At 71.2% G+C, this 227,149-nt stretch carries 200 protein-coding genes, 3 tRNA genes and 1 riboswitch (1 of these 204 cut by a window edge); of the genes, 90 read left to right on the top strand and 113 right to left on the bottom strand.

Features of this window, described 5'->3' with window-relative positions:
* From glyA to ACIRD7_RS18410, 15 genes are all read right to left on the bottom strand, one after another.
* Positions 1-466, bottom strand: the 5' end (the start) of a protein-coding gene (gene glyA / locus ACIRD7_RS18480; RefSeq protein ID WP_403454256.1) for a serine hydroxymethyltransferase. Its footprint begins 773 nt before the window's first position; only the first 466 of its 1,239 coding nucleotides appear in the window; its start codon is at positions 464-466; its stop codon lies off the left edge, out of view.
* Between the two features lie 75 nt (positions 467-541).
* The gene (locus tag ACIRD7_RS18475; protein WP_403454253.1) at positions 542-1,204 is read right to left on the bottom strand and encodes a protein-tyrosine-phosphatase; all 663 of its coding nucleotides are present in this window, start codon (positions 1,202-1,204) and stop codon (positions 542-544) included.
* A 52-nt stretch (positions 1,205-1,256) separates the two neighbouring features.
* Entirely contained in the window at positions 1,257-1,904 is a 648-nt protein-coding gene (locus ACIRD7_RS18470) for an L-threonylcarbamoyladenylate synthase (protein WP_403454252.1), read from the bottom strand.
* Between the two features lie 61 nt (positions 1,905-1,965).
* Positions 1,966-2,805 (bottom strand): peptide chain release factor N(5)-glutamine methyltransferase, encoded by an 840-nt coding sequence (gene prmC / locus ACIRD7_RS18465; protein ID WP_031485835.1) that lies wholly within the window; start codon positions 2,803-2,805, stop codon positions 1,966-1,968.
* 88 nt (positions 2,806-2,893) lie between these two features.
* Complete coding sequence (gene prfA, locus ACIRD7_RS18460; protein ID WP_403454250.1) at positions 2,894-3,970, bottom strand: peptide chain release factor 1; 1,077 nt, start codon at positions 3,968-3,970, stop codon at positions 2,894-2,896.
* 106 nt (positions 3,971-4,076) lie between these two features.
* On the bottom strand, positions 4,077-4,298 hold the full coding sequence (gene rpmE / locus ACIRD7_RS18455) for a 50S ribosomal protein L31 (RefSeq protein WP_225099494.1): 222 nt from the start codon (positions 4,296-4,298) through the stop codon (positions 4,077-4,079).
* Positions 4,299-4,434: 136 nt separating this feature from the next.
* Entirely contained in the window at positions 4,435-5,571 is a 1,137-nt protein-coding gene (locus ACIRD7_RS18450) for an LCP family protein (RefSeq protein WP_403454246.1), read from the bottom strand.
* Positions 5,572-5,777: 206 nt separating this feature from the next.
* Positions 5,778-7,526 (bottom strand): trypsin-like serine protease, encoded by a 1,749-nt coding sequence (locus tag ACIRD7_RS18445; RefSeq protein WP_403455087.1) that lies wholly within the window; start codon positions 7,524-7,526, stop codon positions 5,778-5,780.
* 157 nt (positions 7,527-7,683) lie between these two features.
* On the bottom strand, positions 7,684-9,660 hold the full coding sequence (gene rho / locus ACIRD7_RS18440) for a transcription termination factor Rho (RefSeq protein WP_403454244.1): 1,977 nt from the start codon (positions 9,658-9,660) through the stop codon (positions 7,684-7,686).
* Between the two features lie 408 nt (positions 9,661-10,068).
* Positions 10,069-10,986, bottom strand: coding sequence for a homoserine kinase (thrB, locus tag ACIRD7_RS18435; RefSeq protein WP_403454242.1), 918 nt, complete (start codon positions 10,984-10,986; stop codon positions 10,069-10,071).
* Positions 10,987-11,322: 336 nt separating this feature from the next.
* Positions 11,323-12,381 carry a threonine synthase gene (thrC, locus tag ACIRD7_RS18430; protein ID WP_403454240.1) on the bottom strand — a complete coding sequence of 353 codons (1,059 nt, stop codon included), beginning with the start codon at positions 12,379-12,381 and terminating at the stop codon, positions 11,323-11,325.
* Positions 12,382-12,387: 6 nt separating this feature from the next.
* Positions 12,388-13,686, bottom strand: a complete 1,299-nt coding sequence (locus tag ACIRD7_RS18425; protein ID WP_403455084.1) for a homoserine dehydrogenase — start codon at positions 13,684-13,686, stop codon at positions 12,388-12,390.
* 193 nt (positions 13,687-13,879) lie between these two features.
* A complete protein-coding gene (lysA, locus tag ACIRD7_RS18420) occupies positions 13,880-15,271 on the bottom strand; it encodes a diaminopimelate decarboxylase (RefSeq protein ID WP_403454237.1) in 1,392 nt (463 codons plus the stop codon).
* A 17-nt stretch (positions 15,272-15,288) separates the two neighbouring features.
* Positions 15,289-16,374 (bottom strand): ArgS-related anticodon-binding protein NrtL, encoded by a 1,086-nt coding sequence (gene nrtL / locus ACIRD7_RS18415; protein ID WP_403454236.1) that lies wholly within the window; start codon positions 16,372-16,374, stop codon positions 15,289-15,291.
* Between the two features lie 263 nt (positions 16,375-16,637).
* On the bottom strand, positions 16,638-17,210 hold the full coding sequence (locus ACIRD7_RS18410; protein WP_403455081.1) for a response regulator: 573 nt from the start codon (positions 17,208-17,210) through the stop codon (positions 16,638-16,640).
* 102 nt (positions 17,211-17,312) lie between these two features.
* On the opposite strand from ACIRD7_RS18410, the gene ACIRD7_RS18405 reads away from it, so the two are divergent.
* Positions 17,313-17,384, top strand: a tRNA-Arg gene (locus ACIRD7_RS18405).
* Positions 17,385-17,755: 371 nt separating this feature from the next.
* Here the strand turns inward: ACIRD7_RS18405 and ACIRD7_RS18400 are convergent.
* The 7 genes from ACIRD7_RS18400 to ACIRD7_RS18370 all read right to left on the bottom strand — a co-directional run bounded on the left by ACIRD7_RS18400 (position 17,756) and on the right by ACIRD7_RS18370 (position 21,978).
* Positions 17,756-17,986 (bottom strand): hypothetical protein, encoded by a 231-nt coding sequence (locus ACIRD7_RS18400; RefSeq protein ID WP_403454233.1) that lies wholly within the window; start codon positions 17,984-17,986, stop codon positions 17,756-17,758.
* Positions 17,987-18,231: 245 nt separating this feature from the next.
* A complete protein-coding gene (locus ACIRD7_RS18395; RefSeq protein WP_403454231.1) occupies positions 18,232-18,636 on the bottom strand; it encodes a hypothetical protein in 405 nt (134 codons plus the stop codon).
* A 244-nt stretch (positions 18,637-18,880) separates the two neighbouring features.
* Positions 18,881-19,330, bottom strand: a complete 450-nt coding sequence (locus tag ACIRD7_RS18390) for a hypothetical protein (protein WP_403454230.1) — start codon at positions 19,328-19,330, stop codon at positions 18,881-18,883.
* A gap of 71 nt (positions 19,331-19,401) precedes the next feature.
* Positions 19,402-20,412: an MBL fold metallo-hydrolase gene (locus tag ACIRD7_RS18385; protein ID WP_403454227.1), complete on the bottom strand. Its 1,011-nt coding sequence runs from the start codon at positions 20,410-20,412 to the stop codon at positions 19,402-19,404.
* 136 nt (positions 20,413-20,548) lie between these two features.
* Positions 20,549-20,728: a hypothetical protein gene (locus ACIRD7_RS18380; protein WP_403454226.1), complete on the bottom strand. Its 180-nt coding sequence runs from the start codon at positions 20,726-20,728 to the stop codon at positions 20,549-20,551.
* A gap of 79 nt (positions 20,729-20,807) precedes the next feature.
* Positions 20,808-21,158 (bottom strand): hypothetical protein, encoded by a 351-nt coding sequence (locus tag ACIRD7_RS18375; RefSeq protein WP_403454223.1) that lies wholly within the window; start codon positions 21,156-21,158, stop codon positions 20,808-20,810.
* A 304-nt stretch (positions 21,159-21,462) separates the two neighbouring features.
* Positions 21,463-21,978, bottom strand: a complete 516-nt coding sequence (locus tag ACIRD7_RS18370) for an ATP-binding protein (protein WP_403454220.1) — start codon at positions 21,976-21,978, stop codon at positions 21,463-21,465.
* Between the two features lie 276 nt (positions 21,979-22,254).
* On the opposite strand from ACIRD7_RS18370, the gene ACIRD7_RS18365 reads away from it, so the two are divergent.
* Both ACIRD7_RS18365 and ACIRD7_RS18360 read left to right on the top strand, forming a co-directional pair.
* On the top strand, positions 22,255-22,464 hold the full coding sequence (locus ACIRD7_RS18365) for a DUF397 domain-containing protein (protein WP_403455080.1): 210 nt from the start codon (positions 22,255-22,257) through the stop codon (positions 22,462-22,464).
* Between the two features lie 258 nt (positions 22,465-22,722).
* Positions 22,723-23,643: a helix-turn-helix domain-containing protein gene (locus ACIRD7_RS18360; RefSeq protein WP_403454218.1), complete on the top strand. Its 921-nt coding sequence runs from the start codon at positions 22,723-22,725 to the stop codon at positions 23,641-23,643.
* 46 nt (positions 23,644-23,689) lie between these two features.
* Here ACIRD7_RS18360 and ACIRD7_RS18355 read toward each other — a convergent pair whose 3' ends face one another.
* Positions 23,690-24,508 (bottom strand): SAM-dependent methyltransferase, encoded by an 819-nt coding sequence (locus ACIRD7_RS18355; RefSeq protein WP_403454215.1) that lies wholly within the window; start codon positions 24,506-24,508, stop codon positions 23,690-23,692.
* Positions 24,509-24,807: 299 nt separating this feature from the next.
* Between ACIRD7_RS18355 and ACIRD7_RS18350 the strand changes: the two genes are divergently transcribed.
* The 9 genes from ACIRD7_RS18350 to ACIRD7_RS18310 are packed head-to-tail and all read left to right on the top strand — an operon-like array spanning position 24,808 to position 45,698.
* Positions 24,808-26,331, top strand: a complete 1,524-nt coding sequence (locus tag ACIRD7_RS18350; RefSeq protein WP_403454212.1) for an MFS transporter — start codon at positions 24,808-24,810, stop codon at positions 26,329-26,331.
* A gap of 2 nt (positions 26,332-26,333) precedes the next feature.
* A complete protein-coding gene (locus tag ACIRD7_RS18345; RefSeq protein WP_403454209.1) occupies positions 26,334-26,540 on the top strand; it encodes an MbtH family protein in 207 nt (68 codons plus the stop codon).
* A complete protein-coding gene (locus tag ACIRD7_RS18340; RefSeq protein WP_403454206.1) occupies positions 26,533-30,096 on the top strand; it encodes an amino acid adenylation domain-containing protein in 3,564 nt (1,187 codons plus the stop codon). Before ACIRD7_RS18345 ends, ACIRD7_RS18340 begins: the two co-directional genes overlap by 8 nt.
* Positions 30,087-31,154 carry a MupA/Atu3671 family FMN-dependent luciferase-like monooxygenase gene (locus ACIRD7_RS18335; RefSeq protein ID WP_403454203.1) on the top strand — a complete coding sequence of 356 codons (1,068 nt, stop codon included), beginning with the start codon at positions 30,087-30,089 and terminating at the stop codon, positions 31,152-31,154. The genes ACIRD7_RS18340 and ACIRD7_RS18335 overlap by 10 nt, the downstream gene beginning before the upstream one ends.
* Positions 31,151-35,863 carry an amino acid adenylation domain-containing protein gene (locus ACIRD7_RS18330; RefSeq protein ID WP_403454200.1) on the top strand — a complete coding sequence of 1,571 codons (4,713 nt, stop codon included), beginning with the start codon at positions 31,151-31,153 and terminating at the stop codon, positions 35,861-35,863. Before ACIRD7_RS18335 ends, ACIRD7_RS18330 begins: the two co-directional genes overlap by 4 nt.
* Positions 35,863-39,717 (top strand): amino acid adenylation domain-containing protein, encoded by a 3,855-nt coding sequence (locus tag ACIRD7_RS18325; protein WP_403454197.1) that lies wholly within the window; start codon positions 35,863-35,865, stop codon positions 39,715-39,717. The genes ACIRD7_RS18330 and ACIRD7_RS18325 overlap by 1 nt, the downstream gene beginning before the upstream one ends.
* Positions 39,707-42,925: an amino acid adenylation domain-containing protein gene (locus ACIRD7_RS18320; protein WP_403454194.1), complete on the top strand. Its 3,219-nt coding sequence runs from the start codon at positions 39,707-39,709 to the stop codon at positions 42,923-42,925. Before ACIRD7_RS18325 ends, ACIRD7_RS18320 begins: the two co-directional genes overlap by 11 nt.
* Positions 42,922-44,949: a beta-ketoacyl synthase N-terminal-like domain-containing protein gene (locus tag ACIRD7_RS18315; protein WP_403454192.1), complete on the top strand. Its 2,028-nt coding sequence runs from the start codon at positions 42,922-42,924 to the stop codon at positions 44,947-44,949. The genes ACIRD7_RS18320 and ACIRD7_RS18315 overlap by 4 nt, the downstream gene beginning before the upstream one ends.
* Positions 44,946-45,698, top strand: coding sequence for a thioesterase II family protein (locus tag ACIRD7_RS18310; RefSeq protein WP_403454189.1), 753 nt, complete (start codon positions 44,946-44,948; stop codon positions 45,696-45,698). The genes ACIRD7_RS18315 and ACIRD7_RS18310 overlap by 4 nt, the downstream gene beginning before the upstream one ends.
* A 74-nt stretch (positions 45,699-45,772) precedes the next feature.
* Here the strand turns inward: ACIRD7_RS18310 and ACIRD7_RS18305 are convergent, their stop codons facing one another.
* On the bottom strand, positions 45,773-46,828 hold the full coding sequence (locus ACIRD7_RS18305; protein WP_403454187.1) for a Ku protein: 1,056 nt from the start codon (positions 46,826-46,828) through the stop codon (positions 45,773-45,775).
* Between the two features lie 63 nt (positions 46,829-46,891).
* On the opposite strand from ACIRD7_RS18305, the gene ligD reads away from it, so the two are divergent.
* Positions 46,892-47,773: a non-homologous end-joining DNA ligase gene (gene ligD / locus ACIRD7_RS18300; protein ID WP_403454184.1), complete on the top strand. Its 882-nt coding sequence runs from the start codon at positions 46,892-46,894 to the stop codon at positions 47,771-47,773.
* Positions 47,774-47,803: 30 nt separating this feature from the next.
* Here the strand turns inward: ligD and ACIRD7_RS18295 are convergent, their stop codons facing one another.
* A complete protein-coding gene (locus tag ACIRD7_RS18295; RefSeq protein WP_403454182.1) occupies positions 47,804-48,610 on the bottom strand; it encodes a nuclease-related domain-containing protein in 807 nt (268 codons plus the stop codon).
* Positions 48,611-48,721: 111 nt separating this feature from the next.
* Here ACIRD7_RS18295 and ACIRD7_RS18290 point away from each other — a divergent pair, with 111 nt between their 5' ends.
* The 6 genes from ACIRD7_RS18290 (at position 48,722) to ACIRD7_RS18265 (ending at position 54,824) form a co-directional block, all read left to right on the top strand.
* Complete coding sequence (locus tag ACIRD7_RS18290; RefSeq protein WP_403454179.1) at positions 48,722-49,228, top strand: dual specificity protein phosphatase family protein; 507 nt, start codon at positions 48,722-48,724, stop codon at positions 49,226-49,228.
* Positions 49,229-49,319: 91 nt separating this feature from the next.
* The gene (locus ACIRD7_RS18285; protein ID WP_403454177.1) at positions 49,320-50,075 is read left to right on the top strand and encodes a hypothetical protein; all 756 of its coding nucleotides are present in this window, start codon (positions 49,320-49,322) and stop codon (positions 50,073-50,075) included.
* A complete protein-coding gene (locus ACIRD7_RS18280; RefSeq protein WP_403454175.1) occupies positions 50,072-51,310 on the top strand; it encodes an ATP-binding protein in 1,239 nt (412 codons plus the stop codon). Before ACIRD7_RS18285 ends, ACIRD7_RS18280 begins: the two co-directional genes overlap by 4 nt.
* 81 nt (positions 51,311-51,391) lie before the next feature.
* Complete coding sequence (locus tag ACIRD7_RS18275) at positions 51,392-52,774, top strand: FtsW/RodA/SpoVE family cell cycle protein (RefSeq protein WP_403454173.1); 1,383 nt, start codon at positions 51,392-51,394, stop codon at positions 52,772-52,774.
* Positions 52,771-54,246 (top strand): penicillin-binding transpeptidase domain-containing protein, encoded by a 1,476-nt coding sequence (locus tag ACIRD7_RS18270; protein ID WP_403454170.1) that lies wholly within the window; start codon positions 52,771-52,773, stop codon positions 54,244-54,246. Before ACIRD7_RS18275 ends, ACIRD7_RS18270 begins: the two co-directional genes overlap by 4 nt.
* Positions 54,247-54,305: 59 nt before the next feature.
* The gene (locus ACIRD7_RS18265; RefSeq protein ID WP_403454168.1) at positions 54,306-54,824 is read left to right on the top strand and encodes a DUF3291 domain-containing protein; all 519 of its coding nucleotides are present in this window, start codon (positions 54,306-54,308) and stop codon (positions 54,822-54,824) included.
* Between the two features lie 22 nt (positions 54,825-54,846).
* Here the strand turns inward: ACIRD7_RS18265 and ACIRD7_RS18260 are convergent, their stop codons facing one another.
* Positions 54,847-55,953 (bottom strand): ferritin-like domain-containing protein, encoded by a 1,107-nt coding sequence (locus ACIRD7_RS18260; protein WP_403454165.1) that lies wholly within the window; start codon positions 55,951-55,953, stop codon positions 54,847-54,849.
* Between the two features lie 126 nt (positions 55,954-56,079).
* Here ACIRD7_RS18260 and ACIRD7_RS18255 point away from each other — a divergent pair, with 126 nt between their 5' ends.
* The 4 genes from ACIRD7_RS18255 (at position 56,080) to ACIRD7_RS18240 (ending at position 59,468) form a co-directional block, all read left to right on the top strand.
* Positions 56,080-57,018: a diiron oxygenase gene (locus tag ACIRD7_RS18255; RefSeq protein ID WP_403454162.1), complete on the top strand. Its 939-nt coding sequence runs from the start codon at positions 56,080-56,082 to the stop codon at positions 57,016-57,018.
* A 233-nt stretch (positions 57,019-57,251) separates the two neighbouring features.
* Positions 57,252-57,905: a TetR/AcrR family transcriptional regulator gene (locus ACIRD7_RS18250; protein ID WP_403454160.1), complete on the top strand. Its 654-nt coding sequence runs from the start codon at positions 57,252-57,254 to the stop codon at positions 57,903-57,905.
* A gap of 18 nt (positions 57,906-57,923) precedes the next feature.
* Positions 57,924-58,244, top strand: a complete 321-nt coding sequence (locus ACIRD7_RS18245; RefSeq protein WP_403454157.1) for a hypothetical protein — start codon at positions 57,924-57,926, stop codon at positions 58,242-58,244.
* Positions 58,245-58,346: 102 nt separating this feature from the next.
* Positions 58,347-59,468, top strand: coding sequence for a C40 family peptidase (locus ACIRD7_RS18240; RefSeq protein ID WP_403454155.1), 1,122 nt, complete (start codon positions 58,347-58,349; stop codon positions 59,466-59,468).
* On the opposite strand, the gene ACIRD7_RS18235 is transcribed toward ACIRD7_RS18240, so the two are convergent.
* The 5 genes from ACIRD7_RS18235 to ACIRD7_RS18215 are packed head-to-tail and all read right to left on the bottom strand — an operon-like array spanning position 59,386 to position 64,927.
* On the bottom strand, positions 59,386-60,639 hold the full coding sequence (locus ACIRD7_RS18235) for a styrene monooxygenase/indole monooxygenase family protein (RefSeq protein WP_403454153.1): 1,254 nt from the start codon (positions 60,637-60,639) through the stop codon (positions 59,386-59,388). The genes ACIRD7_RS18240 and ACIRD7_RS18235 overlap by 83 nt on opposite strands.
* A gap of 14 nt (positions 60,640-60,653) precedes the next feature.
* Positions 60,654-61,280 carry a GTP-binding protein gene (locus tag ACIRD7_RS18230; RefSeq protein WP_403454151.1) on the bottom strand — a complete coding sequence of 209 codons (627 nt, stop codon included), beginning with the start codon at positions 61,278-61,280 and terminating at the stop codon, positions 60,654-60,656.
* The gene (locus ACIRD7_RS18225) at positions 61,261-61,680 is read right to left on the bottom strand and encodes a DUF742 domain-containing protein (protein ID WP_403454148.1); all 420 of its coding nucleotides are present in this window, start codon (positions 61,678-61,680) and stop codon (positions 61,261-61,263) included. Before ACIRD7_RS18225 ends, ACIRD7_RS18230 begins: the two co-directional genes overlap by 20 nt.
* Entirely contained in the window at positions 61,677-62,180 is a 504-nt protein-coding gene (locus tag ACIRD7_RS18220; protein WP_403454145.1) for a roadblock/LC7 domain-containing protein, read from the bottom strand. The genes ACIRD7_RS18225 and ACIRD7_RS18220 overlap by 4 nt, the downstream gene beginning before the upstream one ends.
* Positions 62,177-64,927 (bottom strand): nitrate- and nitrite sensing domain-containing protein, encoded by a 2,751-nt coding sequence (locus ACIRD7_RS18215; RefSeq protein WP_403454142.1) that lies wholly within the window; start codon positions 64,925-64,927, stop codon positions 62,177-62,179. The genes ACIRD7_RS18220 and ACIRD7_RS18215 overlap by 4 nt, the downstream gene beginning before the upstream one ends.
* A 406-nt stretch (positions 64,928-65,333) precedes the next feature.
* Between ACIRD7_RS18215 and ACIRD7_RS18210 the strand changes: the two genes are divergently transcribed.
* Complete coding sequence (locus ACIRD7_RS18210; RefSeq protein WP_403454139.1) at positions 65,334-66,122, top strand: protein phosphatase 2C domain-containing protein; 789 nt, start codon at positions 65,334-65,336, stop codon at positions 66,120-66,122.
* 39 nt (positions 66,123-66,161) lie between these two features.
* On the opposite strand, the gene ACIRD7_RS18205 is transcribed toward ACIRD7_RS18210, so the two are convergent.
* Entirely contained in the window at positions 66,162-66,656 is a 495-nt protein-coding gene (locus ACIRD7_RS18205; protein WP_403454136.1) for a MarR family winged helix-turn-helix transcriptional regulator, read from the bottom strand.
* Positions 66,657-66,907: 251 nt separating this feature from the next.
* Between ACIRD7_RS18205 and ACIRD7_RS18200 the strand changes: the two genes are divergently transcribed.
* Positions 66,908-67,747, top strand: a complete 840-nt coding sequence (locus ACIRD7_RS18200; RefSeq protein WP_403454134.1) for a lysozyme — start codon at positions 66,908-66,910, stop codon at positions 67,745-67,747.
* A gap of 68 nt (positions 67,748-67,815) precedes the next feature.
* On the opposite strand, the gene lon is transcribed toward ACIRD7_RS18200, so the two are convergent.
* Together lon and ACIRD7_RS18190 are read right to left on the bottom strand one after the other, a co-directional pair.
* Complete coding sequence (gene lon / locus ACIRD7_RS18195; protein ID WP_403454131.1) at positions 67,816-70,230, bottom strand: endopeptidase La; 2,415 nt, start codon at positions 70,228-70,230, stop codon at positions 67,816-67,818.
* Between the two features lie 125 nt (positions 70,231-70,355).
* Positions 70,356-71,165 carry a rhomboid-like protein gene (locus ACIRD7_RS18190; protein WP_403454128.1) on the bottom strand — a complete coding sequence of 270 codons (810 nt, stop codon included), beginning with the start codon at positions 71,163-71,165 and terminating at the stop codon, positions 70,356-70,358.
* A gap of 192 nt (positions 71,166-71,357) precedes the next feature.
* On the opposite strand from ACIRD7_RS18190, the gene ACIRD7_RS18185 reads away from it, so the two are divergent.
* From ACIRD7_RS18185 to ACIRD7_RS18165, 5 genes are all read left to right on the top strand, one after another.
* Positions 71,358-72,035 (top strand): spermidine synthase, encoded by a 678-nt coding sequence (locus ACIRD7_RS18185; RefSeq protein ID WP_403454125.1) that lies wholly within the window; start codon positions 71,358-71,360, stop codon positions 72,033-72,035.
* 132 nt (positions 72,036-72,167) lie between these two features.
* Positions 72,168-72,905 carry a response regulator transcription factor gene (locus tag ACIRD7_RS18180; RefSeq protein WP_030956984.1) on the top strand — a complete coding sequence of 246 codons (738 nt, stop codon included), beginning with the start codon at positions 72,168-72,170 and terminating at the stop codon, positions 72,903-72,905.
* Positions 72,902-74,008, top strand: coding sequence for an ATP-binding protein (locus ACIRD7_RS18175; protein WP_403454123.1), 1,107 nt, complete (start codon positions 72,902-72,904; stop codon positions 74,006-74,008). Before ACIRD7_RS18180 ends, ACIRD7_RS18175 begins: the two co-directional genes overlap by 4 nt.
* Positions 74,009-74,289: 281 nt before the next feature.
* The gene (locus ACIRD7_RS18170; RefSeq protein WP_403454120.1) at positions 74,290-78,102 is read left to right on the top strand and encodes a multifunctional oxoglutarate decarboxylase/oxoglutarate dehydrogenase thiamine pyrophosphate-binding subunit/dihydrolipoyllysine-residue succinyltransferase subunit; all 3,813 of its coding nucleotides are present in this window, start codon (positions 74,290-74,292) and stop codon (positions 78,100-78,102) included.
* A 136-nt stretch (positions 78,103-78,238) separates the two neighbouring features.
* Positions 78,239-78,421 carry a DUF6104 family protein gene (locus ACIRD7_RS18165; protein ID WP_356575099.1) on the top strand — a complete coding sequence of 61 codons (183 nt, stop codon included), beginning with the start codon at positions 78,239-78,241 and terminating at the stop codon, positions 78,419-78,421.
* A gap of 231 nt (positions 78,422-78,652) precedes the next feature.
* Here the strand turns inward: ACIRD7_RS18165 and ACIRD7_RS18160 are convergent, their stop codons facing one another.
* Complete coding sequence (locus tag ACIRD7_RS18160; protein WP_403454117.1) at positions 78,653-79,498, bottom strand: hypothetical protein; 846 nt, start codon at positions 79,496-79,498, stop codon at positions 78,653-78,655.
* 170 nt (positions 79,499-79,668) lie between these two features.
* On the opposite strand from ACIRD7_RS18160, the gene ACIRD7_RS18155 reads away from it, so the two are divergent.
* Together ACIRD7_RS18155 and ACIRD7_RS18150 are read left to right on the top strand one after the other, a co-directional pair.
* Positions 79,669-80,646, top strand: coding sequence for a DUF4097 family beta strand repeat-containing protein (locus tag ACIRD7_RS18155; protein ID WP_403454115.1), 978 nt, complete (start codon positions 79,669-79,671; stop codon positions 80,644-80,646).
* 1 nt (position 80,647) lies between these two features.
* On the top strand, positions 80,648-81,685 hold the full coding sequence (locus tag ACIRD7_RS18150) for a helix-turn-helix transcriptional regulator (protein ID WP_403454112.1): 1,038 nt from the start codon (positions 80,648-80,650) through the stop codon (positions 81,683-81,685).
* A gap of 143 nt (positions 81,686-81,828) precedes the next feature.
* On the opposite strand, the gene ACIRD7_RS18145 is transcribed toward ACIRD7_RS18150, so the two are convergent.
* From ACIRD7_RS18145 to ACIRD7_RS18130, 4 genes are all read right to left on the bottom strand, one after another.
* Complete coding sequence (locus ACIRD7_RS18145; protein ID WP_403454109.1) at positions 81,829-82,398, bottom strand: Clp protease N-terminal domain-containing protein; 570 nt, start codon at positions 82,396-82,398, stop codon at positions 81,829-81,831.
* On the bottom strand, positions 82,398-82,607 hold the full coding sequence (locus ACIRD7_RS18140; protein ID WP_003997975.1) for a helix-turn-helix domain-containing protein: 210 nt from the start codon (positions 82,605-82,607) through the stop codon (positions 82,398-82,400). The genes ACIRD7_RS18145 and ACIRD7_RS18140 overlap by 1 nt, the downstream gene beginning before the upstream one ends.
* A 110-nt stretch (positions 82,608-82,717) precedes the next feature.
* Positions 82,718-83,680 carry a zinc-binding dehydrogenase gene (locus ACIRD7_RS18135; protein WP_403454106.1) on the bottom strand — a complete coding sequence of 321 codons (963 nt, stop codon included), beginning with the start codon at positions 83,678-83,680 and terminating at the stop codon, positions 82,718-82,720.
* Positions 83,681-83,852: 172 nt separating this feature from the next.
* Positions 83,853-85,076 (bottom strand): NADP-dependent malic enzyme, encoded by a 1,224-nt coding sequence (locus ACIRD7_RS18130; RefSeq protein ID WP_403454103.1) that lies wholly within the window; start codon positions 85,074-85,076, stop codon positions 83,853-83,855.
* Positions 85,077-85,741: 665 nt separating this feature from the next.
* Here ACIRD7_RS18130 and ACIRD7_RS18125 point away from each other — a divergent pair.
* From ACIRD7_RS18125 to ACIRD7_RS18115, 3 genes are read left to right on the top strand one after another with little or no spacing between them, the layout of a single operon-like run.
* On the top strand, positions 85,742-86,710 hold the full coding sequence (locus tag ACIRD7_RS18125; protein WP_403454101.1) for an ABC transporter substrate-binding protein: 969 nt from the start codon (positions 85,742-85,744) through the stop codon (positions 86,708-86,710).
* A 31-nt stretch (positions 86,711-86,741) separates the two neighbouring features.
* Positions 86,742-87,707 (top strand): amino acid ABC transporter permease, encoded by a 966-nt coding sequence (locus ACIRD7_RS18120; RefSeq protein WP_403454099.1) that lies wholly within the window; start codon positions 86,742-86,744, stop codon positions 87,705-87,707.
* Entirely contained in the window at positions 87,704-88,465 is a 762-nt protein-coding gene (locus ACIRD7_RS18115) for an amino acid ABC transporter ATP-binding protein (RefSeq protein ID WP_403454097.1), read from the top strand. The genes ACIRD7_RS18120 and ACIRD7_RS18115 overlap by 4 nt, the downstream gene beginning before the upstream one ends.
* A gap of 105 nt (positions 88,466-88,570) precedes the next feature.
* On the opposite strand, the gene ACIRD7_RS18110 is transcribed toward ACIRD7_RS18115, so the two are convergent.
* The gene (locus tag ACIRD7_RS18110; RefSeq protein WP_403454094.1) at positions 88,571-89,356 is read right to left on the bottom strand and encodes a class I SAM-dependent methyltransferase; all 786 of its coding nucleotides are present in this window, start codon (positions 89,354-89,356) and stop codon (positions 88,571-88,573) included.
* 99 nt (positions 89,357-89,455) lie between these two features.
* Here ACIRD7_RS18110 and ACIRD7_RS18105 point away from each other — a divergent pair, with 99 nt between their 5' ends.
* Complete coding sequence (locus ACIRD7_RS18105) at positions 89,456-90,085, top strand: CGNR zinc finger domain-containing protein (RefSeq protein ID WP_403454092.1); 630 nt, start codon at positions 89,456-89,458, stop codon at positions 90,083-90,085.
* Here the strand turns inward: ACIRD7_RS18105 and sodX are convergent.
* Positions 89,989-90,423 (bottom strand): nickel-type superoxide dismutase maturation protease, encoded by a 435-nt coding sequence (sodX, locus tag ACIRD7_RS18100; protein WP_403454091.1) that lies wholly within the window; start codon positions 90,421-90,423, stop codon positions 89,989-89,991. The genes ACIRD7_RS18105 and sodX overlap by 97 nt on opposite strands.
* A 145-nt stretch (positions 90,424-90,568) precedes the next feature.
* Between sodX and sodN the strand changes: the two genes are divergently transcribed.
* Complete coding sequence (sodN, locus tag ACIRD7_RS18095; RefSeq protein ID WP_007491258.1) at positions 90,569-90,964, top strand: superoxide dismutase, Ni; 396 nt, start codon at positions 90,569-90,571, stop codon at positions 90,962-90,964.
* Between the two features lie 69 nt (positions 90,965-91,033).
* Here sodN and ACIRD7_RS18090 read toward each other — a convergent pair whose 3' ends face one another.
* A complete protein-coding gene (locus tag ACIRD7_RS18090; protein WP_403454089.1) occupies positions 91,034-91,717 on the bottom strand; it encodes an SCO4225 family membrane protein in 684 nt (227 codons plus the stop codon).
* A gap of 395 nt (positions 91,718-92,112) precedes the next feature.
* On the opposite strand from ACIRD7_RS18090, the gene ACIRD7_RS18085 reads away from it, so the two are divergent.
* Both ACIRD7_RS18085 and ACIRD7_RS18080 read left to right on the top strand, forming a co-directional pair.
* A complete protein-coding gene (locus ACIRD7_RS18085; RefSeq protein ID WP_403454087.1) occupies positions 92,113-93,585 on the top strand; it encodes a glycosyltransferase family 39 protein in 1,473 nt (490 codons plus the stop codon).
* A gap of 293 nt (positions 93,586-93,878) precedes the next feature.
* On the top strand, positions 93,879-94,628 hold the full coding sequence (locus tag ACIRD7_RS18080; RefSeq protein ID WP_403454085.1) for a VOC family protein: 750 nt from the start codon (positions 93,879-93,881) through the stop codon (positions 94,626-94,628).
* Here the strand turns inward: ACIRD7_RS18080 and ACIRD7_RS18075 are convergent.
* The 6 genes from ACIRD7_RS18075 to ACIRD7_RS18050 form a co-directional block, all read right to left on the bottom strand.
* Positions 94,625-94,858, bottom strand: a complete 234-nt coding sequence (locus tag ACIRD7_RS18075; protein WP_403454083.1) for a hypothetical protein — start codon at positions 94,856-94,858, stop codon at positions 94,625-94,627. The genes ACIRD7_RS18080 and ACIRD7_RS18075 overlap by 4 nt on opposite strands.
* The gene (locus tag ACIRD7_RS18070) at positions 94,855-95,187 is read right to left on the bottom strand and encodes a DUF952 domain-containing protein (RefSeq protein ID WP_403454081.1); all 333 of its coding nucleotides are present in this window, start codon (positions 95,185-95,187) and stop codon (positions 94,855-94,857) included. Before ACIRD7_RS18070 ends, ACIRD7_RS18075 begins: the two co-directional genes overlap by 4 nt.
* 9 nt (positions 95,188-95,196) lie before the next feature.
* Complete coding sequence (locus tag ACIRD7_RS18065) at positions 95,197-96,423, bottom strand: RNA polymerase sigma factor (RefSeq protein ID WP_403454078.1); 1,227 nt, start codon at positions 96,421-96,423, stop codon at positions 95,197-95,199.
* 31 nt (positions 96,424-96,454) lie between these two features.
* Complete coding sequence (locus tag ACIRD7_RS18060; RefSeq protein WP_403454075.1) at positions 96,455-96,871, bottom strand: YciI family protein; 417 nt, start codon at positions 96,869-96,871, stop codon at positions 96,455-96,457.
* Positions 96,872-96,967: 96 nt separating this feature from the next.
* Positions 96,968-97,180, bottom strand: a complete 213-nt coding sequence (locus tag ACIRD7_RS18055; protein WP_403454072.1) for a hypothetical protein — start codon at positions 97,178-97,180, stop codon at positions 96,968-96,970.
* A gap of 26 nt (positions 97,181-97,206) precedes the next feature.
* On the bottom strand, positions 97,207-97,791 hold the full coding sequence (locus tag ACIRD7_RS18050) for a dihydrofolate reductase family protein (protein WP_403454070.1): 585 nt from the start codon (positions 97,789-97,791) through the stop codon (positions 97,207-97,209).
* A gap of 136 nt (positions 97,792-97,927) precedes the next feature.
* On the opposite strand from ACIRD7_RS18050, the gene ACIRD7_RS18045 reads away from it, so the two are divergent.
* A complete protein-coding gene (locus tag ACIRD7_RS18045; protein WP_403454067.1) occupies positions 97,928-98,515 on the top strand; it encodes a TetR/AcrR family transcriptional regulator in 588 nt (195 codons plus the stop codon).
* Between the two features lie 19 nt (positions 98,516-98,534).
* Here the strand turns inward: ACIRD7_RS18045 and ACIRD7_RS18040 are convergent, their stop codons facing one another.
* The 4 genes from ACIRD7_RS18040 to ACIRD7_RS18025 form a co-directional block, all read right to left on the bottom strand.
* A complete protein-coding gene (locus ACIRD7_RS18040; RefSeq protein ID WP_403454065.1) occupies positions 98,535-98,672 on the bottom strand; it encodes a hypothetical protein in 138 nt (45 codons plus the stop codon).
* Between the two features lie 58 nt (positions 98,673-98,730).
* Entirely contained in the window at positions 98,731-99,324 is a 594-nt protein-coding gene (locus tag ACIRD7_RS18035) for a GNAT family N-acetyltransferase (protein WP_403454063.1), read from the bottom strand.
* A gap of 256 nt (positions 99,325-99,580) precedes the next feature.
* Positions 99,581-100,723, bottom strand: coding sequence for a family 2 encapsulin nanocompartment cargo protein polyprenyl transferase (locus ACIRD7_RS18030; RefSeq protein ID WP_403454061.1), 1,143 nt, complete (start codon positions 100,721-100,723; stop codon positions 99,581-99,583).
* A gap of 123 nt (positions 100,724-100,846) precedes the next feature.
* Positions 100,847-102,253: a family 2B encapsulin nanocompartment shell protein gene (locus ACIRD7_RS18025; RefSeq protein ID WP_403454060.1), complete on the bottom strand. Its 1,407-nt coding sequence runs from the start codon at positions 102,251-102,253 to the stop codon at positions 100,847-100,849.
* Positions 102,254-102,563: 310 nt separating this feature from the next.
* On the opposite strand from ACIRD7_RS18025, the gene ACIRD7_RS18020 reads away from it, so the two are divergent.
* Entirely contained in the window at positions 102,564-103,154 is a 591-nt protein-coding gene (locus tag ACIRD7_RS18020; protein WP_403454057.1) for an N-acetylmuramoyl-L-alanine amidase, read from the top strand.
* A 78-nt stretch (positions 103,155-103,232) separates the two neighbouring features.
* Positions 103,233-104,156, top strand: coding sequence for a 1-aminocyclopropane-1-carboxylate deaminase/D-cysteine desulfhydrase (locus tag ACIRD7_RS18015; protein WP_403455078.1), 924 nt, complete (start codon positions 103,233-103,235; stop codon positions 104,154-104,156).
* A gap of 7 nt (positions 104,157-104,163) precedes the next feature.
* Here ACIRD7_RS18015 and ACIRD7_RS18010 read toward each other — a convergent pair whose 3' ends face one another.
* Complete coding sequence (locus ACIRD7_RS18010) at positions 104,164-105,759, bottom strand: Na+/H+ antiporter (RefSeq protein ID WP_403454055.1); 1,596 nt, start codon at positions 105,757-105,759, stop codon at positions 104,164-104,166.
* Positions 105,760-106,012: 253 nt separating this feature from the next.
* On the opposite strand from ACIRD7_RS18010, the gene ACIRD7_RS18005 reads away from it, so the two are divergent.
* From ACIRD7_RS18005 to ACIRD7_RS17995, 3 genes are all read left to right on the top strand, one after another.
* A complete protein-coding gene (locus ACIRD7_RS18005) occupies positions 106,013-106,273 on the top strand; it encodes a UBP-type zinc finger domain-containing protein (protein ID WP_403454052.1) in 261 nt (86 codons plus the stop codon).
* A gap of 286 nt (positions 106,274-106,559) precedes the next feature.
* Positions 106,560-106,973, top strand: coding sequence for an anti-sigma regulatory factor (locus tag ACIRD7_RS18000; RefSeq protein WP_004925829.1), 414 nt, complete (start codon positions 106,560-106,562; stop codon positions 106,971-106,973).
* A gap of 17 nt (positions 106,974-106,990) precedes the next feature.
* A complete protein-coding gene (locus ACIRD7_RS17995; RefSeq protein ID WP_403454051.1) occupies positions 106,991-108,145 on the top strand; it encodes an RNA polymerase sigma factor SigF in 1,155 nt (384 codons plus the stop codon).
* 27 nt (positions 108,146-108,172) lie between these two features.
* Here the strand turns inward: ACIRD7_RS17995 and ACIRD7_RS17990 are convergent, their stop codons facing one another.
* A complete protein-coding gene (locus tag ACIRD7_RS17990; protein ID WP_403454050.1) occupies positions 108,173-108,619 on the bottom strand; it encodes a hypothetical protein in 447 nt (148 codons plus the stop codon).
* Positions 108,620-108,776: 157 nt separating this feature from the next.
* On the opposite strand from ACIRD7_RS17990, the gene ACIRD7_RS17985 reads away from it, so the two are divergent.
* Positions 108,777-109,745 (top strand): diacylglycerol/lipid kinase family protein, encoded by a 969-nt coding sequence (locus tag ACIRD7_RS17985; RefSeq protein ID WP_403454048.1) that lies wholly within the window; start codon positions 108,777-108,779, stop codon positions 109,743-109,745.
* A gap of 320 nt (positions 109,746-110,065) precedes the next feature.
* Positions 110,066-110,323, top strand: a complete 258-nt coding sequence (locus tag ACIRD7_RS17980; protein WP_003992873.1) for a WhiB family transcriptional regulator — start codon at positions 110,066-110,068, stop codon at positions 110,321-110,323.
* Between the two features lie 211 nt (positions 110,324-110,534).
* On the opposite strand, the gene ACIRD7_RS17975 is transcribed toward ACIRD7_RS17980, so the two are convergent.
* Positions 110,535-112,001 (bottom strand): sensor histidine kinase, encoded by a 1,467-nt coding sequence (locus tag ACIRD7_RS17975; RefSeq protein ID WP_403455075.1) that lies wholly within the window; start codon positions 111,999-112,001, stop codon positions 110,535-110,537.
* 423 nt (positions 112,002-112,424) lie between these two features.
* Positions 112,425-113,096 (bottom strand): TetR/AcrR family transcriptional regulator, encoded by a 672-nt coding sequence (locus ACIRD7_RS17970; protein WP_403454046.1) that lies wholly within the window; start codon positions 113,094-113,096, stop codon positions 112,425-112,427.
* Between the two features lie 97 nt (positions 113,097-113,193).
* Between ACIRD7_RS17970 and ACIRD7_RS17965 the strand changes: the two genes are divergently transcribed.
* Entirely contained in the window at positions 113,194-113,946 is a 753-nt protein-coding gene (locus tag ACIRD7_RS17965) for an SDR family oxidoreductase (RefSeq protein ID WP_403454044.1), read from the top strand.
* A 44-nt stretch (positions 113,947-113,990) separates the two neighbouring features.
* Here ACIRD7_RS17965 and ACIRD7_RS17960 read toward each other — a convergent pair whose 3' ends face one another.
* Positions 113,991-115,079, bottom strand: coding sequence for an SIS domain-containing protein (locus tag ACIRD7_RS17960; RefSeq protein WP_403454042.1), 1,089 nt, complete (start codon positions 115,077-115,079; stop codon positions 113,991-113,993).
* Positions 115,080-115,353: 274 nt separating this feature from the next.
* Between ACIRD7_RS17960 and nagB the strand changes: the two genes are divergently transcribed.
* A complete protein-coding gene (gene nagB, locus ACIRD7_RS17955) occupies positions 115,354-116,139 on the top strand; it encodes a glucosamine-6-phosphate deaminase (protein ID WP_403454040.1) in 786 nt (261 codons plus the stop codon).
* Positions 116,140-116,410: 271 nt separating this feature from the next.
* On the opposite strand, the gene ACIRD7_RS17950 is transcribed toward nagB, so the two are convergent.
* The 4 genes from ACIRD7_RS17950 to ACIRD7_RS17935 form a co-directional block, all read right to left on the bottom strand.
* Entirely contained in the window at positions 116,411-117,901 is a 1,491-nt protein-coding gene (locus ACIRD7_RS17950) for a glycoside hydrolase family 3 protein (RefSeq protein WP_403454037.1), read from the bottom strand.
* A 9-nt stretch (positions 117,902-117,910) separates the two neighbouring features.
* On the bottom strand, positions 117,911-118,762 hold the full coding sequence (locus ACIRD7_RS17945) for a carbohydrate ABC transporter permease (RefSeq protein WP_403454036.1): 852 nt from the start codon (positions 118,760-118,762) through the stop codon (positions 117,911-117,913).
* Positions 118,759-119,748: a carbohydrate ABC transporter permease gene (locus ACIRD7_RS17940; RefSeq protein WP_403454034.1), complete on the bottom strand. Its 990-nt coding sequence runs from the start codon at positions 119,746-119,748 to the stop codon at positions 118,759-118,761. Before ACIRD7_RS17940 ends, ACIRD7_RS17945 begins: the two co-directional genes overlap by 4 nt.
* A gap of 72 nt (positions 119,749-119,820) precedes the next feature.
* Positions 119,821-121,107 (bottom strand): extracellular solute-binding protein, encoded by a 1,287-nt coding sequence (locus ACIRD7_RS17935; protein WP_403454030.1) that lies wholly within the window; start codon positions 121,105-121,107, stop codon positions 119,821-119,823.
* 321 nt (positions 121,108-121,428) lie between these two features.
* On the opposite strand from ACIRD7_RS17935, the gene ACIRD7_RS17930 reads away from it, so the two are divergent.
* The 5 genes from ACIRD7_RS17930 (at position 121,429) to mctP (ending at position 126,609) form a co-directional block, all read left to right on the top strand.
* Positions 121,429-122,193, top strand: a complete 765-nt coding sequence (locus ACIRD7_RS17930) for a GntR family transcriptional regulator (RefSeq protein WP_031479454.1) — start codon at positions 121,429-121,431, stop codon at positions 122,191-122,193.
* A gap of 88 nt (positions 122,194-122,281) precedes the next feature.
* Entirely contained in the window at positions 122,282-124,420 is a 2,139-nt protein-coding gene (locus ACIRD7_RS17925) for a carbon starvation CstA family protein (RefSeq protein ID WP_403454028.1), read from the top strand.
* Complete coding sequence (locus ACIRD7_RS17920) at positions 124,392-124,589, top strand: YbdD/YjiX family protein (RefSeq protein WP_403454025.1); 198 nt, start codon at positions 124,392-124,394, stop codon at positions 124,587-124,589. Before ACIRD7_RS17925 ends, ACIRD7_RS17920 begins: the two co-directional genes overlap by 29 nt.
* A gap of 128 nt (positions 124,590-124,717) precedes the next feature.
* Positions 124,718-124,984 (top strand): DUF3311 domain-containing protein, encoded by a 267-nt coding sequence (locus tag ACIRD7_RS17915; protein ID WP_403454023.1) that lies wholly within the window; start codon positions 124,718-124,720, stop codon positions 124,982-124,984.
* Positions 124,981-126,609 carry a monocarboxylate uptake permease MctP gene (gene mctP / locus ACIRD7_RS17910; protein WP_403454020.1) on the top strand — a complete coding sequence of 543 codons (1,629 nt, stop codon included), beginning with the start codon at positions 124,981-124,983 and terminating at the stop codon, positions 126,607-126,609. The genes ACIRD7_RS17915 and mctP overlap by 4 nt, the downstream gene beginning before the upstream one ends.
* Positions 126,610-126,640: 31 nt before the next feature.
* Here the strand turns inward: mctP and ACIRD7_RS17905 are convergent, their stop codons facing one another.
* On the bottom strand, positions 126,641-130,243 hold the full coding sequence (locus ACIRD7_RS17905) for an ATP-binding protein (protein WP_403454018.1): 3,603 nt from the start codon (positions 130,241-130,243) through the stop codon (positions 126,641-126,643).
* Between the two features lie 172 nt (positions 130,244-130,415).
* Between ACIRD7_RS17905 and ACIRD7_RS17900 the strand changes: the two genes are divergently transcribed.
* From ACIRD7_RS17900 to ACIRD7_RS17890, 3 genes are all read left to right on the top strand, one after another.
* Positions 130,416-130,922: a GNAT family N-acetyltransferase gene (locus ACIRD7_RS17900; RefSeq protein ID WP_403454017.1), complete on the top strand. Its 507-nt coding sequence runs from the start codon at positions 130,416-130,418 to the stop codon at positions 130,920-130,922.
* 35 nt (positions 130,923-130,957) lie between these two features.
* Positions 130,958-131,115: riboswitch (cobalamin riboswitch) on the top strand.
* A 123-nt stretch (positions 131,116-131,238) separates the two neighbouring features.
* A complete protein-coding gene (locus ACIRD7_RS17895) occupies positions 131,239-133,596 on the top strand; it encodes a ribonucleoside-diphosphate reductase subunit alpha (protein WP_403454015.1) in 2,358 nt (785 codons plus the stop codon).
* Complete coding sequence (locus ACIRD7_RS17890; RefSeq protein WP_403454012.1) at positions 133,596-134,609, top strand: ribonucleotide-diphosphate reductase subunit beta; 1,014 nt, start codon at positions 133,596-133,598, stop codon at positions 134,607-134,609. Before ACIRD7_RS17895 ends, ACIRD7_RS17890 begins: the two co-directional genes overlap by 1 nt.
* On the opposite strand, the gene ACIRD7_RS17885 is transcribed toward ACIRD7_RS17890, so the two are convergent.
* Positions 134,522-134,761, bottom strand: coding sequence for a hypothetical protein (locus tag ACIRD7_RS17885; RefSeq protein WP_403454011.1), 240 nt, complete (start codon positions 134,759-134,761; stop codon positions 134,522-134,524). The genes ACIRD7_RS17890 and ACIRD7_RS17885 overlap by 88 nt on opposite strands.
* 92 nt (positions 134,762-134,853) lie before the next feature.
* Between ACIRD7_RS17885 and ACIRD7_RS17880 the strand changes: the two genes are divergently transcribed.
* Positions 134,854-135,819 carry a helix-turn-helix domain-containing protein gene (locus ACIRD7_RS17880; RefSeq protein WP_403454009.1) on the top strand — a complete coding sequence of 322 codons (966 nt, stop codon included), beginning with the start codon at positions 134,854-134,856 and terminating at the stop codon, positions 135,817-135,819.
* Positions 135,820-135,824: 5 nt separating this feature from the next.
* Here ACIRD7_RS17880 and def read toward each other — a convergent pair whose 3' ends face one another.
* The 8 genes from def to ACIRD7_RS17840 form a co-directional block, all read right to left on the bottom strand.
* Complete coding sequence (gene def / locus ACIRD7_RS17875) at positions 135,825-136,475, bottom strand: peptide deformylase (RefSeq protein WP_403454007.1); 651 nt, start codon at positions 136,473-136,475, stop codon at positions 135,825-135,827.
* A gap of 74 nt (positions 136,476-136,549) precedes the next feature.
* Positions 136,550-137,530, bottom strand: a complete 981-nt coding sequence (locus ACIRD7_RS17870; protein WP_403454005.1) for a tetratricopeptide repeat protein — start codon at positions 137,528-137,530, stop codon at positions 136,550-136,552.
* 109 nt (positions 137,531-137,639) lie between these two features.
* Positions 137,640-138,881 carry an HD-GYP domain-containing protein gene (locus ACIRD7_RS17865; RefSeq protein ID WP_403454003.1) on the bottom strand — a complete coding sequence of 414 codons (1,242 nt, stop codon included), beginning with the start codon at positions 138,879-138,881 and terminating at the stop codon, positions 137,640-137,642.
* Entirely contained in the window at positions 138,878-140,167 is a 1,290-nt protein-coding gene (locus ACIRD7_RS17860; RefSeq protein WP_403454001.1) for an HD-GYP domain-containing protein, read from the bottom strand. The genes ACIRD7_RS17865 and ACIRD7_RS17860 overlap by 4 nt, the downstream gene beginning before the upstream one ends.
* 109 nt (positions 140,168-140,276) lie before the next feature.
* On the bottom strand, positions 140,277-140,579 hold the full coding sequence (gene rsrA / locus ACIRD7_RS17855; protein WP_403453999.1) for a mycothiol system anti-sigma-R factor: 303 nt from the start codon (positions 140,577-140,579) through the stop codon (positions 140,277-140,279).
* On the bottom strand, positions 140,576-141,271 hold the full coding sequence (gene sigR / locus ACIRD7_RS17850; protein ID WP_403453997.1) for an RNA polymerase sigma factor SigR: 696 nt from the start codon (positions 141,269-141,271) through the stop codon (positions 140,576-140,578). Before sigR ends, rsrA begins: the two co-directional genes overlap by 4 nt.
* 257 nt (positions 141,272-141,528) lie before the next feature.
* A complete protein-coding gene (locus tag ACIRD7_RS17845) occupies positions 141,529-142,158 on the bottom strand; it encodes an alpha/beta family hydrolase (protein WP_403453995.1) in 630 nt (209 codons plus the stop codon).
* 1 nt (position 142,159) lies between these two features.
* Positions 142,160-142,975: an SOS response-associated peptidase gene (locus tag ACIRD7_RS17840; RefSeq protein ID WP_403453994.1), complete on the bottom strand. Its 816-nt coding sequence runs from the start codon at positions 142,973-142,975 to the stop codon at positions 142,160-142,162.
* 50 nt (positions 142,976-143,025) lie between these two features.
* On the opposite strand from ACIRD7_RS17840, the gene ACIRD7_RS17835 reads away from it, so the two are divergent.
* From ACIRD7_RS17835 to ACIRD7_RS17820, 4 genes are all read left to right on the top strand, one after another.
* Positions 143,026-143,748, top strand: coding sequence for a M50 family metallopeptidase (locus ACIRD7_RS17835; protein ID WP_403453992.1), 723 nt, complete (start codon positions 143,026-143,028; stop codon positions 143,746-143,748).
* Positions 143,749-143,833: 85 nt separating this feature from the next.
* Positions 143,834-145,153 carry a 3-phosphoshikimate 1-carboxyvinyltransferase gene (gene aroA, locus ACIRD7_RS17830; protein ID WP_403453990.1) on the top strand — a complete coding sequence of 440 codons (1,320 nt, stop codon included), beginning with the start codon at positions 143,834-143,836 and terminating at the stop codon, positions 145,151-145,153.
* Positions 145,154-145,164: 11 nt separating this feature from the next.
* Entirely contained in the window at positions 145,165-146,175 is a 1,011-nt protein-coding gene (gene rsgA / locus ACIRD7_RS17825; RefSeq protein WP_403453988.1) for a ribosome small subunit-dependent GTPase A, read from the top strand.
* Between the two features lie 122 nt (positions 146,176-146,297).
* The gene (locus ACIRD7_RS17820) at positions 146,298-146,621 is read left to right on the top strand and encodes a DMT family transporter (RefSeq protein WP_403453985.1); all 324 of its coding nucleotides are present in this window, start codon (positions 146,298-146,300) and stop codon (positions 146,619-146,621) included.
* Between the two features lie 34 nt (positions 146,622-146,655).
* Here the strand turns inward: ACIRD7_RS17820 and ACIRD7_RS17815 are convergent, their stop codons facing one another.
* A complete protein-coding gene (locus tag ACIRD7_RS17815; protein WP_403453984.1) occupies positions 146,656-147,267 on the bottom strand; it encodes a TetR/AcrR family transcriptional regulator in 612 nt (203 codons plus the stop codon).
* A gap of 221 nt (positions 147,268-147,488) precedes the next feature.
* Here ACIRD7_RS17815 and hisN point away from each other — a divergent pair, with 221 nt between their 5' ends.
* The 6 genes from hisN to ACIRD7_RS17785 all read left to right on the top strand — a co-directional run bounded on the left by hisN (position 147,489) and on the right by ACIRD7_RS17785 (position 152,409).
* Complete coding sequence (gene hisN, locus ACIRD7_RS17810) at positions 147,489-148,289, top strand: histidinol-phosphatase (RefSeq protein WP_403453982.1); 801 nt, start codon at positions 147,489-147,491, stop codon at positions 148,287-148,289.
* 200 nt (positions 148,290-148,489) lie between these two features.
* Positions 148,490-148,882, top strand: a complete 393-nt coding sequence (locus tag ACIRD7_RS17805; RefSeq protein WP_403453980.1) for a cyclic nucleotide-binding/CBS domain-containing protein — start codon at positions 148,490-148,492, stop codon at positions 148,880-148,882.
* Positions 148,883-149,065: 183 nt separating this feature from the next.
* Entirely contained in the window at positions 149,066-149,482 is a 417-nt protein-coding gene (locus ACIRD7_RS17800; RefSeq protein WP_062700520.1) for a Fur family transcriptional regulator, read from the top strand.
* Positions 149,483-149,642: 160 nt separating this feature from the next.
* Positions 149,643-150,410, top strand: a complete 768-nt coding sequence (locus ACIRD7_RS17795; protein WP_403453978.1) for an ABC transporter ATP-binding protein — start codon at positions 149,643-149,645, stop codon at positions 150,408-150,410.
* On the top strand, positions 150,407-151,270 hold the full coding sequence (locus tag ACIRD7_RS17790) for an ABC transporter permease (RefSeq protein WP_403453976.1): 864 nt from the start codon (positions 150,407-150,409) through the stop codon (positions 151,268-151,270). Before ACIRD7_RS17795 ends, ACIRD7_RS17790 begins: the two co-directional genes overlap by 4 nt.
* Complete coding sequence (locus tag ACIRD7_RS17785) at positions 151,267-152,409, top strand: ABC transporter substrate-binding protein (RefSeq protein ID WP_403453974.1); 1,143 nt, start codon at positions 151,267-151,269, stop codon at positions 152,407-152,409. Before ACIRD7_RS17790 ends, ACIRD7_RS17785 begins: the two co-directional genes overlap by 4 nt.
* A 73-nt stretch (positions 152,410-152,482) precedes the next feature.
* On the opposite strand, the gene ACIRD7_RS17780 is transcribed toward ACIRD7_RS17785, so the two are convergent.
* The 4 genes from ACIRD7_RS17780 to ACIRD7_RS17765 form a co-directional block, all read right to left on the bottom strand.
* Positions 152,483-152,556, bottom strand: a tRNA-Met gene (locus ACIRD7_RS17780).
* A gap of 159 nt (positions 152,557-152,715) precedes the next feature.
* Positions 152,716-154,656, bottom strand: coding sequence for a sel1 repeat family protein (locus ACIRD7_RS17775; RefSeq protein ID WP_403453973.1), 1,941 nt, complete (start codon positions 154,654-154,656; stop codon positions 152,716-152,718).
* Positions 154,657-154,884: 228 nt separating this feature from the next.
* Positions 154,885-154,958: transfer RNA gene (locus tag ACIRD7_RS17770), tRNA-Met, on the bottom strand.
* 57 nt (positions 154,959-155,015) lie between these two features.
* Complete coding sequence (locus ACIRD7_RS17765) at positions 155,016-157,988, bottom strand: UPF0182 family protein (RefSeq protein WP_403455073.1); 2,973 nt, start codon at positions 157,986-157,988, stop codon at positions 155,016-155,018.
* Between the two features lie 166 nt (positions 157,989-158,154).
* Between ACIRD7_RS17765 and ACIRD7_RS17760 the strand changes: the two genes are divergently transcribed.
* On the top strand, positions 158,155-158,697 hold the full coding sequence (locus tag ACIRD7_RS17760) for a PPA1309 family protein (protein WP_403453972.1): 543 nt from the start codon (positions 158,155-158,157) through the stop codon (positions 158,695-158,697).
* A gap of 73 nt (positions 158,698-158,770) precedes the next feature.
* On the opposite strand, the gene ACIRD7_RS17755 is transcribed toward ACIRD7_RS17760, so the two are convergent.
* The 4 genes from ACIRD7_RS17755 to ACIRD7_RS17740 form a co-directional block, all read right to left on the bottom strand.
* Positions 158,771-159,868, bottom strand: a complete 1,098-nt coding sequence (locus ACIRD7_RS17755) for a PDZ domain-containing protein (RefSeq protein WP_403453971.1) — start codon at positions 159,866-159,868, stop codon at positions 158,771-158,773.
* Between the two features lie 82 nt (positions 159,869-159,950).
* Positions 159,951-160,112: a hypothetical protein gene (locus ACIRD7_RS17750; RefSeq protein WP_403453970.1), complete on the bottom strand. Its 162-nt coding sequence runs from the start codon at positions 160,110-160,112 to the stop codon at positions 159,951-159,953.
* A gap of 148 nt (positions 160,113-160,260) precedes the next feature.
* The gene (locus ACIRD7_RS17745; protein ID WP_403453968.1) at positions 160,261-160,722 is read right to left on the bottom strand and encodes a molybdenum cofactor biosynthesis protein MoaE; all 462 of its coding nucleotides are present in this window, start codon (positions 160,720-160,722) and stop codon (positions 160,261-160,263) included.
* Positions 160,723-160,841: 119 nt separating this feature from the next.
* Entirely contained in the window at positions 160,842-161,963 is a 1,122-nt protein-coding gene (locus ACIRD7_RS17740) for an SDR family oxidoreductase (protein WP_403453966.1), read from the bottom strand.
* Between the two features lie 192 nt (positions 161,964-162,155).
* Here ACIRD7_RS17740 and ACIRD7_RS17735 point away from each other — a divergent pair, with 192 nt between their 5' ends.
* Entirely contained in the window at positions 162,156-163,598 is a 1,443-nt protein-coding gene (locus ACIRD7_RS17735) for a zinc-dependent metalloprotease (RefSeq protein ID WP_403453964.1), read from the top strand.
* On the top strand, positions 163,595-164,110 hold the full coding sequence (locus ACIRD7_RS17730; protein ID WP_403453963.1) for an NUDIX hydrolase: 516 nt from the start codon (positions 163,595-163,597) through the stop codon (positions 164,108-164,110). Before ACIRD7_RS17735 ends, ACIRD7_RS17730 begins: the two co-directional genes overlap by 4 nt.
* A gap of 184 nt (positions 164,111-164,294) precedes the next feature.
* Here ACIRD7_RS17730 and ACIRD7_RS17725 read toward each other — a convergent pair whose 3' ends face one another.
* The 4 genes from ACIRD7_RS17725 to ACIRD7_RS17710 form a co-directional block, all read right to left on the bottom strand.
* Positions 164,295-165,050 (bottom strand): AIM24 family protein, encoded by a 756-nt coding sequence (locus ACIRD7_RS17725; RefSeq protein ID WP_403453962.1) that lies wholly within the window; start codon positions 165,048-165,050, stop codon positions 164,295-164,297.
* Positions 165,051-165,069: 19 nt separating this feature from the next.
* Positions 165,070-165,750 carry an AIM24 family protein gene (locus ACIRD7_RS17720; RefSeq protein WP_403453961.1) on the bottom strand — a complete coding sequence of 227 codons (681 nt, stop codon included), beginning with the start codon at positions 165,748-165,750 and terminating at the stop codon, positions 165,070-165,072.
* Between the two features lie 13 nt (positions 165,751-165,763).
* Positions 165,764-167,488, bottom strand: a complete 1,725-nt coding sequence (locus tag ACIRD7_RS17715) for a TerD family protein (RefSeq protein WP_403453960.1) — start codon at positions 167,486-167,488, stop codon at positions 165,764-165,766.
* A gap of 186 nt (positions 167,489-167,674) precedes the next feature.
* Positions 167,675-168,271 (bottom strand): M48 family metallopeptidase, encoded by a 597-nt coding sequence (locus ACIRD7_RS17710; RefSeq protein ID WP_403453958.1) that lies wholly within the window; start codon positions 168,269-168,271, stop codon positions 167,675-167,677.
* Between the two features lie 341 nt (positions 168,272-168,612).
* Between ACIRD7_RS17710 and ACIRD7_RS17705 the strand changes: the two genes are divergently transcribed.
* Both ACIRD7_RS17705 and ACIRD7_RS17700 read left to right on the top strand, forming a co-directional pair.
* On the top strand, positions 168,613-169,767 hold the full coding sequence (locus tag ACIRD7_RS17705) for a TOMM precursor leader peptide-binding protein (protein WP_403453956.1): 1,155 nt from the start codon (positions 168,613-168,615) through the stop codon (positions 169,765-169,767).
* Positions 169,760-171,127 (top strand): ABC1 kinase family protein, encoded by a 1,368-nt coding sequence (locus tag ACIRD7_RS17700; RefSeq protein WP_403453955.1) that lies wholly within the window; start codon positions 169,760-169,762, stop codon positions 171,125-171,127. Before ACIRD7_RS17705 ends, ACIRD7_RS17700 begins: the two co-directional genes overlap by 8 nt.
* Positions 171,128-171,151: 24 nt before the next feature.
* Here the strand turns inward: ACIRD7_RS17700 and ACIRD7_RS17695 are convergent, their stop codons facing one another.
* The 5 genes from ACIRD7_RS17695 to ACIRD7_RS17675 all read right to left on the bottom strand — a co-directional run bounded on the left by ACIRD7_RS17695 (position 171,152) and on the right by ACIRD7_RS17675 (position 175,112).
* On the bottom strand, positions 171,152-171,361 hold the full coding sequence (locus ACIRD7_RS17695; protein WP_403453953.1) for a hypothetical protein: 210 nt from the start codon (positions 171,359-171,361) through the stop codon (positions 171,152-171,154).
* Positions 171,362-171,497: 136 nt separating this feature from the next.
* A complete protein-coding gene (locus tag ACIRD7_RS17690; protein WP_403453951.1) occupies positions 171,498-171,821 on the bottom strand; it encodes a hypothetical protein in 324 nt (107 codons plus the stop codon).
* Positions 171,818-172,186, bottom strand: a complete 369-nt coding sequence (locus tag ACIRD7_RS17685; protein WP_403453950.1) for a WhiB family transcriptional regulator — start codon at positions 172,184-172,186, stop codon at positions 171,818-171,820. Before ACIRD7_RS17685 ends, ACIRD7_RS17690 begins: the two co-directional genes overlap by 4 nt.
* 175 nt (positions 172,187-172,361) lie before the next feature.
* Positions 172,362-172,691 (bottom strand): hypothetical protein, encoded by a 330-nt coding sequence (locus tag ACIRD7_RS17680; RefSeq protein ID WP_403453949.1) that lies wholly within the window; start codon positions 172,689-172,691, stop codon positions 172,362-172,364.
* A gap of 165 nt (positions 172,692-172,856) precedes the next feature.
* The gene (locus tag ACIRD7_RS17675) at positions 172,857-175,112 is read right to left on the bottom strand and encodes an ATP-dependent DNA helicase UvrD2 (RefSeq protein ID WP_403453948.1); all 2,256 of its coding nucleotides are present in this window, start codon (positions 175,110-175,112) and stop codon (positions 172,857-172,859) included.
* 128 nt (positions 175,113-175,240) lie between these two features.
* Here ACIRD7_RS17675 and ACIRD7_RS17670 point away from each other — a divergent pair, with 128 nt between their 5' ends.
* Positions 175,241-175,483 (top strand): mycoredoxin, encoded by a 243-nt coding sequence (locus ACIRD7_RS17670; RefSeq protein WP_095750180.1) that lies wholly within the window; start codon positions 175,241-175,243, stop codon positions 175,481-175,483.
* A 93-nt stretch (positions 175,484-175,576) separates the two neighbouring features.
* Here ACIRD7_RS17670 and nudC read toward each other — a convergent pair whose 3' ends face one another.
* From nudC to ACIRD7_RS17645, 5 genes are all read right to left on the bottom strand, one after another.
* A complete protein-coding gene (nudC, locus tag ACIRD7_RS17665; RefSeq protein WP_403453946.1) occupies positions 175,577-176,521 on the bottom strand; it encodes an NAD(+) diphosphatase in 945 nt (314 codons plus the stop codon).
* A gap of 159 nt (positions 176,522-176,680) precedes the next feature.
* Positions 176,681-178,084, bottom strand: a complete 1,404-nt coding sequence (locus ACIRD7_RS17660; RefSeq protein WP_403453945.1) for a dipeptidase — start codon at positions 178,082-178,084, stop codon at positions 176,681-176,683.
* Between the two features lie 10 nt (positions 178,085-178,094).
* Entirely contained in the window at positions 178,095-181,649 is a 3,555-nt protein-coding gene (locus ACIRD7_RS17655; protein WP_403453943.1) for a UvrD-helicase domain-containing protein, read from the bottom strand.
* Between the two features lie 115 nt (positions 181,650-181,764).
* Positions 181,765-185,256 carry an ATP-dependent helicase gene (locus ACIRD7_RS17650; RefSeq protein WP_403453941.1) on the bottom strand — a complete coding sequence of 1,164 codons (3,492 nt, stop codon included), beginning with the start codon at positions 185,254-185,256 and terminating at the stop codon, positions 181,765-181,767.
* A gap of 255 nt (positions 185,257-185,511) precedes the next feature.
* A complete protein-coding gene (locus tag ACIRD7_RS17645) occupies positions 185,512-185,919 on the bottom strand; it encodes an MGMT family protein (protein WP_403453939.1) in 408 nt (135 codons plus the stop codon).
* 186 nt (positions 185,920-186,105) lie between these two features.
* On the opposite strand from ACIRD7_RS17645, the gene ACIRD7_RS17640 reads away from it, so the two are divergent.
* From ACIRD7_RS17640 to ACIRD7_RS17630, 3 genes are all read left to right on the top strand, one after another.
* Positions 186,106-188,901, top strand: coding sequence for a YbhN family protein (locus ACIRD7_RS17640; RefSeq protein WP_403453938.1), 2,796 nt, complete (start codon positions 186,106-186,108; stop codon positions 188,899-188,901).
* Positions 188,902-189,192: 291 nt separating this feature from the next.
* Positions 189,193-190,740: an alpha/beta hydrolase gene (locus tag ACIRD7_RS17635; RefSeq protein ID WP_403453936.1), complete on the top strand. Its 1,548-nt coding sequence runs from the start codon at positions 189,193-189,195 to the stop codon at positions 190,738-190,740.
* Positions 190,741-190,900: 160 nt separating this feature from the next.
* On the top strand, positions 190,901-192,451 hold the full coding sequence (locus tag ACIRD7_RS17630) for an alpha/beta hydrolase (protein ID WP_403453934.1): 1,551 nt from the start codon (positions 190,901-190,903) through the stop codon (positions 192,449-192,451).
* Positions 192,452-192,594: 143 nt separating this feature from the next.
* Here ACIRD7_RS17630 and moeZ read toward each other — a convergent pair whose 3' ends face one another.
* The 12 genes from moeZ to ACIRD7_RS17570 form a co-directional block, all read right to left on the bottom strand.
* On the bottom strand, positions 192,595-193,773 hold the full coding sequence (moeZ, locus tag ACIRD7_RS17625; RefSeq protein ID WP_403453932.1) for an adenylyltransferase/sulfurtransferase MoeZ: 1,179 nt from the start codon (positions 193,771-193,773) through the stop codon (positions 192,595-192,597).
* Between the two features lie 63 nt (positions 193,774-193,836).
* Positions 193,837-194,616: a spherulation-specific family 4 protein gene (locus ACIRD7_RS17620; protein WP_403453930.1), complete on the bottom strand. Its 780-nt coding sequence runs from the start codon at positions 194,614-194,616 to the stop codon at positions 193,837-193,839.
* Entirely contained in the window at positions 194,604-195,623 is a 1,020-nt protein-coding gene (locus ACIRD7_RS17615; RefSeq protein WP_403453928.1) for an NAD-dependent epimerase/dehydratase, read from the bottom strand. Before ACIRD7_RS17615 ends, ACIRD7_RS17620 begins: the two co-directional genes overlap by 13 nt.
* 331 nt (positions 195,624-195,954) lie before the next feature.
* A complete protein-coding gene (locus ACIRD7_RS17610) occupies positions 195,955-197,232 on the bottom strand; it encodes a hypothetical protein (RefSeq protein WP_403453926.1) in 1,278 nt (425 codons plus the stop codon).
* A complete protein-coding gene (locus ACIRD7_RS17605) occupies positions 197,229-198,989 on the bottom strand; it encodes a DUF3492 domain-containing protein (protein WP_403453924.1) in 1,761 nt (586 codons plus the stop codon). The genes ACIRD7_RS17610 and ACIRD7_RS17605 overlap by 4 nt, the downstream gene beginning before the upstream one ends.
* A gap of 222 nt (positions 198,990-199,211) precedes the next feature.
* Complete coding sequence (locus ACIRD7_RS17600; protein WP_403453921.1) at positions 199,212-200,804, bottom strand: dipeptide ABC transporter ATP-binding protein; 1,593 nt, start codon at positions 200,802-200,804, stop codon at positions 199,212-199,214.
* The gene (locus tag ACIRD7_RS17595) at positions 200,801-201,790 is read right to left on the bottom strand and encodes an ABC transporter permease (protein WP_403453918.1); all 990 of its coding nucleotides are present in this window, start codon (positions 201,788-201,790) and stop codon (positions 200,801-200,803) included. The genes ACIRD7_RS17600 and ACIRD7_RS17595 overlap by 4 nt, the downstream gene beginning before the upstream one ends.
* Entirely contained in the window at positions 201,787-202,776 is a 990-nt protein-coding gene (locus tag ACIRD7_RS17590) for an ABC transporter permease (RefSeq protein WP_403453916.1), read from the bottom strand. Before ACIRD7_RS17590 ends, ACIRD7_RS17595 begins: the two co-directional genes overlap by 4 nt.
* A 4-nt stretch (positions 202,777-202,780) precedes the next feature.
* Complete coding sequence (locus ACIRD7_RS17585; protein WP_403453914.1) at positions 202,781-204,499, bottom strand: ABC transporter substrate-binding protein; 1,719 nt, start codon at positions 204,497-204,499, stop codon at positions 202,781-202,783.
* A 197-nt stretch (positions 204,500-204,696) separates the two neighbouring features.
* Positions 204,697-204,789 (bottom strand): Ms4533A family Cys-rich leader peptide, encoded by a 93-nt coding sequence (locus ACIRD7_RS17580; protein WP_393516614.1) that lies wholly within the window; start codon positions 204,787-204,789, stop codon positions 204,697-204,699.
* A gap of 56 nt (positions 204,790-204,845) precedes the next feature.
* Complete coding sequence (locus ACIRD7_RS17575; protein WP_403453912.1) at positions 204,846-206,063, bottom strand: DUF3152 domain-containing protein; 1,218 nt, start codon at positions 206,061-206,063, stop codon at positions 204,846-204,848.
* A 638-nt stretch (positions 206,064-206,701) separates the two neighbouring features.
* Positions 206,702-207,718 (bottom strand): alpha/beta fold hydrolase, encoded by a 1,017-nt coding sequence (locus ACIRD7_RS17570; RefSeq protein ID WP_403453910.1) that lies wholly within the window; start codon positions 207,716-207,718, stop codon positions 206,702-206,704.
* A gap of 276 nt (positions 207,719-207,994) precedes the next feature.
* On the opposite strand from ACIRD7_RS17570, the gene ACIRD7_RS17565 reads away from it, so the two are divergent.
* The 4 genes from ACIRD7_RS17565 to ACIRD7_RS17550 all read left to right on the top strand — a co-directional run bounded on the left by ACIRD7_RS17565 (position 207,995) and on the right by ACIRD7_RS17550 (position 209,922).
* Positions 207,995-208,219 carry a hypothetical protein gene (locus tag ACIRD7_RS17565; RefSeq protein ID WP_403453909.1) on the top strand — a complete coding sequence of 75 codons (225 nt, stop codon included), beginning with the start codon at positions 207,995-207,997 and terminating at the stop codon, positions 208,217-208,219.
* Positions 208,220-208,438: 219 nt separating this feature from the next.
* Entirely contained in the window at positions 208,439-209,080 is a 642-nt protein-coding gene (locus ACIRD7_RS17560) for a TetR/AcrR family transcriptional regulator (RefSeq protein ID WP_031479313.1), read from the top strand.
* 152 nt (positions 209,081-209,232) lie between these two features.
* Positions 209,233-209,460: a DUF3107 domain-containing protein gene (locus tag ACIRD7_RS17555; protein ID WP_031058845.1), complete on the top strand. Its 228-nt coding sequence runs from the start codon at positions 209,233-209,235 to the stop codon at positions 209,458-209,460.
* Between the two features lie 192 nt (positions 209,461-209,652).
* Positions 209,653-209,922 (top strand): hypothetical protein, encoded by a 270-nt coding sequence (locus tag ACIRD7_RS17550; protein ID WP_383418027.1) that lies wholly within the window; start codon positions 209,653-209,655, stop codon positions 209,920-209,922.
* A gap of 93 nt (positions 209,923-210,015) precedes the next feature.
* On the opposite strand, the gene ACIRD7_RS17545 is transcribed toward ACIRD7_RS17550, so the two are convergent.
* Positions 210,016-210,780: a ferritin-like fold-containing protein gene (locus tag ACIRD7_RS17545; RefSeq protein WP_403453906.1), complete on the bottom strand. Its 765-nt coding sequence runs from the start codon at positions 210,778-210,780 to the stop codon at positions 210,016-210,018.
* A 471-nt stretch (positions 210,781-211,251) separates the two neighbouring features.
* On the opposite strand from ACIRD7_RS17545, the gene ACIRD7_RS17540 reads away from it, so the two are divergent.
* Complete coding sequence (locus ACIRD7_RS17540) at positions 211,252-213,756, top strand: DEAD/DEAH box helicase (RefSeq protein ID WP_403455070.1); 2,505 nt, start codon at positions 211,252-211,254, stop codon at positions 213,754-213,756.
* A 125-nt stretch (positions 213,757-213,881) separates the two neighbouring features.
* Positions 213,882-214,763, top strand: a complete 882-nt coding sequence (locus tag ACIRD7_RS17535; RefSeq protein WP_403453904.1) for an alpha/beta fold hydrolase — start codon at positions 213,882-213,884, stop codon at positions 214,761-214,763.
* On the opposite strand, the gene ACIRD7_RS17530 is transcribed toward ACIRD7_RS17535, so the two are convergent.
* On the bottom strand, positions 214,760-215,653 hold the full coding sequence (locus tag ACIRD7_RS17530; RefSeq protein WP_403453903.1) for an NYN domain-containing protein: 894 nt from the start codon (positions 215,651-215,653) through the stop codon (positions 214,760-214,762). The genes ACIRD7_RS17535 and ACIRD7_RS17530 overlap by 4 nt on opposite strands.
* A gap of 215 nt (positions 215,654-215,868) precedes the next feature.
* On the opposite strand from ACIRD7_RS17530, the gene ACIRD7_RS17525 reads away from it, so the two are divergent.
* A complete protein-coding gene (locus ACIRD7_RS17525; RefSeq protein WP_093906763.1) occupies positions 215,869-216,021 on the top strand; it encodes a hypothetical protein in 153 nt (50 codons plus the stop codon).
* Between the two features lie 78 nt (positions 216,022-216,099).
* Here ACIRD7_RS17525 and ACIRD7_RS17520 read toward each other — a convergent pair whose 3' ends face one another.
* The 3 genes from ACIRD7_RS17520 to ACIRD7_RS17510 form a co-directional block, all read right to left on the bottom strand.
* The gene (locus ACIRD7_RS17520) at positions 216,100-216,705 is read right to left on the bottom strand and encodes a MarC family protein (RefSeq protein WP_403453901.1); all 606 of its coding nucleotides are present in this window, start codon (positions 216,703-216,705) and stop codon (positions 216,100-216,102) included.
* A gap of 114 nt (positions 216,706-216,819) precedes the next feature.
* Positions 216,820-217,677, bottom strand: coding sequence for a PHP domain-containing protein (locus tag ACIRD7_RS17515; RefSeq protein WP_403453900.1), 858 nt, complete (start codon positions 217,675-217,677; stop codon positions 216,820-216,822).
* 190 nt (positions 217,678-217,867) lie between these two features.
* Entirely contained in the window at positions 217,868-218,509 is a 642-nt protein-coding gene (locus tag ACIRD7_RS17510) for a DUF6758 family protein (protein WP_403453898.1), read from the bottom strand.
* Between the two features lie 124 nt (positions 218,510-218,633).
* Between ACIRD7_RS17510 and ACIRD7_RS17505 the strand changes: the two genes are divergently transcribed.
* On the top strand, positions 218,634-219,842 hold the full coding sequence (locus tag ACIRD7_RS17505) for an MFS transporter (protein WP_403453896.1): 1,209 nt from the start codon (positions 218,634-218,636) through the stop codon (positions 219,840-219,842).
* Between the two features lie 30 nt (positions 219,843-219,872).
* Here ACIRD7_RS17505 and ACIRD7_RS17500 read toward each other — a convergent pair whose 3' ends face one another.
* Complete coding sequence (locus ACIRD7_RS17500; RefSeq protein WP_403453895.1) at positions 219,873-220,457, bottom strand: suppressor of fused domain protein; 585 nt, start codon at positions 220,455-220,457, stop codon at positions 219,873-219,875.
* Positions 220,458-220,967: 510 nt separating this feature from the next.
* Here ACIRD7_RS17500 and ACIRD7_RS17495 point away from each other — a divergent pair.
* Together ACIRD7_RS17495 and ACIRD7_RS17490 are read left to right on the top strand one after the other, a co-directional pair.
* Complete coding sequence (locus ACIRD7_RS17495; protein WP_403453893.1) at positions 220,968-222,083, top strand: magnesium and cobalt transport protein CorA; 1,116 nt, start codon at positions 220,968-220,970, stop codon at positions 222,081-222,083.
* Positions 222,084-222,115: 32 nt separating this feature from the next.
* A complete protein-coding gene (locus tag ACIRD7_RS17490; RefSeq protein WP_403453892.1) occupies positions 222,116-222,628 on the top strand; it encodes a hypothetical protein in 513 nt (170 codons plus the stop codon).
* Positions 222,629-222,681: 53 nt separating this feature from the next.
* Here the strand turns inward: ACIRD7_RS17490 and ACIRD7_RS17485 are convergent, their stop codons facing one another.
* Entirely contained in the window at positions 222,682-223,428 is a 747-nt protein-coding gene (locus tag ACIRD7_RS17485) for a hypothetical protein (protein WP_403453890.1), read from the bottom strand.
* Positions 223,429-223,650: 222 nt separating this feature from the next.
* On the opposite strand from ACIRD7_RS17485, the gene ACIRD7_RS17480 reads away from it, so the two are divergent.
* Genes ACIRD7_RS17480 through ACIRD7_RS17470 form a run of 3 tightly spaced genes read left to right on the top strand, consistent with a single transcriptional unit; the run spans position 223,651 to position 226,708 of the window.
* Positions 223,651-224,952: a magnesium transporter MgtE N-terminal domain-containing protein gene (locus tag ACIRD7_RS17480; RefSeq protein WP_403453889.1), complete on the top strand. Its 1,302-nt coding sequence runs from the start codon at positions 223,651-223,653 to the stop codon at positions 224,950-224,952.
* Positions 224,936-225,532, top strand: a complete 597-nt coding sequence (locus ACIRD7_RS17475; protein WP_403453887.1) for a DUF1003 domain-containing protein — start codon at positions 224,936-224,938, stop codon at positions 225,530-225,532. The genes ACIRD7_RS17480 and ACIRD7_RS17475 overlap by 17 nt, the downstream gene beginning before the upstream one ends.
* A gap of 42 nt (positions 225,533-225,574) precedes the next feature.
* Positions 225,575-226,708, top strand: a complete 1,134-nt coding sequence (locus ACIRD7_RS17470; protein WP_403453885.1) for an Mrp/NBP35 family ATP-binding protein — start codon at positions 225,575-225,577, stop codon at positions 226,706-226,708.
* Positions 226,709-227,149 lie beyond the last annotated feature (441 nt).

The raw sequence follows: 227,149 nt of genomic DNA, 5'->3' as shown, positions 1-227,149 counted from the left end.
CGGTCTCGGCGTCCACCCCGTAGCCGACGAAGTCGAACCAGCGGCCCGAGAAGTTCGCGGGCGAGCCGTGGGTGAGGTGTCCGCCGTACGGCAGCCCGAGCGCGAGGACGGTGTCGCCGGGGCGCAGCAGGGCCGCGTAGGCGGCGAGGACCGCCGAAGAGCCCGAGTGGGACTGGACGTTGGCGTGCTCGGCCCCGAACAGGGCCTTGGCCCGCTCCACGGCGAGCCGCTCGGCGACGTCGACCATCTCGCATCCGCCGTGGTAGCGGGCGCCGGGGTAGCCCTCGGCGTACTTGTTGGCGAGCGGCGAGCCGAGGGCCGCGAGCACGGCGGGCGAGGTGAAGTTCTCCGCGGCGACGAGCTGGAGCGTCGTCGACTGCCGGTCGAGCTCCCCGAGCAGGATGTCGGCGAGCTGGGGGTCCTGACGGCGCAGGACATCGGCCTCGAGGGTATGGGTGACCGACATGGTGGGCTCCGGGCGTGCGTCGATGGTGACGTACGTCCCAATGTAGGCCCGGGGCGCCCGGGGCGCCCTGTGTTGTTACGTCCTCGCGGGGACACCCGTGAGAGCGGTCACCACCGGGTCGAGCGCCTCGTGTATCTCGTCGCCCACCGACCGGAAGAACGTCAGCGGTGCCCCGTACGGGTCGTACACCTCGTCCGCCTCCAGCGTCGGCGCGAGGAGCCACCCGCGTAGAGCCGCCGCCGCGCGGACCAGGGCGCGTGCGCGGATGACCACGCCCTCCTCCAGGGGAGGCAGGGTGGCCGGGTCGATGGCGCGGACCAGGCGGGTGAACTCCTTGAGGGTGAAGGTGCGCAGGCCCGCCGAGTGGCCCATGGAGATGACCTGGGCGCGGTGGTCGCGGGTGGCCGTGAGGACCAGGTCGGCCATGATGACGTGCTCGTCGAGGAGCTCGCGGCCGACGAAGCCGGAGGCGTCCGCGCCGAAGTCGGCGAGGACGGTCTCCGCGTTGGTCTCCATGGGGGCGCCCTCATGGCCCCAGGTGCCCGCGCTCTCCACGATCAGCGAGCCGCCCAGCACACCGAGCCGCTGCGTCACGAAATGACGCGTCAGCCGCTCGGTGATCGGCGAGCGGCACACGTTGCCGGTGCTGACGTGGAGGATGCGGAAGCTGTCGCGCGGGAGTCCCACGAAGGTCGTCGTGATCTCCGCCGCGCTTTCCCCGTTGCCTATGCCACGCATGGGGGTCCCCCCTGCTCGAGCGCAGCCGAGAGCTTGGGGGAGTCAGGGGCTGTCAATTGGCCACCTCGAGGTCGGGTACGACCTTCCGCAGGTCCTCCGCCGACAGGGCGCCCGCGCGCAGGAGGAGGGGCACTTCGCCCGTGACGTCGACGATGGACGACGGGACGTTGCCGGGGGTCGGGCCGCCGTCCAGGTAGACCGACACCGAGTCGCCGAGCATCTCCTGCGCGGCGTCGCAGTCCTCGGGCGCCGGGTGCCCCGTGAGGTTCGCCGAGGACACGGCCATCGGGCCGACCTCGGTGAGCAGCTCGATCGCGACCGGGTGCAGTGGCATGCGCACGGCAACCGTGCCCCGGGTGTCCCCCAGGTCCCACTGCAGCGACGGCTGGTGCTTGGCGACGAGCGTGAGCGCGCCCGGCCAGAATGCGTCGACCAGCTCCCAGGCCAGCTCGGAGAAGTCGGTGACGAGACCGTGGAGCGTGTTCGGGGAGCCGATCAGCACAGGGGTGGGCATGTTGCGGCCCCGGCCCTTGGCCTCCAGCAGATCGCCGACGGCCTCCTTGGAGAAAGCGTCGGCGCCGATGCCGTACACCGTGTCGGTCGGGAGGACCACGAGCTCGCCACGGCGGACGGCGGACGCGGCCTCACGCAGACCGGTCGTGCGGTCGGTCGCGTCGTTGGTGTCGTATCGCCGTGCCATATCTAGCGGGCCTCCTCGTACACGAAGTACACGTGCTTCCGGGAAAGAGTCAGGGGGGCGTTCACGGCAGCGCCTTGCGGGCGGTCGCGAACCTGGGGCGGTTGTTGAGGTCGGGGTGGTCGGCCGCGTCGGCCCAGCCCCGCTCCTCGGTGAAGATCCACGGCACCTGCCCGCCCTGGGTGTCGGCGTGCTCGATGACGACGACGCCGCCCGGGCGCAGCAGACGGTGTGCCGTCCGCTCCAGGCCGCGGATGAGGTCGAGGCCGTCCTCCCCCGAGAACAGGGCGAGTTCGGGATCGTAGTCCCGCGCCTCGGGAGCCACGTACTCCCATTCGGTGAGCGGGATGTAGGGCGGGTTGGAGATGACCAGGTCGACCTGGCCGTCGAGGTCGGGGAAGGCGTCCAGGGCGTTGCCCTGCCGCAGGTCGACCCTGGACCCCTCCACGTTCTTGCGCGTCCACTGCAGGGCGTCCTCGGACAGCTCCACGGCGTGCACGCGCGAGCGCGGGACCTCCTGGGCGAGCGCGAGCGCGATCGCGCCGGAGCCGGTGCACAGGTCGACGATGCACGGCTCGACGACGTCCATCGCGCGTACGGCGTCTATGGCCCAGCCGACTACCGACTCGGTCTCGGGGCGGGGCACGAACACCCCGGGCCCGACTTGGAGTTCGAGGTAGCGGAAGTACGCCCGCCCGGTGATGTGCTGGAGCGGCTCGCGCTGCTCACGGCGGGCGATGACCTCCCAGTAGCGGGCGTCGAAGTCCGCGTCCTTCACGGAGTGCAGCTCGCCCCGCTTCACGCCGTGCACGAACGCGGCGAGCTCCTCCGCGTCGGTGCGCGGCGAGGGCACGCCGGCGTCCGCCAGCCGCTGGGTGGCCTGGGCCACCTCCGCGAGCAGCACGCTGCGGGGGCTCGGGGTTCGCCCCCCGGTGAATTGCTGCACGCAAGTCCTCCGTGTCGTACTCGTACGTGCGTACGTCCCTACGTCGTTACGCGGCCGCCAGCTTCGCCGCCGAGTCCGCGTCCACACAGGCCTGGATCACCGCGTCGAGGTCGCCGTCCAGGACCTGGTCCAGGTTGTACGCCTTGAAGCCGACGCGGTGGTCCGAGATGCGATTCTCCGGGAAGTTGTAGGTGCGGATCTTCTCGGAGCGGTCGACGGTGCGGACCTGGCTGCGGCGGGCGTCGGCGGCCTCCTTCTCGGCCTCCTCCTGCGCCGCGGCGAGCAGCCTGGAGCGCAGGATACGCATCGCCTGCTCCTTGTTCTGCAGCTGGCTCTTCTCGTTCTGGCAGGAAGCGACGACTCCGGTCGGAATGTGCGTGATGCGCACGGCGGAGTCGGTGGTGTTGACGGACTGACCGCCCGGGCCGGACGACCGGTAGACGTCGATGCGCAGGTCGTTCGGGTTGATCTCGACGTCGATCTCCTCGGCCTCGGGCGTGACCAGCACACCGGCCGCGGAGGTGTGGATACGGCCCTGGGACTCGGTCGCCGGCACCCGCTGCACGCGGTGCACACCGCCCTCGTACTTCAGCCGCGCCCACACGCCCTGACCGGGCTCGGTGGCGCCCTGGCCGCCCTTGGTCTTCACGGCGACCTGGACGTCCTTGTAGCCGCCCAGCTCGGACTCGGTGGCGTCGATGATCTCGGTCTTCCAGCCGACGCGCTCGGCGTAGCGCAGGTACATGCGCAGCAGGTCGCCGGCGAACAGCGCCGACTCGTCGCCGCCCGCGCCCGCCTTGATCTCAAGGATCACGTCCTTGTCGTCGCTGGGGTCACGCGGGACGAGCAGCAGGCGCAGCTTCTCCGTCAGCTCCTCGCGCTGGCGGTCCAGCTCCTTGACCTCGGCGGCGAAGTCGGGGTCGTCGGCGGCCAGTTCACGGGCCGTCTCGATGTCGTCGCCGGTCTGCTTCCAGGAGCGGTACGTGGCGACGATCGGGGTGAGCTCGGCGTAGCGCTTGTTCAGCTTGCGCGCGTTCGCCTGGTCGGCGAAGACCGACGGGTCGGCGAGCTTCTTCTCCAGGTCGGCGTGCTCAGTGACCAGTTCGTCGACGGCCTCGAACATCTTGGGCTCCTGAAATGCGTACGGGTGGGAAGGGCGGGCGACCAAAAACGCCGGTCCCGGCGCGCCTGATACAGGGCGCGGCCGTGGACCGGCGAATTGGAGCTCGCTACTTCTTGGAGCCGGCAGCCTTGCCGAAGCGGGCCTCGAAGCGGGCCACACGGCCACCGGTGTCGAGGATCTTCTGCTTGCCCGTGTAGAACGGGTGGCACTCGGAGCAGACCTCGGCACGGATGGTGCCGCTGGTGATCGTGCTACGGGTGGTGAACGAGGCGCCACAGGTGCAGCTGACCTGCGTCTCGACGTACTCGGGGTGGATCTCGCGCTTCAAGGTGTCTCCTAGTTTCGGGAGGGCGCCGGGTCGCCGCCGCGGGATACGGGAGCGTGAACCGGAGCCGACGTACCAGTCTGCCAGGACTGGGGCCATCCCCCAAAACCGGGGGTTGCCGTCATTTGTTCCCGGCGGGCTAGCCGGCGTTGACGACGCCGTTGGCATCGCCCTTCGCCGTGCCTTCGGTGGCGCTCTTCGGGATCGGTTCGTCGGCCTTCAGAGCGGCCCAGACCTGCTTGGCCTTCGCCTCGGCCACGATCACCCGGTTCGGGTCCGCCGGGTCGTACTGGACCGGCATCGTGACCATGGACATGTTCTTGGAGCTGATGCCCTTGAGGCCGTTGGTGAAGGACATGAGCTTGTTGACCGAGCCGAGGTCGGAGTCGGTGGTGACCGTCTTGGTGGCGGTGTTGGCCAGGTCGTACAGCCGCTTGGGGTTGCCGAACAGGTTGATTTCCTTGACCTGCTCCAGCAGCGCCTTGATGAACGCCTGCTGGAGCTGGATGCGGCCGAGGTCGGAGCCGTCGCCGACGCCGTGCCGGGTGCGGACCAGACCGAGGGCCTGCTTGCCGTCGAGCTGGTGCGTGCCGGCCTTGAGATCGAGGTGGCTGTCGGGGTCCTTGATGTCCTTGGTCGTGGTGACCTCGACACCGCCGAGCTCGTCGATCAGCTTCTGGAAGCCGGAGAAGTCGACCTCCAGATAGTGGTCCATGCGGATGCCGGTGAGGGACTCGACGGTCTTCACCGTGCAGGCGGCCCCGCCCGTGGAGTACGCCTCGTTGAACATCACGTCGGACGCGGCGTCGTGGGTCTCGCCGTCGGTGTCGGTGCACTGGGGGCGGTCGATCAGCGTGTCCCGCGGGACGGAGACCACACTGGCCTTCTTGTGGCCCTCGTAGACGTGCAGGATCATCGCCGTGTCCGAGCGGGCGCTGCCGTCGTCGGTCCCGCCGCCGAGCTTCTTGTTGCCGCCGGAGCGGGTGTCGGAGCCGAGGACGAGGATGTTCTCCGAGCCGTTGTCGACCTTCTGCGGCCGGTCGGTGCCGAGGGCCTGGTCGATGTCGACGCTCTTGAGGTTGCCGTTGAGCTTGAAGTACAGGTAGCCGGCGCCGGTCCCGCCGAGGACCACGATCCCGGCGGCCGTCCAGGCCATGATCCGCAGGCTCTTTCGCTTCTCGCGGGGCTTGCGGCGACGGCCCTTGCCGCGGTGGCGTGGGCCGTTGGTCCCGTTGTCGCCCGGTATGCCGGGCTCTGGCGTGCTCTCGGCGGACACTCTGCTCCTCGGTTCTCGTCCGGTCGGTTACCCCCTGTTGTCAGGGTCAGGCATGGCGCAAAAGGCCCTTACCGCACCATCGTCACCCGTCCGGTCAGACGGGGAAACCCGGGAAAGGGTTGCACAACGGACGGTGCCCACCGCCTGCGAGGCGATGGGCACCGTGCGTGTTCGGCGTTCCCGGCGAGCCGGTCCCACCTGCGATTTCAGCCGAAGATGTCGTACTGCTTGAAGTCGGTACCGACGGACTTCGGTGTGGCAAAGATCTCGCTCGTGGCCTTTCCGGTGCCCGGGTACAGGTAGAGCGTGCCGGAGGAGTTGCGGGCCAGGAAGTCGGCCTTGCCGTCGCCGGTGACGTCACCGACCGCGTCGAAGCCGGTGTAGGTCGCCCAGGTGCGCACCTTGATACGGGTGCTGAAGGCGCCCGTGCCGGTCTTGCCGGTGCCCTTGAACAGGTAGATGTAGCCGCCGGAGGAGCTGCGCGCGATCAGGTCGGTCTTGCCGTCGCCGGTGAAGTCGCCGTGGCCGCGCAGGGAGTTGTACGCGTTGAAGCCCGTGCCGGACTTCACCGGGGTGGCGAAGGTGCCGTTGCCCTTGCCCGGGTAGATCCACAGCGCGCCCGCGGAGTCCACGGACAGCAGGTCGGGCACGTAGTCGCCGCTGACGTCACCGGGGGCGACGATCCGGGTGCGGCTCTTCCAGTTGCTGAACATGGTCTTGGTCGCCCACGACTCGGTGGCCGGCACGAAGTGCGCCCAGAACATCGCCCCGTCGGAGCTGCGCCGGTACACCAGGTCCTGGTAGCCGTCGCGGTCGAGGTCGGTCTGCAGGACGAGGTTGACCCCGCTCCAGTCGCCCCAGGACTCGCGGGCCGCGAACGACGTGCCGTTGGAGTTCTTCGAGTAGCCGGTCTTCGTGGAGGCGTTGCGCAGCCACAGGTCGCCCCGGTGGTCACCGTTGATGTTGGTGTCGTCGAGGCGCGGGTAGGCGGCGCCGACGTACGAGGCGACCTTCGCGAAGACGCTGTAGGCGCCCTGGGCGACACAGTTCTGGACACCCCAGGAGACGACGCCGACGATGCGGCCGTTCACGACGAGCGGCCCGCCGGAGTCGCCGTTGCAGGCGGAGACGGTGCCGGTGTCGCTGCCGGTGGCCGGCTTGCCCGCGCAGACCATGTGGCCCTTGACGAACTCGGCGCCGTAGTAGCCCGTGCAGGTGCTGTCGGACTGGATGGGCAGCGTGGCCGACTTCAGCGTCGGGGAGATGTCCTCGCTGGTGGAGCTGGTCCGGCCCCAGCCGTAGACCTTGGCGTTCGTGCCGGCGGCGTACGAGGCGGTGTCACCGGAGGTCGTCATGCGGATCGGCGTCGCCTTGACCGGGCCCGCCAGGGTGATGACGGCGATGTCGTTGTCGATCGTCGTCGCGTTGTACGACGGGTGGTACCACTGGCGGTACGGCGCCGAGACGGTGGCGTCGCTCGGGACGCTGTCGGACGCCAGCTGGGCGGTACCGGTGACGACGGCGCCGTAGTTGGCCCAGTCGTAGCCCTTGACGCAGTGCGCGGCGGTGAGGATCTTCGTCGGCGCGACGACGGCGCCGCCGCAGAAGAAGCCGAGGTCGTCGCCCTCGTCGGCGGTGCCCTGGTCGTCGTAGTACCAGAGCTGCGCCATCCAGGGCGCGGAGGTGATGCTGGTCGTGGTGCCGCCGATGACCATGGCGCCCGTGGTGGAGTCACCGGCGCTGTACGACGACTTCTTCGCCGTCTCCCCCGCGGTGTCGTCACCGGCGGCGGCACCCGCGACGCGCCGCTCCAGCTCGGCGACCGGGACCGAGCTGGTGGTGGGCTTCACGGTGGGCTCGGGCAGCGCGGTCGCGGCCCCCGCGGACGAGGTCAGCAGCGCGGCGGCGACGGCCGCGGCGACACCGGCGGCGGCCACGGGCAGCCCGAAACGAATCCGGCGTCTGTGACGGCCGGACGTGGTGGTGGTCAAGAAGTCCCCCCAGAGACACTTGAGTCGGAAGGGACGCACAGATGCGTCCGTTCCTCTCAGCGCCAAAAGGCCGCCCCCCGTCACTCTCTGACGGGGGGCGGCCTTTTCGGATCGTGTCCGATCAGTCTCCGTTGCCGGGCGTCGGCGTCGTCTTCTGAATCTGCATCAGGAACTCGACGTTCGACTTCGTCTGCTTCATCTTGTCGAGCAGCAGCTCGATCGCCTGCTGCTGGTCGAGCGCGTGCAGCACCCGGCGCAGCTTCCAGACCACCGCGAGCTCCTCGTTGCCGAGCAGGATCTCTTCCTTACGGGTACCGGACGCGTCCACGTCCACCGCCGGGAAGATGCGCTTGTCGGCGAGCTTGCGGTCGAGCTTGAGCTCCATGTTGCCGGTGCCCTTGAACTCCTCGAAGATCACCTCGTCCATGCGGGACCCGGTGTCCACCAGGGCGGTGGCGAGGATGGTCAGCGAGCCGCCGTCCTCGATGTTGCGGGCCGCACCGAAGAAGCGCTTCGGCGGGTACAGGGCGGTCGAGTCGACACCACCGGACAGGATGCGGCCGGAGGCCGGGGCGGCGAGGTTGTACGCACGGCCCAGACGCGTGATCGAGTCGAGCAGCACGACGACGTCGTGACCCAGCTCCACCAGACGCTTGGCGCGCTCGATGGCGAGCTCGGCGACCGTGGTGTGGTCCTCGGCCGGGCGGTCGAAGGTCGAGGAGATGACCTCGCCCTTGACCGACCGCTGCATGTCGGTGACCTCTTCCGGACGCTCGTCGACCAGGACGACCATCAGGTGGCACTCGGGGTTGTTGTGCGTGATCGCGTTGGCGATCGCCTGCATGATCATGGTCTTACCGGTCTTCGGCGGGGCCACGATCAGACCGCGCTGGCCCTTACCGATCGGCGACACGAGGTCGATGATGCGGGTGGTCAGCACGCCCGGGTCGGTCTCCAGACGGAGCCGGTCCTGCGGGTACAGCGGGGTGAGCTTGTTGAACTCCGGGCGGCCGCGGCCGTGTTCGGGCGCCATGCCGTTGACGGAGTCGAGGCGGACCAGCGCGTTGAACTTCTCGCGGCGCTCGCCCTCCTTCGGCTGACGGACCGCACCGGTGATGTGGTCACCCTTGCGCAGGCCGTTCTTGCGGACCTGGGCGAGGGAGACGTACACGTCGTTCGGACCCGGCAGGTAGCCGGAGGTCCGGATGAAGGCGTAGTTGTCGAGGATGTCCAGGATGCCCGCGACCGGGATCAGGACGTCGTCCTCGTTGATCTGCGGCTCCGAGGCCATGTCGTCACGGCCGCGACGGCCACGACGGTCGCGGTAACGCCCGCGACGGCCACGACGGCCGCCCTCGAAGTCGTCGTCGTCCTGCTGCTGGCCACGGTCCTGACGGCCGCCGCCCTGCTGCTGGTTCTGCTGCTGACCGCGCTGACCACCCTGCTGGTCGTCGCCCTTGCGACGGTCACCGCGGTCACGGTCGCGGCCGCGGTCACGGCGGTCACGACGACGGCCCTCGCCGCCGTCGGCGTCGCTCTTGGCGTCGCCCTGCTGGCCCTGCGACTGCGCTGGCGTCTCGGCCTTCGGCTCGCTCTTGGCCTCGGCGGCGACCGTCTCGGGGGCGGCCGCGGGGGCACCCGCGTCGGCGGTGGCGCGGCGACGGCGGCGCTCGGCCGGCGCGTCCTCGCTGGCGGGCTGGCCGGGAATCTCGATCTGCTGCTGGGCCACGGCCTTCTCGGCGGGGGCCTCAGCCACCTTCTCCGCCTTCTTGTCGGCGTCGTCGCCGGTGCGGGCCTTGGAGGTGGCGCGGCGCTTGGGCTTGGTCTCGGTGGCCGCCTCCGCCTTGGGAGCCGCGGCACCTCCCCCGGCCTGCGCCTCCTTGATGACCTCGATCAGCTGGCTCTTGCGCATGCGCGCCGTGCCCCTGATGCCGAGGCCGGATGCGACCTGCTGAAGCTCGGCCAGCACCATGCCCTCGAGGCCGGTACCGCGGCGCCGCCGGGAGCCGGCACCGCTGGCAGGCGCGGAGGCGTCCGTGGCGGGCGCGGCAGCGGTCTCCTCGACACGTGCGCCCATCAGATCGGTGGTGTCGCTCACGAAGGGTCCTTCCCTGGAGCGGACGTCGGCCTGTCTGGCTCGGCGACCGGTTGTGCTGTCCGGCTTAGGTCCTTGGTGTGTGGACCGCGCCGGGGCGGTGGTCCGCCCAAAACGGCGGAGAGATATCTGGTGATGGCGGTTCCCAGAGCTGTGGCACTGAGTGTCGGTGTCACACGGCTCGGTCGCGCCGGTTCCGGAGCGTGCCCGGCAAGTCGCTCAGCGCCCGCGTACGAGGTACTGCCCGCGTACGTCGTACGGAACACAGTGCGGCTTGGGAGGCTCCCGGAAGAATGTCTGTCCCGGACTGGGACACGAAGCACCTCGCCATGGTGGGGTCGGGTGCAGACTTGAGGTTAACACTACCGGATCCAACAAACATTCCCCCTCTCGAAATCCGGCAACCGTGTGTCAGGGCGCAAGCGGCAGCACGCTCGCTCCCCGGGCGTCGAGGTCGAGCCGGTTCGCGGCCCACCCCTCGCCTGCCAGATGGGCGACCTTGTCGGCACTGTCGGCATCCGCCAGTGCGAGCACGGTGGGTCCGGCGCCCGAGATGACCGCCGGGACGCCGTCGGCGCGAAGCCGCTCCACCAGCGCCGCGCTCTCCGGCATGGCGGGAGCGCGGTACTCCTGGTGGAGACGGTCCTCGGTGGCGGGCAGCAGCAGCTCGGGGCGCCTGGTCAGGGCCTCGACGAGCAGGGCGGCACGGCCCGCGTTGGTGGCGGCGTCGACATGCGGGACGGTGCGCGGGAGCAGTCCGCGCGCGGTCTCCGTCAGGACCGGCTTACCGGGCACGAAAACCACCGGAACGATGGAATCGTCGGGCTCCATCCTGATGGCCCGCGCGGCGCCGGCCTCCATCCAGGACAGGGTGAACCCGCCGAGCAGACAGGCCGCGACGTTGTCGGGGTGGCCCTCGATCTCGGTGGCGAGCTCCAGCAGCGCGGTGTCGTCGAGCCTGGCCTCGCCGCCTATGGTCACGGCACGTGCGGCGACGATGCCGGCACAGATGGCGGCCGAGGAGGAGCCGAGGCCACGGCCGTGCGGGATGCGGTTGGCGCAGACGATCTCCAGGCCGCGCGGCTGCCCGCCGAGCAGATCGAAGGCGGTGCGCAAGGAGCGTACGAGAAGGTGCTTTTCGTCACGCGGCAGCGTCTCGCTGCCCTCGCCCGCGATGTCGATGTGCAGCCCTGAGTCGGCCACCCGGACGACGACGTCGTCGTAGAGCCCCAGCGACAGACCCAGGGCGTCGAAGCCCGGGCCGAGGTTGGCGCTGGTGGCGGGGACGCGCACCCGGACGGCGGCGGCGCGGAAGGCTGGACCGGCCATCGCTCGATGACTCTCCTTGAGCTGCGTGATTGTCGAAGACATTCGATGAGGTACGGAAATCCCTGGGGCCGCTTCCGGGCCGCGGAGACTGCGCGGCACCGCACCCCATGCGGAGGCATATGCGGCGGGCGGGTTCACTACAGCCTATCGAAGGTAGGTTCTGTGGCGACATAGGGCGCACAGGAGGCGCACGATGCGTGTCGTATGCCCCCTGTGCACCCCCTGTAGGGAAATTCCCCAGGTAAGCGCCTCGTACTCGCGGACGCGAGTCCCGTACGACGGGGTGCGGCGCCGGTACGACGGGCGTGCCGCCGCTACGACGGGGTGTGCCGCCGTCTACGCCAGTCCGAGCCGCTCGGCCGCCGTCGCCGCGTCGACCGGGACGGTCACGGGCTGCGGGGCGCCGGCGACGGCCCAGTCGGGGTCCTTGAGGCCGTTGCCGGTGACCGTGCAGACGATCCGCTGGCCCGGGTCGACCAGGCCCTGCTCGGCGGCCTTCAGCAGACCGGCGACGGACGCGGCGGACGCGGGCTCCACGAAGACGCCCTCCTGCGCGGCCAACAGCCGGTAGGCGCGCAGGATTTCACGGTCCGTCACCTCGTCGATGAACCCGCCGGACTCGTCCCGGGCCGCCAGCGCGTAGTTCCAGGAGGCCGGGTTGCCGATGCGGATCGCGGTGGCGATGGTCGAGGGGTCCTTGACCACCTCGCCGCGCACGATCGGCGCCGAGCCGGAGGCCTGGAAGCCCCACATGCGCGGGGTCCGCTTCGAGACACCGTCGGCGGCGTACTCCTTGTACCCCTTCCAGTACGCGGTGATGTTGCCCGCGTTGCCCACCGGAAGGACGTGGATGTCGGGGGCGTCGCCCAGCATGTCCACGATCTCGAAGGCGGCCGTCTTCTGCCCCTCGATCCGCACCGGGTTGACCGAATTGACCAGCGCCACCGGGTAGTTGTCGCTCAGGTCGCGGGCGAGCGTGAGGCAGTCGTCGAAGTTTCCGTCGACCTGGAGGATCTTCGCGCCGTGCACGAGGGCCTGGCCCATCTTGCCGAGCGCGATCTTGCCCTGCGGGACGAGAACGGCCGAAACCATTCCCGCGCGCACGCCGTAGGCGGCGGCCGAGGCGGAGGTGTTGCCGGTGGAGGCGCAGATGACCGCCTTCGCCCCCTCCTCCTTGGCCTTGCTGATGGCCATGGTCATGCCGCGGTCCTTGAAGGACCCGGTGGGGTTGGCACCTTCCACCTTGAGGTGGACCTCGCAGCCCGTGCGCTCGGAGAGCACCTGCGCGGGCACGAGGGGCGTGCCGCCCTCGCGGAGCGTCACGACCGGCGTGGTGTCGGAGACGGGCAGCCGGTCCCGGTACTCCTCGATGATTCCGCGCCACTGGTGGGTCATTGCTGGTTACTCTCCTTCAACCCGCATGATGCTGGCGACACCCCGCACGGTGTCGAGCTTGCGCAAGGCCTCCACGGTCCCGCCGAGGGCCGCGTCGGACGCGCGGTGGGTGACGACGACGAGGGAGGCCTCGCCGACGCCGTCTTGTCGCCCTTGCTGCCGCACCGTATCGATCGAGACACCGTGCTCGGCGAACACGGTGGCCACCTGGGCGAGAACGCCCGGTTTGTCGGCGACGTCGAGGCTGATGTGATAGCGCGTGACGACGTCGCCCATCGGCGAGACGGGCAGGGCGGCGTACGCCGACTCGCCGGGCCCCGTTGCCCCGCTGAGCCGGTTGCGGCAGACGGCGACGAGGTCGCCGAGCACGGCCGAGGCGGTCGGCGAACCGCCCGCTCCCGGGCCGTAGAACATGAGCTGCCCGGAGGCGTCGGACTCCACGAACACGGCGTTGTAGGCGCCGCGCACGGAGGCGAGCGGATGGGTCAGCGGGATCATGGCGGGATGCACGCGCGCGGTGACCGACCGGCCGTCCGAGGCCCGCTCGCAGATGGCGAGCAGCTTGATGGTGCAGCCCATCTCCTTGGCGGAGGCGAAGTCGGCCGCGGTCACCTCGGCCATGCCCTCGCGGTAGACGTCGTCGAGGCGCACGCGCGTGTGGAAGGCGATCCCGGCGAGGATGGCGGCCTTGGCGGCGGCGTCGAACCCCTCGACGTCGGCGGTGGGGTCGGCCTCGGCGTACCCCAGGGCGGTGGCCTCGTCGAGGGCCTCCTGATACCCGGCGCCGGTCGAGTCCATCTTGTCGAGGATGAAGTTCGTGGTGCCGTTGACGATGCCGAGCACACGGTTCACCTTGTCGCCGGCGAGGGACTCGCGCAGCGGCCGGATCAGCGGGATGGCGCCGGCGACGGCGGCCTCGTAGTAGAGGTCCTTGCTGTTGGCTTCCGCCGCCGCGTGCAGGGCGGCGCCGTCCTGGGCGAGGAGCGCCTTGTTGGCGGAGACGACGGAGGCGCCGTGCTCGAAGGCGGTGGTGATGAGGGTGCGGGCGGGCTCGATGCCCCCGATGACCTCCACCACGACGTCGATGTCGCCGCGTTTGACCAGGGCGGTGGCGTCGGTGGTGATGAGCGCGGGGTCGATGCCCTCACGGACCTTGGAAGGCCGCCGTACGGCCACGCCCGCGAGCTCCACGGGGGCGCCGATCCTGGCGGCGAGGTCGTCGGCGTGCGTCGTCATGATGCGCGCCACCTCTGAGCCGACCACTCCACAGCCCAGCAGCGCCACCTTCAGCGGACGCGTACGCATCATCCGACCTCGTTTCCTCTCACCGTCTACGGTTGCACCAGTCTCACTCACCGGACGGGAGTTTCTGCCCTTCGTCCGGATCGTGAGACATCTATTTCATTTGTACCGGGGTGGAAGACAGGAGATCTTCCAGGGAATCTTCCAGGAGATCTTCCACCCCCTTCTTTCCCGGGGATATCCGGGTTTCTCGGGGTTATCCGACGTCGAGACGCAGGAGGTCCTCCTCCGTCTCCCGGCGGACGATCACCCGGGACTCACCGTCGTGCACGGCGACGACCGGCGGCCGGAGCACATGGTTGTAGTTGCTGGCCATGGACCGGCAGTACGCACCCGTCGCCGGTACGGCGATCAGGTCACCCGGTGCCAGGTCGGCCGGCAGGAACGCGTCCTTCACGACGATGTCGCCGCTCTCGCAGTGCTTGCCGACGACGCGGGCGAGCATGGGCTCGGCGTCGCTGGTCCGGGACACCAGGGCGACGCTGTACTCCGCGTCGTACAACGCCGTCCGGATGTTGTCGGACATGCCGCCGTCGACGGAGACGTAGGTGCGCAGGTTGTCCAGCGGCTTGATGGTGCCGACCTCGTAGAGCGTGAAGGCGGTCGGCCCGACGATGGCGCGCCCCGGCTCGACGGAGATGCGCGGCGTGCGTAGCTTGGCGGACTCGCACTCCCGGGTGACGATCTCGGTGAGCGCCTTGGCGATCTCGTGCGGCTCACGGGGGTCGTCGTCACTGGTGTAGGCGATGCCGAGGCCGCCGCCGAGGTCGATCTCGGGCAGCTCGACACCGTGCTCGTCACGAATGTCCTTGAGCAGCCCGACCACACGGTGCGCGGCGACCTCGAAGCCGGACATGTCGAAGATCTGCGACCCGATGTGACTGTGGATCCCGATCAGTTCGAGCCCGTCGAGCTTCAGCGCCCGCCGCACGGCCTCCGCGGCCTGCCCCCCGGCAAGCGGAATGCCGAACTTCTGGTCTTCATGGGCGGTGGCGATGAACTCGTGCGTATGAGCTTCCACGCCGACGGTGATACGGATCTGGACCCGCTGCCGCTTGCCGAGCTCCTGGGCGATGTGCGCGACGCGGACGATCTCCTGGAAGGAGTCCAGAACGATCCGCCCGACGCCGGCCTCGATGGCGCGGCGGATCTCCTGTGGCGACTTGTTGTTGCCGTGGAAGGCGATGCGGTCCGCGGGCATACCGGCGGACAGGGCGGTGGCGAGCTCGCCGCCCGAGCAGACGTCGAGGTTGAGCCCCTCCTCGTGCAGCCACCGCACGACGGCGCGGGAGAGGAACGCCTTGCCGGCGTAGAAGACGTCGGCGTCGTGCCCGAAGGCGGTGCGCCAGGCCCGCGCCCGGGCCCTGAAGTCGGCCTCGTCGACGATGTAGGCGGGAGTGCCGTGCTGCTCGGCGAGGGTCTTCACGTCGACCCCGCCGACGGTGACCACACCGTCGGCGTCCCGGCCGACGGTCTGCGCCCACACCTTCGCGTCGAGGGCGTTGAGGTCGGTCGGCGGGCCGGAGTAGTGGCCCTCGGGCAGGACGTCGGCGTGGCGGGGCCCGGCGGGATGTGCGGAACGGCTCATGACTGTCGTGGGCTCTCTCAGAGATGTTCGGGTGCGTCGATGCCGAGCAGGGTCAGGCCACCGGCCAGCACCGCCCCGGCGGCTTCGGCGAGCGCGAGCCGGGCACGGTGGGCGGCCGAGGGTTTCTCCGCACCACGCGGCAGGACGGCGGGCAGAAGCGGGAGAACGGCATCGGCGACGGTGACGAGGTGCCGTGCGAGACGGTCGGGCGCACGGTGGGCACCCGCCTGGGCGAGGACGCGGGGGTGATCGGCGAGCAGGCCGACGACGTCATGCCGCACGTCCCCCGGCTCGGCGCCGAACCCCAGGTCGACGGCGTTACGGCTGAGAGCCCGGGTGCGGGCGTGGGCGTAACGGACACGGAAGAGAGGGTTGCTCTCACGCTGGACGAGATGCTCGCCGGTGATCCGGGGCCGGTCGTGCCCGGCGGGGTACAGGAGGGCCCAGCGGGCTGCGTCGGGGCCTAGGGGGAGGGGAGTGGTCGGGGCGGGGACGGGGCGCAGGGTGGTGGTGGGGATGGGAGGTGTGTCGGGAGGCAGGGGTGGCGTGTCGAGACGTACGGCTGGTGTTCCGAGACGTACGCGCAGGACGTCGACCCACTCCGGCCACTCCGGTGGAAGGGGCCCGGCCTCACAGCGGGTGTGGACGATGGTGCCCTGCGAGCGCAGGATCCGCGCGACGGCGTCCATGGTGACGACGGCGCGCACCTCACGGGGGCAGGACAGCGAGACGAAGTCCTCCCCGGAGGGAGCGCCAGGTGCGGCATGCCCGTACCGGGCCCCGCTCCGAAGGATCTCCTCGACGAGCGAGGCGGAGGCGGCGGCACCGAGGCTGATGTTCAGAAACCCGGGCCCGGTGACGACGACGTCGGCGACGCCGTCGGCGCCGAGCAGCCGCGCCCGCAGAACTTCGGCGACGTCCCGGGACGGCCGTCCGGCCGGCCGCGCGAGCTGCAGGGCGATGCTGGTGGCGTAGTCACCACAGCCCCCGGGCCCCGGCGCCCCGACCACGGCCTTCTCCGGCACCTCGACCCGCAGCTCCCCCTCATCGACAGCACGACGCACCGCGCACAGCACGGTACGGGAGAGCTCGACGGGGGTCACGGGGACAAGCGTATGGGAGGAAGGGGGTGGGTATGCGAATGGGTTTGGGTGGGGGCCCGGGATGTGGACGGGTGGGGTGGTCCCCGCAGAAGGCTGACCGGATCGCCGACCGTGCCGGTCGACGGACGGTCGCTGCTGTCCCGCCCGAGCTGTGCTGCTGTCCTGCCCGAGCTGTCGCTGCCGTGCCGCCCGAGGTGCCGCAGCCGTCCCACCCGGGCTCAGGTGCCGTGGCGCTCGAGTTGCCGCAGCCGTCCCGCCCGGGCTCAGGTGCCGTGGCGCCCGGCGGCGTCGCCGGCGCCGAGGGAGCTCCCGAGGACTGCGGCGGCGTCCGCGCCCCGGCCCTCGCTCCCCCCGCCGCCCCCTCGATAGTCCCCACGCTCCCGGCTACGCCGCCGCTCGACCAACTGACGTACAAGGCTGACGAGTTCGGCGGGCTCGAAGGGCTTGGCGAGGAAGGCGTCGACACCGACGTCGAGACCACTGTCGACCTCGTACTGGGTGCAGGCGCTGATGATGGCGAGGGGAAGGTCACGGGTACGGGGATCGGAGCGGAGGCGCGCTGCCGTGCGCAGCCCGTCCAGCCTCGGCATGACCACATCGAGGGTGATCACATCCGGCCGTACCTGATGGACGACATCCAGACACTCGGCACCATCGGCCGCGGTCACCACCTCGAGCCCCTCCAGCTCGAGATTGACCCTGATCAGCTGCCGGATGACCTTGTTGTCGTCCACAACAAGCACCCGGCCGGAAGCGGCTGGCACAACTCGAGAGTAGGTCCGGACCGGCCACCGCGTCCGGGTTTTCCCGACTTCCACCCCCTGCGAGCGAGCCATCCCAGGTCGCACCGGGTGCCACCACCCCGTAAACCCGTTCATGAACACCCCACCGAAGCTGGTAGGGTTCTACCCGTCGCCGCCAAGCAAGGCGCCCGACACGCCCCCGTAGCTCAGGGGATAGAGCAACGGCCTCCGGAGCCGTGTGCGCAGGTTCGAATCCTGCCGGGGGCACCCTTTCTGAGGTGCCTAAAGACCCCGCCACCAGCGCGTTCGCTGAGTGCGGGGTCTTCGCGTATGTGCAGGCGAAGGCCGCCGAAAGCAGCCGTTTGCCAATGATCACGTAGTGTCGACGTAATGATCTCGAGGAACTTCACCGCAGGTCGGCGCAGGCTTCTCCGGCGTCGATGAGCCCTCGTGGGAAGGTCGAACCCACCCCGCCACCGGCTTGCGAGACCAAGTGGGCGCCGCGGGTCCCTATCACCGGAGCGACCAACCTTGCAGATCGCAGTCCTCACATAGCTTCCGGTGACTGTTCTGCCAGCGCACTCCGCCACTGTCCAGGCGGGCAACGAGGAAGTCCGGCACGTAGCGGCCGCCAAGACTCACCTGGGGGAGAACCCAACGACAGTTCGCTGCGAGCTCGCGAGCCAAGATGCCAGGGTGATCTTCAAAGAAGCGCTGAAGCGCCGCTCATCGCTCGCAGCGTTCAAATCTGCTTCAAAAGCCGTGACAAGTTGCTCGTCCACGTCGCCGCGGGCCAGGCACTGCCTCGCGTAGCCGTTGCGATTCATCTCGGCAGCCACGTAATTGGCGTACTCCACGTAGTCATACACGGAGGGCAGTGTGACCGAGGGAACGCAGCAGCACGACGGAAGCCCCGGATCAAGTCCGGGGCTTCCGGTGTCTGTTCTGCCAGCTGTCCACCCGAACCCGTCGACGACGAAGACCTGTAAGGGGGTGGCGGCCGACAGCAGCCTCGTCGAATGTCAGCGGACCCAGAGGGCGCCCAGGGACGACCTGTCTCGTCCGTTGTAATGGGCCGCCGGAGAGCCCGGCGGCCCGTCACAGGTGCTTGAAGCTAATCCGCCTGCCAGGTAAAGACGAGACGGCGCCCTCGGTTGGCCCAGGAGTTGAAGTCCCACCCGAGTACGTATGCACCGAATCCGAGGAAGCCGCCTTTCCATAGGTCGATCCTGGCGTACTCCAGCATCTGGAATGGTTGCAGGAAACCCTCGGCGTTGTGGACTGCGTCTTTGGTCTCCATTCGTAGAACTTCGGAGTTCACCCAGCCCACGCGCATAATCACGCTGAGGGACTTCCACCAGGTGATTCCATCGACGGTGTTCAGGGCGAATTCTACGTTCTCAGGGTCGCCCGATTTCTCGACGGCGAACTCTATTCGCGCGCCAGGTTCATCCCTGGCCATTCCGCGGAGTCCTATATCCAGGCCCTCGCCGCTCAATGGATCTTGACTCACACCCACGCCCCCTAACTCCCTTGATGGAGCAGAGCATGCTCCCACCTATCGGCGACGGCAAGCATTTCGGGTAAATAGGGACCTTCGATCCGTTTTTGAGCGCCTGCAGCTCAGACATTTATTCGAAGCGGCGGTGTTATAGGGGCTTGTAATTATCTGTGTGGATGCAAATGGGTAGGGAATCCAAGCGGCTGGGATTTGTTGACGGACTGCCAAGGTTCCTGAGCGCCAGGCGGTGATTTCTGGGTGTTCAGACTCCGACGTTCTCGAGGGTCTCCTTGGTGAAGCGGTTGCCCTTTGGGGCGGACCAGGAGGTGTACGTCGACAGCTTGGCTACCGTCGTGCTCAGCCATTCGGGGTCGCCCAGGCGGTGTAGGGCTTTTGCTTCGGTTAGTTCGTCGAACAGGGCCTTCAGCACGATGACGTGGCCGGCCTTGTAGGGGTTCTGGTGGTGGGTGTAGCGCGCGGACCAGAGGTCGTACGGGTGGCGGCGGATGCCTTGGAGGGAGCAGCCGTCGCGGCCCATGTCGGCGCCGGGGGCGAAGGCGCCGGCGAAGCCTGCGAACGGGGTGGTGTGCCATTGGCGGTAGGCCGCTCGCATCCTCAGTTCCAGGAACTGGGACCACTCCATGGTGAGCAGGGGGGCCGCCTCGCCGCGTCGGTGGTGTTCCAGGCCGTCGGGGGTCAGGAGGATCGACAAGCCTTCCTTGGCGGATGGGTCGCCAATCAACCACCCGTTGGCGGTCAGCTGCAGTGGGCCCAGGTTTTGCGTCACTTCCGTCTCCTTTCGCTCCTCTCCTCCGACTCCGCCAGTCTGCCTCGGAGCATCAGGGTCATCACCCTCATATAGCGCTGGGTGCGGTGGGTGCCGAGGATGAAGGGGTTCGGGTCGTGTGGGTTGTCGCGTAGCTGCTCGGCTCGTTGGAGGCCGTAGTCGTTGGGGTGGTTGGAGAGTTCCACGTCTACCGCTGTCTTGTGCATGCGGGTGCGGAACGTCTTGATGGAGGTGAGGTAGGTGCGGAGGGCGGTGGGGGTGGTTGGGGGGTTCGTGCCGCCCCAGAGCATGGCCTTGTGGTGGGTGTGGCCCGTGTGGACGGGGAAGATCGGGGAGACCGTTCCCGGGGTGTGACCCGGGGTGTGGTGCAGGCTGATCGTCGTGTCGCCGAGCCTCAGGCGTTGGCCGTCGGTGATGTCCAGGTCCCTCGTGGGGGCGTGGGGTGAGGTGGCGGCGGTCGCCAGGTTCCAGTCGGTCGGGGTCATGAGGACCCTCGCTCCGTAGCGGTCGGCCAGGTACTGGGCGCCGCCGAAGTGGTCGTCGTGGCCGTGGGTGACGATCACGTACTTGATCTTCCGCGGGTCGGCTCCCAGGGTGCGCAGGCCGCCGACGATGGTGCTCTCCGCCTCCTCGGGGGACGTGAGCGCGTCGATCAGTGCGATGCCCTCGTCGGTCAGTACGGCCATCGCGGAGACCCAACCCACGCTCAGCATGGCTACGTTGTCGAAGATCCGCAGCGGCTCCGGTGCCGGGGGGCGGGGTACGACCGCGCCGGGAGTCAGGGCCTTCACGAGCGTGAGCAGTACCGGGTCGTCCCCAGCCAGAGTGCGGGCACGGGTGTAGTACTCCTGGGCCTCCGCCCTTGTAGCGGCCGACGCCAGTGCCGGGGGCGTGAGCCCGGCGCCGGCTCCCGCCGTGAGGGCGAGGGCCGCTGCGCGGGCGAAGCCGCGGCGGGAGAGGGGGACGGGCCGGCGCTGGTTCGGGGGCTGCTGTAAGGGCGGCGTCACGGTGCTCCTGGTGAATCGGCGGTCGTCTGCATGCACGATCACGATCTTCGCGCCGACCGGCTCATTCGCCCAGGTTCAACTGAGCCATAGCCCTAGCCCTAGCCCTAGCCGTAGTCACAGCCACGGTTGTTGTCGGTTATCCGAATCCGAGGCTGCCCGGATGGCCCTGGCCCCGCCCCTCCCGCTGGCCCTGCCCCGGGCCCTGCTGCCGGTTCCAGTGCGGTACTTCTCCCTCGCTCAGGAGCTCCGCCGCCTGGTGCTGCGTGTGTGCGGCTGCTATCTGCGCCTCCGCCACGACGTCTCCGCGTTCGCGCACCAGGTCTTCATAAATCGGCAGGTGATCGTTTTCGGTGGGTGTTCGTGTCATTGTGCCGTCCCTTCGCTGGACAATGCCCTCAAGACCTGTTCAGACGGGCGGCAATTCCGTGCCCGAGGAGCAAATAGAGGGCCGCCGGGAGGCCGTAGTTGAGGATGACCCGTAGGCCTTCCGTGTCCATCGTGAAAATGTCCTGTGCCCATCCGGACAGCCAGTCCGCCGAACCGCGTACGAACTCCACGAAGGCGTTCGCCTGGTTCGCTTCGAGCAGGTACAGCACGATCCACAGGCCGAGCAGACCGGCCGCCACGTCGGCGATCGTGCAGATGGTCAGGGCCGCTCTCCGGGCGGTGTCCTGGTTGCGCGGGGCTCTGTCCTGGCCTGCGTGCTGGTCGTAGGGCTGGTATCCGGAAACCGGGTCGGTGTTCACGGGAAATCCGATCTGACGCGTTGCTGGGCTGACGGGGCAACACGCGATGCCGGGATTCGGATTCGGCTCTTGCGTGGTGACCCACTTCTGTCCAGTTCTGCGTCCGGGGGACGCGACCGCGTTACACCGTCGCCCAGACATCCCGAATTCGGCGCCCCCAGGGCGGCCATATCGCCCTCATATCACCGTCATAGCGCGGTCATATCGCGGTCTATTCGGGCACTTGCCCAAATCTTCGCGCGCTACGGCACATTTGCGGATGCAGCCTCAACGCCCGCGGCGGCGCCCTCCGCGGCCGGACGGGTCAGGCCTGCCCGCTCGTCGGCAGCATCGCCCAGACGGTCTTGCCCATGGGATGCAGGCGGTTCCAGCCCCAGTGTTCGGACAGGGCGTCGATGATGCGCAGTCCGCGGCCGTGCTCGTCGAACGGGTCGCTGGTGTGCGGATACACGGGCGGGTGGTCGCTCGGGTCGGTGACCGCGCAGACCAGGTGGGCGGGGCGGCGGATGCTGAGCCTGAGCCAGATCTCGGGCTCGGCGAGGGAGCGCGGCCGCGCCGGGAGGGACGTCGGGTCCGGTACGGCGTGCAGTACGGCGTTGGCGAGCAGCTCCGTGACCACCATGAGGGCGTCGGGGCCGCAGTGGTCCAGCTCCCAGCCGTCCAGGGTGCGACGGACGAAGTCGCGGGCCGGGGCGCAGCTCTGCTCGGCGCCGGCGAGGCGCAGGGCGACGGAGCGGGGCGAGGTGCGCGGGGGCTCCGGCCTGGTGAGGTGGCGCGTGCCCGGGGTGCCGCAGTGCGCTTCCGGCGTCGCCGTCGACACCGCGGGTGACGCAGCGCCAGTGGGCAGTCGGAGCCCTTCGTACGCAGGTAAGGACACAACGTCTCCCTGATACACGGTCAGGACGGGGCGTCCGCGCTGCACTTGACGCCAAGGGCTATTATCCACGCCGAAGGCGTCTCCGTGCAATTTCACGGGAAATTGCGCGCACGATGTCGACGCAGAGCACGTGGTGCGGTCCGAGCCCGCTGGGGCTGCGGGGCGTACGCGTGGCGGAACGTGAGCAAGGAGAGTGCAGTGCCAACAGCATCGAACGGCATGCGGGCCAGCTCGTTGGGCGTCCGCTGGATCAAGAGCCGGCACAGCAATGCCGAGGGCAACTGCGTCGAGGTGGCCGCCCTGAGCGACGGCAGCGTCGCGATGCGCAACTCCCGCCACCCCGACGGACCCGCCCTCGTCTACACCCCGGCGGAGATCGCCGCCTTCCTGGCGGGCGCGAAGGACGGGGAGTTCGACCACCTCGTGTGATCTTGCGCCTGCGCTCCAGCGGGGGCCTCAATGGCGGCCGGGGCTCCACGGGCCCTCCTGGCGGCCGGGGCTCCACGGGCCTCAATGGCCGCCACGGCTTCAGCGGGGCCTTCGAGGGCGGCCAGGACTGACGGGCCAGGAGGGCTAAACGCTTTCGGCAAGCGGAAGTTGAGCCCTCCACTTCCCGCGGTTGCGGCGGCAGGAGGCGGCGGGATGCGATAATGCGGTCTGTCGTATGCCGGTCTACTGGGAGTCAGGATGTCCGCCGAGTCACCTCGCATCTCCCGCCTCGAACCCTATCTGGACCGGACCGAGCCCGCGCCGACCCTGCTGAAGATGCTGGTCGGCGTCCAGTTGGCCGGTATCCGCGAGGACCTCGGTCTGTCCCAGGACCAGGCCGCGCGGTCCGTGGGATTCAGTCCGGCGAAGCTGTCGCGCATCGAGGCGGGCAAGGGCCGTCGGCCGCCCACGGAGGCGGACGTACGGGCTCTGCTGGACCAGTACCGTGCCGACGAGTACGAGGCGTCGGTGCTGTTGCAGTTGCTGCGGCGGGCCGGAGAGCCGGGATGGTGGCAGCGCTATGACAAGCGCCTGATGCCGGAGTGGTTCGACCGGCTGGTCGGGCTGCAGGAGGCCGCCACGGCCATCCGTACCTTTGAACTCCAGTACGTCCCGGGCCTGTTGCAGACCGAGGACTACACCCGTGCCGTGGTGCGGCGCGGACTGCCGAACGCGCCGGCCCGTGAGGTGCAGCGGCGTGTGGAGCTGCGCATGCGTCGGCGCGAGCTGCTGCACCGCCCTGACGCCCCGCAGCTGTGGGCGATCGTCGACGAGTCGGTGCTGCTGCGTGTCCTGGGCAGCCGTGAGGTGATGCGGGCGCAGCTGGAGCACCTCGTCGAGATGGCCCAGCGGCCCCACGTGACCGTGCAGATCGTGCCCCTGGACGCGACGAACGCCTCGGCGCCCGCGATGCCGATCACCTATCTCCGGTTCGGCGGAGTCGATCTGTCCGACATCGTCTATCTGGAGCACATCAAGAGCGCGGCCTTCCTCGAGGACCGCGACGAGACCGAGGAGTACCGGCTCGCCCTGGACCGCCTGGGCGACGAGGCGCTCAACCCGCGCGAGTCCGTGCAGCGGCTGCGCGAGACGATGGAGCGGTACTCCCCGGAGTCGTAGAGAAACGTCATGAGGTACCGCTATGGCAGCCGGCCCACGCCGCCTGCTACGGCAGCCGGCCCACGCCGCCGAACTCGATCCACTCCTGCGTGAGCTGCCGCGGCGCCACCTCGGTGTCGGGGCGCCAGGTGGACACGTCCACCAGGCCGGGTTCGAGGATCTCCAGACCCTCGAAGTACTCGGCGACGTCCTTCTCCTGACGCACCCGGCCCCAGTGTCCCTGCGTCACCTGGTCCATGAAGTCGGTGACGAACTTGCGGACCTCTGGGTCCTCGCTGACCAGCTGGCACATCACCATGAAGCTGCCCGGCGCGAGGCGCTCGCGCACCCGGCGGGCCACGGCGAGCGGGCCGTCGGTCTCGCTGTCCGGGATGCAGTGGAAGACCGAGTTGAACAGCACGGCCACCGGCTGCGAGAAGTCGATCAGGCGCTTGGTGTCGGGGTGGGAGAAGATGTCGTCGGTCTCGCGCATGTCGGCGTGGATGACGGCGGTGTTGTTGTTCTGGTCCAGCAGGGCGCGGCCGTGGACCAGGACCATCGGGTCGTTGTCGACGTACACCACGCGCGAGGACGGGTCGACGCGCTGCGCGACCTGGTGGACGTTGTTCTGGGTCGGCAGACCGGAGCCGTGGTCGAGGAACTGGCGGATTCCGTATTCGCCGGCCAGGGTGCCGACGACCCGCTGGAGGAAGCGCCGGTTGTTCAGCGCGAGGGCCCGGGTGCTCGGGACGACCTTGTCCAGCTCCTCGCAGGCGGCCCGGTCCGAGGCGTAGTTGTCCTTGCCTCCGAGGTAGTGGTCGTACATGCGCGCGGCCGTGGGGACCGAGGCGTCGATCGACGTGGACAGCTGCTTTCCAGGCTCCATGGCTTCCCCCAGGGGCAGGACGGCCGAGGAGATCACCTCGCCGACAACACATCCTAGGGAGGGGGCAGTTGATCGGGCCAGCCCGACGGTCAACCACACGGAAAGGAACACCCGGGCGGGGATTGCGAGGCGCCTGCGACACGTCTCCCCGGGGCAGCGATTCACGCCACTCGCCGTGTGACGGCATTTGTTCGTAGGTGTCTACGAGGTGACAGTCACGTGTCCCGGTTCCGTGTATACGACATGCCGCTTCGAACTAGGGTTCTCGATCGGAAGCCACATTCGACGGGGGTACGCACGTGGCCGATGCGGCGCGCTCGCAGGACGACACCGCGCACGACGGGGGCAGGGAAGGCCGGTTCACCGGCATGGGTCCCTTCATGCTCGTCTGGAGCGGGCAGGCGGTCTCCCTGGTCGGCAACTCCGTCCTACGGTTCGCCTTCGTGTTCGAGACCTGGTCGGCCACCGGCCGGGCCACCGCGCTGACCACGCTGTCGCTGTGCGCGCTGCTCCCCCAGGTGCTGCTGAGCCCGCTCGCCGGCGCCCTGGTCGACCGCCTCAGGCGGCGTACGGCGCTGCAACTCGCGGACGGCGGCGGGCTGCTGATCGTGGCCCTGCTCGGCGTGCTGCACTTCACCGGCGGGCTGAGCACCTGGGAGGTCTACGGCGCGGTCATGCTGCTCGGCTGTGCCGCGGCCTTCCAGTTCCCGGCGCTGGGCGCCGCCGTGCCGCTGCTGGTGGACAAAAGCCAACTTCAGCGGGCCAACAGCCTGTTGGCGAGCGCCAAGAGCACGGCGGACGTCGGCGGTCCGGCGCTCGGCGGCCTGCTGGTGGCGTTCTCCGGGCTCGGCTTCATCATCGTCGCCGACCTGGTGAGCTTCGCCCTCGCGCTGGCCGCGATCCGGGTCGTACGGATGCCGGGGGACACCGGTCCGGGGAAGCCCGCGGCCGGCGGTCCGCGCACGAGGCTGCTCACCGAGGCCGCCGAAGGGATGCGGTTCCTCTTCCGCTATCCGAGCCTGCGCGATCTCATGCTCGCCTTCTGTCTCGTCAACCTGGTCATGGTCTTCGGCTTCGCCGCCGTACAGCCCATGGTGCTGGCCCGGTCCGGCGGCGAGACCGCGGCGCTGGCGAGCGTCAACACCGCGATCGGGATCGGCGGGGTCGCGGGCGGCCTGCTGATGGCGGCCTGGAGCGGGCCGCGGAACCGGGCCCGGGGGATGCTGCTCGGGATCATCGGGATGTGTCTGTCCGCCCAGGTGGCGATGGCGCTCGCGGGCGGGGTGGTCGGCTGGTGCGCGGCCATCCTCGTGGGCGCGGCGCTGATGCCGATGATCAACGGCGTGATGCAGGCGATCGTGCAGACCAAGGTGCCCCAGGAGTGGCACGGGCGGGTCTTCGGCGCGGTGATGTTCCTGTCGCAGATCTCCGTGCCGCTGGCCACCGCGGTGTCCGGGCCGCTCGCCGACCATGTCTTCGAGCCGCGGGCCGCGGCCGGCACCGGGATCTTCGTCGTGCTCGGGCCGCTCGTGGGCGACGGGCCGGGCAGCGGCATGGCCGCCATGCTGCTCATCGCGGGCCTGTGCGGCATCACCGTCGCGGTGCTGTGCATGTCCCGGCGCACGGTCCGGGACATCGACTCGCTCCTGCCCGACGCGACCCCCGACACCGTTGACGAAAACGTTGACGAGAGCGGATCCGGCACCGAATCCGAAGCCGATTCCGACCTCGTCCCCGACTCCGGGCGCCCCGGCGATCCCGAGACCCCGGAGAACCACGGCAAACCCGACAACCCCGAGAACAAAGAACTCGTGGAGGGCTGACCATGACCACCAATCCGTTCGAGGACGAGCACGGGACCTATCTCGTCCTCGCCAACGCCGAGGGCCAGTTCTCGCTGTGGCCCGACGGGATCACCGTGCCGGACGGGTGGGACGTGGCGCTGACCGCGAGCAGTCGTGCCGAGTGCCTTGCCTACGTCGAGGACCACTGGACGGAGATATGTCCCGCCCGCACGGCCGCAGATGCCTGAGAACACGGCAACGGGGGCGTTGCACGGTGTACATGAACTCTTCGAGGAACAGGCTCGGCGGACACCGGCAGCGACCGCGCTGGTGTCCGGCGACGAACGGCTGAGCTACGGCGAACTCGACGCCCGCGCGGCCCGGGTGGCCGCGTCGCTCCGGCGCCGCGGGGTGCGGCCGGGAGCGCTGGTGGGCGTGTATCTGGAGCGTTCCGCCGAGATGGCGGTGGCCCTGCTGGGCACGCTCAAGGCCGGCGCCGGCTATGTGATGCTCGACCCCGACTTTCCGGCGGAGCGGCTGCGCGGGATGGCGGCCGACGCGAAGGTCGCGATGGTCGTGTCCCGGCGGGGCAGCCGCGTACCGGCGGACGACGTCGAGGTGCTGGCTCTGGAGGACGCCGGGCAGGAGCGTCCCCTGGCGCGCGGTGAGGTCGAGGTCGGGCCGCACCATCCCGCCTGCGTGATGTTCACCTCCGGCTCCACCGGCCGTCCGAAGGGCATCGTCGCCTCGCATGCCGCGATCACCGGGACGCTGACCGGGCAGGACTTCGCCTCCTTCGGGACCGGCGCGGTGTGGCTGCAGTGCTCCCCGGTGTCCTGGGACGCGTTCGCGATGGAGCTGTGGGGGCCGCTGCTGAACGGCGGGCTGTGCGTGCTGCACCCGGGGCAGCGGCCCGATCCGGTGGTGATCGCCGGTCTGGTCGACCGGCACGCCGTCACCTCCCTCTATCTCTCCGCCTCCCTCTTCCACGTGATCGTCGACGAGTACCCGCGAGCCCTCGCAGGGGTACGCGAACTGATCGTCGGCGGCGAGCCGTTGTCGCCCGCGCACGCGGCCCGCGCACTGGAGCGCCACCCCGGTCTGCGGCTGAGCAACGGCTACGGCCCGGTCGAGGGCATGGTCTTCCTCACCGTCCACCCGGTCACCGCCGAGGAGGTACGCGACGGCCGGCCGGTGCCGATCGGCCGCCCGCTGGCCGGCAAGCGGCTGCGGGTGCTGGACGCGCGGCTGCGGCCCGTCGCGGACGGCGGGACGGGTGAGCTGTACGCCGCCGGGGCAGGGGTCGCGCTCTGCTACTGCGGCCGGCCGGAGCTGACCGCCGAGCGTTTCGTGGCCGACCCGTACGGCCCCGTCGGTGGGCGGATGTACCGCACCGGGGATCTGGTGCGGCGGCGGGCGGACGGGGTGCTGGAGTATCTGGGGCGGGCCGACTCCCAGGTGAAGATCCGCGGGTTCCGGGTGGAGCCCGGCGAGGTGGAGACCGTCCTGGCCCGGCATCCGGACGTCGTCCGGGCCGCGGTGGTCGCGCGTCCCGACGCGACGGGTGACCTGCGGCTCGTCGCGTACGTCGTCCCGCGCGAGGGTCTTCAAAGGCAGTTGGCCGAACGGGAGTTACGGGAGTACGCCGCTCGCGTGCTCGCCGACTACCTGGTCCCGGCGGCCTTCGTGCCGCTGGACGCCCTGCCCCTGACCGCCAACGGCAAGCTGGACCGCGCCGCTCTGCCGGAGCCCGGCCCGGTCACCGGCTCGCTCGCCTCGGAGTCGGCGCGGCGGCCGTCCGGCGCGGTCGAGGAGGCGCTGTGCGGGCTGTTCTCCGAGGTGCTGGGCGTGGCGTCGGTCGGGCCCGAGGACGACTTCTTCGCCCTCGGCGGGAACTCGCTGATGGTGGCCCGGCTGCTGGGCCGGATCCAGTTGACGCTGGGCGCGCGGGTCGGCGTACGGGCGCTGTTCGAGTGCCGGACTCCGGCCGCGCTGGTGCCGCATGTGGAGAAGGCCGAGCAGGACGAGCCGGCCGGTGTGCCCGCGGCGCTCCGGACCGGGGACGCGCTGCCGCTCTCCCACGCCCAGCGGCGGCTGTGGTACCTGGACCGGGTCGAGGCCGGCGCCGCCTACAACCTGCCGGTGCTGGTGCGGCTGCGCGGCGGGATCGACGCCGAGGCGCTCCGGGCGGCCCTCGGGGACGTGGCCGCCCGGCAGGCGGTGCTGCGTACCGTCATCGAGGAGCGGGACGGCGAGCCCCGGCAGCGGGTGCTGGCGGGGGCCGAGGCGCTGCCGCGGCTGAGCCGGGTCGACGTCGAGTCGAGTGACCTGGGCAAGGCCGTCTCCGAGGCGGCCCGGCACCCCTTCGACCTGGCCGTCGAACTTCCCTTGCACGCCGTGCTGTTCACGGTTCGGGACCGGCCCGGCGAGCACGCTCTCCTGCTCGTGCTGCACCACATCGCGGGGGACGGCTGGTCGCTGCCCCCGCTGTTCCGGGACCTCTCGCGCGCCTACGCCGCCCGGGCCGCCGGTGCCGCCCCGGCCCTCGATCCGCTGCCCGTCCCGTACGCCGACTTCGCGCGCCGGCAGCGGGAGCGGCTCGGCTCGGCGGACGCCCCGGAATCCCTCGCGGCACGTCAACTCTTGCACTGGCGCGAGGTGTTGGCCGGTCTGCCGACCGGCGGCCCGCTGCTCCCCCGTCGTCCGGGGCGGCCCGCCGTACCGGGCCGGGATGCCGCCACCGTCGTACGACGGCTGGACGCGGCGGCGCACGCGCGGATCGTCGAGGGGGCGCGGGCCGAGGGCGCGACGCTCTTCATGGCCCTGCACGCCGCCTTGGCCACGGCCCTCGTCCACGCGGGCGCCGGCCAGGATCTCGCGGTCGGCTCGCCGATCGCCGGACGGGGGCACGACGGCACGGTCGACGACGTCGTCGGGTTCTTCGTCAACATGCTGGTGCTGCGCACCGACGCCTCCGGCGACCCCACCGCACGGCAGTTGCTCGCCCGGGTCAGGGAGGCGGCGCTGAACGCCTTCGCGCACCAGGACGTGCCGTTCGAGGAGGTCGTGGACGCGCTGAACCCGGTACGGCCGCCGGGGCGGCAGCCGTTCACCGAGGTGGTGCTGGCGTTGCAGAACAACGCCCGCGCGCAGGTGGACCTGCCCGGCGCCGAGGCCGGTGTGGAGCCGCTGCGTACGGGCGCCGCGCGGTTCGAGCTGCTGGTGGACGTGACGGACGACCACGGGCCGGCGGGCGCGCCGGAGGGCATGACGCTGGTCTTCGAGTACCGGACGTCGTGTCTGGAGCCGGAGTTCGTGCGGTGGCTGGCGGACGCGGTCGTCGAGGCGCTGTGCGCGGCGGCCGCCGAACCGGACGTACGGCTGTCCCGGCTGCCGCTGACCGGGCCGCCCCGGCGTGCGGACGCCGCCCGGGACGCGGTCCTCACCCCGGGCCGCAGCGGGGCCGGGCCGGCGGACTCCGCCCTGCACCGGGAGATCACCGCCGTCTGGTCCGACGTCCTCGGCGTGACGGGCATCGGCCCGCATGACGACTTCTTCCGGCTCGGCGGCAACTCCCTGCGCGCGGTGCGGGTCGCGGCCCGCCTCACCGGCGCCGGGCGCACGGTGACCGCCGCCCAGCTGTTCACCTCCCCCACCGTCGCCGCCCTCGCCGCCGAGCTGGAGCGGGCGCCGGCCGAGGCGCTGGCCGCTCCCCCTCCCATTCCGCGCCGGCCGCGCGTACCCCGGCAGCCCGGCCGTGACAGCCGTACCGACACCAGCCAGAAGGAGGTGCCATGGACCTGAGCGTGATGTTCTTCGGCGCCGACACACCCGCCGGCGGCCCGGCCGGGGGCCCGCCGAAGCACAGCGAGGCCTACGACGACATCCTCACCGTCGCCCGCACCGCCGACCGGCTCGGCTTCCACGCGATCTGGACTCCCGAGCGGCACTTCCAGCAGGTGGGGCAGGTGTTCCCGAGTCCGCCGGTGCTCAGCGCGGCGCTCGCGGTGGCGACCGAGCGGATCAACATCCGGGCCGGCAGCGTGATCCTGCCCCTGCACCATCCGCTGCGGATCGCGGAGGACTGGGCGGTCGTCGACAACCTGTCGCACGGACGGATCGGGCTGTCGGCCGCGACCGGCTGGCACTCCACCGACTTCGTGCTCGCCCCCGGCCACTACGAGGACCGCCGTGCGCGGACCCTGCGGGACATCCCGCTGCTGCGCCGGCTGTGGGCGGGCGAGCCGGCCGAGTTCACCGACGGCACCGGCGACTTGGTCGCCGTCCTGCCGCAGCCCCGGCCCGTGCAGGACACCCTGCCGCTGTGGCTGACCAGCTCGGGCAACCCGGCGACCTGGGAGACGGCCGGAAGTCTGCGCACCGGGGTGCTCGGGGCGACCGTCGGGCAGAGCCGGGAGGAACTGGCCGAGAAGATCGGCCGGTACCGGGCCGCCTGCGCCGCAGCCCCCGACCAGGGCGGCACCGACGCGCACGGCCGGGTCACGCTGATGGCGCACACCTTCGTCGGCGCGGACGACGAGGAGGCGCGGCGGCTGACCGCCCCGCCGCTGAAGCGGTACCTGCGGTCGTACGTCCGGCAGACCACGGCCAACCGGACGGCCGACAAGGCCACGGCGGACCTCACCGAGGAACAGACCGCGCTGCTCGCCGAGTTCGCCTTCCACCGCTATCTGACCTGGGGCAGTCTGCTCGGCTCCGCCGAGACCTGCCGGAAGATGCTCGCCGATCTGCGCGAGCTGGGCTGTGACGAGGTCGCCTGCTTCGTGGACTTCGGCCTCGGCCGGGACGAGGTGCTGGCCGGGCTGCACCGGCTGGCGGAACTGTGGGAGGACGTGGCATGACCGCCGCTTCGGGCGCATCGATGGCGGACCGGTTCAGCGCGCTCAGCGGTGAGCAGCGGATCCGGCTCATGCGGCGGCTCGTGGAGTCCGGGCAGGCGGGGCTGGTCCCGGCGGTCGTCCCGCCGCGCGACGGGGACCGGCCGGTACCGCTCAGCCCCGCGCAGCAGGACCTGTGGGTGTACGAGTCGCTGTATCCCGGCACTCCGGCCCTGAACCTGTGCTGTGCGTACCACTTCGACGACCCGGTCGAGCCCGAACTGCTGGAGCGGGCGCTGACCCTGGTCCGGGCCCACCACGACATCCTGCGGGCCCGCATCGGGGGCGAGGCGGGTGCGCTGAGCGTCACCTTCCCGCCCGAGGAGCGCTTCGCCTTGGAGCGGGAGGACCTGCGCGGCACCGGCACCACCATCGCGGAGGCGTTCGAGACCTTCCGGCGCCGCCCCTTCGACCTGGCCGGGGAACCGCTGATGCGGGCCCGGTTCGTGACGGTCGACGAGCGGCGGACCACGCTGATGCTGAGCCTGCACCACGTCATCGCCGACTGGTGGTCCTTCGACGTGCTGCAGACCGAGTTCGCCGAGGCCCACCGCGCGCTGCGCGCCGGTACGGCTCCGGAGCTCACCCGGCCGCGCATCCAGTACGCCGACTTCGCGTCCTGGCAGAGCGAGCTGGAGGAGGCCGGCGTCTTCGAGGCGCGGCTCGCCTTCTGGAGCCGCTACCTCGCCGAGCCGCCGGGGGCGCTCAGCGTGCCGGGCAGCGGTACCGGCCTCGCGGAGGGCATCGCGCAGCTCCCGTTCAAGGTCGACGCCCCGACCGCCACCGCCGTACGGGCCCTGGCCCGCGAGCGCGGCGCCTCGGTGTACGTCGTCCTGATGGCCGCCTTCGCGGTGCTGGCGCACCGCCTCACCGGCGCCGACGACCTGGTGCTGGGCACCCCGACGGCCAACCGGACCGCCAAGGGCCTGGAGCGGGTCATCGGGTACGTCATGAACGCCGTCCCGACCCGCTGGCGGATCCGGCCGGAGGACTCCTTCGCCGACGTACTGGCCCGGTTCGCGGCCGACTTCCCCCAGCTGATGGCCAACGCCGACGTGCCGGTCGGCCGGATCGTGTCGGCGGTCGCGCCCGACCGCAGCGCCGGGCGCTCCCCGCTGTTCCAGTGGGTGTTCATGCACCTCACGCAGCAGCGCAGCGTGGCCGCGCTGCGGGAGTTCAGCGAGCCGGAGCGGATCCACACCGGCGGTGAGCACGACCTCGTGGGCATCGTCCGGGACGCCGACGACGGCACGATGGACGGCAGTTTCGAGATCCGTACGGCCCTGTTCGGCGCCGACACCGTGCGCCACTGGACGGACGCCTATCTGGAGCTGCTGCGCCGCTTCACCGCCGACCCGCGGACGCCGCTCGCCGAGGTGGGCCTGGTGCCCGAGGCCGACGCGCGCCGGCTCGCGGAGCTCAGCTCCGGCGGACCCGCCCCCGAGCCGCTGGCCCTGCCCGACCTGGTGGCCCGGCAGGCCTCCCGCACCCCCGACGCGTCGGCGCTCGAGGCGACGGCGCTGACGCTGACCTACGCCGAACTCGCCGACCGGGTCGATCGGTTGGCCGCGGTGTTCGCCGAGCACGGCGCGGGGCCCGGTGAGGTCGTGGCGCTCGCGCTGGGGCGGGGTGCGGCGATGACGGTTGGGCTGTTGGCGGTGCAGCGGAGCGGTGCCGCGCATGTGCCGGTGGATCCGGATTATCCGGCCGAGCGGATCCGGCTGGCGCTGGAGGACGCGAGGCCGGTGCTGGTGGTCGTGGGTGAGCGGGGGGTGCTGGTCGATACGGGTGTGCCGACGTTGGTGCTTGGCGCTTCGCTGGATGCGGCGCGGGATGTCGATGGTCGTGTGCCGCGCCGTCGTGGCTGGTCGCGCAGTTCCCCGCGCCCCTTGGGGGCGTCGTCCGCGCCCCCGGCCGAAGTGGACCCGGCAACCCCGGCCTACGTCATCCACACCTCCGGCTCCACAGGCCGCCCCAAAGGCGTCGTCGTCCCGCACACCGGTCTTGCCGCCCTCGCGCAAGGCCTCGTCGACGCGCTCGCGCTGACCCCGGACAGCCGGGTGCTGCAGCTCGGCTCGCCCGCCTTTGACATCTCCGTGGGTGAGATGTGCATGGCGTTCGGCTCGGGCGGGACGCTGGTCGTGCCGCCGGCCGGTCCGCTCACCGGGCGGGAGCTCGCCGACGTGCTGACCGAGCGACGGATCAGCTGCGCCCTCGTGCCGCCTTCGGTGCTGGCGACCGTCCCCGCCGGGGAGTACCCCGAGCTGCGGTCGCTGGCGGTGGGCGCCGAGGCGTGCCCGCCCGACCTGGTGGCCCGCTGGGCCGTCGGTGGACGCCGGTTCCACAACGCCTACGGGCCCACCGAGTACACCGTCGGGGCGACCGTCTCCACCCCGCTGACCGGCGACGGCTCGGCCCCGCCGATCGGCGCCCCGCTCCCGGGCACGCGCGCGTACGTCCTCGACGAGCGGCTGCGGCCGGTGCCCCCGGGGGTGTGCGGCGAGCTGTATCTGGCCGGGCCGGGACTGGCGTACGGCTATCTGGGCCGGCCGGGGGCGACCGCAGAGCGGTTCGTCGCCGATCCGTACGGGGGACCCGGTGAGCGCATGTACCGCACGGGGGACCTGGCCCGCCGCCGTGCCGACGGGCAGTTGGAGTACCTGGGGCGCAGCGACGACCAGGTGAAGATCCGGGGTCTTCGGATCGAGCCCGGCGAGATCGCGGCTGTCCTGACCGGGCATCCCTCGGTGCGACAGGCGGTGGTCGTCGTACGGGAGGACCGGCCGGGCAGGCCGAGGCTCGTCGCGTACGTCGTCGGCTCCCCCGCCGGATCCCTTTCTCCGGACGCGCTGTTGGCGTACGCCGCCGGGCGGTTGCCCGCCGCCATGGTGCCGGCCGACGTGGTGGTGCTGGACGAGCTGCCGCTGGCGCCGAACGGCAAGCTGGACCGGGCGGCGCTGCCCGCGCCCGGCAGCGGGCCCGTTGTGGGAGGGCGGGCGCCCGAAGGGGGCCGCGAGGTCACCCTGTGCGCTCTGTTCGAGGAGGTGCTCGGTGTCGAACGGGTCGGCGCCGACGACGACTTCTTCCGGCTGGGCGGCGACAGCATCATGGCCATCCAGCTGGCCGGACGGGCGTCCGGGGCGGGTCTCGGCATCACGCCGCGTGACGTCTTCACGGCCCGGACGCCGGCCGCGCTCGCGCTGACCGCGCGGGAAGCCACCGACCTCGGCGAGGACGCGGGCCCGGACGCCGGCACGGGGCGTTTTCCGCTCACGCCGGTCATGCACTGGTGGCGCGAACAGGCGGGGGACGCGGCGGCGTTCACGCAGTCGATGCTGTTCCCGGTGCCGTTGGGCGTCGGCCCGGAGCGGGTCGGTGCGGCCGTGCGCGGGCTGGTCGAGCGGCACGGGGTGCTGCGGATGCGGCTGGTGGACGGGGAGTTGGAGGTGCCCGAGGCCGTCGCCGGGGTGGTGGTCGACCGGGTGGAGGTGCCGGTGGGCGCGGACCCTCGGGAGCGGGCAGAGGAGCTGGCGGCCTCGGTGCGGCTCGACCCCGGCAAGGGGGAGATGCTGCGGGCCACCTGGCTGGACCCGGGCTCCGGGCGGCCGGGGCTGCTGTTGCTGACCGTGCACCATCTCGCGGTGGACGGTGTGTCCTGGCGGCTGCTGGGTCCCGAGCTGGCGGCCGGGCTGGCCGGGGAGCGGCTGCCGCAGGCGCCGGGCACGTCCTTCGCGCGCTGGGCGCGGCTGCTGGCGCGGGAGGCGGTGCGGCCGGAGGCGGCCGACGCCGAGTACCCCTGGTGGGAGCGGACGCTGAGCGGCCCCGACGCGCGGATCGCGGGCGGGCGGGGAGCCGGGGCACGGCGGGCCGTGCTCACCGTCGAGCTGACACCCGAGGTCACCGAGGCGGCGCTGTCCGAGGTGACGGAGGTCTTCCACTGCGGCCCGGACGCCGTGCTGCTGACGGCTCTGGCCGCCGCGGCGGTACGGCGGCGAGGCGACGGCACCGGTCTGCTGGCCCATCTGGAGGGGCACGGCCGCGAGACGCTCTCCCGGCCCGCCGACGTCTCCCGGACGGTGGGCTGGTTCACCACCCAGTACCCGGTCCGGCTGGACGCGGGCGCCGCGCTCGGCCCCGACTACTGGGAGCCCGCGCGGGACGCGGCCGGTGAGGCGCTCAAGCGGGTCAAGGAGCAGCTGCGGGCGGTCCCGTCGGGCGGCCTCGGCTGGGGGCTGCTGCGGTACCTCAACCCGGACACGGCCCCGAAGCTGGCCGCGCTGCCCGTGCCGGACCTCCGCTTCAACTACCTGGGCCGGTTCACCGGGGGCGACACCGCCGACGGCGAGCTGCTCGGCATGGCGGCCGACGCGCTGCCGCTCGGGCACGCGGTGGAGGTGGACGCGCTGGTCCAGGAGCGGGACGGCGGGCGGCCGTCGCTGAGCGCCGGGTTCTCGTACGCACGCGGGGTGATCGGTGAGGACGAGGTGCTGGAGCTGGCCCGGCTGTGGTGCGAGGCGGTCGAGGTGCTGGTCGAGCACGCCCGCCGGGAGGGCGCGGGCGGCCACACCGGCTCCGACTTCCCGCTGGTCGACCTGTCCTCGGACCAACTCGCGCTCCTGGAAGGCGACTTGGACTTCGGGTCGGACGACGAGGACGAGGACGGGGAGGACTGATGGGCGGCCGCATCGCGGACGTACTGCCGCTCTCCCCCGCGCAGGAGGGTCTGCTCTTCCACGCCCTGCGCGATCCGGACCGGCCGGATCCGTATCTGGTGCAGGCCCGCTTCCGGATCGGCCCTGAGACGGCGGCCGAGGCGCTGCGGGCCGGGGTGGGCGCGCTGCTGGAACGGCATCCGAATCTGCGGGCGTGCTTCCGGCACGAGCACGTCGACCGGCCGGTGCAGGTGATCCCGCGTGCGGTGCGGCTGCCGTGGACGGAGCGAGACCTCACCGGACGCACCCCGGACGAGGCGGAGGCGGAGCTCGCGCGGCTGATGGCGGAGGACCTGGGCCGCCGGTTCGACCTGGCCCGTCCACCGCTGGTCCGGGCGACGCTGGTCCGGCACGACCGGGGCGCGGAGCTGGTGCTGACGCTGCACCACATTCTGCTGGACGGCTGGTCGCTGCCGCTGCTCGCGCGGGACCTGGAGGCGCTGACGGCGGGCAGTGCCGAGTCGCTGCCGCCGGTCGTGCCCTTCAAGCAGTACCTGGTCTGGCTGAAGAGCCAGGACCAGGGACGGGCGGAGGCCGCCTGGCGGGAGGCGCTGGACGGGCTGACCCGCCCCGCGCCGATCCCCCTGGACGGGCCCGACGGTCCGCCGGACACGGTCGACGTCGAGCTGCCCGCCGGGCTGACGGCGGCGATCACGCGCCGGGCGGCCGACGCCGGTGTCACCGTCAACACCGTGGCGCAGACCGCGTGGGCGCTCGTCCTGGCCCGGACGACCGGCGCCGAGGACCTGGTCTTCGGTGCGGTCGTCTCCGGGCGGCCGCACGATCTGCCCGGCGTCGAGCGGATGGTGGGGCTGTTCATCAACACGCTGCCGGTACGGATCCGGCTGCGCCGCGGCGAGGCCGTCGACGCGTTGCTGGCCCGCGTCCAGCGGGAGCAGTCACGGCTGGCGCCGTACCACCATGTGCGGCTGTCCGAGGTGCAGCGGGCCGCCGGAGTGGGCGAACTCTTCGACACGGTCCTGGCCTTCGAGAACTTCCCGCGCGCCGAGGGCCCCGCCCCGGCCGTCGAGCTGGTCGGGACGCGGGACGCGACGCACTACCCGGTGACGGTCGCCGTCGTCGCCGGGGAGCGGATGCTGCTGCGGGTGAGCTGCCGCCGGGGCCTGTCGGCGGCCACGGTCGGCGCCCGCCTCGCGCACGCCTTCGAGGCGCTGACGTCCGCCGACGGCACACCGGCCGACCGGCTCGACGTCCTTCCGCCCCAGGAGCGGCGCCGGTTGCTCGCCCTGGCCGAGGGCCCGGCGCGTCCCATGCCCGGGGAGCTGAGCATCCCCGGGCGCTTCGCCGAGCAGGTGGCCCGTACGCCGGACGCGCCGGCCGTCGAGTCGGACGGCGAGGTGCTGACGTACGGCGGTCTCGACGCCGCGTCCGACGGGCTGGCGGCGCGGCTGCGGGAGGCGGGGGTGCGGCCCGGCGACACGGTGGCGCTGCCGCTGGCCCGGTCCGCGGGCACGGTCGTGGCCCAGCTGGCGGTGCTGAAGGCGGGCGCGTGCTGTCTGCCGCTGGACCCGGCGGCTCCGGCGGGACGCCTGGCGGCGCTGGCGGACGCCGCCGGGGTACGGGTCGCCGTGACGGCCGGGGACGTACAACTGCCGTCACACATCAGTCTGTTGGAACTGTCCGACGTCCACTCCGCACCGCCGCCGGCCACGCCTGTGCACCCCGAGTCCGCCGCCTACGTGATGTACACCTCCGGCTCCACGGGCGAGCCCAAGGGCATCGTCACCCCGCACCGGGCCGTGGTGGAACTCGCCGCCGACTCCCGTTTCGCGGGCGGCGCGCACGAGCGCGTCCTCCTGCACAGCCCGCACACCTTCGACGCCGCCACCTACGAGACCTGGGTGCCCCTGCTGAGCGGCGGCACGGTGGTGGTCGCGCCGCCCGGACCCGTCACCCCCGACCTGCTCAAGAGGCTGCTGCCGCAGGCGCGCGTCGGGGCCGTGTGGCTCACCGCCGAACTCCTGCGCGCCGTCGCGGAGATCGCGCCCGAGGTGCTCGCCGGGGTGCGCGAGGTGTGGGCGGGCGGGGACGTGCTGGCGCCGGAGGCGGTCCGGCGGGTGCGGGAGCGGTGCCCCGGCACGCGGGTGGTCAACGGCTACGGGCCCACCGAGACGACGGTGTTCGCCACGGCCCACGAGGTGACCGGCGAGATCAGCGCCTCGGTGCCGGTCGGACGCCCCCTCGACCACACCGGCGCCCATGTCCTCGACCACCTCCTGCGCCCGGTGCCGGCCGGGGTGGTGGGCGAGCTGTACGTCGCCGGCACCGGGCTCGCGCACGGCTATCTGAAGCGGCCCGGCCAGACCGCCGAGCGTTTCGTCGCCGACCCCTTCGGGCCGCCCGGCACCCGCATGTACCGCACGGGCGACCTGGTGCGCCGCCAGCCCGGCGGCGAGCTGGAGTTCGTGGGCCGCGCCGACGACCAGGTCAAGGTGCGCGGCTTCCGGATCGAGCCCGGCGAGGTGGAGGCCGTCCTGGCGGGCTGCCCGGGCGTGGAGCGGGCCGTGGTCGCCGCGCGCCCGGGGCCCGACGGCGGCAGGAGGCTCGTCGCGTACGTCGTGGGCGGCGACCTGGATCTCGTACGGGAGCACGCGGCACGCGCCCTGCCCGCGCATCTGATGCCGTCGGCGTGGGCCCGTCTGGACGCGGTGCCGCTGACCGCGCACGGCAAGGTCGACCGGGCCGCCCTGCCGGAACCCAGGCCGGAGCACCGGCACCCGGGCGAGGGCCGGATCGCCCGGCCGGGGCGTGAGCAGCGGCTGTGCGCGCTGTTCGCCGAGGTGCTCGGGGTGACGGCGCTGGGCCCCGACGCCGACTTCTTCGCGCACGGCGGCCACTCGCTGCTCGCGCTGCGGCTGACCGCGCGGATCCAGGCGGAGCTCGGCACCGGGGTCTCGCCCGCCGCGCTGTTCGAGGCACCGACCCCGGCCGCGCTCGCCGCCCGCCTCGCCGCAGGACGGGCGGACGGGGACGGGGACGGCGAGGACGCCTACGCCCCGCTGCTCGCGCTGCGCCGGGAGGGCGACCTGCCGCCGCTGATCTGTCTGCACCCGGGACTGGGGCTCGGCTGGGCGTACGCGGCGCTGCTGCCGCACCTCGCCCCAGGGCGGCCGGTGTACGCGCTGCAGACACCGGTGCTGCACGGCGGGCAACTACCCGCAACGCTGGGCGAGCTGGCCGAAAGCTGTCTGCCGCTCGTCCGGGCGGTGCGCCCGCACGGGCCGTATCTGCTGCTCGGCCGCTCCTTCGGCGGACCCTTCGCGCACGAGCTGGCGGTGCGGCTGCGGGCGGCCGGTGAGGAGGTCGCGCTGGTCGCCGTGCTGGACGCGATGCCGAAGCCGGCCGAGGTGGCGCGGGTGCCGCTGGATCCGGCCGTGGTGGAGCGGGAGGCGCTGGCCAACCTGGTGCGCAACGCGCTCCCGGGGGTCCCGGCCGGGTCCGGCCCGCTGGACCGGGCCGAGGTCGTCGCCCGCGTGCACGCCCACAGTGCCCTCCTCGCCGACCTCGACGAACGGCGGATCGACGCCCTCGCCGACGCCATGGGGCGGTACATCGAGATGGCCCGCGCGTGGCGGCCGTCGCCGTACGACGGCCGGGTCACCCTCTTCTCGGCCACCCGCGCCTCGGAGGCGACGACAGCGCGGAAAAGCGCGGCGTGGCGGGCCTGCTCGGCCGGGGTGGACGTGCACGAACTGGACTGCGGGCACAGCGATGTGCTCACACCGGGGCCCGTCGGCGACATCGCCGCGGCCGTCGAGAAAGCCATACAGGGGGAGCGAACCGGTGGACGCTGAGACAGACTCCGAGGTCGGGGAGTACGAGTTCCCGGCCTCCGACGCGCAGAGCCGGCTGCTGGTCCTGGACCGGATGAATCCGGGGACCGCCCAGTACAACGTGCCCGCCGCCTACGCCGTGCACGGGCCGTTCGACGTGGCCGCGTTCGGCCGGGCACTGGACGGCATGGTGGAGCGGCACGAGTCGCTGCGCACGGTCTTCCGGACCGGCGCCGACGCCGTACCGCTGCAGCTCGTGGCGGCCGAGGCGCGCGCGGCCCTCACGGTCGAGCGGGCCGCGCCGGAGGCGGTCGCCGATCTGATGCGCACCGAGGCGGCCCGCTCCTTCGACCCGGCGCGGGGCCCGCTGCTGCGCTGCACGGTGTACGCCCTCGAGGACGGCAGTCACCGCATTCTCCTGGTCGCCCACCACCTGGTCTGCGACGGCTGGTCCCTGGGCGTGCTGCTGCGCGAGCTGTCCGCGGCGTACGAGAACGAGACGAAGGGGCTGGCGCACGGCCTCCCCGAACTTCCCCTGCAGTTCGCCGACTTCGCCGCCTGGCAGCGCGAGCGGCAGGCGGCCGGCGAGTACGCGGGATCGGTCGCCCACTGGGCGCGGCAACTGCGGGGCGCCCCGGAGACGGTCGCACTGCCGCTGGACCGGCCGCGCGGGGCGGTGCGTACGGCGGTGGGCGGCACCGAGCGGTTCCTCCTGCCGGCCGGGGTGCGCGAGCGGATCGCCGCCACGGCTCGGGCACGTGGCGGTACGCCGTTCATGGCGCTGTTCGCCGCGTACGCCGCCTTCGTGAGCCGGCTGTCCGGTGCCGAGGACCTGGTGATCGGCTTCCCCGTCTCCGGCCGGGACCGCCCCGAGCTCCAGGACATGGTCGGCATGCTGACCAACACCCTGGCGCTGCGCGTCGATCTGTCCGGCGACCCGGCCTACCACGACCTGATCGACCGGCTGCGTGCCGCGCTGCTGGCCTCCCAGCCGTACCAGGACGCCCCGTTCGAGGCGGTGGTCGACGCCGTCGCGCCGGTCCGCGAGATCAGCCACGACCCGGTCGTCCAGGTGGTCTTCGGCTACGACGACGACACCGAGCTGACGCTGAGTCTGGCCGGCGCGGAGGTCGAGCGGGTCCCTGTGGTCCTGGACACCGCGAAGTTCGACTTGCACCTCCAGGTGGAGCGCTGGGGCGAGGACCTGGCCGGGTACCTCATCTACCGCGGCGCGCTGTTCGAGGGAGAGACGGTACGGCGGTGGACGCGGTGCTTCGAAACCCTGCTTGAGGGGCTGCTGGACCGTCCGCAGGCCCCGCTGTCGGCGATCGACATGGTGCCGGTGGAGGAAAGGCAACGCCTGCTGGGCGCGCCCGGCCACCACGAACTCGCAGCCGCACGCCAACGCGTCGAGGCGCGCCTGGTCCCGCGCCTCGTCGCGGACCAAGCCGTCACCCGGCCGGAGGCCACCGCCCTCGTCTGCGGCGACCTGCGCCTGACCTACGCCGAACTCCTGCGACAGGCTGACCACTTGGCGGCCCGGCTGCAAGCTCACGGCGTACGCCGAGGACACCGCGTCGGCCTCCTGCTCCCCCGCGGCGCCGACATGGCCATCGCGGCCGTCGCGGTCCTGCGCGCCGGCGGCGCGTACGTCCCGCTGGACCCGGCGCACCCGCCCGTTCGCCTGGCCTACATGGTCGACAACTCGGGCACGTCGCTGCTGCTGACGGCGGCGGGGACGACGGGCCGGTCCGGAACGGACGTACCCGAACTGCGGGTGGACGAGGACACGGAGCCGGCACCGCCCGCGCTCACCCCGGTGGAGTGCGCCCTCGACGACCTCGCCTACGTCCTGTACACCTCGGGCTCCACCGGCGTCCCCAAGGGCGTGGCGGTGGAGCACCGCGCACTGCTCAACCTCGCGACGAACGTCCGCCCCGTGTTCCCGGTGACCGAGACGGACCGCGTCCTTCAGTTCGTGTCGTTCGGCTTCGACGTGGCCGTGTCGGACCTGTTCTTCCCCTGGGTCGCGGGCGCCGAGCTGCACATCGCGCAGGAGGACGAGCGGCTGGGCGAGGCGCTCCAGGCCCGGCTGCGGGACTCCCGCATCACCTACGTCTTCCTGCCGCCGTCCGCCGCGATGACGCTCCCCCGCGCCCCGGGCGCGCTGCCCGAGCTGCGCACGCTCGCGGTCGGCGGCGAGGCCTGCCCGGCCGAGCTGGTCGAGCGGCTGGGCGAGGAAGGCCGCCGGATCGTCAACGCGTACGGCCCCAGCGAGGCCACCGTCTACTCGACCACCGCCGAACTGCGGCCGGGCGAGCCGGTGGTGATCGGCCACGCGGTCCCCGGCTCGCGTGCCTACGTCCTGGACGGCCGGCTGCGCCCGGCCCCGGTCGGCGTGACCGGTGAGCTCTACGTCGCCGGCGCCACCCTGGCCCGTGGCTATTTCGGCCGGCCCGGCATGACGGCCGAGCGTTTCGTCGCCGATCCGTACGGCCCGCCGGGGAGCCGGATGTACCGCACCGGCGACCTGTGCCGGATCGACGCGCACGGCGTCCTGCACTACCTGGGCCGCGGCGACTCACAGGTGAAGCTGCGCGGCTACCGGATCGAACTCGGCGAGATCGAGGCCCTGCTGGCGGGGCGTCCCGAGGTCACGGTGGCCGCGGCGGCCGTGCGCGGGGAGGGCGCCGAGCAGCGGCTGGTGGCGTACGTGGTCACCACCGCCGACGTGCCGGACGCGGCCCTGCGCGCTCACCTGGCCGAGCGGCTCCCCGGCTACATGGTCCCGGACGCCTTCGTACGCCTGCCGGAACTGCCCCTGAACCGCTCCGGCAAGATCGATCGGTCCCGGCTGCCCGAACCGCCCTCCTCGCGGCCCGAGCTGGGCGAGTCGTACGCCGCTCCCGGCACCGGGGCCGAGCGGCGGGTGGCCGAGGTCTGGCAGCGGGTGCTGACCCTGGACCGGGTCGGTGTGCACGACAACTTCTTCGACCTGGGCGGCAATTCGGTACGGCTGCTGGCCGTGCTCGCGGCGCTCCAGGAGCACCCGGAGCACGAAGGCCTCACCCTGGTCGACCTGTTCCGGCATCCGACGGTCGCGGCGGTGGCGGCCCATCTCGACCGCACCGCCGAGCACTCCGCATCCCACGAGGAGGCGGCCCGGCGGGGCAGTGACCGCCGGGCGGCCCTGCACAAACTCCGTTCGAGGAAGGGCACGACACGATGACGACCGAGGCAGCCGTACCGCACGACCTGGAGTCCGCGGTGGCCGTTGTGGGGATGAGCGGACGCTTCCCCGGCGCCCCCGACCTCGACGCGTACTGGGCCAATCTGCGCGACGGTGTCTGCTCCGTGTCCGCCTTCACCGAGAAGGAACTGCTGGCCGACGGCGCGGACCCGGCGGAGCTGCGCAACCCGGCGTACGTCCCCGCCCAGGGGCATCTGGCCGACGCGGACCGCTTCGAGGCCGAGCTCTTCGGCTTCGGCCGCGCCGAGGCGGCGGCCCTCGACCCGCAGCACCGGGTGCTGCTGGAGACCGCCTGGTCCGCCCTGGAGGACGCGGGGTACGCCCCGCTCGACGCCCCGGGCCGCACCGGCGTGTACGTGGGCGGCAGTCCGACGGAACACGCGCTGGCCGCCGGCACCGACCCGGCGCTCGCCGCGTCGATCGGCGCGCTTCAGGTCCGGATCCTGACCGACCGCGAGTTCCTGGCGCCCTGGGTCTCCTACCGGCTGGGCCTGGACGGGCCGAGCATGACGGTCCAGACGGCCTGCTCGACCTCGCTGACGGCCGTCCATGTCGCCGTGCAGGCCCTGCTGCTCGGCGAGTGCGACACGGCGCTGGCGGGCGGGGTGGCCATCGGCAGCGTGCGCAAGCAGGGGTACGTCCACTACCAGGGCGGGATCTTCTCCCCGGACGGCCGCTGCCGCCCCTTCGACGAGAAGGCCGCGGGCACGGTGCCGGGTGCCGGGGTGGGCGTGCTGGTGCTGCGCCGGCTGGAGGACGCGCTGGCCGACGGCGACCCGGTGCGCGCGGTGATCCGGGGCACGGCGGTCACCAACGACGGTGCCGGCAAGGTCGGCTTCACCGCTCCGGGGGTCGACCAGCAGACGGCCGCCATCACTGAGGCGTGGGCGGCGGCGGGGCTGGAGCCCTCGGCGGCGCAGTACGTGGAGGCGCACGGGACCGGGACGGAACTCGGCGACCGGATCGAACTGGAGGCGGCCGGCGCCGCCTTCGCGGGCGGTGCCGGCATCGGCATCGGCTCGGTGAAGTCGAACATCGGGCACGCCGACGCGGCGGCCGGGGCGGCGGCGCTGATCAAGACGATCCTGATGCTGGAGCACGCGACGCTCGCGCCGACGGTGGACGTCACGCGCCCGGTCGCCGCCCTGGAGGACTCGCCGCTGCGGCTGGTGACCGAGGCGCGCGCGTGGCCGAGCAGGCCGGACCTGCCCCGCCTCGCGGGGGTGACGTCGGTGGGCATCGGCGGCACGAACGTGCACGTGGTGGTGCAGGAGGCGCCGGAGCGGAGCGCGCGCACGGCCGTGGACTCCCGGCCGACGGTCCTGCCGCTGTCCGCGCGCACCGAGGCGCAGCTCTTCCTCCTGGCCGACCGGTTGGCGGCCCGGCTGCGCGCGGCGGACGCCCCGGCGCTGCCCGACGTCGCGCACACCCTGCGGACCGGCCGGGTCCAGATGCCCGTACGCGCCTGTGTCGTGGCCGCCGACGCCCAGGAGGCCGCGCGGAAGCTCGCGGCGCTGGCCGGGGGCCGCCGGGAGGAGACGACCGACCCCCTGGGCGAGGCATGGCTGAGGGGCGAGACGGTGACCTGGCCGGCCCTCGACGGTGAGGTACGGCGGGTGCGGCTGCCGGGGTATCCGTTCGCGGGGGAGAGCCACGGCTCGCTGCGGCTGCGCGGGCCGGTCCCGGAGACGCCCGAAGCCCCCTCGCCCGCGCCGGAGAGCGAACTTCAGGCGCGGGTGGCCGAGCTGGTGATCGAGGCGCTGGACCTCGACGGGGCCGCCGGACTCGCGCAGACGTACTTCGAGGCGGGCGGCGACTCCCTGACCGCCGTGCACCTGGCCGGAAGGCTCCGTGACGAGTTGGGCATCGACGTGCCGATCCAGCTGTTCCTGGAGCCGGTCACACTGAAGGACACGACGACACGCATCGTGGAGATGAAGCAGAACGGCGAGGCGGACGGCGCGCTGGACGCCCTCCTGGCCGAGTTCGAGGCGGAGGCATGACCGTCTCCGACATACGCAGCCGCTGGTTCCGGGGGGTCAGCGCGCCCGGCGCGCGGGTGCGCCTGCTGTGCTTTCCGCACGCGGGCGGAGCGGCGGGTTCCTTCCACGAGTGGACGACGCTGACGCCGCCCGGGATCGAGGTCCTGTCGGTGCAGTACCCGGGCCGCCAGGACCGGTTGGCCGAACCGTGCGCGACCGTGATGGACGAGCTGGCGGACGCGATCACGCGGGCCCTGCGGGACGAGCTGACCGACGGCGTGCCGCTGGCCCTGTTCGGACACAGCATGGGCTCGTCGGTGGCGTACGAGGTGGCCCGCCGGCTGGAGGAGGCCCCCGGCCCCGCCCTCACCCGGCTGATCGTGTCGGGCCGGCCCCGGCCCCGGCTCCCGCAGGAGCTGGCGCCGACGTCGGCCCCGACCGACGCCGAGATCCTCGACCGGGTCCGCACCCTGGATCCCGAGGGCGCCGCGCTCTACGACCATCCCGCGCTCCGGCCGCTGATCATGCCGGCCCTGCGGGCGGACTTCGGCCTGCTGTCGACGTACCGCCCGGCTCACCTGCGCCGGCTGGGGGTTCCGGTCACGGCCTGCGGGGGCGACCGTGATCCCGTGTGCACGGCGGAGGACCTCGCGACATGGGCGGACGTCACGGAGAAGGGGCTGGAGGTCCGGGTCTTCGAGGGGAACCACTTCTATCTCAACCCCAGGCGAGAGGAGTTGGTCGGGTACCTCACGGCAGAGCTGCTGTGACGCGCCGGCACGGCTGACGAGCCTTTCCTACGACGCCGGGGCGATCCGAAAGACAGGGCCCGGGCCGGGCCCGCCTAGGCCGAGCGCTTGCGTGAGGTCGTCTTCTTGGCCTGGGTCTTCTTCGCCGTGCTCTTCGCCGTGCTCTTCGCCGTGTTCTTCGCGGCCGTCTTCTTCGCCCCCTGGGCCGACTTGGCCGTCGACTTCTTCGCCGAGGCCGTGGTCTTCTTCGCCGCCGTCTTCTTCGCCGCCGACGTCGACTTCTTGCCCGCTGTCTGCTTCGGGGCCGCCCGGGCCGACTTGCGCTGGGGCAGGCTGCGGACCTCGGCCGCCTTCTTCGGCTCCTCGCCGCGCGACTCCTTGGCCGCGCGCACGCTGTTCTCCAGGGCCGCCATCAGGTCGAGCACCTTGCCCGCCTTGGCCGGTTCCGGCGCCTGTGGCGGTGCCTCGCCGGCCGCCTTCGCGGCGACGACCTCCTCCAGGGCCTCGCGGTACTCGTCGTGCAGCTCGTCGAGCTCGATCTCGCCGAGGGTGTCCATCAGGGCGTCCGCGAGGTCCAGCTCCTTGTCGTTCACCGTGACGTTCGTGTCCGGCGCGACCCCCTCGGGCGCGCGGACCTCGTCCGGCCAGAGCAGCCCGTGCATGGCGATGGCGTCGCCGACGACGCGCAGCATGCCGAGGCGCTCACGCCCGCGCAGCGCGAACTTCGCGATCGCCACCTTCTGGCTGCGCTTGAGCGCCTCCCGCAGCAGGGTGTACGGCTTGGCCGCGGGCGCCCCGCCCGCCGCGAGGTAGTAGGCGCTGTCCATCTGGAGCGGATCGATCCGCTCGTTCGGCACGAACGCCACGATCTCGATCGTCTTCGCGGTCGGCAGCGGCAGATGGTCCAGGTCCTCGTCCGTGATCGGGATGATCGTGCCGTCCGCGTCCTCGTAGCCCTTGCCGATCTCCGCCTGGGTGACCTCACGGTCCTCCAGCTCGCAGACCTTGCGGTAGCGGATCCGGCCGCCGTCCTCGGCGTGGATCTGCCGGAAGGAGATGGAGCGGTTCTCGGTGGCGTTCACCAACTTGATCGGGATGCTGACCAGGCCGAACGAGATGGCGCCGTTCCATATGGATCGCACGTGCAGCACCCTTTCGGTCCGTTTGGTCAGGATTGCTCACATATCAAGCACAATCTCTGGAATTCTCATCGTATGACGCCGATCACAGAGGTGGAGGGGCGACGGCTCGCGCTCAGCAACCTGGAGAAGGTGCTGTATCCGGGGACCGGCTTCACCAAGGGCGAGGTGCTGCACTACTACGCCACCACCGCCGACGCCCTGCTGCCCCATCTGCGGGATCGGCCCGTGTCCTTCCTGCGCTATCCCGACGGGCCGGACGGCCAGGTGTTCTTCACCAAGAACGTGCCGCCGGGCACCCCCGACTGGGTCACCACGGCCGAGGTGCCCCGGGTCGAGGGGCCGGCGCGGATGGTGTTCGTGCAGGACCTCGCGAGCCTGATGTGGGCGGCCAACCTCGTCACCGAGTTCCATACGCCCCAGTGGGTGATCGGCGCGCCCGGCGAGGCCGACCGGCTGGTCTTCGACCTCGACCCCGGCTCCCCCGCGACGGTGGTCGAGTGCTGCGAGGTCGCCCTCTGGCTCCGGGAGCGGCTGGCCGCCGACGGGATCGAGGCGTACGCCAAGACGTCGGGCTCGAAGGGCCTCCATCTCACCGCGGCGATCCGGCCGGCCCCCTCCGAGCGGGCGACCGAGTACGCGAAGGAACTCGCCGTGGCGGCCGAGAAGGCCCTGCCCCGGCTCGTGGTCCACCGCATGACCAAGAGCCTGCGGCCGGGGAAGGTCTTCGTCGACTGGAGCCAGAACGCCGCCCGCAAGACGACGGCCACGCCCTACACCCTGCGCGCCCGCCGCGACCCCACGGTCTCCGCACCGGTCACCTGGGAGGAGATCGAGAGCTGCCGCTCCCCCGGCGCCCTGACCTTCCTGGCACCCGACCTGGCACCCCGACTTCAGGACTACGGCGATCTGCTCGCGCCCCTGCTGGACGGGGAACGCGCGGGCGACCTGCCCTGACCGGAGGCTGTCACCCGGCCGCCGCACGGCTCAGCCGGGGTCGCCCCAGACCCTCCGGTCCCGGGCCATCGCGTGCAGCGCCTCCACATCCGCCGGCTTCAGCACCCCGCCCGTCCGGGCCAGCCCCGCCAGCTCGGTGTCCCGCAGCACCCGCACCTCCCGCGGCGGCGCGGTGAGGCGCACGTCGGCCGGGGCGACCAGGACGAGGACCGGGCGGACCTCGGCGGTCAGGGCGTAGGAGGCGCGGTCGGCGTCGGCGCGGACGCGGCGCAGCAGGGGGGTGGAGTCCCGGCGCCCCAGCGAGACCACCGGGTCGGCGATCGTCACCTTCTGCTTGCGGGCGTACAGGGAGTGCAGCGCGAACAGCCCGCCCGGCCCGATCACCAGATGGTGGATGCGGTCGCCGCCGGGCAGCGGCACGGAGTGCAGCGCGTGCCAGCCGGCGCTGTCCAGCCGGTCCAGCGTCTCCCCGACCGTCTGCTCCGCCGTCAGCGCGCGACGGCGGGGGTCGGCGCGCAGCCGGTGCGCGGGGCCCGGGTCGCGGTCCAGGGCGACCAGGAGCGCCTCGCCGGGCCGGTTGGGCGCCAGGTCGTCGTCCGGGTGCAGGGTCAGCCGGGCCAGCTCGGCAGGGGTGGGCACCGGGGGCGGGCCGACCGTCACCGGGCCGGTGATGAAGGGGCCGAGCGCCTCCAGCACCTCGTCCCTGCGGTCGTCGCTGAGCAGGTTGACCCGGCCCGCCTCACGGTCGTACCAGGCGAGATTCCGCCCGTCCGTGCGGCAGACGTAGAGCCGTTCCTGACCGTGTCGCCAGGTCGGTATGACGCGCAGTCCGCTCATGCACCATCACCCCATGACCATGGGAACAGGCGGGGTGCTGCCGGGGCAAGAACCCGGTTACCTTTGAGAGGAGTTGGGCAGACCCCCCTCGGGGTGGCTGGGGAGGCGCCGTTGCGTACCCGCAGGAAGCAACCCGACGTACCCGCACCGGACAGCCCGTGGAACGAGATCGTGCCCGGCCTGTGGATGGGCGGACACGAGTTCCGGGGACGCTCGGGGCAACTGGAGTTCGCGGTCGTCCGGGACGAGTTCGATCTCGTGCAGACGCTGCTGCGGCTGCCCGGGTACGGCCCCGATCCCGGCGTCGAGCACCAGGTGTGGCCGATCCCCGACGGGCCGCTGGACGGCACCCAGCTCGCGGGGGTGATACGGCTCGCGGAAGCCGCGCGCGAGGCGCTGGACGAGGGCCGCAGGGTCCTCGTCCGCTGTTATCACGGGTACAACCGCTCGGGCCTGGTCATCGCCCACGCGCTGACCCGCTCCAGCCGCTCCGCCGAACAGGCGATCCGGCTGATACGCTCCCGCCGCTCGCCGTGGGCCCTGCACAACGAGCTGTTCGTCGACTACCTCCGGGCCGGCCTGCCCACCGCCCGGCTGCTCGAGGAGCTCGCCGAGTAGCCGTCGCCCGTCCGCCCACCGAGTGCGCAAAAAGGACTTCCGTACGAATAGGGTGTACGGGCCGACCTTCACCCCGAGCCCCAGGAGAACCGTGCCCCGCAGCCGCCTCACGCGCACCGGCGCGCTCAGTGCCCTCGTCGCACTGCTGCTGTCGGCCGCGACGGCCTGCGGCGACGCCGGGGGGCTCCAGGGCGCGGGCCCGACCGAGACCGCGGTCAGCCCGGACAAGCTCTGGCCGATGCTGACGCCCGCGTCCCGGCCGGCCTATGAGATCGGCGAGGTGAACCGGGAGGTCGTGAAGGGCGTCACGGTCGCCGGCGGCGACATCCGTGACGTGAACCCGGTGACGGTCGTCCGCAAGGAGCTCGACAAGAGCCCGGGGGACTATCAGGGCAAGGACGCGCCCTACCGCGACACCGGCCGTCTGATGGCCCGGTGCGCCGCCGGCGCGGGGCACGGCGGCTGCCCGGTGCTGCGGCCGTACTACCGGGACCTGACCGGCGACGGGCACCCGGAGCTCACGCTCGGCTTCCGGCTGATGCCCGGCAAGACGACCGCGGTGCGCGTCTACACCGTCGAGAAGCAGCGGCTCGTGCAGGTGATGAGCTGGGACGACGCCATCAGCGGCGTGGAGCTGGCCGGGCGGTCGGTGATCATTCGGTCGCCGTCCGAGGTCGCCGGGTACGAGTACCGGCTGCAGTGGACGTGGGACGCGGACCAGAAGGCGATGCTGCTCACGCACGACGAGATGCTGCGCACGGGGCAGCGCGAGAAGACACCGCACCCGTCCGCGCCCCCGTCGTCTTCCGCGTCTCCCTCGCCTTCCGCCTCGGCGAGCACGCCATGAGGCTCGCGCTCCCCCAGTGGGCCGGCACGCTGGCCGTGAAGGCGGCCGCCTTCATCACGGTGATGTGCTGTGCGCTGGCCGCGCTGCTCGGCATCCTCGTGCATGTCTCGGTGACCAACCAGACCGTCGGCCAGGCCCGCGACCTCGCGCTGTCCCGGCTGGATGACGCGACGCGGGCGTTCGAGGCCGGGGACCCCATGGGACCCGGTGTCGGGATCGACCCGCCGGAGCTTCCCGAGCGGCTGCACGAGCTCGCGGTGGCCGGGGAACGCGGCACGATGGTCGCCGACCACAGCGGCCGCCCCACCATGTGGGCGGCGGGCCCGGCCGACGGCGAGCGTGCTCTCGCGGTCGAGGTGGACTACTCGCAGCAGGCCCGCACCATCGACGGACTGGACCGGGCGATCGTGTGGTCGTCGGCGCTGGCGATCGGCGTGACCGTCCTGGTGGGCGCGTTCGCGGTGACCCGGGTGACGCGCCGGCTGCACGCCACGGCCCGGGTGGCCCGGCGGATCAGCGGGGGCGACCTGGACGCCCGGGTGGACGACCCCCGTACGCAGGAACACTCGACCCGCCCGCAGGACGAGGTGGCCGTGGTCGCCGCGGCGCTGGACTCGATGGCGGCCTCGCTGCAGGGCAAGCTGCTGGCCGAGCAGCGCTTCACGGCGGACGTGGCGCACGAGCTGCGTACGCCGCTCACCGGGCTGCACGCGGCGGCCGAGCTGCTGCCGCCGGGGCGGCCGACGGAGCTGGTGCGGGACCGGGTGGCCGCGTTGCGCACGCTGACCGAGGACCTGCTGGAGATCTCACGGCTGGACAGCGGGCGCGAGCGCTCGGAGCCGGACAGCGAGCCGCTCGGGGCGCTGGCCGAGCGGGTGGTGCGGGCGTCCGGGACCGCGACGGAGGTCGTGGTCCTGCGGGACGTCGTGATCGAGACGGACCGGCGGCGGCTGGAGCGGGTGCTGGGGAATCTGGTGGCCAACGCGCACAAGCACGGGCGCGGGCCGGTCTCCCTGACGGTGGACGGGCCGGAGGTCACCGTGCGGGACCACGGTGACGGCTATCCGCGGTACCTCGTCGCGCACGGGCCGCAGCGGTTCCGTACGGAAGGGGGCTCCCGGGGGCACGGGCTGGGGCTGACCATCGCGTTGGGGCAGGCGGAGGTGCTGGGGGCGCGGTTGGCGTTCTCGAACGCCGTGGATGGCGGGGCGGTCGCGAAACTGACACTGCGGTAGGCCATCCGGGGGGGCCGGGTGATCCGAGTGGACCACTGGGCAAAGAGCGCACAAGACAGACTATTTGGGTAAGTTCCGGACATGACCAAGGCCGGAACCACCCTGGTGGCAGCGGACGCCCCCGCTCCCGCCGCTCCGCTCCCCCGGCGCCGTGGCATCGAACTGGCCCTCATCGTCGTGGCCGTCCTGCTCTCCGTGTACGGCTACTGCGCGGTCGGCCTCGCCAGAACCGGCACCGTCCCGCCCGGTGCCGCCGGCTACGGCGCCGGGCTCGGTGTCCTCGCGTTGGTCGCCCATCTGGCGGTGCGCCTGCGCGCTCCCTCGGCCGACCCCCTGCTGCTGCCGATCGGCGTGCTGCTCAACGGCCTCGGCCTGGTCCTGATCTACCGGCTCGACCTGGAGACGCCGGGCGACCGGGCGGCGCCCACCCAACTCGTGTGGTCCACGCTGGGGGTGGCCCTGTTCATCGTGGTCGTCCTGCTGCTGCGCGACCACCGTGTGCTCCAGCGCTACTCCTACGTGTGCGTCGTCGCTGCCCTCGTCCTGCTCACCCTGCCGATCTTCTTCCCGTCCGTGAACGGCGCCCGTATCTGGATCCGGGTCGCCGGATTCTCCATCCAGCCCGGCGAGTTCGCGAAGGTGCTGCTCGCGGTGTTCTTCGCGGCGTATCTGGCCGCCAACCGCAGTGCGCTGGCCTACACCGGCCGGCGGGTGTTCGGCAGCGAGCGGCTGCAACTGCCCACCGGCCGGGTCCTCGGTCCGATCGTCGCCATCTGGCTGCTGAGCGTCGGGGTGCTGATCCTCGAACGCGACCTCGGCACCTCGCTGCTCTTCTTCGGCCTGTTCGTGGTCCTGCTCTACGTCGCCACCGGCCGCACCGGCTGGATCGCCGTGGGCCTGCTGCTGGCGGCGCTCGGCGCGGTGGCCGTCGGGGAGCTGGAGCCGCATGTGCACGGCAGGGTCGAGGACTGGCAGCATCCGTTCGCCTCGATCGAGGCGGGCGAGGGCCCCAACCAGCTGTCCCAGTCGCTGTTCGCCTTCGCGGCGGGCGGCACGCTCGGCACCGGACTGGGCCTCGGCCACTCGATCCTGATCGGCTTCGCGGCCAAGTCGGACTTCGTCCTGGCGACGGCCGGCGAGGAACTGGGCCTGGCGGGCCTGTCCGCGGTCTTCCTGCTCTACGGCCTGCTGGTGGAGCGCGGCTACCGGGCGGGCCTCGCCCTGCGCGACCCCTTCGGCCGGCTGCTCGCGGTCGGGCTCGCCTCGATCGTGGCGCTCCAGGTGTTCGTGATCGCGGGCGGGGTCACCGGCCTGATCCCGCTGACCGGCATGGCGATGCCGTTCCTGGCCCAGGGCGGCTCGTCGGTGGTCACCAACTGGGCGATCGTGGCGCTGCTGATCCGGCTGAGCGACAAGGCGCGCAGCCGGCTCGGCGTGCCCAGGGCCGAGGAGGCGGCCCGATGACCCGGCACATCCGGCACGCCGCCCTCTTCTGCGCCCTGCTGCTGGTCGCCCTGCTCGTCAACGCCACTCGCATCCAGGTCTTCGAGGCCCCGGCGTACAACGACAACATCGCCAACCGCCGCACCACGATCGCCCGTTACGCTCAGCCGCGGGGCGACATCCTGGTCGACGGCGAACCGGTCACCGGATCCCATGACACCGGCGAGCACCTGCGGTACGAGCGGACCTACACCAACGGCCCGATGTTCGCCCCCGTCACCGGCTTCGCCTCGCAGGAGTACGGCACGACGCTCCTGGAACACTCCGAGGACGGCGTCCTGGCGGGCACCGACCCGCTGCTGTCGCCCTTCGCCCTGTGGAACGGCGGGGCCCACGACCGCTACCCCGGCGGCGACGTCGTCACCACACTGCGCAAGGCAGCGCAGGAGGCGGCGTACGAGGGGCTGGCCGGCCGCAAAGGGGCGGTCGCGGCGATCGAGCCGGCGACGGGACGGATCCTGGCCCTCGTCTCCGCCCCCTCCTACGACCCGTCCGCGCTGTCCGGGAACGGCGCCTCGGTGACCAGGTCCTGGTCCTCGCTGAACCGGGACGCGGACCGGCCGATGCTCAACCGGGCGGTGCGCAAGACGTACCCGCCGGGGTCGACGTTCAAGGTGGTGACGGCGGCCGCGGCGCTGGACGCCGGGGTGGTGGAGGACCTGGACCGGCCGACCGACTCCCCGGATCCGTACCGCCTGCCGGGCACCAGGACCTCGCTGACCAACGAGTCCGAGGGCTGCGAGGACGTTCCCCTGCGCAAGGCGTTCGAGTGGTCGTGCAACACGGTGTTCGCCCGGCTTGGGGTCAGGGTCGGGGTGGACCGGATGGTGCGCACGGCCAAGGCCTTCGGCTTCAACGACGCGAACCTGAGAGTCCCCTTCTCCGTCGCGGAGAGCACCTTCGACACGAAGGTGGACCAGGCGCAGCTCGCCCTGTCGTCGATCGGGCAGTACAACACGCGCGCCACCCCGCTGCAGATGGCGATGGTCGCGGCGGCCGTGGCCAACGGTGGTCAGGTGCGGTCGCCGTACCTGGTGGAGCGCACGACCCGGGCGAGCGGCTCCACGGTGTCGACGGGCGGGTCGCGCCCGGTGCGGCAGGCCATGCGGCCCTCGACCGCCCGGCTGCTGAAGGAGCTGATGGTGGACGTGGTGCGGGAGGGCACCGGCACGGGCGCCTGGATCCCGGGCGCGACGGTCGGCGGCAAGACCGGTACCGCCCAGCACGGCCTCGGCAACTCCGGAACCCCGTACGCCTGGTTCGTCTCCTGGGCGAAGGGCGACCGTGACCTGGAGCCCAAGGTGGCGGTGGCGGTGGTGGTGGAGGACGCGGACGCCGACCGGGGCGAGATCAGCGGGGGCGGGGACGCGGCGCCGATCGCGCGGGCGGTGATGGAGGCGGTGCTGAAGTCACCGCAGGGCGAGGGCCGTTGATGCTCACCCACTGAGATACCCCCTGGGCCCCGCCGCCCGCCCGACCTATCGTTCGGTCCATGACGACATCACCCGCTCAGGAAGCCGCCTTCGAACTCGCCCAGGTCAACATCGCCCGCCTCAAGGCCCCGCTGGACTCGCCCCAGCTGAAGGACTTCGTCGACAGTCTCGACCCGGTGAACGCCGACGCCGACGCCGCCGACGGCTTCGTCTGGCGGCTGGAGGGCGACAGCGGTGACGCGACGGACGTGAGCGTCTTCGGCGACGACTGGCTGATCATCAACATGTCGGTGTGGCGCGACACGAACGCGCTGACGGCGTACATGTACCAGGGGCGCCACCGCGAGATGCTGGCCCGCCGCCGTGAGTGGTTCGAACGCGTGCAGGAGGCGATGGTGACCCTGTGGTGGGTCCCCACAGGCCACCGCCCCACCGTCGCGGAGGCCGAGTCCCGCCTGCTGCACCTGCGCACCAACGGCCCGACCCCGTACGCCTTCACCCTGCGCACGTCGTTCCCGCCGCAGGGCGCGCAGCCGGTGTTCGGCGAGGTGCCGGACGGGCTCGGCTGCTCGGTCTAGGTCCTGATCCCCGCGACGGTCCCTAGCCCTCGGTCCCGGCCTCGATGGTCTCCTCGACCTCGGCCACCCGCTCCCGCTCCTCCGCCCCGAAGCGCTCGGCGTCGAGCTTCTCCGCGATCTCCTCGTCCTGCGCCATCAGCAGATCCAGATTGGAGTCGCCCATTTCCAGGACCCCCATGTCGACGTAGGCCTGCTGAAGGCGTTTGCCCCACAGCCCGATGTCCTTCACGCAGGGGACGATGCGCGAGAACAGCAACCGCCGGAAAAGCCGGAGGAATTCGGACCGCTCGCTGAGCTGCTCCGCCTCGGCCTTCGGGATGCCGAAGTTCTCCAGGACCTCCACGCCCCGCAGCCGGTCCCGCATCAGATAGCAGCCCTCGATGACGAACTCCTCCCGCTCACGGAGTTCGTCATCGGTCAGCTGCTTGTAGTAGTCCCGAAGCGCCATCCGCCCGAACGCCACGTGCCGTGCCTCGTCCTGCATCACATAGGCCAGGATCTGCTTGGGCAGCGGCTTGGTGGTGGTGTCCCGGATCATGCCGAAGGCGGCCAGCGCGAGCCCTTCGATCAGCACCTGCATCCCGAGGTAGGGCATGTCCCAGCGGCTGTCCCGCAGGGTGTCGCCCAGCAGGGCCTGCAGGTTGTCGTTGATCGGATAGACCATGCCGATCTTCTCGTGCAGAAAACGCCCGTAGATCTCGGCGTGCCGCGCCTCGTCCATCGTCTGCGTCGCCGAATAGAACTTGGCGTCCATGTCCGGCACCGACTCCACGATCCGGGCCGCGCAGATCATCGCGCCCTGCTCACCGTGCAGGAACTGACTGAACTGCCAGGAGGCGTAGTGCTGCCGCAGATCGCCCTTCTCCCGTTCGCTCATCTTCGCCCAGTACGGCGTCCCGTAGAGCGCCATCGCCTCCTCCGGCGTACCGAGCGAGTCGAACGGATCGACCTCCAGATCCCAGTCGATTCTGAGCTGCCCGTCCCACTGCTTGTCCTTGCCCTTCTGGTAGAGGGCCAGAAGCCGGTCGCGCCCGTCGTCGTACTCCCAGCTGAAACGGGCGGCGCCGGCCGCCGGCACCTGCCAGAGAGGTTCTCCCGGATCGTTGGTGTACAGGTCGAATGTCGGCATGCCCCGCAGGCTCACACGGGGTAGACGCGGGGTCAACAAGTACCGCGCGAGGGATTGACGCCCTTGCTGACAGGCAGTCTCATAAGACGCGGACGACGTACCCCCGGTAACTGAGGTGAGCGACCGATGACGACCCTGACGGAAGCCGACGCGCTCGAAGGACTGCGCGACGCGCTCGGCCACCTCAAGGACCGCGAACAGGTGGCCGAACGCCTCCTCGCCTCCTCCGCCAAGCACTCCTTCGACCCCGACAAGGAGCTCGACTGGGAGGCCCCCTTCGAGGAGGGCAAGTGGTTCTGGCCCCCGGAGCTCGTCTCGCTCTACGACACCCCGTTGTGGAAGCGGATGAGCGAGGAGCAGCGCATCCTCCTCTCCCAGCACGAGTCGGCGGCACTGGCCTCGCTGGGCATCTGGTTCGAGATCATCCTCATGCAGCTCCTGGTCCGCCACATCTACGACAAGGCGGCGACGAGCGCCCACGTCCGCTACGCCCTCACCGAGATCGAGGACGAGTGCCGGCACTCCAAGATGTTCGCCCGCCTGATATCCCACGGCGGCACCCCCTGGTACCCCGTCAGCCGCGTCCACCAGAACCTCGGCCGCCTCTTCAAGACGATCTCCACCACCCCCGGCTCCTTCACGGCCACCCTGCTCGGTGAGGAGGTCCTCGACTGGATGCAGCGCCTGACCTTCCCGGACGAGCGCGTCCAGCCCCTCATCCGCGGCGTCACCCGCATCCACGTGGTCGAGGAGGCCCGGCACGTCCGCTACGCCCGCGAGGAGCTGCGCCGCCAGATGGTGACGGCCCCCAAGTGGTCCCAGGAGTTCACCCGCGTCACCTCGGGCGAGTTCGCCCGCGTCTTCTCCGTCGCCTTCGTCAACCCCGAGGTCTACGCGAACGTAGGCCTCGACAAGCGGGAGGCCATGGCCCAGGTCAAGGCCAGCGGCCACCGCCGGGAGGTCATGCAGACAGGGGCGAAGCGTCTGACGGACTTCCTGGACGACATCGGAGTCCTACGCGGAGTGGGCCGCCGCCTCTGGAGGTCATCGGGCCTATTGGCGTAGCCCCACGCACCGGCACCCGCGTACGGCGGCAAGGGGACGTGCCCGGGGGGGGTCCGCCCGCAGCGGCGGGCGTCAACGAGCGCGAGCCTCTCTGCCCGAGGGCAACCGCCCGACCGAGGACGGACACCCCCCCGGCGCGGCCCCGACGCACACCCCCACCGCAGGCGCTACCCGCGCCCGCACCGAACCCGCACGGGCGCCGCAGGCACACACACCCGACTACGCTGCTGGTCATGACGCCCTCGGCCCCCACTCCCGCCTACCGCCGCCTGAGCGTCGAGGAGCGCCGCACCCAGCTCCTCAACGCCGCCCTCACCCTCTTCGCGCACCGCACCCCCGAGGACGTGTCCCTGGACGACGTGGCGGAGGCGGCCGGCGTCTCCCGCCCCCTCGTCTACCGCTACTTCCCCGGCGGCAAGCAGCAGCTCTACGAGGCCGCCCTGCGCTCGGCCGCCGAAGAACTCCAGCAGTGCTTCGACGAACCGCACGACGGCCCCCTCCTCCCCCGCCTGGCCCACGCCCTCGACCGCTACCTCGCCTTCGTCGACCAGCACGACACCGGCTTCAGCGCCCTGCTCCAGGGCGGCAGCGTGGTGGAGACCTCCCGCACGACCGCCATAGTGGACGGCGTACGCCGATCCGCGGCCGAGCACATCCTCAGCCACCTCGAGGTCACCGACCCCGGCCTGCACCTGCGCATGACCGTGCGGATGTGGATCACCGCGGTCGAGGCGGCCTCCCTGATCTGGCTGGACGAGGGCAAGCAGCCCCCGCTGCCGGAACTGCGGGACTGGCTCGTCGAACAGTTCGAGGCCGCACTCGCCGTCACGGCAGCCCGGGACCCCCAGACGGCCGCGCTGGCCGAACGGCTGGCGGCGGACCTCTAGGACACGGCCTAGGGTCCGATGGCCGAGACTGTTGCCGTGAAGAGCGAAGACACCCCCTTCGAGGGCGGCCCCATGGACGGCCGCGTGCTCCCCGTCCTGCTGGGCATCACCGGCCACCCGCCCAAGACGTACCGCATCCCGGTCCCCGACCCGCAGGGCGGCCCGCCCACCGTCCTCGTCTACCGCCGCGTAGCACGGACCCAGGGCGCCCGCCCGGCCCTCACCCGGCGCTGGAAGTACGAGTACGCCCCCGAGGGCGAGCAGGGCCGCCGTCTGAACTGGCCGTGGTCCAAGCCAGGCACCACGCCGCCCGGCAAGCCGCGCGACCCGGACGAGTGACCGCGCTGCGCCGAACCGCGCACAGCCACCACGCGTACCCGGCGCCGTCACCCCATGTTCGCGGTGCGGAGGAGAGAGACTCTTCGTACCGGAGGTGATGACGTGTCAGGACGGTTTCCGCGTCTGGCGTGTACGGCGGCCGTGGCGGCCGCCACGCTCCTCGTGCCCGCCCACGCGACGGCGGCCCCCACGCCCCGCGAACCACAGGAGCGTTCCACCGCTGCCCTGCTGACGGACCTTCAGCGTCTGTACCGGGAGACGGAACAGGCCACGGAGACGTACAACGCCACCGAGGAGAAGCTGAAGAAGCAGCGCGCCGAGGTGACCCGTCTGGACATCGCCCTGTCCCGCGCCCGCCTCTCCCTGCACGACAGCCGCGGCGCCGCCGGCCGGCTGGCCCGTCAGCAGTACCAGAACACCAGCGACATCTCCCCCTACGTCCGGCTGCTCCTGGCCCGCCACCCGCAGCACGCCCTCGACCAGGGCCATGTCATCGCCCGCCTGGCCCGCGAGCGCGCCGAGACGGTCGGCCGGCTGACCGGCACCGAACACCGGGCCGCCGACCTGGCCCGCCGGGCGCGCAAGGCCCTGGACGACCAACTCGCCCTCGCCGAACGGCAGAAGAAGAACAGGGACGACGTACAGAAGCGGCTGAAGAAGGTGGAGGCGCTCCTGGCCTCCCTCACCGCCGAGCAGATCGACGCGCTGGCCGAACTGGAGAAGAAGGACACCGCGAAGGCGCAGCGGGCGTTCCTCGCGTCGGGCGCCCTCGCCAAGGACGACCACAAGCCGACCCGGGAGAGCGCCCGAGCGATCCGCTTCGCCAAGAAGCAGCTCGGCAAGCCCTACAAGTGGGGCGCGGAAGGCCCCAAGTCCTACGACTGCTCAGGCCTGACGTCCGAGGCCTGGGCCCACGCGGGCACCCGCATCCCGCGCACCAGCCAGGAGCAGTGGGCGCGGCTCGAACGCGTCCCGCTGACCGAGCTGCGCCCCGGCGACCTGGTCGTCTACTTCCCGGACGCCACGCACGTGGCGATGTACCTGGGCAAGGGCAAGGTGGTCCAGGCCCCGCGCACCGGGGAGAAGATCAAGATCTCCCCGATCGCGTCGAACCCGGTCCTGGGCGCCGTGCGCCCGCGGGTCAAGCCCCCGAAACCTCAGCCAGATACGCCCCGGTCTTCTCCGGCTCGTAAAAGAAGTTCTCGAAGTCAGCCGGGTCGTTGAAGCCGTTGGCGAAGCGGTCGGCGACCGGCTGCAGCTGACCGGCCGCGCCGATCAGGTTGAGGATGTGCTCCGGCGGCGGCGCCAGCATGGCGTTGGTCCACTTGGTGACGTGCTGCGCGGTGGCCCAGTAGCGGTCGAAAGTGGCGCGCATCCAGGTCTCGTCGAACTCCTTGTCCCCGTGTTCGAGGATCGAGGAGAGGTAAGCCGCGGCGCACTTGGACGCCGAGTTGGAGCCCTGGCCGGTGATCGGGTCGTTCGCCACGACGACGTCCGCCACGCCCAGCACGAGCCCGCCGCCGGGCAGCCGCCCGACGGGGTTGCGCACCGTCGGCGCGTATCGCCCGCTCAGGGTGCCGCCCGCGTCCGTCAGTTCGACCTTGGTCGCCCTGGCGTACTCCCACGGCACGTACTTCTCCATGAGTTCCAGGGTCAGGGAGAGGTGCTCGGCCGGGTCCTTCACGCCGTCGAAGACGTCGAGCGGGCCGCCGGGTATGCCCTCCCAGAACAGGATGTCGGCCCGCCCCGAGGTGGTCAGGCACGGCATGACGAACAACTCGCCGACGCCGGGGACGAGGTTGCAGCGGACGGCCTCGGTGTCCGGGTGCTCCGGACGCTCGCCCAGACCGTGGACGTAGGACACGGCCAGCGCGCGCTGCGGCTCGCTGTACGGGGAGCGCTCCGCGTCCCGGCCGAACATCTGGACCAGCTCGCCCTTGCCCGCCGACACCATCACCAGGTCGTACGTACGGGAGAAGTAGTCGAGGTCGCCGACCGCCGCGCCGTGGATGACCAGCTGTCCGCCGCGCTGTGCGAACGTCTCCATCCAGCCGGCCATCTTCACCCGCTGGTCGACGGACTGCGCGAACCCGTCGAGGTGTCCGAGCCAGTCGATCGCGCGCGCCGCGGGGCCCTCGCCCCAGGAGCCGGGGGCCGCCACCGAGACGCCGAGCCCCTCGATCTTCGGGGCCTGGGACTCCCAGAAGTTCAGCTGGAGATCGCGCTCGTGCTGGAGCGAGGTGTGGAACATGCACTGCGTGGACATGACCCGGCCGGAGCGGATCTCGTCCGCCGTCCGGTTGGACATCAGGGTGACCTCGTACCCGTTCGACTGGAGTCCGAGGGCGAGCTGGAGTCCGGACTGGCCGGCTCCGACGACGAGTATCTTCCGCATCCGGGGCTGTTCTCCTACTCGGGGGTGACGTCCAGCGCATGGCCGACGAGGGACAGGAGGGTCTCGATGACCGAGATCCGCCGCCGCGCGTCCATGATCATTACAGGTATGTGGGCGGGGATCGTCAACGCCTCACGCACGTCCTCCGGTTCGAACAGCTCACTGCCGTCGAAGTGGTTGACCGCGACGACGTACGGCAGCCCGCAGCTCTCGAAGTAGTCCAGCGCCGGGAAGCAGTCCTTCAGCCGCCGGGTGTCAGCCAGCACGACCGCGCCGATCGCGCCGCGCACCAGGTCGTCCCACATGAACCAGAACCGCTGCTGGCCCGGCGTGCCGAACAGGTAGAGCACCAGGTCGTCGTCGAGCGTGAGGCGGCCGAAGTCCATGGCCACGGTCGTGGTGAGCTTGCCGGGCGTCGAGGTGAGGTCGTCGGTGTCCTCGCTGGCCTCCGTCATCAGCGCCTCGGTCTGCAGCGGCGTGATCTCCGAGACGGCGGTGACCAGCGTGGTCTTGCCGACGCCGAATCCGCCCGCCACGACTATCTTCGTGGCGACGGGGGCCCGGGTGCGGTCCGTCTGCCAGGACTTCAGGTCCTCATCGGTGCCTTCAAAACCAGTGCCTTCAAAGACGACGGAGTCCACTCAGCACCCTTTCGAGCAGAGCGCGGTCCGGGCGGCCGGTGCCGTGACCGGTTCCGGTGCCGTACACACGGATCTTCCCCTGGTCCGCGAGATCACTGAGGAGCACGCGGACCACGCCGAGCGGCATCTTCAGCAGCGCGGCGATCTCGGCCACCGTGCGCATACGGCGGCAGAGTTCGACGATGGCCCGCATCTCCGGCATCACACGGGTGGCGAGCGAACCGTTCGTCAGTTCCTTGCGCTCCTGCGGTGCCTCCAGTGCCGCGACGAACGTCTCGACGAGAAGGACGTGGCCGAAGCGGGTACGGCCGCCGGTGAGCGAGTAGGGGCGCACGCGGGCGGCCTTGCGGTCGCCGCCGCGCACGGGTAGGTGGGGCCTGTTCTTCGGGGCGTTGCTCATCGGGTACTCCCTGCTGACGCGGCCTCGAGGGACTTCCGCAGCTCGCTGCGGAGTTCGGGGGTGAGGACGTGCCCGGCACGGCCGACGAAGAGCGCCATGTGGTACGCCACCACGCTCATGTCGCAGTCCGCGGAGCCGTGCACACCGAGCAGCGAGCCGTCGCTGATGGACATCACGAACAGGCTGCCCTCGTCCATCGCGACCATCGTGTGCTTCACCGCGCCGAACTGCATCAGCTTGGCCGCACCGATGGTGAGGCTGCCGATGCCGGAGACGACGGTGGCGAGGTCGGCGGAGGAGCCGCGCGGTCCGGTGGGCCGGTCGGACCTCGCCTCCCGGGCCGCGTCGTTGCGGGCTTGGTCCGAGGAGAGGAGGAGCAGGCCGTCGGAGGAGACGACGGCTACCGACTGGATGCCCGGCACCTCCTCGACCAGATTCGTCAACAACCAGTGCAGGTTGCGGGCTTCACTGCTCAGTCCGAAGGTACTGGGCGCGGTCAACTGCTTGCCTCCTCGACTGTGCCCCCCGTGGCTGCTTCGGATTCGGTGCTTGGTGCGGTCGGTGCCTTGCTCTGACCGGTCTGTTCGGCGATCTCCGCCTCGACGTCGCGATAGCCGGCCTGCGCGCCGCGGCGGAAGCCCCCGAGCCGCTTGCGCAGGGCCTCGGCGTCGACCGAGCCGCTGCGCTGACGCGGAACGGCCGAGGGGGTGGTGATCTTGGGGGTGCGCTTGGGCAGGCCCTTGTCGGTGACGCGCTCCTGCGTCTCGTCCCGCTCGTCCCGGGCCCGCTCATGGGCGTCGGGGCCGATGGCGTAGGGGTCGGCGGCCGGTTCCTCGGGCTCCTCGGCGGGCGCCGGGATCAGGAGCTCCATCGTGGTCTCGGCGGGCGTCGCCTCGGGCTCCGTACGGCCCGCCTCGACGGGTTCCGCGGCCACACGGTCCTCCTGTCCCTCCTGTCCGCCCCCGGTCGCCGTCTCCCGTACGGCCTGCTCCGCCAGCTCCACCAGCGGGTCGGCGTTCTTCGCGCGGCCGCGCAGGACGTTGGAGTTGGCCTCCGCGTCGGCGCCGGGCAGGGAGAAGGCGTGGGCGGCGCCGGGCTGCGGGGTGGCCGAGGGGACCGCGGCGGCGGGGGCCGGCGCCAGCAGGCTCTTGGGCAGGACCGCGACCGCGGCGATGCCGCCCTGCTTCTGCTCGCGCAACTGGACGCGGACCCCGTGGCGGTGGGCGAGGCGGGCGACGACGTAGAGGCCGAGGCCCAGGCCGCCTTCGCCCTCCTGGTCGTAGGTCGCCTCGGGGTCGAAGTCGGCGAGGCGGGCGTTGAGGCGGGTCATCCGATCGCCCGTCATCCCGATGCCCTCGTCCTGCACGGAGAGCATGACCTCGCCGTTCTCCAGCAGCCAGCCGGAGACCTCGACGGGCAGGTCGGGCGGGGAGAACGAGGTCGCGTTCTCCATCAGTTCGGCCAGCAGGTGGGAGAGGTCGTCGGCGGCGAACCCGGCGAGGTGCGCGTGCGGCGGGAGCGCGGCGATGCGGACCCGCTCGTAGCGCTCGATCTCGCTGACGGCCGCGCGGACCACGTCGACGAGCGGGACCGGTCCCGCGTGCTGCTGGACATGCTCGGTGCCCGCGAGGACGAGGAGGTTCTCGCTGTGCCGGCGCATGACGGTGGCGAAGTGGTCGAGCTTGAAGAGGGTGGCGAGCCGCTCGGGGTCCTGCTCGCGCTCCTCCAGCCCCTCGATGACGGCGAGTTGCCGCTCGACCAGGCCGAGGGTGCGCAGCGCCAGGTTGACGAAGGTGCTGCCGATGCTGTCCCGCAGCCGCTCCAACTGGGCGGCGGAGTCGGCCAGTTCGCTGCGCAGTCCTTCGCGGGCGTCGGCCATCTTCTGCCGCTGCCCGACCAGGTGCTTGCGGTCGGACTCCAGGGTGGCGATGCGCTCGTGGAGGGCGACGGCGTGCGCGTGCAGGGCGTTGACGGAGTTGACGACCTGCGCGAACTCGTCGTTGCGGCCGGTGAACTTGACGGGCTCTTCCGCCGCCGGGTCCTCGGCGTGCGCGAGCCGGGCGGAGCCGAGCCGCAGGACGGCGAGGGGCCGGGTGAGGCTGCGGGCCATGCCGGTGGCGACGCCTACGGCGAGCAGCATCAGGGCACCGAGGATCGCGATGCGGATCTCCAGCGCGGTGACGTCGTCGTCGCGCAGCTGCTCCAGGGCCTTGGTGCGGCGGTCGTAGAGGGCGGACTCCGCGCCGCGCATCGAGTCGACCCGGGCGGACAGGGCGGCCTCGGCGCGCTCGGTGTTCGTGGCCAGGTCCCGGTCGGAGAGCGTGGCCTGGTCGGTGAGCGCGGCCAGGTACCGCTCGGCCGTGTCGACCTCGGGGCCGGTGACCGTGGAGCCGTAGGAGGTGCGCGCGCTCTTGGGCGCGGTGTCGCGGAAGTCGTCGAGGGCGGCGTCGGAGCGCAGCCGGGCCTGCTGGGCGGCGGCGCTGAGCTCGGCGCGCTGCTTGGTGTCGGCGGCCGAGGAGGTCTTCTGGGTGCTCGCGAGGCCCGTGATCGGGTCGATGACGGTCTCGGTGGTGGTCGGCACGCTGAGCGCGGCGAGCAGCAGTCCGCGGACGGCGGCGGCCTGCTGTACGGCGGTGTCGAGTTCGGCCAGCGCGTAGGCGCCGGATCCGGCGCGCGGCGGCATCTGCTCGGCCAGCCGCTCGGCGAGCCGGTGCAGTTCGGTGATGGCTGCGGAGTACGCCTCGTGGGCCTGGAGCGCGGTGCTCTGGCCGGTGAGCGCGGACCTGCGCAGGGCCGCGACGCCGTCGAGGTCGTCGCGCAGCGAGGCGGGCGCGTCGGGGTCGGCGCGCAGCTCCTCGACCTGCCGGTCCACCCGGGCGCTGCGCTGCTCGCTGGGCGCCTTGGACCTGGGCCGTCCGGCGGCGATGTAGGACGTGACCTCGTCACGCTCGTCGGCGAGCGAGTGCGCGAGCGTGAGCGCGTCCTCGGTCTGCGCGGCGAGGGTCACCAGCTCCTGGGAGTCGTGCAGTTGCCCGGAGGCGGCGACGACCGAGGGGACGCCGGCTCCGGCGATGGCGGCGGCCACCACGGCCACGGCGACGATCAGCCGGTTCCGTACGTGTGTCCTGCGCCCCTTGCCGGCCGGCGGGACGTCGGTGGCGGTGCCGGGAGTGGGCTGCGTGCCCCCTGCGGAGGCCGTCTGCTTGCCTGAGCGACGAGGCCGCATCTTCTGCACAGGTGCTCGCATTCCTGACTCGTGATACCCATGGGTCCGGATGACGTTGCGTCAACTACCGCCGACCGTACGTTCACCCCTCCCCCAAGCTCGCGTCTTCGCTCGAGCAGGGGGTGCCCTCACCGGTCCCCGACCCTCCCAGTGCCGGTGGGCAACGGTCGCGCATCACCTGACCCGCCACCCGAAGGAGTGAACCCCGGAGGGGAGTTGGCGGGCAAGTTCCTCCGGTGCGTGCACGCGCCCCGCACGGTGGGCCGGTTGGACGTCTGCGGCAGGCGATGGCAGTATTCGCCGCCACGCCTCGCCGGAGTGAACCATTCCCGTCCAAATCAGGCGCCTGACCTGCGCGGCTGCACCCGTTCGACGACCAATGCGACCCCTTGGCGGAGCTTGTGAAGGGCTCGTGCAGACTGGCCGGATGCGAACAGAGCTTGTTTCGGAGCCCGGTGATCCGGCCCGCCCCAACGAGGACTTCGCAAGTGTCGGCGTTCCCGCCTCGGGACAGGGCGGGGTGCTGGTCGTCCTGGACGGGGTCACCCCGCCCAGAGGTGAGACGGGCTGTCTGCATTCCGTTCCCTGGTTCACCGCGCGGCTGGGCGGAGCGCTGACCGAACTGACCGTTTCACTCCCGGATGCCCCCCTCACCGACGCGCTGGCCCGTGCCATCGCGCGTACCGCCGAGGCCCACGCACCAACCTGTGACCTTTCTCACCCGCGCACCCCACAGGCAACGGTGGTTGTGGTGCGGTGGTCCGCGGCGACGGTGGAGTACCTGATCCTCTCGGACTCGACCCTGCTCATCGAGTCACCGGACGGCACCATCACACCCCACATGGACGACCGCCTCGCCCGTCTCCCCAGGGCCTCCCTGGCGACGGACGCGCTGATCGACGCCCACATCCGCAACAAGGAGGGCGGGTTCTTCACGGCCGCCGCGGACCCGTCGGTGGCGAAGCGGGCGGTGACGGGCACGCTGCCGCGGAGCGAGGCACGGTCACTCGCCGCCCTGACGGACGGGGCGACCCGCTGGGTGGAGAAGTTCCGGGAGGGCGACTGGGCGGACTGCTTCACCTTCGTACGGAAGGAGGGGGCGGGGGCGCTGGTGGAGCGGGTGCGGGCGCTGGAGGAGGCCGACGCGCAGGAGCGGACGTATCTGGGCCGCAGCAAGACGCACGACGACGCGACGGTCGTGTACGTGGACCTCTGATACGTGGACCGCTGATACCCGGACCGCTGAGCGGACCGGCTACTTCTCCATCCCCCGGTTCAGCTGGTTCAGCAGCCGGGCCAGCTCCGCCACTTCCCCCCGGTCCCAGTGCGACATCTGCGCGACGTACCGGGCCCGCCGGGCCTCGCGCACCTTGGCCACCCGCCCGCGCCCCTCCTCGGTCAGATGCACCAGCCAGGCCCGTCCGTCGGCCGGGTCCGGCTCGCGGGCGACCAGTCCCAGGTCCTCCAGGGCGCGCAGCTGACGGGACATCGTGGCCTTGCCGACGCCGATGTAGGCGGCGAGTTCGGTGGCCCGCTGGCGGCCGGCTTCGCCCAGACGGACCAGCAGGCCGTACGCCGCGGACTCCAGGTCCGGGTGGACCTCGCGGGCCATCTCGCCCTGCTTGGCGCGGGCACGTCGGAAGAGGACCGTCAACTCGCGTTCCAGATCGAGGAACTCGGGCTGGTCCAAACCACCACCGGGCATGCCGGATTTGCCTCGGCGCCCGTCGCCGTTTCCGTCTTCGTGCACGTCAGCCCCTGCCTCGTTCTTCCCGGTCGTGAAAGTTTCCGCCGGCCGCCGTCATCGCCGCAGCTCCGCCAGTATTTCGCAGGCTTAGACCAACGGCAGCCTCCGGACCCCCTTCCACCTGCCCTTCTGCATGCCTAGCTTCGACAGCAGAACCACGGGTGGCATGCTCACGCCACGAGCGAGCGGCATGCCCGACCACCCCGCCACCCGCGCTTCCCGACCGAGCAGCACCGAGCCTTCGGAGGCACGCTATGCCCGTGCAAAGACCCGAACCGCTCCGGCCCCGCCGCCCCGGCCGCGCCGGGCTCCCGCTCGCCACTGTCCTCTCCCTGACCCTCCTCGTCCTCGCCGCCCAGCCCTCCGCCGCGGCCTGCGACGACCCACCGCCGCGCGGCTCCGCGTACATGGGCGTGGGCGTCGAGACCCACGACGGCGTGGACGGCGCCCCCGTCTCCGACCTGGCCGCACAGACCGAAGGCGTCGACGTCTCCAGCCACCAGGGCAACGTCGCCTGGTCGACCCTGTGGAACAGCGGGGTCAAGTGGGCCTATGTGAAGGCGACCGAGGGGACCTACTACACCAACCCCTACTTCGCCTCGCAGTACAACGGCTCCTACGACGTCGGCATGATCCGCGGCGCCTACCACTTCGCGACCCCCGACACCACCAATGGCGCAACCCAGGCCAACTATTTCGTCGACCACGGCGGCGGCTGGTCCCGTGACGGCAAGACCCTGCCCGGCGTCCTCGACATCGAGTGGAACCCGTACGGCGCCGCCTGCTACGGCAAGACCCCCACCGCGATGGTCACCTGGATCCGGGACTTCCTCAATCAGTACAAGGCCCGTACCGGCCGCGACCCCGTCATCTACACGGCCACCAACTGGTGGAAGCAGTGCACCGGCAACTACGCCGGCTTCGCCACCGCCAACCCCCTGTGGATCGCCCGCTACGCGACGGCGGTCGGGGAGCTGCCGGCGGGGTGGAGTTACTACACGGCCTGGCAGTACACGTCGTCGGGCCCGACGGTCGGAGACCACAACAAGTTCAACGGAGCCCTCGACAGGGTCGTGGCGCTCGCCAACGGCTAGCCGGACAGGACGGCGAAGGCCCGGGCCTCCCTCACGGGACCCGGGCCCTGCCTTTCCGGTCGCGTCCGTCACGCCGCGGCCGGAACCTCGGGGGCCGCGCCGTTCGTGGCCGGCGTCAGGGCCAGTTCCAGGACCTGGCGGACGTCGGTGACGGCGTGGACGTCGAGCTTGTCCAGCACCTCCGCCGGGACGTCGTCCAGGTCGGGCTCGTTGCGCTTGGGGATGACGACGGTCGTCACACCCGCGCGGTGGGCCGCCAGCAGCTTCTGCTTCACGCCGCCGATCGGCAGGACCCGGCCGGTCAGCGACACCTCACCGGTCATCGCCACGTCCGTACGGACCAGCCGGCCGGACAGGAGCGAGGCCAGCGCGGTCGTCATCGTGATGCCCGCGCTCGGGCCGTCCTTCGGCACCGCGCCCGCCGGGAAGTGGATGTGCACTCCACGGTCCTTCAGGTCGGCGACCGGCAACTCCAGTTCGGCGCCGTGCGAGCGGAGGAAGGACAGGGCGATCTGCGCGCTCTCCTTCATCACGTCACCCAGTTGGCCGGTCAGGGTCAGCCCCGCCGCGCCCGTCTCGGGGTCGGCCAGCGACGCCTCCACGAACAGGACGTCACCGCCCGCGCCCGTGACCGCGAGGCCGGTGGCGACACCGGGGACCGCGGTGCGGCGCTCCGCCGGGTCCTGCGCCGACTCGGGCACGTGGTGCGGCCGGCCGATCAGGCCGCGCAGATCGCCGTCCCCGATGGTGAACGGCAGCTCGCGGGAACCCAGTTCGTGCTCGGCCGCCACCTTGCGCAGCAGCCGCGCGATGGAGCGCTCCAGGTTCCGCACGCCCGCCTCGCGCGTGTACTCACCGGCGAGCTTGCGCAGCGCGCCCTCGTCGATGGCGACCTCGTCCTGGTTCAGACCGGCCCGCTCCAGCTGGCGCGGAAGCAGGTGGTCACGGGCGATGACGATCTTCTCGTCCTCGGTGTAGCCGTCGAGGCGGACGAGCTCCATACGGTCGAGCAGGGCCTCCGGGATGGCCTCCAGGACGTTGGCGGTGGCGAGGAACACCACGTCGCTCAGGTCCAGTTCGACCTCCAGGTAGTGGTCCCGGAAGGTGTGGTTCTGGGCCGGGTCCAGGACCTCCAGCAGGGCCGCCGCCGGGTCGCCCCGGAAGTCGGAGCCCACCTTGTCGATCTCGTCGAGCAGGACCACCGGGTTCATCGACCCGGCCTCCTTGATGGCGCGGACGATACGGCCGGGCAGCGCGCCGACGTACGTCCGCCGGTGACCGCGGATCTCCGCCTCGTCCCGCACACCGCCGAGCGCGACCCGGACGAACTTGCGTCCCATCGCGTGCGCGACGGACTCGCCGAGCGAGGTCTTGCCGACGCCGGGCGGGCCGACGAGGGCGAGGACGGCGCCGCCGCGCCGGCCGCCGACGATCCCAAGGCCCCGGTCCGTACGGCGCTTGCGCACCGCCAGGTACTCGGTGATCCGCTCCTTCACGTCCTCGAGACCGGCGTGCTCGGCGTCCAGCACACCCTTGGCGCCCTGGATGTCGTAGGCGTCCTCGGTCCGCTCGTTCCACGGCAGTTCGAGGACGGTGTCCAGCCAGGTCCGGATCCACGACCCCTCGGGGGACTGGTCGCTGGACCGCTCCAGCTTGTCGACCTCCTTGAGGGCGGCCTCGCGGACCTTCTCAGGCAGGTCGGCGGCCTCGACCCGGGCCCGGTAGTCGTCGGACTCCTCGCCGTCCTGCTCGCCGTTCAGTTCGCGCAGTTCCTTGCGCACGGCTTCGAGCTGGCGGCGCAGCAGGAACTCGCGCTGCTGCTTGTCGACGCCTTCCTGGACGTCCTTGGCGATGGTCTCGGCGACGTCCTGCTCGGCGAGGTGGTCGCGCAGTTGCTGGGTGGCGAGCTTGAGGCGGGCGACCGGGTCGGCGGTCTCCAGCAGCTCGACCTTCTGTTCGGTGGTCAGGAACGGCGAGTAGCCGGAGTTGTCGGCGAGCTGGGAGACGTCGTCGATGGCCTGGACCCGGTCCACGACCTGCCAGGCGCCGCGCTTGCGCAGCCAGGCGGTCGCGAGGGCCTTGTACTCCTTCACCAGTTCGCCGACCTGGCCGGGCAGCGGCTCGGGCACGGTCTCGTCGATCCGCGTTCCCTCGACCCACAGGGCGGCGCCCGGTCCGGTCGTGCCGGCGCCGATCCGCACCCGGCCGCGTCCACGGATCAGGGCACCCGGGTCACCGTCGGCCAGCCGGCCGACCTGCTCGACGGTGCCGAGCACACCGGTGCCCGGGTACGTCCCGTCGATCCGCGGCACCAGGAGCACCCGGGGCTTCCCGGGCGTGGAACGGGCGGCGGCCTGGGCGGCCTCCACCGCGGCGCGTACATCGGCGTCGTTCAAGTCCAGCGGGACCACCATCCCGGGCAGCACGACGTCGTCGTCGAGCGGCAGCACGGGCAGGGTGAGCGAAGTGGACGTCGAAGCCATGATCTCCCCTTAGGCAGTCAAGTTGAGTTATGCCGACTCAATGCTTGAGGGAGCCCGAATGTTCCCCTGCCCGCGTTCGCTGTGAGCGATCACCCGCTGTACGTGCCGTGACCTCGCTCTTCGCCCTACAACACGCGCCGGGGCTCTGACCTTCCGCGGCGCAGCGCCGGCCACATCCCGACCCCTGTGCCCAGGGCGATCAGATGTCCCCAGTTGGTCAGCGGGTCCGTGAGGGCGAGCAGGTCCAGGGCGAGCATGCCGCCGAACAGCGCGAGCACCGGCCACCGCAGCCACGGCCGGAGCAGCCCGGCCAGGGCGCCGACGCAGCCGGCGACGCCGAAGCTGACGCCGTAGTCGAGGCGGTGCAGCGAGCTGTCGGGAAGGTGGCCGGCCAGGACCGCGAGTCCCACCGGGACCTCGGTCGCGAGGGTGGCGAGGACATGCCCGGCCAGGAAGACGAGGGCCGTGCGCGCGCCGCCGATGCGCCGCTCCAGCGTGGTGAGGACGAACAGCAGGCAGAGGGTGTACGGCGCCAGGATGCCGCCGGCTATCCACAGCGCGCTGGCGAGCAGCACCAGCCCGGGGGTCCGCAGGAGGTGCGCCACGTCGGTGCTGGAGCCCTGGTGCAGGGCGTGGACGACGCCGGGGTCGGCGTACGCGGCGATCAGGGAGGTGACGGTCAGGACGACGGCGTAGGCGAGGGTGAACGGGGTGCCGGTGGGGGTCGGGAGCAGGCGCCAAGGGCGCAAGAGGGGACTGCGTGCGCCGGGCGCGGCCACCTCGGTCCCGGCCGGTGCCGCGGTGGCGCGCACGGCGGTGGCGCCCACCGGCCCGCGCTGCCGGGGCAGCCCGTCCAGCAGCCCGGCCGCACCGGGCAGGCCCGCCTCGGGCACCGGAGCCGGGTCCGTCGCACCTCCGGCCGCAGTCCGTTCCAAGGTGAGGTGCTCCTTCCGTTTCCCCCACCCTTCGTCCACGATCAGCCGATGTCTGTGATCAGCGCCACACGACAGCCGATTCACAGCAACCTCTCAACAAGTTTCTGCGTCTCTCACACTTCGGCCGCGCACGGGCTCGCCCGCTGCGGCAATTCACTGGGGCGGACCCGCCCTGGCTGCGAGGATGGCCCGATGCCCACTTCGTACGACATGCCTGAAGTCCTGGACCGTCACGAAGGCCCCCACGGCGAGATCGTGCTGCGGCGGCACGGCGATCTGCTCCAGATCATCGCCAACGGCTGTTTCCTGATGGACACCTCCGACGGGCGCTCCGAGCGGCTGCTGGTCGACGCGGCGCTCGGCGCGCTGGACGGCAGGCCGGGGCCGAGTCTGCTGATCGGCGGGCTCGGAGTCGGCTTCTCGCTCGCACACGCCGCCGCCGATCCCCGGCCGGGCCGGATCAGCGTCGTCGAGCGCGAGAGCGCGATTATCGGCTGGCATCTTGACGGACCCTTGTCGCACTTCTCCGCCGATGCCCTCGCCGACCCGCGCACCGAGATTCTGGAAACGGATCTGGTGGCGTACGTACATGAGACTTCCGCCACGTATGACGCGCTCTGTCTCGACATCGACAACGGCCCCGCATGGACCGTCACCGAGGGCAACGACAGCCTCTACTCACCGGCCGGACTGGCAGGCTGTGCACGGGTGTTGCGCCCGGGAGGGGTGCTGGCCGTATGGTCGGCCCAGCCGTCTCCGGAATTCGAAGAAACCTTGTGTAATGCCGGATTCCAACAGGTGCGTACCGAAGAGATCCCGGTTGCCCGGGGCGTTCCGGACGTCGTACACCTCGCCGTACGACCTGGATAGCCGTGGCACGGTGACTCCCCGTACTCTGCTCACCTGACGCGGATCATTCAAGCGTCAATCGCAAGCATGCGCAGGCATAGCCAGTCAGCGGGATCACCCCACGGATTCCGGAAAGCAACTTTGGGGCGGGCGATGGAGCAGACACACACCTCCCACAACGGCACGGCGGCGACCCCCGGCGCTCAGCGCCGGGTCCTCGTGGTCGAGGACGATCCGACCATCGTGGACGCCATCGCGGCCCGCCTGCGTGCCGAGGGATTCCTCGTGCAGACGGCCGGTGACGGTCCGGCGGCGGTCGACACGGCCGAGGCGTGGCAGCCCGACCTGCTGATCCTCGACATCATGCTGCCGGGCTTCGACGGCCTGGAGGTCTGCCGTCGCGTGCAGGCCCAGCGGCCCGTCCCGGTGATGATGCTCACCGCGCGCGACGACGAGACCGACATGCTGGTCGGGCTCGGCGTGGGCGCCGACGACTACATGACCAAGCCCTTCTCGATGCGGGAGCTGGCGGCGCGCGTGCATGTGCTGCTGCGCCGCGTCGAGCGCGCCGCGCTGGCCGCCACGACCCCGCGCTCGGGCATCCTGCGGCTCGGCGAGCTGGAGATCGACCACGCGCAGCGGCGGGTCCGGGTCCGCAGTGAGGATGTGCACCTCACGCCGACCGAGTTCGACCTGCTGGTCTGCCTGGCGAACACCCCGCGCGCGGTCCTCTCGCGCGAGCAGCTGCTCGCCGAGGTGTGGGACTGGGCCGACGCCTCCGGCACCCGGACCGTCGACAGCCACATCAAGGCGCTGCGCCGGAAGATCGGCGCCGAGCGGATCCGCACGGTGCACGGCGTGGGCTACGCGCTGGAGACCCCGACGCCATGAGCGACGGGCCGGCCCCGCGCAGAGGCCCCGGGGAGCCCTGGGGCGGCGTACGTCCGTTCTCGATCAAGACCAAGCTGGGCGCGCTCGTCGTCATCTCGGTGCTGATCACCACCGGACTGTCGGTGAACGCGGTCCGCTACCAGACCGAGCTGCGCTTCATCACCGTCTTCTCGATGATCGCCACCCTGCTGGTCACCCAGTTCGTGGCCCACTCGCTGACGGCACCGCTGGACGAGATGAACGCGGTGGCCCGCTCCATCACCCAGGGCGACTACACGCGCAGGGTGCGCGAGAACCGCCGGGACGAGCTGGGCGACCTCGCCGAGACGATCAACCTGATGGCCGACGAGCTGGAGGCCCAGGACCAGCAGCGCAAGGAGCTGGTCGCGAACGTCTCGCACGAGCTGCGCACCCCCATCGCGGGCCTGCGGGCCGTCCTGGAGAACGTCGTCGACGGCATCGCCGAGGCCGACCCCGAGACGATGCGCACGGCCCTGCAGCAGACCGAGCGGCTCGGCCGGCTCGTGGAGACGCTCCTCGACCTGTCCCGCCTCGACAACGGCGTCGTACCGCTGCGCATGCGGCGCTTCGAGGTCTGGCCGTATCTGTCCGGCGTGCTCAAGGAGGCCAACATGGTCTCCTCGGCACGTCAGCGCATGGCGTCGGGCTCCGGCAGTCACACCCGTACCGACGTCCATCTGCACCTCGACGTCTCCCCGCCCGAGCTGACCGCGCACGCCGACCCCGAGCGCATCCACCAAGTGGTCGCCAACCTCATCGACAACGCGATCAAGCACAGCCCGCCGCACGGCCGTGTGACGGTGAAGGCGCGGCGCGGGGCGTACCCGGAGTCGCTGGAGCTGGAGGTCCTGGACGAGGGTCCGGGCATCCCGAAGTCGGAGTGGCACAAGGTCTTCGAGCGGTTCAACCGGGGCGCGGTGCGCCGGCCGCACGGGCCGGGCAGCGACGGCGGCACGGGGCTGGGGCTGGCGATCGCGCGCTGGGCCGTGGATCTCCACGGGGGCCGGATCGGGGTGGCCGAATCCGAGCGGGGCTGCCGGATTCTTGTCACACTCCCGGGGCAGCCCTCCGTTCAAAGTTGACGTAAAGTTCGAAGCGGAGCCACAAGATCCACGTCTGTCCTGGCTGACGGACACGTGTGATCACGTAGAGACCTGCGCTTTCGCCGCGCCGGGTCGGGATGCACCCTTCCCATCTGAAGCGGAACCACGCTTGTTTCCCGCCATTTCCAGGCACGAAACACGCTTTCTGATGTGACTTACGCGACGATGACCTTGCCCGGCCTGACCTTCCCGGCCATGGAGGCGTAGCCTTTATTCCCGCTGTCCATCACCTTGTGAAGCGGAAGAGGGCGGTTGCCGCCGTGTCGCCACAGTCCCCCAGTAACTCGAGCATCTCGACCGACACCGACCAAGCGGGCAAGAACCCCGCGGCCGCGTTCGGTCCGAACGAGTGGCTCGTCGACGAGATCTATCAGCAGTACCTCCAGGACCCGAATTCGGTAGACCGAGCCTGGTGGGACTTCTTCGCCGACTACAAGCCCGGCGTAGGCGCCGCGGCTCCGGCGGGTGCTGCGGCCGCGGGGGCCGCAGAGACCTCCACGGCGGCCCCCAAGCCCGCGCCCGCCGCCCCGGCTGCTCCGGCCGCCCCGTCGGTGCCCGCGCCGGCCCCCGCGGCCGCGCAGCCCGCGCCCGCCGCCCAGCCGCCGGCCACGGCCGCCGCTCCGGCGAAGCCCGCCGCACCCGCGCCCGCGCCGGCCGCGAAGCCCGCTCAGCCGAAGAAGGCCGAGCCCGCCGCCGCGTCCGCCGACGGTCCCGAGTACGTGACGCTGCGCGGCCCCGGCGCCGCGGTCGCGAAGAACATGAACGCCTCGCTGGAGCTCCCCACGGCCACGTCCGTGCGCGCGGTCCCGGTGAAGCTGCTCTTCGACAACCGCATCGTCATCAACAACCACCTGAAGCGGGCCCGGGGCGGGAAGATCTCCTTCACGCACCTGATCGGCTACGCGATGGTGCAGGCCATCAAGGCCATGCCGTCGATGAACTACTCCTTCGCGGAGAAGGACGGCAAGCCGACCCTGGTCAAGCCGGCCCACGTCAACTTCGGCCTCGCCATCGACCTGGTGAAGCCCAACGGCGACCGCCAGCTGGTCGTCGCGGGCATCAAGAAGGCCGAGACGCTGAACTTCTTCGAGTTCTGGCAGGCCTACGAGGACATCGTCCGCCGCGCCCGTGACGGCAAGCTGACGATGGACGACTTCACCGGCGTGACGGTCTCCCTGACCAACCCCGGCGGCCTCGGCACCGTCCACTCGGTCCCGCGTCTGATGCCCGGCCAGTCGGTCATCATGGGCGTCGGCTCCATGGACTACCCGGCGGAGTTCCAGGGCACCTCCCAGGACACCCTGAACAAGCTCGGCATCTCGAAGGTCATGACGCTCACGTCGACCTACGACCACCGGGTGATCCAGGGCGCCGCGTCCGGCGAGTTCCTGCGGATCGTCGCGAACTTCCTCCTCGGCGAGGGCAACTTCTACGACGAGATCTTCGAGGCGCTGCGCATCCCCTACGAGCCGGTCCGCTGGCTCAAGGACATCGACGCCAGCCACGACGACGACGTCACCAAGGCCGCCCGGGTCTTCGAGCTGATCCACTCCTACCGGGTCCGCGGCCACGTCATGGCCGACACCGACCCGCTGGAGTACCGCCAGCGCAAGCACCCCGACCTCGACATCACCGAGCACGGCCTCACCCTGTGGGACCTGGAGCGCGAGTTCGCGGTCGGCGGCTTCTCCGGCAAGTCCCTGATGAAGCTGCGCGACATCCTCGGCGTGCTGCGCGACTCGTACTGCCGCACCACCGGCATCGAGTTCATGCACATCCAGGACCCGAAGCAGCGCAAGTGGATCCAGGACCGCGTCGAGCGCGGCCACACCAAGCCCGAGCGCGAGGAGCAGCTGCGCATCCTGCGCCGGCTGAACGCCGCCGAGGCCTTCGAGACGTTCCTGCAGACCAAGTACGTCGGCCAGAAGCGCTTCTCCCTGGAGGGCGGCGAGTCCGTCATCCCGCTGCTGGACGCGGTGCTGGACTCGGCCGCCGAGTCCCGCCTGGACGAGGTCGTCATCGGCATGGCCCACCGCGGCCGGCTGAACGTGCTGGCCAACATCGTCGGCAAGTCGTACGCCCAGATCTTCCGCGAGTTCGAGGGCAACCTCGACCCGAAGTCGATGCACGGCTCCGGCGACGTGAAGTACCACCTGGGCGCCGAGGGCACCTTCACGGGCCTGGACGGCGAGCAGATCAAGGTCTCCCTGGTCGCGAACCCCTCCCACCTGGAGGCGGTCGACCCGGTCCTCGAAGGTGTCGCCCGCGCCAAGCAGGACGTCATCAACAAGGGCGGCACGGACTTCACCGTCCTGCCGGTGGCGATCCACGGCGACGCGGCCTTCGCGGGCCAGGGCGTGGTGGCCGAGACCCTGAACATGTCGCAGCTGCGCGGCTACCGCACCGGCGGCACGGTCCACATCGTGATCAACAACCAGGTCGGCTTCACCGCCGCCCCGGAGTCCTCGCGTTCCTCGATGTACGCGACCGACGTGGCCAGGATGATCGAGGCCCCGATCTTCCACGTGAACGGCGACGACCCGGAGGCCGTGGTCCGCGTGGCCCGGCTGGCCTTCGAGTTCCGTCAGGCGTTCAACAAGGACGTCGTGATCGACCTCATCTGCTACCGCCGCCGCGGTCACAACGAGTCGGACAACCCGGCCTTCACCCAGCCGCTGATGTACGACCTGATCGACAAGAAGCGCTCGGTGCGCAAGCTCTACACCGAGTCCCTCATCGGTCGCGGCGACATCACCCTGGAAGAGGCCGAGCAGGCGCTCCAGGACTACCAGGGCCAGCTGGAGAAGGTCTTCACGGAGGTCCGCGAGGCCACCTCGCAGCCCGCCGCCGAGGTGCCCTCCGACCCGCAGGCCGAGTTCCCGGTGGCCGTCACCACGGCGATCACCTCTGAGACCGTCAAGCGGATCGCCGAGTCCCAGGTCAACATCCCCGACCACATCACCGTCCACCCGCGTCTGCTGCCGCAGCTCCAGCGCCGGGCGTCGATGGTCGAGGACGGCACCATCGACTGGGGCATGGGCGAGACCCTCGCGGTCGGCTCCCTCCTGCTGGAGGGCGTCCCGGTCCGCCTCGCCGGCCAGGACTCGCAGCGCGGTACGTTCGGCCAGCGTCACGCGGTGATCATCGACCGTGAGACGGGCGAGGAGTACACGCCGCTGCAGTACCTCTCCGAGGACCAGGCGCGGCTCAACGTCTACAACTCCCTCCTCTCCGAGTACGCGGCGATGGGCTTCGAGTACGGCTACTCGCTGGCCCGCCCCGAGGCGCTCGTGATGTGGGAGGCGCAGTTCGGCGACTTCGTCAACGGCGCGCAGACGGTCGTGGACGAGTTCATCTCGTCGGCCGAGCAGAAGTGGGCGCAGACCTCCGGTGTCGTCCTGCTCCTGCCGCACGGCTACGAGGGCCAGGGCCCGGACCACTCCTCGGCCCGCCCGGAGCGCTTCCTCCAGATGTGCGCGCAGAACAACATGACGGTCGCCATGCCGACGTCGCCGTCGAACTACTTCCACCTCCTGCGGTGGCAGGTGCACAACCCGCACCACAAGCCGCTGGTGGTCTTCACGCCGAAGTCGATGCTGCGCCTGAAGGCCGCCGCGTCGAAGGCGGAGGAGTTCACGACCGGGCAGTTCCAGCCGGTCATCGGCGACTCGTCGGTCGACCCGGCCGCCGTCAAGAAGGTCGTCTTCTGCGCGGGCAAGGTCTACTACGACATCGAGGCCGAGCGGAAGAAGCGCGGTGTCACGGACACGGCGATCATCCGCATCGAGCGCCTGTACCCGCTGCCGGGTGCCGAGCTCCAGGCCGAGATCGCCAAGTACCCGAACGCCGAGAAGTACCTGTGGGCCCAGGAGGAGCCGGCGAACCAGGGTGCCTGGCCGTTCATCGCGCTCAACCTGATCGACCATCTGGACCTGGCGGTCGGCGCCGACGTCCCGCACGGCGAGCGCCTGCGCCGCATCTCGCGGCCGCACGGCTCGTCCCCGGCCGTCGGTTCCGCCAAGCGGCACCAGGCTGAGCAGGAGCAGTTGGTGCGTGAGGTGTTCGAGGCGTAAGCCCTCGGATCCCGCACGGATCTGATCGAAAGGCCCGGTTCCGAGTCCCTCGCGACTCGGCGCCGGGCCTTTCGGCGTGTCCGGCAGCAGGGGGACTCCGGCGCGTGAGCCCGCGGCCAGGACATATCCTCACTGCATGTACTTCACCGATCGAGGCATCGAAGAACTGGAGAAGCGGCGCGGCGAGGAGGAGATCACCTTCGAGTGGCTGGCCGAGCAGCTGCGCACCTTCGTCGACCTGAACCCGGACTTCGAGGTACCGGTGGAGCGGCTGGCGACGTGGCTGGCGCGGCTGGACGACGAGGACGACGACCTGTAGCCGGCCGGCGAGGTATACGGATGCCCTTCGTCCGGAGCGGGCTGTTCCCAGGCGCTCCCTGCGGGCGCCCTTCGCTGTTTCGGGCCAGTCAGGCTAACGGGGCCGCGGCTTTCGGGTTGGTCAGGCCAACGGGCTGGCACCCACGACGTCGGGCGGTCAGGCCAACGGGCGGGCACGCACGACTTTCGGGCCAGTCAGTCCACCTGGCAGGCTCCCACGACACCGGACCGGTCAGTCCAGCGGCCGTACCGCGCTGCACGCCAGCCCCAACGCCCCGTGCATCAGCAACACCGCCCCCGCCACGACCCAGCCACCGCTGCGGCGTCGCACGCCCCAGGCAGTGAGCGGTAGACCGGCCGCGATCTGGGTCAGGGCGAGGAGCCGGGCCTGGGGGCCGCCGGTCCAGGGCAGCAGGGTGCCGAGGCGGCCGCCCTCGACGGCGTCCAGTTCCGCGCGGAGCGCGTCGCGCCAGCCCCACCACTCGGTCAGGCGGATGTGCGGCTGAATACCGGCGGCCGCCTGGAGGGAGTCGGCGCTCTCGCCGGGCGTGAGGCCGTCCGGCAGCGACACTCCCGCGCGGGTGAGGACGGCGACCAGGCCATGCATGCGTGCCGTCGCGTCGGCCGTGGAGTCGGGGCGGGTCAGTTCGTCGAGGGACTGCACGTCCAGGACCGGGTCGAGGCCGAGGCGGCCGGCGAAAGTGTGCATGGCCTCGTCCTCGCCTGCCGGGGTGCCGTTGGCGAGCCAGACGTAGCCGACGGGGCGGCGAAAGCCCGAGGCGAGGGTGTATCCGGCCCGGTCGGCGTCCCACCACAGGGCGACGACGGGCCAGGGCGCGCCGACGGCGAGGGCGGAGGCCCAGCCGGTGAGCACGCGGTCGACGGGTTCGTCGCCCTCCAGCCAGGGCCGGCCCTCGGGGACGAGCACGCTCCACTCCCCGCCGGCCGACACAAGCAGCATGTCCTCGCGCAGCAGCCGGGCGACGGCGGCGACGGACTCGGGCCCGGCACGGCAGAGCAGCAGGGCGCCCGGGGCGGGACGGGCCTCGCGATCGGTCCGGGACTGTTCCGTCGGCATGACAACACGCTAGGACGATTTGTCCACATAGCGTCATTTGTGATCACCAGAACGAGTGCCTTGACTTTCCGATGCCACGATATATCGTGTTTCTCAGAAGACGCGATATGGCGTGTCGTGTTCCGATCCGGCCCGTGCGGCCGCATCCGGTCGCCCAGGAGGTCCGCACCATGTCCGAGTGGTCCGTAGCCGAGCCCAGGAAGCTCACGTTCGACGCCCCGGTGAGCGAACTGCACGTCCGCATCGTCAACGGAACGGTGAACGTCATGGGGACGGACGAAGGTTCCGCCCGCCTGGAGGTCTCCGCGCTGGAGGGCCCACCCCTGGTGGTGACCCAGGAGGGCGGCACCCTGACGGTGGCGTACGAGGACCTGCCCTGGAAGGGCTTCCTCAAGTGGCTCGACCGCAAGGGCTGGCGCCGCAGTGCGGTGGTGTCGCTGGCGGTGCCGGCCGACACCCGGGTCGAGGTGGGCGTGGTCGGCGCCGGGGCGGTCGTCTCCGGCATCGACGGCCCGTCGGTCGTCAAGGGCGTCACCGGCGACACGACACTCGTCGGTGTGTCCGGCCCCGTCCGCGCGGACACGGTCTCGGGGAACCTGGAGGCCCAGGCGGTCACCGGCGACCTACGCTTCAACTCCGTCTCCGGCGATCTCACGGTCGTCGAGGGCTCGGGTTCCTCCGTGAAGGCCGACTCCGTGAGCGGCGCCATGATCATCGACCTCGACCCGGACGGCCCGACCGACGTGCGGCTGACGAGCGTCTCCGGCGAGATCGCCATCCGGCTCCCGGCCCCGGCGGACGCCGACGTCGAGGCCAACACCGCGAGCGGCACGATCTCCAACGCCTTCGAGGGCCTGCGGGTGCACGGCCAGTGGGGCGCCCACAAGATCACCGGCCGCCTGGGCGCCGGCACCGGCAAGCTCCGGGCCACGACGGTCTCCGGCTCGATCGCCCTGCTGCGCCGCCCGCCCAAGGAGGACGAGCCGTGGGAGGCGGAGGCCTGGGAGGAGCCGGAGGCAGGCGGGGACGCGACGACCGACCCGTTGAACGGCACACAGCACAGCTCGGGGGACAATTCCGTCTCCGGCCAGGACGAAGAGGCAAGCGACGCCCCGGCCGACGGCACGACCGACAAGAAGGTGCTCTGACATGCCCCCCGTGTTCGCCCATGGCCGCCTCCGCCTCTATCTGCTGAAGCTGCTGGACGAGGCCCCGCGCCACGGCTACGAGGTGATCCGCCTGCTGGAGGAGCGCTTCCAGGGGCTGTACGCACCGTCGGCCGGCACCGTCTACCCCCGCCTGGCCAAGCTGGAGGCCGAGGGCCTGGTCACCCACACCACCGAGGGCGGCCGCAAGGTGTACGCCATCACGGACGCGGGCCGGGCGGAACTGGCGGATCGCAGCGGCGAACTAGCCGACCTGGAGCTGGAGATCCGAGAGTCGGTCGCCGAACTCGCCGCCGAGATCCAGGCGGACGTCCGCGGGGCGGCGGGCGATCTGCGGCGCGAGATGCGCGCGGCTGCGTCGGAGGCCCGCAAGGGGAACGGCACCGGGGCGGAGACGCCCTTCGGCGACTTCTCCGACTACACCGACAAGGAGGCGTGGCGCGCCGCCAAGGAGGAGATGCGCCGGGCCAAGCAGGAGTGGAAGGAACAGGCCCGCCGCGCCAAGGACGAGAGCCGCCGCGCCCGTGACGAGGCCCAGCGCGCCCGGCGCCAGGCCAAGGAGGCACAGGACCGTGCCCGGGCCCAGGCCCAGGAGGAGGTCCAGCGCATCGCCCGCCGGGTCCAGGAACACGTGCAGGACCACTTCGTCCGCGGCGACTGGCCGACGGGTGTACGGGAGGGCCTGAGCGAACTGGCCAAGGAGTTCGGCGACTTCGGCCGGGACTACGGCAAGGAGTTCGGCTTCGGCCGCCAGGGCACACCCAAGTCGCCCCAGCAGCAGCCCGAGTACTCGGACACCCCCGAGGACTTCCCCGCCGACTACGAACCCACCTGGGCCCACGAGGCCGGCACCGGCGACCCGGCCCGCGACCTGGACCGGCTGCTCGACCGCTTCCGCGACGACATCCGTGACGCCGCGAGGGACCACGGCGTGACAGCGGACCAACTCCGTGACGCCCGCCGCCACTTGTCGACGGCGGCGGCCCACATCGGGGCACTGCTGCGCACGCCGAGGCCCTGACCCACCGGGGAGTACGGCCCACGCCGAGACGTGACCCACCGAGGAGTACGGCCCACGCACCCGCGCGTCAGCCGTACTCCCCTCGGCCGTCCCCCCTCGGCCGAACTCCCCTCAGTCGTACTCCCCCTCGGCCCCACTCCCCCTCAACCGGCCTTGGCCTCTCCCTCGCCGTACAGCACCCGGGTCACCGCCTCGTACGTCACCCCGCGATCGGCGAGCACCTCGGCGGGTACGCCGGGGCGGCTGATCAGGGCCAGCAGGATGTGCTCGTCCCCGATGTGCCGGTCCCGCCGCGAAGTGGCCACCCGCAGCGCCCGTACGAGCACGTCCTTGGCGTCCCGGCTGAACGGCCGGTGCCCGGACCTCGCCCACGCCCCCTTGCCGCGCCGGTCACCGGACAACGCCCCGACCCCGTGCGCCTCCTCCACCCGCGCGACGATCTCCCCCACATCGATCCCCAGCCCGGCCAGCGCATCGGCCTCGGCCTGCGACAGCCCACCCCGCCGCCGGGCCTCCCCCAGCGCCTCCCGCACGGACTCGATCCACTCCCCGCCCCCGAGCGCGGCGAGTGCGAACGAGGCGCGACTGCCCTCTCGATCCAGCAGCGCGAGCAGCATGTGCTCGGGGGCGACGACGGACGCCCCACCACCCTCGGCCTGCTCGACGGCCCCCGTCACCAGGGCCCGGGCATCCTTCGTGAACCGCTCGAACATCAACGCCTCCCGTACTTCTTGTGCACGGCCTGCCTGCTGACCCCTAGTTCCGCGGCGATCTCCTGCCAGGACCATCCCTGATTGCGCGCACTGCGCACCTGCACCGCCTCCAACTGCTCCAGCAGCCGGCGCAACGCGGCAACGGCTCGCAGTCCGACCCGTGGATCGCGGTCACCGGCTCGCTCGGCGAGGTCTGTCGCTTCGGTCATGATGTCAACGTAAGTTGACACACCGGCTCACGTCAACCCTCATTGACAAAACGAAGGGCGGGCCCGAGGTGAAGACCTCGAACCCGCCGCAAGTGCCTGCGCGAGAACCGTCAGTTGGTGAGGACGACCTTTCCGAACAGCTCGCCCGACTCCATCCGCTCGAAGCCCTCCCGGGCCCGGTCCATCGGAAGCACCTCGTCGATCACCGGCCGCACACCCGTGGCGGCGCAGAAGGAGAGCAGATCCTCCAGCTCGTCCTTGGTCCCCATCGTGGACCCGACGACCTTCAGCTCCAGGAAGAAGATCCGCGTCAGCTCGGCGTGCGAGGGCCGATCGCCACTTGTGGCACCGGAGATGACGAGCGTGCCGCCCGGCTTGAGCGACTTCACGGAGTGCGACCAGGTGGCCGCGCCCACCGTCTCGATCACGGCGTCGACCCGCTGCGGCAGCCGGGCCCCCGACTCGACGGCCTCCACCGCCCCCAGCTCCAGGGCCCGCTTGCGCTTGGCCTCGTCCCGGCTGGTCGCGAAGACCCGCAGTCCCGCGGCCTTCCCGAGCGCGATGGCGGCCGTGGCGACGCCGCCTCCGGCTCCCTGCACCAGCACCGAATCCCCGGGCCGTACACCCGCGTTGGTGAACAGCATCCGGTAGGCGGTCAGCCAGGCCGTCGGCAAGCACGCGGCCTCGGCGAACGAGAGCTCCTTGGGCTTGGGCAGGATGTTCCAGGTCGGCACGGCGACCTGCTCGGCGAAGGTGCCCTGGTACCGCTCGGTCAGTATGGACCGGGGCTCCTTGGGCCCCACGCCGTGACCGCTCTGTCCGATCACGGAGTGCAGGACGACCTCGTTGCCGTCCTCGTCGACACCGGCGGCGTCGCAACCGAGGATCATCGGCAGCTTGTCCTCCGCGAGGCCCACGCCCCGCAGGGACCACAGGTCGTGATGGTTGAGCGAGGCGGCCTTCACTTGGACGGAACTCCAGCCGGGACGGGCCTCGGGGGCCGGTCGCTCCCCCAACTCCAATCCGGAGAGCGGCTGGTCGCGGTCGATTCGGGCGGCGTAGACAGCGAACATGACCTTGACGATAGGCTCCGCCGTCGGCCGACGGAACCACGGCGCCCTGTGAGACACGCCCTCTTGCCAAGGCATCGGGCATGGGCGCCCACCCGAACGGCCTCACCCCGGGCAAGAGAAATGGCCTCGCCCGACCGGGCGAGGCCATCCCTCTCACGTCAGCCGCGCGGCGTCACCGGCGCGCGACGCCCTCCGCACGGGCCGCGGCGGCGACCGCGGCCGTGACCGCCGGCGCCACCCGCTCGTCGAACGGCGAGGGGATCACGTAGTCCGCGGCGAGGTCGTCGCCGACGACCGACGCCAGCGCCTCGGCCGCGGCGATCTTCATGCCCTCGGTGATCCGGGACGCCCGCACCTGGAGCGCGCCCGCGAAGATCCCGGGGAAGGCCAGCACGTTGTTGATCTGGTTCGGGAAGTCCGACCGGCCGGTGGCCACGACCGCCGCGTACTTGTGCGCGACGTCCGGGTGCACCTCGGGGTTCGGGTTGGCCATGGCGAACACGAAGGCTCCCTCGGCCATGGAGGCGACCGCCTCCTCCGGCACCGTTCCGCCGGACACGCCGATGAAGACGTCGGCACCCGCCAGGGCCGTCTCCAGCGACCCGGTGATGCCGGCCTTGTTCGTGAACCCGGCGAGCTCCCGCTTGACCGAGGTCAGGTCGTCCCGGTCCGCCGACACGATGCCCTTGCGGTCGGCCACCGCGACGTCCCCGATGCCCGCCTCGACCAGCATCTTCGCGATGGCGACACCGGCGGCGCCGGCACCGGAGATGACGGCGCGCAGATCGCCGAGGCCCTTCCCGGTCAGCCGGGCGGCGTTCCGCAGCGCGGCCAGCGTCACGACGGCCGTGCCGTGCTGGTCGTCATGGAAGACCGGGATGTCCAGGCGCTCCTGGAGCTTGCGCTCGATCTCGAAGCACCGGGGCGCCGAGATGTCCTCCAGATTCACACCACCGAAGGACGGCGCGAGCCGCACCACGGTGTCGACGATCTCGTCGACACCGGTGCAGGCGAGAGCGATCGGCACGGCGTCGACGCCACCGAACTGCTTGAACAGGATCGCCTTCCCCTCCATCACGGGAAGGGAGGCCTCGGGCCCGATGTCGCCGAGCCCCAGCACGGCCGTACCGTCGGTCACGACGGCGACGACGGAGGACTTCCAGGTGTAGTCGTGCACCAGCTCCGGCTGGTCGGCGATCGCGCTGCACACCTTCGCGACGCCGGGCGTGTACGCCAGGGACAGGTCGTCCTTGTCGCGGACCGGCACGGTGGCCTGCACGGCCATCTTGCCGCCGCGGTGCAGCGCGAACGCGGGATCGAAGGAATCGAGGGGCTCGGCCCCGCCGTCCTGATCGGTATTGCTTCCGCTGCGAGGATTGACAATCTCCGCTGCCACTTTGTCTGACCCCTTAAGTGTTCATGGTTTGAGGGTGGGACCACTCCTGGTGAGAAGTGGGCGGGACCGCGCATGGCCCTGCTCGTGGATACGTACGACGTCCGACGTACGGCCCATACGCGACGGGCGCGCCGCACACGCGCCCTGAGCCCCGGATGAGGGGTGTAAAGAACCTTCTTACCGGACGGACCGCACTGACGACGAGTCCAATACGTGCAAGATCACATGACGGGAATGGAAACACCCCCACCGACGGACACGAATCAGACACAACCCGACGATGACACCGGTGTGATTCGTGACCAGATAAGCGGACAATCGACACCAGACACCGCGAAGAACAACCGTCGACCACAAAAACCGCGCACGCGCGGTCCGCATCCCGAGATGCACCGAAGATCTTCCGGCCGGAAGGGCAGATTCCCGCAGAAGGTGCGGTCAGGATGTACCGACCTGCGGCGGTTCGGGGGTAACCCGTTATCCGATTTTGACATGACGGGCGCCCTGAATGCCTTAGTCCGAATGGCAAGATGCCGTAATCACACGAGGTCGCGGCACTCGAAGGTGTGTGCTCTCGTCGACCTAGGAAACCAAGGCCCCTGCCGGTCCCCATGGCAGGAGCCGGCCCCATCGGCAACTCCACCCATCCGCCGGAGGAACCCACCATGACCGCACGCACCACCCGTCGTACCACCGCAGCACGCTCCCGGCTCGCAGCGGTCGGCTCGATCGCGGTCGCAGGCGCCCTGATTCTCACCGGCTGCGGTGACCAGACCAGCAACGGCGGCAGCGACGAGGGCACCAAGGAGACCGGCAAGACCAGCGCGGCCCCGCTGTTCGACAAGCTGCCCAAGAAGATCCAGGACGCCGGTGTCATCAAGGCCGGCACGAACGCCGAGTACGCCCCGATGGAGTTCCAGGAGGGCGGCAAGATCGTCGGTGTCGACCCCGACATCGCCGCCGCGCTCGGCGAGAAGCTGGGTGTCGAATTCCAGTTCACCTCCGGCTCCTTCGACGGCCTGATCACCGCCCTGAACTCCGGCCGCTACGACGTCGCCATGTCCTCCATCACGGACAACAAGCAGCGCCAGGAGGGCCTGGACGACAAGGGCAAGAAGCTCGGCCCGGGTGTCGACTTCGTCGACTACTTCGTGGCCGGCACCGCCGTGTACGTCCAGAAGGGCAACCCGAAGAACATCAACTCGATCGCGGACCTCTGCGGCCAGACGGCTGCCGTGCAGCGCGGCACGACGTACGAGAAGGCGCTTCAGGACCAGTCCAAGGCCTGCACGGACGGCGGCAAGAAGAAGATCAACATCGAGTCGTTCGAGAACGACACCGAGGCCCAGACGCGTGTGAAGTCGGGCGGCGCCGTCGCCGGTGTCAACGACTACCCGGTCGCGGTCGACCTGGCCCGCAAGGCCGGCGGCGGCAACGACTTCGAGGTCGTCGGCGAGCAGGTCGACGCCGGTCCGTTCGGCATCGCGGTGAACAAGGACAACAAGGAGCTCACCGCGGCCCTCGAAGAGGCCGTCAACGCCATCATCGAGGACGGCACGTACAAGAAGATCCTTGAGAAGTGGGGCGCCGAGTCCGGCGCGATCGACAAGGCCGCGATCAACGGCGGCAAGTGACCGTCCCGGGCAAGACTGAAGGGCAGTCACAGTGACTGACAAGTTCGACAAGGAGCCGGCCGACGCCAACCCGTCGGCCGCCGTCTCCAAGGACGGCGGGGCCATCCCGCCGGAGGCGATCAAGGCCATTCCGGTACGGCACTACGGCCGCTGGGTCAGCGGTGTCGTCGTGCTGGCCCTGGTGGCCCTGCTGATCAACGCGTTCGCCAGCGCCGAGAAGATCCAGTGGAACGCCGTCGGCGACTACGTCTTCGACTCCACGGTCCTCGCGGGCGCCGGCCGCACCCTGCTGATCAGCGTCCTGGCCATGGTCATGGGCGTGGTCCTCGGCGTGATCCTGGCCGTGATGCGCCTGTCCAAGAACCCGGTGACGAGCTGGGTGGCCTGGGTCTACATCTGGTTCTTCCGCGGCACGCCGGTCTATGTCCAGCTGCTGCTGTGGTTCAACCTGGCGCTGATCTTCCCCGTGCTGAATCTCGGTCCGATCTACAAGGACGAGATGGTCGACGTCATGACCCCGTTCATGGCCGCCCTGCTGGGTCTGGGCCTGAACGAGGCGGCGTACATGGCGGAGATCTGCCGCGCCGGTCTGATGGCCGTCGACGAGGGCCAGACCGAGGCCTCGCACGCGCTCGGCATGAGCCACGCGAAGACCCTGCGCCGCATCGTGATCCCGCAGGCGATGCGGGTGATCGTGCCGCCGACCGGCAACGAGTTCATCAACATGCTGAAGACCTCGTCGCTGGTGTACGCGGTGACGTACAACGAACTGCTGCGCGCCACCTCCACGATCGGCTCCACCTCGTACGCGGTGATGGAGATGCTGTTCGTGGCGTGCATCTGGTACCTGGTCATGACCAGCGTGTTCAGCGTCTTCCAGTACTACCTGGAGCGGCACTACGCCCGCGGCTCGACCCGGAGCCTGCCGGCGACGCCGTGGCAGAAGATCAAGGCGAACATGCTCGGACTGGGTCGCGAAAGGGGTGCTGGGGCATGACCGCCATGGTGAAGGCCGAGGGCGTCCACAAGTCCTTCGGCGCCGTACAGGTCCTCCAGGGCATCGACCTGGAGGTGCAGACGGGCGAGGTGTTCTGCCTCATCGGCCCCTCGGGCTCCGGCAAGTCGACGTTCCTCAGGTGCATCAACCACCTGGAGAAGATCAACGCCGGTCGGCTGTACGTCGACGGTGAGCTGGTCGGCTACCGCCAGAAGGGCGACAAGCTGTACGAGCTCAAGGACAGCGAGGTCGCCCTCCAGCGGCGGGACATCGGCATGGTGTTCCAGCGCTTCAACCTGTTCCCGCACATGACGGCCCTGGAGAACGTCATGGAGGCGCCGATCCAGGTCAAGGGCGTGAGCAAGGGCCAGGCCAAGGACCGTGCGCGCGAGCTCCTCGACCGCGTCGGCCTCGCCGACAAGGCCGGGAACTACCCCTCCCAGCTCTCCGGCGGCCAGCAGCAACGCGTGGCGATCGCCCGTGCGCTGGCCATGGACCCGAAGCTGATGCTGTTCGACGAGCCGACCTCGGCCCTCGACCCGGAGCTGGTCGGTGACGTCCTCGACGTCATGCGCGACCTCGCCGAGTCGGGCATGACGATGGTCGTCGTCACCCACGAGATGGGCTTCGCCCGTGAGGTCGGCGACAGCCTGGTCTTCATGGACGGCGGCGTGGTCGTCGAGTCCGGCGACCCGCGCGAGGTCCTGACCAACCCGCAGCACGAGCGGACGCAGGCGTTCCTGTCCAAGGTGCTCTGACGGTACGACGGTGAAGGGGCGGTACGAGATCCTCGTACCGCCCCTTCGCCATGGGTCCGGCCCTGCGAATTCCCCGTACCGCCTCCGGGTCCCCTCCCGCACGGGCTACTTCACGGCGAGCACCAGCGCGTCCGAGGGCGAGCACCACACCGGCCGGGCCTCCCCGAACCCCTTCTCGCGCAGGACGCGCGCGTGCCACGCGGGGGACGGCATGTCGCCGTCGGCGTGCTCGCCGTAGATCGCGAAGCGGCGGGCCGTCGGCCCGGCCAGCACCGGGTCCTTGGCGGCCAGCTGCCACCACTCGGACCAGTCGAGGGCGCCGTCCGCCTTGGCCTGATCCATGCGGGTGTGGCGCTGGGCGCGCTCGGCAGCGTTGATCCTGGGCGTCGACTCGTCGATCATGTGGTCCGCGTTCAGGAAGACACCGCCGTCGCGGACCAGCTCCGCGACCTGACCGTAGAGGGCCGCGAGGGGTTCACGGTGCAGCCAGTGCAGGGCCGTGGCGGTCAGGACGGCGTCGTAGGAGTCATGCGGCAGCTTCGCCGGCCAGTGCGGGTCCTTGAGGTCGGCCGTGACGAAGGAGACCCGCTCGTCGTTCGCGAAGGTGCCCTCGGCGATGGCGAGGAGCGCGGGGTCGAGGTCGACACCGGTACTGGTGGCGTCGGGGAACCGGGCGAACAGCCGGGCCGTGATACTTCCCGTGCCGCAGGCGAGATCGAGCACGCGCGGAGCGGGGCCGACGAGGGCCTCGACCATGTCGAGCATGATCCGGAAGCGTTCCTCGCGGTCGGGCATGTACCACTCCTGCTGCCGGTCCCAGCTCTTCTGCCAGGCGAGCCAGTCGGCGGTCGTGGTGGCGTCCCTGTCCGTGTCCCTGTCCGTGTCCGTCATCGAGCCCCTCCGTAGCGCAGATCACGTAATACCCTGGAAGCACGATCAGCTGTTACCCGACCGCACCACGACGATAGAACGCCTCCGTAAGGACTACAAGTGGAACTGGCCTATTACTCGGACTACGCCGTACGGCTCGTCAACAGCGAGGACCCGGCCCGGGGCAAGGACTCGCTGACCTCGGTCGAGGCCGTCCGCGACCTGTTCGGCGTCAGCCAGGAGGCGGCCCGCCGGGCCACCGACGCCGACGTCACCCGCTTCCGATCGGTCCGCGCGCGGCTGCGGGCGGTCTTCGAGGCGGCGGACGGCGGCGACGAGTCGCTGGCGGTCAACCTGCTGAACTCGCTCCTGCTGGAGTTCCCGGTGAGCCCGCAGATCTCCGGCCACGACTTCCGGGACGACGACGGCCGCCCCCTGTGGCACATGCACCTCGCGGACCACCCGTCGAACGCGACCGCGGGCTACGCGGCCATCGCGGCGATGGGCCTGGCGTTCCACCTCACCGAGTACGGCGTGGACCGGCTGGGCCTGTGCGAGGCGGCGCCGTGCCGCAACGCCTACCTCGACACCTCCACCAACCGCTCCCGGCGCTACTGCTCGGACCGCTGCGCGACCCGCGCCAACGTCGCCGCCTACCGCGCCCGCAAACGCCTGGAGGCCGACCGGGCGGCGAACACCGGCCGCACCGCAGAGAACGCCCAGCGCGCCAGCGCCAGCGGCGAGCGCTGATCCGGCTTGCGCGGCCGGTAGCGCAGCCGGACCCTGCCCAGGATCAGCTCGTCGGGCACGACGCCGTAGTCGGTGCTGTCACCGCCGGCGTACGCGTTGTCGCCGAGCACCCACCAGCCGCCCTCGCGGCGCTCCGCGGCCCGCTTGACGACGAGCAGGTCCTGCTGGAACGGGTGCCGCAGCACGACCACCTCCCCGGGCCTGACCCGGCCCCGGTGCGCCACCACGAGCAGGTCCCCGTGGTACAGCGTGGGCACCATCGACGGACCGGTCACCTCGGCCCACCCGAAAGGCCGGTCCGTCCGCCCGCGCTCGGTCTCCTGCGACAACTCCGGCATCCCCGGCACCTCCCCGGTAGGGTCCTCCACCAGTCTCAGTCTCACCCCGGACTTTTGTCCTAAGCCCATGGGGGCACCCGCGAAAACCCGTCTTGCAGGGAGTAATGTCCCACCTGAGAAGACGATCACGAGGAAGGAATGCTCCATGCTTTCCCGCCTGTTTGCCCCCAAGGTCAAGGTCAGCGCGCACTGCGACCTGCCCTGCGGCGTGTACGACCCGGCCCAGGCCCGCATCGAGGCGGAGTCGGTGAAGGCCGTCCAGGAAAAGATGGCCGCCAACGACGACCCGCACTTCCAGGCGCGTGCCACCGTCATCAAGGAGCAGCGCGCCGAGCTCGCCAAGCACCACGTCTCGGTGCTCTGGAGCGACTACTTCAAGCCCCCGCACTTCGAGAAGTACCCCGAGCTGCACCAGCTCGTCAACGACGCCCTGAAGGCCCTCTCGGCCGCCAAGGGCTCCACCGACCCGGCGACGGGCCAGAAGGCCCTCGACTACATCGCCCAGATCGACAAGATCTTCTGGGAGACCAAGAAGGCCTGACCAAAGGCTTTTTGACTGTTCGAAAGGGGCCCGACCGGATCGCCGGCCGGGCCCCTTCCGGCGTTCCGATCAGGAAGCCGGGCGTGCCTCGCGGGTTCGCAGCGTGCGGGCGAGGTGGCCGAGCAGGACCGCGTTGAACAGGCCGGACAGGGCCGCTCCGAGAGCGAAGAGCAGCGGGCTCAGCCAGCTGAGCGAGGTGGCCCACTCGGCGGGCGCCGCGACCAGGACGGCGACGATGCTGAGCGGTGCCGTCGCCATGAGGGGCCAGATGGCGGCGAAGCCCGGGTCCGGCGCCAGGTAAGCCGCGCTGAGGAAGAAGCCCAACGACGCCGCGACCACGGCGAGATACCCACGCGCGAGCCAGTTGTCCACCGCGGGCGCCAGCAGGGCACGGGACACGTGCGGGCGCGGCCTTGCCGGGGGCTCGGGGGTCGCGGACCTGGTGAGCAAGGCCCCGAGCAGGGCGGCGTTGACGAAGGCGCACAGCAGGAGCCAGAGGGCCCACAAGCCCACGGCGAGCACGCCGGCCGCGCCGCCGCCCTCCGTGCCGGGCCCGACCGGGAGGACCACGGCCAGCAGGGAGAGGGGCGCCGTCAGCAGCATGGGCGCCGCCGCGAAGCCGCTGTCCGGGGCGAGGAACATGACCAGGACGGAGGCGGCGAAGACCGCCAGATAACCCCGGGCGAGCCAGTTGCCCGTGGCGAGCTCGAGGAGCCGGCGCGGGAGGCGGGGCGGGCGGGCGGCAGTCGGCATCGCGGGGGTCCTTCGAGTCGGTCCGTGGTCGGTGGTCCAACGGTGGACCGGCGAGCGCGCTCCGGCATGAGTAGCCGTACTCATCCGTCACCAGGTGCGACGGCTCAGCGGCCCCAAGGTTCCACGAATCAGCGGTGATTGTGTTCACGCGGCCGACGGTGGCCCCCGATCGCCCAGGTCCCGTAGGTTTTCCGGACGTCCACCCCGTCGGCCGACCTGAGCCCTGGGTGGCGTACGGGGGCAAGTGAGCGACTCGGATCCCGTCCCGGCCTGTGCGGCCGAGGCGGTGTTCGGCGTGCTCCGCGTCGGCGCGGGCGCGTGGGGATCACATCACGCGGCGGCCTGTCCCCGCCGTACGGCATGCCGATCGCCCGTGTCCCTTGGAGAGCGTCCGCTTGAACTCAGCCCCGATACGGCCCCTTTCCCGTTGGCCGAAAGGCGCACCGGCCTGGCCCATCCCGCTGCTGTGGACCCTCGCCCTCGGGCTGTGGGGGCTGTCCCGGCAGGACAGCGTGTGGCGGGACGAGGCCGCGACCTGGCAGGTGGCGGGCCGGTCCACCGGGGACATCTGGCACATGCTGGGTCAGGTCGACGCCGTGCACGGGCTCTACTACCTGCTGATGCACGCGGTCTTCACGTGCTTCGGGGCAGGCACCACGAGCCTGCGGCTGCCCTCCGTGCTGGCCATGGCGACGGCCGCGGCCTGTGTGACGGAGATCGGCCGTCGGCTGGCGGGGGTCCGGGCGGGGCTGGCGGCCGGGCTGGTGTTCGGGCTGCTGCCGGCCGTACAGTTCCAACTCCAGGAAGGGCGGCCGTACGCGCTGGTCGCGGCCGGGGCCGGGGTCTCGACGCTGTTGCTGCTGACCGTCCTTGAGGGACGCGGCCGAGCCGTCCACTGGGCGGCGTACGGCGGCACGGTCGCGGTGTGCGGGCTGCTGAACTGGCTGTCGCTGCTGATCCTGCCCGCCCATCTGGCGACGCTGGTGTGGACGCGGGTCCCACGGCGGACGTGGACGCGCTGGGCGGTCGCCGCCTCGGCCGCCGTCGCCGCCGTACTGCCGCTGATCGTGTTCAGTCGGCGCCAGGCCGAACAGGTCTCCTGGATCCCCCCGCTGACCTGGCACATGCTGATCGGCCCGGCGGTGCTGCTGGCCATCGGTGGCCTCGGGGCGCTGCTGGACCGGCCGTGCGCGGGGCGGCTGTCGGTCGCGGCCGTCGGGCTGCCGCTGCTGGCGGTGCCGCAACTCGGCCTGCTCGGGCTCTCCCTGGTCCGGCCGCTCTTCCTGGACCGTTACGTCCTGTTCAGCATGCTGGGACTGGCCCTGCTGATCGGCACGGCGGTGGGTACGGCGGCACGGGCGGCCGGGCCCCGCTTCCCCAGGGCGTCCGCGTGGCTCGTCCCGGGCGTGATCGCCGTGGTGGCCGTGGCACTGCTGCCGCAGTCGCTGGCCAAGCGCTCCCCATCGAGCCGGGTGGACGACGTCCTGGCAGTCGCGGCGGACGTACGGCGGCTGAAGGAGCCCGGCGACGCCGTGGTCTTCGTACCGGCCGCCCGGCGCGACACCGCCCTCGTCTCCCCCGGCGCCTTCGCCGGACTGCGGGACGTCGCACTCGCGAAGAGCCCGGCGGCGTCGGGGACGTTGAAGGGCGAGGAGGCGGCTCCGGCACGGATCCGGGCGGCCATGCTGGCGCAGCGGCGGATCCTGCTGGTCACCGATGTGCCCGAGGCGGCGCGGGCGGTGACGGCGAAGCGGGACCAGGTGAAGACCGCCGTACTGAAGGAGCGCTTCAGGGTGGTGGCGGACATCCAGGTCCGGGGGCGGCGGGTGACGGTGTACGAGCGGATCGGGCCGACGGGAGAGGCATGAGCCGCGGATCGTGACCTCGTGGGTGTCGTTGACGTTCTCCGCGGACAGCGGGTTGCGGCGGGAGACGAGCACGATCCGGCGGCAACGGCGGCGCCGACCAGCGCTGCGGCGAGCAGCGGATCAGCTTGGCCACGACCATGCGGCCGGCCACACCCCGGGCGAACTGAAGGCTGCGCGCGTCCCAGAAAGAGGCGCGCGGTTGGTAAGGGTCCTGCGAAGCAGGCGTGGTGAGCTGCTCGGGCGCCCGAAGGACCGCGCGCCCGTGACCCGGCCGGCGGTTCTACGATCGCCCCATGAGCATCCGCTGGACCTACGCGTTCATCGACCGTCCCGTCGCGTCCCTCCCCCGGGCCCGGTCCTTCTGGACCGCCGTGACGGACACCGAACTGTCCGAACCGCGGGGTGAGCAGGACGAGTTCGTGACGCTGGTGCCGGGCGGCGGCGCGGACCCCTGTGTGAAGGCGCAGGGCGTCGAGACGGGTCCCGGCGGCGCGCATCTCGACTTCGCCGTGGACGACGTATTGGGGTTCGTGAAGGCGGCGCTCCAGCTGGGTGCGGGCCTGGCCGCCGAGCACGACGGGTGGGCCGTGCTGCGCTCGCCCGCCGGGCAGTTGTTCTGTGCCGTGCCCTGGCACGGGGAGTCGGTGCGCCCGCCCGTGGTGCGCGGCAGCCGGCTCGACCAGGTCTGCCTGGACGTCCCACCGTCGGCGTACGACGCCGAAGTCACCTTCTGGAGCGCCCTGTTGGACGACTGGCAGTCGGCGCCGGGCTCCCTGCCCGAGTTCCATGTGCTGCGCCCGCCGGCCGGGCTTCCCGTGCGCGTCCTGCTCCAGCGGCTGGGCGAGGAGGGTCCCGTCGCCGCGCACCTCGACCTCGCCTGCGCGGACATCGCGGCGACCCGCGCCCGGCACGAGGAGCTGGGCGCGGCCCTCGTCGCCCGGGGCGCCCACTGGACGGTGATGCGCGATCCGGCGGGTGGCACGTACTGCCTGACGGGGCGGGATCCGGAGACGGGCGGACTGCCCGGCCGGGGCGGCTCCTAGGGCACCGTCACGACGATGCAGGCCGACCGGCCGTTCTCATCGGGCGTCGCTCCCGCGCACGCCGTCTCCCAGCCTTCCGGGTGCGACGGCGTCGGACTGGCGTTCTCCCAGCGGTACGGCCCCGGCGGCTCGGCCGAGTCACGCAGCCAGAGCGTGGCCCCGCCCGCCACGGCGACCACGGTCACCCACGCCACCACGACCCAGCGCCATAACCGGCGCCGCTCGCTCATCCCCACGCCTCCACGTCCACGACCGCGTCCACCGGGATAGGCCCGTACACGTGCGGGAACTCCTCGCCGCCGGGCTTGGGCGCCTCGTACCGCACCGGCACGTCCAGCCGCGCGGGGTCCACGACCAGCACCACCAGCTCGTCCGGGCCCTCGTACGAGCCGTACAGGAAGGCGGCCACCGACGGGAGTTGGGCGCGGGTGGAGCAGTGGATGAAGCCCTCTTCGCGGAGCGTGCGGCCACGGGTCGACATCGTGTACGCGCCGTGCTCGCGGGCCGACTCCCACAGGGAGCGTTCGGTGATGTGCAGCAGGTAGGTGTCTTCGGGCATGGCGTGAGGTTACGGCGTCAGCCGCGCCGCCCGCGCGTACAGATACCGCTGCTCGGGCAGGCTCAGTGTCTTTTCGGCCGCGGCCTCGTAGGCGGCGCGGGCCGCGTCGCGGTCGCCGGCCCGCTCCAGGAGGTGCCCGCGGACCGCGTCCAGTCGGTGCCCGGCACCCAACTCGTCCTCCAGGGGGGCCAGCTCCGCCAGTCCGGCGCGCGGGCCGTGCACCATGGCGACGGCGACGGCCCGGTTGAGCCGCTCGACGGGCCCGGGGACGAGCCGTACGAGGACGTCGTAGAGGCCGAGGATCTCCTGCCAGTCGGTCTCCCGCGCGGACGGGGCCTCGTCGTGGACGGCCGCGATGGCGGCGCGGAGCTGGTAGGGACCGGCGCGGCCCCGGCTCAGGGCCCGGATGACCAGGGCGACGCCCTCGTCGATCGCGGCCTTGTCCCAGCGGTCGCGGTCCTGTTCGTCGAGGGGGACCAGCTCGCCGTGCGGGCCGGTGCGGGCGTCACGGCGGGCGTCGGTGAGCAGCATCAGCGCGAGCAGGCCGGCCACCTCGCCGTGGTCGGGGAGCAGGCGGTGCACCTCGCGGGTCAGCCGGATCGCCTCGCCGGCGAGTTCGCGCCGCGTCAGGCTCGTGCCCGAGGTGGCCGTGTAACCCTCGTTGAAGATCAGGTACAGCGTCTGCAGGACCGCGGGCAGGCGGTCCTCCCAGTTGTCGGGGCGCCCGAAGCGCACCCCGCGGACCTTCTGCTTGGCCCGGCTGATCCGCTGGGCCATCGTCGCCTCGGGCACCAGGTACGCGCGGGCGATCTCGGCCGTGGTCAGACCGCCGACGGCGCGGAGGGTGAGGGCGATCTGGGCGGGCGCGGTCAGGTTCGGGTGACAGCTGAGGAAGAGCAGGCTGAGGGTGTCGTCCTCGCGGGGAGCGCGGTCCGCACCCGGCGGCGGGGCCGTGAACGCGTCCCGCGGGGCGAGCGCGGCGGCCTTCTCCTCCCGGGCCCGGCGCGCCTCCTCCGCCCGCAGCGCGTCGGTCAGCCGGCGCGCGCCGACCCTGATCAGCCAGCCGCGCGGATTGTCCGGGACACCGGCGCGCGGCCACTGCTCGGCGGCGGCGAGCAGCGCCTCCTGGACGGCGTCCTCGGCCAGGTCGAAGTGGCCGTACCGCCGCACCAGCGCGCCGAGGACCTGCGGCGCGTGGCGGCGCAGCAGGTCCTCGGTCTCGGGTGTGACGCTCATGTCCGGCTCGGTGTGCGACGTGTCGTACCGCTCAGCCGATGTCTTCCGGGGCCTCACCGATGGGCCGGATCACCACCGGGTACACGGGGGCCCCGGCAGGCTGGGGGCACTGCAGGACGCGCTCGGCGATCTCGGTGACCCGCTCCAGGCTCGCGCAGTCCAGCACCCAGTAGCCGGCCAGCAGCTCCTTGGTCTCGCTGTACGGTCCGTCGGTGATCACCGCCTTGCCGTCGTCGCCCAGGGTGACGTGCCGCGTCTTCGCGGGCTCGACCAGCCCCTGTGCGTCGATCATCTCGCCGCTCTCGGCGAGGTCGTCGTTGATGCCCTGCATATGGGCGAACATCGCCTGGATGTCCTCCTGGCTCCAGGCCACGGACACCTCGGACCCCTTGCCCTGCATCGCCTCGTAGTCCGCCTGCGTGCCCTGCACCATGACCAGGTACTTCATCGGTCCGCTCCTTCTGTTTCCGTCGGCTCGGGCCGCCCTCGGCGGGCGGCTCTCACAGGGGACGTCGGAGCCGGTCCTGGCTTCTCGACAGGGTGCTCAGGATTTTTTCGCGGTGGGTGTCTCGGGCTGCTCCGGCTGCTCGTGGTGCCCCTCGTGCTCGGCGCCCTCCTCGGTGTACGCCGCGCAGTCGGGGTTCTTGCACGGGCCGCCCACCCAGGTGGGGACCCAGGCGCCCAGTGTCTTGTGGCGCTTGACTACCGTGTCCACGGGCTGTCCGCAGCCGGGACAGACGTGCTCTTCGCTGCCCATGTCCTCAGAGTAGGGCGGGATTCGGCTCAGCGCTTCCTGCTGTACGTACGAACCACGGCGCCGTTGCCGAACGTCCGTGTCTCCTCGTGGGTGAACTCCGTGACGGCGAACTCCGAGCCGAACATCGGCATGCCCGAGCCGTACACGACGGGGTACGTCTTGATGACGAGCTCGTCGATCTCGTCGAGCAGCGCGCCGGCGAGCTGCGAGCCGCCGCACAGGTAGATGCCCAATCCGCCGTCCTCGGCCTTCAGTTCGCGGACCTTGCCGACCAGGTCGTCCCCGATGATCTCGACCTGCGGGTCGGGCGACTCGGTCAGGCTGCGCGAGGCGACGTACTGGCGCATGTGCGCGTACGGGCTGGTGACGCCCTCCTTCAGGGCCAGGTCGTAGCTGCTCCGGCCCTGGATGATCGTGTCGAAGCGGCGGTTGGGCAGGTCGTCGAAGCCGAGGGCGCGGCGGCCGGAGGTGAACACGGTCTCCGGGTACTCCGCCTTGAGGAACTCCAGGAACTCCTCGTCGACGAAGGGGTACATCGTGGTCGCGTCGCCGCTCGGGTCCCCGATGAAGCCGTCGATCGAGCACGCGATGAAGTAGCTGAGCTTTCGCAAGCCGGTCTCTTTTCGTAAGGTGTCCGAACAACCACTTCGGTTGTAGTGCTTCAGTTGTAGTACTTCGCTTGTAGTGGTTGCAAGGGTATTTACGGAGCACTTCCGGGATCGACTGAAGTGAGAGAGGGGATTCCGTATGGCGGGCAATCCGGAGCGCCGGGCCGCGCTGGTCGACGCGGGCGTCGAGGTGCTCGCGCGGGAGGGAGCGCGCGGGCTGACGTTCCGCGCGGTGGACGCCGAGGCGGGGGTGCCGGTGGGCACCGCCTCCAACTACTTCACCGGGCGCGACGACCTGCTCCGCCAGATCGACACCCGGCTGCACGCACGGCTCGCGCCGGACCCGAAGGTGATCGCCGAGCTGATGGCCCGGCCGAAGGACCGCTCGTTGGTCGGCGCCTTCATGCACGACCTGATGGCCCGGGCCACGGCCGACCGGACGGGCTATCTGGCCCTGCTGGAGATGCGCCTGGAGGCGAGCCGGCGCCCCGAGCTGCGCTCCTCCTTCACCAAGTCGGTCCGGGGCGACCTGGAGGAGGGCATCGAGTTCCACCGCGCGGCCGGTCTGCCGGGCGGCGACGAGACCGTCACCGTGCTCTATCTCGCGATGCTCGGCCTGCTCCTGGAGCATCTGACCCTGCCGGACGTACTGGACGGCGTCCTGCCCGGGGTGAGCGTGCCGGAGGGGCTGGTGGAGCGGATCGTGCGGACGGTCGTGCCCGAGTAGCGACGCCGGGGACGGCCGTTCAGCCGCGCGGCTCGCGCCACATCGGCCACATCCGCGGCCCGTCGGGCAGAGCGATCGGCTCCCCCTCCGGCTCGAAGCCGAGGCGCTCGTACAGGCGCCGGCTGCGAACACTGCTCGCCTCCAGACAGGCGGCCACGCCCTACTCGTCGCAGCGGTCGAGGACCGAGCCGATCAGCGACGCCGGGGACGCCCGTTCAGCCGCGCGGCTCGCGCCACATCGGCCACATCCGGGGCCCCTCGGGCAGAGCCAGCGGCTCCCCCTCCGGCTCGAAACCGAGGCGCTCATACAGGCGCCGGCTGCGAACGCTGCTCGCCTCCAGATAGGCGGCCACGCCCTCCTCGTCGCAGCGGTCGAGGACCGAGCTGATCAGCGCGGTGCCGAGGCCCTGGCCCTGCCGGCCGGGTATCGCGCCGATCATCCACAGGTACTCGTGGGCCCGGCCCTGCGGATGGATGGCCGCCGTCAGACGCCCTATCTGCTCGACGCGCTCGTTCCCCGGGTCGACGGCCTCGCGCAGCCGGGCCGGCCCGTCGTCGTCCTCGCCGTGCGCCTCGGCCGGCACGGACATCCACAGCGCGCACGCCGTGCCGTCCTCGGTGACGTCGATCCGGCCATGGGCGAGCACGATGTCGGTGAACGCCGCCATCAGCCTGGGGTGGGCGCTGCGGCGGTGCTCCTCGCCCGGGAACACCCAGCCGCTGACCGGATCGTCCTGGAAGGCCGCGTCCAGCAGCCGGACCACCAGCTCCCGGTCCTCCTCGCCCGCCGTCCGGATCGCGACGCCCATGATGTGTACCCGCCCCTTCGTCTCAACCGGCCCTGATCGTAAGGGGAATGGCAGGGGCATGCCGTCCTTGGCCGCCAACTTGTCGTGATCCGGCCGCTGTCCGCCGCGCACAAGGACGGGCCCCGCACACCGTGGGGATGTGCGGGACCCACCGGTCCGGAGCCGCTCACCGGCCGTACGGGGTCAGGAACCGTACGGCCCCGGCGGCTCCGGGGTCCTGGACGGCCGTCGGCATCGATACCGGCCGCCGCCGCGCTCAGTTGCTGCGCCGCGTCACGAACTCCGCCAGCGCCAGCAGTCCCCCCGCGTCCCGCGGATCGGGCACCGCTCGGGCCAGCTCCTGCATCGCGCGGGCCATCCGGTCGGCGGCCTGGGTCTGCGCCCAGTCGCGGCCACCCGCCCGCTCGACGGCGAGCGCGGTGCGCTGCAGGTCCTCCTCGTCGTACGGCATCCCGTACAGCGCGGCCAGCTCCGCCGCCGCCGGCCCGCCGGAGGTCAGCGCGGCGACGACCGGCAGGGACTTCTTGCGGGCGGCGAGATCCGCGCCGGCCGGCTTGCCGGTGCGTCGCGGGTCGCCCCATATGCCGATCACGTCGTCGATGAGCTGGAAGGCGAGCCCGGCCTCACGCCCGAAGGCGTCCAGCGCCGCCACGTCCTCGTCCGCCGCCTGCGCGTACAGCCCGCCCAGGGCGCAGGCGCACCCCAGCAGCGCGCCCGTCTTGGCCTCGGCCATGGCCAGCACCTCGTCGAGGCCGACCTCGGCCGGTCCCCGCTTCTCCAGTGCCGTGTCCGCGTGCTGACCGGCGCACAGTTCGACGACGCAGTCGGCGAGCCGGGCCGCCGCCGCGGCGGACGCCGGGTGCGGGTCCTCGGCGAGCAGCCTGAGGGCCAGCGCCTGGAGGGCGTCGCCGCCGAGGATCGCGTCGGCCTCGCCGAACACCGTCCACGCGGTGGGCCGGTGCCTGCGGGTGGTGTCCCGGTCCATCACGTCGTCGTGCAGCAGTGTGAAGTTGTGGACCAGCTCCACCGCGACCGCCGCCGGTACGGCCGCGGCGCGCGCCCTCGGTCCGCCGAGCGCGGCGGCCGCCGTGAGGACGAGGGCCGGACGGATCGCCTTGCCCGCGTTGCCCCCCGCCGGGCTGCCGTCCGGGTGCTCCCAGCCGAAGTGGTAGAGCGCGACCCGGCGCATGGAGGACGGCAACGACTCGATGGCGGCGCGCAGTTCGGGGTCGACCGTGGCCCGGACGCGCTCCAGGATCACCGCCGCCTCGGGACCGTCGAGCGGCCCCGGCCCGCCGGCCTCCCTTTCGGCCGCGAGGGACCCCGGCCCGTCGAGCGTGTCGGTGGGCGGCCGCGCCCCGGCGGGGCGTTGCTGCGTCTCCGTCATGAACTCACCCATGGCATCGCCTCGGAGAGTCGGCGGACAGTGGCACTTCCGCTACGGCTGGGCGCCTACCCGGAGGGTCTACCCACCGGGGCCGCGCGGGACACGGCGTGCGGGAGGCCGGAGTTCGCGGCAGTGTCACCGCCAGCGGCCGATCTCGACGTTCTCCAGCACGCCGAGGGCGTCCGGCACCAGGACCGCGGCCGAGTAGTACGCCGTCACCAGGTACTTGATGATGGCCTGTTCGTTGATGCCCATGAAGCGGCAGGACAGGCTCGGCTCGATCTCGTCCGGGATGCCCGCCTGCTGGAGCCCGATGACACCCTGCTCGGCCTCGCCGGTACGCATGGCGATGATCGAGGTCGTACGGGCCTCGGAGACCGGGATCTTGTTGCAGGGGTAGATCGGCACACCACGCCAGGTGGGGATGCGGTTGCCGGCCACCTCGATGGTCTCGGGGACCAGACCGCGCTTGTTCAGCTCACGCCCGAACGCGGAGATCGCGCGCGGGTGGGCGAGCAGAAGCTTGGTGCCCCGCCGGCGGCTGAGCAGTTCGTCCAGGTCGTCGGGGCTGGGCACGCCGTCGTGCGGCTGGAGGCGCTGGTCGTACTCGCAGTTGTGGAGCAGCCCGAACTCGCGGTTGTTGACGAGCTCGTGCTCCTGTCGCTCCTTGAGGGCCTCCACGGTCAGCCGGAGCTGCTGCTCGGTCTGGTTCATCGGCTGGTTGTAGAGGTCGGCCACACGCGAGTGGATGCGCAGAACCGTCTGGGCGATGCTCAGTTCGTACTCACGGGGCCGGGCCTCGTAGTCGACGAAGGTGTGCGGGATGTCCGGCTCGCCGCTGTGGCCGGCCGCCAGGTCGACCTCCTTCTCGCCGTACTTGTTGGTGCGCTGCGCGGGGATCGACCGCAGCTGCTCCAGGTGCCCGCTCAGCGACTCGGCGCGCTCCGCGACCTGCTCGACGTCCTGGCGGGGCAGGACGAGCACGGTGCAGGCGGTGACCGCGCGGGCGGTGTACTCCCAGATGGCGTCGGCGTCGAGCAGCGCCTGGTCGCCGAGATAGGCGCCGTCGGCCAGGACACCGAGGGACTCGTCCTCCCCGTAGGGGCCGGTGCCGAGCTTCTCGACCCTGCCGTGCGCGAGCAGGTACACCGCGTCGGTCGGGCTGCCGAACGAGGCGATCACCTGGCCCGCCGCGAACTCGCGCTGCTGGCAGCGCTGGGCGAGTTCGGACAGCACGTCCTCGTCCTCGAAGGACCGCAGCGCCGGCAGTTCGCACAGCTCGGCCGGGATCACCTCGACGCGGTCGCCGGTCTTCACGAACGTGATGCGGCCGTCCCCGACGGCGTAGGTCAGACGCCGGTTCACCCGGTACGTGCCGCCCTGCACGTTCACCCAGGGCAGCATGCGCAGCAGCCAGCGGGAGCTGATCTCCTGCATCTGCGGCGCGGACTTGGTCGTGGTGGCCAGGTTCCGCGCGGCCGCCGTGCCGAGACTCTGCTGCGGCTTGCCCTGCTCCGTGCGGACCTCTTCGCCTACCGACATAAGGAACTGCCCTCCCGGTCATGCACCGGCACCGCTGTGGCGCCACGCATCGCGATCTGCGTGTATGAGCCTTCCACTACGGAGCGTGCCGGTGCTATTACCCGAAAGAGCGGGAATGGATCACGGTCGACTGGGCAAATAGAGGGACCTTGTCGAGTCGAGCATCTCCCACGGCACGACCTCCGCCACCTGGCCAAAACGGCTCGCACAGCGTGCGATTCGAGGAGTCCCGACCGTCCGTTTTCGGTAGAGCACCGGTACGAGCCGGCCGCGTACGGCGGCCGGCGCCTGGCTGAAGGAGGCGGCGGCCATGGCCACACCCATGTCCGCGAGCAGGTTCCTGGAGAGACTCAGAGCGGAGGGCGCCACCGTCGTCGAAGTGGGCGACTGGGAGCACCACAACCGCAACCACGTGGGTCCGTGGGGTCCCGTGCACGGCGTGATGATCCACCACACGGTGACCAAGGGCAGCGCGCACACGGTCGAGCTCTGCCGCAACGGCTACGAGGGGCTCCCGGGCCCCCTGTGCCACGGCGTGATCACCAAGGACGGCCGGGTCCACCTCGTCGGCTACGGCCGCGCCAACCACGCCGGCCTCGGCGACGACGACGTACTGCGCGCGGTCATCGCGGAGACCGCGCTGCCGTCCGACAACGAGGCCAACACCGACGGCAACCGGCACTTCTACGGCTTCGAGTGCGAGAACCTCGGCGACGGCGAGGATCCGTGGCCCGCGGCCCAGCTCGAGGCGATCGAACGGGTCTCCGCCGCGGTCTGCAGGCAGCACGGATGGAACGAACGGTCGGTGATCGGGCATCTGGAGTGGCAGCCCGGGAAGGTGGATCCGCGAGGGTTCACGATGGCGTCGATGCGGGCGCGGATCAGGGACCGGCTGGCGTAGGCGTGCGGTCGCCCGGTGGCCCGGTCCAGCCGCCCGGCCCTGCCGCGCCGGCCCGCCCCGGCGCCGGGCGACAATGGCCTGGTGACCAGCCAGGACCCCGACCCCGATCTCACCGGCCTCGGCCCGCGGCTCCCCTCGCCGCTGCACGAGGCAGCCGACGAGCGGTTCGCGCGGTGCGGTGTCCGTCTGCTGCTCAAGCGCGACGATCTGATCCACCCAGAGCTGATCGGCAACAAGTGGCGCAAGCTGGCGCCGAACCTGTCCGCCGCGCGCGGCCGTACGGTCGTCACCTTCGGCGGCGCCTACTCCAACCACCTGCGCGCCACCGCCGCGGCCGGCCGTCTCCTCGGCCTGCGCACGGTAGGGGTGGTGCGCGGGCAGGAACTGGCCGACCGGCCCCTCAACCCTTCGCTTGCGCGCTGCGCCGCCGACGGTATGCGGCTGTCTTTCGTCGACAGGTCGACGTATCGACGCAAGACCGATCCGCGGACCCTGGCGAAGGTCCTGCGGGACATCGGCGCCGACGCCGAGGACACGTACGTGGTGCCCGAAGGCGGGAGCAACGCCGCTGCCGTACGGGGGTGCCGGGCCCTCGGCGAGGAACTGCGCGGCCGGGCCGACGTCGTCGCCGTGGCCTGCGGTACGGGCGGGACGCTCGCGGGGCTCGCCGCCGGGCTCGATCCCGGGCAGCGGGTGCTGGGCGTTCCCATCCTGAAGGGCGGCTTCCTCGGAGGCGACGTACGGGACCTGCAGACCGCGGCGTTCGGCGGCCCCCGGGGTGAGTGGTGGCTGGACGAACGGTTCCACTTCGGGGGATACGCCCGCACCACTCCCGAACTCGACGCCTTCGCCGTCGACTTCGAGGAGCGGCACGGGCTGGGTGTGGAGCGTCTCTATGTCGCCAAGTTGCTGTACGGGGTGACCGCCCTCGCGGCGGAGGGCGCCTTCCCGCGCGGGACGACGGTCGCGGCGGTCGTCACCGGGGCCCCGTTCGACGCGTGACCCCGGCTCACTCGGCCTCCCGGTAGGCCGCCGCCTCCTCCAGGTCCAGCCTGCGCAGCAGCGTGCGCAGCATCTCGTCGTCGATGTAGCGGGCGTCCCGGAGCCTGACGAAGACCTCGCGTTCGGCGCCGATCGCCTCGCGGGACAGGCGGCGGTAGGTGTCGTCGACGGACTCGCCGGTGATGGGGTTGGACTGGCCCAGGCGTTCCCAGACGGAGTTGCGGCGGCGTTCCAGGACGGCCCGCAGGCGGTCGGCCAGGGGCTCGGGCAGGGCGTTGCGCTCGTCGGAGAGGAGTTCCTCCAGACGCCGTTCGGCGGCCCGGGAGGCCTGCGCCTGGGCGTTCGCCTCGGCGAGGGTCTCGGCCTGCGGGTCGCGGCCGGGGAGCTTCAGCGCGCGGATCAGCGGGGGCAGGGTGACGCCCTGCACGACGAGCGTGCCGATGACCGTGGTGAAGGTCAGGAACAGGATGAGGTTGCGCTCCGGGAACTCCTCGCCGCCGTGCACGGTGAGCGGGATGGAGAAGGCGATCGCCAGCGAGACGACTCCTCTCATCCCGGCCCAGGCGATGATGAACGCGCCCTTCCACGTCGGGTTCGCCTCGCGCTCGCGGATCCGCGCCGACATCATGCGCGGCAGGAAGGTCGCCGGATACACCCACACGAACCGCGAGGCGACGACCACCAGGAAGACGGCGATCGCGTACCAGGCGGCGCGGCTGCCCTCGTACTCGCCGAGACCCTTGAGGACCACCGGCAACTGCAGTCCGATCAGCGCGAACACCGCCGACTCCAGCACGAACGCGACCATCTTCCACACCGCGTCCTCCTGGAGCCGGGTGGCGAAGTCGACCTCCCACGCGCGGTGCCCGAGGTACAGCGCGACGACCACGACCGCCAGCACTCCGGAGGCGTGCACCTGCTCGGCGGCGGCGTACGCGACGAACGGGATCAGAAGAGAGAGCGTGTTCTGCAGCAGCGCCTCCTTCACATGGGTGCGCAGCCAGTGGATCGGCACCATCAGCACCAGGCCCACGCCGATGCCGCCGAACGCCGCGAGCAGGAACTCGCCGATGCCGCCGGCCCAGGTCGCGCCCTCCCCGACCGCCGCCGCGAGCGCCACCCGGTAGGCGGTGATCGCGGTGGCGTCGTTCACCAGCGACTCGCCCTGGAGGATCGTGGTGATCCGGGACGGCAGCCCCACCCGGCGGGCCACCGCCGTCGCGGCGACGGCGTCCGGCGGCGCGACCACCGCGCCCAGCACCAGCGCCGCGGGCAGCGGCAGACCCGGCACGACGAGATAGGCGAGCCAGCCGACGGCGAAGGTCGCGAACAGGACGTAGCCCACCGACAGCAGCATCACGGGCCGCAGCTGGGCCCGCAGATCCAGGTAGGAGCTGTCCGTCGCGGCGCTGTGCAGCAGCGGCGGCAGCACCAGCGGCAGGACGATGTGCGGGTCGAGCGTGTACTCGGGCACGCCCGGCAGATACGACACCGCGAGCCCGGCCGCGACCAGCAGCAGCGGCGCCGGCACGGGCGTACGCCGCGCGGCCGCGGCGACGGCCGCGCTCCCCGCCACCAGCAGCAACAGCGGCATCACATCCATACGCCTCGCCCGCCCTCGCCCGCACCGGCGTCGGCCGCACCACGCCGACGCCCACCAGTCACCACGAGCCCGCCCCCGACGGCAACCCCTGTCTCACGCCCGCCGACCGCAACCCCTGCCACAGGCCCGCCGACGGCCATGGGCCCGCACTCACCCGACCTCACCGCTCTTCGCCCGCCCTCGTTCATCGTCGTCGCAGCCCGCCCTCGTTTTTCCGCGCGGGTGTCCGCGTGGCCGTCGTAACCTGGCAATCATGAAACAGTGCACGCACGCCGACGCGCTGCCGCACCCGGAGCCCGATCCGCTCAACGAGACCTGTCCCACGTGTCTCGCGGAGGGCTGGCACCCGGTGCAGCTGCGGTTGTGCCTCACCTGCGGTCACGTCGGCTGCTGCGACTCCTCGCCGGGACGCCACGCCACGGAGCACCACAAGGAATCGGGGCACCCCATCATGCGGACCTTCGAGCCCGGCGAGGCCTGGCGCTGGTGCTTCGTCGACCACGTACTGGTCTGACCCCGTACCGGTCCGACGCGGACGTAGGCTGGACGCCCGGGGATCCGGACGGTTCGACCGTCTGACGCCTGGGTACGTCAAACCGGCGCGCGCTCTTCCCAATTGGGCCCGCAGACCCCCTAGCCACGGAGCGTATCCGTGTGTTTACTATGAGTGACAGCAAGGGGTTGGGGTCCTGGGGACAGGAAAGTTAAGAGCGCGATAGCGTCACCGCTGAACCACACATCGCGTTACCCCGGGGGGCGACCCTCGGCCCCGAGAAGCTTGTACCACCTTGGAGGTGAGGGTGTCCCAGATCGCAGGCGAGCCCGCGACCCAGGACTTCGTGGAAGTCCGGCTGCCGGCCGCGGGTGCCTACCTGTCGGTGCTGCGTACGGCGACTGCCGGCCTCGCGGCCCGTTTGGACTTCACCCTCGACGAGATCGAGGACCTGCGCATCGCGGTGGACGAGGCCTGCGCGATCCTGCTCCAGCAGGCCGTGCCCGGCTCGGTGCTCAGCTGTGTCTTCCGGCTCGTCGACGACTCGCTCGAGGTCACCGTCTCGGCTCCGACCACGGACGGCCACGCCCCCTCCAGGGACACCTTCGCCTGGACCGTGCTGTCGGCCCTCGCGGGCAAGGTCTCCTCCGCCGTGGACGAGGACAAAACCGTTTCGATCAGCCTCTACAAACAGCGCGGCGCGGGACCCGGGCCGGCGTGAGGAACGGGGACGGGCCGGTGCGGGACGAAGAACGCGGCACACGGGAGCTGCCGGACACTCCCCCCTGCTCGGGCGCAGCCGAGAGCCCGGAGACGGGCCCGAGCGGTTCCCGACGCATGGCGGACGGCATCGACGGCATCCCCGAGCAGGCCCGGCCGCACCCGGAGGACGACTCCGTGGAGGCCGGCTTCCTGGGCGACGGACGGGAGGACGAGGGTGCCGTGCAGGGCGCGCCTCTGGGCGGGCGGATCGGGGTCTCCCCTGTCCATGGAGGTTCCCCCGCTCGTTCGAAGCCGAGAGTGGGGGCGGAGGCGAAAGCTCGGGAGAGGGCTACGGGCGGGACGATGAGCGAGCACGAGCGACACGCCGACGACGCGGCGCCGGTAGCGCACAGCGCGCAGGCCACGCACCACGACCCTCAGGACCGCAGCGGGGCGCGCGCCATGTTCCTGGAGCTGCGCCGGCTGAAGGACGGCAGCCCGGAGTACGCGGAGCTGCGCAACCAGCTGGTCCGGATGCACCTGCCGCTCGTCGAGCACCTCGCACGCCGCTTCCGCAACCGCGGCGAGCCGCTCGACGACCTCACCCAGGTCGCCACCATCGGCCTGATCAAGTCGGTCGACCGGTTCGACCCGGACCGCGGCGTCGAGTTCTCGACCTACGCGACCCCGACGGTCGTCGGCGAGATCAAGCGCCACTTCCGCGACAAGGGCTGGGCGGTGCGCGTGCCGCGGCGCCTTCAGGAGCTGCGCCTCGCGCTGACGACGGCCACGGCCGAGCTGTCCCAGCAGCACGGCCGCTCCCCCACCGTCCATGAGCTCGCCGAGAAGCTGGCGATCTCGGAGGAGGAGGTCCTGGAGGGCCTGGAGTCCGCCAACGCGTACTCCACGCTGTCCCTGGACGTCCCCGACACCGACGACGAATCGCCGGCGGTCGCGGACACCCTCGGCGCGGAGGACGAGGCGCTGGAGGGTGTCGAGTACCGCGAGTCCCTCAAGCCGCTGCTGGAGGACCTCCCGCCGCGCGAGAAGCGGATCCTCCTGCTGCGCTTCTTCGGCAACATGACCCAGTCGCAGATCGCGCAGGAGGTCGGCATCTCCCAGATGCACGTCTCGCGACTGCTGGCGCGGACCCTGGCTCAGCTGCGGGAGAAGCTGCTGGTCGAGGAGTGACGACCCGGCTCCCTAGGGAGCCGGCCGCTACTTCTGATCCGGTGCGTTGCCGGGCCCCCGGATCCCGAGGGCCTCGGTGGTCGCCGGGTTGATCAGCAGGACCAGCGTGGTGATCGCGACAGCAGCGATGGCGATCCCCGCCGGGATGGCGATGCTGTCGGCCTGCAACAGGCTGTAGGCCACCGGCAGCGCCAGGATCTGTGTGATGACGGACGGCCCCCGGCTCCAGCTGCGCTGGGCGAACAGCCCGCGCGCGGCGAGCAACGGCAGCAGCGCGAGCGCGACGAGCGTCACGCCGAGAGTCACCGCCTGCTGCCGGTCGTCCGGCTCCCCGGAGAGCCCCAGCACCAGTACCCAGATGCCTCCGACGGCCAGCGCCGCCCCTTCCAGCGCGGTCAGCACGGCCGCGTACGTCAGCCGCCGCGGACGCGGACCGGCGGTTTCCTGGGTGGCGGGGCTCTGCTCCTTGGTCACCTCTGAAGGGTAGCCCGCCGCCCTGTCGGCCTCCTCGCCCGAGGCAGGGTCCGGGCGGCGCCCCGGCGCAGCCTCGTGTCGAGACTCACGCCCCCTCTCTTACTTGATCCCTACCTCGACCTGTGCCCGGTACCCCCCAGTAGGTACGCTGCAACCCATGCGTGCACTTCTCGTGGTCAATCCGGCAGCAACCACCACAAGCGCACGTACGCGCGATGTCCTGATCCATGCGCTCGCCAGCGAGATGAAGCTGGAGGCGGTCACCACCGAGTACCGCGGCCATGCCCGCGACCTCGGCCGCCAGGCGGCGGACAGCGACGACATCGACCTGGTCGTGGCCCTCGGCGGCGACGGCACCGTCAACGAGGTCGTCAACGGCCTCCTGCACGCCGGTCCGAATCCGGGTCATCTGCCCGGCCTGGCCGTGGTCCCCGGCGGTTCCACCAACGTCTTCGCCCGCGCCCTCGGCCTGCCGAACGACCCGGTCGAGGCGACCGGCGCCCTCCTGGACGCGCTGCGCGACGGCAGCGAACGCACGGTCGGACTCGGCCTGACCTCGGGCACCCCGGGCTCCGACGACGAGGCGGTCCCGCCCCGCTGGTTCCTCTTCAACGCGGGACTCGGCTTCGACGCGGGCGTGGTCGGCCGGGTCGAGCAGCAGCGCGAACGCGGCCGGAAGTCCACCCACGCCCTCTATCTCCGCCAGGCCCTGCGCCAGTTCCTGGGCGAGCCCAACCGCCGGCACGGCACGATCACGCTGGAGCGGACGGGCGAGGAACCGATGACCGATTTGGTGCTGTCCATAGTCTGCAACACAGCTCCGTGGACATATCTCGGCAATCGTCCGGTGTACGCGGCGCCTAAGGCCTCGTTCGATACGGGCCTCGACGTACTCGGTCTCAGCCGTATGTCCACCGTCTCGGTTGCCCGGTATGCAACCCAGTTGCTCACTTCGTCCCCCGAGCGCGGGGCCCGTGGCAAGCACGCGGTCACACTGCACGACCTGGACCAGTTCACCTTGCATTCGAAGGTCCCCTTGCCCCTCCAGATGGACGGCGACCACCTTGGGCTGCGTACGAGCGTGACGTTCACAGGCGTACGCCGTGCACTGCGTGTGATTGTGTGAGCGGAACGGGCTAAAGTCCTTTCACTCGAACGTTTAGGCCAGGATCCACCCCATGGAAGTACGGCTGTGACCTAGTCGACACCGAGGAATCAAAAAAAACTTTCCGGAAGGGGTTGTATCCGTCGCTGAGGTTTGCGAGTCTCTACGTGGCGATCGGGACGGCCCGCAAGACCGGCCTCCACTGATCACCGGAATCCCCCTTCAAATCACAGGACCCACGCCAGGGAACCTGGCGGTAGGCCCTTCACTTGTTGAGGGATTCGTGAAAGCGTTCACATTCACAAGCAATCAGCACGTAATACCAAGGAGAGGTAGCAGCCATGGACTGGCGTCACAACGCCGTTTGCCGCGAGGAAGACCCCGAGCTCTTCTTCCCCATCGGCAACACCGGTCCTGCGCTGCTGCAGATCGAGGAAGCCAAGGCCGTCTGCCGTCGCTGCCCGGTTATCGAGCAGTGCCTGCAGTGGGCGCTCGAGTCCGGCCAGGACTCCGGCGTCTGGGGTGGTCTGAGCGAGGACGAGCGCCGCGCCATGAAGCGCCGCGCCGCCCGCAACCGGGCCCGTCAGGCCTCCGCCTGACCCGCCACCCCGCTAAAACAGCCTGAGCTTGGCGGCGCGTACAGCGAGTACGCATCTCCCGCCCCCGAGCCGCAGCGCGCAGTACCCCCGATGCGCTTAGCGATCGCATAGACGCAACGAGCACTGGCCCTGGACCACATGGTCCAGGGCTCTTTGCTGTGTACGGCATGTGTGAGGCACGTGCACGGCATGAGCCGGCACGTGCGCGGCACTACTTCGGCGCCCGCACCGGAATGTCGAGGATCACCCGGGTCCCCCGCTCCGGCGCCGGGACCATGTCGAACGTACCGCCCAACTCCCCCTCCACCAGGGTCCGTACGATCTGCAGCCCGAGGTTGCCCGCGGTCTGCGGGTCGAAGCCCTGGGGCAGGCCCACGCCGTCGTCCTGCACGGTGACCAGGAGGCGGGCCTGTTTCGTCGTGCCGCCGCGGACCGCCGACACCTCGACCGTGCCGGTCTCACCCTCGCGGAAGCCGTGCTCCAGCGCGTTCTGCAGGATCTCGGTCAGGACCATCGACAGCGGGGTGGCGACCTCGGCGTCCAGGATGCCGAAGCGGCCCGTGCGCCGGCCGTTGACCTTGCCGGGCGCGATCTCGGCGACCATCGCCAGCACCCGGTCGGCGATCTCGTCGAACTCCACGCGCTCGTCGAGGTTCTGAGAGAGCGTCTCGTGCACGATCGCGATCGAGCCCACGCGCCGTACCGCCTCTTCGAGGGCCTCCCGGCCGCGCTCGGACTCGATGCGCCGGGCCTGGAGGCGCAGGAGGGCGGCCACCGTCTGGAGGTTGTTCTTGACGCGGTGGTGGATCTCCCGGATGGTCGCGTCCTTGGTGATCAACTCGCGCTCGCGGCGGCGCAGTTCGGTGACGTCCCGGAGCAGCACGAGCGAACCGATGCGGGTCCCCTTGGGCTTGAGCGGGATCGCGCGGAACTGGATGACCCCGTCGTTGGCCTCGATCTCGAAGTTGCGGGGCGCCCAGCCGCTGGCGACCTTGGCGAGCGCCTCGTCCACCGGACCGTGGGTCGGGGCGAGTTCCGCGGTGGTCCTGCCGAGCTCGTGGCCGACGAGGTCGGAGGCGAGGCCGAGCCGGTGGTAGGCGGACAGCGCGTTCGGGGACGCGTACTGGACGAGGCCGTCGGCGTCGAGGCGGATCAGGCCGTCGCCGACCCGCGGAGAGGCGTCCATGTCGACCTGCTGATTGGCGAACGGGAACGATCCGGCCGCGATCATCTGCGCGAGGTCCGAGGCGCTCTGGAGGTACGTCAGCTCCAGGCGGCTCGGGGTGCGCACGGTCAGCAGGTTGGTGTTCCTCGCGATGACTCCGAGGACGCGCCCGTCACGTCGTACCGGAATCGACTCGACGCGGACCGGCACCTCCTCGCGCCACTCCGGGTCGCCCTCCCGCACGATGCGGCCCTCGTCGAGCGCGGCGTCCAGCATGGGGCGGCGGCCGCGTGGGACGAGATGGCCGACCATGTCGTCCTGGTACGAGGTCGGGCCGGTGTTGGGCCGCATCTGCGCCACCGAGACATAGCGGGTGCCGTCGCTGGTGGGGACCCACAGAACGAGGTCGGCGAAGGAGAGGTCGGAGAGCAGCTGCCACTCCGAGACCAGCAGGTGGAGCCACTCGAGGTCGGAGTCGTCGAGGGCCGTGTGCTGGCGTACGAGTTCGTTCATGGAGGGCACGTGGCCGAGCGTACCTGGCGGTACGGACATGGTTGGAAACCAGCCACTTCGGAAGCGGTCCGGGCCCGGAAACACCCGCGGGCCGCGGCGCCTGAGAGGGACCCTCAACCCTCCCGGCACCGCAGCCCGGAGCAATATCGGCCGTGGGGTGTGCGGTCCCGGTCGGCCGAAGGTTGAGGAGCCGGGGCAGTCAGGGCAGAGAGCTCCGGTTCCTCGGTCCGCCCTCCTGTGCGGGGAAGGCGGAAGTCGGTGCGTTCTGGTACTACGCACTCCTTCGCATTGTGGACTAGACCACTCGGGTGTGTCCATGCGTTGGAGCGTGTTTGCTGTTGACGCTTCTCTCGTGGGCTCCCCACCAGTTGGAGAAGTGGTAGGACGCCCTGGCATACACCACGCAGCCTAACCCGTGTGGGTTCATGTGCGGGGCCAGATCGCCATGGCAATTTCCACGACTGCCTCCAGTTCCTCCCGGCTCGCCCCGTCGCGCGCCTGTTGCGACATGCCCTGGATCATCGCGCCGGTGTGCCGGGCGAGGGCGGCGGCGTCGGTCGCGGGCGGGAGGGCGCCGGTGGCGATGTCGGCCTCTATACGGCTGCGGATGGCGGCGATGTTGGCGTTGCGCAGCCCGCGCAGCGACTCCTCGACCTCGGGCGTGGAGCAGTTGGTCGCCGCGTGGACGACGAGACAGCCGTGCGGATGGGCCGGGTCGGTGTATTCCGCGGCGGCCTCGCGCAGCATGCGCGTCACGCCGGCGCGGGCGTCGGGCTCCTCGGCGAGAGCGCGTTCGGTGAAGGACCCGTACCGCACGCCGTACTCGCGGACGACCTCCTCGAACAGCGACCGCTTGTCGCCGAAGGCGGCGTACAGGCTCGGGGCGCCGATGTCCATGACGCGCGTGAGGTCGGAGACGGAGGTCGCCTCGTAGCCGCGCTCCCAGAAGGCGAGGATCGCCTTCTCCAGTGCGGTCTCCCGGTCGAAGGAACGGGGACGCCCACGGGTTCTGGAGGCCGGCCGGGCCTTCGCCGCACCACTCGCCCTGGCCACCGGGGTCGCCTCGGTCTCCTCGCCCGCCTTGCTGCTCACCATGGAGTGCATTTTATAGCGGGCGCTAGACAAAGGTCCGTGGCGTGATCTACGGTAATTTTTGTAGCGACCGCTAAAGAAATGCGAAGGGGGCACCGGCATGGGCGTGCTTGCGGGCAGGACGGCTCTGGTCACGGGGGCGAGCAGGGGGATCGGGCGAGGCATCGCCGAGCGGCTGGGGCGCGACGGCGCGCGGGTCGGGGTGCACTACGGCAGGAACGAGGCGGCGGCGAAGGAGACGGTCGCCGCGATCGAGGCGGCGGGCGGCTCGGCGTTCGCGGTCGGCGTCGAGCTGGGGCTGCCGGGGGACGCCGAGGCGCTGTGGGAGGAGTTCGACCGGCATGCGGACGGGGTGGACATCCTGGTCAACAACGCCGCGATCGGGAACTCACGGCCGATCGAGGAGATAGGGGAGCCGGACTACGACGAGCTCTTCGCGGTGAACGTACGGGCCCCGTTCTTCATCGTGCGGCACGGCATGCGGCGGCTGCGGGACGGCGGCCGGGTCGTCAACATCTCGTCCGGGCTCGCGCGCACCGCGGTCTTCCCGCACGCCATGGCCTACGCGATGACGAAGGGGGCGCTGGACGTCTTCTCCCGGGACCTGTCGAAGGTGCTGGGGCCCCGGGGCATCACGGTCAACTCGGTGGCGCCCGGGATCATCGACACGGACAACACGGCGGAGATGCTGCACGGCACCGAGGGCGGATGGGACCGGGCCGCCGCGATATCGGCGCTCGGCCGGGTCGGCGAGACGGCCGACGTGGCCGACCTGGTGGCGTTCCTCGCGTCCGAGGGGGGCCGGTGGGTGACGGGGAGCTGGGTGGACGCGACGGGGGGTTCGCTGACCTGAGATGGCGCACTGTGGCCTAGGTGTGCTGTCCCGGGACAGCACACCTAGCGCGTCTCCGTCACCTTCGCCAGCGCCCGGGGCGCGTCCGGGTCCTGGCCCCGGGCGATCGTGACCTCGTAGGCGAGGAGCTGGAGCGGGAGGATCTCCAGGATCGGCTGGAGTTCCTCGGCCACCTCCTCGGTGGGCAGGACGAAGCCGGCCGAGGCCTGTTCGACCTGGTGCCGGGGGCCGATGACGACCAGGTCGGCGCCGCGCCCGCGGAGTCGGTCGAGGACGGGCCGCAGGGCCTCGCCGCCCTTGCCGTCGGTGACGACCGCGATGACCGGGGAGACGTTGTCGACCATGGCGAGCGGGCCGTGCAGCAGATCGGCGCCGGAGTAGGCGAGCGCCGGGATGTAGCTGGTCTCCATCAGCTTGAGGGCGGCTTCCTTGGCCGTGGGATAGCCGTAACCGCGGGAGGTGATCACCATGCGCTCGGCGAAGCGGTAGCGGGCGGCGAGGGCACGGACCTCGTCCTGCCGGGCGAGCAGGCGCTCGGCGAGGCCCGGGAGCACCTTGGCGGCGGTGCCGTCGCCGTCGCGCAGGCCTTCGACGAACAGGTAGAGCGTGAGGAGGGAGGCCGTATAGGTCTTGGTCGCGGGCAGGGCACGTTCCGGCCCGGCCATGATGTCGAGGTGGTACTCGGAGACGGCGGCCAGCGGGGAGTCGGGGTTGTTGGTCACCGCGAGCGTGATGGCGCCGGCCTCGCGGGCGGCCCGTGTGGAGGCGACCAGGTCGGGTGAGCCGCCGGACTGGCTGACGGTGACGACCAGGACGTCGGTCAGGTCGGGGCGGGCGCCGTAGGCCGTGGTCGTCGACATCGAGGTCAGACCGCAGGGCAGGCCGAGGCGGATCTCCAGGAGGTACTTGGCGTAGAGCGCGGCGTTGTCGGAGGTGCCGCGGGCGGTGAGGAGGACGAAGCGCGGGGCGCGGGCGGCGATCTGCCGGGCGACCTCGCGGATGGCGGGGGCGCCCTGCGAGAGGATCCGGCTCAGCACGGCGGGCTGTTCGGCCATCTCGCGGGCCATGATGCGGCCGGGGAGCGCATTGCGCGGGGCCTGGGGGTCGGGAGGGTACGGCGTCGTGGTGGTCATGGGCCCTTCCTGCTCTCGCGCTCGTCGTGCCGGGCATGGCGGCCGTCGCTCGGGACGGACGGGGAGGGGACGGTGATGGACGGCGATGGGACCGTTCGGACGGCCAGTCTCCATTGCACTCCCCCCTGGGGAATGACGCCTGCCCGACGGGCTCCGGAAATGTCCGCGGGCGCTCGTTCACCTGGGCCGGGGAACCCCGCTCTGTTAGATTGGTCTAAACCACATGCCCCTTCAGGGTGCCCATCGAGTCCCTCTTCAGATCGGCAGGCCCAGCGTGGAAGTTGTCATCGTTCCGGACGCCAAGGCGGGTGGCGAGCTGATAGCCGGGGCCATCGCCCAGCTGCTCGGGCGCAAGCCCGACGCTCTGCTCGGCGTGGCCACCGGGTCGACGCCGCTGCCCATCTACACGTCGCTGGTGGCCAAGGTGCGTTCCGGCGCCGTGGACGCCTCGCGGGCGCGGATCGCTCAGCTCGACGAATACGTGGGGCTGCCCGCCGAGCACCCGGAGTCCTACCGCTCGGTGCTGCGACGCGAGGTACTGGAGCCGCTCGGGCTGGGGATGGACGCGTTCATGGGGCCGGACGGTACGGCGCGCGACGTGCAGGGGGCGTGCGAGGCGTACGACGCGGCGCTGGCCGCCGCCGGGGGCGTCGACCTTCAGCTGCTCGGGATCGGGACCGACGGGCACATCGGGTTCAACGAGCCCTGTTCGTCGCTGGCTTCGCGGACGCGGATCAAGACGCTGACCGAGCAGACCCGCGTCGACAACGCGCGCTTCTTCGACGGGGACATCGAGCAGGTCCCGCACCACGTCATCACGCAGGGGATCGGCACGATCCTGGAGGCGCGGCACCTGGTGCTGCTGGCCACCGGCGAGGGCAAGGCCGACGCTGTCGCGGCGACCGTCGAGGGGCCGGTCGCGGCCGTCTGCCCGGCCTCGGCGCTGCAACTCCACCCGCACGCCACGGTCGTGGTCGACGAGGCCGCCGCGTCGAAGCTGAAGCTGGCCGACTACTTCCGGCACACCTACGCCAACAAGCCCGACTGGCAGGGGATCTGAGGGACCGGACCGGACCCTCCATCCCGGCGAGGCACGCGGTTCGTGGCTCGCGACTCGGGGCCCCGACATGTCGACGGGCGCCCGCGGCGGTGGATCCCGCCGCGGGCGCCCGTTCGCATGAGCCCGTCCTGCACAGCAAAGGCCTCGTCCTCGCCGGGCTCGCCCCCGGGCCGTCAGGCCGGCCACCCGGAGCGGCGACAGCCACCGGGGCATCGGCCAGAGGGGTACCGGCCAGAAGGCCTTCACGGGAAGCCGGGGAACGCCGGCGACCTCACTCCCCCGCGATGACCTCCGCCGCCGCCCGCCCGCACACCCGGGCCGCCCCGTAGGTGGCGATGTGCAGGGCGCCTCGGGGGGACGCCTGGGGGACGCCCATCTCGACGACGATCGTGTCGGGGCGGGCGGCCAGCAGGGTGTCCAGGGCGGCCGCCATCCAGGGGTGGCGGTGTTCGTCGCGGACCACGGCCACCATCCGGCGCCCGGCTGCCACCGTCAGGGCCGCACGGCCCGCGTCCTCACCGGAGTAGCTGCCGGTCTCCGTGCCGGGCAGGAGCCGGGCCAGTTCCGCCGCCACGCCCCACGGGGTCTCGTCGCCGACCGCGATGTTCGCGACCGGGGTGAAGGCGGCGACGAACGGCGGCTCGGTGAGGGCCGTGAACGGCGCCGCGGAGGTCAGCTTCAGGGCGCGGCGGGCGGCGACCAGGCCGACGTCCGTCCGCGCCTCCCCGACGGCCGCCGGTGCCGCTGCCGCCGTAGCGGTCCAGCGTGCGAGCTCGCGGACGCGGTCCGCCGCCTCCGCCAGCCTCGACTCGGCGAGTTCCCCGGCGCGCACGGCCGTGACCAGGGCGTCCCGCAGGCGCCGTACCGTCTCGTCGTCCGCGAGGCCGCCGCCCACGCAGATCGCGTCGGCGCCGGCCGCGATGGCGAGGACGCTGCCGCGTTCGATGCCGTAGGTGGCGGCGATGGCCTGCATCTCCATTCCGTCGGTGACGATCAGGCCGCTGTAGCCGAGTTCGCCGCGCAGCAGGTTCGTCAGGACGGGGCGGGAGAGGGTGGCCGGGTGGTCCCGGTCGAGGGCGGGGACAAGGATGTGGGCGCTCATCACGGCGCGGGTGCCGGCGGCGATGGCCGCGCGGAACGGGGAGAGTTCCCGCTCCGCCAGCACCGCGGCGTCCGCGTCGATGCGGGGCAGGGCGTGGTGGGAGTCGACCGCGGTGTCGCCGTGGCCCGGGAAGTGCTTGGTGCAGGCCGCGACGCCTGCCGACTGCAGGCCCGTGACGTAGGCGGCCGTGTGCCGGGCGACCAGGGCCGGGTCGGCGCCGAAGGAGCGTACGCCGATCACCGGGTTCGCGGGGTTGGAGTTCACGTCCGCCGACGGGGCCCAGTTGAGGTTCACCCCGCAGGCGGCCAGGCGGCGCCCGAGTTCGGCGGCCACCTCCCGCGTCAGCTCGACGTCGTCCACCGCGCCGAGGGCGTGGTTGCCGGGGAAGCTGGAGCCGGCCCGCACCTCCAGCCTGGTGACGTCACCGCCCTCCTCGTCGATCGCGACCAGCACGTCGTCCCGCTCGGCGCGCAGCTGCGCGGTCAGCGCGGCCAGTTGCTCCGGTGAGGCGATGTTGCGGCCGAAGAGGCCGACGGAGGCGAGGCCCTCGCCGAGCCGGCGCAGCAGCCAGTCGGGGGCGGTGGTGCCCGTGAAGCCGGGCTGGAGGACCGTCAGCGCGTCGCGCGTGAGGGTGTCTGTACCGCTGGCGAATGTCGTCATCGGGTGGCGTTATCCCTTCACGGCGCCGGCGGTGAGACCCGCGGCCATCTTGCGCTGGACGAGCAGGAAGAGGACGACGATGGGCACGGCCATCATCGTGGCGCCGGCCATCATCGGGGCGTACTCCGTGCCGTGTTTGGTGGTGAAGTTGCCGAGCCAGACGGTCGCGGTCTGGTTCTTCTGGCTGAGCAGCATCAAGGCGTACAGGTACTCGTTCCACGCCTGGATGAAGCCGTAGACCGACGTGGCGACCATGCCGGGGGCCAGCAGCGGGAAGACGACCCGGATGAAGGCCCCGGTGCGGCTGCAGCCGTCGACCATCGCCGCCTCCTCCAGCTCCTTGGGGATGTTGACGATGAAGCCGCGCAGCGTCCACACCGTGAACGGCAGGATGAAGGTCAGGTACGTGATGATCAGGCCGGTGAGACGGTCGTACTGGCCGAGGTCGTTGAGCAGCAGGAAGACCGGGATGATCATGGCGACCAGCGGCACCATCTGCACCGCCAGGATGCCCACGATCACGATCTTCCGGCCGCGGAAGGCGAACCTGGAGATGGCGAGCGCGGCCAGCAGGCCGACGACCATGCCGATGACGACCACCGCCAGCGACACGACGAGGCTGCGGCCCACCGGGCCCCAGAAGTCCGCGATGTCCAGGGCGCGGGAGAAGTTGTCGAAGGTGATGGCGGTCGGCAGCAGGCTCGGGTCCGGGTCGATGGCGCCCTTCGCGGGCTTGAACGCCGTGTTGAGCATCCAGTAGAGCGGGAAGCCGGCGGTGACGAAGACGAGGAGGCCGAGAAGGTTCCAGCCGAGCTTCGCCCTGCGGGGCCGCGCGGTCGCGAGCGTGCTCACGCTGGTCATTCGACCTCTCCGATCTTCAGCATCTGACGCATGTAGACGGCGACCACGCCGAGCAGCAGCAGGACGGTGAGCAATGCGATCGCCGAGCCCTGGGCGTAGTCGTTGACGACGAACGCCCGGTCGTAGGAGTAGGTGTTGAGGACCTGGAACTCCGCTTCCGGATGGCCGTTTCGCATGACGAAGACCTGGGGGAAGACGCCCATGTCCCAGATCACCGACAGGGTCGTGAGCATCACGATGATGGGCTTGAGGATGGGCAGGGTGACGTAGCGGAACACGCCCCAGGCGCCGGCGCCGTCGAGCCGGGCCGCCTCCTCCAGCTCCTTGGGGACCTGGGTGAGACCGGCGCTCAGGGTGATCACGACGAAGGGCACGGCCCCCCACACCACAAGGAGCATGATCACGGCCAGGCCCTCCGGCCCGCTCGCGAACCAGTTGTGGCCGATCATCTCGACCCCGGGCAGCTTGCTGAGCAGCGCGTTGAAGACGCCGTAGTCCGAGTCGAAGAGCCACTTGAAGACGGTGGTCGCCACGATCACGGGCATGCCCCAGCTGGCCACCAGCACGATGTTGATGAGCACCTTCAGCCAGCCGGAGACCCGCTGCAGCAGCAGCGCGATCGCCATGCCGACGACCATCGTGAAGACGACGGCGCCGCCCGCGAAGATGATCGTCCGCAGGACGACGGCCCAGAACTCGCCGTCGCCGAGCACCCTGGCGAAGTTGTCGAAGCCGACCGACTCGGCCGGCTGGAAGCCCCACAGCTGGGACTGCCCGAACTTCTGGAAGGACAGAGTGACCAGACGGGCCAGCGGATAGCCCATCACCAGCGCGAGGATCAGCAGGCAGGGCGCGAGCAGCAGCCATGGGACGGTGGCCGGACTCGAGGTGCGCCGGCCACGGGGCGTGTCCGGGGCGCCCGGGGGCGGCGGTGCCTGCCGCGGTGGCGGCACCTTGGCAGGGGTGGTCGTGTCTGCGGCACTCATCGCGCGCTCCTCAGAGGTCCCTCAGGTCGAACGGGCGGCGGGGCTCCACCGTGTGGGAGCCCCGCCCGAAGGTCACTTGGTGTTGATGACCTTGTCGATCGCGGTGTCCGCCTCCTTGGCCGCCTCCTCGACCGACTTCTTGCCGGTGCCGATGCTCTGCAGCATGGTCTGCAGGATCTGGGCCTTCTCGACCTGGCCCCAGCCCGGCGCCATCGGGACGAACCAGTTGGACTCGGCCGCGGTGGCCGGGACCGCCGTCGCGGGGTCGTTCTTCAGCGTCGCGAGGTCGGTCTTGTTGTTGGGCAGGTTGCCCTTGGCCATCAGGCCCTTCTGCCCGGAGGAGCCGGCGAACGCGTTGATCCACTCGGCGGCGAGGGCCTGCGCGTCGGACTTCACCGGAATGGCGAGGTCGGAGCCGCCCAGGAAGACGGGCATGTTCTTGCCGGACGGGCCGGGCATCACGAAGTTCTCGAGGTTGCCCTTGAGCTTGCCGGTCTTGTCGTTCTTGGGGTCCTCCGCGGTCGCGCCCTCCCAGGCGGCGGCGAAGATCATGGAGGACTTGCCCTGGCCGTAGACGATGTAGCGGTCGGACTCGTCCTTGGTCTTGTCGCCGTGCATGTACTTGTCGACGACGTTCTTGAATTCGTTCAGACCCTTGACGGACTCGGGCGAGGAGAGCGTGGCCTTCCACTGGCCGCCCTCCTCCTGGGCGATGGCGCCGCCCGCGTCGTAGACGAAGGACATGGCCGCGTACCAGTCACGGGTGGGCTGGTACCAGGCGTTGTACTTGTCGCCCTCCTTCTTCTGGATCTTGTCCAGGGCGGCGGTGAGCTCGTCGTACGTCTTCGGGGGCGTCTTCACGCCGACCGACGCCGCGACGTCCTTGCGCCAGTTGGCCACCCGGCCGCCGGCGTAGTAGGGGACGCCGTAGGTCTTGCCGTCGTACGTCACCGAGGCCCTGAGGCCGTCCAGCCAGGCGGAGGAGCTGTCGAACTTGGCCGGGTCGACGGGGGCGAAGGCGCCCTTGACCATGTAGCCGAGCATCTCGGTGTTGCCCATCTCGACCACGTCGGGGGCCTTGTCGGTGGCGAGCACGGCGTCGAGCTTGGCGTTCTTGTCCGGCCAGCCGTAGTACTCGTGGTTGATCTTGACGCCGGGGTGCTTCTTCTGGACCGCCGCGTCGGCCGCCTTCACCAGGTCCGGCCAGTTGTTCTGCGCGTCGACGGTGAGCCAGACGGTCAGCTCCTTGGCGTCCGCCCCGCCCTTGTCCGACCCGCCGCTGTCGCCCTCTCCCCCGCACGCAGCAATGGAGGCCATCATGCCCGCGATACCGATCGCGGCTGCCAGTTTGCGCTTCACGCCACCCTCCTCAGGGATGCCACAAACCCCCCTGCCTCCCCGCACGAGCGTTGGGCCGGGACCTGGACCAATGGTGTAGACCAGTACGGGGAGCTTGGACCAGACCAAAAGCCCTGTCAAGGGTCACGGAAAGGCCCCTGACCAGCCGTTATGCGACCTACATATGAAGGAACCTTTAAGTAAGAAGCCAGCGAAAACACCGGCGCCGGAGTACTCTCGTCCGCTAGACCACATGGAGCTGTGGACTAGACCAAAAGAGGCGGCGACGGTATACAGAAGGGATCACGATGTGACCCGCATCCGGAGCCGGGAAGGCGAAGCATGAGCACCGACGTCAGCAGTGCGGAGAACGAGAACGGCGCCACCGTCCGTACCGCCCGCGTGCCCAAGTACTACCGCCTGAAGAAGCACCTCCTCGACATGACGGAGACCCAGGCACCCGGCACCCCGGTCCCGCCCGAGCGCACCCTGGCCGCCGAGTTCGACACCTCGCGCACGACCGTCCGCCAGGCCCTCCAGGAACTGGTCGTCGAGGGGCGCCTGGAGCGCATCCAGGGCAAGGGCACGTTCGTCGCGAAGCCGAAGGTCTCCCAGGCCCTGCAACTCACCTCGTACACGGAGGACATGCGCGCCCAGGGCCTGGAGCCGACCTCCCAACTGCTGGACATCGGCTACATCACCGCCGACGACCGACTCGCCGACCTGCTGGACATCACGGCGGGCGGCCGGGTGCTGCGCATCGAGCGGCTGCGCATGGCCAACGGCGAGCCGATGGCCATCGAGACGACCCACCTCAGCGCCAAGCGCTTCCCGGCGCTGCGCCGCAGCCTGGTGAAGTACACCTCCCTCTACACCGCGCTCGCCGAGGTCTACGACGTCCATCTCGCCGAGGCCGAGGAGACCATCGAGACCTCGCTGGCCACCCCGCGCGAGGCCGGCCTGCTCGGAACCGACGTCGGCCTGCCGATGCTGATGCTGTCCCGCCACTCCCTGGACCGGGAGGGACAGCCGGTGGAGTGGGTGCGCTCGGTGTACCGCGGCGACCGGTACAAGTTCGTCGCCCGTCTGAAGCGGCCGCAGGACTAGGCGAGTTGTCCTGATGCACGCGGTGTAGCGCATCCCCCTTTCCTGTTCTACGTTCCTCCCGTCGCCGCATGGACGGGAGGACCACCCGGTGCGTACCGCGAACCCCCGAACCGTCGTCATCTGGACCCTGGTCGCACTGGTCGGTGCGGCGGGGTGGACCGTGCTCGCGCTGTCCCGGGGCGAGGAGGTCTCGGCCGCCTGGATGGTCGCGGCAGCGCTCGGCTCGTACGCCATCGCCTACCGCTTCTACGCCAAGTTCATCGCGTACAAGGTCCTGAAGGTCGACCGGACCCGGGCCACCCCGGCCGAACGCCTCAACAACGGCATCGACTTCCACCCCACCGACCGCCGCGTCCTGCTGGGCCACCACTTCGCGGCGATAGCCGGCGCGGGCCCGCTGGTGGGGCCCGTGCTGGCCGCGCAGATGGGCTATCTCCCGGGCACGATCTGGATCATCGCCGGCGTCATCTTCGCGGGCGCGGTCCAGGACATGGTGGTGCTGTTCTTCTCCACCCGCCGCGACGGGCGCTCCCTGGGGCAGATGGCGCGCGAGGAGATCGGGCCGTTCGGCGGCGCGGCCGCGCTGCTGGCCACCTTCGTCATCATGATCATCCTGCTCGGGGTGCTGGCGCTGGTCATCGTCAACGCCCTAGCGCAGTCCCCCTGGGGCACCTTCTCCATCGCGATGACCATCCCGATCGCCCTGCTGATGGGCTTCTACCTGCGGGTCCTGCGCCCCGGCCGGGTCGCCGAGGTCTCCCTGATCGGCGTGGCCCTGCTGCTGTTCGCCCTGGTCGCGGGCCGCTGGGTCGCCGAGTCGTCGTGGGCCGGCACCTTCACCCTCGCGCCGTCGACGCTGGTCGTCTGGATGGTGGCGTACGGCTTCATCGCCTCGATCCTGCCGGTGTGGATGCTGCTGGCGCCGCGCGACTACCTGTCGACGTTCATGAAGATCGGCACGATCTTCATGCTCGCGCTCGGTGTGGTCGTCGCCCTGCCGACGCTGAAGATGGACGCGGTGACGGACTTCGCCTCGCGCGGCGACGGCCCCGTCTTCGCGGGCTCCCTCTTCCCCTTCGTCTTCATCACCATCGCCTGCGGCGCCCTGTCCGGCTTCCACGCGCTGATCTCCTCCGGTACGACGCCGAAGATGATCCAGAAGGAGACGCAGGTCCGCATGATCGGCTACGGCTCCATGCTGATGGAGTCGTCGGTCGCCGTGATGGCGCTGGTGTCGGCGAGCATCATCGACCCGGGCCTGTACTTCGCGATGAACGCGCCCGCCGGGGTCATCGGCGACACCGTGCAGAACGCCTCGCAGGTCGTGGGCAGTTGGGGCTACCAGATCTCACCGGAGGCGCTCGCGCGGGCGGCGGAGAACGTCGAGGAGGCGTCCCTGCTCTCCAGGACCGGCGGCGCGCCCACCCTCGCCATCGGTGTCTCGGAGATCTTCTCGCAGGTCACCGGGGACGGTCTGCGCGCCTTCTGGTATCACTTCGCGATCATGTTCGAGGCGCTGTTCATCCTGACCGCGCTGGACGCCGGCACGCGCGTGGGCCGGTTCATGCTCCAGGACATGCTGGGCAACGTCTACCGGCCGTTCAGGAACGTCAGCTGGAAGCCGGGGCTGGCCATCACCAGCGCGATCGTCTGCGGCCTGTGGGGCTACTTCCTGTGGGTGGGCGTCCACGAGCCGCTCGGCGGCATCAACCAGCTCTTCCCGATCTTCGGCATCTCCAACCAGCTGCTCGCGGCCGTCGCGCTCGCCGTCTGCACGACCCTGCTGGTGAAGTCCGGGCGCCTCAAGTGGGCCTGGATCACCGGGGTTCCGCTCGTCTGGGACGCGACGGTGACGCTGACCGCCAGCTGGCAGAAGGTGTTCTCCAGCGACCCCAAGGTCGGCTTCTTCAAGCAGCGCCAGGTCTTCCAGGACGCCATCGACCGCGGCGAGGTCCTGCCGCCCGCCAAGACCATGGACGACATGCACACCGTGGTCACCAACTCCACGGTGGACGGCGTCCTCGCGGCGGTCCTCGCGCTCCTGGTCGTCGTCGTGATCGCCGACGCCACCCGCGTCTGCGTCCGGCACATCCGGCGCCCGGCCCTGTCCACGCTCAGCGAGGCGCCGTACGTCGAGTCGAGGATCACCGCTCCGGCGGGGCTGTTCCCGACCAAGGAGGAGAAGGAGGAGGAGCGCCGTGCGGTCGCTTCGGCGGGTCCTCGGTAGCGTGCGCTGGTACGTGCGCGAGCTGACCGACGAGTCGGCGTACGACCGTTATGTCGCCCACGTACGACATGAGCACCCGGACGCGGAGGTGCCGTCCCGGCGCGCCTTCGAGCGGATGCGGACGGACCGTCAGGAGGCCGATCCGCGGCAGGGGTTCCGCTGCTGCTGAGAGGCCCGTTGCCATACACACGAATCCTCCACATCCGATATGCGGACGGGGTCTTCCGCTGTAGTTGCACCGTCACCTACATTGCCCGGGCGTTTCTCAGGTGATCAGTGAGGGGACGGAGCCGTCAGATGTCAGATGCCCCAGAAGTGACCAGAGAGCCGGTGGTGACGCCTGTACGGGTCGTCATCGCGCTCTGCCTCGGCGCGCCCTTCGTGGCGATGCTGTGGGTCGGTTCGTACGCCAAGACCGACCCGGCGGTGGCCGGCATCCCGTTCTTCTACTGGTACCAGATGCTGTGGGTCCTGCTCTCCACGCTGCTGACGATGGTCGCGTACAAGCTGTGGCAGCGTGACCAGCGCGCCCGCGTCTCCCGGAAGGGCGGTGCGTCGGAATGAACGACGGCGTGAACGGCGTCGCACTCGGCGTCTTCATCTTCTTCTTCCTGGCCGTCACGGTCATGGGCTTCCTCGCCGCCCGCTGGCGCAAGGCCGAGAACGAGCACAGCCTCGACGAATGGGGCCTGGGCGGCCGGTCGTTCGGCACCTGGGTGACCTGGTTCCTGCTCGGCGGCGACCTGTACACGGCGTACACCTTCGTCGCCGTACCGGCGGCGATCTACGCGGCGGGCGCGGCCGGCTTCTTCGCGGTGCCGTACACGATCCTCGTCTACCCGCTGATCTTCACCTTCCTGCCCCGCCTGTGGTCGGTGTCCCACAAGCACGGCTATGTGACGACCTCGGACTTCGTGCGCGGCCGCTTCGGCTCGAAGGGCCTTTCGCTGGCCGTGGCCGTCACCGGCATCCTCGCGACGATGCCGTACATCGCCCTCCAACTCGTTGGCATCCAGGCGGTGCTGGACGTGATGGGCGTCGGCGGCGGCGAGGACACGAACTGGTTCGTCAAGGACCTGCCGCTGCTGATCGCCTTCGGCGTGCTGGCCGCGTACACGTACTCCTCGGGTCTGCGCGCGCCCGCCCTGATCGCGTTCGTGAAGGACACGCTGATCTACATCGTCATCGCGGTGGCGATCATCTACATCCCGATCAAGCTGGGCGGCTTCGACGAGATCTTCGCCAAGGCGGGCGAGGCGTACAGCCAGACCAACCCGGCCACGGGTGCGCCGCGCGGTGCGCTGGTGCCGGCCGAGGCGGGGCAGTGGACGTACGCCACGCTGGCGCTGGGCTCCGCGCTCGCGCTGTTCATGTACCCGCACTCGATCACCGCGACGCTGTCCTCCCGCAGCCGTGAGGTGATCCGCCGCAACACCACGATCCTGCCGCTGTACTCCCTCATGCTGGGCCTGCTGGCCCTGCTGGGCTTCATGGCCATCGCGGCCGGCGTCAAGGTCACCAACGGCCAGCTGGCGATCCCGCAGCTGTTCGAGAACATGTTCCCCGGCTGGTTCGCGGGCGTGGCCTTCGCCGCGATCGGCATCGGCGCCCTCGTGCCAGCGGCCATCATGTCCATCGCGGCCGCGAACCTCTTCACCCGCAACATCTACAAGGACTTCATCAAGCCGGACGCGACGCCCGCGCAGGAGACCAAGGTCTCCAAGATCGTGTCCCTGCTGGTGAAGGTGGGCGCGCTGGTCTTCGTCCTGACGATGGACAAGACAGTCGCGATCAACTTCCAGCTGCTGGGCGGCATCTGGATCCTGCAGACCTTCCCGGCCCTGGTCGGCGGCCTGTTCACGCGCTGGTTCCACCGCTGGGCGCTGCTGGCCGGCTGGGCGGTCGGCATGATCTACGGCACGGTCGCCGCGTACGGCGTCGCCTCCCCGACCCAGAAGCACTTCGGCGGCTCGGCCAAGGAGATCCCGGGCATCGGCGAGATCGGCTACATCGGCCTGACGGCCTTCGTGCTCAACGTCCTGGTGACGGTGGTCCTGACCTTCGTCCTCAAGGCCGCGAAGGCCCCGGAGGGCATCGACGAGACGAGCCCGCAGGACTACACGGCGGACGCGGGCGACCCGGGCGTCCAGGTGGAACTGCCGCCGGCGACGGCGGGTTCGGCCCACTGACGCAGCCGGTCCACCGGCCGGGCGTACCGCGCTAGCTGCGCGTGCGCCCGGCCATTTGCTGCCAGAAACCGTCGAGTTCCCGGACGCGCATGCTGACCCAGCGCGGCGTCTTCCTGCGCAGCACCCTGGGGAAGTGGCGGCGCACCCGCCCCGGCAACAGGGCCTGCTGCTGGCGGCAGAACGGCTCCCGGATCTCCCCGCGGGGCACGCATCCGCGCGGCGGGTAGGGGCAGAGCTGGAACTTGCAGTCGGGCAGGCAGGACGTGCCCGGTGCGGGCGGGTCCGCCATACCGGCCCGCAGGTCGGGCCGCAGGGGAGCACGGTCGGTGCGGATGCACGGCGGCAGCGGCATCCCCTGCTGTTCCACGCGGGCCATCCGCTCCTCGACCTCGTCCGGATGCCCGTCCCGTTCGATGAGGTTCAGCATCACCAGCACATCGGCGACGAGGCGCTGGGCGCGCGCGTCGAGGGTGCTCCACCCGACCGAGGGCGGGATCCACAGGTTGTGCTTGCGGTACCCCTCGGGGTTTCCGGTGCGCGCGCCGATGTTGTCGGCGACGCCCTTTTCGTCGATCCAGAGGAAGCGCTCCGGCTGCCCGGTCTCGAGCGCCAGGGCCACCAGGTCCCCGGCCTCCGCGACGAACGGATGCAGGGACTGCCGGGACGAGACGCCGTCCGCCTCCGGATACCCGGGCGCCCTGCTCACCGCCGTGCCGACCATCGACAGCCAGCGCTCCACGGTCCGTATGGCGGTCGTTCCGCCCATCACCCGGACCGGCTCGCGAGCGCCCCTCCCCCTCACGGCGTGCGGGTCCCGCTCGTGGAGCCCGGCGCTGTCCTGGAGCTCCCACAGGCACAGCGCTTGGAGCAGCATGAGCTGCGAGTACCAGCACCGGGACTGCTGCAGCACCGTCTCCGCCTGCCGGATCAGATCGGCGCGACCGTCCGGGAAGGCCTGCGGATGCCGGATGCGGCGGTTGGCCGCGTACTTGAAGCCCTGGGCCAGCGCGGCCTCCAGGGCGAGCGGAAGGTCGGGGGTGCCGCCGGTGGCCTTCGGGTCGAGGTGACGCAGCCATCTGGTGAGGCGTTCCCGGGCCTCGTCGCGGTGCGCCCCGTCGACGGAGCCCAGCAGCATGGGGATCATCCAGGCACGCATCACGAACTCCCGGAACAGATCGACGCGTTTCGCCCGGTACTCCTGGTTGAGCTCGCGCCGGTCCTGCTGCAGCCGGGCGATGCGCTCGGACCGGGCGCGTGAGGCCACCCGGGCGGCCCTGGCGTCGGCCATGCGCTCGGCCCATCGCTCGTGCTCGCGCCGCTTCCAGTCCTTCAGCTCTCCGAGCCGGTCGTTGTACTCCTGCACCGGGTCGGTGTTCAGCCCGACCCGACTGCGGATCACGGCGAACGCGGGGTTGCCGCCGGTGCCGAACTCCTGGGCGGCGGCCAGGCGTATGGAGTAGGACGGTTCCCTGATGCCGATCTCGACGAGCTCCTCGTAGAGCGGAGTGGTGTCGATCCGGTCGGAGACGCTCCGCAGTGCGGCTCCGAGCTGTCTGAGCAGCCGCAGTTTGGCGTCGTCGAGGGTGCGCCGGTCGCCTTTGAAACCCATCCAGGTCTGACGGACTTCCGCCAGTATGTCGCCCAGGAGCCTCGGGGAGTCCTCCGCGCTCTCGATCTCCACGGCGGCCGCGTAGAGGTCGAGGGCCTTGGGGTCGTCCGTGCGGCGTTCCGCGGCCTTGCAGAGCCGGTGCGCCAGGGTGTGCCCCCATACGCGTGAGTGGCGGAGGCGTTCGTCGAACTCCTTCTTCGCCTCGGCCCGGACGCCTCCCCCGCGGGCCCTGCGCCTGGCCGCCCGGCGGCGCGACAACAGCACCAGGGCCATGAGCAGTTCGCGGCTGGGCCCGGGCGGCTGCAGCGCGTGCTCGATGAGTTCACCGGCGCCCCGCTCGCCCAGCTGGCCCAAAAGGCGGTAGCCGAAATAGGCCTGGATGATGCTGTGCGGGAAACGGACCTTCCGCTCGAAGCCCTCCACCAGCCCGAGCTTGTCCGCGTTGCGCGCGATCCGGGCCAGGGCGGCCCGGCACTGGTCCATGTTCCCGCCGCGCAGCCGCGTGCGCTCCTGCGGGCCGAGCCGCTGGCAGAGCACGTCCCAGATCTGCTGCCTGTGCCACTCGGAGAAGACGTTCCCTCGCTTGCCGTACCGGTCGAAGCCGCGTCCGCTGCTCCACAGGTGCTCGGCGCGGGCCTGCGCGCGCCGAGCGGGCCCGGGGTGGACATCGGAGTCCAGCAGTTCCCCGAGGCCGACCTCCAGCTTGTCCTGGAGCAGCCCCACGCAGGCCAGCGCGGAGACCACTTCGAGGGTGTCGCGGCGCTCCCGGCGGCTCAGCGCGACGCCCTCGCGCAGCCGGCCCTCGCACAGCGCCTCGTCCCAGGTCTGCAGCAGCCACAGTCGCAGCGTGCCGCGGTCGCGGCTGCGGGTGTTCATGTGCTGCGGGTCGGCGTCCGGCCGGTCGTGCTCCAGCGCTCCGTGGCGATGAAGCTCGCGGGCTATCTGAAGGTAGACGGGGGACTCGGTCACCTCCGCCGTCTCCACGATCCAGTCCACGCGGCGCTCGTCCGTGTCCGGCACCCGTGCCTGCACGAAGCGCAGGGCCTCCTCCTCGCTGAGCGGTTCGAGTTCCACGATCGCCGCCGGGGTGCTCTCCAGCGGGCTGTGCGGGCGGGAGGCGATGACGAGGGGCAGCTTCTCCTCGTAGGCGCGCTCGATGGCCCGCCGGATGATGTTGTCCCGGTTCTGGCCGTCGCCGAGGAGTGCCTCTTCCAGTCCGTCGGCGATGACGACCGGCTTGTCGTCGGCGAGCAGTTGCTGCCAGACCCGATCGGTCTTGCCGCGCGCGAGGATGCCCCGGGGCGCCTCTTCGGTGAAACGCTGCTTGGCCATGCGCTCGAAGTTCAGGTCGGTGCCGCCGTTCGCGTCCCGCAGCCGGATCGGCACGGGTACGGCGTTCTGCTCGGCCAGCAGTTCGGTGAGCCGTACGAGGACGGCGGTCTTGCCCACGCCGACTCCGCCGACCAGCAGATAGGGGCGGCGTGTCTCGCGCTCGCGCAACCGTTCGGCGATGACCCGGACGATCTCCTCCCGGCCCACGATCTCCGCGGTGTCCGGGCCGGCGGTGAGCACCAGTCCGTGGGGGTCGTCCCGCGCCTTCGCCAGATAGCGCCGCTTGGTCCACCGGTACCACCAGAACAGGAAGAGCGTGGCGGCGATCGACGCGGCGAGCACCGGGCCGACGAAGCGCAGGACGGTTTCGAATCCCTCGTTGCCCTGCCGCCACTTCTCGAAGCCGGTCGTGCGGCTCGAGATCAAGATGTACAGGCCCTCCACGATCCAGGCGAGCAACGCGAGGGCGGCCACCGTCCAGACGACCCTGGTGACGTTGGTGTACGTGAACCACCGGCGCCACTTCTTGGAGTGGGTGCTGCCGCGGCGGGCCTCCAGACGGATCGTCAGCCTGTGCCAGTGCCCCACCATTCCCTGCCTGGCCCAGCTGCCCGCCCGCCGCGGAGCGAGCGTCGCCATCGGCGCGTTCCGCGGCCGCTTCTTGCCCGGCGGGCGACGGACGACCGACGTCATGCTGCGCCTCCTTCCGAGAAGAGCTCGAAACTTCCTGGAGGGCTCGAAACGGAGGGGCCGCGGGCTCCGACGCCTATCTCCATGGAAGCACTCCAGGAACGCCCCGCAACCCGGCGGCCCTCGGCGAGAAAACCCGGGCTCGCCGTCCTGCCCGTCCGGCAGACTCGGCCCTATGGACATCGTGATCCGGCCCGTGGAACCCGCCGAGTACGACACCCTCGGTGAGCTCACCGCCCAGGCCTACCTCCAGGACGGCCTCCTCGACTTCGGCGAGAGTGACGAATACCTCGGGGAACTGAGGGACGTGGCCAAGCGGGCTCTCGCCGCCGAGGTGTTGGTGGCCGTCCAGGACGGCCGGCTGCTGGGCGGGGTGACCTTCGTGCCGGCCGGCGGGCCCATGGCCGACATCGCCCGTCCCGGAGAGGCGGAGATCCGGATGCTCGCCGTCGACCGGGCGGCCCGCGGCCGCGGCGCCGGCGAGGCCCTCGTGCGGGCCTGCGTCGACCGGGCACGGGCCGCGGAGGGCTGTGTGCGGATCGTCCTGTCGACCCAGCGCACCATGCACGGCGCCCACCGCATCTACGAACGGCTGGGCTTCGTCCGCACACCCGAGCGGGACTGGAACCCCGTCCCGCACCTCGACGACATCACTCTTCTCACCTATGAGTTGACGCTCTGAAACCACCCCGACACAACATCTGGGGGTGGCGTGGCGGGTGAGCACAAGATGTATGCTCGTCCTCGCTGTCGCCGCAGGGGAATCCGGTGCGAATCCGGAACTGTCCCGCAACGGTGTACTTGTGCATGTCTGTTCTCTCAGACGCCCCGCACAGGAGTCAGTCCGAGGACCTGCCGACAGCGCGCCCGGCCACCCGGCCGGTGCGCACTGACGTCCGGGCCTCGTGGAATGGGCCGGTGGACGCGACGCCGCGTGCGCTCGTGTGCTGCCCCCTGCCCTCCGCAAGGCCCCCGTGCCGAGCGAGGGAGAGCCCCACGTGACCATCGCGCCAGCAGATCCGGCCTCAGCCGCCTCAGTCGTCCCGACCGACGAGGACGCCCCGGGAACCGCCTTGTTGCGGACCCTCACCGAGCTGACCGCCGATCTCCCCGACGCCGACCCCGGCCGGGTCGCCGCCGCCGCGCTGCGCGGCCGGTCCGCCCGTGCGGACGAGGCGGAGCTGCGCGAGCTGGCCACCGAGGCGGCGGCCGGTCTCATCTCCGAGGACCCCGCCTACTCCAGGCTGGCCGCCCGGCTGCTGACCGTCTCCATCGCCGCCGAGGCCGCCTCGCAGGGCGTGACGTCCTTCACCGAGTCGGTCGCCGTCGGCCACCGCGAGGGCCTCATCGCCGACCGCACCGCCGAGTTCGCGCGTCTCCACGCGGCCCGCCTCGACGCCCTGGTCGACCCGGCCGCCGACGACCGCTTCGGCTACTTCGGCCTGCGCACCCTGCACAGCCGCTATCTGCTCCGGCACCCCATCACCCGCAAGGTCATCGAGACGCCCCAGCACTTCATGCTGCGCGTCGCGGCCGGTCTCGCCGAGGACGACACCTCGCGGGCGGTCGACGAAGTCGCCGCGCTCTACGGGCTCATGAGCCGCCTCGACTACCTGCCGTCCTCCCCGACGCTGTTCAACTCCGGCACCCGGCACCCCCAGATGTCGTCCTGCTACCTCCTCGACTCCCCACTCGACGAACTGGACTCCATCTACGACCGCTACCACCAGGTCGCCCGCCTCTCGAAGCACGCCGGCGGCATCGGCATCGCCTACTCCCGCGTCCGCAGCCGCGGTTCGCTGATCCGCGGCACCAACGGCCACTCCAACGGCATCGTCCCGTTCCTGAAGACGCTCGACGCCTCCGTCGCCGCCGTGAACCAGGGCGGCCGGCGCAAGGGTGCCGCCGCGGTCTACCTGGAGACCTGGCACTCCGACATCGAGGAGTTCCTGGAACTGCGCGACAACACCGGTGAGGACGCCCGGCGTACGCACAACCTGAACCTCGCGCACTGGATCCCGGACGAGTTCATGCGCCGGGTCAACGCCGACGAGCCGTGGAGCCTGTTCTCCCCCGCCGACGTGCCCGAACTGGTCGACCTGTGGGGCGAGGAGTTCGACGCGGCCTACCGCAAGGCGGAGGCGGCGGGACTCGCGCGCAAGACCATCGCGGCCCGTGAGCTGTACGGCCGCATGATGCGCACCCTGGCGCAGACCGGCAACGGCTGGATGACCTTCAAGGACGCCGCCAACCGCACCGCCAACCAGACGGCGCTGCCGGGCCATGTCGTCCACTCCTCCAACCTCTGCACGGAGATCCTGGAGGTCACCGACGACGGGGAGACGGCGGTCTGCAACCTCGGGTCCGTCAACCTCGGTGCTTTCGTGGACGACGGCGACATCGACTGGGAGCGCCTCGACGCCACCGTCCGCACCGCCGTCACCTTCCTCGACCGCGTCGTCGACATCAACTTCTACCCGACCGAGCAGGCGGGCCGCTCGAACGCCAAGTGGCGCCCGGTGGGCCTTGGCGCGATGGGCCTGCAGGACGTCTTCTTCAAGCTGCGGCTGCCCTTCGACTCAGCGGAGGCCCGCGCCCTGTCCACCCGCATCGCCGAGCGCATCATGCTCGCCGCGTACGAGGCCTCCGCCGACCTCGCCGAGCGCAGCGGCCCGCTGCCGGCCTGGGAGAAGACCCGTACGGCCCAGGGCGTGCTGCACCCCGACCACTACGGCGTCGAGCTGACCTGGCCGGAGCGATGGGCGGCCCTGCGCGAGCGGATCGCGGCGGTCGGCCTGCGCAACAGCCTCCTCCTGGCCATCGCCCCCACCGCCACGATCGCGTCCATCGCCGGTGTCTACGAGTGCATCGAGCCGCAGGTCTCCAACCTGTTCAAGCGCGAGACGCTGTCCGGCGAGTTCCTCCAGGTCAACTCCTACCTGGTCAACGACCTCAAGGAGCTCGGCGTCTGGGACGCCCGCACCCGGGAGGCGCTGCGCGACTCGGGCGGCTCGGTGCAGGACTTCGCCTGGATCCCGGCGGACGTACGGGCGTTGTACCGCACGGCGTGGGAGATCCCGCAGCGGGGACTCATCGACATGGCCGCGGCACGCACCCCGTTCCTCGACCAGTCCCAGTCCCTGAACCTCTTCCTGGAGACGCCGACCATCGGCAAGCTCTCCTCGATGTACGCGTATGCCTGGAAGTCGGGCCTGAAGACGACGTACTACCTGCGCTCGCGCCCAGCGACCCGCATCGCCCGCGCGGCACAAGCATCCGTCCCCGTGCAGGCGACCTCCGAAGAGGCCATCGCCTGCTCCCTGGAAAACCCCGAGTCCTGCGAGGCCTGCCAGTAATGTCCCACCGTGCTCAGAACCTGCTCGACCCCGGCTTCGAGCTGACTCTGCGTCCCATGCGCTACCCCGACTTCTACGAGCGCTACCGGGACGCCATCAAGAACACCTGGACCGTCGAGGAGGTCGACCTCCACTCCGACGTCGCGGACCTGGCGAAGCTCAGCCCCGCCGAGCAGCACCTGATCGGGCGGCTGGTCGCGTTCTTCGCGACGGGCGACTCGATCGTGGCGAACAACCTGGTGCTGACGCTGTACAAGCACATCAACTCCCCCGAGGCGCGGCTCTACCTGAGCCGGCAGCTCTTCGAGGAGGCCGTGCACGTCCAGTTCTATCTGACGCTGCTGGACACTTACCTGCCCGACCCGGAGGACCGGGCGGCGGCCTTCGACGCCGTCGAGAACATCCCCTCGATCCGCGAGAAGGCGGAGTTCTGCTTCAAGTGGATCAACGAGGTAGAGAAGCTGGACCGGCTGGAGACCCAGGCCGACCGGCGTCGCTTCCTGCTCAACCTCATCTGCTTCGCCGCCTGCATCGAGGGCCTGTTCTTCTACGGCGCCTTCGCCTACGTCTACTGGTTCCGCAGCCGGGGCCTGCTGCACGGCCTCGCGACCGGCACCAACTGGGTGTTCCGCGACGAGACGATGCACATGTCCTTCGCGTTCGACGTGGTCGACACGGTCCGCAAGGAGGAGCCGGAGCTCTTCGACGACCAGCTACAGCAGCAGGTCACCGACATGCTGAGGGAGGCCGTCGAGGCCGAGCTGCAGTTCGCGCGCGACCTGTGTGGTGACGGCCTCCCGGGCATGAACACCGACTCGATGCGGCAGTACCTGGAGTGTGTCGCCGATCAGCGGCTGAGCCGCCTCGGCTTCGCTCCGGTGTACGGCTCCGAGAACCCCTTCTCCTTCATGGAGCTGCAGGGTGTTCAGGAGCTCACCAACTTCTTCGAGCGGCGCCCCTCGGCGTACCAGGTGGCGGTGGAGGGCACCGTCGACCTGGACGAGGACTTCTGAGCCTCGTTCTCGTTGCGTCCCTGGGCCTCCCTGATCTGACGGTCGATGCGCCGGTCGTGCACGATCCCGATCACTGACGGGAGGACCAGGAGGACGAACATCCCGAGAACGACGACCATGGCGAGCAGTGTCTCTGTCTGTTCTGTAGTCATGACACCACTGTCGCGCCTGACACTCCTTACGAACAGTGGCAGGACTGCCGCCCGCCCTCGATTTACTGCCACTTCCGAGGCACACTGGCAGCATGCTGAAAAACGTCGCCGCCGTTCTCCTGGACGGTGTACATCTCTTCGAAATGGGCGTCGTCTGCGAGGTGTTCGGCATCGACCGCAGCGACGAGGGGCTGCCGGTCTACGACTTCGCGGTCGTCTCGGCGGAGGGGCCGACGCTGGGCACCCATGTCGGCGGACTCACCGTCTCCACGCCGTACGGCCTGGAGCGGCTGGAGGAGGCCGACCTGATCGCGGTGCCGGCCGGCAGCGAGTACGTCAGCCGTGACTATCCGCCCGCCCTGCTGGACGCCCTGGTCAGGGCCGTCGACCGGGGCGCCCGGGTGCTCAGCGTGTGCTCCGGCGTCTTCGTGCTGGGTGCCGCGGGACTGCTCGACGGGCGGCGGTGCAGTGCGCACTGGAAGCACGCCGGGGAGCTGTCCCTGCGGCATCCGGGGGCGATCGTCGAATCCGACGTGCTGTACGTCGACGAGGGGCCCGTGATCACCAGCGCCGGCACCGCCGCCGGCATCGACGCCTGTCTGCACATCGTGCGGCAGGAGCAGGGGCCCGAGGTCGCCAACAAGATCGCCCGGCGCATGGTCGTACCGCCGCACCGGGACGGCGGGCAGGCCCAGTACATCGAGCGCCCGCTGCCCCGCTCCCAGTGCGACACGGTCGGCGAGGTGCTGGCCTGGATGGAACGGCACGTCGACCAGGACGTCACCGTCGAGCAGCTCGCCGAGCGCGCGCTCATGTCCCCGCGCACCTTCGCCCGCCGCTTCCAGCAGGAGACGGGCACGACGCCGTACCGCTGGATCCTGCGCCAACGGGTGCTGCTGGCACAGGAGTTGCTGGAGGGGACGGACGAGACGGTGGACGCGATCGCCGGCCGGACGGGGTTCGGCACGGCGGCGGCGCTGCGCCATCAGTTCGTCCGGGCGCTGGGGACGACCCCGAACGCCTACCGCAGGACGTTCCAGGGACCGACCGCCGCGTAGGCGGCTCAGCCGTTGGCGACCACGGGGTAGCGCGGCTCGTTCTCGGCCATCTGACGCAGCGCGTCCTTGCGCTCGCGCTTGGAGAGACGGTCGATGTAGAGGTAGCCGTACAGGTGGTCGGTCTCGTGCTGGAGGCAACGGGCGAAGTACCCGGTGCCGCGCACCTTGATCGGGTTGCCCTTCTCGTCCTGCCCGGTCACCTCGGCGTAGTCGGGCCGGGCGAGCGGCGCGTACGCGGTCGGCACGGACAGGCAGCCCTCGTTGCTGTCGTCCAGCCGGCGCCGCTCGGCGGGCAGCTCGACGAGCTTGGGGTTGCAGACGACGCCGACGTGCCGCTTGCCCTCGTCGTCCATGCAGTCGTAGACGAAGACCTTCAGGTCGACGCCGATCTGGTTGGCGGCCAGGCCCACGCCCTCGGCGGTGCGCTGCGAGGCGAACATGTCCGCGACCAGCTGGTCCAGCTCGGCGTCGAACTCGGTGACGTCCTTGCACTCCTTGTGCAGGACCGGGTTCCCCACGACGGTGATCGGCCGCGACGTGCCGCGCTCACGCCAGGCGTTCTCGCGCTCCTCGGTGTCCTCGGTGTCGACGACGAAACCCTCGTCGTCCACGGGGAGCACGCCCGCGTGCTGCTGCTCGGTGTCCTGCTGGGCCATGACCGACGTATGCCTTCCTGCACAAACAAAAGAAGAAAAGGGGGTGTGACGCTGATACAGGGTACGGCGAACGCTCAGCAGACCTCTTCGAGATCCCGCCAATCCCTCGAATCAGGGCTGTCCGCGACCCACCCGTCCAACAGCCCCCGGACCAGCGCAGCCGGCGCGGCCACGCCGCACTCCCGCTCCGGCACCCACAGCTGCCCGTCGGTCCGGTGCCCCAGCGGCCCGGGGTGCCCCGGCTCGCTGTGGTCGTGCGGATCCAGGTGCTCCCCGTCGCCCTCGTCGGACGGCATCCGCGACTCGGAGCACATCCGGCACAGCAGCCGTACGGACGACGACCAGTCCTCCGCGGCGAACCCGGCGTCGGCCGCGAGCTGCTCCAGCGCGTCCCGGTCGGCCTCGGTGGCCGCCTCCAGGAGGACCACCCAGGTGGGCACCGGCGAGGGCGCCCACAACTCGATCTCGTCGAAGACGGGGTAGGCGTGCCCGGCGGACGTGGTCCGCTCGCCGTGCGGCACCCCGTCGTGCAGGACGACCTCGCCCCAGCGGCGCCCGGAGGACGGCAGCGGGATCGACAGCACCTCGATCCGGGCGGGGTCCAGCCGCCGCCCCCACACGACCTCGGCCTCCCCCTCCGGGGACAGCCTCACGGCCGCGCTGCCCAGGTCCATGCCGGTCGGCTCGCCGGACTCGGTCGCCCCGCCGGGCACCTTCAGCCCGTACGCCTGCCAGGCCCGCCGGGCCAGCGGCCAGTCCTGCAGCGCGGTGGCCGCGATACCGACGTTCCACCAGTCGGGGGCCCCGGTCTCCCGGTCGAGCAGCGCGACGGCCCGCAGTCCGGCCGCCCGGGCCTGTTCCCAGTCGTGCCGGAACTTGTGCAGCAGCGCGAGGTTGAACCAGGACTCCGAAAGCCAGGGCTCCAGATCGGCGGCACGTGTCAGCAGCGCGCCCGCGTCCTCGTACCGGCCGTCGCCGATGAGCGTGAACGCCCGGTCGGTGGCCTGCCGCCAGGAGGCGGAGGGCCGGTGCCGTCCCTTGCCGAAGATCCTCACGATTCCCGCCTGCCAGTTCCGTGGAGTGGGCTGGCTAGTGCTCGCCCCCGGACACACTCTCATTCGCATCCAACCACGTACGGCTGGAAGGGCGCTCATTACCCATGGGTTACCCAGCCACGGGCGAGGTAAGACCCTCACGGGACAGCACCCGTGCGAGCGACCCCACGACCTCCGGCGCATACTCCCCCGCGGTACCCAGGCGCAGTTCCTCCAGTGCCTTCAGCGGCCCGCCCGGCCCGGCCTCGCGGGCCTTCTCCTCGTAGGCGTTCACCGCCCGCACGATCCGCGCGGCGACGGGCTGCTCCGGACAGGGGTCGGCGAGCCGCTCCACGACCGTCGCCACCTGCGGGTTCACCCCGGTCTGCCGGACGACGGCCCCGCCGAGCAGCGCGATCCGCCGCTGCTGCGCCACGGGCAGTACGGCGGTGGCGCCGGCCGGTACCGGGTCGACCAGGCTGAGCTGCCCGATGTCGTGCATGAGCGCCGCGTACTCCAGCACGGTGAGCTCGGCCTCGGACAGGCCCAGGTCACGGCCGACCTCCCGGCTGAGCGCGGCCACCCGCCGGGCGTGTCCCGTCGGTGTGTACCCGGCGATCTCGGTGGCGCGGGCGAGCGAGGCGATGGTCTGCCGGTAGGTGGTCCGCACGGCGGCGTACCGGCGGAAGGACATCTGGGTGAGCAGCAGGGGCAGCGAGAAGACGGGCAGGGCCCACAGCCCGACGACGGCGACCGCGAGCGCCATCACCGCGCCGGTCGCGCAGACGGCCGACCCGATCCCGAGGGTCGCCCGCAGTTCGTCCCGCAGCAGCGGCCCGAAGGGCCACCGGGTGCGCGCGTGTGCCAGGGCCGCGGCGAGCATCGCGTCGCACAGGGAGGTGAGCGTGAGGATCGCGAGCAGCAGCAGGGCGTAGGAGGTGCCCCAGCCGCGGAACGTGCCCTGGTTGTACAGGGGTTGGAAGCATACGGCGGCGAATGCGACGGTGAGCGCGCGCCGGGCGAGATGGTCCAGCACGGGACGTCCTCGCGCGATGTGCGGCACGCTGCCGAGCAGCGAGGCGGCGAGGACGACGGCGACGACCTGGGCGGCACCGGGCCCGGAGGGCCGCCCGCCCAGCTCCCCCAGCAGGGCGTACGACAGCGCGGCGGCGGCACCGAGGGGTGCGGCCTCCCTGCCCTCGGCGCGGGTCCAGCGAGTGAGTTCGCCGAGGACGATCAGGGCACCGAAGGCGGCGGCCGTGCCCCGCTCGACCAGGCCGTCGGACATGCTGCCGAGCAGACAGCCCGCGACGAGCAGCGCGGCGCAGGCGTGGACGAGGGCCAGCAGACGGCTCGGTCTCGCGGTGTTCATCGGCTGGCTCCGCGGGCGCCGGCGACCGCGGGGCGGGCGGCGCGCGGCGCGGCTTCGTCGGCGGTGACGGCGGGATGCCAGCCGTGCCGACCGACGGCTCGGGCGAGGGCCGTGACCATCCTGGGGTCGAACTGCGTGCCCGCGCACTTCTCCAGCTCGCCCAGCGCGACGGGCACCGGCCGGGCCCGCGAGTAGGACCGGGTCGACGTCATGGCGTCGAAGGCGTCCGCGACCGCCACCACCCGTGCCGACTCCGGGATCTGACCGCCGCTCAGCCCGTAGGGATACCCGCTGCCGTCCAGCCGCTCGTGGTGATGCAGTACGGCGGCCCGCGCCTCACCGAGGAAGGAGATCCCGCGGACCATTTCGTGTCCGTACTCGGGGTGCAGCTCGATGACCCGGCGCTCCTCGGGCGTCAGCGGCCCGTTCTTGCGCAGCAGCCGGGTCGGCACGCCCAGCTTGCCGACGTCGTGCAGGATCCCGGCGAAGCGGAGCACCTCGACGCGTTCGTCGGCCAGGCCCAGCTCACGCGCGATCATCATCGAGGCCTGTCCGACGCGCTCACTGTGGCCGCGGGTGTAGCCGTCCTTGATGTCGACGGCCTGGACGAGCGCGCGGATGGTCGCCTGGTGGGCCGCGTTTTCCCGGTGGTACTGGGCGAACGCCCACCACGAGACGCACATCGGCAGCAGCACGAGCAGCGCGGCGACGGGACCGTAGGCGCTGCGCCACAGCACGGCCATCATCAGTCCGGCCAGCCCGTGCACGGCGATCGGCGCGAGCGACCGCAGGAAGAGCCCCCGTCCGGCGCGCCTTGGGGGCACGCGCTCGGCGAGCACCAGGATCGCGCCGTCGAGCACGGTCAGGACCAGGCAGAACGCCAGCACCGCGGCTCCGGCGGGCGCGAGCGCGTAAGGGAAGTCGGACGCGTCCAGGGCGTCGTGCTCGCCCAGCGCCCAGTGCACCCGGGCTGCCACCCACACCGCGACGACGAGCTGCGCGGCCCGCCACACCCGGCGCAGCAGGTGAGGGCTCGCGCCGACCGGGGCGCACAGCGCGCCCGGCACCGCGACCAGCGCGGCGGCCGACGGTGGCAGCAGAAACGCTCCGGCGAGGACCACCGGGTAGAAGGGGCCGGACAGCCGCTCGCCCCCGGCGTGCAGCACGGCCAGCAGGGCGACCGCCCACCAGGGGACGCTCGTCGACTCCAGCGGGTGCAGGCAGTACAGGGCGGCGAGGACGACACAGCCGACGTAGACACGTGCCCGTGTGGGTGTCGTCTCCATAACGCCCCTCCCCGGCCACACGCTTCCAGCACCGCAGCCTAGGGTGGCGAGGGGGAGGTGCGTGGTGCTATGACCGGGGGATTAGCACGTTCGAGTGACGGCCGTGCGTTCAGGATTCCTGGGGCGTGGCCGTCACGTCGTGCTCGGGCACGGACTGGCCGGAGCGGATCAGGTCGAGCCGCCCGAGCACCTTGGCGCGCAGGTCGGTGGGCACGTCGTCATGGCCGCAGCACCGCTTGACCAGCTTCTTCACGGCCTCTTCGAGCCCGTACTTCTCCAGGCACGGCGAGCACTCCTGGAAGTGCTGCTTGAACTTGACGCGGTCGACGTCCGGCATCTCGCTGTCGAGGAACTCGTAGAGATGATCGAGTACCTCAGAGCAGTCCGTCTCGTGCGGCTCTCCGCAGCTCATGAGCCCGAGCCTTTCGCTTCGTTCGACTCTCCGGCGCCGGCCGGGACCAGCCCGCGCTCACGGGCGTAGTCCTCGAGCATGCCGCGCAGTTGACGGCGGCCACGGTGCAGCCGGGACATCACCGTACCGATGGGTGTCCCCATGATGTCCGCGATCTCCTTGTACGCAAAGCCCTCTACGTCGGCCAGGTACACGGCGATGCGGAATTCCTCGGGAATGGCCTGGAGCGCTTCCTTGACGTCCGAGTCGGGCAGGTGGTCGAGCGCCTGCGACTCCGCGGAGCGCAAGCCCGTCGACATGTGCGACTCGGCGCGGGCGAGCTGCCAGTCCTCGATCTCCTCGGCCGCGGAGCGCTGGGGTTCGCGCTGCTTCTTGCGGTACGAGTTGATGAAGGTGTTGGTGAGGATCCGGTACAGCCACGCCTTGAGGTTGGTGCCCTCGCGGAACTGGTGGAAGGACGCGTACGCCTTGGCGTACGTCTCCTGCACCAGGTCCTCCGCATCGGCCGGGTTGCGCGTCATGCGCAGCGCGGCCGAGTACATCTGGTCGAGGTACTCGAGCGCGTCCCGCTCGAAGCGCGCGCTGCGCTCCGCGGTCGACTCCGCGGACGTGCCCACGCCCGTGCCCAGGCCCTCGGGCTGCTCCGCCTGGCCGTTGTCGGTCCCTGCGTCGGTACCGGGAACCGGACCCACCTCCTCAAGATTGCGAGCAGGGCCGAAACCGGTCCCACCTGAATCGGAGGATAGACGACCTGCCGTGCCTGCCGCCCCTCGAATAGGAGCGGCCTTGGCCGCGTGCAGCACCGTCCACTCCAGGTCGGTACGGCTGCTGCGGCTCGGGCAGTAGGTCGAACCCATGCGGAGGACTCCCTCTCCTACGACGTCGGCGCTGGTGGTTCAGCACCGCTGTCCGCCACAACAGAGGGCGGGTCCACGGCATTCCCGAACCTTTACCCGAGTGACCCGACCCACTTCAGCACCGCGTCCGTGACGATCGCCACGGCCTCGTCCTGATCGAGGGGTGCCCGCTTGGGCACGGCGAACCCGTGATCGCCGTACGGCACCTCGACCAGCTCGTGGTCGCCGTCGGGGAACTCCTCGGGCTTGCCGAACGGGTCGTTCCCGCCCTGGACGACCAGGGTCGGTACCCCGGCCCCGAGCAGTTCGCCGGCCCGGGACTTCTCGGGCCTGCCCGGCGGGTGCAGGGGGAAGCTGAGCGCGAGCACGGCGTGGGCGCCCAGCTCGACGGCCGTACGGCAGGCGACACGGGCGCCGGCGCTGCGGCCGCCGGAGATCACGGGCAGGCCGGGCGTGGTCAGCGCGGGCCACAGGCCCCGCCAGCCGACGTCCAGGGTCTTCGGCGCGGGCGCCACCTTCTTGCCGGCCACGCGCCAGGGCTGCTCCACCAGGGCGACGCTCACGCCGTGCGCCGGGAGGACGTCGGCGAGGGCCACGAGGTCGCGCGCCCCGATGCCGCCGCCGGCGCCGTGGCTCGCGGCCAGGACCAGCCGGGCCTTCTTCGCGGGGTGCCAGGTGATGCGGGCGTCCCCCGCGTCCGTTGCGATGATCTCGGTCGTCACGTCAGAAGAGTGTGCCCTCTTCGGGGCCGTCCAGCTCCTTCAGCAGCTCCGGGCCGTTGTTGCGGACGTTGCTGACCATCGTGGAGACGGGGTAGGCGCGCATCAGGCCGGCCGGCGGCGGGTCGAGCAGGGTGCGCAGGTCGTCGACGTCCGTCCGGGCCGGGTCAAGCCAGGCGTCCCAGCGGTCCGGGGTCAGCATCAGCGGCATCCGGGGGTGGATCTCGGCGAGCGTGTGCGGCCCCTCGGCCGGCGAGACGGCCAGCGGGGTGGTCTCCGCCTCGGTCGTGATGACGGAGCAGGTCGCCCACCAGGCCTGCGGGTGGTCGTCGGGCAGCGTCTTGTCCCGCCAGAACTCGTACAGCCCGGCCATCGCGAACACCGACCCGTCGGCGGGCAGCACGAAGTACGGCTGCTTGCGCGGCCGCTTCTTCCGGCCCTCGACCTCCAGGTCCCGCTCCTGCTTGCCGGTGACCCACTCGTAGTAGCCGTCGGCGGGGATGATGCAGCGCCGGGTGGCGAAGGCCCGCCGGTACGACGGCTTCTCGTGCACCGTCTCCGCCCGCGCGTTGATCATCTTGAAGGCGCTCTCGGGGGTCTTGGACCAGCTCGGCACCAGCCCCCACTTCAGCTTGCGCAACTGCCGAACCGGCCGCGGGTCCGCCACGTCTTTCAAGGGACGGTCGAGGACGACGTGGACCTCCTTCGTCGGAGCCACGTTGTAGTCCGCCTCAAGGGTCTCCTCGGGCTCCCACTTCTCGATCTCAAAGATTCCCGCGAGATCCTCGGGCCCACGACTGGCTGCATACCGTCCGCACATACGTGCCACACTGCCAGATTCCATCCGGTCGAAGGGGGCCATCGCCTTACATGGACAGCACCGCATCCGCCTCGCTCGCCTCCCTCTGGGACGAGGTCGCCGGCACCCAGCCCGACCCCGATCTGTGGGTCGTGATCGCCACCCTGGCCGTCGCGCTGGCCGTCGTCGTCCCGCACGTCCTGTGGCGCCTGTCACGCAACGCCATCACCATCGCCCACGAGGGCGGCCACGGCCTGGTCGCGCTGCTGTCCGGCCGCACGCTGACCGGCATACGTCTGCACTCCGACACCAGCGGCCTCACCGTCAGCCGCGGCAAGCCGTACGGCCTGGGAATGATCCTCACCGCCGCCGCGGGCTACACGGCTCCCCCGCTGCTCGGCCTGGGCGGCGCAGCGCTGCTGGCCGCGGGCCGCATCACCCTCCTGCTGTGGCTGGCGACCCTCCTGCTGGTGGCGATGCTGGTGATGATCCGCAACGCGTACGGGGCGCTGACGGTGTTCGTCACGGGCGGCACGTTCGTGCTGATCTCGTGGTTCACCGGGCCTCAGGTGCAGGCGGCGTTCGCGTATGTGGTGGTGTGGTTCCTGCTGGTGGGCGGGGTGCGGCCGGCGTTCGAGCTGCAGGCGAAGCGGGCGCGGGGCGGGGCGGGCGACTCGGACGCCGACCAGCTGTCGCGGCTGACGCACGTACCGGCGGGGTTGTGGCTGTTCCTGTTCCACGCGGTGTCGTTGTGCTCGCTGATAGGTGGGGCGCGCTGGCTATTGGGGGCATGACCAGCCAGCTCAGGGGCGCGGGGAACCGCGCAACCAGCCCTCACGGCGCCGCACCCGAACCACACGCTCCTTATAAAGTGAACCCATGGCCCAAAACCCCGCCGCACACACCGCCCTCTGGCCCGCCCCGCACGCGAGCGGACCCGTCGACGCGACGGTCCACGTGCCGGGGTCCAAGTCGGTCACCAACCGCGCGCTCGTCCTCGCCGCCCTGGCGAGCGAGCCCGGCTGGCTGCGCCGCCCGCTGCGCTCCCGCGACACCCTGCTGATGGCCGGCGCCCTGCGCGCCATGGGCGTCGGGATCGAGGAGGGCGTCGGCCCCGAGGGCACCGGCGAGGCGTGGCGCGTGCTCCCCGCGGGCCTGCGGGGCCCGGCCACCGTCGACGTCGGCAACGCCGGCACGGTGATGCGCTTCCTGCCGCCGGTCGCCGCGCTCGCCGACGGCCCCGTCCGCTTCGACGGCGACCCGAGGTCGTACGAGCGTCCCCTGAACGGCGTGATCGACGCCCTGCGCGTCCTCGGCGCCCGGATCGACGACGACGGCCGCGGCGCGCTGCCGCTGACGGTGCACGGCGGGGGCGCCCTGGAGGGCGGCCCGGTGGAGATCGACGCCTCGTCGTCGTCCCAGTTCGTGTCGGCGCTGCTGCTCTCCGGCCCGCGTTTCAACCAGGGCGTGGAGGTCCGCCACACCGGCTCCGCCCTGCCGTCGATGCCGCACATCCGCATGACCGTCGACATGCTGCGCTCGGTCGGCGCGCAGGTGGACACCCCCGAGTCGGGCGGCGAGCCGAACGTCTGGCGGGTCACGCCGGGCGCGCTGCTGGGCCGTGACCTGACGGTCGAGCCGGATCTGTCCAACGCCCAGCCGTTCCTGGCGGCGGCGCTGGTGACCGGCGGCAAGGTGCTGATCCCGGACTGGCCGGCCCGCACCACCCAGCCCGGTGACCGGCTGCGCGAGATCTTCACCGAGATGGGCGGTTCCTGCGAACTGACCGAGTACGGGCTCGTGTTCACCGGTTCCGGTGCCGTCCACGGCATCGACGTGGACCTGAGCGAGGTCGGTGAACTGACGCCGGGCATCGCGGCGGTGGCCGCCCTCGCGGACTCCCCGTCCACCCTGCGCGGTGTCTCGCACCTGCGGCTGCACGAGACGGACCGCCTGGCCGCGCTGACCAAGGAGATCAACGAGCTCGGCGGCGATGTCACCGAGACCGCCGACGGCCTGCACATCCGCCCGCGCCGGCTGCACGGCGGGGTCTTCCACACCTACGAGGACCATCGCATGGCGACGGCCGGCGCGATCATCGGTCTCGCGGTCGAGGGCGTGCGGATCGAGAACGTGGCCACGACGGCGAAGACCCTGCCGGACTTCCCCGAGCTGTGGACCGGGATGCTCGGGGCGTAGGGGTCACCGCCATGCGCCGCTACGGCAAGCACACCGACGAGGACGACATCCGCACGCGCCCCGGCCGTCGGAACACCCGCCCTCGTACGAACATCAGGCCCAAGCACGAGGACGCCGCCGAGGGCATGGTCCTCACCGTCGACCGGGGGCGGCTGACCTGTCTCGTCGACGACCGGGTCGTGATGGCCATGAAGGCCCGCGAACTGGGCCGCAAGGCCGCGGTCGTCGGCGACCGGGTCGCGCTGGTCGGCGATCTGTCCGGCAAGAAGGACACCCTCGCGCGGATCGTACGGATCGAGGAGCGGTCGTCGGTGCTGCGGCGCACGGCCGACGACGACGATCCGTTCGAGCGGGTCGTGGTGGCCAACGCCGACCAACTCGCCATCGTCACCGCCCTCGCCGACCCCGAGCCGCGGCCCCGGCTGATCGACCGCTGTCTGGTGGCGGCGTTCGACGGAGGTCTTGAGCCGCTGCTCGTCCTGACCAAGTCGGACCTGGCGCCGCCCGACGAACTCCTGGAGATGTACGGGGCGTTGGACATCCCGTATGTCGTCACCAGCCGCGAGGAGTTGGCGGACGGAGCCGCCGCGGACCGGGTGCGCGAGCAGTTGGACGGCCGGGTCACGGCGTTCGTCGGGCATTCCGGGGTCGGCAAGACGACGCTGGTGAACGCACTGGTACCTCAGGAGCGCCGGCGCAGTACGGGGCATGTGAACGCGGTGACGGGACGCGGCCGGCACACGACGACGTCGGCGCTGGCGCTGCCGTTGACGGAGGTCGGGGGCTGGGTGATCGACACCCCCGGCGTGCGTTCCTTCGGTCTGGCGCACATCGACCCTTCCCGTGTGATCCACGCGTTCCCGGATCTGGAACCGGGAACCGAGGGCTGTCCGCGCGCGTGCAGTCATGACGAACCGGACTGCGCCCTGGACGACTACGTGGCGCAGGGGCACGCCGATCCGGCGCGGTTGTACTCGCTGCGGCGGTTGCTGGCCACGCGTGAGCGCAAGGAAGGCGACTGAGGAAGGCGATTGACCTTCGCGTTGTTTGTCTTCCTGTGAGTCCGGTAAAGGCATAATCGCACCGAGCCGGATCCAAGCCCGAAAAAGCGGTCACAGAACGTGGGCATACGGGAGGACAGCACATGGCGTGGCTGCTGGTCATCGTGGCGGGGCTGCTCGAAACCGGCTTCGCCGTCTGCCTGAAGCTGTCGCACGGCTTCACCCGGCTCTGGCCGACCGTCGCGTTCTGCATCTTCGCGCTCGGCAGTTTCGGTCTGCTGACGTTGTCGCTGAGGAAGCTGGACGTGGGGCCGGCGTACGCGGTGTGGACCGGGATCGGGGCCGCGGGGACGGCGATCTACGGGATGGTCTTCCTCGGGGACGTCGTGTCGACGCTGAAGATCGTGTCGATCTCCCTGGTGATCGTGGGAGTCGTGGGACTGCAGTTGTCGGGGTCGGCGCACTGAGGCGGGGCCGGCGCACTGAGGCGCCCGGTTCGGTTCAGCTCGCCAACTGCCGGTGCAGCGCGCTGCGTACGAGGTCGGCGACACCGCCCTCGCCGGGCGGGGCGCTGACGCAGGACAGGGCGAGGCGGACCACGAGTTCGCAGGAGCGGGCGAGGTCGGCGGTGTCCGGCTTGGTGGTGCCGGGTGCGGACAGGGCCGTGACGGCGCGGTCGCGCACGATGGTCACGAAGTCGCCGGGTGAGGGCAGCGGGCCGTCGGCCCGGCGCTGTGCCGGGACGGCCGAGGAGGACGGGACGGCGGAGAGCGTCGGCGAGGGCAGGCGCTCGCTCCAGCAGCCGGTGAGCATGGCGCGGACCAGGGCGTTGTCGCGGGCGAGCGCGGCGGTCCACTCCGCGGTGGCGGTGAGGCGGTCACGGGCGTCGCTGGGGGTGGCCAGCGCGCGGTCGACGCCGACGAGATAGCCGTCGGCCTCTCTGCGCACCAGCGCGCGGGCCAGCCCCTCCTTGCTCCCGAACTCGTTGTACAGCGTCTGCCGGGACACTCCGGCCGCAGCGGCCACGTCCACCATCCGCACGGCGGACCACGGCCGGCGCGCCAGCGCCGCGTAAGCGGCGTCCAGCAGGGATTCCCGCGCTGCAGGCATCATCGCCTCCCGGGGAGGAGCGGCTCTGCGCCCAGATTTGACGCGCACGGCGGCACTGTCAAGGGTTCGCGAAGGCACGTGGGGGCGCCATCGAGTCGGGACGCGCGGGCTCGCGTGGTCCGGCCACCGGCCCGGCGGGGGCGTCCCGCCGACGGAAGGGAATCCTCCTGATCTCCCCAAGCCCTGGTAGCCCCATCAGGACCACGGCAGATACCGTTCGTCCCATGCCGGACTACCACGACGATCTCCGCCTCGCCCACGTCCTAGCGGACGCCGCCGACGCCGCCACCATGGACCGATTCAAGGCGCTCGACCTCAAGGTCGAGACCAAGCCGGACATGACCCCGGTGAGCGAGGCCGACAAGGCCGCCGAGGAGCTCATCCGCGGGCAGTTGCAGCGGGCCCGGCCGAGAGACGCGGTGCTCGGCGAGGAGTACGGCATCGAGGGCACCGGTCCGCGCCGCTGGGTGATCGACCCGATCGACGGCACCAAGAACTACGTACGCGGCGTCCCGGTATGGGCCACCCTCATCTCCCTGATGGAGGCTTCGGAGGGCGGCTACCAGCCTGTCGTCGGCGTGGTGTCCGCCCCCGCTCTGGGGCGCCGCTGGTGGGCCGCCAAGGGGCATGGCGCGTTCACCGGCCGCAGCCTGTCCTCCGCCAGCCGGCTGCGGGTCTCCCGCGTCTCGAAGCTGGCGGACGCGTCGTTCGCGTACTCCTCGCTCAGCGGCTGGGAGGAGCAGGGGCGGCTGAACGGCTTCCTCGACCTCACGCGCGAGGTGTGGCGCACGCGCGCGTACGGCGACTTCTGGCCGTACATGATGGTCGCCGAGGGCTCGGTCGACCTGTGCGCCGAGCCCGAGCTCTCCCTGTGGGACATGGCGGCCACCGCGATCGTCGTGACGGAGGCCGGCGGCACCTTCACCGGCCTCGACGGCCGCCCCGGCCCGCACAGCGGCAACGCGGCCGCCTCCAACGGCCTCATGCACCACGAACTGCTCGGGTACCTGAACGAGCGCTACTGAGGGCGCATGGCCCCGTAGAGGCCCCCGGCCCTCGGGTGAGGCGCACAGCGCTCCCCCGGCGACCGCCCTCTTGTTGACCCCCTCTTTACCTGTCACTCTGAAAGTCCCCCCACTTGTGAATTTGTGCACCGTTGAATAGGCGCCTCCGGCGCCGGGCGTGAACAAACGGTGCGGGGGCACTTCAGGAGGTGGCTCCATCCATGCTCGTACGTGACGCCATGAGCACCGTGGTCCTCACCATCGGCCCCACCCACACCCTTCGCCAGGCCGCCGCACTCATGTCCACCCGCCGGGTGGGCGCGGCCGTGGTCCACGATCCCGACGCGGGCGGCATCGGCATCCTCACCGAACGCGACATCCTCAACTCCGTCGGCCTCGGACAGAACCCGGACACCGAGCGGGCCCACGACCACACCACCACGGACGTCGTGTTCGCCGCTCCGGCCTGGACCCTGGAGGAGGCGGCCCGCGCCATGGCGCACGGCGGCTTCCGGCATCTGATCGTCCTGGACCACGGCGAGCCCGTCGGCATCGTCTCGGTCCGCGACATCATCCGCTGCTGGGCTCCCGTACGGCAGCACGTGCCGGCCTAGGCACGCGCCACGCGAAGCGGGCCGGGCCCCCGCGGGGAAGCCCGGCCCGTCCGCTCAGCGGAGAGGAACGCGGCACGCGTGTATGGCGTGACGTTGGCCCAAGTTGGACTTTGTCTAAGTTAGGTCAAGCTCCAAAGTCACATCCATTCGGAAGCTGGTCCTACTGCTGTTAAGGTGTTCTCCATGAGTGACCTTCTGGAACGGCTGCGCGGACGCGGATGGCGGATGACCGCGCAGCGGCGCGTCGTGGCCGAGGTCCTCGCCGGCGATCACGTCCACCTGACGGCCGACGAGGTGCACGCGAGGGCTGTCGCCAAGCTGCCCGAGATCTCCCGCGCGACCGTCTACAACACGCTGGGCGAGCTGGTCACCCTCGGCGAGGTGCTCGAGGTCTCCACCGACAAGCGCGCCAAGCGGTACGACCCGAACGCCCACCGGCCCCACCACCACCTGGTGTGCGCCCAGTGCGGCTCGATCCGGGACGTCCACCCGACGGGCAACCCGATGGCCGACCTCCCCGACTCCGAGCGCTTCGGCTTCACGGTCTCGGACGTCGAGGTGACGTACCGCGGCATCTGCCCGAACTGCGCGAAGGCCTAACCGGCCACGCCAGTCGGCCACCTTCCCCGAGCCCCGGCACACATGAGTGCCGGGGCTTTGTGCTGCCCGGTTGAGGGCGGGCGGGGTTCCGGAATCTGACGGGTCGTCATATGGTCAACGGCACCCACACGTCCGTTCCGCACTCCGCGAGGAGACAGAAGTGGGAGAGCCGTATCCCAAACTCACAGCGAACGACCTGACCCGCACCTTCGGCCGAACCCCCCACACCGTCCACGCCCTCGGTCCCCTGGATCTGACCGTCGCCCCCGGCGAGTTCGTCTGCGTCGTCGGCCCCTCCGGCTGCGGCAAGTCGACGCTGCTGCGCATCGCCGCCGGCCTGCTCCGCCCGAGCACGGGCACCCTGGAGATCCGCACCTCCAGCAGCCGCCCGGCGGCCATGATCTTCCAGGACTACGGCATCTACGACTGGAAGAGCGTCCGCGCCAACGTCCGCTTCGGCCTGGACGTCCAACGCGTCCCGCGCCGGGAGGCGAACGCCCGCGCCGACGACTGGCTGGCCCGCATGGGCCTGTCGGACTTCGCGGACGCCTACCCGGCCGCCCTCTCCGGCGGCATGCGCCAGCGCGTGGCCATCGCCCGCGCCCTGGCCGTGGAACCCGAACTCCTGCTGATGGACGAGCCCTTCGCGGCCCTCGACGCCCAGCTCCGCACGATCCTGCAGGACGAGCTCCTGGACCTCACCCAGTCGCTCAGGACGACCACGCTGTTCATCACGCACAGCCTGGAGGAGGCGATCGTCCTCGGCGACCGCGTGCTGGTCATGTCCGCCCGGCCGGGCCGGATCATCGCCGAGCACCGCCCGCCCTTCCCGCGCCCCCGCACCGGCGACGTCCGCGCGACCCCCGAGTTCACCGGGCTGAAGAGCGAACTGTGGGACCTGCTGCGGAAGGAGGCCGTACCGGCATGACGACCCTCACGAAGCCGCCCGCCGAGTCGGTCCTGGTCCGCCGCCCCGGCCCGCGCGAACTCCACCCCGCCCGCACCCACCGCCGCAGGCGCGCGCTGGAACTCTCACTGGCGCTCGCCTTACCCCTCGTTCTCCTCCTGCTGTGGCAACTGGCCGCGGGGCAGGGCTGGATCGACGACCGCGTCTACCCGGCCCCGTTCACGATCCTCGCCGACGGCTGGGACCGGGCCGCGGCCGGCGAGTTGTGGCCGGACGTGTGGGCGACGCTGAAGCGGGTCCTGGCGGGATACGCGGCCGGCACGGCGGCGGGTTACGCACTGGGCCTGCTGATGGGCTCCCTGTCCCTGGTACGGGCGGCGCTGGAGCCGCTGCTGGACGCGCTGTACGTCGTACCGAAACTGGCCCTGCTGCCGGTCTTCCTCAACATGTTCGGCCTCGGCGAGGGCCCCCAGGTGGCCCTCGTGGCGGCGATGGTGTTCTTCTTCGTCTGGATCTCCACCATGTCCGCGGTCATGTCGATCCCCTCCGGCCACCGCGACGCGGGCCGGGTCTTCGGCGCCTCGCGATGGCAGATGTTCCGCCATGTCCTGCTCCCCGCGTCGCTCCCCGCCGTCCTGGTGGGCGCGCGAATCGCGGCGGGCGTGGCGGTCCTGGTCATCGTCGCCTCCGAACAGATCGCCGCGACGAACGGCCTGGGCCATCTGATCTTCGACTCACGGGCCCTGTTCCAGAACGACGTGATGTTCGTCGGCATCGTCTGCGTCGCGATCCTCGGGGTCCTCTTCTCCGAACTGATCCGCTTCGCCGGACGCCTGCTCACGCCCTGGGCACCGAGGGACCGAGGAAGGGGCCAGTCATGAGAGGAGGGCCACCTCTGTACGGCGTTCTCCTCGCCGCGGGGGCCCTGCTGGCGTCGGCGGCCTGCTCGTCGCCGTACGCGTCGGACTCCTCGTCGAAGGCGCCCGGCGGCCGCACGGTCCGCCCGGTCGAGGGCTGCGGGGCGAGCTCCTGGACGGACCCGGCGAACCTCGCCCCGGACCGGACTCCGGCGCGCTGCCAGCCCGGTGCCCCTCCCCCGCGGCCGCTGCGGGAGCCTCGCGAGCTGACGATCGCGACGGGCACGCTGAGCGCCGAGTACGTGGCACCGCTGCAAGTGGCCCTCGACAAGGGTGAGTTCCAGAAGGAGGGCCTGGACGTCACGCTGAAGGTCCTGCCGACGCCGGACGCGCTGCCCCTGCTGGCCAAGGGCGAGATCGACGCGCTGTGGGCGGCTCCGGAGGCGGCGGTGATGAACGGCCTGCGGGGCGGGTTCGACATCAAGTGGGTCGCCGGGAACTTCTCGCCGGCCCCGAAGTCGAAGAGCGGCCTGTGGGTGCGTCTGAAGGACGGCGAGAGCGCGAACCGCGTCGCCATGGCCGGCCGCAGGCTGGGCACGATGATCGGCAAGGGCTCGGTCATCGCGTACCCCATGGAGAGGGCCCTGGAGCGGCACGGCGGCGGCCTCGCCGACATCCAGTACCAGCAGCTGGGCTCGGCGGACGTCCTCACGGCCCTCCAGAACGGCGGCGTCGACTCCGCGTGGCTCCTCGACCCGGTCTGGCGCAAGGTGGACGGCGAGCGGGGCTACGCGTTCCTGGGCGGCCAGCCTCGGGGCGAGCCTCTGGGCGGCATGCTGTACGGCCGCACGCTGCTGACGGACGACGTGGACGCGGGCGTGGCTCTCGTACGGGCCTACATCCGCACGTTGAACACCTACTTCGCGTCGGACTACAAGCGGGATGCGAGCTTCGTCACCTACCTGGCCGGACTGCTCAAGGCGGAGGAGCCGATCCTCAGCTCCACGCCGTCCCTGGTCATGGACTGGGAGATCCGCTCCGGTACGACGACCCGCCTGCAGTCGGCCTACCAGGCGCAGGGGGTGGCGGAGGGAGGCCCGCTGCCGGAGTCACAGACGGTGAGCCGGTCCTTCTACGAGGAGGCGGTGGGCCACCGGCCCTGAGAAAACACCTCCACCGGCCCTGAGAAAACCCTTGAGGCCGGGACCCTTTCGGGTCCCGGCCTCAGGTCTTCAGTAGCGGGGACAGGATTTGAACCTGCGACCTCTGGGTTATGAGCCCAGCGAGCTACCGAGCTGCTCCACCCCGCGTCGGTGAACGCAACATTACGTCAACGACGCGGACAGAGGCAAATCGCTTGTCGCCGATGCGTCGCGCCGCCCCGGATCGCCGCGTCGGCCCGGCGGGCCGGACCGGGCTGGACCGGGCCGAACACACAGCGTCACGCCGACATCGTCACGCAGACAGCGTCACGCCGACAGCTCTTCCCGCAGCGCGTCCCGCAGCCGGGCCGCACGCTCCGCGACCTCGCGCGGCCCGAGCGACACCGCCCGGTCGGCCCACCGCTGCCCCTCCGCGAGCTCGCCACGACGCGCGTAGACCAGGGCGAGGCGCAGCGCCGACCGCCCGTGCCCGGCGTCGGCCGCCCGCGTCCACCACACCGCCGCCTCGGGCTCGCTGCCCTCGCGGGCGAGCAGCAGCCCCAGGTTGAAGGCGCCGTTGCGCGAGCCGGCCTCGGCGGCCGCCCGGTACCACCGAGCCGCCTCCACCACGTCACCCCGCGCCGCGGCCATCATCCCGACCCGCACCTGTGCCCGCCGGTGCCCCTGCGAGGCCGCCCGCTCGTACCACTCCTCGCACTCGGTCTTCTCGTGCGCCGGCTCCCCGAGCTCGTGCTCAGGCTCCGGCGGCCGCCGGGCGTCCAGCACGGTCGCCAGCCGGTACGCGGCCTCCGCGCTGCCGCCGCCGGCCGCGCACCGAAGATGCCGCTCCGCCGCGAGCTCGTCGCCGTCCCGCAGCCGGGCGATGCCGACCTGCAGCGCCGCCTCCGTGTGTCCGGCCGCCGCGGCACGCTCGTACCACCGCAGCCCGGCCCGCTCCTCGCCGCGCCCGGCGTACAGGATCCCCAGGTTGAACGCGGCGTCCACGCTGCCGGCCTCCGCGGCCTTGGAGAACCACGGCTCGGCACCCGTCGTGTCCCCGCCCTGCAGCAGCAGGATCGCCAGCGCGTTCGCCGCCTCGCGGTGCCCGGCGTACGCGGCCCGCCGGTACCACTGCTCGGCCTGCGCGGTGCGTGCCTGCTCCGCGCAGAGCAGGCCGAGGTTGTACGCGCCGTTCACGTCGCCGGCGTCCATCGCGGCCCGGTACCAGCGCTCGGCGGTCTGCGTCTCGCCGCGCTCGGCGTGCAGCGCGCCCAGCGCGTTCGCGGCGTTGCCGTCGCCGTCCTGCGCGGCCCGCAGCCACCACACGGCGGCGCTCTCGGTGTCACCGGCGTCCCGCAGCAGGAACCCGAGCGCGCAGGCGGCCCGCGCCTCGCCGTCCTTGGCGGACGTCAGGTACCAGCGCCCGGCCTCCTTGAGCTCGCCGCGCTTCTCCAGGATCGCCCCGAGGTGCAGCGCGGCCCTGCGGTGGCCGCGTGCGGCGGCCTGCCGGTACCACTGCTCGGCCTCGTCCAGCAGTGTCTCGTCCGCCGCGACACCGTTGTCGGCACCGTCCTCGTCCGCGTGGGTCGCCTGCCGGTCGAGCGCGCGCGCCAGCCGGTACGCCGCCTCGCGGTGCCCGCGCTCCGCCGCGGCCCGCATCCAGCGCTCGGCCCGGCCGTCGCTGCGATGCTCCAGCAGATCGGCGAGCGCGTACGCGCCCAGCGTGTGCCCCTGCTCGGCGGACTGGCGCAGCCAGTACTCGGCGGCGGGCTCGTCGCCGCGCTCGCGGTGGTGGCGTCCCAGCGCGTGCGCGGCGGCGGCCGACCCGGCGACGGCGGCGATCCGCCACCACCCGGCGGCCTCGTCGGCGTATCCGCGCTGGTGCAGCAGGACTCCCAGGTTGTTCGCGGCGGCCCGGTCCCCGGCGGCGGTGGCGGCACGCAGATGCGGCTCGGCTCCGTCGAGATCGCCGCGGCGCAGCAGCATGGCCCCGAGGACGCTCATCGCCTCGACGTCACCGCTCTCGGCGGCGAGCCGCCGGCGCGCCTCCTCGGCGGCCTCCCCCGTCTCGTCCTGGTCGGCCGGCCGGCCGAACGCGTAGTCACCCTCGGGCTGCGGGAGGTCACCCACCGCCGGGGAAGCGCTGTCCGTCGGCTGCGACGTTCCGTTCTCGGGCTGCGTCAAATCGCCCGTCGGCTGCACAAAGTCGGCAGGCTGCACAAACCGCCCTGTCTCCAACAGAGTTGCCTTGTCCCCCATAACGTCCATCGTCGCACCACCTGCAACCTGGGTACACCTGGTATACCGCAGCCAGTGAGGTCACTTCAGCGTTTTGTCGACATGCCCACAGAGAGACAAGTCAAACACAGTTCGCCCAACTCCCCACGGCGGCACGACCGTCCTTCTGCCCGGCACATGCGTTCGCACATCACAAAGGCCCGGATCCTCTGGAGGATCCGGGCCTTCGCTGTCGTACGAAATGTTCGCCGACTTCAGTAGCGGGGACAGGATTTGAACCTGCGACCTCTGGGTTATGAGCCCAGCGAGCTACCGAGCTGCTCCACCCCGCGCCGTTGTGCAGCAACCGTATCACGGCGCGGGGTGGGCTATTCGATCAACCTCGGTCCCTAGGTGCCGCTGGGACTGGCACTGGGACTGCCGCTGGGACTGCCACTGGGGCTCGGACTGCCGCTCGGCTTCGCACCGCCGCCGCCGCTGCCCGCGCCGCCGCCGGTCTTGTCGCCCTGCGTCTGCGCGTCCTCGGCCCGTCGCAGCGCGTCCTCGAGGTCCTTCTGCGCCTTGCCGTACGCCTCCCAGTCACCCTTCTTCAGGGCTTCCTGGCCGGCCTCGAAGGCCTTCTGGGCGTCGTCGAGCGCCTCTTGGACGTTCGGGTTGGCCGACGTCGGCGGAGGCGTCGTACCGCCGTCGTCCTCGTCCGGTGGCTCCGGTGTCGCGCCTTCCGCTCCGAAGACCTTGTTGAGGGCCTCGCCGAGCGTGTCCTCGAAGGCGGTGGTGCCGCCGTAGGACACCAACACCTTCCGCAGCAGTGGGTACTTCAGTCCGCCACCGCGTACGTAGACCGGCTCCACGTAGAGCAGCCCGCCGTCCAGCGGCACCGCCAGCAGGTTGCCGTACTCGACCTCGGAGTCGCCGCCTCTGAGCAGCCTGATGGTCTCGGCGATGTCCTGTTCGGAGTTGAACTGGCTCTGGACCTGACTGGGGCCGTTGACCGTGGTGTTGGTCGGCAGTTTCAGAATTCTGATCTTGCCGTAGTCACTGGTGCCCGCTTCGGCGTCGACGGCCATGAACGCGCTCAGGTTGTCCCGGCCGTTCGGTGTGAACGTCGTCGTCAGCGAGAACGCCTGCGCCGCCTGGTCGGGCATCTTCATGCTCAGGTAGTACGGCGGTGTCGCGCTGCCCGACTTGTTCGTCGGGTCGTCCGGCACCTGCCAGACCTCGCTGCCGCTGAGGAACGTCGTGGCGTCCTTCACGTGGTAGCGGGTGAGCAGCTCGCGCTGGACCTTGAACAGGTCCTGCGGGTAGCGCAGATGGTCCATCAGCGACTTGGAGATCTCGCTCTTGGGCTCCACCGTGTTCGGGAAGGCCTTCATCCAGGTCTTCAGAACCGGGTCCTTGGTGTCCCACTGGAAGAGCTTGACCTCGCCGGTGTAGGCGTCGACCGTCGCCTTCACCGAGTTGCGGATGTAGTTGACCTGGTTCTGCTGGGCCACCACCGCGCGGTTGTCGTTGGTGGCGGTCAGCGAGTCGGCCGTGGTGTCGCCGAGGGTCGTACGGGACGAGTACGGGTAGCCGTTCGTCGTCGTGTACGCGTCGACGATCCACTGGATACGCCCGTCCACGACCGCCGGGTAGGCGTCGCCGTCGATGGTCAGCCACGGGGCGACCGCCTCGACGCGCTCCTTGGGCGTGCGGTTGTACAGGATGCGCGAACCGTCGCCGATGGCGCCCGAGTAAAGGATCTGCGGCTCGCCGAACGCCACCGCGTACGCGGCCCGGTTGACCGGGTTGGAGAGACTGACCCCGCTGTCGGCCTTGTAGCTGTAGGTCTTCTCACCGCTGTCGTCGGAGTAGTCGATCTCCTTCTGGGGACCGCCGACGATCGAGTACATCGTGGTCTTCTCGCCGTAGTAGACCCGCTGTTCGTACGTCCCGAGGTCACCCTTGGACGGCAGGTCGGACTCGGTGAAGTCGGGGCGGCCCTGGGAGTCGGCGCTGGTGCCCTCGGCGGCGACCACGCCGTAGCCGTGGGTGTAACGGAAGTGGTCGTTGATCCAGTTCCGCTTCGGAATGCCGTTGAGATTGATCTCACGCAGACCGATGACGGTGTCCTGGTCCTTGCCGTCCTTGGCGTACCGGTCGACGTCCAGATTGGTCGGGAACGCGTAGTAGTTCCTGATCTGCTGGAGCTGCTGGAACGTCGGCGAGACGATGTTCGGGTCCAGGATGCGGATGCTCGCCGTGGAGTCGACGTCGTCGCGCAGCTGCGTCTTGTCCTCGGTCTTGCTGGTGCCCGGGTACTCGGTGACCTGCGTGCCGTCGATGCCGTACGCGTCGCGCGTCGCCTTGAGGTTCTTCTCGACGTACGGGGCTTCCTTGGCCTGCTCGTTGGGCTGGACCTGGAACTTCTGCACGATCGCCGGGTAGAGGCCGCCGATGAGGATCGCCGAGAGCACCATCAGGCCGAAGCCGATGACGGGCAGCTGCCAGGTGCGCCGCCACAGCGTGGCGAAGAACAGCAGCGCGCAGATGACGGCGATGCAGAACAGGATCGTCTTGGCCGGCAGATAGGCGTTGGCGTCGACGTACCTCAGGCCGGTCCAGTTGTCGGTCGCCTTGAAGTCGCTGGACTTCACGGCGAGTCCGTACCGGTCGAGCCAGTACGCGACCGCCTTCAGGGCGACGAAGATGCCGATGAGGACCGACAGATGACCGGTGGCGGCGGCCGTGGCGCGCGCGCCCGGGCTGGTGATGCGCAGCCCGCCGTACAGGTAGTGGGTGAGCGCGGCTGCGATCACGGAGAGGATCGCGGCGGCGAAGCCGAAGCCGAGCAGGAACCGGTACCAGGGCAGGTCGAAGGCGTAGAAGCCGACGTCCAGGTGGAACTGCGGGTCCTTCTCGCCGAACGGAACGCCGTTGACCCACATCAGCCACGTCCGCCACTGGCTGGAGGCGGAGGCGCCGGCGATCAGGCCGACCAGGGCGGTGATCGCGAGCAGCAGCCACTTCTTGTACGGCGCGATGCCCATGCGGTAGCGGTCGAGGCTCTGCTGCTCCATCGACATGGCGCTCAGCGGCGGGCGCAGCCGGTGCGCCAGCCAGATGTTGAAGCCGACCGCGAGGGCCATCAACAGGCCGAAGACGAAGAAGAGTCCGATCTTCGTCCAGAGCGTGGTGGTGAACACCGAGGAGTAGTTCACCGACCGGTACCAGAGCCAGTCCGTCCAGAACCCCGCGAACATGGTGAAGGCCATGCCGAGGACGGCGAGCACGCCCAGTGTCATGAGCAGGGTCCGGACACGCCGGGACGGGCGGCCCACTCTGATCCGTGGCCCGGTCGGGCCTCCGCCGCGGTCCGGCATCTGGAAAGCCAAGGTTCGCACCCCGAAGTTCGCTGTTGGTCTTCGTCAGGCCCGCGTCTTCGTGGACCCCTCGTGGCCCCCCGTGATCGTGGGCCCACACCTATGCAACTTACTCACCGTTTACTCGGTTCCCGATTCCGGCCAGGAACGAGAGAGGATTGTGACCATGTCCAACACTCCCATGGCTGCGAACCCGCTGACCCGGGCCGTTCTCGAGATCGACGAGTACGCCTCCGGCCTCGGCTGGGACCAGCCCGCCCGCCTCTTCGCCCTCGTCGACACCGCACGGCTGCGAGCCCAGGAACCCGGCCTCGCCGCCCAGCTCGGCCTGGGGGACGAGGAGGAGTCCTCCGGCCTGACCCCGATCGAGCAGGACGAAATTGCAACGGGCAAAGCGCTCGACGAGTTCCTCGGCACCATCGCCTGGCCCGACGCGGTGGCCGGCTGCGCGCTCACGGTCGAGCGCCTGATGCTGCCGCCGTCCGCGGAGGCGCAGGTTCCGCAGGGCCTGAGCGACGCCAAGCTCGCGAAGTGGGTGGCGGACCACCCGGACCGTCAGGAGGTCCGCATGACGGTCGCGGTCCTGCGCGACGGCACCCGTGAGTCGGCCCTGCGCCTGCGTGAGAAGGACACCCCGACGGAGGTCCTCACGGGCCCGGACCTGGTCCCCGGCCTGGCGGACGCTCTGAAGGCGACCTTCGAGGACTGAGGTTTTCCGGTACGGCGACGGGGGCGCCCCTCGGTCCGAGAGGCGCCCCCGTCGTCGTACGGATGCCGGTCGCTCAGCTCTTCGTCGTGCACTTCGGCAGGTCGGCGGTGTCTCCGGAGCGGATGTCCTTCAGGGCGCCGAGGGCGTCGTCGATGGTGTCGACCTTGACGAGCGTGAGGCCGCCCGGGACGTCCCTGGAGGCGGTCGCGCAGTTGTCCTTGGGCGTCAGGAAGTACTGGGCGCCCTTCTCGCGCGCGGCGATGGTCTTCATCTCGATGCCGCCGATGGGGCCGACCTTGCCCTCGTCGTCGATGGTGCCGGTGCCGGCGACGAACTTGCCGCCGGTGAGGCTGCCCGGGGTGAGCTTGTCGTAGAGCCCGAGCGAGAACATCAGGCCGGCGCTGGGCCCGCCGACGTCGGCGAGCTTGATGTCGATGCTGAACGGGAAGGTGTGGTCGGTCCCGGCGGAGATCCCGACGATGGCCCGCTTGCCGCCGCTGTCGTCGGACTCGGCGGTCCTGATCGTGACCTTCTCGGTCCTCGTCGGCGTCCGGCGCTCCTTCTCCGCGGCGGCCTGCTCCTTGGCGGGCACGATCGTGAAGACGACGTCCTGGCCGGGCTTGTGCTTGGTGACCAGCTCGGCGACGTCCGTGGGCTCCTTGATCGCGGTGCCGTCGACGGCCTTGATCACGTCACCGGCGTGCAGCTTGCCCTCGGCGGGAGTGCCCTTGACGACGGTCGAGACGATCACCCAGCTCTGCACCGGGATGTCCAGCGCCTTCAGGGCGGCGACCTTGGCGCTCTCCTGGGACTGGCTGAACTCCTCGGCGTTCTCCTGGGTGGACTGCTCCTCGGTCTTGCCGTCCGGGTAGAGGGTGTCGTGCGGCACGACCTTGTTGTCATGGGCGAGCCAGCCGTAGACGGCCTCGACCAGGTTCATCTTGTAGTCGGCGCTGGTGACCCGGACGGTGGTCATGTTGAGGTGACCGCTCGTCGGGTAGGTCTTCCGCCCGGAGATCTGCAGCACCGGCTCGCCGTCGTGCTCGCCGAGCGTGTTCACCGTCGGCCCCGGGGACATCTCCGCGTACGGCACGGGAATGAAGACTCCCGCGCACAGGAGCGCGATCAGCATCAGGGTGGAGGCGAGCATCGTCGCGGTGCGGCGTGGCATGCCACGACAGTACGTGACACTCCTGTCAGAGCCCCGTCAGGGCCGCCAACAGGCGCTCGTGATCATGTGTGGGAGGACTTCATCATGTGCGGGAGGACTTCTCCATGGCCGCCCGGAAGCGGGCGTAACCGTCGAGCTCCGGGCCGTCGCCCCGCGCCTTGCGGGTCCGATTGGCCCAACTGCCCCACAGGCCGGCACAAATCGCAACTACAAGCGGAATCAGCAACCAGGCGAGCGCCGCCATGCCGTCCTCCCATCCCCAATGAGCGACCGCAACTGACTGATCAGCAGATTAACCACTGGCACTGACAACGCTCACGCCAGGGGTGCGGTTACGCAAGTGGAGTGGGGTGGACGGGGTGGCTCAGGAGCCGTACGGGCCGGTCTGCGCCTCAGCAGGCGCCGACCCACTCCTCCGTACCGTCCGTGAACTTCTGGTGCTTCCAGATGGGCACCTCGTGCTTGAGATCGTCGATCAGCTTACGGCACGCCTCGAAGGCCTCGCCGCGATGGGGGCAGGAGACGGCGACGACGACGGCGAGGTCCCCGACCGCGAGGTCCCCGATCCGGTGCACGGCCGCGAGCGCCCGCACCGGGTACTGGGCGACGACCTTCTCGGCGATCCGCCGCATCTCGGCCTCGGCACTCGGATGGCACGAGTACCCGAGCTCGTCGACGTCGGCACCCCCGTCGTGGTTGCGCACGGTCCCCACGAAGAGCGCGGTCCCACCTGCGGCGTCGTCCCCGACGGCCTGGAAGACCTCGTCCAGGGAGAGGGCCGTCTCACGGATGGCGATGAGCTTGACGGGGTCCTGCGCGACCTGCTCACCGGGGTGATCGTTGGTAGGTGCCATGGGCCCATCGTGCCCCACGCGCGCGAGGCGGGGAAATAGCCCGATCGCCCGGCACACGCGCGTGCGGGTTTGGAGCCTCCTACAGCTCCGCGGCGGCGAAAGCGCGATGTCTCGCGGACTCAGATCCGCCGCCGGGCCTTGCGCGCCCGCCGCACCACCGCGGCCGCGCCCAGCAGGGCCACCGTCGCACCCGCGGCCCCGGCCGCCGTCGCGTCCTTACGGCCGAGCCGCCGCCCGGCGACCGTGTGCCGGCCGGAGACCTCGTCCAGCAGCTCCGCGAGCACTTCCTCGTTGGTCCACTGCGGCCGCCAGCCCGCGTCATGGAGCCGGCTGCCGCTGACCACCCACGGATACATCGTGTAGGCCAGGTCCCCGGCCGGGGAGGGCGTCAGCCCGATGCGGTGCAGCCGGGCCGCCGCGCCGAGCGCGACCGCCGAGGGCAGCTCCATGCGCCGGATGCCGCTGAGCTCCTCGACCTCCTCCTGCTCCAGCCATCCGTCGCACCCGACGGCGAGCTCCCCCTCGACCTTCTCCAGGACGGCGTACTCCAGGGCGCCGCAGAGGTCCTCGACGTGGCAGAACTGCCAGGCGGGCCGCGACCCGGCGACGACGAGCAGCCGGGGCGACTCGAAGTACCTGGTCAGCGCGGTGTCGGTGCCGCCCACGAGCACCGCGGGCCGGACGACGGTGACATTGAGTCCGGGGTGGGCGCGGGGTGCCCGGCGGGCGAGGCGCTCGATCTCCAGCAGGTCGCCGACCCCGGTGGCCTCCGCCGTCGCACGCAGTTCGGCGTCCTCGGACAGCGGCAGCTCGTTGTCGTCGAGCGCCCCGTAGACCATCGCCGAGGTGCACAGCACGACCCGGTGGATGCCGGCCGCCGCGGCGGCCGTCAGCACGGTCTGCGTCCCCCGAACGTTGTATGCCGTCCGCGCGGCCGGATCCGTCTCCAGATCCAGGTCGAGTGCCAGGTGAACGACCACGTCGGCGCCCCGCAGCTTCTCCGCGATGGCCGGATCCCGCACATCCAGGATGTGCCACTGAGCCTCCGCGCAGTCACCGCGCCGCTCGTCGATGGCGATGACCTGCTTGACCTCGTCGGACGCGACCAGCCGCGCGGTGAGCAGCGCGCCGATACCGGACGCGGCACCGGTCACCGCGACCACGGGACCTCGCACCCCGCGTGCGGCGGGAGGGGTTGACTGGTTTCGCGCTGCGCGAACCTGCGGATCAGGGGAACTCACCGGGCGTCTCCAGCGGTTGTCTTCAGTACGAACGTGAGTGACGCGTACGTACCAGGTGGCATCCATCCTGCCGCAGGCCGGGAGTCGGCGAAGCACCGAGGCCCGATCGGCTCGCGGTGTCTACGCTGGGTGGTGTTATCGGGCAGTCGTGCCGTCGGCGTGAGCCGGTGGCCTTACCAGCCGAGGAATCCCGTGAGTGACACCCCATTCGGATTCGGCCTTCCGCCGGAGGAGCCGGACGACGGCGACGAGGGCAAGAAGAAGGACCAGCAGAGCGGTGGTGGTCAGGGACCGGCCAACCCGTTCGGTTTCGGGCTGCCCGGTGCCGGAGGCATGGGAGGCGGTGACAATCCGTTCGCAGCCATGTTCGGTTCACTGAACCCCACCGACCTGGGCGCCGCGTTCCAGCAGCTCGGGCAGATGCTCTCTTACGAGGGCGGCCCGGTGAACTGGGACATGGCCAAGCAGATCGCCCGCCAGACCGTCTCCCAGGGCACCGCGGACGGCACGAAGGACGCGAGCGTCGGCCCCGCCGAGCGCACCGCCGTACAGGAGGCCGTCCGCCTCGCCGACCTGTGGCTGGACGACGCGACGTCCCTGCCGTCCGGCGCGGGCACCGCCGTGGCGTGGAGCCGCGCGGAGTGGGTCGAGGCGACCCTGCCCGCGTGGCAGGAGCTCGTCGACCCGGTCGCCGAGCGCGTGGGCACCGCCATGGGCGATGTCCTGCCGGAGGAGATGCAGGCCATGGCCGGCCCGCTGATCGGCATGATGCGCTCGATGGGCGGCGCCATGTTCGGCACGCAGATCGGGCAGGCCGTCGGCGTGCTCGCGGGCGAGGTCGTCGGCTCGACCGACATCGGCCTGCCGCTCGGCCCGGCCGGCAAGGCCGCGCTGCTGCCGGTGAACATCGAGTCGTTCGGCAAGGACCTGGGCGTGCCGAAGGAGGAGGTGCGGCTGTATCTCGCCCTGCGCGAGGCCGCCCACCAGCGCCTCTTCGCGCATGTCCCGTGGCTGCGCTCGCACCTGTTCGGCGCGGTCGACGGCTACGCGCGCGGGATCAAGGTCGACACCGCCAAGCTGGAGGACGTGGTCGGCCAGTTCGACCCGCAGAACCCCGAGCAGCTGCAGGACGCTCTCCAGCAGGGCATGTTCCAGCCGGAGGACACGCCCGAGCAGAAGGCGGCCCTGGCCCGTCTGGAGACGGCTCTGGCGCTCGTCGAGGGCTGGGTCGACGCGGTGGTCCATGCGGCCGCGAAGCCGCGTCTGTCGTCCGCTGACGCCCTGCGCGAGACGCTGCGCCGCCGCCGTGCCTCGGGCGGCCCCGCGGAGCAGACGTTCGCCACGCTGATCGGCCTCGAGCTGCGCCCGCGCCGCCTGCGCGACGCCTCCCGCCTGTGGGCCTCGCTCACGGACGCGCGCGGTGTCGACGGCCGGGACGCCCTGTGGGCCCACCCGGACATGCTGCCGACGGCCACCGACCTGGACGACCCGGACGGCTTCGTGCACCGCGAGCAGATCGACTTCTCCGAGCTCGACAAGATGCTCGGCGAGGCGGCCGGCGGCTCCGGTGGGAAGCCGAACCTGAAGAAGGACACCTCCGAGGACGACGAGTCCAAGGGCGACGGCACCGAGTGAGCCTGTACGACGACGCGGTCCTCGTGCTGAAGGGGTACGAGGGCCAGGAAGAGCTGCGCCGGACGTATCTGGAGCACCTGGAGACCCACGCGGACGGCATGTGGAAGGCCTGCGGCGACGGGCACATCACGGCGAGCGCGCTGGTGATCGACCCCTCGCGCGAGCGCGTGCTGCTCACGCTCCACAAGAAGCTGCGCATGTGGCTGCAGATGGGCGGCCACTGCGAGCCGGCCGACGAGACCCTCGCGGCCGCCGCTCTGCGGGAAGGGACCGAGGAGTCGGGCATCGCGGGCCTGACCCTGCTGTCCGGCGGCCCGGTGCGCCTGGACCGCCATCACACGCCGTGCGCCTGGCACCTCGACGTCCAGTACGCGGCGCTCGCCCCGGCCGACGCCGTGGTGGCGATCAGCGACGAGTCCCTCGACCTGCGCTGGTTCGCCTACGACGAGGTGGCGGACGTGGCGGACGAGTCGGTCGTACGGCTTCTGGAAGCGACGCGCGCCCGCCTGTGAACGCGTGAGGGGCGACCGCGGCAGGCGGTCGCCCCTGAAACCAGGCCGCGGGTCGCGCCCCGAAAGAGGCGCGGGGCTGTGCCGATGTGCGGCTCCGCCGCGTGTGCGCGACCGGCCACACACGACGCGCGCCCAGAAGACGACGCGCAGCCCCCCGAACCTCTCGGCCCGACCCGCGGAGCGCTCAGCTCCAGACGTTGCCCTGGTTCTGCCCCCGCGCCCCCTGCTGCCCCATGCCGTACTGCGCGGCGAGGCCGGAGCCGATCTGGGCGTTCTGCGGCGGCAGCAGCTCACTCGGCTGGACCAGCGCGAAGCCGGCGCCCATGAAGCTGAGCTCCCAGCCCTCGCCGGTGTTGCCGCGTCGGCGCCACACCCCGGAGGAGTGGGTCTGGGCCTGCATCTGCACCCGCAGCGCGGTCGACCAGGCGACGATCGCGTCGGCGTCGCAGTTGACGTACTTGTCCGGCGTCACCTGCATCAGCAGCGGCATTCCGGAGGTCATGAGGGCGACCTTGCCGCGGCCGGTGATGTTGAGCTGGTACTTCCCCGAGCCGGAGATGCCGTAGAGGCTGTCCACCGCGATGACCTCGTGGTGCAGCGAGGAGTCCATCGCCAGCACATAGCTGCTGTCGACGGTCAGCCCGTCCTGGTCGACGTCCATGACATGGACGTGCTGCTTGAGGTTGGCGAGGTAGACCGTGCCCTGCCCGTGGCAGCGCATGAGGTCCAGGCCCTCACCGGTGCGCGCACGCGCGCGTCCCTGCTGGTTGCTCTGGTACTCGGCGTCGAACTCGACGAGTCCCTGGTAGGCGACCATCGTGCCCTTGCGGGCGAGGATGTCGTCGTGGCCCTCCAGGTTGACGCGGAGCATCTGCTTGTTCTGCAGGCTCCAGCGGTCCTGGGTCTGCTGGTCGTTGTAGGCGAAAATCGGGCTCTGCATGACGTTCTCCTGCTCCCCCTCAGCCCCGGACCCGGAGGCGGTCGGTACTGTCCTCGCTCGGCTGGACGACGACGATGCCCTGGCCGGAGAAGGCCATCTGGTAGGCCTCGCCACTGCCGCGTCCGATGAGCGACTGCGCCTTGAAGCTGCGCTTGCCCTTCACCTTGAGGTTCGGGGACCAGGCGACGAGCGCGTCCGGGTCGACGTACGTCTCGTCCTCGCCACCGCCGCAGTCGACGACGATCGGCTTGCCCCGGGAGGTCAGCGCGACCCAGCCCTGCCCGGAGATCTTGGTGTTCCACAGTCCCTGCCCGGCGAACTTCGCCAGGCCCTTGACCCGCTCGACGCCCCAGGTGAGGTGCGCGTCGAAGGCGAGCAGGTTGGTGGCGTTGACGGAGATGCCGTCGCCGTTGAGGTTGATCACGACGACGTTGGCGCCGTAGTCGGCGAGGTAGAGCAGGCCGTCCCCGGAGCACTTCATCAGGGGCGCGCCCTCGCCGGTCATCCAGTCCTTGGCGATCTGGCGCACGGCCGGCGGGTTGGGCTCGTACTGGACGAAGCCCTCGTAGGCGACCATCGAGCCCACGCGCGCGAGGAGGTCGTGCCCGGTCTGCATGGCGACCTTCAGCATGTGGTTGCCGTGGTTCTCCATGCGGGCGGTGACCGGTGCGGGGGCGTAGCCCGCGAGCGGCTGGTTCATGACGGGCTCTCCCTCAGATCTCGTACGGCTGGACGACGATGAAGTTGCCGGGAGCGGCCCGGAACTGCAGGTTCACGCTCTCGCCGGTGTCGCCGGGGTAGGCGTTGCGGCGCATGCGCACCTGGCTGGAGACGACGACCTGGGCGGCGGACGACCAGGCGACCACGGCGTTGCAGTCGGCGAACGTCGTGGGCGTGACCGGCAGCACCACGGGGGTGCCGTGCGTCTTGACGACGATCGTGCCGGTGCCCGTGAACTGCATCGTGAACAGCGCACCGCCCGGGATGCCGTGCCCCTCGATGCGGCGGACCTCGTACTGGAGGCTCTCGTCGAAGGCGAGGACGTTCTCCGCGGAGACGCAGATGCCGTCGCCCTGGAGCTCGATGGGGTGCAGCATCGTGGAGTTCTCGGCGAGGAAGACCTGGCCCTGGCCGGTGCAGCGCATCAGCTGCATCTCCTGGCCGGTCGCGTTGCCCACGATCCGGCCGGCGAAGCCCGCGCCCTTGTAGCTGAAGTCGACCTTGCCCTGGTAGAGCACCATGCTGCCCTGGCGGGCGAGCACGGGCTGACCGCCGATGCCGAGGTCGACGCGGACCAGCTTCTTGTTCTGCTGCGTCCAGCGCTGACCGGTGGGCGTCTCCTTGAACTGCTGGAGCGACGACGCCACACCGGGGCCCTGGGGCGCGCCCTGCGGGGCGCCCTGGGGAGCTCCGTAGGGGGCCTGCTGGCCCTGGACCTGGCCGTACGGGGGCTGCTGGCCGTAGCCCGGGGGCGGAGTCGGCTGGCCGTAACCGGGCGGCGGGGTGGGGGCCTGCGGTGCCTGGGGTGCCTGGGGTGCCTGGGGGTAGCCGTAGCCGGGAGGCGGCGGCGCCGAGGGCTGGCCGTACGGCTGCTGTCCGGGCTGGCCGTAGGGCGCGGGCGCCGGGGCGGGCGGCGGCGGGGCGCCTCCGGGCGGCGTCATGGGCGCGATGATGGTCGGCTGCGCGTGCACCGGGGGCGCCGGGCTCGGCGGCGGCGGTGTGGCTCCCGGCGGGGGCGCGAAGCCCTGTGCGGCCGGGGCCGGCGCGGGCGCCGGAGGTGCCGGCTGCGGGGCTGGAGCGGGCGCTCCGGCCGGGGCGCCGAACGCGGGCGGCGCTGCGGCCTGGGCGGGCGGCGCGAAGCTGGGAGTCGCACCGGCCTGGGGCTGCTGCGGGGCTGCGGGCGTCTCCTCCTCGGCGACCTCGCCGCCGAAGTTCTTCAGCAGCGCCTCCAGGCCACCGTCGAAGCCCTGCCCGACGGCGGCGAACCGCCAGACGTCCTTCAGGTAGAAGTCACCCAGCATCACGGCGCGTTCGGTGGAGAACTCCGAGCCGTTGAAGGCGTACCGGGCCACCTCCTCGCCACCGGCGACGATGCGGATGTAACCGGGACCGACCTGCGACATCTGCCCGGCGCCGTCGATCGTCGCCGTGAAGGACAGCTTCTGGATCTGCGGGGGGATCCTGTCGAGTGTGACCCGGAAGGACTCCGTGTCACCGGCCTGGGTGCCGAGGAGCTGAATGGCTTCCTCGGGGGACTTGGGCTGGTTGAAGAAGATGAAGTAACGGTCGTCCGAGAGCCGTTCGTCGGCGTCGAGACCGAAGCAGCTGATGTCGAAACTCAGCCCTGGGGCGCCGATCTGTACCCCTACGTACAGATCCGTGCCCGCCGTGAGGTCACTGATCTTGGCCTTGTGGCCGCGTTGGAATTCCCTGGCCATGCGTAACGACCGTCCCCCATCCCGAATGTGATTGCGTCGCGCCAGGCTAACGGCAAACTCGGACATCGGACCAAGCCGGTACAGACCCGGTACACAACCCGCGCCCATCGAACCGGAAGCGCCCGGAAGTGCCGCCTCCGGGTGCCTCACGGACTGGGCGGGCGGACCGCCGCGGGACCGTCGGACCTATTCGCCGCGCGCGCTCGGCAGATGCGGCAACCGCTCGGCGGCGACCACGCCTTCGAGGTAGCCCTTCGCCCGCTCGGTGCGGGGATAGGCGTCCAGCAGCCGCCAGAAGCGGGGTCCGTGTCCGGGTACGAGCAGGTGCGCGAGTTCGTGCAGGAGGACGTAGTCGAGGACGTATTCGGGCATGCCCTGAAGTCGGTGCGAGAGCCGGATGCTGCCCTCGGCCGGGGTGCACGAACCCCAGCGGGTGTTCTGGTTGGTGACCCAGCGCACCGAGTTGGGCCGCGCGCGGCCGTCCAGATACTGGTCCGACAGCCGCTCGGCCCGCTCCGCCAGCTCGGTGTCCCCGATGAGCCGCTTGCTCTCCTGGGCGGCCAGCTTGTCCAGCATGACGGTGACCCAGCGCTGCTCCTCGGCCTCGGACATCCGGGCAGGGATGAGCACGACGGTGCGATCGCCTTCGCGGTACGCCGAGACGGTCCGGCGGCGCCGGGTGCTTCTGCGGACCTCGATCGCGCTCGCCCCCGTGCCGCTCGGCGGCGGGCTCGTCGTACTGCGCTGTGGCGTTCCGGCGCGGTGCAGTGGGTCGGCGGACACGCCCCGACGTTACCCGTTGCACATGGGGGAAGTCCCGACTCCGGGACGGTTCGATCCCGATCCCCCACCATGCGTTTGATTTGTACGACGAATATCCACCGCCTGTGGACAACTTTCGGCACGGGCCGCCGTGTCGGGGCATGCTGGCAGTCACCGGCGGAGCTTCGACCGAGCTCCACCGACACACGGGGATGTTCCACGACGGCTACGGGGGCCAGCTCATGCATGCGACAGATTCGGCGATTTCGGATGGTTCGCCAACTTCGGTAATTCCGCGTGCTCCTCTCCTCAAGCCCGCGCTCAAACGCGGCTGGCGCGACCTCAACACCGTGCAATACGGGATGACTCCGGCGCATGCGCTCACACTGGGCCCGATGGACACGGCGACGGGAAGCTTCCTCGATCTGCTCAACGGCACCCGCGGACTAGAGCTCCTGCGCGAGGAGGGCCGCCGCATGGACCTGCCGGACGGCCATGTCGACGGGCTGGTGCGGCGACTGGCAGGGGCCGGACTCCTGGACGACGCGCAGGGAGGCGGTCCGGCGGGCGACGCCCTGCGGCGCAAGAAGGAGGTGCTGGACCGGCTGCGCCCCGATCTGGCCTCCCTGTCCTTGACCACGTCCGAGCCGGGCGAGGCGATCACCCGCCTGACCGCCCGCCGCTCCCTCCATGTGCAGGTGAGAGGCGCCGGCCGGGTGGGCTCCATGGTGGCCGCCCTGTTGTCGGCCGCGGGGGTCGGCGAGGTCGACGTGCGTGACGTCGGCCGGGTCGAAGCATGGGACGTGTCCCCGGGCGGGCTGCCCGCGGACACGGTCGGCGATCGCAGGGACGAGGCCGCGCGCCGAGCCGCCCGCCGCTGCGCACCGGAAAGCCCACCGCGCCGCGGCCCCCACTCATCCCCCGCCCAGGAAGTCGCCGGCCACTCCCTGGTGATCATCGCGCCCCGGGACGACGTCGCCGTGCACGCGCCCTCCCCGTCCGCCGCCGAACCCCTCGTCGCTTCCGGTACGCCCCACCTTTACGCCGGCGTGGTGGAGGGAACCGGCGTGGTCGGCCCGCTCGTCCTGCCCGGCGAGACCGCCTGCGCCGGCTGCCTCCACGAGAGCCGCGCCGACCGGGACCCGGCCTGGCCCCGGCTCGTGGCACAGTGGCGCTCGGGCTCGGCAAGGGCGCGCGAGGTCCGGCCCTGCGATGTCACGCTGGCCACCACGGTCGCCGGACTGGCCGCCGCGCACGCCCTCAGCTTTCTGGACGGCCGGGTTCCGTCGAGCGCCGGTGCCCGCTGGGAAGTGTCCCTACCCGGTCTGACCTGGCACGCCCGGCCGGTTTGGGCCCATCCCGCATGCCCGTGCGGCGTCGCGGAGAAAGGTGAGGGAGAACACCCCTCCGAGGACGGGGAGTCACACGAGACAATGGCGGAGCAAGGGCCGTCGAAGGAGTCACGCCGCAGGGCAGACGCGAAGCGGTCGGCTGGGACCTGGAGGGCGCATGTCTGATCTTCCCCGCAAGGCGGTCACCCGTACCGCCAAGCTCGCCGCGCTACCGCTCGGCTTCGCCGGGCGGGCGACCTGGGGCCTCGGCAAGCGGATCGTCGGTGAGTCCGCGGAGCTCGTCGGCCGCGAATTGCAGCAGCGCACCGCCGAGCAGATGTTCAAGGTGCTCGGCGAGCTCAAGGGCGGCGCGATGAAGTTCGGCCAGGCCCTGTCCGTCTTCGAGTCGGCCCTGCCCGAGGAGATCGCCGGCCCCTACCGCGCGGCGCTGACCAAGCTCCAGGAGGCGGCGCCCCCGATGCCGACGCGCACCGTGCACTCGGTGCTGGCGGACCGGCTGGGCGAGGACTGGATGGACCTGTTCCTGGAATTCGAGGACAAGCCGTCCGCGGCCGCCTCGATCGGCCAGGTGCACCGCGGGGTGTGGCACGACGGCCGCGAGGTGGCGGTCAAGGTGCAGTACCCGGGAGCGGGCGAGGCCCTCCTGTCCGACCTGAACCAACTGAGCCGTTTTGCCCGGCTTCTGGGTCCGCTGATCCCCGGCATGGACATCAAGCCGCTGATCGCCGAGCTCAAGGACCGGGTGTCGGAGGAGCTGGACTACGGCCTGGAGGCACAGGCCCAGGAGGTGCACGCGGACGAGTTCGCCGACGACCCGGACGTCGTCGTGCCGGCGGTGGTCCATCAGTGCGAGCAGGTCCTGGTCACGGAGTGGATCGACGGCATCCCGCTCTCCGAGGTGATCTCCGACGGCACCCAGGAGCAGCGCGACCGAGCCGGCCAGTTGCTGGCCCGCTTCCTCTTCTCCGGCCCGGCACGCACGGGCCTGCTGCACGCCGACCCGCACCCGGGGAACTTCCGCCTGCTGCCGGGCGGCCCCGACGGTGAGGACGACTGGCGGCTGGGTGTCCTGGACTTCGGCACGGTCGACCGTCTCCCGGGCGGCCTGCCGACCCCGATCGGCGACTCCCTGCGGATGACTCTGGACGGCGACGCGGAAGCCGTCTACGAACTCCTCTGCGCCGAGGGCTTCGTCAAGGACACCATCGACCTGGACCCCGACGCCGTCCTCGACTACCTCCTGCCGATCATCGAACCGGCCCAGGTCGACGAGTTCACCTTCACCCGGGGCTGGATGCGCAGCCAGGCCGCCCGCGTGGCCGACCCCCGCTCCCCCGCGCACCAGCTCGGCAAGCAGCTCAACCTGCCGCCGGCCTACCTCCTGATCCACCGCGTGACCCTGAGCACGATCGGGGTGCTGTGCCAGCTGGGCGCGACGGTCCGCCTGCGCGAGGAGCTGGAGGAGTGGCTCCCGGGCTTCGTTCCGGAGGAGCCGACCGAGGAGGAGGCTGCGGCGGAGGCGTGAGCCACCGCCGCGTAGCAGCCACCTCTACCACCAGGCCGAGTCCAGCCGCCCCTCGATGGCCCTGAGGTTTTCGCGGGAGCACGTGTCGCAGATGTAGTGGCGGGTGCCGTTCTCCACGGAGAAGGTCCAGGTGGGCTGCGGGGACTGGGCCCGAGTGCCGCAGCGGGCGCACACGAGGGACTGCGGCTCTGTGGCGGAGCCGCCGTTTTCGCTGTCTCCGGAAAGACTCGTCACTCGGCGACGATACCTCCGCCCCCTCGCCATCGGCGGGCGCAACGCACCGCGGGGGCCGGTCCGTTCGCACGGACCGGCCCCCGCGGGGAGCTACTTCCTCCCTGGCCGGGAGGCGACCACCGGATGGTGGGGTCTTCTACTGCATGACCGCCATGGCGAGCGCGCGGCGAGCGCGCAGCGAGGCGCGCTCGGCGCGGCGCTGCATCCGGCGGGCGGTCGCCAGGCGCACGGCCCGTCGCTCCCGCTCCGCCTCGTGCCGGCGCTCGTGCATATGCGCACGTGCCAGGGCTTCTTGGATGAGTTGCATCTCTCGGTTCCTGTTCTGACGCGAGTCGTTCGCGCCACTGGTGGTGAGGTCTTCAGGCGCGGAGCCTGCGAGTTCGTGGGTGGACGGCTTCATCGGGGCCTGCTTCTGGGGGTCGTGCGTGAAGGGACGGTCGATCGTTCCTGCGGTGTTCATGCCGTGACCGGGTTCTTGCGCGGGCGACCACGCGGCCGCTTCCGGGCGACGACAACACCCTGGACGAACAGCTCGCCACCCCAGACGCCCCAGGGCTCACGCCGCTCCTTGGCGCCGGCGAGGCAGGCCTCCATCAGCGGGCAGGTGCGGCACAGGGACTTGGCGTACTCGACGTCCGCCGGCGACTCGGCGAAGAAGACCTCCGGGTCGTACGAACGGCAGGGGACGGGCACGCCGAGGTTCTCGATGGCGTCGTCGAGCGCGGTGAGCGCAGTGAGGGGGATCAAGGTGGGGTCCTCCGTGAGGCCGGGCTTGGGGATTGCGCCTGAAGGCGGTACTGACGGGGCGTGCGCTTCGAGTTGCACGGATCGTCTTCCTCGTCTGTTCGTTCCGGTCCGGTGGGACCGGGTGGCGGCTGGTACCGGGTGTTTCCTTGTCCCGAGGCCCCTTCGCTCCGTCGTCCCTGTTGAGGGACAAACAGAAGGGCCGCGGATCCCGGATGGGGTTCCGCGGCCCTGAAGGCGCCGGCCTGATCGGCTGTCAGGCTGGATCACTCCAGGGTTCTGGCCCACGGAAGGCCCACATCTGGTGGTGCTGCTTCGTCTGCTCCCGGTTTCCGGCACCAGTCGCCGTAAAGGCATAGGCCTGCGCCTTTGCCGTTACTGCCGCTTCCAGTGCCTTGGTCGGTCGCTCATTGCGCTCACGGACGGGAAGGCCCGCCAGAGACACGGAGGACGCCGGACGGACGGCACGAATGCCGGACAGACCGGTGCCCTGGTTCGAGGCGCCGAGCATGCACAGGGAGGCGACGACCGAGCGATCGGTCATTTTGGCGGTGCTGCTGGTGGTGCTGGCGTTGATGCTGATCACTGGACTCGCCTCCTCTCGGCGTCTAGGGGGACTGGGGTGAGCCAGTCCGACGGGTATGCAAGTAGAACACGGAATTGGGGCCTCCGAGAAGGCCTCCGTTCCCGTGGCTAAGAACCTATGGGGATTGCTGGGGCATGCGCAAACTATTTTTTCGACGAGTTCTCGTCATTCGACTTCTGCGCCCTCCTCAAGCTCCTGGCCTGCGCAGATGGCCAGCACATCGGCTCCGTAGCGGTCGAGCTTGCGCTTGAGGACGCCGGGGATGCGGGACAACTCAACCGGACTGCTCGGCTCCGCCTCGGCGATGGCCATCAGGGTCCGGTCGGTGAAGACGCAGAAGTCCGGCTGACCGCTCAGCCGCGCCTGGGTCCCGCGCCATTCGCGGAGGCGCTCGTAGAGGCCCTCGTCCATGTCGGAGGGGCAGCCCTCACACCGCATCAGTTTCATCTCACCGGCGTCGGTGAGGGTGCGCCCGCAGACACGGCAACGGGCCGGGGTGCGCTGCTTGCGCCTGGGGGCGGTTTCCGGTCTGCTCGTGAAGCCTCGCTCGACGCCTCCCGCGCCTCCGCCCGCCGTGGTGCGTCCGGTGGTCCCCGTAGAGCCGGGGCGCAGTCCGTCGAGAAATCGGCTGGGGCGGCGGTTCGGGCGACCGCCCGGTGCTCGGGTGAGTGCCCACGACACATGGAGGCGCTGCCGGGCGCGGGTGACACCGACGTAGAGGAGGCGGCGTTCCTCCTCGATCTGCTCGTCGGTCTTTGCGTAGGTGATCGGCATCATGCCCTCGGCGACGCCGACCAGGAACACGACGTCCCACTCCAGGCCCTTGGCCGAGTGCAGGGAGGCGAGGGTGACGCCCTGAACGGTGGGTGCGTGCTGGGCGTTGGCCCGCTCGTCGAGCTCCGCGACGAGGTCGGCGAGGGTGGCGCCGGGTTTGGCGGCGCCGAAGTCCTGGGCGAGGTTCACCAGGGCGGCCAGCGACTCCCAGCGCTCTCTGACGGCGCCGGAGCCGGCCGGCGGCTCGGTCGTCCAGCCCTCTCCCGACAGGACGGCACGGACCTGGGAGGGCAGGTCGACGGCGTCGTCGAGGAGGGAGTCGTTGCCGCCGAAGCGGGCGGCGCCGCGCAGGGCGATGCCCGCCTTGCGCACCTCGGGGCGGTCGAAGAACCGCTCGGCGCCGCGCAGCTGGTAGGGGACACCCGCGTCGGCGAGGGCCTGCTCGTAGGTCTCGGACTGGGAGTTCGTCCGGAACAGGATGGCGATCTCGCTGGCCGGGACACCGGCGTCCATGAGTTCGCGGATGCGGCGGGCGGCGCCCTCGGCCTCGGCGGGCTCGTCGGTGTACTCGGCGTAGACGGGCTCGGGGCCAGGGTCGCGCTGGGAGATCAGCTCCAGCCGGTGGTCGGCGGCGCGGCCCCGTGCCTGGGCGAGCAGGCCGTTGGCGAGGTGGACGACCTGCGGGGTGGAGCGGTAGTCGCGGACCAGCTTGACGACGGTGGCACCGGGGTGGCGGGTGCGGAAGTCGAGCAGGTGGTCGGGGGTTGCTCCCGTGAAGGAGTAGATCGTCTGGCTGGCGTCGCCGACCACGCACAGGTTGTCCCGGTCGCCGAGCCAGAGTTCGAGCAGGCGCTGCTGGAGGGGGCTGACGTCCTGGTACTCGTCGACCACGAAGTGCTGGTACTGCGCGCGGACCTGGTCGGCGATGTCGTGCCGGTCCTGCAGGACGGCGACGGTGAGCAGCAGGACGTCCTCGAAGTCGATGACCGAGCGGTCGCGCTTGAGGTCCTCGTAGACGTTGTAGATCTGGGCGACCTCGGCCGGGTCACGAGGGGCGTCGCGGCCCGCCTTGGCGGAGGCGAGCGGGTAGTCGGTGGGGACGGTCTGGGTGACCTTGGACCACTCGATCTCGGCGGTGACGTCCCGCAGCTCGTTCCGGTCGAGGCGGATGCGGCAGGCGGCGGCCGCGTCGGCGACGAGCTGGATCTTGCGGTCGACGAGCCGGGGCATGGAGCCGCCGATCGCTTTCGGCCAGAAGTACTGGAGCTGGCGCAGGGCGGCCGAGTGGAAGGTGCGGGCCTGGACTCCGGCGGCACCGAGCTGGCGGAGCCGGCCGCGCATCTCCCCCGCGGCGCGGTTGGTGAAGGTGACGGCGAGCACGCTGGAGGGCTGGAGGATGCCGGCCCGTACCCCGTAGGCGATGCGGTGGGTGATCGCCCGCGTCTTGCCCGTGCCGGCGCCCGCGAGTACGCACACCGGACCGCGCAGGGCGGTGGCCACCTCGCGCTGCTCGGGGTCGAGCCCTTCGAGCACCGCGTCGGCCGATTCCGGTGCCTGCGGGAAGAGGGTGGAGTGCGTTGCTGCTGTCACACGGCCATGCTGCCAGGTCGTCGGAGACAGCTGTGCCGGTTGTCCACAGGCAGGCACCGCTAGTCGTACTAATGCGGCAGGCGTCACGTGCCGCGCATACCCCGGGCGGGAATGGCCCGCCGGTCGCGTACGTTCCCCCTCTGGACGATCCGTTCCCCCCGAGCCACCTAAGGAGCGCGCGAGCCATGCAGGGCACTGTGACGATGTACAGCACCACTTGGTGCGGCTACTGCCAGCGGCTGAAGAAGCAGCTGGACCGCGAGGGCATCGCGTACACCGAGATCAACATCGAGCAGGACCCCGCGTCGGCGGCGTTCGTCGAGAAGGCGAATGGCGGAAACCAGACGGTGCCGACCGTGCTGTTCGCCGACGGTTCGACGCTGACGAACCCCTCGCTGGCTCAGGTCAAGCAGAAGGTCGGCGCGTAACCGCGGCACGCGTGCGGTTCTCGGAAGGCGGTCCCTGAGGCGCTTCAGGGGCCGCCTTCTTGTTTGCGTGTGCCCGGCGGATCATCCGTCCTGTCAGACGAAGCTTCTCGTCGGCAGCGGCTTGCCGTACCAGAGTTCGATCAGGCGGGCCGCGATCGAGATGCCGTACGGCGGCAGGACCTCGCCGGAGTCGAAGGCGGCGCGCAGTTCCTCACGGGAGAACCAGCGGGCCTCGTGGATCTCGTCGCCGTCGACCTCGACCTCCGTGGAGGTGGCGCGGGCCATGAAGCCCAGCATGAGACTGGACGGGAACGGCCAGGGCTGGCTGGCGACGTACTCGACCTGGCCGACGGTGATCCCGGCCTCCTCGAAGACCTCGCGGCGCACGGCCTGCTCGATGGACTCACCGGGCTCGACGAAGCCCGCGAGCGTGGAGAAGCGACCCTCGGGCCAGTGGACCTGGCGGCCGAGGAGGATGCGGTCGTCCTCGTCGGTGACGGCCATGATCACGGCGGGGTCGGTGCGCGGGTAGTGCTCGGCGCCGCAGGCGGGGCAGCGCCGGATGTGCCCGGCCGCGGCGATCACGGTGCGCTCGCCGCAGCGAGAGCAGAAGCGGTGGGTGCGCTGCCAGTTCTCCAGCCCGACGGCGTGCACCATCAGGCCCACGTCACGCGCCGACAGCAGCAGGCCCGCCTCGCGCAGGCCGGCCGCGCGGGCGGACTGGTCGATGCGGCCGGGCAGTGCGTCCTTCTGCAGGGCGAAGTAGCTGACGCCGTCGTCGTCGATGCCGAGGAAGTAGCGGTGCGCCTCGGTGAGCGGCGCCTCGAAGGAGGGGGTCATGACGAGTTCGGTGCGTCCGTCCGCCGTCTCGTCGATGAGGACCTGGCCGCCGGAGACCACGAAGCAGCGGGTCGTGGGGTGGCTCCATGCCGCCGCGAGCCAGGCCTCGTCGAGCCGGTGGTGGGCTGCGCGGTCGATGCCGCTCGGGGCGGTGAGCGAGATGGGTCGGTCGGCGGTGTGGTCGGTCCAGGTGGTCACGGGTGCTTCCAACTCCCCCAGTGGAACGGTGTGCTTCGGCGGGTGGTGGATCGGCGGGACGTGGGACGGGAGGCGACCTGGTGCGGCAGGGCTCGGGCGGGCGAGGCGGCGTCTCCAGTGTGCCCCGCGCGCGATGCCCCTCCGGACGGTCCCGGTGTCTCAGGGCGCATGGCGCCAGTTCGCGGCCAGGTCGCCCCACAGGTAGGCGGCGGTCTCGACGCCCTTGAGGAGCAGGTCCAGCTCGACCTTCTCGTTCGGGGCGTGCCAGCCGTCGGAGGGGACGGAGATGCCCAGGAAGAGCACCGGGGCGTCGAGGACGTCCTGGAGGTCGGCGGCGGGGCCCGAACCGCCTTCGCGCGTGAAGCGGACGGGGCCCTCGAAGGCGCGGCCCATGGCGCGTACGACGGACTGCAGGGCGGGGTGGTCCAGGGGCGTCAGGCACGGGCGCGTGGCCGCGCTGAAGGCGATCTCGCAGCGGATCCCGGCGGGCACCCGGTCGGCGGCCCAGGCGCGGACGGCCTTCTCGATGTGGTCGGGGTCCTGTCCCGCGACCAGCCGGAAGGAGAGCTTCACCATGGCGGAGGACGGGATGATCGTCTTGCTGCCGGGGCCCTGGTACCCGCCCCCGATGCCGTTGACCTCGGCGGTGGGCCGGGCCCAGATGCGCTCCAGGGTGGTGTGACCGGCCTCGCCGTGGGTGGCGTACGACTTGGCGGTGCGCAGCCACCGCTCCTCGTCGAAGGGCAGCTCGGCGAAGAGCTCGCGCTCGCGGTCGGTCAGCTCGACGACGCCGTCGTAGAAGCCGGGGATCGCCACGCGCGCGTGCTCGTCGTGCAGGGCGGCGACCAGGCGGGCGGCCGCGGTCGCGGGGTTGGGGACGGCGCCGCCGAAGGAGCCGGAGTGGATGTCCTGGTCGGGGCCGTGCAGCTGGATCTCGCACTCGGCGAGGCCGCGCATGCCGGTGCACACGGTGGGGGTGTCCTCGGACCACATGCCGGTGTCGGACACGATCACGGCGTCGGCCGCGAGCCGCTCCGCGTGCTCCTCGACCAGCGCGCGGAAGTGCGGGGAGCCGGATTCCTCCTCACCCTCGATCAGCAGCTTCAGGGTGACGGCCGGGGTGGTGCGGCCGGTGGTGGCGAGGTGGGCGCGGACGCCGAGTGTGTGGAAGAACACCTGGCCCTTGTCGTCGGCCGCCCCGCGCGCGTACAGCCGGCCGTCGCGGACGACGGGCTCGAAGGGCTCGCTGTCCCAGCCGTCCTCCAGGGCGGCAGGCTGCACGTCGTGGTGGCCGTAGACGAGGATCGTGGGTGCCTCGGGGTCGTCCGAGGGCCATTCGGCGAAGACGGCGGGCGCGCCCGGTGTGGACCAGACCTCCGCGGTCGGGAAGCCGGTCTCCTTGAGCCTCGCGGCGAGCCAGTCGGCGCTGCGGCGTACATCGGGCGCGTGGTCGGGCTGGGCCGACACGGACGGGATGCGCAGCCACTCGGCGAGGTCGTCGAGGAAGGCGGCGCGATGCTGCTCGATGTACGTACGGACAGCGCTGTCCGGGGTCTGGCTCATGGTCACGAGCCTATCGGCCCGCACCGACATCCCGATTGGGCGGTTGCTCACAGTTCACCTCGGCGACCGGCTCCCCGGCCAGCAGCCGCTCCAGCGCCGACCGGTCCGGAAGATCGTCCGGGCGTACGACCTCACCGCTGCGGACGTACAGGAACACGGCGTCGACCGACTCCAGGGGTACGCCCTGCTGCTCGGCCCAGGCCACCCGGTACAGGGCGAGCTGGAGCGGGTCGGCGGTACGCGTGCGGTTGGTCTTCCAGTCCACGATCTCGTACCGCGCCCCCTCGCCGTCGCCTTCCTTGTAGACGGCGTCTATACGGCCCCGTACGACGCGACCTGCGAGGGAGAGCTGGAAGGGGACCTCGACCCGGTACGGCGTGCGGTGGGCGTACTCGGTGCGTTCGAAGGCGTCCTTCAGGGCCTCCAGATCGCGCTCGTCGGCGATCTCGGCCTCGCCGCCCGGCAGGTCGTCCGGCTCCAGCATGGGCAGCGTCAGCGCCTCGAAGCGGGCTTCGACCCAGGCGTGGAACCGGGTGCCTCGACGTGCGGCGGGTTGTGGGGGGCGCGGCATGGGGCGCGCGAGTTCCTGCGCGAATCCGTCCGGGTCGGCGGACAGGCGCAGCAGCTGGGACGCGGTGAGCGACGCGGGCAGGGGGACGTCGGTGACGGCCGCGCGGGCGCGCAGCAGCTCCCCGGTGAGCGCGTCGAGGTCGCGGTCCCAGGAGGAGATCGTGCGCGCCTCCTCCGGAGTGAGTGCCTCCTCCGGAGTGAGCGGGGCCTCCGGAGTGAGCGGGGCCTCCGGAGTGCGGGGGTCCTGGTCCGTGGGGTGGGGTCGGGCCGGCGGTTCGCTGGACGGTTCCGGGGACGTGGCCTGGTGCGGGATGGCGGGGCGCACCGGCCGGTCGGTGGTCCAGGAGTCCCAGTCGTCGTCGCCCTCGGCGGGGGTGCCCTCGTCGGAGAAGTCCTCGGGAAGTGGTTCGTCGTCGTCCGGCGGCGGGGGCCATTCCGGGTCGTCGTACTCGTCCGGGTCGTGGGTCGCGGCCGGGTGGCCGTCGTCGTGGGTGGCGAGGTTGTCCAGGTGCGCCAGTACCGTCTCGGCGGCCGCCCGGCGCCGGGCGAGAGCGGCCTCGTCGAGGGGCAGCGGCCACACCTGGTCGGCCGTCTCCCGGTGCAGGGCCGGGTTCTCCTCGTCCTCGCCCGGCTCGTCCGCCCACTCCTCGATCTCGCCGTGCCCGGCCACGCAGTGGTCGTAGAGGGCTTGCAGGAAGTCGGAGGGGCCCCGGCGCTTCTTCTGGGTGGGGCCCCACCAGTGGCCCGAGCCGAGGAGGAGGGAGCGGGGGCGGGTGAAGGTGACGTAGCCGAGGCGCAGTTCCTCGGTGTGCTGGTGCTCCTTCATGTCCTCGTGGAAGGCCTTCAGGCCGCGCGAGTCCCAGGAGGCGATGTCGGGGAGCGTGTCGGCGTCGCCGCGCAGCTCGTGCGGGAGCACCTTGGCCTGGGCGGTCCACTTCTCGCGGCCCTGGCTGCTGGGGAAGGTGCCGGTGACGAGGCCGGGGACGGCGACGACGTCCCACTCCAGGCCCTTGGACTTGTGCGCGGTGAGCACCTTGACGGTGTTCTCGCCGCCGGGCAGGGCGTTGTCGAGGCCCTTCTCGTACTGGGCGGCCGTGCGCAGGAAGCCGAGGAAGGCCAGCAGGGACGCCTCGTTGTCACCGGCGGCGAACGAGGCGGCGATGTCGAGGAAGTTGGACAGGGTCTCGCGGCGGCGGGCGGCCAACGCGTGTGGGGAGGCCGAGAGCTCCACTTCCAGGCCGGTGACGGCGAGGACGCGGTGCAGGACGTCCATCAGCGGGTCGGACAGGGAGCGGCGCAGGTCCCGCAGCTCGGTGGCCAGGCGGGCGAACCGCACGCGCGCGTCCGGCGAGAACGGCAGCCCGTCGTCGTCCCCCTCGCCGTCCAGCGGCGTCTCCAGGAACGTGTCGAGGGCGTCCGCGAGCGAGATCACCTCGGCCGGGTCGACACCCTCCACGGCTTCGGCGAGCCGGCGGTCCGGGTCGTCGTCGCCGTCCACGCGCGCGTGGGACACCAGCAGCCGTGCGCGGCGCCCCAGCAGGGCGAGGTCGCGGGGGCCGATGCGCCAGCGCGGGCCGGTGAGCAGCCGGACCAGGGAGGCGTTGGCGCCTGGGTCCTGGAGGACCTCGCAGACGGCGACCAGATCGGCGATCTCGGGCAGATGCAGCAGCCCGGACAGGCCGACGACCTCGACGGGGATGTCCCGGGCGACCAGCGCGCCCTGGATCTCGGCGAAGTCGGTCGCCGTGCGGCAGAGCACGGCGATCTCGCCGGGCGCCGTCCCCGTGCGCACGAGATGGGCGACGGAGTCGGCGATCCAGTCCATCTCCTCGGCGTGGGTGGGCAGCAGCGCGCAGCGCACCGTGCCGTCGCGCTCGGCGCCGGGGGCCGGGCGGAGTGCCTCCACGCCCGCGTGCAGGGCGCGCAGGGGCTCCGCGAGGCCGTTGGCGAGGTCGAGGAGGCGCCCGCCGCTGCGGCGGTTCTCGCTGAGCGCCTGGCGGGTGGCGGGGCGGCCGCCGCTGTGGGCGAAGTGCTCGGGGAAGTCGTCGAGGTTGGCGACGGACGCGCCGCGCCAGCCGTAGATCGCCTGGCAGGGGTCGCCGACGGCGGTCACGGGGTGGCCGGTGCCGTCGCCGAACAGGCCCGCCAGGAGGACGCGTTGGGCGACCGAGGTGTCCTGGTACTCGTCGAGCAGGACCACGCGGAACTCCTCGCGCAGGACGCGGCCCACTTCGGGAATCCCCGCGAGCCGCGCCGAGAGCGCGATCTGGTCGCCGAAGTCGAGGAGGTCGCGGTCGCGTTTGGCGGCGCGGTAGCGGACGACCAGCTCCGCGAGTTCGCGGCGGGCCGCGGCCGCCTCGGGGACCTTGCGCAGGTCGGCGTTGGTGAGCTTGGCGCCCTGAAGGGTGAGCAGCAGCTCGGCGTCGTACGCGCGCAGGGCCTCGGGGCGTACGAGGTGCTCGGCGAGTTCGGCGTCGAGGTTGAGCAGGTCGCTGACGAGGTCGGCGAAGGAGCGGGTGAGGGCCGGGTACGGGCCCGGCGCCTCGCGCAGCACCCGCGCCGCCAGTTGGTAGCGGGTGGCGTCGGCGAGCAGGCGGGAGGTCGGTTCGAGGCCGATGCGCAGGCCGTGGTCGGTGAGCAGGCGGCCCGCGAAGGCGTGGTACGTGGAGATCACCGGCTCGCCCGGCGGATTGTCCGGGTCGATGACGTCGGGGTCGGTGACTCCGGCCTTGACGAGCGCCTTGCGGACACGTTCGGCGAGTTCACCTGCGGCCTTGTTCGTGAAGGTCAGGCCGAGGACCTGCTCGGGGGCCACCTGGCCGGTGCCGACCAGCCACACCACGCGGGCCGCCATCACCGTCGTCTTGCCCGACCCGGCTCCGGCCACGATCACCTGCGGGGCGGGCGGCGCGACGATGCACGCCGTCTGCTCCGGGGTGAACGGGATGCCGAGGAGCTCTTTGAGCTGCTCGGGATCGGAGATACGGGCGGACACAACGAAAGAGGCTAGCGGCGGGAACTGACAGTGGATGCCGGATCGGCTGCCGGGCCACGAGAAGCGCAGGTCAGCTCAAGTGGTGTGATCGATCACTCCGGTTTCTGACGAAATGTCACTCGACCACGTGCCGCCCCTCGGGCCGCGCGCTGCACGACGCCCGGAACGCGCAGTGCGTGCAGTGCTGACCCGCGCTGGGCGCGAACCGCTCGTCGAGGACCTTGCCCGCGGCCGTGGCCAGCAGGTCGCCGACCCACTCCCCCTCCGGGCCGTCCAGGGGCTCCTGCCCCTGCACCTTGGGCAGCGTCTCGCCGCCGTCCCGCTTGGCGGCACCTTGGCGCAACTGGACCAGTTCGGCCCCGCCGGGCTCGGGGCGCACGCCGTCGAAGGCCTCGTCGACGGCGCCCTCGCGCACGGCGAGCTGGTAGACGGCGAGCTGCGGGTGGCGGGCCACCTCGGCCGCGCTGGGCGCCTGCTTGCCGGTCTTGAAGTCGACGACATAGGCGCGCCCTTCGCCGTCGGCCTCGACGCGGTCCATCTGGCCGCGGATGCGCACCTCGAAGTCGCCGGCTCCCAGGGTCACGTCGAAGTCGTGCTCGCTCGCCACGGGAGTACGTCCCGCGCGGTCCATCACATGCCACTTGAGGAAGCGTTCGAGCGCCACGCGCGCGTTGTCCTTCTCCTGCGCCGACTTCCACGGCGCGTCGAAGGCCAGCGCGTTCCACACCGAGTCGAGGCGCTCCATGAGGACGGCGAGGTCGGCCGGGGTGTGTCCGGAGGCGACCTCGTCGGCCAGGACGTGCACCACGTTGCCGAAGCCCTGGGCGACGGTGGCGGGCGCGTCGGCCTTCACCTCGCGGCCCAGGAACCACTGCAGGGCGCAGGTATTGGCGAGCTGGTCCAGCGCGCTGCCGGAGAGCACGACGGGCTGGTCGCGGTTGCGCAGCGGCACCTTGGACTCGGTGGGCTCGAACATACCCCACCAGCGGTAGGGGTGCGCGGCGGGGACCAGCGGGCGGCCGTCCTCGTCGGCGAGCGCGGCGAGCCGGGCCAGCCTGCGGGCGGCGGCCTCCCTGAGGGTGTCCGACACGCGCGGGTCGACGGTCGTCGCCCTCAGTTCGGCGACGAGCGCGGCGACGGACAGCGGGCGGCGGGGGCGGCCCGTCACGTCCTTCGGTTCGACGCCGAGTTCGGTCAGGAAGCGGGAGGGCTGGTCGCCGTCGTCGGCCGGGGCCTTCACCGCGGTGACGACGAGGCGTTCACGCGCGCGCGTGGCGGCGACGTAGAACAGACGGCGCTCCTCGGCCAGCAGCGCCCCGGGGGTGAGCGGTTCGGCGAGCCCGTCGCGGCCGATGCGGTCGGCCTCCAGGAGCGAGCCGCGGCGGCGCAGGTCGGGCCACAGGCCCTCCTGGACGCCCGCGACGACGACCAGGCGCCACTCCAGACCCTTGGAGCGGTGCGCGGTCATCAGGCGCACGGCGTCGGGGCGTACGGCACGCCGCGTGAGGGTGTCGGCGGCGATGTCCTCGGCCTCTATCTCCGCCAGGAAGTTCAGCGTGCCCCGGCCACCGGTGCGCTCCTCCGCGCGGGCCGCCGTCGCGAACAGCGCGCATACGGCGTCCAGGTCGCGATCGGCGTTGCGTCCGGCGGCGCCGCCGCGGCGGGCGGTCCGCTCCAGGCGCGTGGGCCACGGGGTGCCCTCCCACAGGTCCCACAGCGCCTCCTCGGCCGTGCCGCCGCCCGCGAGGCGCTCACGGGCCTTGCGGAGCAGCGCGCCGAGACGCTGGGCGCCACGCGCGTACGTGGGGTCGTGCACCGCGAGGCGCTCCGGTTCGGCGAGCGCCCGCGCGAGCAGGTCGTCCGAGGGCGGCGGCAGGGCGTTGCCGGCGGCCCGCTCCTCCTCGCGCAGGGCGCGGCCGAGGCGGCGCAGGTCGGCGGAGTCCATGCCGGCGAGGGGGGAGGCGAGCAGGGTGAGGGCGGTCTCGGTGTCGAGCCACGTCGCGGTCGCCGCGGGTTCCTCCGGCGACTCCAGCCCCTCCGGCTCCTCCGGCTCGTCCGGCTCGTCCGGCTCGTCCGGCTCGTCCGGCTCGTCCGGCTCGTCCGGCTCGTCCGGCTCGTCCGGCTCGTCCGGCGACTCCAGCCTCTCCGGAGACTCCAGCTCCTCGGGCTCCTCCGGCTCCTCGGTGGCCGCCTCCTCCCCGGGACGGACCGAGGCCTCCGCCTCCGCCACCGCCCGCAGCGCCGTCAGCAGCGGTGCCACCGCCGGCTCGTGTCGCAGGGGCAGGTCGTCGCCGTCGATGTCCAAGGGCACCCCGGCGGCCGTGAGGGCGCGGCGCACCGTCGGGATCGTGCGTGACCCGGCCCGCACCAGGACGGCCATCTCGCCCCAGGGCACGCCGTCCTCCAGATGCGCCCGGCGCAGGATGTCGGCGATGTTGTCCAGCTCGGTGCCGGGGGTCGGGTACGTGAAGACCTCGACGCGGCCTCCGTCGCGGACCGGGGCGAGTTCCCGGTGGGCACGCACCTTCTCCGCCGGGAGCCGGGTGAGCGGCATGCGCTGGGTCAGCAGCCGGGTCGCGGCCAGCAGGGCGGCGCCGGAGCGGCGGGAGGTGCGCAGCACCTCGACGGGCGAGGGGCGGCCGTCCGCGCGCGGGAAGGCATGCGGGAACTCCAGGATTCCGTTCACGTCGGCGCCCCGGAACGCGTAGATCGACTGGTCGGGGTCGCCGAGGGCGACCAGGGTGCGGCCGCCGCCGGCGAGGGCGTGCAGCAGCCGTACCTGCGCCGGGTCGGTGTCCTGGTACTCGTCGACGTACACGGCGTCGTAGCGCGCGGCGAGCCGTTCGGCGGCCTCCGGCCGTCGGGCGAGGAGCACCGCGCGGTGGACCAGCTCGGCGTAGTCGAGCACGCCCTGCAGGTCGAGCACGTCGAGGTACTCGGCGAGGAAGGACGCCGCGGCACGCCAGTCGGGGCGGCCGATGCGGCGGGCGAAGGCGTCCAGGGCGTCGGGCCCGAGGCCGAGCTCGCGGCTGCGGGCGAGGACCGCGCGGACCTCGTCGGCGAAGCCGCGCGTGGTCAGACAGGCACGCAGGTCGTCGGGCCAGCGCACATGGGCGAGCCCGAGCCGCTCAAGGTCGGGCTGGCCCGCGAGCAGTTCCCGTACGGTCACGTCCTGCTCGGGGCCGGACAGCAGCCGCAGCGGCTCCACGAACAGGTCGTTGTCCTGGTGGGCGCGGACGAGGGCGTAGCAGAAGGAGTGGAACGTGGTGGCCTGGGGAGCGCGTGCCGCACCCATGCGCAGGGCCATGCGGTCGCGCAGCTCCACCGCCGCCTTGCGGCTGAACGTCAACACCAGGATGCGCTCGGGATCCCCGCCGCGGGCGATTCGTGCCGCCACCGACTCGACGAGCGTGGTGGTCTTGCCGGTGCCCGGACCTGCGAGGACGAGCATCGGGCCGGACTCGTGGTCAACCACGGCGCGCTGCGCGGCGTCCAGACGAGGGGGAGCCGATCGGACCGCAGGAGTACGCACCAGCCGGTAAGCGCCACGGCTCCCCTGTCGCACCTGGGGGTGCGACGGGCGCCTGGTGGAGAAAGAGGAGCTCACGTGGTTCGCCGGTCCTGGGGTGTGCTGGTGGGTCGCCCCTCGCGCGTGGAGGGCGGTGGCCGCGGGGTGAGGGGGACACGTGCAGCCGACGCTACGCCGAGGGCTGGTGCGGAAGCAGTGCTTCCGATTCATCCCTCAAGGCACTCGGGCCACGTGCGTCCCTCACCTCACGAACGTACGTCATGTCACGGACGTGCCCTGTTTCCCCCGTACGGATCACGGGTCACACAGCGGGCCGTCCGATGGCGGAAGCTGTCAGGTGTGACTCTGTGCGCGTTCGCCGCCGTCCCATCGCGCCCGCTTCATGTCGAGGCGCGGCACATGGCCCTCGGCGGCCTTGCTCGCCTCCTTCAGCGGCGTGCCCTCCGTGCGGTAGTGCTCCAGCGCTCTCAGCTCGTGGCCGGACAGCAGGACGCCGTCCGAGCGGACCACCCGCCACCACGGGACGGCTCCGCCGTAGAGAGCCATCACGCGGCCGACCTGACGGGGGCCGCCCTCCTCAAGCCACTCGGCGACGTCGCCGTAGGTCATGACGCGCCCCGGCGGGATCAGCTCGGCAACCTCCAGGACCCGCTCGGCGTACTCCGGCAGCGCGTCCGTGTGCTCCGGGCGGGCGTCGCCGTACGGCGGACGGGCGTCGTCCGGAAGGCTCTCGTCACTCATCCGCCCCATCCTGCCCCACCCCACCGACAATGTGACGTGCTCGCCACTGTGCGTATCCCTCGCCCTGGGGCGGCGCTTCGGGCAGACTGTGCGCCCCCGCATTTGCACCCTGATGCCCCCGTGTGTCGGCGGAGCATGCCACCATCGTGCGGGCGGTGACTGGTGATACGAGACCAAGAAGAGACGATGAAGCAGCAGGGTGTGCACCCGGAGGGCGCGGAGAGCACCTCTGACGCTTCGTCGCGCCCTGGCACCGCCGACCCCGGCAAGAAGGCCGCCGGCGAGGCCGACGACAGCGCGAAGCGCGAGGTCAGGAAGGACGCCGGCGCCACGGACACAGGCCGCAGGGCCGTCGAGGGGAAGGCCACCGGCGACCTCGAACTCGACGAGACCCCCGCCGACGAGGTGGAGGGCGACGAACCGCTGCTCCCCGCGCGCGTGCACCGTCCGTCCGACCTCATGCGGCTCCTCGTGGGCGTGCTCGGCATCGTGCTGCTGCTCGCGATCGCCGCGTTCGCGCACGGAACCACCTCGGGCCTGGAACAGGACATCAACAAGGGCACCGGACAGGCGCCCGACGTGTTCAGCAAGATGGCCGGGCTGGTGTCCAGCATCGCGATCCTGCTGGTGCCCGTCGCCTTCGCGATCGAGCGGCTGATCAAGCGGGACGGGCTGCGCATCGCCGACGGCGTCCTCGCGGCCGTCCTCGCCCACGGTGTGACGCTCGCCACCGACCTATGGGTCGCGCGGGCCGCCCCCGATTCCATCCGGGACGCGCTCACCCAGCCCTCCCCCGGCGACGTCGGCTCCCTCACCGACCCTGTGCACGGCTATCTCGCCCCGGTCATCGCGTACATGACGGCCGTGGGCATGTCCCGCAGACCCCGCTGGCGTGCGGTGCTGTGGGCGGTTCTGGTGCTGTACGCCTTCTCGATGCTGGTCACCGGCTACACGACGCCGTTCTCGATCATCCTGACGCTGCTGATCGGCTGGACCGTCGCCTACGGCACGCTGTACGCGGTCGGCTCGCCCAACGTCCGCCCCACGGGCCGGACGCTGATGGCGGGCCTCAGGCACGTCGGCTTCCGCCCGGTGAGCGCGGCCCGCGAGGAGGTCTCCGAGGAGAGCGGCGACCGCGGCCGGCGTTACTTCGTCACCCTGGAGGAGGGGCCCCCGCTCGATGTGACGGTGGTCGACAGGGAGCAGCAGGCCCAGGGCTTCTTCTATCGCGCGTGGCGCAATCTGACGCTGCGCGGCTTCGCCACCCGCAGCAGTCTCCAGTCGCTGCGGCAGGCGCTGGAGCAGGAGGCGCTGCTCGCCTACGCGGCCATCGCGGCCGGCGCCAACGCGCCCAAGCTGATCGCCACCTCCGAGCTCGGCCCGGACGCCGTGATGCTGGTCTACGAGCACACCGGCGGCCACACCCTGGACTCGCTGTCGGACAAGGAGATCACCGACGACCTGCTGCACGGCACCTGGCGCCAGGTCAAGGCGTTGCAGTCGCGGCGCATCGCGCACCGCAGGCTGGTGGGTGACGCGATTCTGGTGGATCGTTCCGGCAAGGTGATCATCACCGACCTGCGCATCGGCGAGATCGCCGCCAACACTCTGCTGCTGCGGATGGACATCTCCCAGCTGCTGGTGACCCTCGGACTGCGGGTCGGCGCCGAGCGCGCGGTGGCCTCGGCGGTGAGCGTGCTCGGCCCCGACGCCGTGGCCGACTGCCTGCCGATGCTCCAGCCCATCGCGCTGAGCCGCTCCACGCGCGCGACGCTGCGCAGACTCGCGCGCGAGCGGGCCCAGCGCGAACGCGACGCGGTGCTGGAGGCGTCCCGGCACGCGAAGCACGCACGCAGCGAGGAGGCCGCCGAGGACTCCGGCGCCGTACTCGACAAGCCGGACAAGAAGACCGTACGGGCGCAGGCGCGGGCCGAGAAGCGGGCCATCGACGATGCGCTCGAGGAGGCCCGCGAGGAGGATCTGCTCACGCTGATCCGCCACGAGGTGCTGCTGATCAGGCCGCAGGCCCCGGTCGAGCCGGCCCGTCTGGAGCGGGTGCGACCGCGCACCCTGATCAGCTTCATCGCCGGTGCCATCGGCGCGTACTTCCTGCTGACGCAGCTCACGCACATCGAGTTCGGCCCGCTCGTCGCCAACGCGCAGTGGGGCTGGGTGGCCGCGGCAGTGCTGTTCTCGGCGGCCAGCTACGTGGCGGCGGCCATGGCGCTGCTGGGGTTCGTGCCCGAGCGGGTGCCGTTCCGGCGGACCGTGGCGGCGCAGGTCGCCGGGTCGTTCGTGAAGATCGTCGCGCCGGCCGCGGTCGGTGGAGTGGCTCTGAACACGCGCTTCCTCCAGCGCTCGGGAGTGCGGCCGGGGCTCGCGGTGGCGAGCGTGGGCGCGTCGCAGCTGTTCGGGCTCGGCTGCCACATCCTGATGCTGCTCTCCTTCGGCTATCTGACCGGCACCGAGAAGACGCCGTCGCTGTCGCCGTCCCGGACGGTCATCGCGGGCCTGCTGACGGTGGCGGTGCTGGTGCTCGTGGTGACGTCGGTGCCGTTCCTGCGGAAGTTCGTCGTCACGCGCGTGAGGTCGCTGTTCGCCGGTGTCGTGCCGCGCATGCTGGACGTGCTCCAGCGGCCCCAGAAGCTGGTCACCGGCATCGGCGGCATGCTGCTGCTGACCGCCTGCTTCGTGATGTGCCTGGACGCGTCGATCCGGGCGTTCGGCAGCGAGGGCACCTCGATCAGCATCGCCAGCGTGGCCGTCGTCTTCCTGGCGGGCAACGCGCTCGGCTCCGCGGCCCCCACCCCGGGCGGTGTGGGTGCCGTCGAGGCGACCCTGACCGTCGGTCTGATCGCCGTCGGCCTGCCGAGTGAGGTCGCCGCGCCCTCGGTGCTGCTGTTCCGGCTGCTCACGCTGTGGCTGCCGGTGCTGCCGGGCTGGCTGGCCTTCAACCACCTGACCCGTAAGGGCGCCCTGTAGCGCGAGAGGGCGAACGGCGGACCCCGCCCGCCACCGGCAGCCGACGACGTCACAGGCGTGCCGTCCCGTCGTGCAGGCGTGCCCTCCCGTCGTACGGGCGTGTTGTCCCGCCGTAAGAGAAACCAGGCGCGTAGGAGAAACCAGGCGGCGTAGGAGAAACAGGCGGCCTTGTCGCACGACAAGCAGGGCGCCGTACGTTGTAAGGGCACGCAAGTGAGGGGCACCGAGGCCCCGTACCTCGTACGGACCGTGTCCCGAGCGCCCCACCACGTACGACCGCAGGATGGGACCATGCCGATGCCTCCACGGACGCGCGCAGCTGCCCTGACCGCCATCGCCCTGCTGCTGCCCTGTCTGCTGGTGGGGTGCAGCGACGACGACTCCGGTGACGAGGACCTGACGGCCCAGGAACTGAACTGGAAGGACTGCCCGGACCCCTCCCAGGCGCAGGGCGGCCAGGGCAGCCCGTCCCCGCTGCCGGGCAACGGCACCTGGCAGTGCGCCACCATGAAGGCACCGCTCGACTGGGACGACCCCAAGGGCGACACGATCGGCATCGAGCTGATACGGGTGAAGGCGAGCGGCCCGGAGAGCCGGCGCATCGGCTCGCTGATCTACAACTTCGGTGGGCCCGGCGGTTCGGGCGTCACCGCGCTGCCCGCCTTCGGCGACGGGTACGAGAAGCTGCGCACCCGCTACGACCTGGTGAGCTTCGACCCGCGCGGGGTGGGCCGCAGCGAACCCGTGCTGTGCGAGAACGACCAGCAGCTCGACGCCTACTTCCAGCAGGACTCCACACCGGACGACGCGGCCGAGCGGACGGAACTGGTGGACGGCACCACGGAGTTCAACGCGGCCTGCGAGAAGAACTCCAAGGAGATGCTGCCTCACGTGGCGACCACCGACGCGGCCCGCGACATGGACCTGATGCGCCAGGTCCTCGGCGACGACAAGCTGCACTACTTCGGCATCTCCTACGGCACCGAACTCGGCGGCGTCTACGCCCATCTGTTCCCCAGGAACGTGGGCCGTGCCGTCTTCGACGCTGTGGTCGACCCGACGCAGAACTCCGAGCAGGGAGCGCTCGGGCAGGCGAAGGGATTCCAGCTCGCGCTCGACAACTTCGCCGCCGACTGCACCTCCAAGGTCGAGGACTGCCCGATCGGCGACACCGCCCAGGACGTGAAGGACCGCATCGCGAAACTGCTGAAGGACCTCGACAGCAAGCCGATCGAGGGGATCTTCCCGCGCGAGCTGACCCAGTCGGGCGCGACGAACGGCATCGCGCAGGCGCTGTACTCGAAGGATTACTGGCCCTTCCTCACCCAGGGCCTGGAGGAGGCCTACGACGGCAACGGCAGGATCCTCATGCTGCTGTCCGACTCGATGAACGGGCGCAGCGAGAACGGCGAGTACAGCAACATCCACGCCGCCAACATCTCGATCAACTGCGCCGACGACAAGGCTCGGTACACACCCGAGTACGTGGAGCGGAAGCTGCCCGAGTTCCGGTCCGCCTCGAACCTGTTCGGCGAGTTCCTCGCCTGGTCCATGCTCAGTTGCGCCGACTGGGCCGTGGCCGGCGCCGCCGACCATCCCGACGTCGGCGCGCCCGGCTCGGCGCCGATCCTCGTCGTGGGCAACACGGGCGACCCGGCCACACCGTACGAAGGCGCGCGGAGGATGGCGCGGGCGCTGGGCAAGGGGGTCGGCGTCGAGCTGACGTACAAGGGGCAGGGGCACGGCGCGTACGACAGCAAGAACAGGTGCGTGCAGGACGCGGTGAACGGCTATCTGCTGGACGGGAAGGTGCCGGCGGCGGGCACGGTGTGCTCCTGAACCCGGCTTGGGGAGGTATGAATCTCAACTCGGCTCGGGGAGGTATGAATCCGCAGGTCAGAGAGTTATCCACAGGCTGCCACGGCTGTTTCGTGATCCGCCTACTATGGCCAGACCGCCTTCCTCGGCACAGCGTGGAGGGCCAGCGAGGGGGAGCGAGATGACGCGATTCGTACAGTGGTCGGCCGTGGCGGCCGCCGCCGCGCTGCTGGCGTCGGGCTGCAGTGGCGGCTCGTCGGACGGCACGGCGACCGGTGGCCGGCCGAGCGGCACGGACTCGTCGGCGGCCGCCGCCGGCCCGACGAAGCCACTGCCGTCCTCGCTGACCTCGCAGAAGCTCGACTGGGGACCCTGCGAAGGGGCGGAGGACTCCCCCGCGCCGGGCGAGGAGTGGCAGTGCGCCACGCTCAAGGCGCCGCTGGACTGGGGGAAGCCAGGCGGCTCGACGATCGACCTGGCGCTGATCCGCACCAAGGCCACGGGCGACGACCGCATCGGCTCGCTCCTGTTCAACTTCGGCGGCCCCGGCAGCTCCGGCGTGTCCACGATGCCGTGGTACGCCACCGGCGCGGCCGCACTGGGCAAGCGGTACGACCTGGTGAGCTGGGACCCTCGCGGGGTGGGCGCCAGTGAAGGGGTGCGCTGCCGCGGCGACAAGGAGATCCAGGCGTCCGAGTCCGTGGACATCACGCCGGACACCCCGGCCGAGGAGACGGCGTACTTCCGGGACGCGGCCGCCTTCGGCCAGGGCTGCCACAAGGCGGACGGCACGCTGATGGCGCATGTGTCGACCACCGACACCGCCCGCGACATGGACCTGCTGCGCCAGGTCCTCGGCGACCGGAAGATGCACTACTTCGGCATCTCCTACGGCACCGAACTCGGCGGTGTCTACGCCCACTTGTTCCCGAAGACCGTGGGGCGCGTCATCCTGGACGCGGTCGTCGACCCCACCGCCGACTCGGCAGGGCACGCCGAGAACCAGGCCAGGGGCTTCCAGCGCGCGCTGAACAACTACCTGGAGTCCACCGGCCAGGGAGCCGAAGAGGGCACGCGCAAGGTCGTGGACCTGCTGAAGCGGATCGACGCGAAGCCACTGCCCACGTCGTCCGACCGCAAGCTCACGGAGACACTCGCGCTCACCGGCCTGATCAGGCCGCTCTACAGCGAGGCGAGCTGGCCGACCCTGACCGGCGCCCTGGCGGCGGCCGAGCGGGGAGACGGCTCGGAGCTGCTGGCGCTCGCCGACGAGTACAACGACCGCGACTCATCCGGGCACTACGGCACGGGAAGCCACTCGCAACGGGTCATATCGTGCCTGGACGACAAGCAGCGGCCGACGGTCGAGGAGACGAGGAAGCTGCTGCCGCGGTTCGAGAAGGTCTCGCCCGTGTTCGGCCCCATGCTCGGCTGGGACACGGCCGGCTGGTGCCACGACTGGCCGGTGGCCGGGCAGTTCGACACCCCGGAGGTCAGTGCGCCGGGTGCGGCACCGATCCTGCTCGTCGGCAACACCGGCGATCCGGCGACGCCCTACGAGGGCACCCGGAGGATGGCCGACGAACTGGGCAAGCACGTCGGCGTGGTGCTCACGTGGAAGGGCGAGGGCCACTCCGCGTACGGGAAGGGGAGCGACTGCGTCGACTCCACGGTGAACGCGTATCTGCTGGAGGGGACGGTGCCGAAGGACGGCAAGGTCTGCGCCTCCTAGCCGGGGGCCTGGCCGGGGCCTTGATCGGGGCCTTGGCCGGGGCCCTGGCCAGAGCCCTGGCCGGGGCGAGTGAAAGGGGCCCGGCACCTGTGGTGCGGGGCCCCTTCCGGAAAGGCGAGCGCCGGGTGGACCGGCCGGTGCGGCTAGTAGACCGGCTTGTCCGGCTCGATCTGGTTGACCCAGCCGATCACGCCGCCGCCGACGTGCACGGCGTCGGAGAAGCCCGCGGACTTCAGGACCGCGAGGACTTCCGCACTGCGGACACCCGTCTTGCAGTGCAAGACGATCTTCTTGTCCTGCGGGAGGTTCTCCAGGGCGGTGCCCATGAGGAACTCGTTCTTCGGGATCAGCCGGGCGCCGGGGATCGAGACGATCTCGTACTCGTTGATCTCGCGGACGTCGATGATGTCGATGTTCTCGCCGTCGTCGATCCACTCCTTGAGCTGCTTCGGAGTGATCGTCGAGCCGGCGGCCGCCTCCTGGGCCTCCTCGGAGACGACGCCGCAGAAGGCCTCGTAGTCGATGAGCTCGGTGACGGTCGGGTTCTCGCCGCACACCGCGCAGTTCGGGTCCTTGCGGACCTTGACCTGGCGGTACTGCATCTCCAGGGCGTCGTAGATCATCAGGCGGCCGACCAGCGGCTCACCGATGCCCGCGAGCAGCTTGATGGCCTCGTTGACCTGGATGGAGCCGATGGACGCGCACAGCACGCCCAGCACGCCGCCCTCGGCGCAGGAGGGGACCATGCCCGGCGGCGGGGGCTCCGGGTACAGGCAGCGGTAGCAGGGACCGTGCTCGGACCAGAAGACGGACGCCTGGCCGTCGAAGCGGTAGATCGAGCCCCACACGTACGGCTTGTTCAGCAGCACGCAGGCGTCGTTGACCAGGTAGCGGGTCGCGAAGTTGTCGGTGCCGTCGACGATCAGGTCGTACTGGCTGAAGATGTCCATCACGTTGTCGGCCTCGAGCCGCTCCTCGTGAAGGATCACGTTCACGTACGGGTTGATGCCCTTGACGCTGTCGCGGGCGGACTCGGCCTTGGAGCGGCCGATGTCGGACTGGCTGTGGATGATCTGGCGCTGGAGGTTCGACTCGTCGACCTCGTCGAACTCCACGATGCCGAGCGTGCCCACGCCCGCGGCGGCCAGATACATCAGAGCCGGCGAGCCCAGGCCGCCGGCGCCCACACAGAGCACCTTGGCGTTCTTCAGCCGCTTCTGCCCGTCCATCCCGACATCGGGGATGATCAGGTGGCGGGAGTACCTGCGAACCTCGTCTACGGTGAGCTCGGCGGCCGGCTCGACCAGGGGTGGCAGCGACACGGGGACTCCGTTGGTCGGTCGATCACTACGGTTGTTCTCTCCGTAACAGTGCCATGGCCTTTTTCATTCCGAGACACCTGTTCCGATCCGCGAGACGATTTCGTCCCAGTAGCCGGGCATGGTCTCCCAGGGGTCGGCTCGGCCACCGCGGTCCGTGTGGTCGGTGAACCAGATCGTCGCCGCCCCCTGCCAGCGGGCGATGCGCAGTGCCTCGTCGAGGTGGCCGCCGGGCACTCCGTGGACGAAGTGGCAGAAGCGGTCGGGCGGATAGTCGGCCGTCCACTCCGCGACCTGCGACCAGCGGTAGTCGCTCCAGGAGCCGGAGAAGGTGACGAGCTGGTCGCCGCACTCGACGTACCCGGGGTGCGGATGGGTGCCGTGGCCCAGGACTATGTGGGCCTTGTCACGCAGTCCCCGGAGGACGGTGACGGTGCGCTGGACCTCGGGCAGTGCCGTGCCGTCGGTCGGGCAGCGGTCCAGGAGGAAGCCGTCGACCCGGTACCAGTCGAGGTAGCGGTGTGCCTTGGAGACGAGTTCGCCGAAGACGCGGGCGCCGTGGGGCGTGCCGAGGTGGACCCGGTCGAGGCGGGCCGCGTCGAGGGTGCCGAGGACACGGACGCCGGCGTTGCTGAGTCTGCCGGCGGCTTCGAGGCAGTGCGGGTCGGGGCGGGTGCCGGGGCCGTCGGCGACGTTGAGGACGACCCAGTGCACAGGGGTGCCCGGGCGGGTGAGTTCGCCCCATTCGCTGGGGGCGAGGAGGGGGTGGGCATAGCCGGGGACGCCGAGGCCCGTGCGCAGGGCGGTGCTCGCCTTGGTGGACGTGGCGCCGGTCAGATACGGCATGCCGCCTCCATCCAGATGTCGCCCAGCGACTCCTCGAGGTTGATGCGGGGGCGCCAGCCGAGCCGGTCGCGCGCGGTGCGCACGTCGGCCTGCTGCCAGCTGCCGCAGCCGTCCGGATATGCGACGGGAGCGGTGTGGGCCGCATGGGTCGCGTGGACCGCGTGGGCCGACGCGTGGACGGAGTGCGTCGCGTGGACCGCGTGGTCGGACTCGGTGCGCGGGTGGCCGATGGAGGGCCGCAACGGGCCGGGCGGGCCGTCGAGTTCGTGCAGGGCGCCGCCGTAGCCGGCCACGCGGGCGAGGACGGCGGCGGCGTCGCGCAGGCGGACCGCGCGGCCGGAGCCGATGTTGATGACCCCCTGCGCCGCGGAGAGCGAGGCGGCGTGCACGGCGCGGGCCACGTCACGGACGTCGACGAAGTCGCGTTGGGCGCCGAGACCGGTGAGTTTGAGCTCGCCGTCGCCCGACTGCATCGCGCGGCGCATGGCCTCGGCGAGGCGGCCGAGCGGGGAGCCGGCAGGGGTGCCCGGACCCGCGGGTGAGAACACGCGGAGGACCACGGCGTCCAGGCCGGAGCCCAGGACCAGTTCCGTGGCGGCGAGTTTGCTGACGCCGTAGGGACCGCCGGGGCGGGGTACGGCGTCCTCGGCCGTGGAGGAACCGGGCTGGCTCGGACCGTACTCGGCGCCGCAGCCGATCTGGACGAGGCGGGCGCCGCAGCCGCTGCGGCGCAGGGCCTCGCAGACGGTGGCCACGGCCACGGTGTTGTGGCGGGTGAGTTCGCGGGCACCGCCCCTGGTGGCGCCGGCACAGTTGATGACCACGCCGGGGTGGACCGCGTCGAGGAAGCGGGTGAGGGCACCGGGGCTGCCGGACGCGAGGTCGAAGCGGACGTCGGCGTCGTCGCCGCGGCCCAGTGCGGTGAGTTGGACCGCGGGGTCGGCCAGCAGGCGGTCGGCTACGAAGCGGCCCAGGTAGCCGTTGGCTCCGATCAGCAGGACTCTCATCGGGCGGCTCCCGTTGCCGAGGGGTGATCGGGTCGGGAGGTGATCATTTGCGGGTCTCCTTCGGGGGCTCCAAGTAGGAGGGTTTCGGTAGGTCCATGGGGGGCTGAGGTGCGTGCCTTTGCCTTGGGGTGCCTGCACGGATGAGGGGTGGGGGTGCGCGCGGTTGCCTGCGGCGGCGGTGCGGGTGAGGTGGGGGCGCGTGCGGTGCGTGCGGTGGCGTCGCGGATCGGCGCCGCACCGCCGGGTGTCCCCCTGCCGCCGTACGCGATGGAGGGGCGGCGCGGATGCTGCCCCCTCAGCTCTCCCCTCACCTGTGCCCTCACCTCTCCCCTCACCACTGCTGGTCCTGGGGTGTGTGGGCCGACGCCCGCGTCAGCGTGCGCATCGCGTGCAGCAGGAGCGTCAAGGTGCCCGCGCCGCAGGCGAGGGTGGGGATGGCCGCCGGTCCCCCCGCGTCGATCAGGGCCTGGACGGGAGTCGCCAGCCAGGCGCAGCCGGGGAGGCGGGCGGCGAAGAGGGTCGTCAGGGCCGTTGCCTCCGCCGACACCGCGGCCGTGAGGACCAGGGCGGGGGCGTGGGTGAAGCCGTGGGCGGTGAGGAGGCGGGCGAGGAGCAGGAGCGCGCCAAGGGCGAGCGTCTGGGGGTAGGCGGCGGGCTCGTCGAGCACGGTGGCGGTCAGGGCGAGCAGGGCCGTCAGGGCGGCCAGGTAGAGGGCGAGGGTGCCCAGGAGGAGGGGCTTGGCGCTGCTGGCGAAGTCCTTCAGGGCCCGGCTGGCCGAGAGCCTGTGGCGGGCCCGTACGGCCAGGAGGTGGGCGCACCAGGCCGCCGGAGCGCAGGAGAGGGCGAGGGCCAGGACCGGGGCGACGGCGAGGGGCCAGGGGCCCGTGGGGTCGCCGGAGGGGTGGGAGTCGGGGCCTCCGGTGAGGGCGGCCCGCAGCAGGCCGTCGCCGAGGAGTGCGTAAGCGATGAGCCAGCAGATCCGGGTGGCGGTCGGGCGGGTGGTGGGCTTGGTCGCGAGGGGGCCGCGGGCCAGGGCCGCGCGCAGGGCGAGCGTCACGGCGAGGACTCCGGCGGCGGCCACGATCAGACGGGACCGGCCGTGGGTGAGGTGCAGGCCGGCCACCGCCGCCGCGCAGAGCGCTCCGGGGAGGAGCGTCAGCACGATCCAGCCGGCTCGCGCCGGAAGAGGGAGGAAGGGTGGGGCGGCGGCGGGGGGTGTCTCGCCGTCCCGGGGTGTCCGGGCGTACATCTCCTCGGCGAGGGAGAAGACGTCCCGGTGGAGGAAGCGGGCCGCGGTGCGGTCGGTGACGCCGTGGGCTTCCAGGCCGGCCGCGATCTCCAAGGGGTCCACCGCGCGTTCGCACAGCTCACGGTGGCGGTGCATGAGGGCCTTCACGGGGTCGGCGCCCGTTCGGCGGGGGGAGCTCGGCCGGGAGCCGGGTCTGGGGGCCGCGCTCGGCGCCTCGGCGGGTCCGGAGGGAGGAGTGCCGGCCGGGGCGGCCGTCCCGTTCCCTTCCCTCACGTCGGCGACCCACTCCCCCGACCGCTCGTCCCACGCCCCGGCGCCGGTCGGGGCTTCAGGGCGGTCCAGGCCTCCCACGCCGTTCATCGGGCCCCCTCGGTCGCGGGGAACGGGGTGGCCCGTACCGGTGCTCCCGGGGTTCGGGGCGGGCCGCCGCGGGCGACCAGGCGGGTCGTGCGGTCGGTCCAGCGGCCGGGGACGTGGGCCTCGGCGGGGACGGCGAAGGGCAGGGGGTCTCCGGACTCGTCGAGGACGACTCGGCGGACCGGGGTGCGTGAGACGATCTCCAGGTAAATGCCGTGAAATGCCGCGACGTTCTGCTCGACGGCGAAGAGTTCGAGCGCCCGCGCGCGTGCTGCCGCACCCAGGCGCGCACGGCGCTCGTCGTCCCGCAGCAGCGCCACGCACGCTTCCGCGAGCGCCCGCGGATTGCGCGGCGGCACGACGAGCCCGGTGCCGCCGATGACCTCCACCACCGCGCCGACGTCGGTGGACACCGTCGCGCGCCCGCAGAACATGGCCTCGACCAGGCCGATGGGGAAGCCTTCGACGACGCTGGACAGCACGGTCACGGCGCCCGAGGCGTACGCGTCGGCCAGGGTCGGGACGTCCGGGGCGCCGATCTCCTCGAAGGAGACCGGGTTGTCACCGACCCGGTGCGGACCCTCCGCCTCGTCGGGGAAGAGCTGGGCGGCCAACGCCCTGCAGTGGCCGAGATAGGCCTCGCCCTCGGGGCCGCAGGGAGCGCCGACGATGCGCAGACGGCTCTTCGGCTCCTCCTTGCGGACGTCGGCGAAGGCGTGCAGCAACGACACCAGGTCCTTGGTGGGTTCGACGCGGCCGACCCAGACCAGCGTGTCCGGATCCGCGCACTCCGGGCCCTCGCCGACCTCGGCGAAGCGGACGGCGTCCATGCCGGGGTAGACCGTGCGGAGCTTCTCGCGGTCGGCGCCGCAGCGCTCCTGCCAGCGACGGGTGTGGCCGTTGCCCGCGGTGACGAGGGCGGCGCGCGCGTAGGCCTCGGCGGCGAGCCTGCCGTGGAAGGCGGCGAGCAGGGCGCGTACGGCGGGCGAGGATTCGGCGCCGGCCAGGTAGTGCGTGCGCAGCCGGACGCCGTACTCGGTCAGCAGCAGCGGTACGTCGCAGAAGTGGTGGGCGAGCAGGGCGGGCAGGGCCGCGGGGCCGCCGGAGGTCGCGTGGCACAGGTCGGCCGCGCCCAGACCGTCGTCCTCGTACCAGTCGAGCGACAGGGGGCGCAGGGCCTGTTCGAGCTGGGCCGCCACGGTCAGCAGATCGGGTACGCGCGCCTCACGCGCCGTCCGCAGGGCGCCGGGCGCCCGGCAGGCGCGCTCCAGGGCGCGCACGGCGTTCTCGGAGCGGAGCGCTCCCACCAAACCGCCCTCGTCACGGGCGAGTTCGGCGAGCCCGTACAGCGCGCTGGCGAAACGGTCCGCCTCAGTGGCCGACGCCCCCTCGGCACCTTCGGACCCTTCCCGGGCGCCTCCGGCACAGAGCACCGCCGCCAACTCGCCGTAGTGCTCGGCGAACCGCCGGCGCGCGCGACGCCCGTACCCCCACCCGTCGCCCACCCCCGCCCTTCTGACGAAGCCCTTCGGGCCACCCCTCCAGATGTCGTCCTCGGCCGTCCACAGCGACGCCGTGCGCACCCGGCTGACCTGCGGCGGCAAGGGGACCCAGCCCTCGTCCTCCTGGCGCTCGCTGCGGCTGAGCGCGTAGATGTCGAACTCGTGCTGTCCCAGCCCGCGCACGAGCCGGTCGCACCAAAGCCTGGCGTCTCCGCTCACATACGGATAGCCGCCCTCCGCAATCAGTCCGATGCGCACGAGTACACCCCCGATCTCCCGTAAGGGGAGCCGCCGTTGCCCCGGCGGCTCGCAGCGGGACGAACGTATGCGGACAAGGCGGTGGCGCGACGGACGGTTGTCCATCGCGCCACCAAAAGGGGTGAACGGTCGTAACTTTCCCGTGCGGGTCGCGTTCCGTCGCGCTAGGAGATCAAACGCGCACGGATCGTCACACCTGAACTGCCGGAACGGACGGGACGGTCACACGGAGGCCAACTCCCGCCGCGCGGCCCGCCGCTGGGCCGCGATCCGCGGGTCGAGCGCCGGGACGGCGGCCAGGAGCTGCTTGGTGTACGGGTCCTGCGGGTTGTCGTACACCTCGTCGGCGGGCCCGGACTCGACTATCCGCCCGCCGCGCATCACCGCGACCCGGTCACTGACCTGGCGCACGACGGCCAGGTCGTGCGCGACGAAGACCAGGGCGAGGCCGAGTTCCCGCTGCAACTCGCCCAGCAGGGCGACGACCTGGGCCTGGGTGGTGACGTCGAGCGCGGAGACTGGTTCGTCACAGACGATGACGCGCGGGTCGGCGGCGAGCGCCCGCGCGATGCCGACGCGCTGGCGCTGGCCGCCGCTGAACTCGTGCGGATAGCGGTCGTAGTGCGCCGCTTCGAGCCCCACGCGCTCCAGCAGTTCCCGCACCCGCCCCCGGATGCGCCCCTCGTCGGTCTCGCCGCGTGCGCGGAGCGGGTCGGCGATCGACTCGCCCACGGTCCGGCGGGGGTTGAGGGAGGAGACGGGGTCCTGGAAGACCATCTGCACGGCGGGACGCACGCCCACGCGCCCGTGCCCGTCGTACCGGATCTCCCCCGCCGTGGGCTCCAGGAGGCCGACCAGCATGCGCCCGAGCGTCGTCTTGCCGCTGCCGCTCTCGCCGACGACACCGAGGGTCTCGCCCCGGTGGATCGTGAGCGACACGTCGTCCACGGCCGCGAAGGCCCGTTTGCCGCGCCCGAACTCCCGCCTGAGGCCCGTCGCCTCCAGGACGACCTCCTCGGACACCTTCGCGGGCGGGCGCGACGCGTCCACGCGCGGGACGGCGGCGAGCAGCTCCTGGGTGTACGCCTGCGAGGGCGCCCCGAGGACGGTGTCGACGCGGCCGTGCTCGACCGCCTTGCCGTGCCGCATGACCAGCACCTCGTCGACGCTCTCGGCGGCGACCCCGACGTCGTGCGTGACGAGGAGGAGGCCCATGCCGGTCTCCTCGCGCAGCGTGTGCAGCAGGTCGAGGATCTGCGCCTGGACGGTCACGTCGAGCGCGGTCGTCGGCTCGTCGGCGATCAGCAGGCCGGGCTCGCAGGCCAGCGCCATGGCGATGAGGGCGCGTTGGCGCATGCCGCCGCTGAACTCGTGCGGCCGCGCACGCGATCGCCGTACCGCGTCCGGAATGCCGACCCGGTCCAGCACCTGAACGGCACGCGCGCGTGCCGCTCGTCGCGAGGCACGCGTGTGGACGCGGTACACCTCGGCGATCTGGTCCCCGACGGCGTGGTAGGGATCCAGGGACGACAGCGGGTCCTGGAACACCATCGCGGCCTTTCCGCCGCGCAGCCGCCGCAGTTCGTCGTCGGACGCCTTCTGCACGTCGACGCCGGCGACGTCGATCGAGCCGCCGACCTTCGCGCCCGTGCCGTGGTGCAGCCCGAGCAGGGCGGAGGCGACCGTGGACTTGCCGGAGCCGGACTCGCCGACGAGCGCGAGGGCGGCGCCGGGCTCCAGCCGGAAGGAGAGCCCGTCGACGGCCCGCAGCGATCCGAACTCGACCGTGAGGTCGGTGACATCCACGAGGCTCATGCCAGTACCACCCGTCGGTCGGCCACCGCGTACAGCACGTCCGCGACGGCGTTGGCGACGACCACGAAGAAGCCGATGACCAGGACCATGCCGACGACGACCGGGAGGTCGACGACATTGACGGCGTGGACCAGTTCCTGTCCGATGCCGGGCAGGCCGAAGAGCGTCTCGGTGAGCACCGCCCCGCCGACCGCGCTGCCGAAGTTGTTGGCGTTCAGGGCGATGACCGGCGCGAGGGCCCCGCGCAGCGCGTGCCGCCCGATGACCGACCGCTCGCCGACGCCGTAGGCCCGGAAGGTGCGGATGTGGTCCTCGGCCAGCGTCTCCAGCATCGCCGCCCGCGTCAGCCGGGCGAACGCGGCGGCCTCGATCAGGGCGAGCGAGAGCCAGGGCAGCAGCAGGTTCCACGCCCACTGCTCGGGGTCGTCGGTGAAGTCGACGTACTGCGGGAACGGCAGCAGTTGCAGCTGCCCGCAGACGACGATCATCAGGACCAGGCCGATGACGAAGACCGGGGTCGCGACGCCCGCGAGCGTGACGCCGGTCAGCAGCCGCTCGGTGAGACGGCCGCGCCGCCATGCGGACAGCACGCCGGTGCCGACCCCGAGGATCAGCCACACCACCATCGCGCCGAACACGAGCGACAGGCTGACCGGCAGCTTCGCGAGGATCAGCTCGGTGACCTGCTGGTCGCTCTGGTACGACAGCCCGAGGCAGGGTGCCGAGCAGTGCTGGACCGAGGTGCCCGTCGAGTAGTCCTGGCCGGCGACCAGGCCCTGGAGGAAGTCCCAGTAGCGCGCGTACAGCGGGTCGTCGAGGTGGAGTTGCTCGGCGACCTGCTGCACCTGGGCGGGCGAGCAGCGCGGGCCGCAGGTGATCTGGGCGACGTTGCCGGGGGTGACGTAGAAGACGACGTAGACGATCACCGAGATGGCGAACAGGGTGACGACGGCGCCCAGCACGCGCCGCACGAGGAAGCCGCTCATGCCTTGGCCTCCCTCTTGCGGCCGGTGCCGACGCGCAGCCGGGACGCCGCGCGAGGGTCGAGCGCCGTGCGCACGCCGTCGCCGAGGACGGTCAGGGCGAGGACGGTCACGAAGAGCGCGCCGGCGGGCAGCAGCAGGTACTGCGGGGCGGCCTGGTACCAGACGTCGGCCGCGGTGAGCATCTGTCCCCAGGACGGGGTCGGGGGCTTCACGCCGACGCCCAGGAAGGACAGGGCGGCCTCGACCGTGATGTTGGTCGGGACGAGCAGCGCCGCATAGGTGATGACCGGCGCGGCGATGCCCGGCAGCAGCTCACGGCGGGCGATCCGCCAGGTGCCCCAGCCGCTGAGCCGGGCGGCGGCGACGTAGTCGAGCCCCTTGAGGGTGAGCGTCTGGGCGCGCACGATCTTCGCGATGTTGCCCCACGCGATCAGCCCGATGACGAGGGCCACCAGCACCGGCCGCGGAAAGCTCGACGGCACGATCGCGAGCAGCGCAAGCGCCATGATCATCAGCGGCAGCGCCACGATGACGTCGGTGAACCGGCTCAGCACCTGGTCGACCCAGCGGCTGCCGAGCGCCGACGCGACGCCCACGACGACGCCGATGGTGACCTGCACGACGGTCGCGGCGAGCGCGACCCCGAGGGAGACCCGGGCGCCGTACACGAGCCGGGCGAACAGGTCGCGCCCGGTCTGTGGTTCGACGCCGAGCCAGTGGTCCCCGCTGATCCCGCCGAAGGAGCCGATGGGCACTCCGCCGCGCGCGGAGTCCACCAGCGAGGGGTGATAGGTAGTCGGGTCCTGGCCCTCGATCGCGGTGAGCAGCGGCGCGGCGAGCGCGACCAGGACGAGCAGCGCGACGACGGCCGCCGCGACGAGGGCGGCGCGCTGCGTCCGCAGCCGCCGCCAGAACTGACGGGCCCCCGAGGCTCCCGGGGCGACAGACACCCCGGGAGCCTCGACGGCGAGAACTGCCTCGCTCACGGCGCTACTTCACCGCGACCTGGGAGATGTCCAGGACACCGGTCCAGTCGCTGATCACGACGTTCTTGATGTCCTTGCCGAACAGCCGCTTGTAGACGGGGTGGAACAGCGGCACGGTCAGCGCCTGCTCGCCGATCTTCTTGTCCAGCGCGCCCCACCGCTCGGCGGCGGCGTCGAGGTCCGTCAACTTGTTGATCGCGTCGATCTCGGCGTTGACGGACTTGTCGTCGAGGAGGCCGGTGTTGAAGTTCGCGCCGTCCTTGACGATCTGCCGGCCGTCGAAGATCGGGGCGAGGAAGGGACCGCCGGAGGGCCAGTCGGCACCCCAGTGGGCGAGGAAGAACCCGGGCTCGGTCTTCACGTTGTGGATCTTGTCGGAGTAGTCGTTCTCCTCCAGGCCCTGGAGCTTGACCGTGATGCCGGCCTTCTTCAGGGCGTCCTGGATCGCGGTCGCGATCTCGGGGCTGGTCTCGAAGTCCTTGGCGTTGGAGTGGGTCAGGGTGACGGTCAGCCCGTCGGCGTGACCGGCCTCCTTCAGCAGTTCCTTCGCCTTGACCGGATCACCGGTCTTGCCCGCCGGGAAGTGGTCGTACGGCGTGTAGCCGAAGGACTTCTGGTTCGGCAGGAAGGTGGTGGCGGGCTCGGCCAGCGCGGAGCCACCCGCGGCGTTGACCACGGAGGACCGGTCGAGGGCGTACGAGATCGCCTGGCGCACCTTGGCGTTGTCGAACGGCTTGATCGTCGGGTTGAACGCGATGTAGTTGGTGTAACCGAAGTGCCCGGTACCGACGCGGGCCGCGAGCTCCTTGTCGCCGCTCACCTTGGCCAGCTCGGCCGGCCCGAGGTTGGTGTCCGTGGTGACCGCCGCGGCGTCCGCGCCCTGGGACGCGGAGAGCCGCTGGTTGATCACGGAGGAGTCGAGCCCGGACCGTACGTCGACCTTGTCGGGGTAGGCCTTGCGCTCGGCGTCCGTCGCGGCGGACCAGTACGTGTTGCGCTCCAGGACGAGCCGCTCACCGTCGTTCTCGTTGCTCACGACCTTGTACGGCCCCGAGGAGACCGGGTGCTGCTCGTACTTGGTGCCGGTGTCCTTGTCCTTCGGGACGGGCGTGAACTGCGTCTGGGTGGCGAGGTACGGGAACTCGCCCTCGGGCTTGTTCAGGTGGAAGACGATGGTCCGCGCGTCCGGCGTCTCGATCGCCGACAGGCCCTTCTTGTCCTTGTACGGCCCCTGGTAGTCGGCGGCGCCGACCAGCCAGTCCCTCAGGTACGGGGCGCCACCGGACAGTTCGGGGGCGAAGGAGCGCTCGATGCCGTACTTGATGTCGGCCGAGGTGATCGGCTTGCCGTCCTCGTACTTCAGACCCTCCTTGAGGGTGTACGTCCACACGGTGGCGTCCTTGTTCGGGCGCCCGGTGTCGGTGGCCAGGTCGGGGACGACCTCGGCGCCGGCCTCGCCGTCCTCCCGGTTGCGGGTGGTGAGGGTACGGAAGACGAGGGAAGGGACGTTGCCGCCGCCCGAGGTGTACAGACGGGCGGGATCGAAGTCCTGCTGGGGGTTGGAGTTCAGGACCGTGAGCGTGCCGCCCTTGTGGGGCGTGGAGTCGCCGCCGGCGCTCTTGGCATCGTTGTCCTCAGGCCCGCAGGCGGCGGCGCCCGCTGCCACGACCAGGCTGACGGTTGCCGCGGCCACGCGGCGCGCTATGACGGACGGTTGACGCATCGGAGACGACCTCTCGGATTGGTGGATCCCGCCGCGCATATCGAATGGCGAGACAGAGTGACGCGGAGTGAGACGAGGATGAGCAGACGTCTGCCCCGGCGCCGGGTCGTCGGACACCCGCGACGGCATCACGGGACCACGGGGTCACATGAGCGCGGGCGTAAAGGAGATCGAGACGCGAACGCCGAGGGCGAGCGTCAGCGACAGTGAATGTCGGCCACGCAGAGCGCGGTCACGCCGATGAGCGCCAGCTCGATGGCGGCGCGAGAGGAGGCGTGACGGGACGACATGTGCAGAAATATGGACGATCTCGCTGCACATGTCAATGTGACATGAGAGTCACCCGTCAACTACCGGGAAACGCCCAGGCGTTGGGCCGGCAGTGGATCCCGTTGTGGTCCAGGAACTTGGTCTGCTGCTGCATGACCGGGGCGAGCTCGCCGTCCTTGTCGCAGGTGACATGGCCGAAGCCGAGCCGGTGGCCGACCTCGTGGTTGATCAGCATCTGACGGTATTCGTGGATCTTGTCGCCGTACGTCTCCGACCCCTGCGCCCATCTGTAGGCGTTGATCATCACGCGTTCGGTGGCGGCGGAGTCGCACGAGACGTTGTCGACGGTGGTGTCCAGACCGGACTTGGCGCACCAGTCGGCCGTGGTCCCGGGGCTGGCCAGCGTGATCACGAAGTCGGGCTTGCCGGTGTAGATGCGCTCGAAGGTACGGGCGCCGTTGTGCGCCCAGCTCCGGTCGTCGTTCAGCGTCTTCTGCACGGCCTGCGCGAACAGCTCGCCGTCCAGCCCGAGCCCCTTCTCCACGTCCACCCGATAGGTGAACTTCTGCCCCTTGCCGGGCGCCTTGTCGATCCCCTGGACCGCGTCGAACTTCCCCGAGCCCTTCAGGGTGGCGCTCAGCGGGTACGTCACGCCCATCTTCTGGTCGTACGTCAGCGGCACCGCGCCCTTCCCACCGGACGGCGTCGGCTGCCCGTCCCCGTCCCCGTCCGTGGCCGAGTCCCGGGCGTCCGGGCCCTGATCGGTGGCGGACTGCGACTGTACGTCGTTGTCGTCCCGGCCCTCGGCGACCTGCCCGGCGACGACGACGGCCAGCACGGTGACGACGGCGGCGGCGGCGATACCGGTGAAGGTCCGCCCCTTGCCGCCCTGCGCCGCCACGGGCTCACCGGTCGGCGGGGCGTCCTCGTCGTACGGGTCGGTGGCGACGCCGGGCTTGGTGTCCCAGTCGGTGACGGAGGCGTACGGGTCGGCGGCGTGCGCGGCCTCGGACGTACGGGGCGCGAAGACGTCGACGTCCTCGTCGAAGGCGTCGACGAAGTCCTGCCGGGGCCCTTCGGACCGCGGCGCCCGGCGCTGGCGCGGCAGCGGAACGCCGGTCGCCGGCGGAGCACCGGCCGCCCCGTACGCGACACCGGCCCGCCCTCTCAACTCACCCCAGCCGCCACCGGGTTCACGCTGCTCGGGGTGACTGCTGCGGGCCTGGGGGGAGCCGTGGGCGGGGGTGCCGTCGGGCTGCCGCGGGAAACCATGCGCGGGGGTGCCACCGGGCACTCGCGGGACGCCCTGCGCGGGAGTCCCGTCGGGAAACCTCGGAAAGCCGTGGGCGGGCGTGCCGTCGGGCAGCCTCGGGACGCCGTGCGCGGGGGTGCCATCGGGAAACCTCGGGATCCCGTGCGCAGGGGTGCCGTCGGGCAGCCTCGGGACCCCACGAGCGGGCGTGCCGTCGGGCAGCCTCGGGACCCCACGAGCGGGCGTGCCGTCCGGCAGCCTCGGAATGCCCTGCGCCGGAGTGCCGTCAGGCAGCCGAGGAATACCGCGCGCAGGCGTGCCGTCAGGCAGCCGAGGAATACCGCGCGCAGGCGTGCCCTCGGGATAGCCACGCCCCCCGTACGCCGGCGCGCCCCCCGCAGGTATCCCCTGCCGAAGGGGCGCCTGACCCGATGCCCGGCGTCCGGCGGGCCCGCCGGAGGGTGGCCAGCCGCCCTGGGCGGGGCCGGGGCCCTGTCCCGGTACCGCGCCCGGTCGTGCGGTGGGAACCCTGCCGGGGCCCGGTGCGGGGGCCGCGGACGGAACCCGCTGGGCCGGGCCCGGCTCCGGCTGTGCTCCCCGGGAGCCCTGTCGTGCTGTTGTGTCCGCGGTGTCTCGCTTGGCGCCCGATCCGCGCCGGCTGTGGCGTCCCACCTCGCGCCTCAGCCCCCCGCGTTCTCGGTCACGGCCCGGCCGCCACCGGGGGCGTCGGCCCCGTCCGCCGACTGCCCGGCCTCTACGACGAGCTCGCGGAACGCGCGGGCGACGACCTCGGGGTACTCCATCATCGCCACGTGCCCGGCCTCGGGCAGGCTCAGCAGACGGGAGTCACGGAAGCTCCGCGCGGCCTTGCGGCACATGCGGTAGCCCACGAGCTGGTCCCGGCCGCCGTAGATGAGCAGTGTCGGCGCGAGCACCCGCTCGGCCTGGCGCCACAGCGCGTGCTGGCCACCCAGCGTGTAGGCGTTCACCAGCCCGCGCGCGGAGCGCGTCAACGCGTCCCAGAAGTACGGCAGTTGGAGCCGCCGCTCCATCTCCTCGACCGCGTTGCTGAACCCCTCCGGCGTCACCCGCCCGGGGTCGCCGTAGCAAAGGTGCATCACGCCGCGGACGCGCTGCTCGGCCGTCCACCCCCTGCTGAACCGGGTGAACAGCGCCGTCGCCCCGGGCACCGCGAGCAGCGCGGTCGGCACGGCGCTGCGCTGGACGCGGATCTCCGGCAGCGCGGGCGAGACGAGGGTGAGCGTACGGACGAGGTCGGGGCGCACCGCCGCCACGCGCGTGGTGACCGCTCCGCCGAGCGAGTTGCCGAAGAGGTGGACCGGGCCCCGGCCGGAGGCGTCGAGATAGCGGATCACCGCGCGTGCGTGCGCGGTGATCGAGTAGTTGCCGTCGTCCGGCGGCGGTGAGTCGCCGAAGCCCGGCAGGTCGACGGCCTCACCGTCGACCTGGTCCTCCAGCTGCTCCATCAGTGCCGACCAGTTCTGCGAGGAGCCGCCGAGTCCGTGCACATAGAGCGCGGGCGGCAGGCCCTCGCGCGCGGGCGGCCTCGACCGCACCGACAGAGTGATCCCCGGCAGTCCGACCGAGCGCAGCCGCTCGCCCTCGGCGACCCTGACGGTCGCCACCTTGGGGAGCACACTGGCGGCAGGCGCGGACGGGAGCTCGGTCGAAGACATGTGGCAATGTTACGAGACGATCACGCAGTGGCTCATGTGTTCGCCGTCACAAGTGGACACGTACATGGCAGCCGGGACCCGGGGAAACCCGGTCACCCCCACCGCCCTCGCCGATGGGCTGTGGAACACGCCCGAATTGCCCGCAGATCCCCCACGGATCGCATAGCGTCCGGAACCCGTGTCTCCTAGGCTCGTACGCGGGGCACCCGGATGTGGACCCCTGGTTCACCCAGGGACGCTGTCCCCCCGGGGACGTTCTAGGAAAGGGAGCCCGCCATGGCCGTCGATCCGACCGACCCTGACACATTCGTGGACGAGGACACCGACGAGTCCGAGGACTTCGATGTCGAGGCGCCCCCCGCCGACGCCGCCGAGCAGCATGCCGACGTCAGGCCCGACCGCGACGACCCGCTCACGGGCGTGAACCCGGACCGGGCGAACGAGGCCGATCTGATCGAACAGGCACGCATCGTCTCCATCGACGAGGACGACTACCGGTGACACGGGTGCACTCGTGGGGCCATTGAGCAGGAAAGTGGGCCCTTCCGAGCAGGAAAGAAGCCTTCTGTTGCCCATTACGGCCCGGTTTCAAACCTTCTGCGCGACTTTCGTCACCGTCCGGTCCGTGAAATTCTGCGCTCGCACCGCGCACAGCAGGGTTACCGAAAAGTACGATGGCCGCGCGGCGCACACCGCATGTGGACGACATTGGGAGGCGGCGTGACAGCCATCGAGCAGACAGAGGCGGCACGCCCGCGGGGCACGCGCCTGCCGCGCCGTGCCCGACGGAACCAGTTGCTGGGCGCCGCCCAGGAAGTCTTCGTCGCGCAGGGCTACCACGCGGCCGCGATGGACGACATCGCCGAGCGCGCCGGCGTCAGCAAGCCGGTGCTCTACCAGCACTTCCCGGGCAAGCTCGACCTCTATCTCGCGCTGCTGGACCAGCACTGCGAGTCCCTGATCCAGGCCGTACGCAACGCGCTCGCGTCGACGACCGACAACAAGCAGCGCGTCCGGGCGACGATGGACGCCTACTTCGCGTACGTCGAGGACGACGGCGGCGCCTTCCGCCTGGTCTTCGAGTCGGACCTGACGAACGAGCCGGCCGTGCGCGAGCGCGTCGACAAGGTCACGAACGAGTGCGCCGAGGCGATCTGCGACGTCATCGCCGAGGACACCGGTCTCTCGCGAGCCGAGTCGATGCTGCTCGCCTCCGGCCTCGGCGGCCTCGCCCAGGTCGTGGCCCGCTCCTGGCTGCACAGCGACCGCAGCGTCCCGCGCGACCAGGCGGTGCAGCTGCTGACGTCGCTGGCGTGGCGCGGCATCGCGGGCTTCCCGCTGCACGGCAGCGAGCACCACTGACACTCGCCGCGCCCCAGGGGGACGTTTGTTCCCGCCCGCTGTTCGCTGTTGGCGTTCTTGGTCGGAGCGTGCAGGTCCCCTCACCGGGCTAATGTGTGCTGGGTACGGCGCGGAAGGTCGCGCACTTCACTGACCGTCGGAGGGACATAGCCGTGGAGGTCAAGATCGGCGTGCAGCACGCGCCCCGCGAGATCGTTCTGGAGAGCGGTCAGAGTGCCGAGGAGGTCGAGCGGGCGGTCGCCGAGGCCCTGGCCGGGAAGACGCAGCTGCTGAGCCTCGTGGACGAGCACGGCCGCAAGGTCCTGGTCCCGGCCGACCGTCTGGCGTACGTGGAGCTCGGTGAGCCGGCTCCGCGCAAGGTGGGCTTCGGCGCGCTGTAGAAGGCCGCGGAAGGGCACACCGCCCGGACAGGCATGACGAGAGGGGCCCGGCGACTCGGTCGCCGGGCCCCTCTCGTCATCTCCACGGATGGCGCACAGGGCGATCACGGAGGAGGATTGCATTCCGCAGGTCAGGGGTATGACGGGCTACGACCGTTTCGAGCAGGTCGGCCATGTGGGAGGGACCCCAGCATGCTCTTGGAAGCGCTCAGCTCCGCGATCCTCGGCCTGGCCCTGGCATGGGCCGCCGCCCGCCGCCTGCCGCACCGCCTGCCCGCCCGCTCGCTGGTGCTGCCGACGGGTGTCGCCGGAGCCCTTTTCGGCGCCTTCATCACGCACACCGCGCTCGACTTCGGGAACCTCTTCGTGATCCTCGTCGGCGCGGCGATCGTCTCCGCCGCCTCCCTCTCCCTGCTGGTACGCCCCGCGGGAAGACTGAGCCGTCACTCGGCGACCGCGTAGATTCCGAGGACGGCCGGGACACGTAAGGTCACAGACGCCGGTCATCTCAGCCCGTCTGGGGGCCGCAGGCCCCCAGCGAGCAGGGCGCGCGGCCTACGCCGCAAGCCCCAGCGCGGCCATCCGCTTCGTGTGCGCCTCCGTGATCCGCGAGAACATCTTGCCGACCTCCGCGAGATCGAACCCGTCCGCGACCCCGCCCACCAGCATCGTCGACAGCGCGTCCCGGTCGGCGACCACCCGCTGGGACTGGGACAGCGCCTCACCCATCAGCCGCCGGGCCCACAGGGCCAGCCGCCCGCCCACCCGGGGATCGGCGTCGATCGCGGCCCGCACCTTCTCCACGGCGAACGAGGCATGCCCGGTGTCGTCGAGCACGGCGAGCACCAGCCCGCGCGTGTCCGAATCGAGGCGGGCGGCGACCTCCCGGTAGAAGTCACTGGCGATCGAGTCGCCGACGTACGCCTTGACGAGCCCCTCCAGCCAGTCCGAGGGCGCCGTCTGCTTGTGGAAGCCGTCCAGCGCCGCGACGAACGGCTCCATCGCCTCGGTCGGCTCGGCCCCGATCTCCGTCAGCCGGTCGCGCAGCTTCTCGTAGTGGTGGAACTCCGCCGACGCCATCTTCGCGAGCTCCGCCTTGTCCGCCAGCGTCGGCGCCAGCTTGGCGTCCTCCGCCAGCCGCTCGAACGCCGCGAGCTCCCCGTAGGCCAGCGCGCCGAGCAGATCGACGACAGCGGCCCGGTACTGCGGATCGGCGGAGGCCCGCGCCCAGTCCTGGGCGGCGACCCCGGTGTGTTCGACGGTGGAGTCGGCGGCGTCGGAGGCGTCAGGGGTGTTGTCAGGCGTCGTCATGAAGCGCACAATAGCCCGCTCGCAGCGCCACGGAAGTCCCTGGTCAATCACTGTGACGACGACTACGTGACCAATTCGGCCATCGCATGTGCGCGTTTCCGGGGTATGGTGGTAATGCGCCCGCTGAGTATTCAGACGTACTCGACGGGCCGCGCGTTATGAGGATGCCCGGTCGGTGGCCCGATCGGCTCCGACCCGACAGCCCTCCCCGGTCGTACGGCACAGTGCGTACGACGACCGGAGGGACACCCTCAGCGGTACGAGCGCTAGAGCGTCGGCAGTGGTCCCGTGCCCTACGGCCAACCCGTATGGCAGCCGACGTCCCCGGCACGGTCCGTCAAGACCCCCGCGCTCGCCTCGCACCGCGCACACAGAAGAGGCAGCACCCTGACTACGACTTTCCGAGAGCTCGGAATCCTTCCCGAGACCGCCGAGGCCCTTGAGGCCGTCGGCATCGTCAACCCCTTCCCCATCCAGGAGATGACCCTCCCCGTCGCCCTCTCCGGCACGGACGTCATCGGCCAGGCCAAGACCGGCACCGGCAAGACCCTCGGCTTCGGTCTGCCGCTCCTGGAGCGTGTCACCGTCCCCGCCGACGTCGAGGCCGGCCGCGCCGAGCCCGAGGCGCTCACCGACGCTCCGCAGGCGCTCGTCGTCGTCCCCACGCGCGAGCTGTGCACCCAGGTGACGAACGACCTGCTGACCGCCGGCAAGGTCCGCAACGTCCGGGTCCTCGCGATCTACGGCGGCCGGGCCTACGAGCCGCAGGTCGAGGCCCTCAAGAAGGGCGTCGACGTCATCGTCGGCACCCCGGGCCGACTGCTGGACCTCGCCGGCCAGAAGAAGCTCGACCTCAAGCACATCAAGGCGCTCGTCCTCGACGAGGCCGACGAGATGCTCGACCTGGGCTTCCTGCCCGACGTCGAGAAGATCATCGACATGCTGCCGGCCCGCCGCCAGACCATGCTGTTCTCGGCGACCATGCCGGGCGCGGTCATCGGTCTCGCGCGCCGCTACATGTCGCAGCCCACCCACATCCGCGCCACCGCGCCGGACGACGAGGGCGTGACCGTCGCGAACATCGCGCAGCACGTCTACCGCGCGCACAACATGGACAAGCCGGAGATGGTCGCGCGCATACTGCAGGCCGAAGGCCGGGGCCTGGCCATGGTCTTCTGCCGTACCAAGCGCACGGCGGCCGACCTCGCCGACCAGCTCCAGCAGCGCGGCTTCGCCTCCGGCGCGGTCCACGGCGACCTCGGCCAGGGCGCTCGCGAGCAGGCGCTGCGCGCCTTCCGCAACGGCAAGGTGGACGTCCTCGTCTGCACCGACGTCGCCGCGCGCGGCATCGACGTCGAGGGCGTCACGCACGTCATCAACTACCAGTCGCCGGAAGAGGAGAAGACGTACCTGCACCGCATCGGCCGTACCGGCCGCGCGGGCAACACGGGTACGGCGATCACGCTGGTCGACTGGGACGACATCCCGCGCTGGCAGCTGATCAACAAGGCGCTGGAGCTGAGCTTCAACGACCCGCCGGAGACGTACTCCACGTCCCCGCACCTCTTCGAGGACCTGAAGATCCCCGCGGGCACGAAGGGCGTCCTGCCCCGCTCGGAGCGCACGCGCGCCGGGCTGGCGGCGGAGGAGCTGGAGGATCTCGGCGAGACCGGCGGGCGCGGTGCGCGCGGTCGCGGTGGCCGGGGCGGCCGGGACGAGTCCCGTTCGTCCTCGTCCGACCGTGAGCGCTCGGCCCGTACGCCGCGTCGCCGTCGCCGTACGCGCGGCGGAGCGCTGCTGGACGGTGCCCCGGCGCCGGCCGGCGGCTCCGCGACCCCGGCGGAGACCACCGAGGCCGGCTCGGCGGAGTCCGCCACGGCACCGCGCACCCCGCGCCGCCGTCGCCGCACCCGCGGCGGAGCGGCGTCGGAGGCGGCCGCGGCCGTGACGACGGTGTCCGAGGAAGCCGCGGAGGCTGCCGTCACCACGGCGGAGGCTCCGTCCCTGGACACCCCCGAGGAGACCTCGGCCAAGCCGCGCCGCCGTCGCACCCGCAAGTCGGCGGAGCCGGTGACGCCTTCGCCGGAGACGCAGGCCGCCCCGGTCGCGGAGGCCGTGCAGGCGTCCGAGAGGGCCACGGCGACTGAGGTCGCGGAGCCCGAGGAGGCCCCCGCCACCAAGCCGCGCCGCCGCACCCGCAAGGCCGCGGCCACGGCGGAGACCGCGGTGGACACGGCCGAGGCCGCCACCGAGCCCGTGGCGGAGGCCTCGGAGGCGACGGACGCCAAGCCGCGCCGCCGTACCCGCAAGGCGGCGCCCGCGGCGGAGACCGCCGTCGACACGGCCGAAGCCACCGAGGCCAAGCCGAAGACGCGCCGCACCCGCAAGGCGACGACCACGGCCGAGGCCGCCGTCGACACGGCCGAAGCCACCGAGGCCAAGCCCCGCCGTACCCGCAGGACCGCGGCGTCGACCCAGGCCGCCGAGACCGTCGAGGCCCCCGCGGCCACCGGCATCCCGGCCCAGACGGCTCAGGAGCCGGAGGCCGCCGAGGCCAAGCCGAAGGCACGTCGTACGCGCAAGGCGACGGCCGCGGCCGAGACGGCCGTGGACACGGCCGAGGCCGTGGCGACGAAGCCGCGCCGCACGCGCAAGGCCGCCGCGGCGGTCGTCGAGCCGGAGGCCGCCGAGGCCAAGCCCCGCCGTACCCGCAAGGCCACGGCCACCGCCGAGGCCGCCGTCGACACGGCCGAAGCCACCGAGGCCAAGCCCAAGGTGCGCCGCACCCGCAAGGCCACGGCCACGGCGGAGGCCGCCGACATCCCGGCCCAGGCCACGCAGGAGCCCACGGCCACCGAGGCGCCCGCGCCGCGCCGCCGTACCCGCAAGGCGACGGTGGAGGCGGTGGACGGCACCGCCGAGGCGAAGCCGAAGGTGCGCCGTACGCGCAAGGCCGCGGCTGCCGCGGAGCCGACGGAGGGCTGATCTCCCGTACGACGGCCCGGTCCCACCTCGTGGGGCCGGGCCGTCGGCGTCTCTCCGTGCCGCCGGGCCGGATCCCCCTGGCGGTGGGCTCGGGGAGTTCGAGGACACCCGCTACCCTCCCCCTCGTGACCTCCCAACCCGCCTTCACCCCGCCCCCGAACGCCCGCGCCTACCACCTCGACACCTCCCGGGGCGCCTTCGCCGTCGTCGACCACCCCGTCGCCCCGGGCGTCGATGCCCGGGGCACCGCCCTGCTGCTCCCCGGATTCACCGGCAGCAAGGAGGACTTCACGCTCATGCAGGAGCCGCTGGCGGCACGCGGCTACCGCACGATCGCCGTGGACGGACGCGGGCAGCACGAGTCGGACGGCCCGGAGGACGACGAATCCGCTTACGCGCGGGGCGAGTTGGCGAAGGACGTACTGGCCCAGGCGGAGGCCCTCGGCGCCCGCGACACCCCGCTTCACCTCTTCGGCCACTCGCTGGGCGGCCAGATCGCCCGCGCGGCCGTCCTCATCGACCACACGCCGTTCCGGTCACTCACCCTCATGGCGTCGGGTCCCGCCCAGATCTCCGAATCCCAGCAGCAGCGCGTGAAGCTCCTGCGGGACGCGCTCGCGGTGATGACGATGGCCGAGACCTGGGAGGCGATCCTCGCCATGGGTCCGCCCGAGGAGGTCGGCGGGCCGGCCAGGGGCATCGGCGGCCAGGACCTGCTGCGGCGCCGTTGGCTCGGCACGAAGCCCGCCCAACTCCTCGCCACGGGGCGTCAGTTGGCCACGGAACCGGATCGCGTCGACGAACTCGCCGCCCTCCCGCTGCCGTTCCACGTCCTGTCCGGCGCCAGTGACGACACCTGGCCGGTCCCGCTCCTCGACGACATGGCGGCACGACTGAAGGCCCGCCGCACGGTCATCCCCGGCGCCGAGCACTCCCCCAACGCCGACCAGCCCCTGCCCACCGCCCGGGCCACCGCCGACTTCTGGGACAGCGTCCCTCAGGGCTAGTACTGCGACTGAAGGTGCTCCCAGAACCCGTCCCGCAGCGCCCGCCGCAGATCCGCCTGTCCCCGCAGCGAGTACTGGAGCAGCCCCTCCGCCTCCACCAGCAGGTCCTGGTCCACCGACCCGGGGAGGTACGGATGTCCGGGGAGCAGCTCGCCCAGTGACTCCCGGCCCCGCGCGGCGAGCCACTTCGCCGCGATCTGGGCGCCGACGAACCGGACGTCCTCCCGCGTCGGCCGGGCCCCGGCGGACTCGTAGGCCGCGGCCGTGCGCCGGGAGACGTACGGCTTGAAGAAGTCCAGGTCGAAGGTGCGCTGGCTGTCGACCTCCCAGAGCAGCGGCTCGGCCTGGTTGCGCCCCTCGGGCGCCTCGATCCCCCACAGGTGCACCCGCGCCCCGTACCCCTGCGCCGCCTCGACGGCCGACACGAGGTCCTCGTCCCCGCCGAGCAGGGCCGCGTCGCTGATGGCGCGGTGCCGGGCCAGGGACTCCAGGTCGGACCTGATCAGGGAATCGACGCCCTTTTGCTGGTTGTTGGCGTTGAGGTTGCCCAGCCGCACCTTCACGTCCGGGAGCTCGGCGATCGACTGCTGTTCCGCGGTGTGGATGCGGCGCCGCGCGCCGTCGTACCAGTAGACCCGCAGCAGCCTGCTGTCCGCGAAGATCGTGCGGGCCCGGTCGATGAGCGCCTCGATCAGCCCCTCGGCGTCCAGATCGAAGGCCCGCCGGTCCTCCGTCCCGGCGACCAGCCGTCCCGCGGCCGCGTACAGGTAGCCCGCGTCGACGAAGATCGCGTGGGTGGAGGGCGTCTTGGCCACCTCGGCGAGCATGCGCTGCAGCAGCTCGTTGGTGCGGTCGATGCGGGCGGTGAGGGCGCCGAGGTCGTCGTTCATCGTCTCCATTGTCCCGGCGGTCACGCTGCGAACACAACCGGTCCCGGTCAGTCTCACCTTGATCGCCCGGCACGTCCGGCACTCGCCTACCGGTCAGTAGTTAGACGTTCGAAAAATTTCTTTAGCGTAGGGAATGTTTGTAACACGAAGCACGTTACATACGGGTGTAACCAAGTAGTTCTCCGCAGGAGGATGACCAGACGAAGGGAGAAGCCTTGCGCTTCGAGATCATGCGACTCGACGAGGTCGACGGCACGCCCGTGGACAGCACCGTCGTGGACGCCGCCTCCGTCAACCGGATCGTTCAGCAGGCCGCCGCGATCGGACAGCGGCTGTGGATCCGACCGGCCGAGACCACGGCCTCATAACTGACGCGGATCACCGCGGTAACTTCGAAGCCCCCGTACGGCACCGACGCCGTACGGGGGCTTCGCGCATCCGGCGGCTCAGCCGCCCTTGATCACCTGGGTGACGCCGTTGATGATCTGCTGCACGGCGATCGCCGACAGCATCATGCCGGCGAGCCGGGTCACCAGGACCACGCCGCCATCCTTGATGACCCGGATGATCAGCAGCGAGTAGCGCATCACGAGCCACAGCACGACATGGATGGCGAGGATCGCCGACCACACCGACACCTGCATGGCGACGCCGTCGGCCTTCTGCACGGCGAGGATGACCGACACGATCGCACCCGGCCCGGCCAGCAGCGGCATGCCCAGCGGGACGAGGGCGACGTTGACGTCCTTGGTCTGCTTCGGCTCGTCCGTCTTTCCGGTGAGCAGGTCGAGCGCGATCAGCAGGAGCAGCAGCCCGCCCGCGATCATCAGCGCGGGGACGGAGACATGCAGGTAGTTGAGGATCTGGTGGCCGAGGAGCCCGAACACCGTGATCACACCGCCCGCCACACAGACGGCCTGGAAGGCCATCCGCCGCTGCACCTTGGCCGGCCGGCCGGCGGTGAGCGCGAGGAAGATCGGGGTGATCCCGGGGGGATCCATGATGACGAAGAGGGTCAGGAAGAGGGAGCCGAAGACGGCGACGTCGAGCATGGGTGCCTTGCGAGGAAGCGAAACGAGCGGATGGGAGCGTGCGGAACGACGCGAGGGTGCGGTACGGACGCGAACGCGGAGAGAACAGAGGTGAACGTGAGGGTGTGCCGGACCTCAGGCTCCGCCGGTGCCCGGCACGGGGAACGCCCCGGTGGCCCGCCGCGTGATCTCCCCGTACACCTCGGGGTCCGTGGTGTACTCGCCGAGCACACACGTCTTGCGGCTGCCGTGGTAGTCGCTGGACCCGGTGGCCAGCAGCCCCAACTCCTTGGCGAGCCCGCGCAGCCGGGCGCGCGTGTCGGGCTCGTGATCCATGTGGTCGACCTCGATGCCGTCGAGCCCGGCCGCGGCCAGCTCGGCGATCGCGGCCTCCGGCACCGTACGGCCGCGCTTGCTCGCGGCGGGGTGCGCGAAGACGGTGACACCGCCGGCGGCCTTGACCAGCCGGATCGCCTCGAAGGGGTCGGTCTCGTGCTTCTCCACGAAGGCCCGCCCGCCGTCGGCCAGCCAGTCCTCGGTGAAGGCGTCATCCACGGTCGGCACGACCCCGAGCTCGACCAGCGCGGTGGCGACGTGCGGCCGGCCGACCGAGCCGTCCCCGGCGATCCGCAGCACCCGCTCCCAGGTGACGGGCACCCCCAGCGCGTTGAGCTTGGCGACCATTCCCTGGGCCCGGGGCACCCGGTCGTCGCGCACGAGCTCACGCTCGGCGAGCAGCGCGGGCTCCTCGGGGTCGAAGAGGTAGGCCAGCATGTGCATGCTGATGCCGTCGATACGGCAGGACAGCTCGGCGCCGGTGACGAGGGTGAGCCCCTCCGGCAGCGCGGCGATGGCCTCGGCGTACCCGCGGGTGGTGTCGTGATCGGTGAGGGCCACGACGTCGAGCCCGGCAGCGGCGGCGTTGCGCACCAGCTCAGCGGGCGTGTCCGTACCGTCGGAAGCGGTGGAGTGGGTGTGCAGATCGATACGCACGACGCGAACTCCAGTCACTGACGGCACGGAAGGGGACGCTCAAGGATAACCGGATTTTCAACCATGACTGTCACACCCGTACTGGCGAGCACCCCTTACATCTGCCCACCTCAGGGGCGCGGGGAACGGCGCGATCAACCACGACCCACCCACAGCCGCCACCCAACCCCCCACACCACCCCCGTGGGCGCTACGGCTCGAGCAAGCGCGGCGAAAGCGCCCCGCACGGCACCAGTTCCAGCTCGGCCCCGGCGTCCCGCAGATCCGTCAGCACCAGCTCGTCGTACATCAGCAGTCCCGACTGCTCGGGCCACATGACCGCCCACAGCCACATCCCGAGCGCCTCCCCCGCGAACACGGCACGGTCGTCGGGCGTCCCCGACACATGCCACAGCGGTGTCGGACGGCCGGCGGCGAGCACCTTGGCCTGGGGTGGCTTCTCGACGTTCATGTACGACCCGGGGTCCGGACCGTCGATGCCCGCATAACGCGCGCCGAGGCCGACGCCGAGTTCCTCGGCGACCAGGATCAGCTCACCCATGCCGCCGAGCGGGCCGGGTCCGGAGCAGGCCACGGCGGTGGCTCTGCCGCCGGTGCGGTCGTCACCCGCGCTGGCGACGCCGGTGAACAACCAGCCGATCGGCAGCGGCCACGGCATCCAGACGGGCACCTGCGTGCGATGCACGACCACACCGAGGGCCTCGACGCTGGGCGGGATCACGGGCTGCACCGGGTGCACGGTGCCGTGCACATCGCACTGCCAGGTGTCGGCGAAGAGTCCGGGAGCCCTGACCCGGCCACCACACTTCGGGCAACTGGGTTCGCCCCTCATAGGCCCCCACGGTCCTACCCCTTCCGCGCCACGTCAAGGACGATCACCCGTCCGGACGGAAGCCGTTCTCCGGGGAGGCGCCGGGCACGTTGCATCGTTAGGGTGCCTAAATTAATATGTGTATATGCCATCTACTTCATTGCGGCAGCCGCGGGCCGTGTGGGCGACCGCCGGCGCGTCCGTCGTCGCCTTCATGGGCATCGGACTCGTCGACCCGATCCTGCCGTCCATCGCCGGCGGCCTGCACGCCACGCCCGGCCAGGTCTCCCTGCTCTTCACGTCGTACTTCCTCATCACGGCGGTGGCGATGCTGATCACCGGCTTCGTCTCCAGCCGGATCGGCGGCCGCAGAACCCTGCTGCTCGGCCTCGCCTTCGTGGTCGTCTTCGCCGGGCTCGCGGGCACGTCCGGATCGGTCGGCGAACTCGTCGGGTTCCGGGCGGGCTGGGGGCTCGGCAACGCGCTCTTCGTCTCCACCGCCCTCGCCGTCATCGTGGGCGCGGCGACCGGCGGCAGCGCCGCGGCGATCCTGCTCTACGAGTCCGCCCTCGGCCTCGGCATGGCCTGCGGCCCGCTGCTGGGCGCCCTGCTCGGCGACGCGAGCTGGCGCTACCCGTTCTTCGGCACGGCCTTCCTGATGGCCGTCGGCTTCCTGTGCATCGCCGTGTTCCTGAAGGAGCAGCCCACACCGGCCCGCAAGATCTCGCTGCTGGACCCGGTCAAGGCGCTCGGTCACGGCGGTCTCGCCTCCGCGGCCGTCTCGTCGTTCTTCTACAACTACACGTTCTTCACGGTGCTGGCCTTCACCCCGTTCGTGCTGAACATGACGCCCTACCGGTCGGGTGCCGTGTTCTTCGCCTGGGGCGTGCTGCTCGCCGTCTTCTCCGTGCTCGTGGCGCCGCGACTGCAGCGGCGGTTCGGCTCGCTCAAGGTGCTCGGCGGCTCGCTGGTCCTGCTCGCGGCGGACGTCCTGGTGCTCGGCTACGGCGATCACACCACCGCCGTCGTCTGCACGATCCTGTCCGGCGCGTTCATCGGCGTGAACAACACCGTCTACACCGAGCTGGCCCTCGGCGTCTCGGACGCGCCGCGCCCCGTGGCGAGCGCCGGCTACAACTTCGTGCGCTGGTTCGCGGCGGCGGCCGCGCCCTACTTCGCGCCGAGGATCGAGGAGTGGACCGGCAGCCTCCGCGTCCCGTTCGTGGTGGCCGCGGTCACGGCTGTGGCGGGCGCGCTCGTGGTCGTCGTACGGCGGCGGGCGCTCACGCTCGAGGCCGAGGAGCTGGAGGCCCGGCATGCCACCGAGGACGGCGTCGCCGTGTTCGCCAACTGACGGTTTTCGGCCACCGACTGGTGAGGTTCCTCACTCCAGCGGAACGGACGTCCGGGCGGGATCCCGCAGGTCCGTCCCGTTGGCCAGCCAGCGCTCCTGGAGGGCCTGGGCGCCGTGCACGCGCTTCCAGGCGGCCTCGTTCGGGGTCATGGGCAGCAGCGGCAGGAAAGCCACGGGGTCGAGGGGCTCGTCGAGCCGGAGGTCCTCGACCAGTCCGCCCGGCTCGGCCACCAGGACCGAGGTGAACGGGGCGCCGGGCCACAGCGGTTCGCCGACGTCCAGGGAGGCGCCGGGCGCCACGATCACACCCTCGACCTGCGGGGAAGCGGCGAGCACGGCGAGCGGGCGGAGCACCTTGTCGGTGTCGGCGATCCCGGCCCGGACCGAGAGGACCAATTCCGCGCGGGCGCCCTTGACCGGGTCGGCGACCATCGCGGTGGGGTCGTTCATGGGCTGCGCGGACATGCCGAGCGTGGCGTAACGGACGATGTCACCTTCCTGGAAACGGAGCACCTCGATGCGGTCCGTACCGAGAAAGGTGACCGCCGCACGGGCGTCCGGTTCGCCGAGCGCGGTGCGCAACCGGGCCTCGACCAAAGGGAGAACATCAGCCATGCCGTGAGCATAGAACTCGTCAGTACAGGGCAAAGCAGCGCCTTGACACTTCAGTCGGCTGATACTCTTGCCCGGTGTTCGGGACGGCATGCGTGAGCATCGCGATCGAATCCCGATACCGAGATTGAGACTCCCCTACGGGGAACCCCGAAAGGGGCATGGAACGTCCCTCACGAGGGACCGGCCGGAGGAGGTGGGGCTGTCATGGATCGAAGTCGACCGTGCAGTACCACTCGCTCTTCCCGCCGCTGATGTAGCTGATTCGGCTGTTCCGGCTCCGGCTGACCGCCGCCTTTCACGCTCGCGTCCTCACGCGGAAGAGCACTTCGTTTCGCTTTGCCTGATCGTCTGATCTGAATCAGCAACGAAGCCCCCATCACCGCGACGGTGCGGTGCTCCCCGCTTTGTGGACGTGCCAAACATCCTGAGGTCAGGACGTCCCCATTCCGGGCAGTTCCAACCGTCCCGCGGTCCTTCACGCTTCGTTGCCCGTCGCGAAGGAGCCTGCTCATGTCGATGATCCGCGATCTGCGTGCCGTGGTCCGCCCGTCCCGCGTCTCACTGCGCAAGGACAACGGCGCCTACGACACCACCCGCGACCCCGCGACTCCCTCGGCCGTCGTCGACTGCGCCGTCTACCGGCACGGCGCCCGGGTCGAGACGTCCAAGCCCCTCACCCCGCACGAGGCGATGCGCCAGGTGCGCCGCGACGGCGGCTTCGTCTGGATCGGCCTGCACGAGCCGACCGAGGCCGAATTCTCCGGCATCGCAAGCGAGTTCGGGCTGCACCCGCTGGCCGTCGAGGACGCCGTACAGGCGCACCAGCGCCCGAAGCTGGAGCGCTACGACGACTCGCTGTTCACCGTCTTCAAGACCATCCACTACGTCGAGCACGACGAGCTCACCGCCAACAGCGAGATCGTCGAGACCGGCGAGGTCATGTGCTTCACCGGACGGGACTTCTTCATCACCGTCCGGCACGGCGGGCAGGGTTCGCTGCGCGCGCTGCGGCACCGCCTCCAGGACGACCCCGAGCTGCTCGCCAAGGGCCCGTCGGCCGTGCTGCACGCCATCGCCGACCATGTCGTCGACGGGTATGTCGCCGTCGCCGACGCGGTGCAGGACGACATCGACGAGGTGGAGACGGAGGTCTTCTCGCCGGGCCGCAAGGGCACACCGCGCGGCACCGACGCGGGGCGGATCTACCAACTCAAGCGCGAGGTGCTGGAGTTCAAGCGGGCGGTGTCGCCCCTGCTGCGTCCCATGCAGTTGCTGAGCGAGCGTCCGATGCGGCTGATCGACCCGGACATCCAGAAGTACTTCCGCGACGTCGCCGACCATGTCGCGCGGGTGCACGAGCAGGTCATCGGCTTCGACGAACTGCTCAACTCGATCCTCCAGGCCAACCTCGCCCAGGCGTCCGTCGCCCAGAACGAGGACATGCGGAAGATCACCTCGTGGGCCGCCATCATCGCCGTACCGACGATGGTCTGCGGTGTGTACGGCATGAACTTCGACTACATGCCGGAGACGCACTGGAAGTACGGCTACCCGGTGATCATGAGCATCACGGTGACCCTCTGTCTGGGGATCCACCGCACGCTCAAGCGGAACGGATGGCTCTGACCGGGCCGGACCCGGCTGGATAGGCTTGGGCCATGACAAGCGAGCTGCTCGACCAGGCCCTCGTCGAGGAGGCCACGAAGAAGTCCGGCCTCATCTGGGTGGGCGGGCCCGGTCACCCGGTCCGGGCGCTGTGGCACGCGTGGCACGAGGGTGCGGCGTGTGTCGTCGGCGACGGGCCGGGCGAGCAGCCGCTGCCGGGGCTCGTGGACGGGGCCGCGGCCGAGGTGACGGTCCGCAGCAAGGACAAGGGCGGCCGGCTGGTCTCCTGGTCCGCGAAGGTCGTCGAGCTGGCGGCGGGCACCGAGCAGTGGGACGCGACGGTCGCCGAGCTCAAGGGCAAGCGCCTGAACGCCCCCGACGGCGAGGAGATGCCGGCCCGCTGGGCCCGCGAGTGCCGGGTGCTGCGCCTCGAACCGACGGGCGCCACCGCCCCGCTGCCCGACGGCTCCCTGGCCGAGGCACCGTTGCCGTCCCCGGCGACGACCCGCCGGCCGATCCCCGCGGGGCTTCCGCGGCTGCTGCTGAAGAGGAAGCGGCGCCGCTAGGCCGTGTCCGCGAAGTCCCGCCTGCTCCGCGACGCCTGGCTCGCCCTGGCCGGTCACGACGTCGGCAGCTGCTTGCCGTAGTCCACGGTGTCGCCCTTGGACGGCTTCTCCAGGGGGAAGTCGTCGCCCCAGGACGAGAAGGTCAGCGTGCCCGCGCCACCGGCCCGGGTCAGGCGCAGGGGGTACGGGGTGCCCTCCAGGGAGACGTCGAGGGTGCCGCCCGAGCCCTTGTCGCCGGTGATGCGGATGACGCGGGTGCCACCCTGCTCGTAGTGGCCGTCGGTGGCCAGCGCGCCGTGCAGGGTCAGCAGGCCGTCGAGGAGCACGCCCTTGTCGGTGAAGCCGCTGAACTTCTTGTACGCCGGGTCGCCCTGCGGCACCTTCACGAACTTGCCGCTCAGCTTGTCCACGGCCGCGGCGTCCGCCTTCCCGTCGCCTCCGGCGTCGCTCCAGAAACCGGCGTCGGCCTTCAGATACAGCTGCTCGTCGATCCGCAGCAGCTGGAACGTCGACCCCTGCGCGGTGACCGACCCCGTCGCGCCGCCGGACTTCAGCCGCATGTCGAGCTTGTAGGTACGCCCGCTGGTCACCACGTTCCCGGACAGCCGCACGGCCTCGGCGGAGTCGGCGGCCGAGCGGGTCTTGCGCTGGATCTCGGCGGCCGGCAGCTTGCCGACCCCGTTGGTGCCCTCGTCCGGGTCCTCACTGCATCCGGTCAGTCCCGTTCCCGACACGACCAGGGCGCACACGGCGGTCACCAGCGCTGCCCGGCGCGTACGACCCTGGGGAATAGCAGTCACAGGTGGGGCTGCCTTTCTGTCGTGGGACCTGAGCGGCGTAGGCAGCGTACCGGCACGTCACCACCCCCGCGGAGTCAGTCCGTCCGGATCTCTCACCAGGGCGTATCGGATCCGGACGGGCTAGCCTGAAGCCCACCCGAGCGGGCAATTCGGATATGCGGCACGGTCGGACCGGCCGCGACGGCAACACTGCACACCCCGCACCCAAAGGAGCCTCACGCCATGGCAGCCGGCGCTCCCCGGATCTTCGTCTCGCACCTCGCCGGCATCGCGGTCTTCGACCCGAACGGCGACCAGGTGGGGCGCGTGCGCGATCTGGTCGTCATGCTCCGCGTGGGCCGGCGCCCCCCGCGGCTGCTCGGCCTGGTCGTCGAACTGTCCACCCGGCGCCGCATCTTCCTGCCCATGACCCGCGTGACCAGCGTCGAGTCCGGCCAGGTCATCACCACCGGCGTGCTCAACGTCCGCCGCTTCGAGCAGCGCCCCACCGAGCGTCTCGTCTTCGGTGAGCTGCTCGACCGGCGGGTCACCCTCGTGGAGACCGGCGAGGAGGTCACCGTCCTCGATCTGTCGGTCGGGCAGCTGCCGGCCCGCCGGGACTGGGAGATCGACAAGGTCTTCGTGCGCAAGGGCGGCCGGAGCGGCCCCCTGCGGCGGGCCAAGGGCGAGTCGCTGACCGTCGAGTGGTCCGCCGTCACCGGCTTCTCGCTGGAGGAGCAGGGCCAGGGCGCCGAGAGCCTCCTCGCCACCTTCGAGCAGCTGCGCCCCGCCGACCTCGCCAACGTCCTGCACCACCTCTCGCCCAAGCGCCGCGCCGAGGTCGCCGCCGCCCTCGACGACGACCGCCTGGCCGACGTGCTCGAAGAGCTCCCCGAGGACGACCAGATCGAGATCCTCGGCAAACTGAAGGCCGACCGCGCCGCCGACGTCCTGGAGGCCATGGACCCGGACGACGCCGCCGACCTGCTCGGCGAGCTCCCGACGGACGAGCAGGAGCGGCTGCTGAGCCTGATGCAGCCCTCCGACGCGGCCGACATGCGCCGTCTGATGGCCTACGAGGAGCACACGGCCGGCGGTCTGATGACGACCGAGCCGATCATCCTGCGCCCCGACGCCACCGTCGCCGACGCCCTCGCCCGCGTCCGCAACCCGGACCTGTCCCCCGCCCTCGCCGCCCAGGTCTACGTCTGCCGCCCGCCCGACGAGACGCCGACCGGCAAGTATCTCGGCACGGTCCACTTCCAGCGCCTGCTGCGCGACCCGCCGTACACCCTGGTCAGCGCGCTGCTCGACGAGGCCCTCGAGGCACTGGAGCCGGACGCCGCGCTGCCGGTGGTCGCCGGGTTCTTCGCGACGTACGACATGGTCGCGGCGCCCGTCGTGGACGACTCCGGGTCGCTGCTGGGCGTGGTGACCGTGGACGACGTACTGGATCACCTGCTGCCCGAGGACTGGCGGGAGACGGAGTTCCACCTGGCCGAGGACGCCGGCGAGGGGGTGCCGGCGCATGGCTCCCGAGCGTGAGAGCACGCGCGAGCGCACGGTGTCGGGCGCCACCGCGGCCTCCCGGGCGCCTCGCGCGCGCCTCGACCAACCCCGGCCCCCGCGCCGCCGGATCCTGCCCGAGTGGGATCCGGAGGCCTTCGGACGGCTCTCGGAGCGCATCGCGCGCTTCCTCGGCACCGGACGGTTCATCGTCTGGATGACGTTCGTCATCATCATGTGGGTGCTGTGGAACGTCTTCGCGCCGGGCGTTCTGAAGTTCGACGAGTACCCGTTCATCTTCCTGACCCTGATGCTCTCGCTCCAGGCCTCCTACGCCGCCCCGCTGATCCTGCTCGCGCAGAACCGGCAGGACGACCGCGACCGGGTCAACCTCGAACAGGACCGCAAGCAGAACGAGCGGTCGATCGCCGACACCGAGTACCTGACCCGCGAGATCGCCGCGCTGCGCATCGGTCTGGGCGAGGTCGCCACCCGCGACTGGATGCGCTCGGAGCTCCAGGACCTGCTGAAGGAGCTGGAGGAGCGGCCCAACGGTCACCACGAGCACGGGGTATTCCCGGCGGATCGGTCGCGCGGACGTGACGTAGACGACCGCTGACGGGCTTTCCGGGGCATGGCTACCGAGCCGTACCATCGTCCTATGGCTACGGAAGACGCGGTGCGCGAAGCGCTGGCGACGGTGAACGACCCCGAGATCAACCGCCCCATCACGGAACTCGGGATGGTCAAGTCGGTGGAGATCGGCGCGGACGGAGCGGTCGCGGTCACCGTGTACCTGACCGTCTCCGGCTGCCCGATGCGCGAGACGATCACTCAGCGTGTGACGGACGCCGTCGCCGCGGTCGAGGGCGTCACCCGCGTCGACGTCACGCTCGACGTGATGAGCGACGAGCAGCGCAAGGAGCTGGCGAACGCCCTGCGCGGCGGCACCGCCGAGCGCGAGGTCCCCTTCGCCAAGCCCGGCTCGCTGACCCGCGTCTACGCGGTCGCGTCCGGCAAGGGCGGCGTGGGCAAGTCCTCCGTGACCGTGAATCTCGCCGCGGCGATGGCGGCCGACGGCCTGAAGGTGGGCGTCGTGGACGCCGACATCTACGGCCACTCGGTGCCCCGCATGCTGGGTGCGGACGGCCGTCCGACCCAGGTCGAGAACATGATCATGCCGCCGTCCGCGAACGGCGTGAAGGTCATCTCCATCGGCATGTTCACGCCGGGCAACGCCCCTGTCGTCTGGCGCGGCCCGATGCTGCACCGCGCGCTCCAGCAGTTCCTGGCGGACGTGTACTGGGGCGACCTGGACGTCCTTCTCCTGGACCTGCCGCCGGGCACCGGTGACATCGCGATCTCCGTCGCCCAGCTGGTTCCGAACGCCGAGATCCTGGTCGTCACGACCCCGCAGCAGGCCGCCGCCGAGGTCGCCGAGCGGGCCGGCTCCATCGCCGTCCAGACCCACCAGAAGATCGTCGGCGTGGTCGAGAACATGTCGGGCCTGCCCTGCCCGCACTGCGGCGAGATGGTCGACGTCTTCGGCACGGGCGGCGGCCAGGTGGTCGCCGACGGCCTGACCCGCACGACCGGCGCGACGGTCCCGGTCCTCGGCAACATCCCGATCGACGTCCGCCTGCGCGAGGGCGGCGACGAGGGCAAGCCGGTGGTCCTGACAGACCCCGACTCCCCGGCCGGCTCGGCACTGCGCGCGATCGCCGGGAAGCTCGGGGGACGGCAGCGGGGCCTGTCGGGCATGTCGCTGGGCATCACCCCGCGCAACAAGTTCTGAGAGGCCCCACGAAGCGCCCCGCCAGGGGCGCGGGGAACTGCGCGACCAACCCCCACCACTCGCACCCGCCGAACAAAGCCGAGGCCTACCGCGAGAGGGCGCGGGGCCTGTCGGGCATCACGCCGCGCAACATGTTCCGAAAGGCGTCCGCGAAACGCCCCCTCAGGGGCGCGGGGAACTGCGCGACCAACCCCCACCACCCGCACCCGCCGAACAAGCCGAAGCCCTACGGCGAGGGGGCGCCGAACTCCAACGGCGCCCCGGCTTCCGCCCAGCCCCGCCGGCTAGGTGTATTGATCACGAGCGTTGTTGACAGTCGTCGGGCTTGATCATGGCGAAGACCTCCGGTGTGGTGGAGCTGTCTAGGACTGCACCGCACGGAGGTCTTCGTGTCCCACCGTAATGCCCGGCTGACCGTTCATGGCAGGCGGCTGCTGGTCG

The organism is Streptomyces sp. NPDC093568 (assembly GCF_044764945.1).
GTDB lineage: Bacteria > Actinomycetota > Actinomycetes > Streptomycetales > Streptomycetaceae > Streptomyces.
This window is presented reverse-complemented; position numbering and strand designations above follow the sequence as displayed.

Excerpts from the sequence above, each read along its gene's own strand:
- ACIRD7_RS18475 (WP_403454253.1), bottom strand. The coding sequence starts at position 1,204 with ATGCGTGGCATAGGCAACGGGGAAAGCGCGGCGGAGATCACGACGACC.
- ACIRD7_RS18470 (WP_403454252.1), bottom strand. The coding sequence starts at position 1,904 with ATGGCACGGCGATACGACACCAACGACGCGACCGACCGCACGACCGGT.
- prfA (WP_403454250.1), bottom strand. The coding sequence starts at position 3,970 with ATGTTCGAGGCCGTCGACGAACTGGTCACTGAGCACGCCGACCTGGAG.
- thrB (WP_403454242.1), bottom strand. The coding sequence starts at position 10,986 with ATGGCCGGTCCAGCCTTCCGCGCCGCCGCCGTCCGGGTGCGCGTCCCC.
- thrC (WP_403454240.1), bottom strand. The coding sequence starts at position 12,381 with ATGACCCACCAGTGGCGCGGAATCATCGAGGAGTACCGGGACCGGCTG.
- ACIRD7_RS18425 (WP_403455084.1), bottom strand. The coding sequence starts at position 13,686 with ATGCGTACGCGTCCGCTGAAGGTGGCGCTGCTGGGCTGTGGAGTGGTC.
- lysA (WP_403454237.1), bottom strand. The coding sequence starts at position 15,271 with ATGAGCCGTTCCGCACATCCCGCCGGGCCCCGCCACGCCGACGTCCTG.
- ACIRD7_RS18410 (WP_403455081.1), bottom strand. The coding sequence starts at position 17,210 with ATGGCTCGCTCGCAGGGGGTGGAAGTCGGGAAAACCCGGACGCGGTGG.
- ACIRD7_RS18365 (WP_403455080.1), top strand. The coding sequence starts at position 22,255 with ATGCGGGCCAGCTCGTTGGGCGTCCGCTGGATCAAGAGCCGGCACAGC.
- ACIRD7_RS18360 (WP_403454218.1), top strand. The coding sequence starts at position 22,723 with ATGTCCGCCGAGTCACCTCGCATCTCCCGCCTCGAACCCTATCTGGAC.
- ACIRD7_RS18355 (WP_403454215.1), bottom strand. The coding sequence starts at position 24,508 with ATGGAGCCTGGAAAGCAGCTGTCCACGTCGATCGACGCCTCGGTCCCC.
- ACIRD7_RS18345 (WP_403454209.1), top strand. The coding sequence starts at position 26,334 with ATGACCACCAATCCGTTCGAGGACGAGCACGGGACCTATCTCGTCCTC.
- ACIRD7_RS18340 (WP_403454206.1), top strand. The coding sequence starts at position 26,533 with ATGCCTGAGAACACGGCAACGGGGGCGTTGCACGGTGTACATGAACTC.
- ACIRD7_RS18335 (WP_403454203.1), top strand. The coding sequence starts at position 30,087 with ATGGACCTGAGCGTGATGTTCTTCGGCGCCGACACACCCGCCGGCGGC.
- ACIRD7_RS18330 (WP_403454200.1), top strand. The coding sequence starts at position 31,151 with ATGACCGCCGCTTCGGGCGCATCGATGGCGGACCGGTTCAGCGCGCTC.
- ACIRD7_RS18325 (WP_403454197.1), top strand. The coding sequence starts at position 35,863 with ATGGGCGGCCGCATCGCGGACGTACTGCCGCTCTCCCCCGCGCAGGAG.
- ACIRD7_RS18315 (WP_403454192.1), top strand. The coding sequence starts at position 42,922 with ATGACGACCGAGGCAGCCGTACCGCACGACCTGGAGTCCGCGGTGGCC.
- ACIRD7_RS18310 (WP_403454189.1), top strand. The coding sequence starts at position 44,946 with ATGACCGTCTCCGACATACGCAGCCGCTGGTTCCGGGGGGTCAGCGCG.
- ligD (WP_403454184.1), top strand. The coding sequence starts at position 46,892 with ATGACGCCGATCACAGAGGTGGAGGGGCGACGGCTCGCGCTCAGCAAC.
- ACIRD7_RS18295 (WP_403454182.1), bottom strand. The coding sequence starts at position 48,610 with ATGAGCGGACTGCGCGTCATACCGACCTGGCGACACGGTCAGGAACGG.
- ACIRD7_RS18280 (WP_403454175.1), top strand. The coding sequence starts at position 50,072 with ATGAGGCTCGCGCTCCCCCAGTGGGCCGGCACGCTGGCCGTGAAGGCG.
- ACIRD7_RS18275 (WP_403454173.1), top strand. The coding sequence starts at position 51,392 with ATGACCAAGGCCGGAACCACCCTGGTGGCAGCGGACGCCCCCGCTCCC.
- ACIRD7_RS18270 (WP_403454170.1), top strand. The coding sequence starts at position 52,771 with ATGACCCGGCACATCCGGCACGCCGCCCTCTTCTGCGCCCTGCTGCTG.
- ACIRD7_RS18265 (WP_403454168.1), top strand. The coding sequence starts at position 54,306 with ATGACGACATCACCCGCTCAGGAAGCCGCCTTCGAACTCGCCCAGGTC.
- ACIRD7_RS18260 (WP_403454165.1), bottom strand. The coding sequence starts at position 55,953 with ATGCCGACATTCGACCTGTACACCAACGATCCGGGAGAACCTCTCTGG.
- ACIRD7_RS18255 (WP_403454162.1), top strand. The coding sequence starts at position 56,080 with ATGACGACCCTGACGGAAGCCGACGCGCTCGAAGGACTGCGCGACGCG.
- ACIRD7_RS18250 (WP_403454160.1), top strand. The coding sequence starts at position 57,252 with ATGACGCCCTCGGCCCCCACTCCCGCCTACCGCCGCCTGAGCGTCGAG.
- ACIRD7_RS18245 (WP_403454157.1), top strand. The coding sequence starts at position 57,924 with ATGGCCGAGACTGTTGCCGTGAAGAGCGAAGACACCCCCTTCGAGGGC.
- ACIRD7_RS18235 (WP_403454153.1), bottom strand. The coding sequence starts at position 60,639 with ATGCGGAAGATACTCGTCGTCGGAGCCGGCCAGTCCGGACTCCAGCTC.
- ACIRD7_RS18225 (WP_403454148.1), bottom strand. The coding sequence starts at position 61,680 with ATGAGCAACGCCCCGAAGAACAGGCCCCACCTACCCGTGCGCGGCGGC.
- ACIRD7_RS18215 (WP_403454142.1), bottom strand. The coding sequence starts at position 64,927 with ATGCGAGCACCTGTGCAGAAGATGCGGCCTCGTCGCTCAGGCAAGCAG.
- ACIRD7_RS18210 (WP_403454139.1), top strand. The coding sequence starts at position 65,334 with ATGCGAACAGAGCTTGTTTCGGAGCCCGGTGATCCGGCCCGCCCCAAC.
- ACIRD7_RS18200 (WP_403454134.1), top strand. The coding sequence starts at position 66,908 with ATGCCCGTGCAAAGACCCGAACCGCTCCGGCCCCGCCGCCCCGGCCGC.
- lon (WP_403454131.1), bottom strand. The coding sequence starts at position 70,230 with ATGGCTTCGACGTCCACTTCGCTCACCCTGCCCGTGCTGCCGCTCGAC.
- ACIRD7_RS18185 (WP_403454125.1), top strand. The coding sequence starts at position 71,358 with ATGCCCACTTCGTACGACATGCCTGAAGTCCTGGACCGTCACGAAGGC.
- ACIRD7_RS18180 (WP_030956984.1), top strand. The coding sequence starts at position 72,168 with ATGGAGCAGACACACACCTCCCACAACGGCACGGCGGCGACCCCCGGC.
- ACIRD7_RS18175 (WP_403454123.1), top strand. The coding sequence starts at position 72,902 with ATGAGCGACGGGCCGGCCCCGCGCAGAGGCCCCGGGGAGCCCTGGGGC.
- ACIRD7_RS18165 (WP_356575099.1), top strand. The coding sequence starts at position 78,239 with ATGTACTTCACCGATCGAGGCATCGAAGAACTGGAGAAGCGGCGCGGC.
- ACIRD7_RS18160 (WP_403454117.1), bottom strand. The coding sequence starts at position 79,498 with ATGCCGACGGAACAGTCCCGGACCGATCGCGAGGCCCGTCCCGCCCCG.
- ACIRD7_RS18155 (WP_403454115.1), top strand. The coding sequence starts at position 79,669 with ATGTCCGAGTGGTCCGTAGCCGAGCCCAGGAAGCTCACGTTCGACGCC.
- ACIRD7_RS18150 (WP_403454112.1), top strand. The coding sequence starts at position 80,648 with ATGCCCCCCGTGTTCGCCCATGGCCGCCTCCGCCTCTATCTGCTGAAG.
- ACIRD7_RS18145 (WP_403454109.1), bottom strand. The coding sequence starts at position 82,398 with ATGTTCGAGCGGTTCACGAAGGATGCCCGGGCCCTGGTGACGGGGGCC.
- ACIRD7_RS18140 (WP_003997975.1), bottom strand. The coding sequence starts at position 82,607 with ATGACCGAAGCGACAGACCTCGCCGAGCGAGCCGGTGACCGCGATCCA.
- ACIRD7_RS18135 (WP_403454106.1), bottom strand. The coding sequence starts at position 83,680 with ATGTTCGCTGTCTACGCCGCCCGAATCGACCGCGACCAGCCGCTCTCC.
- ACIRD7_RS18125 (WP_403454101.1), top strand. The coding sequence starts at position 85,742 with ATGACCGCACGCACCACCCGTCGTACCACCGCAGCACGCTCCCGGCTC.
- ACIRD7_RS18115 (WP_403454097.1), top strand. The coding sequence starts at position 87,704 with ATGACCGCCATGGTGAAGGCCGAGGGCGTCCACAAGTCCTTCGGCGCC.
- ACIRD7_RS18110 (WP_403454094.1), bottom strand. The coding sequence starts at position 89,356 with ATGACGGACACGGACAGGGACACGGACAGGGACGCCACCACGACCGCC.
- sodX (WP_403454091.1), bottom strand. The coding sequence starts at position 90,423 with ATGCCGGAGTTGTCGCAGGAGACCGAGCGCGGGCGGACGGACCGGCCT.
- sodN (WP_007491258.1), top strand. The coding sequence starts at position 90,569 with ATGCTTTCCCGCCTGTTTGCCCCCAAGGTCAAGGTCAGCGCGCACTGC.
- ACIRD7_RS18090 (WP_403454089.1), bottom strand. The coding sequence starts at position 91,717 with ATGCCGACTGCCGCCCGCCCGCCCCGCCTCCCGCGCCGGCTCCTCGAG.
- ACIRD7_RS18080 (WP_403454085.1), top strand. The coding sequence starts at position 93,879 with ATGAGCATCCGCTGGACCTACGCGTTCATCGACCGTCCCGTCGCGTCC.
- ACIRD7_RS18075 (WP_403454083.1), bottom strand. The coding sequence starts at position 94,858 with ATGAGCGAGCGGCGCCGGTTATGGCGCTGGGTCGTGGTGGCGTGGGTG.
- ACIRD7_RS18070 (WP_403454081.1), bottom strand. The coding sequence starts at position 95,187 with ATGCCCGAAGACACCTACCTGCTGCACATCACCGAACGCTCCCTGTGG.
- ACIRD7_RS18065 (WP_403454078.1), bottom strand. The coding sequence starts at position 96,423 with ATGAGCGTCACACCCGAGACCGAGGACCTGCTGCGCCGCCACGCGCCG.
- ACIRD7_RS18060 (WP_403454075.1), bottom strand. The coding sequence starts at position 96,871 with ATGAAGTACCTGGTCATGGTGCAGGGCACGCAGGCGGACTACGAGGCG.
- ACIRD7_RS18055 (WP_403454072.1), bottom strand. The coding sequence starts at position 97,180 with ATGGGCAGCGAAGAGCACGTCTGTCCCGGCTGCGGACAGCCCGTGGAC.
- ACIRD7_RS18045 (WP_403454067.1), top strand. The coding sequence starts at position 97,928 with ATGGCGGGCAATCCGGAGCGCCGGGCCGCGCTGGTCGACGCGGGCGTC.
- ACIRD7_RS18035 (WP_403454063.1), bottom strand. The coding sequence starts at position 99,324 with ATGGGCGTCGCGATCCGGACGGCGGGCGAGGAGGACCGGGAGCTGGTG.
- ACIRD7_RS18030 (WP_403454061.1), bottom strand. The coding sequence starts at position 100,723 with ATGGGTGAGTTCATGACGGAGACGCAGCAACGCCCCGCCGGGGCGCGG.
- ACIRD7_RS18025 (WP_403454060.1), bottom strand. The coding sequence starts at position 102,253 with ATGTCGGTAGGCGAAGAGGTCCGCACGGAGCAGGGCAAGCCGCAGCAG.
- ACIRD7_RS18020 (WP_403454057.1), top strand. The coding sequence starts at position 102,564 with ATGGCCACACCCATGTCCGCGAGCAGGTTCCTGGAGAGACTCAGAGCG.
- ACIRD7_RS18010 (WP_403454055.1), bottom strand. The coding sequence starts at position 105,759 with ATGGATGTGATGCCGCTGTTGCTGCTGGTGGCGGGGAGCGCGGCCGTC.
- ACIRD7_RS18005 (WP_403454052.1), top strand. The coding sequence starts at position 106,013 with ATGAAACAGTGCACGCACGCCGACGCGCTGCCGCACCCGGAGCCCGAT.
- ACIRD7_RS17985 (WP_403454048.1), top strand. The coding sequence starts at position 108,777 with ATGCGTGCACTTCTCGTGGTCAATCCGGCAGCAACCACCACAAGCGCA.
- ACIRD7_RS17980 (WP_003992873.1), top strand. The coding sequence starts at position 110,066 with ATGGACTGGCGTCACAACGCCGTTTGCCGCGAGGAAGACCCCGAGCTC.
- ACIRD7_RS17975 (WP_403455075.1), bottom strand. The coding sequence starts at position 112,001 with ATGAACGAACTCGTACGCCAGCACACGGCCCTCGACGACTCCGACCTC.
- ACIRD7_RS17970 (WP_403454046.1), bottom strand. The coding sequence starts at position 113,096 with ATGGTGAGCAGCAAGGCGGGCGAGGAGACCGAGGCGACCCCGGTGGCC.
- ACIRD7_RS17965 (WP_403454044.1), top strand. The coding sequence starts at position 113,194 with ATGGGCGTGCTTGCGGGCAGGACGGCTCTGGTCACGGGGGCGAGCAGG.
- ACIRD7_RS17960 (WP_403454042.1), bottom strand. The coding sequence starts at position 115,079 with ATGACCACCACGACGCCGTACCCTCCCGACCCCCAGGCCCCGCGCAAT.
- ACIRD7_RS17950 (WP_403454037.1), bottom strand. The coding sequence starts at position 117,901 with ATGACGACATTCGCCAGCGGTACAGACACCCTCACGCGCGACGCGCTG.
- ACIRD7_RS17945 (WP_403454036.1), bottom strand. The coding sequence starts at position 118,762 with ATGACCAGCGTGAGCACGCTCGCGACCGCGCGGCCCCGCAGGGCGAAG.
- ACIRD7_RS17940 (WP_403454034.1), bottom strand. The coding sequence starts at position 119,748 with ATGAGTGCCGCAGACACGACCACCCCTGCCAAGGTGCCGCCACCGCGG.
- ACIRD7_RS17930 (WP_031479454.1), top strand. The coding sequence starts at position 121,429 with ATGAGCACCGACGTCAGCAGTGCGGAGAACGAGAACGGCGCCACCGTC.
- ACIRD7_RS17915 (WP_403454023.1), top strand. The coding sequence starts at position 124,718 with ATGTCAGATGCCCCAGAAGTGACCAGAGAGCCGGTGGTGACGCCTGTA.
- mctP (WP_403454020.1), top strand. The coding sequence starts at position 124,981 with ATGAACGACGGCGTGAACGGCGTCGCACTCGGCGTCTTCATCTTCTTC.
- ACIRD7_RS17905 (WP_403454018.1), bottom strand. The coding sequence starts at position 130,243 with ATGACGTCGGTCGTCCGTCGCCCGCCGGGCAAGAAGCGGCCGCGGAAC.
- ACIRD7_RS17900 (WP_403454017.1), top strand. The coding sequence starts at position 130,416 with ATGGACATCGTGATCCGGCCCGTGGAACCCGCCGAGTACGACACCCTC.
- ACIRD7_RS17890 (WP_403454012.1), top strand. The coding sequence starts at position 133,596 with ATGTCCCACCGTGCTCAGAACCTGCTCGACCCCGGCTTCGAGCTGACT.
- ACIRD7_RS17885 (WP_403454011.1), bottom strand. The coding sequence starts at position 134,761 with ATGACTACAGAACAGACAGAGACACTGCTCGCCATGGTCGTCGTTCTC.
- ACIRD7_RS17880 (WP_403454009.1), top strand. The coding sequence starts at position 134,854 with ATGCTGAAAAACGTCGCCGCCGTTCTCCTGGACGGTGTACATCTCTTC.
- def (WP_403454007.1), bottom strand. The coding sequence starts at position 136,475 with ATGGCCCAGCAGGACACCGAGCAGCAGCACGCGGGCGTGCTCCCCGTG.
- ACIRD7_RS17865 (WP_403454003.1), bottom strand. The coding sequence starts at position 138,881 with ATGAACACCGCGAGACCGAGCCGTCTGCTGGCCCTCGTCCACGCCTGC.
- ACIRD7_RS17860 (WP_403454001.1), bottom strand. The coding sequence starts at position 140,167 with ATGGAGACGACACCCACACGGGCACGTGTCTACGTCGGCTGTGTCGTC.
- rsrA (WP_403453999.1), bottom strand. The coding sequence starts at position 140,579 with ATGAGCTGCGGAGAGCCGCACGAGACGGACTGCTCTGAGGTACTCGAT.
- ACIRD7_RS17840 (WP_403453994.1), bottom strand. The coding sequence starts at position 142,975 with ATGTGCGGACGGTATGCAGCCAGTCGTGGGCCCGAGGATCTCGCGGGA.
- ACIRD7_RS17835 (WP_403453992.1), top strand. The coding sequence starts at position 143,026 with ATGGACAGCACCGCATCCGCCTCGCTCGCCTCCCTCTGGGACGAGGTC.
- aroA (WP_403453990.1), top strand. The coding sequence starts at position 143,834 with ATGGCCCAAAACCCCGCCGCACACACCGCCCTCTGGCCCGCCCCGCAC.
- rsgA (WP_403453988.1), top strand. The coding sequence starts at position 145,165 with ATGCGCCGCTACGGCAAGCACACCGACGAGGACGACATCCGCACGCGC.
- ACIRD7_RS17820 (WP_403453985.1), top strand. The coding sequence starts at position 146,298 with ATGGCGTGGCTGCTGGTCATCGTGGCGGGGCTGCTCGAAACCGGCTTC.
- ACIRD7_RS17815 (WP_403453984.1), bottom strand. The coding sequence starts at position 147,267 with ATGATGCCTGCAGCGCGGGAATCCCTGCTGGACGCCGCTTACGCGGCG.
- hisN (WP_403453982.1), top strand. The coding sequence starts at position 147,489 with ATGCCGGACTACCACGACGATCTCCGCCTCGCCCACGTCCTAGCGGAC.
- ACIRD7_RS17805 (WP_403453980.1), top strand. The coding sequence starts at position 148,490 with ATGCTCGTACGTGACGCCATGAGCACCGTGGTCCTCACCATCGGCCCC.
- ACIRD7_RS17800 (WP_062700520.1), top strand. The coding sequence starts at position 149,066 with ATGAGTGACCTTCTGGAACGGCTGCGCGGACGCGGATGGCGGATGACC.
- ACIRD7_RS17790 (WP_403453976.1), top strand. The coding sequence starts at position 150,407 with ATGACGACCCTCACGAAGCCGCCCGCCGAGTCGGTCCTGGTCCGCCGC.
- ACIRD7_RS17785 (WP_403453974.1), top strand. The coding sequence starts at position 151,267 with ATGAGAGGAGGGCCACCTCTGTACGGCGTTCTCCTCGCCGCGGGGGCC.
- ACIRD7_RS17775 (WP_403453973.1), bottom strand. The coding sequence starts at position 154,656 with ATGGACGTTATGGGGGACAAGGCAACTCTGTTGGAGACAGGGCGGTTT.
- ACIRD7_RS17765 (WP_403455073.1), bottom strand. The coding sequence starts at position 157,988 with ATGCCGGACCGCGGCGGAGGCCCGACCGGGCCACGGATCAGAGTGGGC.
- ACIRD7_RS17760 (WP_403453972.1), top strand. The coding sequence starts at position 158,155 with ATGTCCAACACTCCCATGGCTGCGAACCCGCTGACCCGGGCCGTTCTC.
- ACIRD7_RS17755 (WP_403453971.1), bottom strand. The coding sequence starts at position 159,868 with ATGCCACGCCGCACCGCGACGATGCTCGCCTCCACCCTGATGCTGATC.
- ACIRD7_RS17750 (WP_403453970.1), bottom strand. The coding sequence starts at position 160,112 with ATGGCGGCGCTCGCCTGGTTGCTGATTCCGCTTGTAGTTGCGATTTGT.
- ACIRD7_RS17745 (WP_403453968.1), bottom strand. The coding sequence starts at position 160,722 with ATGGCACCTACCAACGATCACCCCGGTGAGCAGGTCGCGCAGGACCCC.
- ACIRD7_RS17725 (WP_403453962.1), bottom strand. The coding sequence starts at position 165,050 with ATGCAGAGCCCGATTTTCGCCTACAACGACCAGCAGACCCAGGACCGC.
- ACIRD7_RS17720 (WP_403453961.1), bottom strand. The coding sequence starts at position 165,750 with ATGAACCAGCCGCTCGCGGGCTACGCCCCCGCACCGGTCACCGCCCGC.
- ACIRD7_RS17715 (WP_403453960.1), bottom strand. The coding sequence starts at position 167,488 with ATGGCCAGGGAATTCCAACGCGGCCACAAGGCCAAGATCAGTGACCTC.
- ACIRD7_RS17705 (WP_403453956.1), top strand. The coding sequence starts at position 168,613 with ATGACTCCGGCGCATGCGCTCACACTGGGCCCGATGGACACGGCGACG.
- ACIRD7_RS17700 (WP_403453955.1), top strand. The coding sequence starts at position 169,760 with ATGTCTGATCTTCCCCGCAAGGCGGTCACCCGTACCGCCAAGCTCGCC.
- ACIRD7_RS17690 (WP_403453951.1), bottom strand. The coding sequence starts at position 171,821 with ATGAACACCGCAGGAACGATCGACCGTCCCTTCACGCACGACCCCCAG.
- ACIRD7_RS17670 (WP_095750180.1), top strand. The coding sequence starts at position 175,241 with ATGCAGGGCACTGTGACGATGTACAGCACCACTTGGTGCGGCTACTGC.
- ACIRD7_RS17660 (WP_403453945.1), bottom strand. The coding sequence starts at position 178,084 with ATGAGCCAGACCCCGGACAGCGCTGTCCGTACGTACATCGAGCAGCAT.
- ACIRD7_RS17645 (WP_403453939.1), bottom strand. The coding sequence starts at position 185,919 with ATGAGTGACGAGAGCCTTCCGGACGACGCCCGTCCGCCGTACGGCGAC.
- ACIRD7_RS17640 (WP_403453938.1), top strand. The coding sequence starts at position 186,106 with ATGAAGCAGCAGGGTGTGCACCCGGAGGGCGCGGAGAGCACCTCTGAC.
- ACIRD7_RS17635 (WP_403453936.1), top strand. The coding sequence starts at position 189,193 with ATGCCGATGCCTCCACGGACGCGCGCAGCTGCCCTGACCGCCATCGCC.
- ACIRD7_RS17630 (WP_403453934.1), top strand. The coding sequence starts at position 190,901 with ATGACGCGATTCGTACAGTGGTCGGCCGTGGCGGCCGCCGCCGCGCTG.
- ACIRD7_RS17620 (WP_403453930.1), bottom strand. The coding sequence starts at position 194,616 with ATGCCGTATCTGACCGGCGCCACGTCCACCAAGGCGAGCACCGCCCTG.
- ACIRD7_RS17615 (WP_403453928.1), bottom strand. The coding sequence starts at position 195,623 with ATGAGAGTCCTGCTGATCGGAGCCAACGGCTACCTGGGCCGCTTCGTA.
- ACIRD7_RS17610 (WP_403453926.1), bottom strand. The coding sequence starts at position 197,232 with ATGAACGGCGTGGGAGGCCTGGACCGCCCTGAAGCCCCGACCGGCGCC.
- ACIRD7_RS17600 (WP_403453921.1), bottom strand. The coding sequence starts at position 200,804 with ATGAGCCTCGTGGATGTCACCGACCTCACGGTCGAGTTCGGATCGCTG.
- ACIRD7_RS17595 (WP_403453918.1), bottom strand. The coding sequence starts at position 201,790 with ATGAGCGGCTTCCTCGTGCGGCGCGTGCTGGGCGCCGTCGTCACCCTG.
- ACIRD7_RS17585 (WP_403453914.1), bottom strand. The coding sequence starts at position 204,499 with ATGCGTCAACCGTCCGTCATAGCGCGCCGCGTGGCCGCGGCAACCGTC.
- ACIRD7_RS17580 (WP_393516614.1), bottom strand. The coding sequence starts at position 204,789 with ATGTCGTCCCGTCACGCCTCCTCTCGCGCCGCCATCGAGCTGGCGCTC.
- ACIRD7_RS17570 (WP_403453910.1), bottom strand. The coding sequence starts at position 207,718 with ATGTCTTCGACCGAGCTCCCGTCCGCGCCTGCCGCCAGTGTGCTCCCC.
- ACIRD7_RS17565 (WP_403453909.1), top strand. The coding sequence starts at position 207,995 with ATGGCCGTCGATCCGACCGACCCTGACACATTCGTGGACGAGGACACC.
- ACIRD7_RS17550 (WP_383418027.1), top strand. The coding sequence starts at position 209,653 with ATGCTCTTGGAAGCGCTCAGCTCCGCGATCCTCGGCCTGGCCCTGGCA.
- ACIRD7_RS17540 (WP_403455070.1), top strand. The coding sequence starts at position 211,252 with ATGACCCTCCCCGTCGCCCTCTCCGGCACGGACGTCATCGGCCAGGCC.
- ACIRD7_RS17530 (WP_403453903.1), bottom strand. The coding sequence starts at position 215,653 with ATGAACGACGACCTCGGCGCCCTCACCGCCCGCATCGACCGCACCAAC.
- ACIRD7_RS17520 (WP_403453901.1), bottom strand. The coding sequence starts at position 216,705 with ATGCTCGACGTCGCCGTCTTCGGCTCCCTCTTCCTGACCCTCTTCGTC.
- ACIRD7_RS17510 (WP_403453898.1), bottom strand. The coding sequence starts at position 218,509 with ATGAGGGGCGAACCCAGTTGCCCGAAGTGTGGTGGCCGGGTCAGGGCT.
- ACIRD7_RS17505 (WP_403453896.1), top strand. The coding sequence starts at position 218,634 with ATGCCATCTACTTCATTGCGGCAGCCGCGGGCCGTGTGGGCGACCGCC.
- ACIRD7_RS17500 (WP_403453895.1), bottom strand. The coding sequence starts at position 220,457 with ATGGCTGATGTTCTCCCTTTGGTCGAGGCCCGGTTGCGCACCGCGCTC.
- ACIRD7_RS17495 (WP_403453893.1), top strand. The coding sequence starts at position 220,968 with ATGTCGATGATCCGCGATCTGCGTGCCGTGGTCCGCCCGTCCCGCGTC.
- ACIRD7_RS17490 (WP_403453892.1), top strand. The coding sequence starts at position 222,116 with ATGACAAGCGAGCTGCTCGACCAGGCCCTCGTCGAGGAGGCCACGAAG.
- ACIRD7_RS17480 (WP_403453889.1), top strand. The coding sequence starts at position 223,651 with ATGGCAGCCGGCGCTCCCCGGATCTTCGTCTCGCACCTCGCCGGCATC.
- ACIRD7_RS17475 (WP_403453887.1), top strand. The coding sequence starts at position 224,936 with ATGGCTCCCGAGCGTGAGAGCACGCGCGAGCGCACGGTGTCGGGCGCC.
- ACIRD7_RS17470 (WP_403453885.1), top strand. The coding sequence starts at position 225,575 with ATGGCTACGGAAGACGCGGTGCGCGAAGCGCTGGCGACGGTGAACGAC.